Genomic DNA, 192,068 nt, shown 5'->3' on the forward strand with positions numbered 1-192,068 from the left:
GATCAGTCGGAAGACATGACGCCTGTTTAGGGGCGACATGTCCAGATACAAGGAGCGGCTCCGGCCGCGGCACGATGCTGTCCATGGGGCACGGCTGAAGCCGCTCCTCCGGCGCATGGATCGGGCGTCCTTGTGGGAGGGACTTCAGTCCCGACGCATGAAGGTGCCAGCTGGCGTTGGGCTTCACTCGTCGCGGCTGAAGCCGCTCCCACAAGCGCCATACGCATTGCTCGCGAGATGCTGCGCTCGTGCAACCGCGACGCGCCCAACACCGTGCTCCGCCTCGTGCCGCGCAGCCAGCATCCCTCACATCGCACTGCGAAAAACGCCGCAGCACCCGCGCGCAGGCACCGCCGCGTGCACCATGTCCGTGCGCATGGGCGGCATTTTGTCTACACGCCCGGAAAATCCCGGGATTGGCGCTGCCGCAACGCCTGCAGCGGTGGTTGCAATTGCAACCTCGGCATCAGGCTTAACGGAATATTGACTCCACTGACATCAACCGGTAATCCCTAGGTCGCGTCGTCGCATCCGCCAGGGGACAGGGGAGTGCGCATGCAGCGGCGCCTCCCCCCACTTCTGGAGCCGCCTCCCCCATGACGCGCACGCTCACTCCGCTCGCCCACGCCGTCGCCCTGTGCCTGGCGACGTCCGCCGTTTCGGTCCACGCGCAGAACACCGGCAACGCGCAAACGCTGGACACCGTCATCGTCACCGGTACGCGTGTGGCCGATCGCACCGTCGCCGAATCGGCCTCGCCGATCGACATCATCTCACCGGAGACGCTGCAGTCCACCGGCACCACCGAACTGGCCACCGCGCTGTCGCGCGCGGTGCCGTCGTTGAACTTTCCACGCCCGGCGATCACCGATGGCTCCGATGCGGTGCGCCCGGCGCAGTTGCGCGGGCTCTCGCCGGACCAGGTGCTGGTGCTGGTCAACGGCAAGCGCTACCACACCACCGCGCTGGTCAACCTCAACGGCGCGCAGGGCCGCGGCTCCTCGCCGGCCGATCTCAACACCATTCCCATCGCCGCGGTCGAACGCATCGAAGTGCTCCGCGACGGTGCCTCCGCGCAATACGGTTCCGACGCCATCGCCGGCGTCATCAACATCGTGCTCAAGGGCAGCGGCACGGGCGGCAGCCTGGCCGGGCGCTACGGCAAGTACAGCGCCGGCGACGGCGAGCAGTACCAGCTCTCCGGCGATGCCGGGCTCACCTTCGCCGAGACCGGCACAGTGCACTTCGCCGCGCAGGCCGGACACCAGGACCAGACCGACCGCGCCACGCCGTACCAGGGCCAGGTGCAGCAGCGCTACGGCGACCCCGACGTGGACCAGGGCGCGGTCTCCTACAACGGTCAGTACAGCCCGGCCGACTACATCACCTTCTATTCCTACGCGATGCTCAGCCGCCGCGAGGTGCTGTCCAACGGTTACTTCCGCTGGTCCGGCGACAACCGCAACCGCCCGGAGATCTACCCCGCCGGCTTCCTGCCGCAGATCTACAACCTCAGCAAGGACGTGTCCTGGGTCGGCGGGGTCAAGTCCAGCACCGCCGGCGGCCTGGCCATCGACCTCAGCTACAACTACGGCCGCAACGATCTGAGTTTCGACGTGCGCCACAGCCTCAACAACAGCCTCGGCCTGGCCAGTCCCACCGAGTTCTATGCGGGCGCGCTGCAGGTCACCCAGAACGTGCTCAACGCCGACTTCAGCAAATCGCTGGAGGTCGGCCTGGCCTACCCGGTGACCCTGGCCTTCGGCGCCGAGTGGCGCGGCGAGAAGTTCAACGAATCGCCGGGCGCGCCGGCGTCCTACGTCAACGGCGGCATTCCCTCGGCCAATGGCACCCTGCTGCCGGGCGCGCAGGTGTTCGCCGGCTTCAAGCCCAGCGATTCCGGCCATTACGATCGCAACAGCTACTCGGCCTATCTCGACCTGGAAGGCGACATCACCGACAAGTTCTCCGCCGGCCTGGCCGGGCGCTACGAGAACTACAGCGACTTCGGCGACACCGCCACCGGCAAGCTGTCGCTGCGCTACGCCTTCAGCCCGAAGGTCGCGCTGCGCGCCACCGTCTCCACCGGCTTCCGCGCACCGTCGCTGCAGCAGCAGTATTTCCAGTCGGTCGCCACCAACTTCATCAACGTCGCCCAGCCTGACGGCAGCATCGCCGCCACGCCGTTCGAGATCGGCACCTTCCGCACCGACAACCCGGCGGCGATCGCGCTCGGCGCCGAGCCGCTGAAGGCCGAGAAGTCCAAGAACTACGGCCTGGGTCTGGTGCTGCAGCCGGTGGACGCGCTGTACATCACCCTCGATGCCTACCGCATCGACATCGACGACCGCATCGTGCTCTCGGAGAATCTCACCTCCACGGCCGTACGCAACTACCTGCAGGGCAACGGCTACGCCGGCATCGGCGGCGGCCGCTACTTCACCAACGCCATCGACACCAAGACCCAGGGCGTGGATGCGATCGGCACCTACAAGCTCACGCTGCCCGCGAGCAGCCTCGATCTCACCGCCGGCTACAACTACAACAAGACCGACATCGAGAAGATCGCCGGCAACCCGGCGGTGCTGGAAGCGATCGACCCGACCGCCGTACGCATCGGCCGTGCCGAGATCGGCCGCATCACCCGCGGTTCGCCGCGCGACAAGTTCTTTCTGAGCAGCGTATGGTCGCCCGGCGCCTGGGCCTTCACCGCCACGGCCACGCGCTGGGGCGAATTCACCGACTTCGGCACCACGCCGGCCGCCGACCAGACCTATGCGGCCAAATGGACCCTGGACCTGTCGGCCGCGTACACGCTGGGCCGCTGGCGCGTGACCGTCGGCGGCGACAACGTGCTCAACGAGTATCCCGACCGCTCGCGCGCCGGCGCAGGCACTCGCACCTATCTGCCGTACAGCACGTCCTCGCCGTTCGGCTTCAACGGCGCCTTCGCCTACGCCAACGTCAACTACAGCTGGTGATGCATTGCAGCGGCGGTGTCCCGGCACCGCCGCCACCGCGTTCATCGCAGACAACGCCGCGACCGCATGTCCGCCAGGTCGGTCTGGATGGCGTGCGGCGCTACACCGCTGACGCAGGAATCGGATGGGCATCAACGCGGCGGTGACGAAGCGTCGGCAAAGCGCGCGCCCATAAGCCTCGTCCCGTTTGGCAACGCATCGCACTCGCGCCGTCATCCGTTCGAACCATGCGTTTCCACGACAGTGACGCGCAGAGGCGTCAAACATTCGCCGCGCGATCCGGGCACATCGCGCCGAGCAACTGCACCGATCCGGTCACGTCGGTGATGGCCATCTCAGACACGGCACGACTCGTGATCGCATTCGACACACGCCGGGCAACGGCGCGATGGATTTCCCCACGATGCAACGCACTCGCCATCGACAGCGGCATTCGGCATCACTTGGCTGTGCCGAACGCGGAAGCGCCAGCAATAAAATGCCCTGCTGCACCGCGAGGACATACCCGCAATGTGTGGCATGGAAACTGCAATAAGGTCCACGCCCGACACCCCGGCGATGCCGGATGGTCGACGCGAATCGCGCGTGACCTGGGGCCATACCTGAGCAAGCCGATGCGGCGTATTTGCGGGAATTCCTCCGCAAAAATAAGCGTGAGCCACATCACAAGTATGAATCGATTGATTATTTGTCAACAGTGGCCTGTTGCGATTCGCGTAATGTGGAATCGCCTGAACGGCAGGCAAAAAAGCCCCACCCGGGGAAGGACCTGATTATGTGGAAAACTTCTAAACTCGCGACACTCTCGGGCATCGTGCTCTGCTCTGCGCTGGCGTCCAATGCCTATGCACAGAGCTGCTGTCCGGGCGGCGGTGTCGGTACGCCGATCGCCATTCGCGGCTTCGGCGAGAGCGCACCAGCGGCGACCAACCTGTCCACCAACGCATCGGTGCGCATCTATCAGTTCGAGCGTAACGGCGTGACCTACCTGCAGATCAACGACAGCACCGGTCAGGTGCGCGGTGCGGTCGGCCGCGTCGGCGACACCGCCTGGGTGACGCCGATGGGCAAGGACGTGGATCGGGTGAGCACCGTCGACACCTTCGACAGCAGCCGCGGCACCGTGGTCTACGATGCGCGCTACTTCACCGTGCAGGTGACCAGCGGCGCCAACGGCGACGTCTGGACCGTGACCATCAAGAAATAACGGTCTTTTGCAGCGGCTCGGAGATCAGGAAACTGATCTTCCGCTCATGACGGCGCCGGCAGGTGCCGTCATGAGCCTTTAACCGGCTTGCCAACTCCCAGTCCATCTCGTCGGCGCTATGCTGCCTGCGATCGCTGCCCGGCATCGCCGCATCGGCTTCCACGGTCACCACCACGCCGCGTTTGCCGCGTGCCGTCCAGACCCGTGCGGTGATCGTGTGCCGGCCCGCATCGGGCAGGATTTCCATGGCGTTGAGCACGCAGCGATACGCCGCCAGTTGCAGCCCGATGGACAGCCGCCGCGAATCCCCGTGCAGCCGCGCCTCGACCTCGGTATCGCAGGCGTTGGCGAAGGCGATGGAATTCAGCGCGCCGTACAGGCCGTGGGTTTCGATATCCAGCGGATACAGCGCCGCGACGTAATCGTCCAGCAATTGCGCCTGGATCACCCCGGTACGGTTCATTTCCATCGCCGCGGCGTAGTGACCGTGCTCCTTCAGCGTGCTGGCGATGTCGCGGCGCAGCTTGTTGATGTGCACATGGATGTCGGTGTACTCGATCACGCGGTTACGCAGCGTGCGCTCGGCCGACATGTAGCTGGCCTGGGCGACTTGCAGGGCCTGCCTTTCGGCAAAGCCGAAGCGTTGCGCCTGGTCGAAGGCGACAGAGAGCCTGGCGCCTAACGAAGCGAGCGCAGTCACCGCGAATGCCACCAACAACTGCACCTGCAATGTGTCCGCATCGTAGGCACCGGCATAGTTGGTCTTTGGCAATGACATGGCCACCGCAAAGTTGGCCATCACAACACCGATTGCAGCGCCTCGCCATGCATGCTTGAACGTCAGCCACACAGCCGGCGCGATCATCAGAACCAGAACGAACTGGCGCAGCACACCCTCGGCCTGCATTGCCCCAGCGAACAGGACGGCCATCAGTAACGCAGCGACGCCTGCGCTGTGCAGCAGCGTCCTTCGCTCGCCTGTATCTCCCTCTCCTCGCCTGACCCACAGCAGGGCGGGAAAGACGAACATGACGATACCCAGATAGAAACCTATCCAGAACTTCAGCGTGTTTTCCAGATTGATGTAGGCGGCAGGCCCACCCAGCAGCCAGTTGACTCCCTTGTTGACGAGCACAGCCCACAATGCCGCGCACAGGCAGATCAGCGGCAGCCAGCTCTGCTCGACCCGGAAATCAGGAAGGCTGCGCCGGACCGCCCAAGGCAGCAGCGAGAAGGCCGGCATCAACAGGAACGAGCTGCCGTACACCCAGACCGGATTTGCCCCGCCCTCCTCGATCATCGGCACACGCATGCTCAGCAGCGCCGCCGCGTCTCCCAGAAAAACGTAGGGCCAAAGCCGATACGGGAGAAACAGCAGTGCTGCGGTGCGCAGTCCGATCGGCAGGAACCATTGATCCAGAGAGCAGTGCCACACGGCCAGGTAGGCCGCGCAGTACACCGCGCTCAAGAGGATTCCGCTCGCGAATGTCTTCAGTCTAGCCATGCCACCCTGGTCCTGGCAGGACACCTAATTGGCGCAAACATACACCACGGGATGGGCCGGAACAGTAGACAGATAACGTCCATCATCCGCTGTAATGCCTTTCCTGACAGGGAGTTGCGTGGGGGACCCGATCGCTGCGACTTCCATCCCACTCAAGGTGTCGGGGAGCGGGAGCCGGGGCCGGGATGCGGCACTGCCCGGGGCGCCGGTTGCGCGGCTCGCCGGCCCTGGCAAGCGCATCCGTGCCCCACCTGCGCGATGCCGGGGGCATGCGTCTCGCGGCCGCCTGCTCCCGATGGCGGCCGCCCAGCCGCCGCCCGAGATCGTTCCGTCCTGTCGCCGCACGCGCAGCCCGCCACGTAATGGGCCTGTGGCCCAATCACGATGCCCGGGGTCCGCCAGCCGTTTGGCGCCCCCCACCCATTTGCCGACAAAAGCCCCGATCGGCGACACTCGGGGCCTACTTGTTCTGCGATCCTGAATGCATCACGACACCAGTCTCATCGACATCATCGCGGTCGGGCTCGCGCTCGCCTTCCTCCTCGGCACGCTGGCCCATCGCCTCAAACTCTCGCCGCTGGTCGGCTACCTGGTGGCCGGCATCTGCGTGGGTCCGTTCACGCCGGGCTTCGTCGCCGATCAGGCGCTGGCCAATCAGTTGTCGGAACTGGGGGTGATGCTGCTGATGTTCGGCGTGGGGCTGCACTTCTCGCTCGAAGACCTGATGGAAGTGAAGTGGATCGCGATCCCCGGCGCGCTGGCGCAGATCGCGGTCGCCACCCTGCTCGGCTGGGGCCTGGCCTGGAGCATGGGCTGGCCGACCCTGCACGGCCTGGTGTTCGGCCTGGCGCTGTCGGTGGCCAGTACCGTGGTGCTGCTGCGGGCGATGGAGGAACGGCGCCTGCTGGAAACCCTGCGCGGGCGCATCGCGGTCGGCTGGCTGATCGTGGAGGACCTGGTGATGGTGCTGGCGCTGGTGCTGCTGCCGGCACTGGCCGACGCGCTCGGCGGCAAGGGCGCCGATACCGGGGCGATCCTCGGCGCGCTCGGCGTCACCCTGCTGAAGATGGCCGCGTTCGTGGCGGTGATGCTGGTGGTCGGCCGCCGCGCCATCCCGTGGGCGCTGGAGAAGGTCGCCGCGACCGGCTCGCGCGAACTGTTCACCCTGTCGGTGCTGGCGATCGCGCTGGGCGTGGCGTTCGGCTCGGCCACCCTGTTCGGCGTGTCGTTCGCGCTGGGCGCGTTCTTCGCCGGCATGCTGCTGAAGGAATCCGAGCTCAGCCACAAGGCCGCCAACGACTCGCTGCCGCTGCGCGACGCCTTCGCGGTGCTGTTCTTCGTCTCGGTGGGCATGCTGTTCGATCCGCACATCCTGGTCGAGCATCCCTGGCAGGTGCTGGCCACGTTCCTGACCATCACCGTCGGCAAGTCGCTGGCCGCCTTCGTGATCGTGCGGGCGTTCGGCCACCCCACCGGCATCGCCCTGACCATTTCCACCAGCCTGGCGCAGATCGGCGAGTTCTCCTTCATCCTGGCCGGCCTGGGCGTGAGCCTGGCGATCCTGCCCGAGACCGGCCGCGACCTGATCCTGGCCGGCGCGCTGCTGTCGATCATCGCCAACCCGCTGCTGTTCACCTGGCTGGACCGCTGGCAGGCGCGGCAGGCGGTGGAGGCGCCGGTGACGGTGGAGCCGGAATTGCCGCCGGGCCCGTCGCTGGACCTGGTCGACCACGCCATCGTGATCGGCTACGGCCGGGTCGGCAGCGCGCTGGCGGCGGTGCTGCGCGAGCGCGGCGTGCCGGTGCTGGTGATCGACGACAACCGCGACCACGTCGAGCGCGCTCACGCCGACGGCATCCCCGGCATCCGCGGCAGCGCCGCGGCCGACCGGGTGCTGGCCGAGGCGCACCCGGACAAGGCCAAGATCGCGATCCTGGCGATCCCGCAGCCGCTGGAGGCCGGCGAAGCCCTGGCCAAGCTGCGTGCGCTGAACCCGGCACTGACCCTGCTGGCGCGTGCGCACAGCGACGCCGAGGTCAAGCACCTGCTCGACCACGGCGCCGACGGCACGGTGATGGCCGAGCGCGAGCTGGCCTATTCGCTGGCGGAAATGGTGATGGCGACGCCGCCGTATCGGGGGATGCGTGCCGCGGCGCGCTGAGGCCTTGACAGCGCGGCTTAGGGATTAGGCATTGGGGATTGGGGATTCGCAAAAGCGGCTCCTCTTCGGACGGTGAGTCGCAGAGCGAAAAGTGTGGTGGCGCACAGAAAGCGTCTACGGCGGCCGTGAAGACCCGTAGCGAATCTTCTTGATAAGCATTCTCGTTTGCGGCAGGATTGCGCTCCCTTCCCCAGTTCCGCGCGCCCTCCCCCATGGCCTGCAAGATCGGGTTGCTCAACTCCGTGCCCAGTGCCCTGCTGTGCGAGATGTTCGGGCATGTCGGCTACGACTTCGCGGTACTCGATCTGGAACACGTGCTGCGCTCGCCCGCCGAGCTGGAACATGCCATCCGCGCCTGCGAGCTGGGCGACTGCGAACCGTGGGTGCGCGTGCCCGAGGTCGATGCCAAGCTGATCGGCCGGGTGCTCGATGCCGGCGCCCGCGGCGTGGTCCTGGCCGGGCTGGACAGCGCCGAGCAGGCCGAGCGCGCGGTCGCCGCCGCGCACTTCCCGCCGCACGGCCGCCGCGGCATCACCGGCGGCCGCGTCACCGGCTTCGGCAGCGTGGCCCTGGCCGACTACATCGCCGGCAGCCGCGCGCGCCTGCGCGTGATCCCGATGATCGAGAGCGCCGCCGGCGTGCGCGCCCTGCCGCAGATCCTGCAGGTGCCCGGCGTGTCGCTGGTGATGGAAGGCGCGCTGGACCTGGCGCTGGACCTGGGCGTTGGCCCGCAGCCCACCCATCCGCAGGTCTGGGAACAGCTGCTGGAGATCGACGCGGCCTGCCGCGCCGCCGGCGTTCCGTTCTGCCCCAATCCCCGCGACGCCGCGCAACGCGCGCACTGGCTGGCGCAGGCGGACCTGCAGTGGCTGTTCGCCGGCGAAGACCGCGCGTTGCTGCAGGCCGCGTTGCGCCAGCGCGCGGCCGACCTGCGCAGCCCCTGACCGTTTTCGTGCCTCTGGAGTCGTCGTCTTGATCGCTTCGCTTTCCCCTTCGCTGCTGGCCGTCGCCCTCGCCGCCGCCATGCTCGCCCCCTCCAGCGCGCGCGCCGAGGACACTCCGCCCGACGCCGACGCGCAGGCGCGGATCCGCCAGCTCGACGCGGTGCAGGTGCAGGGCAGCCTGCTCGGCCGCTCCACCGTCGAGGACGTGCAGCACTACGCCGGCAGCCGCCAGGTGATCGACAACACGCAACTGCGCACCGGCGCCAACCGCTCGCTGGACGACGCGCTGCAGAAGGTGCCGGGCATCAAGGTGTTCGACGAGACCGGCACCGGCGCGCTGCCGCAGATCATGCTGCGCGGCCTGTACGAGAGCCGTAGCGGCCGCGTGCAGGTGCTCGAGGACGGCATTCCGCTGGCGCTGGCGCCGTACGGGCAGACCAGCCTGTCGTTGTTCCCGGTCGGCCTGAACCAGGTCGACCGCATCGACATCGTGCGCGGCGGCGCGGCGGTGCAGTACGGCCCCAACAACGTCGGCGGCGTGATCAACCTGATCAGCCCGGACATTCCCACCACCTGGACCACCACGCTGGGGCAGAAGGTCACCGCCGGCGGCGCCGGGCATTACCTGGGCGACACCGCGATCAGCACCGGCGGCTACGCCAGCGACACGTTCGGCCTGCAACTGGACGCCAACTGGACCAAGGGCGACTACTGGCGCGAACACAGCGCCACCGACATCAAGAACCTGCGCCTGCGCGCGGAATGGTGGCTGGCGCCGGACACGCTGCTCAAGGCCAGCGTGCAGCGCTACGTCGCCGACATGGACATGGCCGGCGCCTTGTCCACCGCCGACTACCTGCGCGATCCACGCCAGTCGACGCGGCCGCTGGACGCATTCAACGGCCGCACCACGCGCGCCTCGCTGGTCTATCAGCAGGACTTCGGCGATGTGGGGCCGTTCCAGGACCTGCGCCTGGACTGGAGCAACTTCAGCGCGCGCAGCAGCCGCAACTTCATCGTCGGCATGCGCTCGGCGGCCAGCGAGACCTGGCGCCCCGACCTGCCGCCGCAACTGCGGCAGAGTGCCCCGCGCGATTTCCGCGTCTACGGCAGCGAGCCGCGGCTGAGCTGGACGATGGGCGACGGCGCGGTGCGCCAGCAGTGGACGCTGGGCGCGCGCGCGATCAACGAGGACATCGACTTCCTGGTCGGCAACACCCGCCTCAGGGACGGCCTGTACACCCTGGTGCGCGACTGGCGCTTCAAGGACCGCGGCGCCGCCGCCTACGTCAGCGACGCGATCGCCTTCGCCGACGGCCGCGTCACCGTCACCCCCGGCCTGCGCTACGAGCAGGTCGATTCGCGCTACTACAACCTGGCCAGCGGCGCGCGCACGCGCAACAAGACCGACGACGTGCTGCCCGGCCTGACCCTGGGATTCCAGGCCAGCCCGCAGTGGTACCTGTACGCCGACGGACAGCGCTCGCTGCGCGCGCCGCAGGTCACCCAGATCATCTTCGGCGACAACCTCGACGCCGAACTGGCCTGGAACTACGAAGCGGGCGCACGCTACCAGCCCAATGAGCGCACCCGCGTGCAGTTCGGCGGCTACCTGATCGACTTCGACCAGCAGATCCAGCTCGACAACACCACGCGCACCTACCGCAACCTCGGCAAGACCCGCCACCAGGGCGGCGAAGTGGAACTGCAGTGGAGCCCGGCGCAACTGCGCGCGCTGACCCTCAATGCCGGCTACGCCTATCTGGACGCACGGCAGAAATCGGGCGTGTACGACGGCCTGCGCGTGCCCTACACCTCGCGCAACCAGCTCACCCTCGGCGCGTCGTACCGGCCCGAATCCGGTCATACCACCGTCGCCGTTTCCAGCTATTACTTCAGCCGCGCCTTCAGCGATGCGGCCAACACCGTGCAGGAAAACGCGATCGGCTCGGTCGGCGAGCTGCCGGCCTACTGGGTGTGGAACGCGCAGCTGAGCCAGGTGCTCAGCGAAGGCGCCAGCGGCAAGCTCAGCGCGTCGCTGGCGGTCAACAACCTGTTCGATCGGAAGTACTGGTACCGCGGCATCGACACCAGTCCCTGGGGCCGGCAGCCGGCGCCGGGCCGCAGCGTCACCGTCGGCCTCGAGTACACGTTCTGATCCACGCCGGCGTCGGACGACGACGCCGGCAGTCGCACCACCGCGCGCCAGCACGGCGCGCCGCCGCCCGCGGGAGACGCGGGCACCTGCAGCGGACGCAGCCGCGTCCTTCCCCTACCCAGCGCGCGCCCGATGCGATGCGCCAGGCAACCACGCGACCCTGCCGCAGCCGCGGCGCATGCCTCCCGTGTCCGCCTCCGCGCGGCCGCGCCGGCGGCGTGCGTGCGCCTGCGCCCGACGAGACCCGCACATGACCTCGCACGACGCTCCCCTGCTGCTCCTCAGCCACGTCTGCCACCCGGCGGTGACCGATGGCTTCCTCCCCGCCGCGCAGCGCCTGGGCGTGCCGGTGCTGCTGCTGACCGACCACCGCCACGCGCACCTCGACCACTTCCGCCGCCATCCGCCGGCCGCACCGGTGCAGGTGCTGGAGTGCGACGTGTTCAATCCGCTGGGCGTGCTCGACCTGCTCGGCAGCCTGCCGCAGCCGCCGCGCGCGGTATTCAGCAACAGCGATCACCTGCAGACCAGCGCCGCCGTGGTCGCCGCCGCGCTCGGCGTGCCGGGCAAGGATTGGCAGGTCTGCTACGCGGCCAAGAACAAGGCGGCGATGCGCCAGCGGCTGCGCGCGCTCGGCCTGCCGGCGCCGTGGTTCTGCAGCCTGGCGCCGGGCGCGATGCCGCCGGCGCAGGCACCCTGGCCGCTGATCGCCAAGCCGCGCGAAGGCGTGGCCAGCCTGGACGTGCGCCACTGCGCCGGCGCGGCGGCGCTGCAGGCCTACCTCGATGATTTCTGGCAGCGCCACCCGCAGCGCAGCGTGCTGCTGGAGAGCGTGCTGGAGGGTCCGCTGTTCACCCTGGAAACGCTCGGCGACGGGCGCACCCTGCAGCCGATCGGCGGCTTCGACGTGCAACTGTCGGCGCCACCGCATTTCGTCGAATGCGAGGCGCGCTGGCGCAGCGCCATCGACACCCCGGTGCTGCAGCAGGCACTGGCGCAACTGCAGGCGTTCGGCATCGGCTTCGGCGTATGCCACAGCGAGTTCATCCTCACCGCCGACGGCCCGGTGCTGGTGGAGATCAACTACCGCAGCATCGGCGACGGCCGCGAATTCCTGCTCGATCGCCTGTTCGGCGGACACTGGTTCGACAGCGTGCTCGGCCTGCACCTGGGCCGGCCGCTGCCGGCGCTGCAGGCGCGCCGCGCGCAGGCGCTGGTGCGCTACTACGTGGCCGAGCACGACGGCAGGCTGGCGGTGGCCAGTGCCGACCATGCCAGCAGCGACGCGCACTGGGAAGCACGCTACCGCCGCCTGCGGCAACCCGGCGACGCAATCCGCCTGAGCCACTCCAACAAGGATTACCTGGGCGTGCTGGACGTGCTCGCCGACACCGCGTCGGACCTGCAGCAGGCGCTGGCCAGCACCGAGGCGTCGCTGCACTGGCGCATCGACACCACCACCGGAGTGGCGGCATGAGCCAGGACGCCGACCGCCGCTACATCGACCTGCGCGTGATCGACGCCTGCCTGCGCGAAGACCTGCGCGGCATCGTCAGCCGCGGCGCCGCGGCCACGCCGCCGCCGGCGGTGCTCGCCGCCTGGGCGCAGGCGCCGCTGCCCACAGACGCCATCTGGTGGCGCATCGCGCACCTGCCCGACGGCGAACTGTGGCTGCCGCTGCGTCGCGCCGGCTACCTGCAGACCGTGAGCGCCTGCAGCGACAGCTGGGTCCTGCACACCGGGCAGCACAGTGTCTGCGAATCCGGCGCGGCGCAGTGGCTGGCGCGACTGGGCGCCGGGCTCGATGCGGAGACCCAGGCGCTGCACCGCGCCTATGTCGAGGAAGCCGAGTGCGCGGTACGCCAGCGCGCGCTGGCGCGGCAGGCCTACGCGCAGCAACGGCCGCTGCTGGCCACCGCGCTGGACGCCGCCGACGCGCACGAGCGCGCCTACCGCTGCGAACAACTGGCCAGCCACCGCGACCATCCGTTCTATCCCAGCGCACGCGCCAAGCTCGGCCTGGACGATGCCGACCTGCCGCGCTACGCACCGGAGTTCGGCCCCAGCTTCGCGCTGCGCTGGCTGGCGCTGCCAATCGCGCAGGTCACCCAGACCACGCCGCCGCCGGCGTTCTGGCCGCGCCCGAGCATGCTCGGCCTGGATTCGACGCTGGACGCCGACCACGTCGCCTGGCCGCTGCACCCGCTGATCTTCGCGCGGCTGGGCGAGGACGGCTTCGCCCTGCCGGACGGCGCGATCGCCGCGCCGCAGCCGTGGCTGCAGGTGCGCCCGTCGCTGTCGCTGCGCACGGTGATTCCGCTGGCGTTTCCCGATCATCATCTGAAGCTGCCGGTGCCGATGCGCACGCTCGGCGCGCTCAACCTGCGCCTGATCAAACCGTCCACGCTGTACGACGGGCACTGGTTCGAACGCGTGCTGTGCGACCTGGCCGCGCACGATCCGGCGCTGGGCGAACGCTACCTGCACGTGGACGAGGCGCATGCCGGCCATGTCGGCGAGACCCGGCACCTGTCCTATCTGCTGCGCCGCTATCCGGCGTTGCCGGAGGCGACCCTGGTGCCGGTGGCCGGCCTGTGCGCGACGCTGCCCGATGGCCGGCCGCTGGCCGCGCACCTGGCCGACCGCTTCCATGGCGACGACCTCACCGCCTGGTGGGACAGCTACCTGGCGCTGATGTGCCAGGTGCACCTGCGGCTGTGGCTGCGCTACGGCATCGCGCTGGAGGCCAACCAGCAGAACAGTGTGCTGATCTACGCCGCCGGCCGCGCGCCGCGGCTGCTGATGAAGGACAACGACGCGGCGCGGGTGCTGCTGCCGCGGCTGCACGCGCAACGGCCGGCGCTGGCCGCGCTGGGCACCCCGCGCGATGCGCGTATCGTGGTGCAGGACGACGCCGCGCTGGCGCGGATGTTCTGCACCATCATCCTGCAACTGGATCTGCAGGCGGTGCTGGAAGGGCTGGCGGAATGGCAGCCGGGACTGCGCGCCCCGCTGTACGCACTGCTGCGCGCGCGCCTGCACGGCACCCTGCGCGCGCTGCGTGAGGACGGCATCGACACCGCCCCGGCGCAGGCGCTGCTGGACGCGCCCACGCTGCCGGTGAAGTACCTGCTCAGCGCCGGCAGCCTGCTCGGCAAGCAGATCACCGGCGCGGCGGACATCAACAAGTTCTACGGCGACAGCGCGCCCAACCTGCTGCGCGAGGCTGCGCTGGCGGCGCGCGCGGTCGCGGCCGGGGCGGCGCGATGAAGCGCCTCCTCGGCCCGGTGCTGGCCGCGCATTATCTGGCCGCCTTCACCGCGCTGGGCATGCCGCTGTTCCTGCCGCAGGTGCTGCAGCAGCTCGCGCCGGGTGCGGCGATCGGCTGGAGCGGCGTGCTGTACGTGCTGCCGACGCTGTGCACTGCGCTCACCGCCAGCACCTGGGGCCGGCTGGCCGACCGCTATGGACGCAAGCGCTCGCTGCTGCGCGCGCAACTCGGCCTGGCGCTTGGCTTCCTCATGGCCGGCTTCGCGCCGAACCTGGGCTGGCTGGTCGCCGGCTTGGTCGTGCAAGGCGCCTGCGGCGGCTCGCTGGCCGCGACCAACGCCTATCTCAGCAGCCAGGCGCAGAGTGGCTCGCTGGCGCGGGCGCTGGACTGGACCCAGTTCTCGGCACGGCTGGCGATGGTCACCGCACCGGCGCTGCTCGGCCTGGCCACCGCGCTGGGGCCGGCGCAGTCGCTGTACCGCTACCTGGCGCTGCTGCCGCTGCTGGCCTTCGCGCTGAGCTGGCGGTTGCCGGCCGATCCGCCGCGCGTGCCGGCGGCAGTCGCATCCACACCCGCGATGCCGCAGGCGGATGCGGCGCAGCGCCGCCAGCGCTGGGCGCTGTGGACCACGCAGTTCCTGTTCTGTTTCGCGATGGTGGTGACCTTTCCCTACTTCCTGCCGTATGCGCAGGCGCACGGCATCGGCAGCAGCGCGGTCGCCGGCCTGCTGTACAGCTTGCCGCACCTGGTCTACCTGGTGCTGATGCCGTGCTGGCGCGGTCGCGACCACCGCATGTCGCCGCTGCCGGCGGGGCTGGCGCTGTTCGCACTGGCCTGCCTGCTGCAGATGGCGCCGCCGGCGCCCGGCTGGTTGATCGCCGCGCGGCTGCTGTTCGGTCTGGGCATGTGGATGGCGCTGCGCGGCCTCAACCGCAGCCTGGCCGAGGTTGCCGGCGGGCGCGGCGCGGGCCAGTTGTTCGGCCGCTTCGATGCCGCCGGCAAGTACGCCGGCGTCGCCGGCGGCGCCCTCGCCGGTGCCCTGGTGCAAGGCCATGGCCTGGCCGTTCCCTTCCTCGCCGCCGCCGCGGCCGCCCTGCTGGCGCTGCTGCCGGCCCTGATGCTCACGTCCGTTCGGAGAACCGTCCATGTCCCCGTTGCCGATGCATGACCCGTGGTACGACAGCCTGGCGCAAGCGCAGGCGATCACCTGCTGGCTCAACTGCTACCTGCGCGAAGTCGCGCTCGATCGCGGCCTGGCCGACTTCGACTATCGCGGCCTGGACCGGCCCGGCATCGCCGCCGCCGGCGAGCGCTGGCTACGCCTGCGCCTGCCCTCCAGCGCCACGCTGTGCGTGCGCCTGGCGCATGCCGACCGCCTGGGCCGCTGCCGCTTCGCCTCGGCGCCCTACCTGAAGGCCGACGGCCGTCCGTGGCACTGCCTGGACGCAGAGGCGCTGGTGCGCCTGCTGCTGCAGGAACTCAGCGAAGGCGAGCACGCGCCCAACCTGGAACTGCTGGCGCAGAGCGCCAACAGCATCGCCATCACCGCGCAGTTGCTGCGCCAGGCCGACGCCGCCCAGCCAACCGGCGAGGCGCTGATCGATGCCGAGCAGTCGATGCTGTGGGGCCACGCCTTCCATCCCACGCCCAAGAGCCGCGAAGGCGTGCCGCTGGAGCAGGTGCTGGCCTGCGCGCCGGAAGCGCGCAGCGCCTTCCCGCTGTTCTGGTTCCGCATCGATCCGCGCCTGTATCGCGCACAGGGCGATGACGTGCGCGCGACGCTGGCGCAGGCCGGCGGCGGCGCCGACCTGTACCCCTGCCATCCGTGGGAGGCCGAGCGCGTGCTGGCGCATCCGCTGCTGCGCCAGGCGCAGGCGCGCGGCTGGATCGAGCCGCTGGGCGAACGCGGCCTGGCGCTGCGCCCGACCTCGTCGGTGCGCACGCTCTACCACGCCGAGCTCGATCATTTCCTCAAGCTGTCGGTGCACGTGCGCCTGACCAACTGCGTGCGCAAGAACGCCTGGTACGAACTGGAAAGCGCGGTGGCGCTGACCCGCCTGCTGGCGCCGGACTGGCAGGCGCTGGCACAGCGCGTGCCTGGCTTCCACGTGCTGCTGGAGCCGGCCGCCACCGACCTGGACTTCTCCGCGCTGGACGCCGATGCGCAGGCCTGCCGCGAGCTGGGCGAGAGCTTCGGCGTGCTGTACCGGCAGGCGATCCCCGCGGCGCAGCGCGCGCGCTATCGCCCGCAGGTGGCCGGTGCGCTGTTCACCAACGACGCACGCGGCCAGCCGGCTTGCGCCGCCGCACTGCAGACGCTGGCGCAGCGCAGCGCCAGCAGCCTGGAGGCGGCCACCGCGGCCTGGTTCCGCGCCTATGCGCAACTGCTGCTGGATGGCGTGTGGAGCGCCTGGTTCGGCTACGGCATCGTGCTGGAGCCACACCTGCAGAACACCGTGATCGGCTGCGAGGACGGCCTGCCGACACAGGTGTGGATCCGCGACCTGGAAGGCACCAAGCTGCTGCCGTCGCGCTGGCCGGCCGCACGCCTGCCGGGCATGTCCGAGACCGCGCGACAGTCGCTGTACTACAGCGCCGAACGCGGCTGGAACCGCATCGCCTACTGCGCGCTGGTCAACAACCTGGCCGAAGCGATCTTCCACCTCGCCGACGGCCACGACCGCCGCGAACGCCAGCTGTGGCAGATCGTCGGCGACATCGCGCGCAGCTGGCAGCAGCGCCACGGCACGCAACCGGCACTGCAGGCCCTGCTCGACGGCGCGCCGCTGCCGGCCAAGAACAACCTGCGCCTGCGCCTGCTGCAACGTGCCGACCGCCATGCCGACTACAGCTTCCTGCCCAACCCGATCGGCAGCGCCGCGCTGCGGCAGGCGGCGGCATGAGCCTGCGCATCGATCCTGCCCCACTGCACGCGGCGCTGGCGCAGTTGCGCACGCAGGCCGACGGCCCGGTCTGCGCCTACGTCTACGACCTGGCAGCGCTGCAGACGCACGCGGCGATGCTGCGCGCACACCTGCCGGCCGAGTGCGAACTGTTCTACGCGGCCAAGGCCAACGCCGAGCCCCCCGTGCTGCGCACGCTGGCACCGTGGGTGGACGGTTTCGAGGCGGCCTCCGGCGGCGAACTGCAATGGCTGCACACGCACCAGCCGGGCCGCCGGCTGCTGTTCGGCGGCCCCGGCAAGCTCGATGCCGAACTGCAGCTGGCCGCCAGCCTGCCCGACTGCAGCGTGCACGTGGAAAGCCTGGGCGAGCTGCAGCGACTGGCGCGCATCGCCGCGTCGCACACGCGGCCGCTGTCGGTGTTCCTGCGCCTGAACATCGTGGTGCCGGGCATGCAGGACACGCGCCTGGTGATGGGCGGGCGGCCCTCGCCGTTCGGCCTGGACGCGGACGATCTGGACGCGGCCATGCAGGTACTGCGTGGCGCGAGCGGACTGCGCCTGGACGGCTTCCACTTCCACCTGCTGTCGCACCAGCGCGATGCGCAGCTGCAGTTGCGGCTGATCGCACACTACCTGCAGACCGTGCAGGGCTGGCGCCAAGCCTATGGATTGGGACCGCTGACGGTGAATGCCGGTGGCGGCTTCGGCGTGGACTACGCCGATCCTGCGGCCTCGTTCGACTGGGCCGCGTTCTGCGCCGGGTTGCCGGCGCTGCTGCGCACGCACGGCCAAGGCCTGCGCCTTCGCCTGGAGCCGGGTCGCTACGTCAGCGCCGCCTGCGGCTGGTACCTGATGGAAGTGCTGGACATCAAGCGCAGCCATGGCGCGCAGTTCGCGATCGGCCGCGGCGGCACCCATCATTTCCGCACGCCTGCCGCGCAGGGCCACGACCATCCGTTCCTGGTGCTGCGCGGCACGCAGCCGCCGGTGCTGCGCGATGCGCGGGTGACCCTGGTCGGGCAACTGTGCACGCCCAAGGACGTGCTGGCCCGCGACCAGCCGGTGGCCGCACTGGCACCTGGCGACTGCCTGGCGTTCCCGCTGGCCGGCGCCTACGCCTGGAACATCTCGCACCAGCAGTTCCTGATGCATCCACCGCCGCAGATGCTGTTCCTCGACGGCCCGGCGCAGGCCGCCGACGCCTTGCCGCAGCGCCGCATTGCCGACCCGGCCGCCGCGGCGTCATGATCCGGTCACCCGTGCCGGCGCACCCTGCCGGCACATCCAACCGGAGCTGCCGCCATGACCCGTTCCGCCCGCTTCGCCGCCACCTGTCTGCTGCTGAGCTTCACCGCCGCCCCACTGCTGGCCACCGCCGCGACCAAGCCGCAGACCGCACAACAGACCCTGATGGCCAAGTGCTCGGCCCAGAACAAGGGCAAGAAAGGCGATGAGTACAAGAGCGCGCAAAAGGCCTGCCTCAGCGGCGGCACCGCCCCGGCGGCGGGCAACGCCTCGCAGCAACGGATGAAGGACTGCAACGCCCAAGCCGCGACGCAGAAGCTACAGGGCGACGCCCGCAAGACCTTCATGAGCGGTTGTCTGAAGAAGCAGTGAGCCGACTAGCCCCTCTCCCCCCGGGAGAGGGGTTGGGGTGAGGGTACGTCGCGTAGCGTCTCGCGGTGTTTGGGCGCACGAGGCTGCGCCCTTACCCTCATCCGCCCCTGCGGGGCACCTTCTCCCAAAGGGAGAAGGAAAAGCGCTAGCCCCTCTCCCCTCGGGAGAGGGGTTGGGGTGAGGGTACGACAGCCAGCGAGACCGGCAACAACCGCATTGCCAACCGGCGCCGCTCCTACGAATCCCGACTCGCCACTCCCGAATCCCCGCCACTCAACGGCAAACCCGCATGATCCACCGGAATCGGCGCATAGTCCTCGCCGAACGCCACCTCGCCCGGCGTCCATCCGGAACGGCGCCGCACCGCACCCCAGAAGCGCTTGAGCCCTTCCCACTGCAGCGCGACCAGGCCCAGTTCGTTGTCGCGGTCCACCATCGGATCGCCCACGCCGGTCGGCCGCACCGGCTCGCCGTACAGCGCGGTGCCGAACAGCACGTCCCAGAACGCGAACACCTGGCCGAAGTTGCAGTTGTGCAGCCCTGGTCGCTCCGGGTCCACGCGCATGTGGTGCAGGCGGTGGAACGGCGGATCGACCAAGATCTTGTCGAGCACCGGACCGAAGCCGAACCGGGTGTTGGCGTGCGACAGGTTCTGCACCAGCTCGCCGAGCAGCATCAGCCAGGCGAACTCGTCGGCCTCGATGCCGAACGCGATGCCCACCGCGGCCAGCACGAACGATTGCAGCATGCCGTCCAGGTAGTTGCTGCGGTCGTTGGCCCAGCAGCTGAGCTGGCGCTGGCTGTGGTGCATGCTGTGCATCGCCCACCACCACGGCATCCAGTGCTGCACCCGGTGCATCCAGTAGTAGGTGAAGTCGTAGGCCAGGTAGTACAGCGCGAACAGCACCAGCGGATGCTGGTCCAGCCACGGCCACAGATGGCGCAGGCCGGTCTCCGGCGCCGCCGCGGCGTTGGGGTCGGCGCCGCCCAGCGCGTTCACCACCGGGGTCAGGATCAGGAACGAGAACAGCGGGAACACCCCGATCAGCATCAACCAGGTGTAGTGGAAGTCGATCCGCGCCAGCCGCCGATGTTCCCAGCGCTCGGCCGGCCACAGGCTCTCCAGCGGCCGGAACAGCACACCGATGATGGACAGTTGCAGCGCGGCCACCAGCAGCGAGGCGGCGATGTCGTGCGGATCGTCGCTGAGTCCGGTCAGGTGCAGCGCCGCCAGCAGCGGCGCCACCGCATGGCTGGCGACCAGGTCGACCAGCGTGGACCAGGCGTGGGCAATGGACGAGACCAGGGCGATGACAGGCATGCGGAGACGGCGATGGAGGCGCGACGGCCGGCGCGACAGCATGCGGCCGCTGGCTTTCGCCAAGCTGTCCACGCCGGCCGATGCCGGCCACGCGCGGTCGTGCTAGTGCGTCGCGACGGCGTCGGGTCGCCGGCTCGGCAGCAGCGCGGCGACGATGCCCAGCAGCGGCAGGAACGACATCACCTGGTACACGAAGACGATGCCGCGATGGTCGGCGAGCAGGCCCAGCACCGCCGCGCCCAGCCCGCCCATGCCGAAGGCGAAGCCGAAGAACAGCCCGGAGATGGTGCCGATGCGCCCGGGCATCATTTCCTGCGCATACACCAGGATCGCCGAGAACGCCGAGGACAGCACGAAGCCGATCAGCACGGTCAACGCGGTGGCCGCATGCAGGCCCACGTGCGGCAGCGCCAGCGCGAACGGCGCCACGCCCAGGATCGACACCCAGATCACCGGCTTGCGGCCGATGCGGTCGCCGACCGGGCCGCCGATCAGCGTGCCCAGCGCCGAGGCCAACAGGAACGCGAACAGGTGCAGCTGCGCACTCTGCACCGAGATGCCGAAGCGCTGGATCAGGTAGAACGTGTAGTAGCTGCTCAGGCCGGCGATGTAGAAATACTTGGAGAAGATCAGCAGCAGCAGGATGCCGACGATGCGCACCACCGTGGCGCGCGGCAGCGCCGGCACCGCGGCGACCGGCCGCGGCGTCGCGCGCGCGGCCTGCAGGTGCAGCGCGTACCAGCGCCCGACGTAGGACAACAGGGCGATGCCGAGCAACGCCGCGCCGCCGAACCAGGCCACGCTGTGGCGGCCGTTGGGCACGATCACCGCTGCGGCGATCAGCGGCCCCAGCGCGGTGCCGGTATTGCCGCCGACCTGGAACACCGACTGGGCCAGACCATGGCGGCCGCCCGAGGCCAGCCGCGCGATGCGCGAGGATTCGGGATGGAAGATCGCCGAGCCGATCCCGACCAAGGCCGCCGCCAGCAGCACCATGCCGAAGCTCGGCGCGTAGGCCAGCAGCAACAGCCCGCACAACGTGGAACTCATGCCGATCGGCAGCGAGTACGGCGCCGGCCGGCGATCGGTGCGCAACCCGATCAGCGGCTGGAACAGCGAGGCGGTGATCTGGTACGTGAGGGTGATCAGGCCGACCTGGGCGAAGCTGAGCTGGAACTGGCCCTTCAGCACCGGATACAGCGCCAGGATCAGCGACTGCATCATGTCGTTGATCAGGTGCGAGGAGGTGATCGCAGCCAGAACGCCGGACGCGACCTTGCGCGGGGCGACGGGAGCGGCGGGAGAGGCAGCAGCGGGCGCGGCAGGACGCAGCGTGAACATGGCGGGACAGGCATTGCCGGGAGTGCGTGCATGGTAGGCTGCCCTGCCCCGACCTTCTTGCGCGACATGCCCAGCAACCATCGCAAAAAGGACATGCTGGTGCCGCGCGCCGGCCGCAATGCGGACGACGCGCCCGCCGACGTGGTGTGCAAGGCCGTCGACTACCCGCCCGACAGCGCCATCGCCCCGCACCGGCATGCGCGTCATCAGTTGATCTACGCGGTATCCGGCCTGATGGTGGTGCGCTCGGGCCAGGGCCACTGGGTGGTGCCGAGCACGCGCGCGCTGTGGATCCCCGCCGGCACCGAGCACAGCGTGCGCTGGATCGGCGTCCTGCGCATGCGCAGCCTGTACATCCGCCCCGCCGCCATCGCCGGCATGCCAGACACGCCGACGGTGATGGCGGTGGAGCCGCTGCTGGAAGCGCTGATCCGCAGCGCCGCAGAGATCCCCTGGGACCACGCCGCCGACTCGCGCGACGGGCGGCTGATGCGGCTGATCCTGGACGAACTGCACGCGCTGCCGGCGCTGCCGCTGTACCTGCCGCAGCCGCGCGATCCGCGCCTGCTGCGCATCGCCGCCGCGCTCGACGCCGACCCGGCCGCTCCTACCACGCTGCACGCCTGGGCCGCGGCGCTGGGTGTGGACGTCAAGACCATCCAGCGCCTGTGCCAACGCGAACTGCAGATGCGCTTCGGCCAGTGGCGCCAGCAACTGCGCCTGCTGCGCGGGCTGGAACGGCTGGCCGCCGGCGACCGCATCATCGACGTGGCAGTGGACCTGGGCTACGACAGCCCCAGCGCGTTCACCGCCATGTTCAAGCGCCAGTTCGGGCAGCCGCCGAGCCAGTTCTTCCGCTGAGCACGCGTGCAGCCACGGCGTGGCTCAGGCCTGCGCCAGCGCCTGCTGCAGGTCGGCGAGCAGGTCGTCGATGTGCTCGATGCCCACCGACAGCCGCACCGTGTCCTCGCTGACGCCGCTGCGCTGCAACTCTTCGGGCGAGAGCTGGCGATGCGTGGTGGATGCCGGATGCGTGGCCAGCGACTTGGCGTCGCCGATGTTGACCAGGCGGGTGAACAGTTGCAGCGCATCGAGAAAGCGCGCGCCGGCGGCGCGGCCGCCGCGCAGGCCGAAGGTCAGCACGCCGGAGCCGTGCCCACGCAGGTACTTCTGCGCCAGCGCGTGCTCGGGATGGTCCGGCAGGCCGGCGTAGTTGACCCACTCCACCTTGGCCTCGCCCTGCAGGTGCCGCGCCAGCGCCAGCGCGTTCTGGTTGATCCGGTCCATGCGCAACGGCAGCGTCTCGATGCCCTGCAGGATCTGGAAGGCGTTGAACGGCGACAGCGCCGCACCGGTATTGCGCAACGGCACCACCCGCGCGCGGCCGATGTAGGCGGCCTCGCCCAGCGCCTCGGTGTAGACCACGCCGTGGTAGCTCACGTCCGGCTCGTTGAGGCGACGGAAGCGCTGCGCGTGCGCCGCCCACGGGAAGCGCCCGGAATCGACGATCGCCCCGCCCAGGCTGGTGCCGTGGCCGCCCAGGTACTTGGTCAGCGAATGCACCACGATGTCGGCGCCGAACTCGAACGGCCGCAGCAGGTACGGCGTGGGCACGGTGTTGTCGACGATCAGCGGTACGCCGTGGGCGTGGGCGATGGCGGCCACCGCTTCCAGGTCGGTGACGTTGCCGCGCGGATTGCCGATCGACTCGACGAAGATGGCCTTGGTGCGTTCGTCGATCAACCCGGCGAAGGCGCCGGGATCGCGATAGTCGGCGAAGCGGGTCTGGATGCCGGACAGCGGCAGCGTATGCGCGAACAGGTTGTAGGTGCCGCCGTACAGCGCACTGGAGGAAACGATGTTGTCGCCGGCCTCGGCGATGGTCTGGATAGCATAGGTCACCGCCGCCTGCCCGGAGGCCACCGCCAGCGCGCCGATGCCGCCTTCCAGCGCGGCGATGCGCTGCTCCAGCACGTCGGTGGTGGGGTTCATGATGCGGCTGTAGATGTTGCCCTGCACTTTCAGGTCGAACAGGTCGGCGCCGTGCTGGGTGTCGTCGAAGGCATAGGCCACGGTCTGATAGATCGGCACCGCCACCGCGCGGGTGGTCGGATCGGGACGGTAGCCGCCGTGCACGGCGATGGTTTCCAGCTTCCAATTCGGGTCGGACATGGCGGCGTCTCGGCAACGAGGGAGCGCAGACGATAGCGCCGCGCACGACGGCAGATGCAAACCTGCGGTTATGAGGCCATGCCGCTGGGTTGTCAGCGCTGCGGCGCGCCGTGCGGGATGCTTGGCGAACCGGCCGCTTTCGCCGGCGCAATCGCTGCGTACGCTGCCTGGCGAGACGCCACCAGCCTGCTGCCGGCACGAAGGCCCGAGCCGATCGCGTCACGCCGCTGCGCGCTGCGCAGTCGCCGATGTCGCGAACGCAGCCGGGCTCAGTCGTCGCCGAGCACGCCCTGGGCGAACAGCCAGGCACGCAACGCGTCGATGCCGACGTAGCGCTCGGCACGCAGGCCCAGGGCGCGTGCCGCCTCGACATGGACCGCCGTGTCATCGACGAACAACACCTCGTCCGCGGCCATCCGGAGTTGTGCCAGCGCATGCAGGAAGATTGCCGGCTCCGGCTTGATCGCGCCGACCTCGCTCGAATTCACCACGGCATCGAACAGGTCGGCGAGGCCGAGCGCCTGCAGGTCGTGCGGCAGGCGCGAGGTGGCGTTGCTCATCAACACCACGGGCAGGCGCTGGCGCACCTGCCGCAGCAGCGCCAGCACGGGCTGGTTGAGGCGGGCCGCCGTCGGCGCGGACCAGGCAGCGACCAGCGCCGCGACGTCGGCCTCGGGCGCCAGCGCGGCGAGACGCGCGACCACCTCGGCGCGCCATTGCGCATCGCTGGTGGCACCACGGATCGCCGGCTCCAGCAGCGCCGGCGCGAACGCCACCGCGCGCAGACTGCCCGGCGGCACGCCGTGCGCGCGCTCCAGCGTCGCGTCGTCGTCGGGCCACAGCCGCAGCACGCCGTCCATGTCCACCAGCAGGGCGCGCGCCGCCGACACAGCGGAACGCGCCTGCGCGATGGAACCCATCAGGCCTTCTCGAACACCAGCTTGCCGCCCTCGGCCTCGACCTTGATGGTGTCGCCGCTGAGGAACTGGCCGGACAGGATCTGCTGCGCCAGCGGGTTCTCCAGTTGCGCCTGGATCGCACGCTTGAGCGGGCGCGCACCGTACACCGGGTCGAAGCCGACGTTGCCGAGCAGCTCCAGCGCGCGGTCGCCCAACTCGATCTTCAGCCCGCGCTCGGCCAGGCGCTTCTCCAGACCATGCAGTTGGATGCGCGCGATCGACTTGATCTGCGCCTTGTCCAGCGGATGGAACACCACGATGTCGTCCAGGCGGTTGATGAACTCCGGGCGGAAGTGCGCCTGCACCACGCCCATCACCGCCGCCTTCATCTGCGTGTAGGCCTCGGCGCTGCCGTCGCCGCTCAGCTCCTGGATCTGGTGCGAGCCCAGGTTGGAGGTCATCACGATGACGGTGTTGCGGAAGTCCACGGTGCGCCCCTGGCCGTCGGTGAGGCGGCCGTCGTCGAGCACCTGCAGCAGGATGTTGAACACATCGCTATGCGCCTTCTCGACCTCATCGAGCAGGATCAGCGAGTACGGCCGGCGCCGCACCGCCTCGGTGAGGTAGCCGCCTTCTTCATAACCCACGTAGCCCGGAGGCGCGCCGATCAGCCGCGCCACCGAATGCTTCTCCATGAACTCGCTCATGTCGATGCGGATCATCGCGTCGCTGCTGTCGAACAGGAACTCGGCCAGCGCCTTGCACAGCTCGGTCTTGCCGACGCCGGTGGGGCCCAGGAACAGGAACGAGCCGCTGGGCCGGTTCGGATCGGACAGGCCGGCGCGCGAGCGGCGCACCGCGTCGGACACCACCTTGATCGCCTCTTCCTGGCCGACCACGCGCTGGTGCAGTTCGTCCTCCATGCGCAGCAGCTTGTCGCGCTCGCCCTCGAGCATCTTGTTGACCGGGATGCCGGTCCAGCGCGACACCACCTCGGCGATCTCCTCGGCGGTGACGCGGTCCTGCACCAGCTTGAAGTCGTGCTGTTCGGCCTCGTTGGCCGCGGCCAGCTGCTTCTCCAGGTTCGGCAGCAGGCCGTACTGGATCTCGCTCATCTTGGCGTAGTCCTGGCGCCGCTGCGCCGCTTCCAGCTCGACGCGCGCCTGCTCGATCTGCTCCTTGATCTTGGTCGCGCCCTGCAGCGCGGCCTTCTCCGACTTCCACACCTCGTCCAGATCGGAGAACTCGCGCTCGAGCTTGTCGATGTCGCTCTCCAGGTCGGCCAGGCGCTGCCGCGAGGCCTCGTCCTTCTCCTTCTTCAGCATCTCGCGCTGGATCTTGAGCTGGATCAGGCGCCGCTCCAGGCGGTCCAGTTCCTCCGGCTTGGAGTCGATCTCCATGCGGATGCGGCTGGCCGCCTCGTCCATCAGGTCGATGGCCTTGTCCGGCAACTGGCGGTCGGTGATGTAGCGGTTGGACAACGTCGCCGCGGCGACGATCGCCGGGTCGGTGATCTCCACGCCATGGTGCACCGCGTAGCGCTCCTTGAGCCCGCGCAGGATGGCGATGGTGTCCTCCACGCTCGGCTCGCCGACGAACACCTTCTGGAAGCGCCGCTCCAGCGCCGCGTCCTTCTCGATGTACTTGCGGTACTCGTCCAGGGTGGTGGCGCCGATGCAGTGCAGCTCGCCGCGCGCCAGCGCCGGCTTGAGCATGTTGCCCGCGTCCATGGCGCCATCGGCCTTGCCGGCGCCGACCATGGTGTGCAGTTCGTCGATGAACAGGATGATCTGGCCCTCGTTCTTGGACAGATCGTTGAGCACGCCCTTGAGCCGCTCCTCGAACTCGCCGCGGAACTTGGCACCGGCGATCAGCGCGCCCATGTCCAGCGACAGCACGCGCTTGCCGCGCAGGCCTTCGGGCACTTCGCCGTTGACGATGCGCTGGGCCAGGCCCTCGACGATGGCGGTCTTGCCGACGCCGGGCTCGCCGATCAGCACCGGGTTGTTCTTGGTACGCCGCTGCAGCACCTGCACGGTGCGGCGGATTTCCTCGTCGCGGCCGATCACCGGATCGAGCTTGCCGCTCTCGGCGCGCGCGGTGAGGTCGATGGTGTACTTCTCCAGCGCCTGGCGCTGTTCCTCGGCGTTCTCCGACTGCACGGTCTCGCCGCCGCGCAGCTTGTCGATGGCGGCTTCGAGCTTCTTCTTGTCGGCGCCGGCCGCGCGCAGCGCCAGGCCCAACGGGCCGCCGTCGTCGGCCGCGGCCAGCACGAACCACTCGCTGGCGATGAACTGGTCGTTGTGCTGCTGCGCCAGCTTGTCGGTCTGGTTGAGCAGGCGGCTGAGGTCGTTGCCCATCGACACGTTGCCGGGCTGGCCGCTGACCTTGGGCAGCTTGTCCAGCGCTTCGCCGAGCCGCTCGCGCAGCACCGGCACGTTGACGCCGGCCTGCGCCAGCAGCGGCCGGGTGCTGCCGCCGGCCTGGTCGAGCAGCGCCACGAACACGTGCACCGGTTCGATGATGGTGTGGTCGCGGCCCACGGCCAGCGACTGCGCGTCGGCCAGGGCCTGCTGGAAGCGCGAGGTGAGCTTGTCCATCCGCATCGGGAAGTCCTCTGAAGGAAAGGGCCGGCCGTGCCGGCATGCCAGCAAAATGCGGCTGTCCGCCCCTGTTTCAAGGCCGTCCGCGACGTCTGTATACACCTCGCGGGACGGCGGCGACGCGACGTGACGTTCGCCGCACTCCGGCACCGGGCAGTCACACGCCGCTACCGCAACGGCGGCTACCCTCGGCGCTCCCGTCCCCACGCACAGGCCCCGCCATGCACTACGAGCTCTACTACTGGACCGGCATCCAGGGCCGCGGCGAGTTCGTGCGGCTGGCGCTGGAGGATGCCGGCGCCGGCTATCGCGACGTGGCGCGCGAGCAGGGCGATGCGGCGCTGCAGCCCTTCCTCGACGGCGCCCATGCCGGCGCACGCCCGTTCGCACCGCCGTTCCTCAAGGCCGGCCGCTTGGTGATCGCCCAGGTCGCCAACATCCTGCACTACCTCGGCCCGCCGCTGGGCCTGGTGCCGGACAGCGAATCGCGGCGACTGCAGGCCCTGCAATTGCAGTTGACCATCGCCGACCTGGTTGCCGAGGTCCACGACAGCCACCACCCCATCGCCAGCGGGCTGTACTACGAGGACCAGCAAGCCGAAGCGCGGCGGCGCGCCGAAGACCTGCGCAAGCAGCGGTTGCCGAAGTTCCTGGGCTATTTCGAACAGGTGCTGGACCAGGGCGGCGGGCGCCACGTGCTGCGCGAGCATTCCTACGTGGACCTGTCGCTGTTCCAGCTGATGAGCGGGCTGGACTACGCCTTCCCGCAGGCAATGAAAAAACTCTCGCCGAAGCTGCCGCGGCTGCGCGCGCTGCAGCAGCGCGTCTGCGAGCGCCCGGGCATCGCTGCCTACCTGGCCTCGCCGCGGCGCCTGCCGTTCAACGAGAACGGCATCTTCCGGCATTACCCGGAGTTGGATGGCTGAGCGAGGCTGGACGTCCGGTATCGGCCTGCCACGTCCGGTGAAAAACCGCCGTCATGCCGTGGTGATCTATGGTGTAGCGCGTCGGGACTGAAGTCCCTCCCACAAGGACGCTTCAGGCGTGGCCATAGGCGCTTTCCCGCATGAGCGGCTCAAGGTGGCCTCGGGCCGCTCCTGCCAAAAACAAAAAGCCCGCATGACGCGGCACGCGCCTCGCGTCTGGCTCAGGTCCGCGTCAGCGCTTCGCGCACCGCACGCAACTGCGCCTTGACCGCGGCGGCCTGGGTCGGGCCCATGCGCAGCAGCGCCTTCTGGCCGATCGACAGCGATTCCAGCGCCGGATCCACGAAGCGGTACTTGCCGCGCACCGGATCCATCTCCACCGCGAGCGGCGCGGTCGGCGTCGGGGTCTGCAGCAGGTGGTCGATCACCTGCACCAGGCGGTCGTTGAAGTAGCCCTGCGGATAGCCCAGCTCCACATAGGCCTGCTGGAACAGCGGATAGAAGCGGCGATAGGCCGCCACCGCCGTGCCCGGATCGGCGCGGGTGAACGCCTCCACGTAGGGCGCATAGCGCTGGGCATTGGTGTCGGCGATGACGCGGGCGCCGCTCGCATCGGTGCTCACCTGCAGGTCGCCCGGCACCTGCTTGAGCGCCAGCGAGCGCGCAGTGACGCGGCGCTGGGTCAGGTTGTCGACCATGGTCACCAGGCGCTGGATCAGGTGGTCGCGCAGCAGCAGCGCCAGCGGTGCGTCGCCGCCGGCCAGCGCGCTCAGTGCAGACCAGGCAGCATCGTCGCTGGCGGCCAGCGCCGGAATCGCCGCATCGGCAGCGGCTGCGGCATCGATCGGGTGCTGAATCGGCGGCGGCGTTGCCGCCGCGGCAGGCGCGTCAGGCGTTGTCGGCGCGGCCGCGGCGGGCGGCGGCGCGACCGCGGCAGGTGCGGGCGCGGCAGGTGAGGGCGCAGCGGCGGGCCACAGCGCGGCGATGTTGTCGCGGAACAACCAGGCCGCGGCAGCGGCCACCAGCACGGCGACCAGGATCCACGGCCAGAACGAGTGACGCGGCTGCATGGGATGCACATCTCCATCGGACAATGGAGGTGTGACCGCCGCGATGCGCACCGGTTCCAGCGCGGGACGGCCGGCGTTCAGCCTAGATGCACGCCTTGCGCGAGGCGCCAGCGCCCCACCAGCGCCGCGTACGCGACCATTACCCCTGCGGGCCTGCGGCAAAGGCGATGCGCGCACCGACCCAGGCTGCGACCAGCGCCGCCGCGACGCGGTCGGCCTGCGCCGCCGGCATTGCCTTGTGCGCGATCATCCATTGCGCCGCGGCAGCGCGCGCCGGCTGCAAGGCCGCCAGTGCCGCCTTGCGATCGGCCTGCGGCCACACGCTCGCGTCGTGCCACGCGGCGATGGCGGCGGCCGGATCGCCGGGCGGCTCGGCGCCCTTGGGTTGTTTCAGCAATAGCAGTGGCGACACCGTGGCCTGCAGCGACAGCACCCGCCATGCGGCGAAATCCGCGTAGCGCATGGTGCCCGCGTCGTCGGAGACGCGATCCACCAGGCTGCCGAATGCCTGCTGCAAGCGCATCCATGCGGGTTGATCGAACAGGCCGGGCAACGGCCGGCAGATCGGCGCGGAAAGATCGCGGCTGGAGCCATACAGCGGGCCCATGGCGTCGTAGGCGGCCTCGCCCTGCGCGGCGAACACGAAACAATGCACGTAGGGGCGCGGATTCGGCTGCGTGGCCGCATCCGGCGTATAGCCGCTGCGTTCGATCCATAGCCGCAACAGGGTCAGGTCGCGCGCTTCCCCGGCCTGTCGGCTGCTCGGCTCGGACGTGTCGAGCAGCCCGGCGGATACCCCGTCCTGCTGCCGCAGGGCGGTGCTAGCGGACGCGAACCGGGCATGCGCTTCGGCCGCCGCCACCCCGGCCGCCGGCACGAAGCGATGCAGGTACACCAGCCAGGCCGAGGCCAGACCACCATCGTAGGCGCGCAGCTGCGCCGCCGCCGCGGCAGGCGTGGTGGGAATGCTGGCGACGATGCGGTCGAAGCGCGCCGCCTGCGGCGCGAACTCGGCGTCCAGCGCGCGTACCCGCGCCTCCATCCGCTGTTTCAGGCAGGCCCCCGGATCGGTCTCGGCCAGGCAGCTCTGGCGCTGCGCCAGCCAGTCGCGCTGCGCGTTGCGCACGCCAGGCCGCTGCGCCGCGGGGACCACGTCGCGCAGCGCCGCATAGCGCAGGGCCAGCCATTCCTCCGTGGCGTCCAACCGCTTGTCCGTGCACAACAGTCGCTCCACCGCCGTGGTTGCCTTGCTGCAATCGAACGACACCGCGCCGGCCTCGGGCACCCAGCCCAGTGCCAGCAGCAGTGCCAGCGCACGCATGCGCAGGCCAGGGCAAGCGTTCATGCCATCCTCCTCTCGTGCATCGTTGCGATCCCGGCACCGCTTGTCGCGCCGCCGTCAGTCCACCAGCACCGCGCGCGGCTTCTGCAACGACAGCAGGCCGAGCAGCGCGGCCAGCACCAGGTAGCCGCCGACGAACTGCCAGGCGATCAGCTTGGGCACGCCGCTCAGCGTCCATGGCAGGTACAGGCCGCCGCGCGGGTCCACCGAGTGGATCAGCCCGAACAGGGTCAGCCCGGCCGCCACCAGCAGGAACACGGCGGCACGGCGCAGGCGGCCGTCCACCATCGCCGCCACTGCGGCGATCCACAGCATCGCGGTGATGATGAAGCCGTTGCCCAGGGTCAGGATCACCGCCAGCTCGGGCAGGCCGTGGCCGTCCAGGGTGGTGGTGAGTTTCGCCAGCTGCTCCGGGGCGATCCAGCCCGGCGCCTTGATCGCCAGCAGGTACGCGACCGACGGCAGGAAGCCCAGCACCATCGCCCCGGCGTGGCGCTTGGGCGTGGCCTGGAAGGCCTGGGTGGTGATGTCGATGGCGACGTAGACGATGATCGGCGCCAGCACCGCCATCGGCAGCCACTGCACCAGGCCGGCGACCAGCCCGAACATGCCGCCCAGGCCGATGAACAGGCCGGTGAGCAAGGTGTAGCCGCTGCGCGCGCCCATGTGCTTGTAGGCCGGCTGGCCGATGTACGGCGTGGTCTGGGCGACGCCGCCGCAGACACCGGCGATCAGGGTCGCGCCGGCCTCGACCAGCAGGATGTCGCGGGTGCGGTAGTCGTCGCCGGCGGCACGTGCGCTTTCGCTGACGTTGATGCCGCCCACCACCATCAGCAGGCCGAACGGCAGCAGCAACGGCAGCAGCGGCACCGTGTCGGCCAGGCCGGCGACGAACCCCAGGCTCGGCCACGGCAACACCAGCTGCGGCGCGCTCCATGGCGGCGCCTGGTGGCCGGGAATGCCGATCCCCGCGGCGTTGGCCCAGTAGTACAGGCCGGTACCCAACGCCAGCGCCAGCGGCACCCCCGGCAGGCGCCACGGCAACCGCCCCTTGGCGATCAGCACGTACAGCAGCAGGCCCAACACCACCAGCCCGACCAGCGGCGTGCGCAGCGTCTCCAGCAGCGGCAGGAAGCCCATCAACACGATGGCGATGCCGGCGATGGAGCCGAGCAGCGCGGCGCGCGGCAAGGCGCGGGTGACCGCATCGCCGAAGAACGACAGCACCGTCTTCAGCGCGCCCATCACCACCAGCGACGCCATGCCCAGGTGCCAGGTGGCCAGCGCCGCGGCCTGCGGGTCCAGGCCCTGCTGCTTGTAGCGCACGAACGCCGGGCCGAGCACCAGCAGCGCCATGCCGATGCTGGTCGGCGCATCCAGGCCCAGCGGCATCGCGGTGACGTCGCTGCGCCCGCTGCGCGCGGCCAGCCGCCGCGCCATCCAGGTGTAGAGCAGGTTGCCGACCAGCACGCCGAAGGCGGTGCCGGGAATCATCCGGGTGTAGATGACCTCGACGGGGAACTGGAACAGGCCGACCAGCGCCAGGGTGATGAAGCCGAGGATCGACAGGTTGTCGACCACCAGGCCGAAGAAGCCGTTGAGGTCGCCGGCGACGAACCAACGCGGACGCGGCGAGACAGGAGCGGGAGTGGACATGCGGGCAGTGGCGGCGTTGGGGGTCGAGGGATGGTAAGGGCAAGCGGCACCGTCGGATCGGTGCACGCGCAGGATGCCGTTTTCCGGCGACGGCGCGCCGCGGCGCTACAGCGGCAGATGCAGGAACTGGTTGAACGCGCTCGGCACGTAATCGCCGAACGCCGGCCCGTTGCGGAAGCCGCGCCGGCGATACAACGCCAGCGCCGGCGCGAACGCCGCGCCGCTGCCGGTTTCCAGGCTCAGCCGCTGCAGGCCTTCGGCGCGGGCGACCGCGACCAGATGGTCGAGCAGCGCCGCGGCCGCGCCCTGGCGCAGGAACGCCGGATGCGTGCGCATCGACTTCAGTTCGCCACCGCCCTCGCCAAGCACCCGCAGCGCACCGACCGCGGCCAGCGCATCGTCGCGCCACGGGCTCCACACCCGCACGTCGGTGCGCCGCAGACCGGAAACATCCAGCGCATACACGCTTTCCGGCGGCGACTGCGCATGCATCTGCTGCACGTGGTACTCCAGCAACCCACGCACCGCCGGATCGTCAAGATCACCAGGCCGAATCACGAACGGCCCCGCACTCACTGCAGCGGTCCGCTTTTGCGAATCCCCGCTTTCCACAGCCGAACGGCTGGTCATCCCCACTCCCCAATCCCCGCGGTCAAAACGACACGTCCACCGCCTGCCGCGCCCACAGCACCGACTGGTGCCCGGTGGCCTGCTTCCACGCCAGCCGGATCGCCTCGATGTCGGCGCGGCGCTGCGGGGTGTCCTCGTGCAGGATCACCAGCACCTTGGTGTTGAGCCGGTTCGGCTCCTTGGCGCCGCGGAACAGCCACTGGCCGTAGGCATCGAACACGGTCAGGCCGTCGGGAAAGCGCGGCGTCACTTCCTTGTCCAGGAACGCGCGCCAGCGCGCCTCGCTGATCGGCTCGGCCTGCGGACGGTCGGCCGGGCCGCTCTCCTCGCCCACACCGAAGTACAGCTCGCTGCGCACCCAGCCGCCGGCCTGTGCCGGCCGCGCCGCATCGCCCTGCATGGTCGCGCTGACCTTGCTCGGCGCGGTGGGCGCAGACGGAGCGACGCTGGCGCAGGCGCTCAGGGCCAGGAGGACGGCGATCAACGAGGCACGCAAGAGCATCGGCAAGGTCTCGGTCGGAAGGGGCAGGCAACACACGATCGTAGGCCAGGTACGGACCGGGCCGGATAACCGCCGGGCATGAGCTCATGCCCGAGCGCACCGAACACACGGCTCGCACATCGCCTTAACGTCGAGCTAATATATCGCTTCATCCGGATGGATGCAGCAACCTTTGCCGACCCCAGTCGCCGCCATGGCCGGCGCGGCCGGTCTCGATGGTCATCGTTTCAGGAGAGAACCCCCATGTCGTCCCCGTTCGTCAGGCCGCTGAGCCTGGCCATCGCCCTGGCCCTGGCGGCCCCCGCGTTCGCCCAGGACGCCACCCCGGCCACCACGACCAACCTCGATACGGTGATCGTCACCGGCACCCGCGCCAGCGGTCGCACCGTGCTCGAATCCACCGCCCCGGTGGACGTGCTCAGCGCCGAGGACATCCGCAAGGCCGGCGTGGTCAACGGCGAACTCGGCAGTGCGCTGCAGGCGCTGCTGCCTTCCTTCAACTTCCCGCGCCAGTCCAACTCCGGCGGTGCCGACCACGTGCGCGCCGCACAGCTGCGCGGGCTCTCGCCCGACCAGGTGCTGGTACTGGTCAACGGCAAGCGCCGCCACACCTCGGCGCTGGTCAACACCGACAGCAAGATCGGCAAGGGCACCACGCCGGTGGACTTCAACGCCATCCCGATCAGCGCGATCAAGCGCATCGAGGTGCTGCGCGACGGCGCCGGCGCGCAGTACGGCTCCGACGCGGTGGCCGGGGTGATCAACGTGATCCTCGACGACGACCCGGACAGCGGCGCGCTGGAAGCCAGCTACGGCGCCAACCACACCGACGTCAAGCCGATCCACCGCACCCTCACCGACGGCCAGACCGGCTATGCCAGCGGCAAGGTCGGCACACGCCTGGGCGAGGACGGCGGCTTCTTCAAGGTCGGCCTGGAACTGAAGAACCACGAGGCCACCAACCGCGCCGGCTTCGACCAGATCCCGCCGTTCGAGGAACAGACCCCGGCCAATCTGGCGCTGGCCGGCAAGCGCAACTATGAACTCGGCGACGGCGCCAGCAAGGATCTCAACGCCTGGCTCAACGGCAAGCTGCCATTCGGCCAGGGCAGCGAGGTCTATGCCTTCGGCACCTACAACCAGCGCGACACGCAGGGCGCCAACTACTTCCGCTACCCCGACGGCGCCGCCAACTGGACCCAGGTGTATCCGCAGGGCTACCGCCCGGTGTCGCTGGGCGAGAACCGCGACCTGCAGGCGGTGCTCGGCGCGCGCGGGCAATGGGGCGAATGGGCCTACGACGCCAGCCTCGACTATGGCCGCAACGACTTCACCTACCGGCTCAAGCATTCGCTCAACGCCTCGCTGGGCCCGGGCAGCCCGACCCGCTTCAAGACCGGCGACTACGCCTTCGCGCAAGGCGTGGCCAACCTCGACCTGAGCCGCAGCTTCGACGCCGCCGGCGCCACCCACACCCTGGGCACCGGCGTGGAATTGCGCCGCGAGCACTACCGCACGCGTCCGGGCGACCCGGCCAGCTACGCCGCCGGCCCCTACACCGACCGCCCCACCGGCGCCCAGGCCGGCGGCGGCCTGACCCCGCAGGATGCGGCCGACCTGTCGCGCAACGTCGCCAGTGTCTACGCCAGCGTGTCCAGCCAGTTCGGCGACAAGCTCTCCACCGACCTGGCCGCGCGCTACGAGCACTACCAGGATTTCGGCGGCGAACTGACCGGCAAGCTGGCCGCGCGCTACGAGTTCGTCCCGGCATTCGCCCTGCGCGGCGCGATCTCCAACAACTTCCGCGCGCCGTCGCTGAGCCAGATCGGCTACGAAGCCAGTTCCACCGGCTACAACGCCAACGGACAGTTGCTGCAGGGCCGCCTGCTCTCGGTCGACAACCCGATCGCGCAGGCGCTGGGCGCGCGCACGCTGCAGCCGGAGAAGTCGCGCAACTACAGCCTGGGCTTCACCAGCCGCGTCGGCAGCCACTTCGACCTGTCGCTGGACCTGTTCCAGATCGACATCGACAAGCGCATCGCGCTGTCGGAAAGCATCGACGGCGATGCCCTGACCGACTTCGTCGCGCAGCGCTTCGGCATCACCGGCCTGCAGAGCGCCAGCTTCTTCGTCAACGCCGCCGACACCCGCACCCGCGGTGCCGAACTGGTCAGCAACTGGCGGCAGGCGCTGGGCCAGGGCCAACTGCAGTTGACCGGCACCTGGAGCTACGCCAAGACCGAACTGGAGAACGTGGTGGCCACGCCGGCGCAGCTACTGGCGCTGAATCCGGACTACGTGCTGTTCGGCGTGGAAGAGCGCAACACCCTGACCGAGGCGACCCCGCGCACCCGCGCGCAGCTGGCGGCGAACTGGAGCGACGCGCGCTGGTCGCTGCAGACCCGCGTCACCCGCTACGGCAGCGCCACCCGCGTGTTCGACTTCGGCGGCGGCTTCGCCCCGGAGCAGACCTACAGCGCCAAGTGGCAACTCGACGCCGAGGTCGAATACCACCTCACCCCGCAGTGGAGCGTGGCGGTGGGCGGACAGAACCTCACCGACGCCTACGCCGACCGCTCCAAGCCGGACATCGCCTACTTCGGCAACCTGCCCTACGACGTGCTGTCGCCGATCGGCAGCAATGGCGCTTACTACTACGGGCGGGTGCGGTACACCTTCTGACGAAGGTGTTGGGAATGGGGAGACGGGAATCGGGAATGGGTAAAAGCAACAGCAGCGCGCGCAGGCACCGCTTTTGCTCTTCCCATTCCCGTTTCCCCATTCCCGATTCCCGGCCCCCAATCCACCTGACGCTAACGCCCGCTGCGCCATCATGGCCGGATGGCAGACGCGCTCCCCCTCCGACCGCCGCCGCCGCGTCTGGACGATGCCTGCGCATTGTTCCTGGACGTGGACGGCACTCTCATCGCCTTTGCCGAACGCCCCGACCAGGTGCAGTTGCTGCCCGAGGTGCGTGAGGCGATCGGCCGCCTGCACCAGCGCCTGGGTGGCGCGGTGGCACTGGTCAGCGGGCGTCCGCTGACGCAGCTGGATGCCTTGTTCGCGCCACTGCGGTTGCCCGCCGCCGGCCTGCACGGCCACGAGCTGCGCAGCGACGCCGACGCGCAGGCGGCGATGCCCGCCGATACCTCCGACTTTCTCCATGCGCTGCATGCGCGCGCCGCGCATCTGCGCCAGGCGCATCCGGGCGTGCTGGTCGAAGACAAGGGCGCCAGCGTGGCCCTGCACTGGCGGACGGCGCCGAGCGCGGCCGAGGCGGTACTGGCGTTCGCGCACGCACAGCTCGCCGACCTGCCCGGCTACCGCCTGCAGCCCGGCGACCACGTGGTCGAGTTCGTACCCGAAGGCAGCGACAAGGGCGTGGCGCTGACCACGCTGCTGCAGCAACCGCCGTTCCGCGGACGCCGCCCGGTGTTCGTCGGCGACGATCTCACCGACGAATTCGGCTTCGCCGCGGCCAACCAGGCCGGCGGCTGGAGCGTGCTGGTCGGCACCCGCGCCGACAGCGTCGCCACCTATGCGCTGCCCGATCCACGCGGCGTACACGCCTGGCTGCGCGATAACGCCGGATGAGGCCAGCGCAACGCCCGCCCGTCCGCGCCCCGTGGCCGTTTCCCCCACTGCTTCCGCACAAGGACCCGACCGCTCCATGAGTTCCCCCAATCTCGACCTCGGCGTCATCGGCAACGGCAGCTTCGGCGCCCTGATCGACAAACGGGCCAGCGTGGTGTGGAGCTGCCTGCCGGCCTTCGACGGCGACCCGGCGTTCTGCGCCCTGCTCTCCCCGCGCGCGCATCCTGGCGGCGATTTCAGCATCGAACTGGAAGACTTCGTCGACAGCGACCAGCACTACCTGGCCAACACCGCGATCCTGCGCACGGTGCTGCGAGACGCCCACGGCGGCGCGGTGGAGGTGATCGACTTCGCGCCGCGCTGGCGCAACCATGGCCGCTTCTATCGCCCGGTCAGCATCATCCGCCAGGTGCGGCCGCTGGCCGGCAACCCGCGCATCCGCGTGCTGGCCAGGCCGCTGGCCGACTGGGGCGCGCGCCAGCCGGAGAGCACCTGGGGCAGCAACCACGTGCGCTGGCTACTGCCGGACTTCACCCTGCGCCTGACCACCGACGTGCCGGTGCGCTTCATCCGCGACGAACTGCCGTTCGTGCTCAACCACCCGGTCAACCTGATGCTGGGCGTGGACGAATCGCTGACTCGCTCGCTGACCGGCTACATCCAGGAAGCGCAGGAACGCACCGAGGAATACTGGCGCGAGTGGGTGCGCTACCTGTCGGTGCCGCTGGACTGGCAGGACGCGGTGATCCGCAGCGCGATCACGCTGAAGCTGTGCCAGTACGAGGACAGCGGCGCGATCATCGCGGCGATGACCACCTCGATTCCGGAAGCGCCGGACACCCCGCGCAACTGGGACTACCGCTACTGCTGGCTGCGCGACGCCGCCTTCGTGGTGCGCGCGCTGAACCGGCTCGGCGCCACCCGCACCATGGAGCAGTTCCTCGGCTACATCTTCAACATCGCCACCACCGACGGCAGCCTGCAGCCGCTGTACGGCATCGGCTTCGAGGCGGCGCTGGAGGAACACGAGGTCGAATCGCTGGCCGGCTACCGCGGCATGGGCCCGGTGCGGCGCGGCAACCTGGCCTGGATCCAGAAGCAGCACGACGTGTACGGCAGCGTGGTGCTGGCCTCCACCCAGCTGTTCTTCGACCTGCGCCTGAAGGATCCCGGCGACACCCACACCTTCCTGCGCCTGGAGCCGCTGGGCGAGCGCGCGTTCGAACTGCACGACGTGCCCGACGCCGGCCTGTGGGAGTTCCGCGGCCGCGCCGAGGTGCACACCTATACGAGCGCAATGTGCTGGGCCGCCTGCGACCGCCTGGCCAAGATCGCCGCGCGGCTGGGCCTGGAAGACCGCGTGGCGTATTGGCGCGAGCGCGCCGAGCGCATCCACGCACGCGTGCTGGCCGAGGCCTGGAGCGCCGAGCTTGGCCACTTCACCGACACCTTCAACGGCCACCGGCTGGACGCCTCGCTGCTGTTGCTGGCCGACATCGGTTTCATCGCCCCGGACGATCCGCGCTTCATCGCCACGGTCGAGGCGATCGGCCGCGATCTCAAGCATGGCGATGCGCTGTACCGCTACGTGGCGCCGGACGATTTTGGCGAACCGGAGACCAGCTTCACCATCTGCACGTTCTGGTACATCGACGCCCTGGCCGCGATCGGCCGCAAGGAGGAGGCGCGCGAGCTGTTCGAGCGCATCCTTGCCCGGCGCAATCACCTGGGCCTGCTGTCGGAGGATCTGGCCTTCGACAACGGCGAAGCCTGGGGCAATTTCCCGCAGACCTATTCGCATGTCGGCCTGATCATCGCCGCCATGCGCTTGTCGCGCAGTTGGCAGGAGGCGTCATGAGCAGATTGGTGGTGGTATCCAACCGCGTGGCCTTGCCCGGCGAGAACCGCGCCGGCGGCCTCGCGGTGGGCTTGCTGGCGGCGCTGAAGGAGCGCGGCGGCGTCTGGTTCGGCTGGAGCGGCAAGACCGTGCGCGGCGACAGCGGCGCGATGCACGAACAGACCCAGGGCGATATCCGCTTCGTCACCATGGACCTGAATCGCGCCGACCTGGACGCGTACTACAACGGCTTCGCCAACCGCACGTTGTGGCCGCTGCTGCACTTCCGCCTGGACCTGGTCGACTACGACCGCGCCACGCGCGAGGGCTACCGCCGGGTCAACGCCATGTTCGCCGACAAGCTCGCGCCGCTGCTGCGCGAGGACGACACGGTATGGATCCACGACTATCACCTGATTCCGCTGGCCTCGCTGCTGCGCGAGCGCGGCATCGGCTGCCGCATCGGTTTCTTCCTGCACGTGCCGTTCCCCTCGGCCGACCTGATCCAGGCGCTGCCGGACCACGCACGGCTGTTCTCCGGCTTCTACGCCTACGACCTGATCGGCTTCCAGACCCGCCGCGACGTCGACCGCTTCCAGGCCTACGTGCGCCTGTTCGGCGGCGGCAAGGTGATCAAGGACGGCGTGCTGGAGGCGCCGGGCGGGCGCCGGTTCCGCGCGGCCATGTTCCCGATCGGCATCGACACCGAACTGATCGCGCAGCAGGCGCGCGCGGCGATGTCCAAGCCGGCGGTGCGCGACCTGCGCAGCAGCCTGCGCGACCGCCAGCTGGCGATCGGCGTGGACCGGTTGGACTACTCCAAGGGCCTGCCGGAACGCTTCCTCGGCTTCGAGCGCTACCTGGAACGGCATGCGGACCAGCGCGGCAGCCTCACCTATCTGCAGATCGCGCCGGTTTCGCGCGGCGACGTCACCGAGTACAAGCAGCTGCGCAACCAGCTCGAGCAGATCGCCGGACACATCAACGGCGGCCACGCCGAGCCGGACTGGACGCCGCTGCGCTACGTCAACCGCAACTTCACCCACGCCACCCTGACCGGCTTCTATCGCGCCGCACAGGTCGGCCTGGTGACGCCGCTGCGCGACGGCATGAACCTGGTGGCCAAGGAGTACGTGGCCGCGCAGGATCCGGAGAATCCCGGCGTGCTGGTGCTGTCGCTGCTGGCCGGCGCCGCCGATGAACTGAAGGAAGCGCTGCTGGTCAATCCGCACGACCTCGACGGCGTCGCCGACGCCATCGCCACCGGCGCGTCGCTGCCCAAGGCCAAGCGCATCGAGCGCTGGCAGGCGATGATGGACCACCTGCGCAAGCACGACATCAACGCATGGCGCCAGCGCTATCTGCAGGCGCTGGAGAGTGTGCGCTAGCCGCGGCACACGCGTTGCGCCACGCGGCGCGCGCAGCGCCAGCGCGCCGCACGATCGCGCCATGCTTCGTCTCTCTGCAGCGCATGACGCAGTGTTCCGCATGCCATCACGGCCCGACGACCTGCGCCGCCTAAAATAGCCCGCACGCGCCGCGCCGGTTCCGCGCTTTCCTAGAACGCGCAGCGCGGTCGCTGCCTTGCGATGCGCGCCGTCCTTGCGACCCCGCGCTCGCCTCTCCCCCCACGATCGCCTGCATCGCCGCCATTCGCGCCACGCGCCAGGGATCCTCGTCGGATGTTTCGCTCATGACCGTTTCTCCCCCACCGAATGGAGCCGGCCGCTGGCTGTTCGCCGGCTATGCCCTCCTGATCGCCGTGATCGGCGTCGCCCTCGCCGTCATGGGCGGGCAACTCGCCGCCGTCGGCGGCTCTTGGTACTACCTGCTCGCCGGCGTGGCCCTGGCTGCGTCCGGCGTGCTGCTCGCGCTCGGCCGCCGCATCGGCCTGTGGCTGTTCGGCGTCACCCTGGCCGCGACCATCGCCTGGGCCCTGGCCGAGGTCGGCCTGGACGGCTGGGCGCTGATTCCGCGCCTGGCGATGATCTCGGTGCTGGGCCTGCTGCTGTTGCCGTTCTGGAAGGTCGCGCGCTGGCGTTTGGCGCCCGTGTCCGGCATCGGCTACCTGCTGGTCGCCGGCGTGTTGCCGGTGCTCGGCGCGGCGCTGGTGTTCGTGCCACTGCTGTTGCCGCGCACGGTGGAACTGGCCGACCCCGGCCTCGCCGCGCAGCGTCCGCAGGCCGCCTTCAGCCGCACGACCGTGGACAGCCCCGACGGCAACGTCGCCGGCAACCACGATGCCGGCAACTGGACCGCCTATGCCGGATCCAACCTGTCCAACCACTACAGCCCCGGCGCACAGATCACCCCGGACAACGTCAAGGACCTGAAGATCGCCTGGGAATTCCACACCGGCGACCTCAAGCCGGCCGGCTCCAAGCTCGGCTACGCGTTCCAGAACACCCCGCTGAAGGTCGGCGACCTGGTCTACATCTGCACGCCCACGCAGAAGGTGATCGCGGTGGAGGCCACCACCGGCAAGGAGCGCTGGCGCTTCGATCCGCAGACCGACCCCAAGGCCATGGCCGGCGTCGCCGCCACCACCTGCCGCGGCGTGTCCTACTTCGAGGCGACCACGCCGGTGGCCGAATGCGCCAAGCGCATCTTCTGGCCGATGGTGGACGGCCGCCTCGGCGCGCTCGATGCGATGACCGGCAAGCTCTGCGACAGCTTCGGCACGCACGGCTATGTCGACCTGAACAAGGACACCGGCAACACCAAGCCCGGCTTCGTCGGCCCCACCTCGCCGCCGGTGGTGATGCGCGGCGTGGTGATCCAGCCCACCGGGCAGATCCGTGACGGCCAGGAACGCGACGCGCCGTCCGGCGTGGTGCGCGCCTTCGACGCGATCAGCGGGCAGTTGCGCTGGGCCTGGGACCTGGGCAACCCGGCCATCGACGCGGCGCCGCCGGCCGGCCAGACCTACACCCGCTCGACCCCGAACGTGTGGTCGCTGATGGCCGCCGACGATCAGTTGGGCCTGGTCTATCTGCCCACCGGCAACGCCTCCGGCGATTTCTTCGGCAAGCAGCGCACCCCGCAGGAAGAGGAGTACACCGCCTCGCTGGTCGCGCTGGATGCGGCCACCGGCAAGGAACGCTGGCACTTCCGCACCATCAACCACGACCTGTGGGACTACGACATCGGCCCGCAGCCGAACCTGGTGGATTTCCCGGTGCCCGGCGGCGGCACCCGCCCGGCGGTGATCCAGGCCACCAAGTCCGGCCAGGTGTTCGTGCTCGACCGCGAAACCGGCGCGCCGATCATGCCGGTGCAGCAGATCCCGGTGCCGCAGGGCACCGACCACGGCGACTGGACCGCCAAGACCCAGCCGGTGTCGCCGGGCATGCCCAACACCGTGGGCGCGCCGAGCAAGGACTACGAGACCATCGTCGAATCCGATGCCTGGGGCATCACCCCGTTCGACCAGTTGGCCTGCCGCATCCAGTTCAAGCGGCTGCGCTACGAGGGCATGTTCACCCCGCCCAGCCTGGGCGGTTCGCTGGCCTTCACCGGCAACCACGGCGGCATCAACTGGGGCGGCGTGTCGGTGGACCTGCAGCGCGGCATCATGGTGATGAACAGCAATCGCCTGCCCTACACCGAGCACGTGTATCCGCGGAAGGACATGCAGGCACTGGGCGTGGTGTCGGTGTTCAACGGCAAGAGCAAGACACCCGGCTACATGGCGCAGGAAGGCCTGCCCTACGGCGCGCGCAAGGAGCCGTGGATGTCGCCGCTCAACACCCCATGCGTGGCGCCGCCGTGGGGCTATATCTCCGGCGTGGACCTGCGCACCCAGCAGGTGATCTGGCGGCGTCCGCTGGGCACCGGCTACGACCAGGGCCCGATGGGCATTCCGTCGAAGATGAAGTTCGAACTGGGCACGCCCAACAACAGCGGCTCGCTGGCCACCGCCGGCGGCGTGACCTTCATCGGCGCGGCGCTGGACAACTTCCTGCGCGGCTACGACACCCAGACCGGCAAGCTGCTATGGGAAGTGCGCGTGCCCGCCGGCCCGCAGGCCGCGCCGCTGAGCTACACCGTCGATGGCAAGCAGTACATCGTCGCCGCGATCGGCGGCCACGACCGCATGGAGACCAAGGCCGGCGACAGCGTGATCGCCTGGACCCTGCCCGACGCGGCGACGTCGGCGAAGTAAGTAGGCAATCCCATCCCGCCACCGGCCGCACGCATGCGGCCGGTGGCGTATGGCCGCCCTGGCGCTGGATTTTCCGGGTTCGCCCGAGCCGCGTCCCGCCCGCGGCCCTGAGTCGATCGCCTGCTGCACCGCAGCACATCATCACGCCTTCGGCGCTCCGCCGTAGGCGTTCAGTCCATATGAAGTTTCCGACGAACGGCAGGTGAAGGCGATCAAGCCGGCGCGGCGATATGCCGATACTGGATCGACCCCCACGCGATCGCACCGCCCTCGCGGCGTTGCCCGTTGTTTCCCAGCCGGTGCAGACCATGCCCTCGCCAACTGCCGTTCTCCGCCCCACCGCCTCCTGGCTGCGCCCGCGTTCGGCGCTGCTTGCCCTGTCCCATGTCCTGGTCCTGCTGGCGCTGGCCGGCTATGCGTTGCACGTCGGCCGCACGGTGGGAGCCAACGGATCGGCATTGCCGCGGTTGCTGCCGGCGCTGCTGGTCGCCGTGGCCGCCGCCGCGGCACTGGTGTGGCTCGGCAGACGCAGCGCACCGCGCGCCCTGGAGCAGGCCACGCAGGCGCTGCAGGCGCTGGGCGAAGGCCGCTTCGAGCAGCGTGTGGAGGTGCTCGGGGACACGGCCGAGGTGGCGCTGCTGCGTGCGCTGCAGAACGCGCAACAGGCGCTGGCGGCGCGCCAGGTGCAGACCGAGGCGGAACTGCGCCACGGCCGTTTCGTGATCCAGGCGCTGGACGATCTCGACACCATGGTGCGTATCGCCGACGACGATGGTCGCGTGCATTTCGCCAACCGCAAGCTGCTGCAGATGTTGAAGACCATCGAACCGGACGTGCAGCGCTTCCGCCCCGAATTCCGCGCCGAACAGTTCGTCGGCGGCAGCATCGGCGACATCTATCCGGACAGCCAGGCGGCGATCGATCGCATGCGCGCGCTGACCGGCTCCAAGCGCGTGCGCGCGCCGTTCTTCGGCCGCCAGATCGATTTCGTGTACAGCCCGATCGACGATGCCGACGGCCGCCGCCTGGGCACCATCGCGCAATGGGAAGAGGTGACCGCGCAGGTCAACGCCGAACAGGCGCTGGCCACGGTGATCGAGGCGGCCGCGCACGGCGATTTCAGCCAGCGCATCGAGACCGCGGCGATGGACGGCGTCCTCAAGTCGCTGGCCGAGGGCGTCAACCGCATTTCCGATGGGGTGGAGAGCAACCTGGCGCAACTGGCCGGAGCGCTGGCGGCGCTGGCCGAAGGCGACCTCACCCACCGCGTCGACGGCCAGGCGCAGGGCGTGTTCGCGCGCTTGCGCGAGGACACCAACCGCACCGTCGCCAAGCTCACCGAAATCATCGTCGGGATCCAGGAGTCGGCCGACACGATCCGCCGCGCCGCCTCGGAGATCGCCGCAGGCAATACCGACCTGTCCGACCGCACCGAACAGCAGGCGGCGAGCCTGGAGGAGACCGCCAGCTCGATGGAAGAGTTGACCTCGGCGGTGAAGCAGAACGCCGACAACGCGCAGCAGGCCAACGGCCTGGTGCAGAACACCGGCGAGGTCGCCCGTTCCGGCGGCCAGGTGATGGACGAGGTGGTGGCGACGATGCGCGCGATCAGCACGTCCTCGCAGCGCATCGGCGAGATCATCGGCGTGATCGACGGCATCGCCTTCCAGACCAACATCCTGGCGCTCAACGCCGCGGTGGAAGCGGCGCGCGCCGGCGAACAGGGCCGCGGGTTCGCCGTGGTCGCCTCGGAGGTGCGGTCGCTGGCGCAGCGCTCGGCCGATGCGGCCAAGGAGATCAAGGACCTGATCGAAGCGTCCACGCGCACCGTCGGCGAAGGCGCCGCGCTGGTCAACCGCGCCGGCGCCACCATGCACGAGATCGTCGGTTCGGTGCAGCGGGTGACCGGCCTGATCGGCGAGATCAGCGCCGCCAGCGGCGAGCAGTCCAGCGGCATCGAACAGGTCAACCGCACCGTGGCGCAACTGGACGAGGTGACCCAACGCAACGCCGCCCTGGTCGAGGAAGCCACCGCCGCCGCGCGCAGCATGGAGGAGCAGGCCGGCGGCCTGGCTGCGGCGGTCGCGGTGTTCCGGATCGAGACGGGACAAGGGCGGCCGGGCGGCAGCAATGTCACCCCACTGCTGCGCCGTACCTACTGAGGCGACGCACGCGACGACCGCCCGCCCCGTCCAGGATCAGGCAAAGCGCATGAATTGCTGGAGCAGGAACTGCAACTGGCTGGCGCGGGTGGGAAACTCGCTCTGAGGAAAGTACCCGGTGTCGGTATTGATCACCGTCACGACGTCATCGCCATTGGGCGCTTGCGAAACGAAGGATTGCTGGGCCTGCCCGAGCAGCATCAATTGCCCCAGCACGTGCGGATAGTAATCGGCATAGAACCGCTCCACCGCCTCGCGCGTGGCGAAGGCATGACCGGCATGGGCCTTCCTGCTGGGGCCGGTCGCATCGACCACCTTCAACGGCTTGTACACGTTGCCGGTCTTTTGCTTGTCGCCGCCCCACACTGTTCCGGCCAAGGCGCCCTCGTTGACGAAGACGACGGCGTCGTTCAACTCCAACGGCTGGGCGGTATTCTGCTGGATGATCTCGTCGGTGCGACGCGCGACCAGTTTCAGGCGTTCGATGCTGGCGGCGATGTCGGCCGCGCTTGCGCCGAGTTCGCGATACAGCGCCACATTCTGGATGTTCTGCGCGAAGGTGTCGTCCCGGTCCCAGTCGCCCGCATAGAGCCCCACCACGCGCGTCGGCCTTTCGTAGATGGCGAAGCCGGATCGGTGCAATGGACGCAAGCGGATGAACGGGCCCGTCCCGCTCATGTAGTAGGTACTGGGCAGCTGCTCGCCGACGAATCTGTAGTTCTTGATATCGATCGTGCCGAACACGCGATTGCTTGGATCGATCAGCCGCGCAGGCGTAGGACTGGGCATAGCGAAACTCCTCTCGGGCGGGTGTGGGAGCGTGGAAACGGGGGGCACCACGGTGCTATCTGCCAAGGAGGCTGACGGACGCCGCTGCCAGCGGCTTGCCAGCAGAAGCAGCAGAGGAATCTCCATCGTTGCCGGTCCGATCGCGTGGGTGGCCCGTCCGTCAAGAACGGCCACCGCAGGCACTTGTGAACTCGCGGCGATGGGCTCGCGCGAGGAAACAGCCGATCAGACGCGCCGCGCGCGTCGTGCTCACTCCAGAAAGCGCGAACGCTGTTGCGGCTCCGGCAGGAAACATTGCGCCGTGGTACCGAACCAGCGATGGCGGTTGCGCGCCAGCACCCGGTAGCCGGCATCGCGCCAGCGGCGCGGCAGCAGGCGCAGCAACGCGACGCTGCGCCACACGCCGCCGAGCCCGGCGATCACCGCGATCGCCGCGTCCGAATCGGTCAAGGCACCGTGCCGTGTCAGCAGCAGGAACGACAGCGGATCGGCCGGATCCAGGCCGTGCTCGCGCAACAGCGCGCTGCCGCGCGGCGACTGCATCGCCGCAAACCGGTAGCGGCCGCGGCGGTCATGGCGCAGCAGGAACCGCACCCAGCGACTGCACAGCGCGCAGACCCCGTCGAATACGACGATGGCCATGTCCTCCGACGCCGCGGGCGCCGCACCCCGTGGCGGCTCAGGCCGGCGCAAGCCAGCCCTCGTAGCGGATGAACGGGCCGATCCACGGCAGGCTCACCGCGATCAAGAACGCGTAGCGCCCGTCGCGCTGGTCTTCGCGGCAGTTCACGCCGGCCAGCCAGCGTCGCGGCAGCGGCACCACGCCGAAGGCCCAGGCCCGCGCCGCGCGCCATTCGATGCCGGCGCCGTCGATCCGCAGGGCGAATTCGAACACCACCGCACCCAGCCGCTCGCGCAGGCGGCCGCGATGCAGCCACAGCCGCGAGGGCATGGCATGCGTGCCGAAACGGCGCTCCCAGCGCTCGCCGTGGGCATCGGCGCGAAACACCACTTCCACCGGCGTCGCCGGCCCGGTGCGCGGCAACCGCACCAGCCACGCGCACAGCGGCAACAGCGGGTGGCGGCCGCGCTGGACCATCGCCTGGCCGACATAGCGCGACTGCGACGAGGGCGTATGCAGTTCGCGCAGTACCGGCGGCAATTGCGCGAACGCCGGCCCCAGCACCTGCGCGAACAGCGACGGCGTCAGGGCGCGATCCACGCCAGGGTCGCCATGCGCCCGCTGCGGCGGTCGCGCCGATAGGAGTAGAAGCGCTGCGCATCGGCGATGGTGCACAGCCCACCACCGTGGATCTGCTCCGGGGCCAGGCCAGCCGCGACCAGGCGTTGCCGCGCCAGTGCGTACAGGTCCACCCGCCAGTGCCCGGGCCGGGTGTCCACGAATGCGGCCGCGGCGGCCGGATCGTGGCGCAGGAACGCCTCGCGCACCTCGGCGCCGATCTCGTAGTGCTGCGGTCCGGCCGCCGGCCCCAGCCAGGCCTGCAACTGCGTGGGCGGCGTGCGCAGCGCGGCCACGGTGGCCTCCAGCACACCGCCAACCAGTCCCTGCCAGCCGGCGTGCGCGGCGCCCACCTCGCTGCCGTCGCGGGCGGCGAACACCACCGGCAGGCAGTCGGCGGTCAGGATCGCCAGCACCACGCCCGGTTCGGCGGTGACCGCGGCATCGGCGGTCGGCTCGGCGTCGATGCCGGCGCCCTGCGGCGGCCCGTCGAAACGCAGCACCTGCACGCCGTGCACCTGCCGCAGCCAGTGCGGCGGCGTCGGCAGCGCCAGTCGCGCGGCCAACTCGTCGCGGTTGCGCTGCACCGTGGCCGGGTCGTCGCCGTCGGCGGCGCTGCGGTTGCCGAGGTTGAAGCGGTCGAACGGCGGCCGCGAGGCGCCGGCGCCGGTCCGCAGAGTGGTCAGGGCGTGGACCCGCGGCGGTGCCGGCCAGTCGGCCGACAGGGCGAAGTCGCTCATCGGCCGCGCCCTCGCCCGACATCGGCCGACATGCCGCCAGCCTGGCGTCCGCGGCCGCCGCGCGAAACACAGACGCGCGCCACGGCGCGGGAGACCGGCACCCCGGCCATGCTCAGCGCCGCGCCCGCTCGGCGGCCGCCTGCGCATCCACGCGCAGGGCGGCCATCAGTTGCTGCAGGTCGGCCGGCACCGCCGCGGTGGCGCGGACCGGCTCGCCGCTCTGCGGATGCTTGAACTCCAGGGTCTCGGCGTGCAGCGCCTGGCGCTTGAAGCCACGCAGTTCGGCGATCAGCTCCTCGCTGGCGCCCTTGGGCAGCTTCAGCGGGCCGCCGTACAGCGGGTCGCCGACGATGGGGTGCTTCAGGTGCGCCATGTGCACGCGGATCTGGTGGGTGCGGCCGGTCTCCAGGCGGCATTCCAGGGCGGTGTGGGCGCGGAAGCGCTCGCGCAGCCGGTAATGGGTGACCGCGTCGCGGCCGTCCTCGCGCACCGCCATGCGCAGGCGGTCGCGCGGATGGCGGTCGATCGGCGCGTTGGCGGTGCCGCCGGAGACCAGGGCCCCGACCACCACCGCCAGGTACTGCCGGTGCACGTCGCGCGCGGACAACTGCGCCACCAGCGAGGTATGCGCCTGCAGGGTCCGCGCCACCACCATGGCGCCGCTGGTGTCCTTGTCCAGGCGGTGCACGATGCCGGCGCGCGGCAGCGCCGACAGCCCCGGATCGCGGTACAGCAAGGCATTGACCAGGGTGCCGCTGGGGTTGCCGGCGCCCGGGTGCACCACCAGCCCGGCCGGCTTGTTCAGCACGATGACCTGGTCGTCCTCGTACAGCACCTCCAGCGGGATGTCCTCGGGCAGGGCGTGGGTCTGGGTGTCCAGCACCGCGTGCAGGCTGGCGATCTCGCCGCCGCGCAGCGCATCGCGCGGCCGCGCCGGGGCGCCGTCGAGCAGGGCATCGCCGGATTTGATCCATTCGGCCAGGCGCGAACGCGAGTATTCGGGGAACAGTTCGGCCAGCACCGCGTCGAAGCGGCGACCGGCGGCGTGATCGGGGACGCGCGCCTGGCGCGGGCCGTCGCTGACGGCGTCCTCGGGGAGATCCGGGGGGGTATGGGGCATGGCAGGGGCACGGCTTGGGTCGGAAAAAGGGGGTCGCGGCGGCCATAGTCAGTCGCAGGACAGGCCACTAGGCTATCATCGCCCCTTCGTATTCCTGCCCTGCCGCGCCCGAACCCATGATCCGACGCTCCGTCCCGCTGTCCGCGCACGTCCGTTTCATCGCCCTGCTGCTGGTCACGCTGGTCGTGGCGACGGGTTGCCACCGTCAGAAGAAGAACCCCGAAGAAGGGATGCCGGTGGAGCAGCTCTACCAGAAGGCGCATGCGCAGATGGAGAGCGGCAACTGGGCCGGCGCCGAGAGCAGCTTCAAGCGGCTGATCGCGCAGTACCCGTACGGCAACTACACCGAGCAGGCGATGATCGAAAGCGCCTACGCCCAGTACAAGGCCGGCAAGCACGACGACGCGGTGTCGACCATCGACCGCTTCATCCGCACCTACCCGACCCAGCGCAACATCGCCTACATGTACTACCTGCGCGGGCTGTCCAACTCCAACCGCGACACGGTGTTCCTGCGCCGGGTGTGGTCGCTGGACCCCAGCCGCCGCGACCTGTCCACCCCGCAGCAGGCCTACGCCGACTTCAACACCGTCGCCGAACGCTACCCGAACAGCCGCTACGCCGCCGACGCGCGCGCGCGCATGATCGCCCTGCGCAACGTGTTCGCCCAGCACGAGCTGGACAACGCGCTGTACTACCTGCGCCGCGACGCCTGGGTGTCGGCCGCCTCGCGCGCCACCTACCTGCTCGAGACCTACCCGCAGAGCGCCTACCAGAACGACGCGGTGGCGGTGCTGGCCGATGCCTACACCCACCTGGGCAACAAGACCCTGGCCGCCGACGCGCGCCGCGTGCTCGAGCTCAACGACCCGCAGCATCCGTGGCTGACCGGCAATTGGCCGAAGTACCCGTGGATGATCCGCAAGCTCAACCCGTTCGCCGGCGAGAAGTCCGCCGCCACCGGGCAGTCCAATTCGCAGATGCAGCGCTGATCCACCGCGCCAGCAGGATGCATACCGACAGGGGCCGCAAGGCCCCTGTCGCGTTTTCGGACAGCGCCGATCGGTCCCTGTGGTCCGCTCGGGCGCCTGCGCGCGGCGGCTGCAGGCGGGCATGACGACACCAGCGGGCACCCAAGGCGAGGCAGGTGCGCGCGTCGCCAGGCAGCGCCAGTCCCGATCACTGGCCGCCCAGCATGGCGCGCCTCCAGGCCGATCCCGGCGGAGTGCGACCCGCACCGCAGTCCCGGGAATTGGCGCCGATGCCCGTGACCGGGCTTGCTAGGCTGGTCCCGCGCCCGCCCCGGGCCGCTTCCGCCGGGAACGCCATGTCTCTGTCTTTGCTGCGCCCGCTGCTGCGCCTGTTCGCTGCCCTCCTCGTCGTTGCTGCCGCCCCTGCCACCGCGGCACCGGCCATCGTGTACGGGGTCAACGGCCACGACGGCCGCCCGGCCTACCCGCTCAGCCAGAGCGAGGCGGTGTTCCGCCTGCTCGACCAGCGCAACCTGCGCAGCTACCGGTTCGACGTGGACCCGCGCAACTTCGCCGTGCTCGACCGGCTGGTGCAGCTCTCGCGCCAGTACAACATCGCGCTGCGGCCGATGGTGTACCCGATGTCGCGCGAGATCGGCTACGCGCTGGCGCGCCGCTATGCCAACGACATCAAGGTCTGGGAGATCGGCAACGAGCAGGACCTGGACCGCGCCGCCGCGCCGGCGCGGATCGCGGCCATGACCACGATGTACCGCGGCATGAAGCAGGCCTCCGACGAACTGGGCGCCGGACTGCAGTTCACCATCAACATCACCGCCTGCAACAGCGACGATCGTTCGGCCAGCGCGCGCTGCCCCGGCGACCGCAACGGCTCGCTGTGGTTCCTCGATCAGGCCAAAGCCGCCGGTTTCGACTTCGACCGGATCAGCTTCCACTACTACGCCTTCCACGGCGAGCGCGGCTACTGGATGGACCTGTATCTCGGACAATTGCGCGCCGCCGCGCAGAAATACGGCACCAAGGTGTACGTCAACGAGCTCAACTGCGCCGAGATCTACACGGGCAACACCGATGGCGGCCATCCCGGCGACGGCGCCTGCTACGACAGCGTGGCGGAGTTGCTGCAGACGTTGCGCAGCGACTATGCCGACGTGGTCGCCGAGATCAATCTCTACGAACTGCTCGACCAGCCGGACCAGCAGGGCGCGGAAGCCCATTTCGGCCTGATGTACGACCTGGGCCGGCCGAAACCGACGCTGGACCTGCTGACCGACACCGCCCGCTGAGGCCGCGGCGTCTTCGCACGGCGTGCTCGCCGCCTGCGGCTATGCTGCGGCGATGTTCGAACTGCATCGGGTCACCCGCCGCTACGGCGACATGCTGGCACTGGACCAGGTCGATCTTCGCATCGCCCCGGGCCGCACCACCGCGTTGATCGGTCCCAGCGGCGCCGGCAAGTCCAGCGTGCTGCGCCTGCTGCTGGGGCTGGAGTGGCCGGATAGCGGCGAGGTGCGCTTCCAGGGCGAGCCGTTGCGTCGCGCCACCCTGCTGACGCAGCGCCGGCGCATCGGCTACGTGATCCAGGAAGGCGGCCTGTTCCCGCACCTGAGCGCCCGCGACAACGCCGCCCTGCTGGCGCGCACGCTGGGCTGGACGCGGCCGCGCATCGAGGCGCGCCTGCACGAGCTCGCTGCGTTGTGCCGCCTGCCGGAAGCGCTGCTGGCGCGTTATCCAGCCGAGTTGTCCGGTGGCCAGCGCCAGCGCGTCGGACTGATCCGCGCCCTGTTGCTGGACCCGCCGGTATTGCTGCTGGACGAACCGCTGGGCGCGCTCGACCCGATCGTGCGCCACGAACTGCAGACGCAGATGCGCGAACTGTTCGCGCTGCTCGGCAAGACCGTGGTGCTGGTGACCCACGACGTCGCCGAGGCCGCCTACCTGGGCGATACCCTGGTCCTGATGCGTGGCGGCCGCGTGCTGCAGGAAGGCAGCGCGCGCCAATTGCTGGAGGTGCCGGCCGATCCGTTCGTGAGCCAGTTCCTGCAGGCGCAGCGCACCCTGGAGGAGGCGCGATGACCTCGCGAGGCGCGCGCTGGCGCGCGATCGCGATGCTCGCCTTCGGTGCAGCAGCCAATCTGCTGAGCCTGCCGGCCGCCGCCGACACCAAGGTCGTGGTCGGCTCCAAGAACTTCACCGAAGCGGTGGTGCTGGGCGAGATCGCCGCCGGCGCCGGGCGCCAGGCCGGGGTCGAGGTCGAGCACCGGCGCCAGCTCGGTGGCACCCGCATCCTGTGGCGCGCGCTGGAGCAGGGTTCGATCGACGCCTATGCCGAGTACACCGGCACCCTGGCCGCCGAACTGCTGCACATGCCCGGCGCCGACGACGACGCGCTGCGGCAGGCGCTGGCGCAGCGCGGCCTGGCGATGAGCGCGCCGCTGGGCTTCGACAACACCTATGCGTTCGGTATGCGCCGGCAACGCGCGCAGGCGCTGGGCATCGCGCGCCTGTCCGACCTGGCCGCGCATCCGACGCTGAAGTTCGGACTGAGCAACGAATTCGTCTCGCGCGCCGACGGCTGGCCCGGCGTGCGCGACGCCTACGGTCTGCCGCAGGTGCCCACCGGTCTGGACCACGACCTCGCCTACCGCGCGCTGGACAGCGGCGCGATCGACCTCACCGACCTGTACAGCACCGATGCCGAGATCCCCGCGCACGACCTGCTGGTGCTGCAGGACGACAAGCACTACTTCCCGCGCTACGCGGCGGTGTTCCTGTACCGCGCCGACCTGGCGCAGCGCGCGCCGCGCTTCGTGCAGGCGCTGCAGGGGCTGGGCGGCCGCATCGACGCGGCGACCATGCAGCGGCTCAACGCCGAGGCCAAGCTCGACAAGCGCGCCGAGAGCGCGATCGCCGCGCATTGGCTGGGCATCGCCGCGCCTGCCGAGGACGGACGGATGCAACGGCTGCTGCAACGCACCCGCGAGCACCTGGCGCTGGTCGGGATGTCGCTGGGCCTGGCCCTGCTGGTGGCGCTGCCGCTGGGTATCCTGGCGGCGCATCGACCACGGCTCGGCCAAGCGGTACTGGCCCTGACCGGCGTGCTGCAGACGCTGCCGTCGCTGGCGGTGTTCGTGTTCATGATCCCGCTGTTCGGCATCGGCGCCAAACCGGCGATCGCCGCGCTGTTCCTGTACAGCCTGCTGCCGATCGTGCGCAACACGCACGCCGGCATCACCGGCATCCCGCGCGAGCTGCGCGAGACTGCCGCCGCGCTGGGCCTGCCGCCGGGCACGCGGTTGTGGCGGATCGAACTGCCGCTGGCGCTGCGCACTCTCCTCGCCGGCATCAAGACCGCGGCGGTGATCAACGTCGGCACCGCGACCCTGGGCGCGTTGATCGGCGCCGGTGGCTACGGCCAGCCGATCCTCACCGGCATCCGCCTGGACGACCTCGGCCTGATCCTGGAAGGCGCGGTGCCGGCCGCGCTGCTGGCGCTGCTGGTCCAGGGCCTGTTCGAGCTGCTGGAACGGGTGCTGACCCCGCGTGGATTGCGCCTGGCGGCGCGGCGGTAGGTCAAGCCAGCACCGCGGGCATCAGCGATGTGGCCGGCCTTCGGCAACCCACACCCGCGCTAAACGCATCACAGCGGCATCGGGTCGCGGCTGAAGCCATGCATCAAACAGGATCGACGATGCGGAACAGTAGTCGATTGCCTTCCCATCGAAACCGAAGACAGACAACAACCGCACGCACGTGCGTTCAAGCACGCGCCGCAGCCACCATCTCTTGCGCCAGGCCGCGCATCGCCTCCGGCGTCAACTGCAGATAGGGTGCGATGCGCAGGGCGCCATGGCGATGGGTGCAGATGACTTGCGCGTGCTGCAGCCATGGCAGCAAGGCCGGCATCGACGACGCTGGTGGGCGCAGCGCGTACAGGTGCGGCGCATGCCCAGGCACGGTCCAGTCGCCCGCGCCCAGCGCGTGCAACTCCGCGTCGAATGCCGCACCAAGTGCGCCAAGCCGCTGCGCGATGCGCGCCGGCTGCCACTGCTGCACCTGCTGCAGCGCCGCGCTGGCCATCGCCAGGCGCAGCGGATCGGCGACGCCGCCGGCATCGAAGCGACGCGCGCCGCTGCGGTACGAGGGCGGCGCCTCGGCCGGGAACTGCCAATCCGCCCCCGGGTCGCGCGCCTGCCAGTGCTGCTCGAACGGCACGCCGTGCGCGCGCCAGTGCGGCGAGGCCCACAGCCATGCCAGCCCCATCGGTCCGAGCAGCCATTTGTGTCCGACAGAGACCACGAAATCCGGCCGCCAGGCGTCCAGCCGGGCCGGCAGCACGCCCAGGCTCTGGCTCAGGTCCAGCACCAGCATCGCGCCGGCCGCATGCACGCGCGGCGCGATGCGGTCCAGATCCAGCAGGCTGCCGTCGCGCCAATACGCATTCGGCAATGTCGCCACACGCACGCGCGGCTGCGCGTCGAGCGTGGCCAGCACCGCATCAGTCCAGTCCTGTCCGGGCGCCCGCCGCACCACAGCGAGGTGCGCACCGCTCTCGGCGCAGCGTTGCTGCCACGCCAGTAGATTGGACGGAAACTGGCCATCGAGCAGCAGGACCGCATCGCCAGGCGCCAACGGCACCTGCCGCGCCGCGATGGCCAGGCCATAGGCGGCCGACGGCACCATCGCCACGCCCTCGCCGTCGCCCGCGAACACGGTGGCGGCGGCCAGCGCACGCAGGTCTTCGATCTGCGCGCGCCAGGCATCGAAGGACAGCGCCCACGGCGCGACCGAATCGGCCAGCGCCGCCTGCCCCGCGGCCAGCGCACGGTGCAGGCGCGGCCCCTTGCTGGCGGTGTCCAGGTAGCGCACGCCGGGCGGCAGCGCGAACGCCTCCGCCGCGGTATCGAAGTCGACCAGGGCGCCGGAGGACGCCGAACCGGCAGGGTGGTGCAAGGCGCTCGTAGACATGTGGCTAGGGTAACGCCACGGTCCGCGACGCGTGACGGTCCGTTCACGCCGCTGCGCTAAGACTGCATCGATGCAAGCGATCTCTCCGGCGTCACCGCCCTCGCCCATCGCATCCGTCGCGACGCTGGCGGACCGCCTGCGCCGCGTGCGCGCACGCAGCCGTCATCTCGCCGCACCATTGAGCGAAGAAGACGCGATGGTGCAGAGCATGGACGACGCCAGCCCGGCCAAATGGCATCTGGCGCACACCACCTGGTTCTTCGAGCGGTTCGTGCTCGGCGCCGATCCGGCGTACCGCCTCCACGATCCGCAGTGGGACTACCTGTTCAACAGCTACTACCAGAGCATCGGTCCGGCGCATGCGCGGCCGCATCGCGGCCTGCTGTCGCGGCCATCGCTGACGCAGGTGCTGGACTACCGCAGCGAGATCGAAACCCGCGTACTGGCGCAGTTGCAGGCCGGCACGCTGGAGCCGCAGACGCTGCAGATCCTGGAACTGGGCCTGCAGCACGAACAACAACACCAGGAACTGCTGCTCACCGACATCAAGCATGCGTTCTGGCGCAATCCACTGGGCCCGGCCTATCGCGCCGACCTGGCGACGCAGCACGCGCCGGCGTCCCCGCTGCGCTGGCTGCAGCGCGACGAACAGATCGGCGAGATCGGTGCCGCACCGTGGCCTGCGCATGCCGGCTTCGCCTACGACAACGAATCGCCGCGGCATCGCGTGCTGGTGCCGGCGCATGCGCTGGCCAGCCGCCCGGTGAGCAATGCCGAGTACGCCGAGTTCATCGCCGATGGCGGCTATCGCACGGTCGGGCTATGGCTCAGCGACGGCTGGGCGCGGCGGTGCGCCGACGATTGGCAGCGCCCGCTGTACTGGCACGCCGACGGCACGCGCGAATTCACCCTGGGCGGCTGGCGCGAACGCGATCCGCATGCGCCAGTGTGCCATCTCAGCCTGTTCGAGGCCGATGCCTTCGCGCGCTGGGCCGGCGCGCGCCTGCCGACCGAGGCGGAGTGGGAACAGGCGGCCACCGGCGTCGCCATCGTCGGCAACTTCGTCGACACCGATGCACTGCATCCGCAGTCGACGGCGCCGGCCGATACCGGCCTGCAGCAGTTGTTCGGCGATGTCTGGGAGTGGACCGGCAGCGCCTACCTGCCCTACCCCGGCTTCCGTCCGTGGTCGGGTACGCTGGGCGAATACAACGGCAAGTTCATGAACGCGCAGTGGGTGTTGCGCGGCGGCAGTTGCGCCACGCCGCACGACCACATCCGCGCCAGCTACCGCAACTTCTTCCCCTCCGATGCGCGATGGCAGTTCGCCGGCGTGCGCCTGGCCAAGGATTCCGCATGAATGCCGCAACCGCCCGTGCTTTGACCGAGGCCGCCCTGACCGACCTGCATCCGCAGCCGGACGACATCACCGCCGATGCGATCGCCGGCCTGTCGTGCAGCCCCAAGCAGCTACCGTCCAAGTATTTCTACGACGCCGAGGGCTCGCGCCTGTTCGAGGCGATCACCCGCCAGCCCGAGTACTACCTGACCCGCACCGAGCTGGAGTTGCTGGAAGCGCGCATGCCCTCGATCGCGCAGGCGGTGGGCACCGGCGCGCACGTGGTGGAACTGGGCAGCGGCAGCGGCCGCAAAACCCAGTTGCTGCTGGACGGCCTGCGCATGCCGGTGGCCTACACGCCGATCGAGATTTCCCGCGACATGCTGATGTCCAGCACCACGCGGCTGGCCGAACGCTTCCCGCACATCCAGATGTTGCCGGTATGCGCCGACTTCACCGCGCCGGTGGCGCTGCCGGCACCGCAGCGCGGCGCGCGCCGCACCCTGGTGTTCTTCCCCGGCTCGACCCTGGGCAACTTCACCCGCGAGGACGGCATCGCCCTTCTGCGCTCGATGCGCCAGACCATGGGCGCGGACGGCTGCGCCCTGGTCGGCATCGACCTGGTGAAGGACACGGCACTGCTGGAGGCGGCCTACAACGACGCCGCAGGGGTCACGGCCGAATTCACCCTGAACCTGCTGCGCCGGCTCAACCGCGAGATCGGCAGCGACTTCGACCTGGCGCAGTTCCGCCATCATGCCGTTTATTCGGAAGCGCGCGAGCGCATCGAGACCTTCCTGGTCAGCCAGTGCGCACAGCAGGTGACCGTGGCCGGGCGCCGCTTCGATTTTGCCGAAGGCGAAGCGATGCAGGTCGAGTACAGCCACAAGTACACCGACCAGAGCTTTGCGGCGATGGCCGCCGAGGCCGGCCTGCGCGTCAGCCACGGCTGGAATGCGCAGGACGATGCGTTCGGGTTGCGGTTGCTGCAGAGCCGGGATCCGGGGCCCGGGGCCCGGGACCCGGAAAAGCCGTAGTCCTGCGAGACGCGGGACATCATGATGGTGTCCGCAGCAAAATCGCTATTAAGCAACTTTTGTGGGAGGGTTTCAGTCCCGACAGGCTTCTTTCCCGGTAACGCCCGTCGGGACTGAAGTCCCTCCCACAGTGCAATCGCAACCGCCTTGCACTCGCGGGAAAATCACGGGTCCCGGGTCCCGGGTCCCGGCTTTTCCGAGTTCCCTCAGGCCTGATACCCATTGCTGATCGGATAACGCCGCTCGCGCCCGAACGCGCGGCGCGACACCTTCGGGCCCGGCGCTGCCTGGTGGCGCTTCCATTCACTGATGCGCACCAGCCGCACCACCCGGTCGACCACCTCGGCGGCATAGCCGGCGGCCACGATCTCGTCGCGCGATTCTTCCTGGTCGACATAGCGGTACAGGATGCCGTCGAGCACGTCGTACGGCGGCAGCGAATCCTGGTCGGTCTGGTTGGCGCGCAGTTCCGCCGAGGGCGGCCGCGCGATCACCGCCGGCGGGATCACCGGCGCACCGCCCACCGTGTTGCGCCACTTCGCCAGGCCGAACACCTCGGTCTTGTACAGGTCCTTCAGCGGCGCGTAGCCGCCGCACATGTCGCCGTAGATGGTGGCGTAGCCCACCGCGTACTCGCTCTTGTTGCCGGTGGTCAGCAGCAGGCCGCCGAACTTGTTGGCCAGCGCCATCAGGATCACGCCGCGGCTGCGCGACTGCAGGTTCTCCTCGGTGACGTCGGGCTCGGTGCCGGCGAACAGCGGGCCGAGCGCGCTCAGCAGGCCCTCGAACGCCGGCTCGATCGCCACCGTCTCCAGCTTCACGCCCAAGGTGCGGCATTGATCCGCGGCCAGGTCGTTGGACAGGTCGGCGGTGTAGCGCGACGGCAGCCGCACCGCGGTGACGTTGTCCGCGCCAAGCGCGTCCACCGCCATCGCCAGCACCAGCGCCGAATCGATGCCGCCGGACAGGCCCAGCCACACCTTGGAAAAGCGATTCTTGGCGCAGTAGTCCTGCAGCCCGCGCACCACCGCGCGCCAGGCCAGCGCATCCATGCTCTCGTCGCCGTCGTCGGTCCAGCGCAGCGGCGCGAAGCGGCGCGCGGCGGTGTCGTACTCCACCACCAGCCATTGGTCGGTGAAGGCGGCCGCCGCCGGATGCACGGTGCCGTCGCCGTCGGCCACCACCGAGGCGCCGTCGAACACCAGCGCATCCTGGCCGCCGACCACGTTGAGATAGGCCAGCGCCGCGCCGCTCTCGCGGCTGCGCTCGGCCAGCAGCGCGTCGCGCTGCGCATGCTTGCCGCGTTCGTAGGGCGAAGCATTGGGCACCAGTACCAGTTCCGCACCCGCCCGCACGGTCGCCGCCAGCGGCTCCGGGAACCACAGGTCCTCGCAGATCACCAGGCCGACCGGCGTGCCCTTGACCTCGAACACGCAGTTCTCGCCGTCCGGGTCGACATCGAAGTAGCGGCGCTCGTCGAACACCGCGTAGTTGGGCAGTTCGCGCTTGCGGTAGGTGCGTTCGATGCGGCCGCCGCGCAGCACGCTGGCGGCGTTGTAGACCACGCTGCCGGCGCTCTGCGGCCAGCCGACCACCGCGACGATGCCACGCACCTGTGCGGCAATGCGCTGCACCGCGCGCTCGCAGTCGGCCAGGAAACCCGGCCGCAATAGCAGGTCTTCCGGTGGATAGCCGCTGACCGCCAGTTCCGGGAACAGCACCACGTCGGCGCCGTACTCGTCGCGCGCCTCCTCGATCAACGCAATGATCCGGTCGGTGTTCTGGGTCACGGCGCCGACCGGGAAATCGAACTGGGCCATGGCGAGGCGGAGGGAAGCGGACATAGGCAACCTTGCAGGAACGGGTGGAAGACCGTCAGGCGCCACGCGAGCGCATCGCACCTGCCGCGGCGCCGTTGCATCGCACGGCGCCATGCGCAGTGTAGCGCTGTGCCGGGCTGCGGCCGATGATGCGCGTGCCGCCACATTGGAGTGTGGGCATGGAGTCCGGGCAGGCCGCATCTTGGGCGCACATGGGGGCAGCCGCGGCGCTGCCGTAGGCCGCTCTCTCCGCTGCACGCGCCGGAGAAAGCCGCTTGGCCAGGCACCCCGCGTCGCGACTGAAGTCGCTTCCACAATCGAGCAACATGCACGACCAATAGAAATCGCTGGTGCATGCGCCGCGCGTCGCCGCCGAAGCCGCGCTCACTTCAGGGACAGCACGTGCAGAGGCGTCACTGTGGGAGGGACTTCAGTCCCGACTGCATCAACCCCGAAGCGCCTGCCAGCCACCGCCATGTGCTTCAGCGGATGCCAGCGCCAGTCCGCTCAAGGCGCCGCCGGCGCCAACGCCGCAGCAACATCACCACTACCGCACACAAACTCAGCGCAGCGAGGCCCAGCACCGCCATGCGCACGCCGACGCCGTGCTGGAACACCACGTCCTTGCCGGTGCCGTCGAGCGTATAGGCGACCACGTAGTCGCCCATCGTGCCCATGCCTTCGCGCCCGCCGGCCGCGATCACCACGTACTGCTTGCCCCCCACCGCATAGACCGAGGGCGTGGCCTGGCCGCCGGCCGGCAGCTTGGCCTCCCACAGGGTCCTGCCGGTGGCGCTGTCGAGCGCGCGCAGGCGCGCATCGGCCGCCGCGGCAATGAAGGTCAGGCCGCTGGCCGTGGTCACCGCGCCGCCGAGCAGTGGCGTGCCCACCTCCAGCGGCAGCCACGGCAGCTTCTCTTCCAGGGTGCCGAGCGGGCGCTCCCAGGCGATCTTGCGCGTGCGCAGATCCACCGCCACCAGTCGCCCCCACGGTGGCTTGACGCAGGGAATGCCGCCTGAGGAGCTCAACATGCCGCGGCGCATGTAGTACGGCGTGCCTTCCATGTCGTTGAACTGCTGGTCCGGATGGCGCGCATGCTCGGCCTTGCTGAACTGCTCGCGCGGGATCAGCGCCACCTGCATCGGCAGGTCCGACACCGGCATGATCGCCAGCTGGCGCTGCGGATCCACCGCGATGCCGCCCCAGTTCACGCCGCCGGCCCAGCCCGGCAGCGCGATCGTGCCGCGCACGCTGGGCGGGGTGAACAGGCCTTCCGAGCGCAGCCCGGCGATCAGCGCTGCGCATTCGCGGCGCGCGCCGGGCGTCGCCCCCCAGGCGTCGGCGGCAGTCAGCGGCGTGTGCCGCGCCAGGCGCAGCCCCGGTTCGGGCATCGGCTGGGTCGGCGAGGCGCGTTCGCCCGGCACGTCGGAAGCCGGCACCGGCACCTCGCTGATCGGGAACAGCGGCGTGCCGTCGCGACGGTCGAAGGCGAACAGGAAGCCGGTCTTGGTCGCCTGCAATACGGCCGCGCGCGGTCCCTGCGCAGTCTGCACCGTGGTCAGCACCGGCTGCGAGGCCAGGTCGTAGTCCCACAGATCGTGATGCACCAGCTGCTGCGCCCACACTCGGCGGCCGCTGTGCAGGTCCAGCGCCACCAGCGAGTCGGTGTCGCGGTTGTCGCCCAGGCGCTCGCCGCCGTAATAGTCGGGGCTGGCCGAGCCGGTCGGCACGTAGACCAGGCCCAGCGCCGGATCCACCGACAGCGGCGCCCAGGCATTGCCGCCGCCGACCGTGGCCGCCTGCTCCGGCTGCCAGCCGGCGGCGGTGGCCTTGACCGGATCGCGCGGCACCGGATCCCACCGCCACAGTTCGCGGCCGCTGCGCGCGTCGTAGCCACGCACCACGCCCTGCTCCAGCGCATGCCCGCGGTTGTCGCCGATCGAGCTGCCGACCACCAGCACGTCGCCGGCCACCACCGGCGGCGAGGTCACCGCATAGTTGGCCCAGGCATCGCTGGCGTTGTCGTGCACATCGATGCCGGCATGCAGGTCGATCGTGCCGTCCTTGCCGAACCCGGCGCAGGGCTTGCCGTCGGCGGCATCCAGCGCGATCAGCCGCGCATCCAGAGTGCCGTACACGATGCGCTCGCGGCACGCGCCCGCCGTCGCCTGTGTGTCGCGCCAGAAACTCACCCCGCGCGAGGCCGGGTCGCTGTAGTGCTTGTTGCGCGCGACCTTGGCATCGAAGGACCACAGTTCGCGGCCGCTGGTCGCATCCAGGGCGAAGGCGATGCCGGTCCCGGTGGTGAGATACATGCGCCCACCCAGCACCAGCGGATTGGCCTCGAAGCGGCGCCGTTCCGGATCGGGCAGGCCCGCGCCGAGTTCGCCGGTGCGGAACGACCAGGCGATACGCAGCCGGCCGATGTTGTCCGGGGTGATCTGGGTCAGCGGCGAATACTGCCCGCCGCCGGGCGCGCCGGCATAACTGGCCCAGTCGCCTGGCGCCGCCGCGCAGATGCCGCCGATACCCATCGCCATGCCCGCCCCGCATACCGCTGCCCGCCATCGCCTGATCACGCATCCGCTCCTGTCGCTGCCGAAGAAAGTGGCGGCAGTGTCGGAGCGGTGCCGGGCCATGTCAGCGCCGAAGGGACGGCACCACCCGGCCAGGGGACCAATGGCGGGGCCGCAGGGACGAATGGCGACCACTGGGATGGCGCAACTGCTTGATTGCGCAGACGTTGGCGGGGCGGCAGTGCGTGGCCGCCCCATCCGCCTCGTCGCGCCAGGGACACCGCGGCAGTGCCGCGCATCGGATCCTCGAAACGCAAAAGGCCTCGCTCGCGCGAGGCCCTTGCGGACAGCGGCGGCGACAACGACGCACCCGAAGGCGGGTCGCTGCCGCAGCGCTGACGGCTTACTTCACCAGCGAGGCGATCGCCGCACCCAGGTCGCCCGGCGAGCGGACGGTCTTGACGCCTGCGGCTTCCATCGCCGCGAACTTGCCCTCGGCCGTACCCTTGCCGCCCGAGGCGATCGCACCGGCGTGGCCCATGCGCTTGCCGGCCGGGGCCGAAGCACCGGCGATGAAGCCGACGACCGGCTTCTTGACGTGCTTGGCGATGTACTCGGCACCGGCTTCCTCGGCGTCGCCGCCGATTTCGCCGACCATGATGATGCCTTCGGTCTGCGGATCTTCGTTGAACAGCTTGAGGCAGTCGACGAAGTTCAGGCCGTTGATCGGGTCGCCGCCGATGCCGATGCAGGTGGACTGGCCCAGGCCGACCTCGGTGGTCTGCTTGACCGCTTCATAGGTCAGCGTGCCCGAACGCGAGACGATGCCGATCTTGCCCGGCTTGTGGATGTGGCCCGGCATGATGCCGATCTTGCACTCGCCCGGGGTGATCACGCCGGGGCAGTTCGGCCCGATCAGCACGGTCTCCGGGAAGGAGCGGGTCAGCACGTTCTTGACGCGCAGCATGTCCAGCACCGGGATGCCTTCGGTGATGCAGACGATGACCTTGATGCCGGCCGCGGCCGCTTCCAGGATCGCGTCGGCCGCGAACGGCGGCGGCACGTAGATCACCGAGGCGTCGGCGCCGGTGCTCTGCACGGCATCGGCCACGGTGTTGAACACCGGCAGGTCGATGTGGGTGGTGCCGCCCTTGCCCGGCGTGACGCCGCCGACGACCTGGGTGCCGTACTCGATCATCTGAGTGGCGTGGAAGGTGCCCTGCTGGCCGGTGAAGCCCTGCACGATCACCTTGGTGTTCTTGTTGATCAAAACAGACATTGGAGTTCCTTGGTGTCGTGGATCAGGCAGCGTTCTTGACAGCTTCAACGACCTTCTTGGCGCCGTCGTTGATGTTGTCGGCCGGGATGATGGCCATGCCGCTGTCGCGCAGCAGTTGCTTGCCCTCTTCCACGTTGGTGCCTTCCAGGCGCACCACGACCGGAACCTTGACGCCCACTTCCTTGACCGCCGCGATGATGCCCTCGGCGATCATGTCGCAGCGGACGATGCCGCCGAAGATGTTGACGAAGATGCCTTCGACCTTGTCCGAGGACAGGATCAGCTTGAACGCCTCGATCACGCGCTGCTTGTTGGCGCCGCCGCCCACGTCCAGGAAGTTCGCCGGCTCGCCGCCGTTGAGCTTGATCACGTCCATGGTCGCCATGGCCAGACCGGCACCGTTGACCATGCAGCCGATGTTGCCGTCCATGGTGACGTAGTTGATGTCCAGCTCCGAAGCGGTCACTTCGGTCTCGTCTTCCTGGGACTTGTCGCGCATGGCGACCAGTTCCTTGTGGCGGAAGTTGGCGTTGTCGTCGCTGTTGAACTTGCCGTCCAGCGCGTAGAGGTTGCCGTCATCCAGGATGGCCAGCGGATTGATCTCCACCAGCGCCAGGTCCTTCTCGTTGAAGATGCGGTACAGGTTGACCATGATGCTGGCGAACTGGCCGGCCTGCTTGGCGGTCAGGCCCATCTTGAAGCCGATGTCGCGGCCGTGGTAACCCTGCACGCCCTCGACGAAGTCGACGTTGAGGGTGTGGATCTTGTCCGGGGTCTCGGCGGCGACCTGTTCGATCTCCATGCCGCCTTCGCTCGATGCGATGTAGCTGATGGTGCGGGTGCCGCGGTCGACCAGCACCGACAGGTACAGCTCCTTGACGATCTCACCAGCGGTGGTCACCAGCACCAGGTTGATCGGCAGCTCGACGCCGGCGGTCTGGTAGGTGGCCATCTTGGTGCCGAGCAGCTTCTCGGCAACGGCCTTCACATCGTCGGTGGTCTTGCAGAACTTGACGCCGCCGGCCTTGCCGCGGCCACCTGCGTGGATCTGCGCCTTGACCATCCAAGGGCCAGCGCCAAGCGACTTGGCGGCTTCAACCGCTTCTTCCGGAGTCGCCGCGACCTTGCCGGCCGGGACCGGGATGCCGTACTCGGCAAGCAGTTGTTTTGCCTGATATTCGTGGAAATTCATGCGTCACCGTGGGAAAAGGAACGGCCGTCCCGCAGCGATCCGGGCCCTGAGTGGCGGCCGGGAGCGGTACGGACGGGACGCCTATTGTCGCCGACCGAGGGCGGCGGCGCAAAAGCGCCGGCGCCCTGGCCCGACCGAGGCCTCCGGCGAGGTCCGCGGTGGCACCACCGGGTGGAGCAGGCACTCGGGCGCCCACGCCTTGCTGCCCTCACCCCGCGACGTCGTCCTTGGCCCTTGCCCCGATCCGGCGCCGGGCCGCCGGCGACGGCAATCGCGGTTTCCCCGTCGAAGGCGGTGACGGCCAGGCAGGTCGCCACCGCCCCGGTCGCCATCCGCGTAGACGGCGCCGCCCCTATACTCGCGCCGTCCGCTGTCCGCCCGGAGTCCGGCTTGCCCACCAGCGCCTCGCTCATCGATCGCATCGAGTCCATTCCGCGCCGCGAGCTGTACTTCTTCGCGCTGTACCGGGTGCTGGTGGCCGGGCTGATCGCCGCCCTGGTGTTCAGCCCGCTCAGCGTGCTGGTGGGCGAACCGCGCTACCCGCAACTGGCCGCCACCTTGTCCACCGCCTACCTGGCAGTGGCGCTGGCGCTGCTGATGTGGGGGCGCAACGAGGCGCACCTGGCGCCCATCGTCGGTTTCAGCGCCTTGGCCGACATCGTCGCCGCGACCCTGGCCGCGCATGCCCTGCCCGCGGCCAGCGCCGGCATCGCGATGATGCTGCTGTTCAACGTCGCAGCCGCGGCAATGCTGCTGCGCCTGCGCGGCGGCATCGCCATCGCCCTGACCGCCTCGGCGGCGACGCTGGCCGAATACGTCTGGAGCGTGCTGGACGGCGCCGACAACACCCGCAGCCTGGCCGAACTGGCGATGTTCGCCACCAGCTACCTGGCGGTGGCCTACATCTGCAACCGCATCGGCCAGCGTGCGCGCACCAGCCAGCACCTGGCCGAGCGCCGTGGCGCCGAGGTGGCCAATCTCTACGAAATCAACGAACTGATCATCCGCCGCATGCGCACCGGGGTGGTGGTGGTGGACGCGCAGAACCGGGTGACGCTGGCCAACGAGGCCGCGTCGACCCTGCTCGGCGATACCGACGGCAACAGCGGCAGCGGCCGGCTGGATCTGGCCAGCGCCGCGCCGGAACTGGCCCGACGCCTGCAGCGCTGGCGCAACGGCTGGAACCAGGACGAAAGCCCGCTGCAGCTGTCGCCGGACCAGCCGGAGGTGCAACCGCGCTTCGCCCGGCTGCTGGCCGAAGGCGACCTGACCCTGGTGTTCCTCGACGACGCCACGGTGGTCTCGCGGCGCGCCGAATCGCTGACGCTGTCGGCGCTGGGCCGCTTCTCGGCCAGCCTGGCCCACGAGATCCGCAACCCGCTGGCCGCGATCAACTACGCCTCGCAGCTGCTGGAGGAATCGCCGGCGATCGGCGATGCCGACCGCCGCCTGCTGCAGATCATCCACCAGCAGTGCCAGCGCACCAACGGCATCGTCGAGAGCGTGCTCGGCCTGGCCCGGCGCGAGCGCTCCAATCCGGAGAACCTGGACCTGGGCGCGTTCGTGCGCCGCTTCGTCCTGGAGTACCGGCAGACCCTGTCGATCGAGACCGACAGCCTCGAAGCGATCCTCGCCCCGCAGCCGGTGCACGCGCTGGTCGATCCCAAACACCTGCACCAGATCCTCAGCGCGCTGGTGCACAACGCGCTCAAGTACGGGCGGGTGATGGAGGAGCCGGCGCGGGTGCGCCTGCGCGTGGCGCTGCAGGAGCGCAACGCCATCGTCGACGTCATGGACCGCGGCCCCGGCATTCCCGAGGCGGTGGCGGCGCAGCTGTTCCGGCCGTTCTTCACCACCTCCGAGCACGGCACCGGGCTGGGCCTGTACATCGCCCGCGAGCTGTGCCGGGCCAACCAGGCGCGTCTGGAGTACGTGCCGGTGCCGGCCGGCGGCGCCTGCTTCCGCGTCGCCCTGCCCGGCCCGCACGCCATGCTCAGCGGCTGAGAGGTGAGAATCGCTCCGCCAGCGCGCGACCGGCGCCGGTAAATTGGCGCATGTCCCGGTTCCTACGCTATCTTCCCTGCACATGAACGAAACCCGAAGCGCCCTGGTCGTCGATGACGAGCGCGACATCCGCGAGTTGCTGGTCCTGACCCTGGGCCGGATGGGGCTGCGCATCAGCACCGCCGCCAACCTCGCCGAAGCGCGCGAACTGCTGGCGAGCAATCCCTACGATCTGTGCATCACCGACATGCGCCTGCCCGACGGCAACGGCATCGAGCTGGTCAGCGAGATCGCCAAGCACTACCCGCGCACGCCCGTGGCGATGATCACCGCCTTCGGCAGCATGGACCTGGCGGTGGAAGCGCTGAAGGCCGGCGCGTTCGACTTCGTCAGCAAGCCGGTGGACATCCAGGTGCTGCGCGGCCTGGTCAAGCATGCGCTGGAACTCAACAACGAAAGCCGCGCCGCGCCGCCGCAGCCTGCCCCGGAGCAGGCCAGCCGGCTGCTCGGCGCCTCGGCGGCGATGGACGCCCTGCGCAGCACCATCGCCAAGGTCGCGCGCAACCAGGCGCCGGTCTACATCCTCGGCGAATCCGGCGTGGGCAAGGAACTGGTCGCGCGCACCATCCACGAACAGGGCGCCCGCTCCGCCGGCCCCTTCGTCCCGGTGAACTGCGGCGCGATCCCGGCCGAACTGATGGAAAGCGAGTTCTTCGGCCACAAGAAGGGCAGCTTCACCGGCGCCCACGCCGACCAGGCCGGCCTGTTCCAGGCCGCGCACGGCGGCACCCTGTTCCTCGACGAGGTCGCCGAACTGCCGCTGCCGATGCAGGTCAAGCTGCTGCGCGCGATCCAGGAAAAATCGGTCCGCCCGGTCGGCGCCGCCACCGAGGTGCCGGTGGACGTGCGCATCCTCTCGGCTACGCACAAGGACCTGGCCGACCTGGTCGCCGAGGGCCGCTTCCGCCACGACCTGTACTACCGCATCAACGTGATCGAACTGCGCGTGCCGCCGCTGCGCGAGCGCGGCGGCGACCTGCCGCAACTGGCCGCAGCGATCCTGGCGCGGCTGGCCAAGAGCCACGGCCGCCCCACCCCGCTGCTGTCGCCCTCCGCCCTGGACGCACTGAGCAGCTACGCCTTCCCCGGCAACGTGCGCGAACTGGAAAACATCCTCGAGCGCGCCCTGGCAATGGCCGAGGACGACCAGATCAGCGCCACCGACCTGCGCCTGCCGCAACCCGGCAACCACGCCCGCAGCGCCGCCGAAGCCGCCCCGGCCCTGCCGCGCGGCGTGGTCGACATCGACCCCAGCTCCTCCGCCCTGCCGTCCTACATCGAGCAACTCGAACGCGCCGCGATCCAGAAGGCGCTGGAAGAGAACCGCTGGAACAAGACCCGCACCGCCGCGCAACTGGGCATCACCTTTCGCGCGTTGCGCTACAAGCTGAAGAAGCTGGGGATGGAGTAGTGAAGCCGGGAATGGGGAATCGGGATTGGGGAATGGGAAAAGCCGATCTCCCGGCTGCTCTTAGCCCTTCGCCCAATTGAGCGGGGTAATGCGGTTGGGCGCAGCCGGCATTGTCCGCCCGCGCCAAGCGTCGAGAAGCCCGGGAACAATGCTTGGACTACCGGGAGATCAACAGGGACGGAAAAGCCGCTTTTCCGATTCCCCACTCCCGATTCCCCATTCCCGGCTCTTCAATCCTTCGTCACCCGATTGATCTCGGCCAGGCTGGTGATGCCGTTGCGGGCCTTGAGCAAGGCCGACTGGCGCAGGTCCTTGACGCCGATCTTCTGCGCGGCGCTGGCGATGTCCATGGCGTTGCCGCCCTGCAGCACGATCGCCGCGATCTCGTCGTTCATCGGCATCACCTGATAGATGCCGGTGCGGCCCTTGTAGCCCTCGGTGCACTCGTCGCAGCCGACCGCCTCGTACAGCTGGACGCCGGCGGCGATCTCCGCCTCGGTGAAGCCTTCGGCCAGCAAGGCCTTTTCCGGCAACTGGACCGGGCGCTTGCAGGTGTTGCACAGGCGCCGCGCCAGGCGCTGGGCGATGACCAGGGTCACCGAACTGGTGATGTTGTAGGGCGCGATGCCCATGTTCATCAGGCGCGCGATGGTCTGCGGCGCGTCGTTGGTGTGCAGGGTGGACAGCACCATGTGGCCGGTCTGCGCAGCCTTGATCGCGATCTCGGCGGTCTCCAGGTCGCGGATTTCGCCGACCATGATGATGTCCGGATCCTGGCGCAGGAACGAGCGCAGCGCCGCCGCGAAGGTCATGCCGCGCTTGTTGTTCTGCTGCACCTGGTTGACCCCGGGCAGGCGGATTTCGACCGGATCCTCGGCGGTGGAGATGTTGCGGGTATCGTCGTTGAGGATGCCCAGCGCGGTGTACAGCGACACCGTCTTGCCCGAGCCGGTGGGGCCGGTGACCAGGACCATGCCGTACGGCTTGTGGATCGCGTCCAGGAACAGCTTCTGCTGCTCCGGCTCGTAGCCGAGCTTGTCGATACCCAGCTTGGCCGCGCTGCCGTCCAGGATACGCAGCACGATCTTCTCGCCGAACAGCGTGGGCAGGGTGCTGACGCGGAAATCGATCTGCTTGTTCTTGGACAGATTGAGCTTGATGCGGCCGTCCTGCGGGACCCGCTTCTCGGCGATGTCCAGCTGCGCCATCACCTTCAGGCGCGCGGCGATGCGCTGGTTGAGCTTGACCGGCGCCTTGGCCACGCTCTTGAGCAGGCCATCGATGCGCAGGCGCACCCGGTAGTCGTCCTCGTAGGGCTCGAAGTGGATGTCGGACGCGCCGCGGCGGATCGCATCCACCAGCACCTTGTTCACGAACTTGACGACCGGGGTGTCCTCCCCCTTGGCGTCGATGCCGGTGTCGCCACCGCCGCCCATGTCCTCGTCGCCGCCGCCGACATCGAGGTTGTCCATGCCCTCGTCGTCGCCCAGCGCGCTGCCGAGGGAATCGTTGCTGGCCTGCCACTGCTCCAGGGTCCGGCGGATCTGGTCCTCGTCGACCAGGATCGGCTCCACCGTCAGATTGGTGTGGAACTTGATGTCGTCCAGCGCCCGGGTCTGGGTCGGGTTGCTGATGCCGACGAACAGGCGGCCGCCGCGCTTGAACAGCGGCAGCACCTGGTACTTCTGCAGCAACTCCTCGCTGACCAGCTTCATCGCGTTCTGGCTGGCATCGAAGACCGAGACATCCATCAACGGCATGCCGAACTCCACCGCATTGGCGGCGGCCAGCTGCGCGGCGGTGACCAGCTTCTTCTCGGAGAACCACTGCGGCAGCGGCACCTTGGCCTCGGCCGCCTGGGCCATGGCGGTCCGCGCCGCGGCTTCCTCCAGCGCACCGTCCTGCACGAGGCGGCGGGCGATACCGGTGATGCCGACTAGGTTTGCAGACACCTGAGTATTCATAAAACACCAAGATGCTATAAAAAGATCCAATGCCCAAACAAAATCCAGCCAAAAGGCAGGCCCGCCACTGCAGAATCAGTCAAACGTCAAAATGAAATGTAAACAGAAAATAAAAAGCCCGCCTTAAGCGGGCTTTTAAGGCTAAAGAAATGATTAAAAATCATCTCGATCGCCAAGTCATGTTACGGACAGGTTGACGGACGCAGCTTGGCAGCGACAGTGGTGGAGCAAGTCCACGCGCCAGCGACACCAGTGCCGGAGTTGTCGGCGGTGCGCGTCCACACGATGTTCTTTCCGTTCACCTGACCATTACCCTGAAGATTGCAGGTAAGGGTAGTGGCACCGCCAACCGCATAGTTCACCGTGATGGAGCTGCAGCGCTTAGTAGGCGTGGTCAGGCCGAAATCGGAAACATTAGTCGAAGCGGTACCACCGTCGGAGTTACGGGTCTCAGCAGCCACCTTTCCGGGGGTGATTTCGGCCAAGCCTGCAGCAACCTGCGACTTAGCGACATAGTCCTGGTACATCGGCAGCGCGATCGCGGCCAGAATGGCAATGATCGCAATCACGATCATCAATTCGATCAAAGTAAAGCCTTGCTGCTTCTTCATGGTAAACCCCTAGAGTGATGTGAAGTTAGGCACTCGCCCGCGGACCCTACTCCCCGAGCGCCGCGGCAAAGCGCCACGTGCAGGGTGAGCGAAGCAGATAGCGTGCCAACTTCCCACGCCACCTGGCTCCCTCCCCTTGTCCATGATGCCCCAGCAATGCAAACAGGCGACAGGCAAATCGGTGATTTGCGACAGACTAGGCCATCCGTCCATTTACGGCAAAAAGTGACACTTAGCGTCATACAAACCGGTCGAGAGCTACGCCAAAGGGATCCAAACGAGTGCCAGACGCCCAGGAAACCGATACCATGCTAGTCGTGTCCGCCCGGGGATGGCCGGACGGGGGAGACCACCGTAATGTCCGCAACGCGCAGCGCAGTCAAGAAAGAGCCGGTCGCACGCAGTACCAGTCAGCAGGTACCCTTCGTCTGGGAGGGCACGGACAAGCGCGGCATCAAGATGAAGGGCGAGCAGGTCGCCAAGAACGCCAATCTGTTACGCGCGGAACTGCGTCGACAGGGCATCACCCCTTCAGTGGTCAAACCCAAGCCCAAGCCATTGTTCGGCGCGGCGGGCAAGAAGATCAGCCCCAAGGACATCGCCTTCTTCAGTCGCCAGATGGCGACGATGATGAAGTCCGGCGTGCCCATCGTGGGATCGCTGGAGATCATCGCCAGCGGGCACAAGAACCCGCGCATGAAGAAGATGGTCGACCAGATCCGCACCGACATCGAGGGCGGCTCCTCGCTCTACGAGGCGGTGAGCAAGCATCCTGTGCAGTTCGATGAGCTGTACCGCAACCTGGTCAAGGCCGGCGAAGGCGCCGGCGTGTTGGAAACCGTGCTTGAAACGGTGGCGACCTACAAGGAAAACATCGAGGCGCTGAAAGGCAAGATCCGGAAAGCCTTGTTCTACCCCGCCATGGTCATGGCAGTCGCCCTGATCGTCAGCTCGATCCTGCTGGTCTGGGTGGTCCCGCAGTTCGAGGACGTATTCAAGGGGTTCGGCGCGGAACTGCCAGCCTTTACCCAGATGATCGTGGCCGCTTCGCGTTTCATGGTGGCTTACTGGTGGATGCTTCTGTTTGCAATGATTGGCACCATCGGCGGCTTCATCTTCGCCTACAAGCGCTCACCGGCGATGCAGCATGGCATGGATCGCCTGATTCTGAAGGTACCGGTCATCGGCCAGATCATGCACAACAGCTCGGTGGCGCGGTTCGCGCGCACGCTGGCGGTCACTTTCCGCGCCGGTGTACCGCTGGTGGAAGCGCTGGATATCGTCGCAGGCGCCACCGGAAATAGCGTCTACGAGACGGCTGTACTGCGCATGCGCGACGACGTCGCGGTTGGCTATCCGGTCAACATGGCGATGAAGCAAACCAACCTGTTCCCGCACATGGTCATCCAGATGACCGCGATCGGCGAAGAGGCCGGTGCGCTGGACGCGATGCTGTTCAAGGTCGCCGAGTACTTCGAGCAGGAAGTGAACAACGCGGTCGATGCCTTGAGCAGCCTGATCGAACCGTTGATCATGGTGTTCATCGGCACCATCGTCGGCGGCATGGTCATCGGCATGTACCTGCCGATCTTCAAGCTGGCCTCCGTCGTTGGATAAGTATTAATGGCATTTCTCGATCAACACCCCGGCCTCGGTTTCCCGGCCGCGGCCGGGCTCGGTCTGCTGGTGGGCAGCTTCCTAAACGTGGTCATCCTGCGCATGCCCAGGCGCATGGAATGGCAGTGGAAGCGCGATTCGCGCGAGATCCTGGAGCTGCCGGACATCTACGATCCGCCGCCGCCCGGCATCGTGGTGGAGCCGTCGCACTGTCCGCACTGCAAGCACAAGCTGGCCTGGTTCGAAAACATCCCGCTGTTCAGCTGGCTGGCGCTGCGCGGCAAGTGCCGCTACTGCCATGCGCCGATCTCGCCGCAGTACCCGCTGGTGGAGCTCCTTACCAGCCTGCTGGTAGTCGCCAGTGTGTGGCGCTTCGGTTTCGGCTGGCAGGGCTTCGGCGCGATCGTGTTCAGTTGTTTCCTGGTGGCATTGTCCGGCATCGACCTGCGCACGCGCCTGCTGCCGGACCAGTTGACCCTGCCGCTGATGTGGCTCGGCCTGATCGGCAGCATGGACAACCTGTACATGCCGGCCAAACCCGCCCTGCTCGGCGCCGCGGTCGGCTACTTCTCGCTGTGGTCGGTGTGGTGGCTGTTCAAGCAGATCACCGGCAAGGAGGGCATGGGCCATGGCGATTTCAAGCTGCTGGCCGCGATCGGCGCCTGGTGCGGCCTGAAGGGCATCCTGCCGACCATCCTGATCTCCTCCCTGGTCGGCGCGATCCTGGGTTCGTTGTGGCTGGCGGCCAAGGGCCGCGACCGCGCCACGCCGATCCCGTTCGGCCCCTATCTGGCGATCGCCGGCTGGATCACCTTCTTCTGGGGCACGGAGATCGTGGAGACCTACATGCGCTGGTCGGGACTGCGCTGACGGAGCCCAAGGCTTGACTGATTTCGTCGTCGGCCTGACCGGAGGCGTGGCCTCCGGCAAGAGCGAACTGAGCCGCCGCTTCGAGGCCAAGGGCATCGTCGTCGCCGATGCCGACCTCGCCGCGCGTGCGGTGGTCGCGCCCGGCCACCCCGCCCTGGCACAGATCGTGGCGCGGTTCGGGCCGCAGATCCTGCAGGACGATGGGCAACTCGACCGCGCAGCCCTGCGCCAGCGGATCTTCGAGGACGCAACGGCACGCCGCGACCTGGAAGCGATCACCCACCCGGCCATTCGCCGGTTGCTGCAGGAACAGTGCCGCGCGGCCGCCGGACCCTACGCGATCGCCGCCATCCCGTTGTTGACCGAGGTCGGTGCGCGCGCGCGCTATCCCTGGCTCGACCGGATCCTGGTGATCGACGCCCCCGAGGCGCTGCAACACGCCCGCCTGATGCAACGCGACGGCATCACCGCCGATCTGGCGCAGCGCATGCTGGCGGCCCAGGCCACCCGCGCAGAGCGCCTGGCCATCGCCGACGATGTGGTGGTCAACGACGGCGCCGCGGCGGCACTGCAGGAAGCGGTGGAGAAGCTGGACGAGCAGTACCGTGCGCTGGCTGCGGCCAAGGCGTCAACGTCTTTGTAGTTAGGCGCCCTTGTTCCCGCTGGGATCAGCCGCGATCATCTTCACCGGGGGAACGCCCGGTCGCGGCTGAAGCCACTCCTACGCGATGGACGAAGCGCCGTCGCCAGCCTCAGGCAGGCTTGAACCACAGTGTTGCCACCACGCCCTTGGTGGCGCCCGGACGCACGTTGACCTGCCAGCCATAGAGATCGCAGAGGCGACTGACGATGGACAGACCGATGCCGCCGCCCTGCGAATGGCCCGCGTGGGTGCCGCGGTAGCCGCGCTGGAACAGCTTGGCCGCGTCCTCCTCGCTCAGACCCGGGCCGGAATCGATCACCTGCACCGCGTCGCTCAGCACCCGCACCACCACCTGCCCTTCCTGGGTGTACTTGACGGCATTGCCGATCAGATTGCCCAGCGCCACCGACAGCGCCGCTTCCGGTGCATCGATGGTGAGGTTGCGCTCTCCTTCCAGCAGCAACTGCAGCGGCTTGCCGCCCAGTTGCGCGCGATGCGACTCGATCAACTGCTCGGCCACCTTGGCGACGTTGCTGTGTCCCTGCCCGCGCTCGTTGCGCGACAGCAGCAGCAGCGACCCGATCAAGTCGCTGCACTGCTGTTCGGCGCGCTGGATGCGCTGCAGGCGCTGCAGCACTTTCTCGTCGAGATTGGGCCGGGTCAGCAGCAGCTCGGTGGCGCCGCGGATCACTGCCAGCGGCGTGCGCAGTTCATGGCTGACGTCGGCATTGAACTCGCGGTCGCGCTGCACCACTTCGGTCAGGCGCGCCGAATAGTCGTCCAGCGCCTCGGCCAGCTGGCCGACCTCGTCGTCGGGGAAGTGCGGCGCCAGCGGCTTGGGGTCGCTGCTGCCGCGATAGGCGCGCAGGCGTGCGGCCAGGTCCGACACCGGCCGCATCACCCGCGACGCCGACCACCAGCCGATCACCAGCGACAACGCGCTGAACACCAGCACCGACAGGATCAGGGTGCGCTTGAGCTGCACCTCGCCCTGCATGGTCTGGGTCATGTCATAGGCGAGGAAGAACCAGACGTTCGGGGTCTTGCGCACCGCCACCTTGTAGGAGAACGGCTTGCCGGTTTCGTCGCGACCGGACACGTTGTGGATGCCGTCGGAGAAGTTGTACCACTCCGGCTGCTCGCGCCGCAGCGCCTCGAAGCGGTCGCTCTTGACCACCCGGCCGACCATCTGCTGCACCGGCAGGTCCGGGTTCTTCGACGGATCGGAGAAGAACCGGTGCGAGTATTCGTCGATGTTGCGGTTCAGCACCACCTCGACCAGCTGGTTCTCCACGCGTGCCCGCGCCCAGTTGGTGGCGAACGCGAACAGCGCCGTCAGGCCGAAGCCCAACAGCACGAACGAGAGGATGATGCGGCTGCGGAGGCGGCGGCGGTAGCGTCCGCGCCGCCGCACCACACGCGGCAACGCAGGCGCTTCAGGCATCGGGTGCGGCGATGCGGTAGCCGATGCCGTGGCGGGTCTGGATCATCGGCACGTCGAACGGCTTGTCCACCACCGCGCGCAGGCCATGGATATGCACGCGGAGGGAATCGGAATCGGGCAGTTCCTCGCCCCAGACGCGGGTTTCCAGTTCCTGCCGGGTCACCACCGCCGGCGCGGCTTCCATCAGCGCCTGCAGGATCTTCAGCGCGGTGGGATTGAGCTGCAGCAGCTTGCCCTGGCGACGCACTTCCAGCGTATCCAGGTTGTATTCCAGATCGCCGGTCTCCAGCACCCGGGTGTGCACGCCCTTGCCGCGGCGCGACAGCGCGTTGAGCCGCACTTCCACTTCCTGCAGCGCGAACGGCTTGATCAGGTAGTCGTCGGCGCCGGAATCGAAGCCGGCGAGCTTGTTGTCCAACGAATCGCGCGCCGTGAGCATCAGCACCGGCGTCTGCTTGCGCGCTTCGTTGCGCAGCTTGCGGCAGACCTCGATGCCGTCCATGCCGGGCAGATTGAGATCGAGCACGATCGCATCGAACTCGTGCACCACCGCCAGGTGCAGACCGGTGACGCCATCGGCGGCGAAATCGACGGTATGACCGCGATCCTCGAGGTAGTCGCCGAGATTGGCAGCGATGTCGCTGTTGTCTTCGATCACTAGAATTCGCACCAACATGTACCCCGTCAGTCGTACTACGTATCAGTAGAGTGCGCCGCGGATGCCGCGCCTCCTCGTCGTCCACGGCGGCACGCCGCCATGGTATTTGCAATGCGTTCCGATGGATGCCCAGGCGAACTTTCGCCCTCGCGATCCACCTGACGATTCGCTGCCTTGGACAGCGCGTCGCCGCTATCAGTTCTCGCTCCAGCCGATCCGCTCGCGAGCTTCAGCGCTCGCAAACGGCGCGGTCTGCCATTCGTTCTTCGGCAACGCCTGCGCCAAGCCAGGCTCGCCTCCTTCTTGAACACGTTCACCCGAGTCAGATCGCTGCCGAATTGTACTGAGTTGCCGCGCGAACACTTTCTTCACGTTCATGGGCGCCTCACCTTGGCGCCATGACCGATCAGGGCTTCCTGCATTCCGCAGTTCCCCCTATTGCGTCGCAATGTAGCCGCCGCGCAAACATGCCCGCAAGCGCGCCCCGGCGTCGGCCGGGGTCTGCGATCGCCAACAAATCGCCCAAGAAAAAGACCCAGGCAGCGGGGCTGCCTGGGCCGAAAGTTTTTCTATCCCGATTACCGTTCCTGCTGAGGAGGGCAGAGCTGCGGTCCGAGGAAGCTTACGCAGGGCGGAATTAAACCGGTGTTAAGCCAGAACGCACGGCCAGTAATGCGACTAAGCCCCTGATTTCTTTCGTTTCAGGCAAGCTTCGAGGTGCTCAATGACCTTACCGGCGATATCCAGCCCGCAGACCGTCTCGATGCCTTCCAGGCCCGGGGTGGAGTTGACCTCCAGCACCAGCGGCCCGCGCTTGGAGCGAATCAGATCGACGCCGGCCACACCCAGGCCCAGCGCCTTGGCCGAGCGTACCGCGACCTCCTGCTCGCCACGGCTGGCCGCGGTCTTCTCGGCGGTGCCGCCCAGATGCAGGTTGGAGCGGAAGTCGCCCTCCGGCGCGGTGCGGCGCATCGCCGCCACCACCTGGTTGCCGACCACGAAGCAGCGCAGGTCGGCGCCCTCGGCCTCGCCGATGAACTCCTGCACCAGGAAATTGGCATACAGCCCGCGCAGCGCCTCGACCACGCCGCGCGAGGCGCTGGCCTTCTCGGTCAGGATCACCCCGGTGCCCTGGGTGCCCTCGTTCAACTTCACCACATGCGGCGGCGGGCCGAGCATGGACAGCAGATCGCCGGTGTCGTCCGGGTTGTCGCCGAACACGGTCATCGGCATGTCGATGCCCTTGGCCGCCAGCAGTTGGTGCGCACGCAGCTTGTCGCGGGCGCGCAGGATCGCGTCGGACGGGTTGGGCGTGCAGACGCCCATCATCTCCAGTTGCCGCAGCACCGCGGTGCCGTAGCGGGTCACCGAATTGCCGATGCGCGGGATCACTGCGTCGTAGCCGGTGATCGGCTTGCCCTTGTAATGCATGGTGAAAGCGCCGGCGGCGATGCGCATGTAGCAGCGCAGCGGGTCGAGCACGCGCACCGTGTGCCCGCGTTCGCGGCCGGCCTCGACCAGGCGCCGGGTCGAGTACAGCTTGGTATTGCGGGACAGGATGGCGAGCTTCATCGAAGGCGGCGGCGGTGGCTGGCCCGGCATCATACGTCGCGCCACCGGCGCCGCGATGCCGCGCGTCGCCGCCGCCCGCGCGGCAAGGCCGGGATCGGCGGTGATCGCCATCACCAACGTTCCGCGTGCTGTCCCACAGCCGACATCGGACCGCCCCGAAACGTTCACAAAACCGTTGCATCTTGGCGGGCGGGCCGCGTACCGGCCCGGTGCCGGCTGCCCGCGCCCCGCGCGGCAGGACCGGAACGTCTCCCCCTCTTGATTGGTGACTTTCGATGACCCCCACTTCCAGATCCTTGCGCCCGCACGCGCTGGTGCTCGCCATCGTGTCCGCCCTGCCGGCCTTCGCCGCGCTGGCCGAGACCGCGCCGGCCGCCGCCACCGCAACCGCCGATGCGGCGGCCAGTGCGAGCGGCAACGATGCCACCATGCTCGACGCGATCACCGTCGTGTCCAGCGGCACCACCCGCCAGGTGCAGCGCATCACCCGTGAGGACATCGGAATCGCCGCCCCCGGCACCAGCGCGCTGAAGGTCCTGGACAAGCTGCCCGGCGTGCAGTTCCAGTCGGCCGACCCGTTCGGCGCCTACGAATGGTCCACCGCGATCAGCCTGCACGGGTTCGACCAGAGCCGCCTCGGCTTCACCCTGGACGGCGTGCCGCTGGGCAACATGAGCTACGGCGTCACCGATGGCCTGCAGGTGACCCGCGCGATCATTTCCGAGAACGTGGCCTCGGTGGAGCTGGCGCAGGGCGCCGGCGGCCTGGGCACGCCGTCGAGCAGCAACCTCGGCGGCACCGTGCGCTACTACTCCGCCGATCCGGATGCCGACGCCGGCTTCCGCTTCAGCCAGACCCTCGGCTCCGACAGCACCCGCCGCACCTACCTGCGCGGCGACACCGGCGACATCCACGGCTTCTCGCTGTACACCTCGCTGGTGCACGGCGAAATGGACAAGTGGAAGGGCTACGGCAACAACGAGTACAACCAGGCCAACGCCAAGGCGCTGTACCAGTGGGGCGACGGCAACCGGGTCAGCCTGTACCTGGACAGCTCGCACCGCAAGGAATACGACATCATGGACCTGTCGCTGACCTCGCAGCGGGTCCTCGGCTGGGACTGGGACTACCTGATGCCGGACTGGAACAGCGCGGTGCAGATCGCCAACGCGCTCAACGGCAAGGGCAGCTACCCGGCCAGCCTCAACGGCCTGCCGGCCGACTACGACAAGGCCGACGCGTCCTACTACTCCGGCGCCGGCCTGCGCCGCGACAACCTGGCCGCGCTCAGCGGCACGTTCAACCTCGGCGGCAGCGCCACGCTGAACCTGACCGGCTACTACCACGACAACAACGGCGAAGGCCAGTGGACCACGCCGTACGTCGCGTCCTCGCCCAGCGTGCCGCTGTCGATGCGCACCACCGACTACCGCCTCAACCGCCATGGCGTCACCGGCTCGCTGAACTTCACCGTGGCCGGCAACGAGATCGAGATCGGCGGCTGGTACCAGAACGCCAAGACCGTGCAGGAGCGCAACTACTTCCTGCTCGACGGCCCGTTCACCGATCTGTACTACTTCAACAAGAACGGCACCCTGTTCGCGCGCGGCTTCGCCCAGCACTACGATACCGACACGACCATGGTCTACGCGCAGGACACGCTGCGCCTGATGGACGAGCGCCTGACCCTGAACTTCGGCGCCAAGAAGCTGATCGTCGACACCACCGCGCAGTCGCAGGTGCCGTCCGCGTCCAATGCCGCCGGCGAGATCAAGGCCGATTCGGACCTGCTGCCGCAGGTCGGCATCAACTACAAGATCGACGATCACCAGGAGGTCTACGCCTCCTACAACAAGAACATGGCCGGCTTCGGCTTCACCCCGTTCCAGGAATCGCAGACCGCGTTCAATGCGATCAAGGGCTCGCTGGAGCCGGAGACCGCGCAGACCTACGAACTGGGTTACCGCGTGCGCAGCGCCGGCGTGGAAGCGTCGCTGGCGCTATACCACACCACCTTCGACGACCGCCTGCTGGTGACCTCGCCGTGCAGCGCGATCCAGACCTGCTCGGCCACGCTCAACAACGTCGGTTCGGTGCGTAGCCAGGGTGCCGACCTGGCGGTGATCTGGCGTCCGATCGAACAGCTGCGCTGGCTGAACTCGCTGTCCTATGACGACTCGACCTACCAGGACGACTACCTCAACGGCGGCGTGGTGGCGACCTCCGGCAAGCGCGTGGTCGGCATCCCCGAGTGGATGTTCTCCAGCAGCCTGGCCTACGAAAACGCCGGCTGGCACGCCTCGCTGGACGGCAAGTACACCGGCCGCCGCTACATCAGCTACCTCAACGACTCGTCGGTGCCCAGCTACTGGCGCTTCGACCTCAGCGCCGGCTACGACTTCGGCCAGGTCGGCATGTTCCAGAACCTGGGGCTGAGCGCGAACGTCACCAACCTGTTCGACAAGCGCTACTTCGCCACCGTCGGCACCAACGGCTACGTCGTCTCCGACCCCAACGGCTACAACCAGACGCTGATGGCCGGTGCGCCGCGCCAGTTCTTCGTCACCTTCAGCGGCAAGTTCTGAGCCGACGCGACACTGCCAGGGAAAGCATCACGCGCCGCCGCTGCTCTTGCAGCGGCGGCGTTTGCGTTTTGGGCGAACATACAGGCGCGGGGATGACCATGCAGCATTGGCCATCGTTTCAGAATCGCATGCGCTCGAAAGGATCGCGACTGAATCTGCCGCCAGAGCCGGCGCATCGCGAGGTGTCATGCGCAGCTGCTGGCGGCGACGTCGAAACCCATGCTCCTTGTGAGAGGGACTTCAGTCCCGACTGCAGCGAGGTCAAGGCGCCGACGGCCTCGCTTGGCGAACCCGGATCACAGCGGCTCCTGCAGCGGCCACATTACCTATAGGTCCTGCTCCAGCAACATCCGTGCTCAGCCAGAAACTGGCCACGCATCGGAGCGCCAGTGCAGCCACTACGCGTCGACCGCGCGGCCGATCGCCGGATCGCTCATGCTCGGCCGGCCGGTCTCGATGTGTCCGGCCAGGCGCCGCCGCCACTGCGGCAAAGTCGCGCTGTCGATGGTCAGGTCATACCAGTGGTGCTGCGCCTGCAACGGCAGACGCAGGACGGTGCGATCACCGGCAGCCAGCGTGATCGCCTGCTCGCCACCATCGCCGCGATACCCGTCGCGCACGCGCAACGCGCAGGGCTGCTCACCGGCATTGACCAGCGTCAGCAGCAAGCATTGCGCGGCAGCATCGTAGTCGGCCTCTGCCTGCAGACCGGCATCGCCGATCCCGTCGCCATGGAACTCGCGCAGGAACCCGTTGGGGCCATGCACGCGCAACGCGTAGCCGGCATCGGCGGCAGCGCCGCGCCAGGGGCGCGCATCCTGCAGCTCGCTGCCGGCGGCCAGCGTGTAGAACCAGGGCCCGGCCACACCCTCGTCGGCATAGGCATTGAGCGCAACGCCGGCCGTGCCGCGGTTGCGCATGCGCAACACGCGCGCATCCGCCTGCACCTCTAGCCGCACATCGAAATCGTAGGGCAGCGCGCGTGCCGGGCGCTGCCCGGGCTCCTGCACCGGCAGCGCCTGCTGGGCAGGGCGCTGTGGCGGCGGCAGCGTCGCGGTGGCATCGATGCGGGCGATGTAATCGCGGGTGTCCGGCAAGGCCACCGGCGCCGAATCGTGGCCGACGAAGTCCAGCGTGGAAGTCAGATCGCCGGCAACCGCACGGCGCCAGGGATTGATGTTCGGCTCCATCACGCCGAAACGCTGCTCCAGGAAGCGCAGCACCGAGGTGTGGTCGAACACCTGCGAGTTCACCCAGCCGCCGCGGCTCCACGGCGACACCACCAGCATCGGCACCCGCGGCCCCAGCCCGACCGGCACGCCGTGATAGTCCTCGCCATGCAGGTCCACGTTGCTGGCGCCCAGCTCCGGCCGGATCGCCGGCAACGCCGGCGGCACGTGGTCGAAGAAGCCGTCGTTCTCGTCGTAGTTGATCAGGAACACCGTCTTCGACCAGACCTCCGGCGAAGCGGCCAGCACCTCCAGCAGCCGCGCGCTCAAGGATTCGCCATAGGCCGGGGTGGCCTCGGGATGCTCGCTGAGCAGGTACGGCGCGACGATCCACGACACCTGCGGCAGCGTACCGGCGCGCACGTCGCGCTCGAACGCGGCCACCAGATGTTCGCCACGCGAGGCCTTGGCGTTGTCGGCGGTGGAACCAGGCACGATGGCGCGGCCGCGGCGGTACAACGGCGAGGCACGGTCCAGCTTGCGAAAGTTGGCGAAGTACGGATGGCTGTTGTCGCCGTAGTTGTCGAACTCCTGATAGACCTGCCAACTGATGCCGGCCTGTTGCAGGCGCTCGGAGTAGGTGCTCCAGGTATAGCCGGGAAAGCGCGGATTGTCGCGCGCCATGTCCGCGGTCCAGTTGCCGTCGTCGCGGTTGTTCACCGCCTGCTCGCCGTCGTTGCCGACGCTCAGGCCGCTGGTGCCGGTGAACATGTACATGCGATTGGGATTGGTCGGGCCGAACAGCGAGGCGTGGTAGCCGTCGCAAAGGGTGAAGGCATCGGCCAGCGCGTAGTAGAACGGCAGGTCCTCGCGTTGGAAGTGGCCCATGCTCATCGCGCTCTTCTGCGCGATCCAGGCATCGTGGTGCTTCCAGGTCTCGTGCGAGCCCTTCCAGTCGTGGTTGAGATCCTTCATCCACTGCGCGCTGCTGGTCTGGCTGTTGAGCCGGAACGGCAATACATAGCGGTCGCTGCCCTTGCGCTCGGGCTGGTACCAGACCGGCTTGCCGCTGGGCAGCCGCAGCGGCCGCGGATCGCCATAGCCGCGCACCCCGCGCAGGCAGCCGAAGTAATGATCGAAGGAGCGGTTCTCCTGCATCAGGATCACCACATGCTGCACGTCCTGCAGCGTGCCGGTGACCCGCGCCGGCGGCACCGCCAGCGCACTGCGGATGACGCCCGGCAACAGCGGCATGGTCGCGCCAGCCCCGAGGACCATGGACGTGCGGGTGAGAAAACGACGACGGCTGTGATCGACCACGAGAAGCAACACCGGCAACGAGCGAACGCTCAGGCGTTTGCCAGCCTAGCGCTGGTCGATGAAGCGGGTTTGACAGCGACGTCCTCGCTGCGACAGACGCAGTCCGGCTCAGGGTCTTCGAACAGAGCTGCGCAGCACGGTGCGACCACATCGACAACGTGTCGAAGCGCGGCCAGGAAAGGGAGAAATTGCGGAGCGAACTCGGTATTGCAGCGCTCAGTAAGCGCGAAAGCGCTTGCACCAGATGGAGCGGACGATGGGAACAGAATCCAACTCACCCCAACCCATTGATTCGCTTAATTTTTAGGCAGCCAAGGGACCCAAAAGGACACCTCAAACGCTACCTGACTCTACAAGGGCGCAAGCAGCCCCTCAAGCGAGCAGGTTTACCGATTAATTGCTGCCTTAGGTGGAACACAGGCCCATACGGGGACTTTCTTACGACGAACCAACGCCGCACGGCACCACAAGGTAAGCCGTCACCCGATTGGGTCTACTGAGGTAGACAATTTGCCAGCGCTCTGCTTCTTGCTTTGCAAGCTACCGGCTCAGTAGAGCAAAGTCTTTGTCGAACCGCAGGGGGGCTGCGGCGGGAACCGCAGAGAACATGAACAGCCTCAGGGTTGCGCTTGATCGGCGCTTATTCAGCGACGACGTGGTCGTTCGAACTGTTCATCGCTACACCGCTCTTTTGGGTGTTGAAATCCTCAGCACTGATACCGCGTTGGGTGTGGTTCTTACACCGCTTGACGGAAATGAGTTGCCACCAGATTTGAAGGCCCGATTCATGAACGATGCGCTCGATGAGCGTCTTCGTGAATCTGTCCGTATCGAGACTGCTCAACTCCAGCGAGACCTCATCCAGGCTGCTCTTCGCGAGGCACAGCCTCTAAAGCCGCTGCTATCCCTATGAAGTTTCGGCCTCCTCACGCATTTACAGGCAAAGCCGCACCCTACCGCCTTTTGCCTCTTCGCTTCCGTCGCTTGCCCTGGGATCCAAAGCGCGTCTTCGTATCTTCCTTGGCAGGAGATTGGATGACGATGGAGCATTCCCTTTTCAGGCGCCTTGTTGAGCACGATCTCCCGCTTGACCATCCGGCCCTACCCGACCTGCAAGCCAGGCACATGGTTGTGCTTGACCAAGATCGAAGCTCTCTCGCGCCGGTCATCAGCCAGTTTCGCACTCGCAAGTCTTATCTCTTTGATGGACCAGCCCTCCACATCTTCGTCGTCTCTTTGCGCTGCCACCACACCTGCAACTATTGCCAAGTGTCTCGCCAGCAAACGAGCGCAACTCAGTTTGACATGAGCGGGCAAGCGGCTGCTTTAGCAGTCGACCGACTCTTCGAGTGGCCAAGCCCCGAATTGACCATCGAGTTCCAAGGCGGCGAGCCTCTGCTTCACTTCGATCAAGTCCGCTCGCTCACTGAACAAATAGTTGCTCGAAATGTACAAGAAAAAAGGGCATTGCGTTTTGTCCTTGCCTCAACACTGCATGATCTCACCGATAGTCAACTGAGCTTCTTCAAGGAGCATCGCTTCAAACTTTCGACATCGTTGGATGGGCCGGAGTGGCTGCACAATGCCAATCGTCCTCGCCCGGAGCGCGATAGCTATCGCCGAACGGTCGACGGGATTGAGCGGGGGCGCGCTGCGCTAGGTGACGATGCGGTTTCTGCACTGACGACCCTGACTAAGCGCAGTCTCGAAGTGCCAAGGGCAATCATCGATGAATACCGCAAGCTTGGCTTTCACTCGATCTCTCTCCGGCCATTGAGCCCATACGGCTTTGCGGTCAAAACGCGCCATCGCAACGGCTATTCGATGAGCGCTTTCTTAGACTTCTACGCTCAAGCCTTGGACTACCTGATCGACATCAATTGCGGCGGTTTTCAGATGGGGGAAACCTATGCCAGCTTGCTGCTATCCCAGCTTCTAGGCTCATTTGCCCATGGCTATGTGGATCTTCGTTCACCCACCGGGGCGGGGTTCGGAGCAGTGATTTACGACTACGATGGACAAGCCTACCCATCCGATGAAGCACGAATGCTTGCTTCCATGGGTGACCCACGCTTTTCGCTTGGCCGAGTCGACCAGAGCGTTACAGATTGGTTGAAGTCGCCTGCCATGATGCAACTTATGGCAGGCGGCGTTGCAGAAGCACTTCCAACTTGTAGCGACTGTGCCTATGTGCCGCTTTGCGGCGCCGACCCTGTCGATCACTTCGCGCGCCAAGGCGATACGATTGGCCACCGCCCGACAAGCGACTTCTGTCAGCGCCAAATCGGCCTGTTTGATCTGCTCTTGAAACGATATGAGCAAGCAAGCCAGGAAGAACGCGCGGTGCTGGAACAATGGGCAATCCAATCAACGCCTTCGGAAGATGCCAAGGGTGGGCTTCATGCTGCCGCTTGACACAAAGGCAACCATCTCGGGTCACGCTCAACCACATCTGCTCAAAGTAGCGGGCTTAGAAGAGATTGCCAATGCGAACCACCCCATCGAGAGGATGGCGCTGGATCTTCGCATGATCCCGCCGCATGCACTATCTTCAAACCTGATCGATCTGCCTTGGGCAGGCTTTGTGACTGAGGCGGGCAAGCCGATAGTGTCCGGGCGAGTTTCGATTGCAATGCATGGGGACCCGGCCATTGTGCGTCCAGGTGATGTCATTGAGCTTGATCCTTTACGACAAAAGGTCGCTATTCGCTATCGTCGAGGTGCCAAAGGAAATGTGCTTTTCACGACTGAGCGGTGCAACAGCTTTTGTCTGATGTGCTCTCAACCTCCTCGACAGGTTCAAGATGACTGGCGGGTTGAACATCTTTGCGAACTCATTGAGTTGATTGACCGTTCTGAGTCATCGCTTGCCATCAGTGGTGGAGAGCCGACGCTGCTTGGCGCCGGCCTTCGACGAGTGATTGAAAAATGCAAGGAGTCTCTTCCTGAAACCCAGCTCCATGTTCTTTCAAATGGCCGCTTACTGAGCAATCAGGCCTTGACCTCCTCATTTGAAGGCCTGACACCGCGTCTGAGCTGGGGCGTACCGCTCTATGGCGATCACTACGCGCTTCATGACTATGTGGTTCAAAGTGAGGGCGCGTTCGCCCAGACCGTTCGAGGTCTCTACGCTTTGGAAGCAGCAAAGCAGCGTGTGGAAGTCAGAGTGGTCTTAGTCAAGCCTTCTTTTGAGCGTTTGCGGCAGATCACGCGCTTCATCTTGCGCAATCTCTCGTTCGTTGAGCATGTCGCTTTGATGGGTATTGAGCCCGTCGGATTTGCCAAGGCTCATTACGAAGCGCTGTGGGCTGATCCGTTTGACTATGCTGATACGCTCACCGCGTCCACCCAAGCGCTGAGTCAGGCAGGCATGGCCGTTTCGCTTTACAACCTTCCACTCTGCACCATTCCAAAAGATCTTTGGCCGTTTGCCAAGCGCAGCATCTCTAACTGGAAGAATGACTACTTGGAAAGTTGCTCCGCTTGCTTTGTCAAAGATCAGTGTGGCGGCTTCTTCTCTTGGGTGACGCCCCAATGGACCAGTCGCGCCGTTAATCCCATCAAGGAAGTCCAATGTCTAATGCATTAGTCCTCGCAGGCTCAACGCTTGGTGCTTTCAGCACAGAGCCGCCCCAAACACCCGTGGGCCTGAACGATCTGGTGGAGATGGACGGCAAATATGCAACGGTGTTGAGTTCGCCCCTGAATGAGGGGCGGCACAACCTGTATGCGGGACATCGATCTCATAGTTCCCACAGTTCACATAGCTCCCATAGCTCCCACTCTTCCGGGTCGGGTAGCTCGTATCGCTCTTACACGCCTGCGCCGACTTACACCGCCCCCTCGACTTACAGCGCACCTGCAACACTTTCGCCAAGTCGTGACACCACGCCGAACAGTTCAGGTTCTCTCAATACTGTCCGACCTTTGCCCTCCACGCTTACACAGACGCCGAAACGGAGCGAGAACGATCTCAAACTTTTGATCATGCGCGTGCAAGCGGCATTGTTTGCCCGTAGTTATGATCCAGGTGCCATCGACGGCGTCATGAACGGTCAAACACAAGCCGCTTTGCGCTCGTTTCAACGAGATCACGGCCTCTCCGCGACCGGAACAATGACCACCGAGACACTTACCGCTCTGAGCGTTCGGATCTGAATCTAGCTCTTTTCGGCAATTCGATGAATCGTCCGCTCTGAGGATCTGTAAGATCCACGAGGTAGACCCCCCGTTTCACGGACTCTGCTTTGGGAGGCCAAACCGTGCCATCTGGCCAATACACCCCGCTTCCCCCACCCCCGTAGCGCCGTTCTTCACCAAGCTCCTTGAAGCTACCCTCACTTACCCCAGCAACGGCCACCACGACAATAGGCGTGCCTAAGGCTTTGGCCCATGCTGATAGGGGTTCAGTCCAATAAGGCTCCCGCAAATCCGCGCCGAAGGTAGGCACGATGATCGGGCAGCCTTTACTCACCCCTAGGTTCAGTGCCTCAGCCATCATCTTGGCTGTTTGACCCTTGGCCTTATTCCAAGGCTCACAGACGTCTGAGCAAATCATTGGGAAAAGGCGGCGGCGCCCCAAGCTCCACATCTTCGCGCGCTCACCAACAATGCCTTCTTTCCGCCAAGGAACGCGCTTGAAATAGAAATCGAGACTGAGCCTGCCTTTAGTCAGAAAAATGCTGTTGCGGCGAATTTCGCCTTCGCTAACATAGCCACCGGCCACAAAGGAGACTCTGGAATTCACTTGCTCAAGAAGAGCCTTTGCTTCTTCAATCGTAAGATCGACTGCCCTTCCTGCGAAGGGGTAGTGCTCTGGAAATACAGCAAGATCGACTTTGGCAGCAAGATCCAGGACACCTAACAGCTTCCCCACTTCTTCGGGAATAGCCTTCCTTGCTTGTGTCATACTTTCAACTTCCCATGCGCACAACTGGAATAGTGCAATCTTCATTGATCACTTCCTTCTGCCTGCCAGAGATCCAGTGGCGGATCATTAAAAAACGGCAGAACGCGGCTAAGACTAATGAGCTGATCGTGCAGTCATGGCTACTGACTGATAGCCAGGTTAGCACTCCAATATATTCAAGCAATGAGGCGCATCTTTCAAGCCATATTTATCCGGCCTCCAAACCAAAAGATCGCCACGAACGGATCCCACATATTTTCTCAAATTTTTTATGCCAAAACACTTGACAAAGCTCTTTTACGCTTCAGGCTGAATGCATCGGCAACAAAACACCGATTGACGTTGTGAGCAGTGATGCCCACTTGCCCCATGCGCGGGGCTTTACATTTAAAATTTCGACAACGTTTAGTCGGCTTAGAAAGCAAAAGCCACTCATCAGAGTGCATTGAATCATTCAGCGCCGTTTGCGCGGATCAAAAAAGTGCTCCGGGAAAAAGGAGCATTTTTTCTTACTCTCTTTATTTTAATCTTGCTGCCTCAGACATAGAAACCACGCACTATCTCGTGCTGGACGCGGGTAAACTTGAAAAGCCCCGTCAACTAGAAAAACTCGAACACCTTGATCACACTCTGCCCGAACAGATCAGTGCCAAGGTCACCGAGCTTGGTCAACGGCACGAGGGCTCAGGCAAAGCAAATGTCAGATGCGCACGCCGGGAAAGCTATCGGATCGAAGATCGCCCTCAACTGGTCGTCGGTGAAGGGCTCGCCCGTGTCGTCGGCGTCAGGCATGGCAATCGCCCGGATACCCGCCAAGGGACTGGTCGTGAGAAGCCCCGCCGACACGGACTACACGAAGAACACAGACAAGCGCTGACGGTGCTTGGCAACCGTCCAGGCGGCAGGCTCGGGAACTTGATTGGCTTGGGCAAGCGCCACCACCTCCATGCCCGCAAATCAACGGGAACCAAGAAGCGCACATAGCGACCTGACGGCCAATGCAGCAAGAGGGGTTTTGGCAAAAACGATACCTGAAACGATACCTTGGGATGTCGTTCGAGGCGGTCTTCAGTCGGGAGGAATAGTCAGCGCGGTCAACAACTTAGCGCTAGCATTTGCGAGACTGGAGCGGGCGATGGGAATCGAACCCACGTCAGTAGCTTGGGAAGCTACAGCTCTACCATTGAGCTACGCCCGCGTTGCCGGTGCAGTCTATGCGCTGGGCCGGGGGTTGCGCAAGAAATCGGCGCAGGGCCGCAGCGGACGGACGAAACCGACACGGCCTAGCAGGGGTGTCGGAGAAATGCAGAAGGGCTTCAGTCCCGACGGCTCGAGCTCAGAGGCGTCGGGGCTGAAGCCCATCCCACAACTGGCATCCAATGCCGTTGGTTTACGTCACCCCATCTGCCCCACCCTGCCCGGCACACAGCCGGGCAAGGCAGGCAACGTCGGGCAGTGCTTAGAAGCTGCCGCCGAAGTTCACGAACAGCGAGGTGTCGTGTGCGCGCGACTGGCCGGTGGTGGTGGCGAGGCCGACGTTGCTCTCGAAGCCCCACAGCTTGGTCCGCGCGCCCAGCACCACCGACGCGTAGTTGCGGTCGAAGTTGATTCCCGGCACCGCGTACTCGCCCAGGTCGGACATGGTCTGCAGCCACGCGGTGGCTTCCTGGTTCTTCTTGAACTCGTGGTCGTAGGTGGCCTGCAGGTACGGCTTCACCGTGCCGGCATCGATGCTGGCCTTCCAGCCGATGCGGCCGACCATCGACTCGACGTCGCGGTCGCTGTAGCCCAGCGCGCTGGAGTTCGGGTTGCTCTCGGTGTAGCCGTCGAGCTTGACCTTCTGCCAGATCGCCGCGGCCACCGGGCCGTGCTTGAAGCTGCCTTCGCCGAACTCGTAGCCGCCCTGCAGCGCCGCGGTCAGGTTGCTGCCGTCCGGCGAGCCCTTGTGCTCGATGGTAGCCGGGCCGAGGTTGACCTTGCGGGTGACGTCGTAGCTCAGCCAGGTGTAGCTGACCTGGGCGTTGACCCAGGCATGCTCGCCGTACCAGCCGGCGAAGCCGCCGAGGGTGCTGTCGTCCTGGGTGTAGTCGCCGCCGCGGTTGCCGAAGTCGGCATCGGTGCGACCGAAGCCGCCGAAGCCGCCGAACACCCACTCGCCACGCGACCAGTCCACGCCGAACAGACCGGCCGGGGCCATGCCGTCGTACAGGTCGCCGTGCTGGTAGCGCTGCATGTCGCCGCGCAGGTTGCCCCACCAGCGCACGCCATCCGCTTCCGGGCGGCCGTCGACGTGCCAGGCGACCTGGTCGGCGCGCGAGCGGCCGACCATCTGCGCCGAGTGCGTCAGGATCTGCTGGGTGCGCGGGCCTTCCAGGATCGACAGCGCGTACTGCGCCAGCAGTTCGTGGGTGCGGCCGGTCGGGTGCACGCCGTCGGCGAACACGTAGGTGTCGGCGGCATCGGCGCTGACGTAGCTGGTCGGGTTGCAGGTCAGCGACTGCGCGGTGATCTGCGGCTGGCAGGCGGTGCCGGTGACGTTGGTGAAGCCGTAGGCGCCCGGGTTGGCCACCACTTCCTGCAGCAGGTGGAAGGTATCGACCGGGATCACCCGCAGGCCAGCGCTCTTGAGGCCGGAGAACAGCGCGGTGTTGTAGGCGGTGGCGAGCGCGGTGCCCTGCGCCATCGCCGCGGCGCCGCCAGCGCGGAAGCGCGGGGTGATGCCGACGTCGGGCAGGTTGTTGACCATGACGTAGCGCGCACCGGCGTTCTGCAGGCTGGCGACGATGCCCACTTCAGCGGTCACGGCATTGCCGATGGTGGCCTGCACCGGCGCACCGCCGGCGATGGCGAACAGGTCGTTGGCACCGCCCCACACCGAGTACAGCGCATTCGGGTCGGCCTTGCCGCCGTTGGCAGCCAGGTAGTTGCTGGCCTGGGTCGCAAGCGACGGCGCCACGCCCAGCGCGCTCGGGTTGGCCACGCCGACACGGGCATTGCCGGCGGCATAGTCGTCGCCGATCTGGCCGTTGCCGTTGGCGGCGGCGTTGGTGCCGTAGTACTCGGCCACGTACTGCGCCCAGACGAAGTCGGGGTTGGTGGTGAACTGGCCGGTCACCGCACGCACCGAGGCCGGCAGCAGCGGACGGTAGTAGCCCGCGTCGGTCAGGCTGTCGCCGAAGAACACGGTGCGGCTGTAGGTGGACTGCGCGAACGCAGGCGCGGCGGCGAGCACGATCGCGGCGGCGAGCAGCGAACGGAGCGGACGGATGGACGAAGTCATGGAAGCCCTCCCGGGCAGAAATGGAACACGAGAAATGCAGCGAAACGGGGGAGCGGCCGCACCATACGTAGCCGCATGGCCGACATCATTCCACCTCTGCCGGACACGCTCACGTTGCACTGCCGCAAGATTGCGACTCGCACGCCCACGGCGCGCATTGCACAATGATGGCATGAACATCGAATTGAACGGCAGACAATGCACGCTGGCGCCGGCCACCACCGTGGCCGCGCTGCTGCAGGCCGAAGGGCTGGGCCAGCGGCGCGTGGCGGTCGAGGTCAACGGCGAGATCGTTCCGCGCGGCGCGCATGCCGAGCACGAACTGCACGCCGGCGACCGGGTCGAGATCGTGCACGCGCTGGGCGGCGGCTGAATCTCACCGCCGTGCGCGGGCTCGGCAGGGCCGGTGCGATGGGCGATAATCCGCCGATGAACGCTCCCGCCCCCCACGATGCGCTGGTGATCGCCGGCAAACCCTACCGTTCGCGCCTGCTCACCGGCACCGGCAAGTTCGCCGATCTCGAACAGACCCGCCTGGCCACCGAGGCCGCCGCCGCGCAGATCGTCACCGTGGCGATCCGCCGCAGCAACATCGGCCAGAACCCGGGCGAGCCCAACCTGCTCGACGTGCTGCCGCCGGAGCAGTACACCATCCTGCCCAACACCGCCGGCTGCTACACCGCCGAGGACGCGGTGCGCACCTGCCGGCTGGCGCGCGAACTGCTCGACGGCCACAACCTGACCAAGCTGGAAGTGCTGGGCGACCAGCGCACCCTGTTCCCGGACGTGGTGCAGACCCTCAAGGCCGCGGAAATCCTGGTCGCCGACGGCTTCGAGGTGATGGTCTATACCAGCGACGACCCGATCCTGGCCAAGCGCCTGGAAGAGATCGGCTGCGTGGCGGTGATGCCGCTGGCCGCGCCGATCGGCTCCGGCCTGGGCATCCAGAACCGCTACAACCTGCTGGAGATCATCGACAACGCCAAGGTGCCGATCATCGTCGACGCCGGCGTCGGCACCGCCTCGGACGCGGCGATCGCGATGGAGCTGGGCTGCGACGGCGTGCTGATGAACACCGCCATCGCCGGCGCGCGCAACCCCGTGCTGATGGCCAGCGCCATGCGCAAGGCGGTGGAGGCCGGCCGCGAGGCGTTCCTGGCCGGGCGCATCCCGCGCAAGCGCTACGCCAGCGCCTCCTCGCCGGTCGACGGACTGATCGGGTGAGGCCGCAGGCATGACCGATCCGTTCTCCAGTGCCGGCGCCAAGACCCCGCCGAAACCCTTCACCGTCGAGGAAGGCCATCGCCAGGTGCGCAGCTTCGTGCTGCGCCAGGGCCGCTTCACTCCCGCCCAGCAGCGCGCGTTCGACGCGCTGTGGCCGCGCTTCGGCCTGGACTACAGCGGCCAGCCGCGCGATCTGGACGCCACTTTCGGCCGCAGCGCGCCCAAGGTGCTGGAGATCGGCTTCGGCAACGGCGCCGCGCTGCGCCATGCCGCGCAGCACGATCCGGGCCGCGACTACATCGGCATCGAGGTGCACGCGCCGGGCGTGGGCCGCCTGCTCAACGCCTTGGCCGAGGACGGCGCCGATCACGTGCGCCTGTACCACCACGATGCGGTGGAGGTGCTGCAGCACGAGATCGCCGACGGCAGCCTGGACGAAGTGCGCATCTACTTCCCCGACCCCTGGCACAAGAAGCGCCACAACAAGCGGCGCCTGCTGCAGCCGGCCTTCGCCGCGCTGCTGGTGCGCAAGCTGCGCGCCGGCGGCCGCCTGCACTGCGCCACCGACTGGGCCGACTACGCCGAGCAGATGTGGGACGTGCTCGACGCCACCCCCGGCCTGGTCAACCGCGCCGGCCCGCGCGGCCACGTGCCGCGACCGGACTGGCGCCCGCAGACCCACTTCGAGACCCGCGGCCAGAATCTGGGGCATGGGGTGTGGGATTTGCTGTACGACCGGGAATCGGGAACGGGGAATGGGGAATCGGAAGAGCCCTCGTCTGCCGCCCCCCGATAGCGACGACCTGCGACGACCGGCCGCTTCTGCCATTCTCCATTCCCGATTCCCCATTCCCGGCCTCGCATGGACACCGCGCTGACGCTGACCACTGATATGAAGCTCGTGCTCGGGCTGGTCGGCTTCACCATGGCGATGTTCGTGTTCGAGCGGATCCGCGCCGACGTGGTGGCGCTGGTGGTGCTGGTGGTGCTCGGGGTGACCGGTCTGATCGCGCCGGAGGAGCTGTTCAGCGGCTTCTCCGGTAACGCGGTGATGAGCATCATCGCCACCACCATCCTCGGCGCCGGGCTGGAGCGCACCGGCGCGCTGAACCGGCTGGCGTCGTGGCTGCTGCGCCGCGCACGCGGGGTGGAGGAGCGGCTGATGCTGCTGACCACCGCCATCGCCGGGCTCAATTCCTCGTTCATGCAGAACCCCTCGGTGATGGCGCTGTACCTGCCGGTGGCCTCGCGCCTGGCCGGGCGCACCGGGCTGACCCTGCAGCGGCTGCTGCTGCCGATCGCCGCGGCCATCGTGATGGGTGGTGCGCTGACCATGGTCGGCAACTCGCCGCTGATCCTGCTCAACGACCTGCTGCAGTCGGCCAACAACAACCTGCCCTCGGGCATGGCCACCATCGAGCCGCTGCGCATGTTCGCGCCGCTGCCGATCGGCGTGGCGCTGCTGGCGGCCTCGCTGATCTACTTCCGCGTGCGCGGCGACAAGGCGCTGGCCGAAGAAGAGCGGCTGATCAACGACGGCGTCACCCCGGCGCGCACCGAGAGCTATTTCGCCCGCACCTACGGCATCGAAGGCGACGTGTTCGAGCTGATCGTCAGTGCCGACAGCCCGCTGGTCGGCATGACCCTGGGCGAGGCCGAGACCGTGCACAACGCGCCGCTGCTGCTCGCCCTGAAGACCGGCAACGACACCCGCCTGGCGCCGCCGGCGGACATGCGCATCTGGGTCGGCAGCGTGCTCGGGGTGATGGGCGCGCGCCAGCAGGTCGCCGATTTCGCGCAGAACCAGTTCCTGCGCCTGTCCTCGCGCCTGCGCAATCTCGGCGATCTGTTCAACCCCAGCCGCGCCGGCATCTCCGAGGCGGTGATCCCGCCGACCTCGCGCTTCATCGGCAAGAGCGCGGCAGAACTGCGGCTGCGCAAGCAGGCCGGGATCAGCCTGCTGGCGATCAACCGCGACAAGCAGGTGATCCGCGAGGACGTGCGCAAGGTGCCGCTGCGCGCCGGCGACATGCTGGTGTTCCACAGCATCTGGCAGGACCTGGCGCAGGCCTCGGAAAGCCGCGACTTCGTGGTGGTCACCGACTACCCCAAGGGCGAGCACCGCCCGCACAAGTTCAAGATCGCGATGACGATCTTCGCCCTCACCATCCTGATCGCGCTGACCTCCAGGCTGCCGGTGGCGCTGACCCTGATGACCGGTGTGGCCGGCATGCTGCTGACCGGCGTGCTGCGCATGGACGAGGCCTACGCGGCGATCAACTGGAAGACCGTGTTCCTGATGGCCGGGCTGATCCCGCTGGGCTGGGCGATGGACAGCAGCGGCGCGGCGGCCTGGGTCGCCGGGCATACCATTGCGCGACTACCCGAGGGCATGCCGGTGTGGGCGCTGGAGATCGCCCTGGGCCTGCTGACCACCGCGTTCTCGCTGGTGATCAGCCATGTCGGCGCGACCATCGTGATGGTGCCGATCGCGGTCAACCTGGCGCTGGCGGCCGGCGGCAATCCCACCGCGTTCGCGCTGATCGTGGCGCTGTCGGCGTCCAACAACCTGATGACCGCGTCCAATCCGGTGATCTCGATGATCACCGGCCCGGCCAATTACCAGCCGCGCGAACTGTGGCGCGTCGGTGGCCCACTGTCGCTGGTCTACACCCTGGTGGTGGTGCTGATGGTCAACCTGATGTCGATGGGCTGGTGGCACGCGCTGTAGCGCGGCTCGTCGCAAGCACCTGCGCTGCGCGCTAAACCAGCACCACCTGCCCGTCGCGCACGTCCACCGGCACCGCATGCAGGCTCTGGCCGCGGCAGGGGCCGGACACGCACTCGCCGCCCTGCAGTTCGAACGCGGCGCCATGCGCGGCGCATACCACGTGGCCCTCGCGGCTCTTCAGGAACTGGCCCGGCGCCCAGTCCAGGCGGCGCCCAGCATGCGGACACACGTTCAACCACGCGCGCACGGTGTCGCCCTCCCGGTACAGCAGCAGCGATTCGGGCTCGCCGCCGATCAGCGTCTCGGCCTCGGCCAGCTCGCCGGAAACGAGGGCGTGCAGCGGCGCCAGCACGGCAGATGATTCGGTCATGGAACGCAGCGCGGGCAGCAAGGGGTGGTCATTCTGGCATGGGCGATCGGCAGACGTGACGCCGCACACCCTTCACCCGGCGAGCACATGCAAGCCCCTGACCGCAAAGTGTTAATTTTTCGCTTAACGAAGTTTTCACTCCGTCACATAAAACAGCGCCGATACTGCGCCCCTTCGGTTCAAACTGAAACAGAGTTCTGCCATGCGTGCTCGCCTCTTCAATTTCGACCAATTCCGGCACGTCTTCGCGCCGCGCAAGCCGCGCCATCCGCTGGTCAAGCTGGCCGTGGGCCTGCTCGGCCTGGCGATCCTGGCCGGGCTGGTGTTCGTCAGCGTGTTCGTGGGCGCGGCGATGATCCTGGGTGGCATCGCGATGAAGCTGCTGAGCCAGCGCGGCAAGCGCCCGGCCACCGCGCGCCGCCATGTGGTCGATGGCGAGTATCGGGTGGTGCGCAAGCCGGCCTTGCCGCTTTAGAGCTGGGAATGGGGAATCGGGATTGGGGAATCGCGAGAGCGACATCCGCTTCCCTGTTGGAATCGGGTTGAACCCGACCCGCTAAACTGCTGCATCCCCTCTCGTTGGATGCATGCTCATGAAAGATCTGTTCGCCGCTGCCGAGGCTCCGCGCGTTCCCGTGCGTGGGCAGGGCCTGTTTCCGGTGCATCGCATCTACTGCGTGGGCCGCAACTTCGCCGACCACGCGCGTGAGATGGGCGCCAGTGCGCCGACCTCGAAGGCCGAGCGCGGCCAGCCGACCTTCTTCATGAAACCGGCCGATGCGCTGGTGATCGGCGACGAGGCCGTCCCCTACCCGTCCGCGACCCAGGACCTGCACCACGAGGTGGAACTGGTGGTGGCATTGGGCCAGGACGCGCCCGTCGGCGTGCTGCCGGTGGACGGCGCCGAGGCGCTGATCGTGGCCTATGGCGTGGGCCTGGACCTGACCCGTCGCGACCTGCAGGCCGCGGCCAAGGCCAAGGGCCTGCCGTGGGACATCGCCAAGGGCTTCGACGCCTCCGCGCCGATCAGCGAGCTGATCCCGGCCGGCGAGGTCGGGGCGCTGGAGGCCTTGAACCTCTCGCTGGAAGTCAACGGCGAGGTGCGCCAGCAGTCGCTGCTGGAGCAGATGATCTGGAACGTGCCGGAGATCCTGCACGAGCTGTCCAAGCTGTTCGCGTTGCGCGCCGGCGATCTGGTGTTCATGGGCACGCCGGCCGGCGTGGCCGCGCTGCGCCCGGGCGATCGCTTCAGCGCGCGCCTGGAGAACGTGGCCGAGCGGCACGGCCGTATCGTCGGCTGAGGGGCACGCCTGTCGCGCGGCATACGCACGCCTGTGATTCGACCACCACGGCGACTGCGCTAGGCTAGCGCCGCGGCGACAGGCCCGCACTGACAAGAGAGGAGTCCCGATGAGCATGATCCGCGAATTCAAGGAATTCGCCATGCGCGGCAACGTGCTGGACCTGGCGGTCGGCGTGGTGCTCGGCGCCGCGTTCGGCAAGATCGTCACCGCGCTGGTCGAGAAGATCATCATGCCGCCGATCGGGCTGCTCGTCGGCGGCGTGGACTTCTCGCGCTGGGCGTGGACGCTCAAGGCGGCCACGGTAGACGCGGCGGGCAAGCCGGTACCGGCCGTGGTGATCGGCATCGGCGATTTCCTCAACACCATCATCCAGTTCGTGATCGTGGCCTTCGCCATCTTCATGCTGGTCAAGGCGATCAACCGCATCGCCCGCAAGGAACCGCCGGCGCCGAAGGCCCCGACCGAGGAAGTGCTGCTGCTGCGCGAGATCCGCGATTCGCTCAAACACGAGCCGCGCCCGGAGTAAGCGCGACGGCACACGCGGCTTCCGCCATGGAGGCCGCGTCGTGCACGGCGGTGAGGCACTGCTAAGCTCGCGGTTCCTGTGTCCGCGGAGTTTTCCATGCGTCGTCTTGCCGTCGTCATCGCTGCTGTGCTGAGTCTGTCCTCTCCTGCGGTTGCCGCCGAGGCCACGCGCATCCCGGAGGCGGCACTCCGCGACGCGGCGGCCTTGCGCGAGCGGGCACTGGCCGACGACACCGGCTGGAAGGTGGTCGAGTCGCTGACCACCGAGATCGGCCCGCGGATGGCGGGCAGCGAGGCCGATGCACGCGCGGTGGCCTGGGCCACGGCGAAATTCAAGGCACTGGGCTTCGACAAGGTGTGGACCGAGCCGGTGACGTTCCCGAAATGGGAGCGTCGCAGCGAACACGCGCAGGTGCTCGGCGCGCATGCGCAACCGCTCACTGTCACCGCGCTGGGCGGCAGCCCAGGCGGCACGGTCGAGGCCGAGGTGGTGCGCTTCGCCGACCTGGCCGCGTTGCAGGCGGCGCCGGCCGATGCGCTGCGCGGCAAGATCGCCTTCGTCGATTACCAGATGCTGCGCACCCGCGATGGCAAGGACTACGGCAACGGCGGCGCGGTGCGCAGCAAGGGGCCGTCGGAAGCGATCCGCAAGGGCGCGATCGGTTTCGTGATGCGCTCGGCCGGCACCGATTCGCACCGCGTGCCGCATACCGGCATCACCCGCTTCGACGAAGGACTGACGCCGGTGCCGGCGGCGGCGCTGTCGGTGCCCGATGCCAACCAGCTGGCGCGCCTGCTCGCGCGCGGCCCGGTACGCCTGCGCCTTGCGCTGGACTGCGGCTGGGACGGCACCGCCACCTCCTACAACGTGATCGGGCAGATCACCGGGCGCACGCTGCCCAACGAGGTGGTGCTGATCGGCGGGCACCTGGATTCCTGGGACCTGGGCACCGGCGCGATCGACGACGGCGCCGGCGTCGCCATCAGCATGGCCGCCGGGCATCTGATCGGCCAGCTCAAGCAGGCGCCCAAGCGCAGCATCCGCGTGGTCGCCTTCGCCAACGAGGAGCAGGGCCTGTACGGCGGCAAGGCCTATGCGCAGGCGCATGCCAAGGACGTGGCGCGGCACCAGATCGCTGCCGAGAGCGACTTCGGCGCCGGCCGCATCTATGCCTTCAACACCGGCTCCGGCGATGCCGCCGGCTCGCGCGCGGCGACCCGGCAGATCGCCGAGGCGCTGGCGCCGCTCGGCATCGCCTATGCGCCGGACGCCGGCGGCCCCGGCCCGGACGTCGGGCCGCTCGCCGCCAAGGGCGGCGCCTGGGCCTGGCTGGCGCAGGACGGCAGCGATTACTTCGATCTGCATCACACTGCCGACGACACCCTGGACAAGATCGACCCGAAGGCGCTGGCGCAGAACGTCGCCGCGTATGCGGTGTTCGCATATCTGGCGGCGCAGGCCGACGGCGGTTTCGGCAGCCAGGCCAAGACAGTGGAACCGCCCAGGGAGTAAAGTAAACCGGACCTGCGCAGGACGCGCGCAGGGGCTTCCCCTCCGCAGCAGCGCCAGGACCTTTGATGGGCATACGGCAACGTCGCGCGGGCTCAGCGGTGACGTTGCTGGATGTAGCCCGCCATGCGGGCGTGTCGCCGATGACTGCTTCGCGCGTGATCAATCGCCACCCGCGCGTGAGCGCTACCATGCGCGAGCGCGTCGAAGCGTCGATCAAGGCGCTCGGCTACCGCCCCAACCTCGCCGGCCGCTCGCTGCGCACCGCAGGACTGGCGCGCATCGGCGTTCTCTACAGCAATCCCAGCGCGGCCTACCTCAACCAGTTCATGCTCGGCATGCTCGAGCAGAGCAGCCTGGAAGGCTGCCAGGTGCTGGTGGAAAAGAGCGACGACAGCGCCAGCCAGCGCGCCGCCACCGAACGCCTGCTCGCGGCCGGTGCCGATGGCCTGATCCTGCCGCCGCCGCTGTGCGATGCGCGGCAGACCATCGCCGAACTGGATGCGCGCGGCATTCCGCTGGTGGCGGTCGCCACGGGCGCCCCGATGCCCGGGGTCAGCTCGGTGCGCATCGACGACTACCAGGCGGCGTGCGCGCTCACCCGACATCTGCTCGACTTGGGCCACCGCGACATCGGCTTCGTCAGCGGCGATCCCGGGCACACGCCCAGCGCGCTGCGCGGCCGCGCGTTCTTCGACACCATGGCCGGGGCCGGGCTGACGGTGGCGCCGGAGCGCGTGGCCGAAGGCCTGTTCACCTACCGCTCCGGCCTGCTCGCGGCCACTGCGTTGCTGCAGGTCGCCCCGCGTCCCAGCGCGATCCTGTGCAGCAACGACGACATGGCCGCGGCAGCGCTGGCGATCGCGCACGGACTGCGCCTGCGCGTGCCCGAGGATCTGTCGATCGCCGGTTTCGACGACACGCCGGTGGCCACCACGATCTGGCCGGAGCTGACCACCATCCACCAGCCGGTCGCGGCGATGGGCAGGGCCGCGGTGACGCTGCTGCTCGGCGAAATTCGCCAACGCCGCGACGGACTGCCCAGCCGCGGTACCCATCAGGTGCTGGACTACACCCTGGTCACGCGCGGGTCCACCGCGCCGCCCGCACCGCGCTGAGCGCCGTCACCGCGTGCGGCAGGCAACGCCTCGAGCGCGCGTGTGCCGGATCACGTCGACCTGGGCCACACCGAGCAGCCCGGTCAACGGCACAGTGGCGCGACGCTGCTGCGGGTCCGCAACCAGGTCCTGACCGCGCAGCAGGTCCAGTAGCCGCTCCGCCAGCGGCATGACCATGTGCCGGCCCCAGCAGCGCTCGGAGGCATGGCCGAACGGCAGGTAGCCGGGCAACGCATCGGGATCCACGCCGTCCCAGCGCTCGGGCCGGAACGCCTCCGGCTCCTCCCACAGCGCCGGATCGCGATGGCTGAGCAAGGGCAGCACCAGCACGTCGTCGGCGGCGCCGATACGCGGATCCAGCGCACCGTACTCGGGCGAGGCATTGCGCAGGATGTTCCAGGACGGCGGCAGCAGGCGCAGGGTTTCGTAGAGGATGTTGCGGTTGCAGACGCGCGCGTCGAACGGCGACCCCAGCCACAGCGCGTTGGCGACCAGCGTGGAAATGGTGAAGCACACCGGCGCGGCGGTGCGCCGGTACAGGCCCATCGCATCGCGGCGCGCGCGGTAGCCATCGGCCGCGGACAGCAGCGTGGCCAACGCCGAGGCCTCCGCGCCAGGCGCCAGCGGTGCGAGCGCGCCGGCGGCGATCACCGCCCAGGTCAGGCGCGGCGTCAGTTCCAGGGTTCGGTCCATCAGCAGGCGCAGCCGCCACGGGTCGCCGCCGAGCAGCAGGTCGCGCAGATAGACATGGCCGATGTGCGGCCATGGACCGGACAGGTCGAGGGTGGGCGGCGGCGGACGCTTCAGCGCCTCGCGCACGTCGCGGCCGATCGCCTGCATCAGTTTCGCCGCTTCGCTGCGCGCGATCGAGCGGCCGTGCAACGGCTTGAAGGTCGGCCGTTCGTGTTCGGTGGCGGGCCTGGCCGCGAGCAGGCGGTCGCTCAGCGCGGCGCCGGCGACACCGACCGTTTCGGCATCCAGGCGGAACGCGTCCTGCCCCACATGCGCGCGCAGCAACGCCTGCAGACGCGGCGCGAAGACCGTGGCGCGCGCATCGCGGTCGACCATGGTGGCGGACATCGCCAGTCTCCTGGAGGAACGACGCCCGGCGCAGTGCATCCGCCGGGCACCGGCCGCACGGCATGCCGCGCGGCATCGCACACGGCGCTCAGTACCAGATGTACCAGGCGTACGACTTCAGCGGCTTCTTCGACGACAGCAGGTGCTTGATGGAGAACAGCAGCTTCATGAGCGACATCTCCGCAGGAGTGACGATGGCCCTTTCGGGCGGGGGACTGCGCGGTTTCGCCGACGCCAGCGCGCGTGGCGCGATCGCATCGGCGAGGCGCGCCTGCACGCTACGCCGCCGGCAGGCCCCTCGCAAACCCGAAACCGGCCGGCGCGCACACTATTGCGTAGCCAAATGCAGCCGCATCTCAGCGCGTGACGCCGTGCTCAGCGCGCCGCACGCCCGTGCGGATGCCGGCTGCGCCAGGTGCCCAGCAACACCGCGGTGGCGGCGGCGACGTTGAGGCTTTCCACCGCGCCGCTGCCGGGGATGGACAGGCGCAGATCGCAGGCCTGCGCGAAGTCGCGGTCCATCCCGTCGCTCTCGGCGCCCATCACGTAGACCAGGCGCTGCGGCAAGGCAGTGGCGAACAGATCGTCGCCGCCGTCCACCAGCGTCGCCGCGAGGGCGAAGCCCGCGCCGCGCAATTGCGTCTGCGCCTGCATCGTGGGCGGCAGCCGCACCAGCGGCACCGCCTCGGCGCCGCCCTCGGCCACGCGCGCGGCGGCACCGGACAGCGCCAGTGCGGCCTGCTCCGGCAACAGGATCGCGCCCACGCCGAAGTGCGCCGCCGAGCGCAGGATCGCGCCGAAATTGTGCGGATTGCCCACGCCATCCAGCCACAGCGCCAGCGCCGGACCCGGCGCCAGCGCCTGCAGCCAGTCGGCCAGGGCCAGCGGCGCGACGCGCAGCACGTCGGCGACCACGCCCTCGTGGTGGCTGCTGGCGGCGAGCTTGTGCAGATCGGCCTCGTCCACCACGCGGTAGCCGACCCGGTTGGCCACGCACCACTTCAGCAGCGGCTGCAATGCCGGGATCCGCGCCTCGCTCAGGTACAGCTTGCGGATCGCCTCCGGCCGCCGCGCGTACACCGCGCGCACCGCGTTGAGGCCGTAGAGGCGCAGTTCGTTGCGGTTGGTCGCCGCCGCACCCTCACCCCCGGCCCCTCTCCCGGGGGGAGAGGGGGGATTCCCACCGCGTGGGCGGTTGCCCCAGGGCGAGGTCATCGGCGCACGCCCGCGGCGCAGGCGCACCGCGCCGACGCGGCACAACGGGAACGAAGGGCATGACGCATGGGACTCTCCTGAAAAACGCACGGGGCGCGCGCCCGGGACGGCGCGCTGCGGGGATTTTCGCTCATCCGCGCCCCACTGGCTGCCCCGGCAGGACGCAGCGCGGCCCCGAGACTTGTCTACGTCATGCACCGCAAAGCGCAACCCGCATTCCGGCCGCACAGTGAAGTGGTTCGCTCCCGCCTTCCACCGTGCGGAATTCGCGGCAGCGCATGCGCAAATCCGACAAGCCTGGCGTGCGCATCGGGTCCATTGTCGCCGCTCCTTCCGCCACCACGCAGGCGCCATCGACCCACCATCACCGTGCCATTCGCTTCGCAGACGGGATACCTGCGATGGCCTGCGCCGCCGCATCGCGCAGCGCCGTGCTCCGCGGGCTCCCGAGAACGCACTCCGCATTCTCACGACAAGGCGATTCCCATGCACTCCGACATCCGTCCGTTTTCCTCGTCCGCACGCCGCTGCGTGCACGCCGCCCTGCTGCTGATGCTGCCCCTGCTCGGCCTGAGCGCCAGCGCACTGGCCCAGACCGCCGCGCCCGACGCCCGCCTGGCGCGGGTCGGCGCCCTGCCTGCCGCGCACAAGCCCACCAACGTCCCCGACGACTACATCCAGACGCCGTTCGGCTACTTCGCGCCGGCCTGCGTGCGTCAGGTCCATCGCAGCGACCGCGTGCTCGCCGACGGCGCCCTGCAGCATGCCGATGGCGCGCGCGAACAGGCGCAGGCCTGCACCCAGGACAACTTCACCCCCAACGGCACCCGCGTCCACCCCGACGGACGTGGCCTGGACGGCCAGCCGATCCGCGCTGGCGCGGCGCTGCGGGCAGCACGCGCGCACGGCGCGGTGCCGCCGCCGATCACCCACGACTGGGTGCAGTCGGCCATCGACGTGACCGGCAACAAGATGGGGCGCATCGTGGCCAGCTGGACGGTGCCGCAGAACCCGACCAACGTGGCGCAGCAGACGGTGTACTTCTTCCCGGGGATGCAGAGCGACGATCCCACGATCCTGCAACCGGTGCTCGGCTACCGCGGCTACAACGACAGCTGGGACCTGAGCAGCTGGAACTGCTGCCAGGACGGCATGGTGTGGCACAGCGACTTCATCGCGGCCAGGGCCGGCGACCGGATCGTCGGCGACACCTACGCCACCTGCAACAACGGCCTGCCCTGCACGAACTGGAACGTGGACACGCGCAACGTCACCACCGGTCAGAGCGTGCGGCTCAGCACCACCTACGACATCAACTCCCGGACGCACCTGGTGGTGGGCGGCGCGCTGGAAGTCTATGCGGTGGACAGCTGCGACCAGTATCCGCCGGACGGGAGCATCACCTTCGATGCGATCGGCGTCTACGACTACCGCATGCAGAAGGTGGCGTCGCCGGCATGGGTGTCGTACAGCGACAGCTCGGGCCTGGACGTGCAATGCAACTACGCGGTGGACACCACCGCGACCTCGGCCACCATTTCCTACTGAAGCCGTGGCCCGCGCGCGTCGCTCGCACGGGCGACGCGCGACTCAGGCCGCCGCCCGGGTCCGCGCGAACAGGCGCAAATCGCGCGGCTGTCCATCGCGCAACGACAGTTCGCGGCGCGTGCCGATCTCAACGAAGCCGTTCTTCTGCAGCACGCGCGCCGAGCCATGGTTGTCTGGTAGCGTCAACGCCTCGATCCGCTGCAGGCGCAACGCCGGCACCGCCCAGTCCAGGTAGGCGGCGACGATGCGGGTCATCCGGCCCTGGCCCCAGTGCGCGCGGCCAAGCCAGTAGCCGAGCTCGGCCCGCTCCGGCGCCGGCTGCGCCGCTGCATGCAGGCCGATCCCGCCACAGGCCTCGCCGCCGATCTCGATCGCCAGCACCGGGTCGTTCAGGTCGATCACCTGCCCGCCCAGGAAGGCCTCGCCGTCGGCGCGCGTGTAGGGATGCGGAAAGCGCCGGCTGAGCCCGCGCGCCACCTGGGCGTCGTCGGCGTGGCGGACCAGCGCATCCAGGTCCTCGGCACGCCAGCGCCGCAGCATGATGCCGTCCAGATGCAGTTGCAGATCGCGCCAGGGGGCGGCAGCGGCGGTCTCGGACATCGGCGGCTCCTGCGGCAAGGGAAGCGCAGCATAGCCGCCGGCCGCAGCCTGCACGGCGGCGCGATCGTCTACGGCTGAGGGTTTTACCCGACAGACCAGCGAAAGCCAGGCCCGGTAGACTCCCGCGCCGCACCTCGCCCTTCCGTCCAAAGAGCCGTTCCCCGATGCCCTCCGACACCGCCGCCACGGCCCGCATTCCGATCTTCATGTACCACAACGTGGCCGAGGCGCCGCGGCACCTGCAGGTGTACCGCAGCCTGTACGTCAGCCCGGGCCGCTTCGCCCGGCAGATGCGCCTGCTGCAGCGGCTGGGCTACCGCGGCGTGTCCATGTCCGACGCCATGCCCTATCTGCGTGGCGAGCGCCAGGGCAAGGTCGCGGTGGTCACCCTGGACGACGGCTATCTGGACAACCTGCACGCGGCGCTGCCGGTGCTGCAGCGGCTGGGTTTCACCGCCACGGTGTACATGGTCAGCGGCTGCATCGGCCGCCACAACGTGTGGGATGCGCAGAAGCTGGGCATCGAGAAGCCGCTGATGAACCTCGCCGAGCTGCGCCAGTGGCGCGCCGGCGGCATGGAGATCGGCGCGCATACCCGCTCGCACCCGCACCTGACCGGCTGCAGCGATGCGGCGCTGCGCGAGGAGATCGGCGGCTGCAAGCGCGAACTGGAGGACCTGCTCGGCGAGGCGGTGCCGCAGTTCTGCTATCCCTACGGCGACGTCGACGACCGCGTCGCCGACGTGGTGCGCGAGGCCGGCTACACCGCCGCCACCAGCACCCGCCGCGGCCGCGCCCCGGCCGGCTCGGACCCGATGCGCTATCCGCGCATCCAGGTCGCGCGTCATCACCTGCTGCCGCAGTTCGCGCTGCGCGCCTTCACCGCCTACGAGGACCGGCGCGGATGAAATTCCTGTTCGTCGGCACCAATCCCGAAAACACCGGCGCGGCCACGCATTTTGTGGCGCTGGCGCAGGCGCTGGCCGGCGTCGGTCACCAGGTCGAGGTCATCGCCTGCGAGGGCGGCCTGATCGCCGACGAATTGCGCCGCAGCGGCATCACCGTGCACGTCGGGCACTTCCGCAACGTGCTGGACCCGGACGGCTACCGGCCGCTGCTGCGCGTGGCGCGGCGCAGCCGGCCGGACTGGCTGGTGGGCAACTTCGGCAAGGAATACTGGCCGCTGCTGCTGGCCGGGCGCGTGCTGGGCATCCCGGTCACGCTGTTCCGCCACCGTACGCCGGCGATGAGTGCGCTGTCCGGCTATGCGATCCCGCGCCTGGCGGCGCGCTTCTTCGCGGTGTCGCACTACGCGCGCCAGGCCTACCTGGAGCGCGGCGTGCCGGAGGCGCTGGTGCAGGTGCTGTACAACCCGGTGACCATGGAACGGCTGCGCCCGGATCCGGAACGCGGCCGCGCCATTCGCGCCGCGCAGGGCCTGCCCGAGGATGCGATCGTGCTTGGCTACAGCGGGCGCATGCATGCCGGCAAGGGCATTTTCCCGTTGCTGGATGCTGCAGGAGCGGCGATGGCGCAGGAACCGCGCCTGCACTGCCTGTGGCTGGGCGACGGCCCGGACGCGGCGCAGTTGCAGGCGCAGGCCGCGGCCCAGCCGCACGGCCAGCGCCACCGTTTCGTCGGCTGGGTCAACGACACCACGCCCTACTACAACGCGATGTCGATGCTGGCGTTCCCGTCGCTGGCGCCGGAAACCTTCGGCCGGGTCTCGGTGGAGGCGCAGGCCAGCGGCGTGCCGGTGCTGGCCAGCCACGTCGGCGGCACCGCGGAGACGCTGGACCCCGGGGTCAGCGGCGAACTGCTCACGCCCGGCGACGTGGACGGCTGGCGCGATGCGATCCTGCGCCTGTGCGACGGCGAACGGCGCCAGCGCATGGGCCAGGCCGGGCGCGACTTCGTGCAGCGCCATTTCGGTGGCGCGGTGATCGCCGCGCAGTTCGTGCACCTGCTGCAGCAGCCGCGCTGCGCGCCGCAGCCGCTGGCGCCGTCGCGCGTCGATCCGGCCTGAGCGCGGCTGCCTGAGCGGCCCGGCTCAGGCGTGGCCGCCGACCGACGGCGTCTGCACTTCCAGTTGCTGCAGGCGCTGCTGCACCGCGTCCGGCGAGCGCGTGTACGGCGCCAGCAGCGCATAGAACGCCGGCACCACGAACAGCGACAGCAGCGTGGACACCGATACGCCGAAGATCACCACGATACCGATGGTGGCGCGGCTGGCCGATCCGGGGCCGCCGGCGAGCACCAGCGGGATCGCGCCGACCACGGTGGCCAGCGAGGTCATCAGGATCGGCCGCAGGCGCACCGCCGAGGCCTCTACAATCGCGTCGCGCACGCTGCGCCCGGCATCGCGCAACTGGTTGGCGAACTCCACGATCAGGATGCCGTTCTTGGCCGCCAGCCCGACCAGCATCACGATACCGATCTGACTGAACAGGTTGAGCGTACCGCCGCTGATCGCCAGGCCGATCAGCGCGCCGAGCACGCCCAGCGGCACGGTCAGCATGATCACCAGCGGGTGGATGAAGCTCTCGAACTGCGCCGCCAGCACCAGATACACGATCAGCAACGCCAGGGCGAAGGTCAGCAGCACCGCGCCGCCGGCCTTCTGGTACTCGCGCGATTCGCCCTTCCAGTCGAGCTGCGCGTAGTCGGGCAGTTCCTCGCGCGCCACCTGCTGCGCCCAGGCGATCGCCTCGCCGAGCGGATAGCCCGGGGCCAGGCCGGCGTTGATGGTGATGGCACGCAGGCGATTGAAGCGGTGCAGGTTGCCCGGCTCGGCGACTTCGCGCAGGGTCACCAGGTTGGACAGCGGGATCAGCTGGCCGCTATCGGCGCGTACCCGGATCGCCGCCAGGTCGGCCGGATCGGCGCGGCCGTCGCGACTGGCCTGCAGCATCACGTCGTACTCCTCGCCATTGTCGACGAAGGTGGTGACCTGGCGCGCGCCCATCAGCGTCTCCAGCGCGCGGCCGATCTCGGTCACCGGCACGCCGAGGTCGGCTGCCCGCTGGCGGTCGATCTCCACGCGCATCTGCGGCCGGGTTTCCTTGTAGTCCGAGTCCGCCCCGACCAGCCCGGGGTTGTCGGCGATGCGCGCGAGCAGGCGGTCGCGCCATTGCGCGATCTCGGCGTAGTCGGGGCCGCCGAGCACGATCTGGAACGGCTGCCCGCGGCTGTTGACCAGGCCGCCGCCGACCTGGGTGCGCGCACGCACGCCGGGCAAGGCGCGCAGTTCCTCCTGCAGCGTCGCGGCGACGTCGGCGGTGGCCACGTCGCGCTCGCTCCAGTCGCGCAGGAACACGCTGACCCGGCCGGTGTGCATCTCCTCGCTGGCGCCGAAGCTGCCGGGCACGCGCGGATTGGCGCGCGCGATCGGCTGGCCGTCGCCGCGGTGGCGGTCGAGGATGGCCTCGACCTGGTGCATCTGCCCCACCGTGTAGTCGAAGCCGGCGCCTTCCGGCGCATCGATCATCACCTGGAACGAGCCGCGGTCCTCGGCCGGCGCCAGTTCCGAGGGAATCATCCGTGCCAGCAGCGCACTGGCCGCCAGTGCCGCCAGCATCAGCGCGCCGAACACCCAGGCACGGCCGACGTGGCGCTCGAGCACGCGCCGATAGCGCGCGCTGAGCCCCTGCAGCCGCGCCTCGACCCAGCCATGCACGCGGTTGGGCTGCTCGCGCGCGTGCGCCTTGAGCAGCTTGGACGACATCATCGGGGTCAGGGTCAGCGCGACGAAGGCGGAGATCGCCACCGCCGCGGCCAGCGCCACCGCCAGTTCGCGAAACAGGCGCCCGGTATTGCCTTCGAGGAAGCCGACCGGCAGGAACACCGCCACCAGCACCGCGGTGGTGGCGATCACCGCGAAGGCGACCTGTGCGGTGCCGCGCCGCGCCGCCACCAGCGCCGGTTCGCCAAGGTCGACGCGACGCTGGATGTTCTCCACCACCACGATCGCATCGTCCACCACCAGGCCGATGCACAGCACCAGGGCGAGCAGGGTCAGCAGATTGATCGAGAAGCCGAACGCATACAGCGCGATGAACGCGGCCACCAGGCACACCGGCACCGTCACCGCCGGGATCAGCGCCGCGCGCACGCTGCCCAGGAACAGCCAGATCACCACCAGCACCAGCACCACCGCTTCGATCAGGGTGTGGTAGACGCGTTCCACCGAGGCATCGATGAACACGGTGGAATCGAAGGCGACGAAGATCTGCGTGCCCTTGGGCAGGGTCTGCTGGATCTGCTGCGCGGCCGCGCGCGCGGCGCGGGCCACATCCAGGCTGTTGGCGGTGGAGGTCTTGACGATGCCCAGGCCGACGTTGGGCACGCCGTTGCTGCGGAAGTAGGCGCGGCGCTCGGCCGAGGCCAGTTCCACCTTGGCCACGTCGCCCAGCCGCACCACGTAGCCGTCGCGGCCCTTGCCGAGCGGAATCGTGGCGAAATCCGCCGGTGCGCGGTAGCTGCGCTCCACGCGCAGGGTGAAGTCGCGGTCGGCCGACTCCAGGCGGCCGGCCGGCAGTTCCACGTTCTCGCGGGCCAGCGCGTTCTCCACGTCGGCCACGGTGAGGTCGCGCGCGGCCAACTGGTCGCGGTCCAGCCAGATCCGCATCGCATAGCGCTGGCGCCCGCCCAGGCGCACCTGGGCCACGCCGTCGATGCTGGACAGGCGATCCACCACGTATCGTTCGGCGTAGTCGGACAGCTGCAGCGCATCCATCGTGCTGGAGCTCATGTTGAGCCACAGGATGGCGTCGGCATCGGCCTCGACCTTGGCGATTTCCGGCGCGTCGGCCTCGTCGGGCAGGCGGTCGAGCACGCGGCTGACCGCGTCGCGCACGTCGTTGGCGGCGGCCTCGATGTCGCGAGTGGCGCGGAACTCGATGCTGATGTCGGCCACGCCGTTGGAACTGCGCGCCTGGATCGTCTCGATGCCTTCGATGCCGGCCAGCGCGTCCTCCAGCACCTGGGTGATGCGGCTCTCCACCACCGCCGCCGAGGCGCCGGGGTAGCGCACCTCCACCGACACGATCGGCGGATCGATCGCCGGCAACTCGCGCAGGGTCAGCCGGCTGTACGCCATCACCCCCAACACCACCAGCAACAGGCTCATCACCGCGGCGAACACCGGCCGGGTGATGGAGACGTCGGACAGCTTCATCGGGCGCGTTCCGCGGCGCCACTACCGGGACTCGGGCCGGTGGTGGCGGGAGCGGCTGCGGCAGTCGACCTCGCATCGACCACCGCCACGCCCGGACGCAGCTTGCCGGTACCCTCGACCACGATGCGCTGGCCGGGCTGCAGGCCGTCGACGATCTCGACCAGGCCGTCGCGGCGCGCGCCGGTGCGCACGTCGGCGCGGGCCACGGTGGCGTCGGCGCCGACGCGATAGACGAAAGCGTCGCGCCCCACCTGCACCACCGCGATCTCCGGGATCACCAGCGCCTGCCGGGCGGGCCGATACAGGCGCACGTCCATCAGCATGCCCGGGCGCAGCGCGCGGTCGGCGTTGTCGAACGCGGCACGCACGGTGACCGCGCGGGTGGCGCTATCCACGCGCGCATCCACGGTGGCGACCTTGCCGTCGAAGGCGCGCCCCGGATAGGCCACGCTGCGGCCGCCGACGGCATCGCCCGCCTTCACCGTCGACAGCGCCGCCTCCGGCACCTGGAAATCCACGTAGACCTGGGCCACGTCGTCGAGCGTGGCGATGGTCGCGTCGGGCGTCAGCAGCGCGCCGGGGCTGACCTGGCGCAGGCCGAGCACGCCGGCGAACGGCGCGCGCACGCTGCGGTCGCCGATCTCCGCGCGCATCTGCAGCACCCGCGCCTGCGCGGCATCGCGCAGCGCGCGTTGCGTGTCCAGTTGCGCGCGCGACACCAGTTGCCGCCCGACCAGTTCGCTCTGCCGCCGATACAGTTGCTCGGCCTCGGTGTAGGTAGCCTCCGCCTCGCGCAACGCCGCCTGCTGGCCCTGCCCGCGAAGCGTCACCAGCGGCGCGCCGGCCGCCACTTCCTGGCCACTCTCGAAATGCACGCGCTCCACGATCTCGCTGACCTTGGCGGTCAGCGTCACCGACTCGCGGGCCTTGACCGTGCCCAGCGCGGCCAGGCTGTCGTTCCACTCACGGGGCTGCACCGTCTGCAGCGTCACCGGAATCGCGGCACTGGCCGCGGCCGGCGCCGGGGCCTTGCCGCAACCGGCGAGCGCGAGCGCGGACAACAGGAGGCACACCAGGCGGACGCCGGCGCGTGGTCGGTGCGGCATGGAGATCCCGGACGCGTGGAGTTCGACCCAGTCTAACGGCCTGGCGTGACGGGCGTTGACACGTCGCGACCATGACCGACGACCCTTGCCGGCCAACGCATGCGCTGCGCGATGAGACGCAGCGCACGCGTGGCGCGGCTTGGGCCGCTCAATCAGTCTTGCCGGTACGACGCCGGGTGAAGTACGGATAGGCCACCACGAAGGCAAGCGCCGATGCAGTCCCAAGCAGCATGCGCACCGCCTGCCCCAGGGTGTGCGGCACATACAGGGCATGCGCCGACGCGTCATACCAGATCGCGTGCAGCATCATCAATCCGAACGAGGCCATTGGCAGCCCGAACACCAACCAGCCGAAAAAGCGCAGCGCCGGCGACGTACGCCCCTCGGCTAATTTGCCGACGACCTCTGTGCTGGCCAGGTGGTACTGGAACGGATCGGAGGTGGCGTATCTGGGCGGCGGCGGCGGCGCTGGCTCCGGCTGCACCGGCTGATGCGTCACCTGTTCGGCGCACGCCGGTTGGACCAGTTCGGCCACATTGGTTCTGGCCAACACGTCATGCAGCTTCGGATCCATGCGTTCCCCCTGAACGTTGCCCGGCAGCGTCGTCCGCCACCCAATCCGCCATCCCTGCGCCTGCCACGCGAGTGCGCGCCGCATAGCATGCGGGCGGCGCAGGAACCTGGCAACTGCAATCAGTGCGGCGAAAAAGCGGCGCGCTGTCGCGCCTGCAGCGCACTGCACAGGCGAATCGTCTCGGCGGTCTGCGCAAGGCCGCGGTCAGCGCCGCTGAGTGCCTTCAGGCGCGGCGTGAAGAACGCCTCCAGCCGGTCCGCTTCGGCGGCATCGCAGCCACCGCTGGCCGCCAGCGCCGGCAAGCGACCGCCGTCGAAGGAACCGGAGCGCGCCACGATGCGATCGAAGTGCGCGGTGTACCAGGGCCACATCGAGGCGTGCGTGGCCGGCTCGGCATGCGCGCCCATCAGCAGGCTGTTCATCTCGCCGACCTTGATCGCATCGGTCAGGGCGAAATCGCGCACCTTCTGCAACTGCTTCGGATCCTGCACGGCGCCGAGCGCTTCGATCATCGCATTGCGCTGGGCCGGTTCGCCGTGACCGCGCAGGGCGGCGATCAATGCGTCCACCGCGGGCGCGCCACGCGCCTGCACCGCCACCGTCAGCGCTGCGCCAAGCAGATCCGGGTTGGCGGCGGCGAAATCCAGCGCACCGCTCTTGCCGGCCAGCACCGCATCGCCCTGGGCCAGCAGCGCCTGCCGCACCGCCGGCACGCCCATGGTCACCCCGAGCAGTTCGGCCAGGGTGGAGCGCAGCGCCACGTCGTCATCGCTGTCGCCGGCGCGGCGCCGATCGCCCAGCGCCCGCAGGCGTGCGCCGAACGCGGCGTCGGTGGCCTGGCGCAGCATGGCGCGCTGCGCCTCGTCGCGCGCCAGCACCCGCCAGATCCAGGCGATGCGGTCGTTCATCGCGGTGGCCACCGCCGTGGCCTTGGCCGGCGCCAGTTGCTGCATCGCCGCGATCACGTCCGCGGTATCGGCCTCGCCGGTGCGGAACGCGCTGTCGATGGCATCGGCATAGGCCAGCTTCTCGGCATCGTCGAGCGCATCGAGATGGCGGCCGAGCGCGGCCAGCTGCGGCTTGGGCAGGGCGAAGCGGTAGTAGCCGGTGCCGCCGGCATTCGGCATCACCCAGCTGTCGGCATCGGCACCAGCGAGCACGAGGCGGCCGTCGCCGGAAGACAGCATCTGGCAGGCACGGCGCACGCCCTGGCGCGTGCCGTACTTGACGCACACCGGCACGCCCCAGGTCTGTGCGGCGTTGCCGCGCGAGCCCAGCGGCAGGAAGCGCTGCTGGTGCAGTTGCAGCACCGCGCCGCCCGCCTCGGGCTGCAACTGCGCTTGCAGATAGGGCACGCCCGGCTGATCGAGGAAGCTGCGGAATGCGGCCTTGACGTCCTCGCCCTTGCCGGCCGCGGCGGCGATGGCATCGACCAGGTCGTCGGCAGTGGCGTTGCCGAAGCGGTGCGCGCGAATGTAGCTGCGCATGCCGCTGCGGAAGGTGTCCTCGCCGACGAACTGCTCGAACATGCCCAGCACTGCGGCGCCCTTGCGGTAGGTGATGCTGTCGAAGGCGGTCTCGATGTCGCCGTTGCCGGTGATCGGCTGGCGGATCTTGCGCGCGCTGACCAGGCTGTCGTTGTCCATCGCCTCCTGCGCGGCACTGATGCGGTCCAGGTCGGCGCGGTACTGCGGACGCAGGCGCATGGTGATCTTCTGCTGCATCCAGGTGGCGAAGGCCTCGTTGAGCCACAGGTCGTCCCACCAGGCCATGGTCACCGTATCGCCGGTCCACTGGTGCGCCAGCTCGTGCGCGGTGACGTTGAACGAGCCCTCGACGTTGTGCCGCGGCGAATGGTCGTCCAGCAGCAACAGCCAGTCGCGGAAGGTGACGAAGCCGGGGTTCTCCATCGCCCCGGCGGAGAAGTCCGGCGCGGCCACCAGGTCCAGCTTGTCGAACGGATAGCCGAAGTCGTAGTAGTCCTCCAGCGCGGCGATGATCTCCGGCGTCTGCTGCAGCGCGCGCCGGATGCGCGGGCCCTGTCCTTGTGCAGCGACGCCGCGCAAGGGGGTGGCCTGCGCGCGCTGCGGCGTGGCCGGCAGCGCCGGCCCGTCGACCACGTCCCACGGCCCGACCGCGTAGGCCACCAGGTAGGTCGGCAGCGGCACGGTCTCGGCGAAGCGCACGGTCTTCCAGCCCTTGCCCGCCGGCTCGGTGGACTCGGCGCGGGTATTGGCCAGCGCCTGCTCGCCCTCGGGCACGGTCAGGCGCAGCGCGAACGGCGTCTTCAGCGCCGGCTCGTCGAAGCCGGGGAAAGCGTAGCGCGCGCTGATCGGCTCCATCTGCGTCAAGGCATAGGCATGCCCCTGCGCCTTGACCTGGTAGAGGCCCTGCAACTGCTGGTTGAACGGCGCGCTGTAGACGATGGTCAGGATCAGTTCCTGCGGCTGCAGCGTGCGCCCGAAGGCGATGCGGGCCACGCCGGCCTGCGCGTCGGCCTGGGTGTAGCGCACCGGGAACGACGCACCATCGGCGGTGCGCAGCGTGGCCTTGCTCACCCGTAGCTCCTTGCCGTGCAGCCACAGATGATCGGAGGCGCGCTCCAGGCGCACGCGGACGGTGGCGGTGCCGTCGAAGCTGGTGCGCTCCGGATCGATCTTCAAGTCCAGCGCATAGTGCTCCGGCACCACCCAATTCGGCAGGCGTCCGGTCGGCACCGCATCGGGGGCCTGCGCGCAGGCCGCGCCGCAGCACAGCGCGAGGACGGAGAACAGCATGCGACGGGACAGAGCTGGCATGGACGGGCCTTCGCCGATGAGGAGGGCGACGACTTAAGCATGCGCGGCCGCGGCTGTCACGTGATGACCGCCCGTGATTTAGCCCGCGGGCACCGCGGAGGTTCTTCACGTCCGGCCCCTACATCTCAAGCAACAGCCAGGGCTTTCGCCTTGCGGCGAGTCACTTTGATCAGCCTTCGGCTGTGGTAAAGCACACCCTGCCTTGCGCCCTCCGCGCTGACGCGCTCCGGGTCCGCGTCCATCCCGGGGATTCGCGAAAGAGGCATCCCGCCCCTGCCGCGAACGGGGCACGTCCATGTGCGCCGTCCCTGCGGGGTTTTCCCCCGCGATGGCCGCCACTGCGGAAGGGAACCCGTTCAATCAAAAGCCAGAGCAACATCAACAGCAAAGGCCGAAGCAACTGCGACTGCTGCACACGCCTGGATCATTGCCGTGTCCGCCAACAAATGCACTGCGCGTGGTGGCGCTTATTGCCTGCTGATCCTGATGGACACACAACAACGCTGATTTCCGCAACAGCGAGCACTATTCGCGTGTGACGGAACAGCTCACGCCGAGACTTGCGACACGTTGGCTGGGTGCACTGTGGGAGGGACTTCAGTCCCGACGCCTCGAGGTCGGGTGCCTGGCGGGCGCTCTTCGGCGCGACTGCATGACAGTTGGCTCCTACAGTGCGGCGGCATCGGGAAGGCGATCGACCCTCGCAACGCCCCGCCCCCGCCTCAGTCCTGCAACCCCAGCGCCGCCAGCACCTGCGCGGCCAGCGCTTCGACGTTGTCGCCATCGGCGTGCAGGTGCAGTTCCGGCCGCTCCGGCGCCTCGTACGGGGAGTCGATGCCGGTGAAGTTGGGAATCAGGCCGGCGCGCGCCTTGGCGTACAGGCCCTTGACGTCGCGCGCCTCGGCCACCGGCAGCGGCACGTCGACGAACACTTCGAGGAACTCGCCCTCGCCGAAGCGCTCGCGCGCCAGTTGCCGCTCGGCGCGGAACGGCGAGATGAAGCTGACCAGCACGATCAGGCCGGCGTCGGTCATCAGCCTGGCCACCTCGGCGACGCGGCGGATGTTTTCCACGCGATCCTCGTCGGTGAAGCCCAGATCGCGGTTCAGGCCATGGCGCACGTTGTCGCCATCGAGAATGAAGGTGTGGTAGCCCAGTGCGTGCAGGCGCTTGTCGACCAGGTTGGCGATGGTCGACTTGCCGGCGCCGGACAGGCCGGTGAACCACAGCACCTTCGGTGTCTGTCCCTTGATCCGCGCGCGCGCGGCCTTGTCCACGTCCAGGTGCTGCCAATGCACGTTGCCGGCGCGGCGCAGCGCGAAATCCAGGGTCCCGGCGGCGACGGTGGCGTTGCTGTGGCGGTCGATCAGGATGAAGCCGCCGAGCGCACGGTCCTGCGCGTACGGGGCGAAGGCGATCGGCTGGTCCAGCGCCAGGTTGCAGTAACCGACCTCGTTGAGTTCCAGGCGCTTGGCCGCCAGCCGCTCCTGCGTGTTGACGTCGATGCGGTGCTTGATCTCGGTGACACTGGCGGCCACGGTGCGCGCACCGATCTTCAGCCAGTACGGGCGACCCGGCAGCAGCGCGGCATCGTCCATCCACAGCACGTGCGCGGCGAACTGGTCGGCCACCTCCGGCGGATCGCCGGCAGCGGCGATCACATCGCCACGGCTGACGTCGATCTCCTCGGTCAGGGTCAGGGTCACTGCCTGCCCGGCGACCGCGCGCGGCACCGGCTCGGCGCCGATCAGCACCTGCGCGACCTGCGCGCGCCGCGCCGACGGCAACACCACCACCGCATCGCCAGGCTGCACCGCGCCGGCCGCCACGGTGCCCGCGAAGCCGCGGAACTGCGCGTGCGGCCGGTTGACCCACTGCACCGGCAGGCGCAGGCCGCCGTCGCCGCCGCGCGCGTCCAGTTGCACGCCTTCCAGATGTTCGAGCAGTGCCGGGCCGGCATACCAGGGCATGCGCGCCGAACGCTGCGACAGGTTGTCGCCCTCCAGCGCCGACAGCGGAATGCACTGCACGTCGGCGATGCCCAACTGCGCGGCGAGCGCGCGGTACTCAGCGGCGATCGCGTCGAACGTCGCCTGCGCGAAGCCGACCAGGTCCATCTTGTTGACCGCCAGCACCACGTGGCGGATGCCCAGCAGCGCGACGATGTAGCTGTGCCGGCGGGTCTGGGTCAGCACGCCCTTGGACGCATCGACCAGCACCACCGCCACATCGGCGGTGGAGGCGCCGGTGGCCATGTTGCGGGTGTACTGCGCATGCCCGGGGCAGTCGGCGACGATGAACTTGCGCCGGTCGGTATCGAAATAGCGGTAGGCCACATCGATGGTGATGCCCTGCTCGCGCTCGGCGGCCAGGCCGTCCAGCAGCAGCGCATAGTCGATGGCTCCGCCGCGGGTGCCGTGGCGCTTGCTGTCGGCACCGAGCGCGGCCAGTTGGTCGTCGAACAGCCGCTTGCTGTCGTACAGCAAGCGACCGATCAGCGTGCTCTTGCCGTCGTCGACGCTGCCGCAGGTGATGAAGCGCAGCAGCGGCTTGTGTTCGTGTTGCTGCAGGTAGGCGGCGACTGCGTCGCCGCCTACGGGAATAGGGAATGGGGAATGGGGAATGGAAACAGCGGTCTCCTGCGACGCGCCAGATGGCGGCGATGCTTGCTTTTGCACTTGCGATTCCCGATTCCCTGTTCCCGATTCCCAGCCCATCAGAAATACCCCTCCACCTTCTTCTGCTCCATCGAGGCACCCGGATCCTGGTCGATGATCCGGCCCTGGCGTTCGGAGGTGGTGGCCTGCAGCATCTCGGCGATGATCTTCTCCAGGGTGTCGGCCTGCGACTCTATCGCGCCGGTCAGCGGGTAGCAGCCGAGGGTGCGGAAGCGCACGCGGCGCAGTTGCGGGGTTTCGCCGGGACGCAGCGGCAGGCGCGCGTCGTCGACCATGATCAGCGCGCCGTCGCGTTCCACCACCGGGCGCTCGGCGGCGAAGTACAGCGGCACCACCGGAATCGCTTCGCGGTAGATGTACAGCCAGATGTCCAGCTCGGTCCAGTTGGACAGCGGGAACACGCGCACGCTCTCGCCGGGATGGATCCGCGGGTTGTACAGATTCCACAGCTCCGGACGCTGCTGCTTGGGATCCCAGCGATGGTGCGCATTGCGGAACGAGAACACCCGCTCCTTGGCGCGCGCCTTCTCCTCGTCGCGGCGCGCGCCGCCGATGGCGGCATCGAACTTCCACAGGTCCAGCGCCTGCTTGAGCGCCTGGGTCTTCATCACGTCGGTATGCACGCTGGCGCCGTGGCTGAACGGGCCGACGTCCTGGGCGACGCCGTCGGGATTGATGTGCACGCGCAGCTCCACGCCGGTCTCGGCGGCGCGGCGGTCGCGGAAGGCGATCATCTCGCGGAACTTCCAGCGCGTGTCCACGTGCAGCAGCGGGATCGGCGGCGGCGCTGGCGCGAACGCCTTGAGCAGCAGGTGCAGCAGAACCGAGCTGTCCTTGCCCACCGAATACAGCAGCACCGGGTTGCGGAACTCGGCAGCGACCTCGCGCAGGATGTGGATGCTCTCGGCCTCTAGGCGGTCGAGGTGGGACAGGGGGAACGCACTCATCGAGACGGCGGCGGCAGGCAGTGGGAGACCGGACCGAAGCGTAGCAGCGGTCGTGGCAGTCGGGGCGGCAGTGTGCGTCGCGCCGGCCGCCCGGCAGAAATAAGCCCCGGGCATGAGCCGATAACCCCTGTTCCTTTCTGCACCGCGCAACGCTTCCCTAACATCGGTCATCCCTTCCCAACACCCGGACCGGCCATGACCGCCGCCTCGCCCGCGTTGCCGCCCAGCCCCTTGCCCGAGGAGCGCAAGGCACTGCTGGCGCGGACCGTGGAGGGCCTGGACGCGGCCGGCCTGTGGTGGCTGTCCGGCTACGCCGCCGGCCTGGCCCAGGCGCAGGGGCCGACAACGCCGGCGCTGGCCGTGGTCGCCGGTGCCGCCGCGTCACCCTCGCCCGCGCCGCAGTTGAGCATCGTCTACGGCAGCCAGACCGGCAACGCGCGCCGCGCCGCCGAACAGGTCGCCGCCGAGGCCGAAGCCGCCGGGCTGGCGGTGCGCCTGCTGCGCGCCGACGTCTATCCCACCCGCGAGCTGGGCAACGAACGCCTGCTGTACGTGGTCATCAGCACCCAGGGCGAGGGCGACCCGCCGGACGATGCGATCGGCTTCGTCGAGTTCCTGCAGAGCCGGCGCGCGCCAAAGCTGCCGCAGCTGCAGTACGCCGTGCTCGGCCTGGGCGATTCCAGCTACGCCGATTTCTGCGGCATCGCCCGGCGTCTGGATGCGCGCCTGGCCGAACTCGGCGCGCAACGGCTGCTGCCGCTGGGCGAGGCCGACCTGGAGATCGAGACGGTCGCGGCGCCATGGCGCGTGCAGGCGCTGGCGCAGGCACGCGACGTGCTGGGCCGCCACACGCCCGCGGCGCCGTCGGCCACGGTGACCCCGCTGCGCGGCACCGCGGCCACGGCTTGGAGCCGCACTCAGCCGTTCGCCGCCGAGGTGCTGGCCAACCAGCCGATCAGCGGCCGCGACTTCAAGGGACCGCGCTACGCCGCGCACGGCCCGGCCGACAAGGACGTGCGCCACCTGGAGCTGTCGCTGGCCGGCAGCGGCCTGCACTACGAACCCGGCGATGCCCTGGGCGTGCGCCATCGCAACCCGCCTGCGCTGGTCGAGGCGGTGTTGACCGCGACGCGACTGGACGGTCACGCCGAACTCACCGCCGATGGGCAGACACTGTCTCTGAACGAGTGGCTCAGCGGCCACCGCGAACTGACCCGGGTCTCGCGCCCGTTGCTCAGCGCGGTCGCCGAACGCGCCGGCGCGACCGCGCTGACCGAGCTGCTCGACCCCACCCAGACCGCCGGCCTGGCGGCGCTGCTCGCCGATCACCAAGTGATCGACGTGTTGCGTCGCTGGCCGGCGGATTGGGACCACGCCGCGCTGCTGCAGGCGCTGCGGCCGATGGTCCCGCGCCTGTACTCGATCGCCTCCAGCCGCAAGCGGGTCGGCGACGAAGCCCACCTCACCGTCGACGTGCTGGCCTACGACGCCCACGGCCATGCGCACGGTGGCGCCGCCAGCGGCTATTTGGCCGCCCTGGCCGAAGGCGACAGCGCCCCGATCTACATCGAGCCCAACGAACGCTTCCGGGTGCCGGCCGACGCCAGCCGCGACATCCTGATGATCGGCCCCGGCACCGGCGTGGCGCCGTTCCGCGGCTTCGTGCAGGAGCGCGCCGAGAGCGGCGCCAGCGGCCGCAACTGGCTGTTCTTCGGCGCCCGCCACTTCAACCGCGACTTCCTCTACCAGGCCGAATGGCAGCAGGCGCTGCGCAGCGGCGAACTGCACCGGCTGGACCTGGCGTTCTCGCGCGACGTGCAACCGCTGCGCGGGAACACCGCTCCTTCCAAGGTCTACGTGCAGCAGCGCCTGCGCGAACACGGCCGTGCCGTCTACGACTGGCTGCAGAACGGCGCGCACCTGTACGTGTGCGGCGCCATCGCCATGGGCAAGGACGTGCACGCCACCCTGCTGGAGCTCGTCGCCGACCACGGCGCCCACAGCCCCGAGGACGCCGCCGCCTACCTCAGCCAACTGCAGCGGGAGGGGCGGTATGCGCGTGATGTCTATTGAGGCGGGGAATCGGGAAACGGGAATGGGGAATGGGCAACAGCCGGCCTCGACGGGCTTTCCGTAATCCGACGCACCCGCTCTTGCAATTCCCTATTCCCTATTCTCGATTCCCTGCCCAATGTCCCACTCCGTCGAAGACATCAAGCACCACAGCCAGCGCTTGCGCGGGTCGCTGCTGCAGAGCCTGGCCGATCCGGTCACCGGGGCGCTGCGCGAGGACGATCAGACCCTGATCAAGTATCACGGCAGCTACCAGCAGGACGACCGCGATCTGCGCGAGGAGCGGCGCCGGCAGAAGCTGGAGCCGGCCTACCAGTTCATGATCCGCACGCGCACCCCGGGCGGGGTGGTCGATCCGGCGCAGTGGCTCAAGCTCGACGCCATCGCCACCACCTACGGCAACCACTCGCTGCGCGTCACCACGCGCCAGGCGTTCCAGTTCCACGGGGTGATCAAGCGCGAGCTGAAAGCAACCATGCAGGCGATCAACGCCGCGCTGATCGACACCCTGGCCGCCTGCGGCGACGTCAATCGCAACGTGCAGGTCGCCGCCAATCCGCTGGCCTCGCAGGCGCACGCCACGCTCTACGCCGACGCCGCGCGCGTGTCCGAACACCTGCTGCCCAACACCCGCGCCTACTACGAGATCTGGCTGGACGAGGAGCAGGTCGCCGGCAGCGGCCAGGAGGACGAGCCGATCTACGGCAACGCCTACCTGCCGCGCAAGTTCAAGATCGGTTTCGCGCTGCCCCCGATCAACGACGTGGACGTGTTCGCCAACGATCTGGGCTTCATCGGCGTACTCGACGCCGACGGCACGCTCGCCGGCTACAACGTCAGCCTCGGCGGCGGCATGGGCGCCAGCCATGGCGATGCGGAGACCTACCCGCGCGTGGCCAACGTGGTCGGCTTCATCGACCGCGCGCACCTGCTGGATGTCGCTACCGCGGTGGTCACCACCCAGCGCGACCTGGGCAACCGCACCGTGCGCAAGCGCGCGCGCTTCAAGTACACCATCGACGACCACGGCCTGGAGACGGTGCTGGCGGAGATCGAGCGCCGTGCCGGCGTGCGCCTGCAGCCCACGCGCGACTTCGCCTTCGAGCACAACGGCGACCGCGCCGGCTGGCAGGCTGGCGAGGACGGCCGCTGGCACCTGACCCTGTCGCTGCCGGCCGGGCGCATCGCCGACCACGCCGACGGCGCACAGCACCTCAGCGGCCTGCGCGCGATCGCCACGCAGCTGCGCGACGCCGGCGACGGCGCGCACTTCCGCATGACCTCGAACCAGAACCTGGTGATCGCCGGCGTTCCCGCCGCGCAACGCGAGGCGATCGACGCGCTGGTGCGCGCGCATGCGCTGGACGCCGGCAACCGCGCACCCACCGCGCTGGCGCGCGCGGCCATGGCCTGCGTGGCGCTGCCCACCTGCGGCCTGGCGATGGCCGAGGCCGAGCGCTACCTGCCGGCCTTCGCCGCGCAGCTGCAGCCATTGCTGGCGCGCCACGGCCTGCAGGACGCGCCGATCCTGCTGCGCCTCTCCGGCTGCCCGAACGGCTGCTCGCGGCCGTACCTGGCCGAGATCGCCCTGGTCGGCAAGGCGCCGGGCCGCTACAACCTGATGCTCGGCGGCGACCACCGCGGGCAGCGCCTCAACACCCTGTACCGCGAGAACATCGCCGAGCCGGAGATCCTCGCCGCGCTGGAACCGCTGTTCGCGCGCTATGCCAACGAGCGGCATGAGGACGAGCGCTTCGGCGATTTCCTGCACCGCACCGGCGTGGTCGAGTTGCCCACCTATCCCACCCACCGTCACCTGATTCCGTCGGAACTGCACGCATGAGCGCTCTGCCCGCCGCCTCCCAAGACGCCTCCGCCAACGCACCGGTGCCGGCCCTGGATCTCGATGCCGCCAATGCGCTGCTGGCGACGCTGTCCGCGCCCGAGCGGGTGGCCTGGGCGTTGCAGCACGGCCCGGCCGAAGCGGCGCTGTCGTCCAGCTTCGGCGCGCAATCGGCCGCCACCCTGCACCTGCTAACCCGGCAGCGCCCGGACATCCCGGTGATCCTGATCGACACCGGCTACCTGTTCGCCGAGACCTACCGCTTCGCCGACGCGCTGACCGAGCGGCTCAAGCTCAACCTCAAGATCTATCGCCCGCTGGTCAGCCGCGCCTGGATGGAAGCGCGCCACGGCCGCCTGTGGGAACAGGGCATGGTCGGTATCGAGCAGTACAACAACCTGCGCAAGGTCGAGCCGATGCGTCGCGCCCTGGACGAACTGAAGGTCGGTACCTGGTTCACAGGCCTGCGCCGCAGCCAGTCCGACAGCCGCGCGCAGACCCCGTTCGTGCAGAAGCGCGGCGATCGCTACAAGATCAATCCGATCGCCGACTGGAGCGATCGCGACCTGTGGCAATACATGCAGCAGCACGACCTGCCCTATCACCCGCTGTGGGAACAGGGCTACGTCTCCATCGGCGATTTCCACACCACCCGCCGCTGGGAACCGGGCATGCGCGAGGAAGACACCCGCTTCTTCGGCCTCAAGCGCGAGTGCGGGATCCACGAGGATCTGTGAGACGCGCCAGCACACGTTCGGGCTTTTTGTAGGCGCGGCGTCAACTGCGACAGGCGTTACCGGCCACACCGCGTCTTTTCCTTAGGAGCGGCTTCAGCCGCGACCGGGTTTCATGGGAACGCCCGGTCGCGGCTGAAGCCGCCTCTACAGAGACAGCCCCTTATCTCCAGTGCAAGGCTGACGGCAACAATGACCGCGGATCGCTCTTTGTGGGAGGGACTTCAGTCCCGACTGCAACAAGTCGGATGCGCCGATGGATCGGCTTATCGCGGCAGCAGCACAGCACATTCCGACCTCGACCCGCTAAGCCCCCACCACCGGCTCCCGCCGCAGCACCAGCACCCAGTCCAGCGCCAGCATCAGCAGCAAGGACACACCCACCAGCGGAAACAGCATCCCGCCCAGCACCAGCAGCGCGACCACGCCGCGCAGCGTGCGCCGGTCCGCGGGCAGCGGCGGCACCCCGAGCCCGCCCTGTGGGCGCCGCTTCCACCACATCACCGCCGCGCTCACGCACAGCAGCACGATGCCCAGGCATGCCACGATCAGCACGATCTGGTTGAGCGCACCGTACTCCTGGCCCAGGTGCACGTTGATGCCCCACTCCAGCGTCTTGGCCAGCGGGCCGTAGTCGGCGTAGCGCATGTCCAGCAGCACCTGGCCGCTGTACTGGTCCAGGTGGATCACCCGCTGCTGCGCCAGGTCCGGCGGATACACCGAAGCGGTATAGACCCCACGTGCGCCGCGCGGCAGCGCCACGCTGTAGCCGGGCGCGATGCCGCGCGCCTGGAACCGCGCCACCGCCGCATCCAGGCCGATCGCGCCCGCCGCCGGCATGGCGTCCGGCATGTCGGCCATGCCGCCGTGTTCGCCATGCTCCTCGTGTCCATCATGCGCGCCGTGCGCCGCGTGCGGGTCCACGGCCGGCGGCGACGACTGCGGCAGGCGCGCCTGGCGTAGCGACCACGCCGGCACCTCGCTGTCGCTCAGCCGCTGCGTCGACATCGGCAGGTCCACCCGCAGCCCGGACGGATAGCCGTAGTGATGACCATTGGCCAGGCGGTTGACCTGCGCGCCCCAGAACCACGACCACGGCATCCCGGTCAGCGCCAGGAACAGCAGCAGCACCCCGACCACGCTGCCGGTGAGCGCATGCAGATCGCGCCAGAACAGCCGCTGCGCCGGCCGCCCGCGCACCGTGGTCACGCCGCCGCGGCGCCCGCGCGGCCACCACAGGTACACGCCGGTGAACACCAGCAGGATCGCCCAGCCGGCCGCCACCTCGATCAGCGCATTGGCGAACCAGCCGACGTAGTCGAGGCTGTGCAGGCGGCGGATGGTCCAGGCCACGGTGCCGTGCTCGGGCAACTGCCCCAGCACCCGCGCCCGGTACGGGTCCACGTACACGACCTCGCGGCGGCCATCGGCGGTGGCGATGGTCACTTCCGCCGAGGCATCGCGCCGCGGCGGTGTGGTGTAGCGCAGTGCCTGGCCCGGTTGCGCGGCCAGCGCCACGTCCAGCAGCCGCTGCGGCGCCAGCGTCTGCGCGTGGGCGGCTACCGGCACGGTCTTCAGCGCGCGGTGGAAGTAGCCGTCGATCGGCTGCTGATAGACGAAGGCCGCACCGGTCAGCGCCAGCCAGACCAGCAGCGGCAGCACCAGCAGGCCGGCATAGAAATGCCAGCGCCACACGGCGCGGTAGAAGCGTGCCGGCGCCACAGCGGACGCGGGAGAGTGCGTCGTCATCACCAGCCCCAGCTCAGCGTGGCGTAGAGCGCGCGGCCGTCGCCGGGCGAGTAACCGGAGGAGCCGCTGTCGTACCAGGCGTAGACGTAGTGCCGATCGGTCAGGTTCTTCAGTTGCAGCGAGACCTCGCGCTGCGCACGCCAGCGCCAGGTCGCGCCGAGATTGGCCAGTGCGTAGCCGCCGTAGCGGCCGAGGGTGTTGCTGCGCTCCACGTAGTAATCGCCCTGTGCGTTTCCCCAGGCCGACAGTGTCAGCCGCGGCGTGACCTGCCAGTCGATGCCGGCGTTGGCCAGGTAGTGCGGCACGTTCTCGATTTCCTTGCCGCGTGTGGCCGGCGCGCTCGGGTCGGGGGTGACGATGACCGCGCGCTGCCGCGAATACGCCAGCCACAGCGTCCAGCGCTCGTCCGGACGCAGGTTCAGTTGCGCATCCCAGCCGCGGCGCAGGGTCTTGCCGACGTTGCCGACCTCGCCGGTGCCGACGCTGCCGTTCACGCCGAGGATGGTCGCCACTTCGTCGGACGCACGCTGCTCCCAGTAAGCCACGCGTGCGTCCCAGCGCTGCTGCGCACCGGCGAACTTCAGGCCGGTCTCCCAGCCATCGTTGTAGGACGGTGCCAGGTTGCGCGCCTGGGTACGGTAGGCGCCGTTGCCGCTGCCGATCTGGAAGGTGCGGCCGATGTTGGCGTACAGGCTGGCCTGCGCAGTCAGGGCGTACACCGCGCTGAACTTGGGTTGGCGGATCGTGCCGTAGGCGTAGGTCGTATAGCGCGCGCCGCTGGCGAGGTCGCGGAACTGCCCGCCGACGCGATCCACCCGGTAGCCCGGCACCAGTTGCAGGCGTTCGGTCGGGCGCAGCACCGCCTGCACGTAGGCGCCTTCGGTGTGCAGATCGAAATCCCAGTCGCGCAGCGGCGCGGTGCGCACGCGCGCCACGGTGCGGTAGCGCTGCGAGAGGTTGTCCTGCCACTGCGCGTCGACCCCACCCTCCAGCGCAAAGGCGTCGGCACGCGCCAGCGCCGGGCGCCAGCTGAACCTGGCCAGCATGCCGCGCTGGCGCTCGTCGGTGTCGCGTTCCTGCTGCGCGCCGGCCGCGGTGAAGCGCACCCAGCGCTGGTTGTCGTAGCGGTTCCAGTACGCCTTGGCGCTGCCCTGCACGGTCTCGGCCAGGCGCGCATCCAGGTGCAGCGACACCTGCGTGGTGTGGCGCTGGCTGCGGTCGTCGCGCGCGTAGTCGGGCGAACTGCGTGGCGCGCGCTGCGCGGTGGCGTAGTCCAGATACCCCGCCTCCAGCGCCGTGTTGCGGTAGTCGCGCGCGCTGAGTCCGGCACGCCAGCGCCCGTCCGGATCGGTGTAGAACCACTTGCCGGCGAACGCATGCTTGCGCGCGTCGGCATGGTCACGGTAGCCGTCGCTGTCGCGCCAGGCGGCGAAGTAGTTCTGGCTCCAGGCGCCGCGCTCGATGCCCTGCGTCGCCTGCACCTCGCGGGTGCCGAAGCTGCCGACGGTGATGCTGGCGCGGCCGTCGTTGCCGCCGCTGCGGGTCAGCACGTCGACGCTGCCGGCGATCGCGTTCAGGCCGTAGCGCGGGTCGTTGGTACCGCGCACGATCTCGATCGCGGCGATGTCCAGCGGGAACACCGCATCCAGGTACGGCATGGCGCCGGCATTGTCGTTGCTGGGCACGCCGTCGATCAGCAACTTGACCGCATTGATCCGGCCTTCGCCGTTGAAGCCGCGGAAGGAGAAGCGCCCGGCGTCGGTGCCCATCTTGAACTGGGTCACCTGCACGCCGGGCGCGCGCATCAGCAACTCCCAGCTGTAGTCCACATGCTGGTCCTGCAGCAGATCGCCGCCGAGGATGTCGACGGAACTGAACACGCTGCGCGCGCTGGATCCGGCGGCGAGCGGCGAGACGGCCTGGACCTTGCCCAGGGTCAGCACGGAATCGCCGGCGGCGCCGGGCGGCGCGTCGGCGGCATGGGCGGGCGCGGCCGCGGCGAGACACACACAACAGCACGCCACCACCGGTGGCATGGCAGGAAAACGGAACATGGCGAAAACTCCATCGGCACGAGGGCGTGCCGCAGCGGCGCCGCGGCACGGGAACGGCAACCCGTGGATCAGGAGAACAGCGGTGGTCCGCGCGGCGGGTGTGCGCGGCGTGCGGCGGCCGTGACGACAAGGCTGTGCCGCGCCGCCACCGGCACTGGCGGACAGCGCCAGGGCAGCAACGCCAGCAACAGCACTACCCACGGCAGCAGCCGCGCGGCGAGCAGGCAGTAATCGCAGGCCGGCGCGTGCGCCAGGCCGGCATCGTCGTGGTGGCCGCCATGCGCCGCCGAGACGGCACCCGCCAGCGCCGCCAGACGCAGGCCGCCGCTGGTGCACAGCGCCTGATCCAGCAGTGTGGCCGCCTCGGCCCGTGCCTGGCGCCACTGGCTGATCGGCGGCGCCAGCAGCAGCAGGCCGAGCGCCAGTGCGGCGAGCGCGGCCCAACACGACGGCAGCTGGCGGAGACGGACCATCGGCGCATTCTAGAGGGTGCGACGGCCATTGAAACGCGTGCGATGCCATGTGCGGCGAAGTGACGCATGCACGTCGTGGCGGTGCCGGACCGGCAGCGTCCTCGGTCGGTAGACCGAAGCCCCGGCCGCCGCTACCGCCCCCGGAGCACGGCCGCATCGCCATCGTCCTGCCGCCGCCCAGGCGCCCGGCAAGGTGGTCCGTCCGTTGCCTGGCCGGACCATGCGCTCTCTGCAGATCGAGGACGGGCCGGCGTTTCCGACGCGGCGGCGACCATCGCGGGCGCCGCGCACCGCCGTGTCCGGCGAGCGCGGCGCTTGCATGGCGCCCCGATTGCGGCACCATCGGCCGCGGCCGCGTGCAGGATTCCGGCACGGCCGCCCCTGTTCCGTCCCACTCAGCGAGCCGCCCATGCCCACGATCACGATCTACCACAACCCCGCCTGCGGTACTTCGCGCAATGTGCTCGGGCTGATCCGCAACAGCGGCGTCGAGCCGACCGTGATCGAATACCTGAAGACCCCGCCCGACCGCGCCACCCTGCAGACGCTGGCGGCGGCCAGCGGGCTGCCGCTGCGGGAGCTGATCCGGCAGAAGGGCACGCCCTACGCCGAACTGGGACTGGACGACCCGACGCTGGACGATGGCGCGCTGCTGGAGGCCATCCTGCAGCACCCGATCCTGCTGAACCGGCCGATCGTGGTCAGCCCGCTGGGCACGCGCCTGTGCCGGCCGTCGGAGACCGTGCTGGAGATCCTGCCGTCGCCGCAGCGCGGCGCCTTCGCCAAGGAGGACGGGACGCCGCTGGTGGATGCGCAGGGCCGCTGGGTGGGCTGACCAGGCGACACCGCCTGCGCAGCCGATTCGCTAAGCGCAGGTGCAGCGCACGCGAGCACCGTGTGAACGCCGCGTCGGCAAAAACCGTGACAGGTACCATAGACTGCGTGCCTTTCCGCCCGAGTCGCGCCGCATGTCTCCCGTCGAACCCGCCGCCGACCCGGTCTATTGCGCGGCCAAGCCCCGCAACGAAGCGCTGCGGCTGGACGCCTTGCACAGCTACGCGATCCTGGACACACCGCGCGAGCCGGCGTTCGACGACATCACCCGGCTGGCCGGGCTGATCTGCCAGGCGCCGATCGCGGTGGTCAACCTGATCGACAGCGAGCGCCAGTGGTTCAAGAGCGAGATCGGGCTGGGCACGCGCGAAACGCCGCTGGCGACCTCGCTGTGCGCGCACGCCCTGCTCGAGGACGACCTGCTGCTGGTGCCGGATACCCGCGAGGACCCGCGCTTCGCCTGCAATCCGCTGGTCACCGGCGAGATGCGCCTGCACTTCTATGCCGGCGCGCTGCTGAAGACCTCCGACGGCCTGGCCCTGGGCACCGTCTGCGTGCTGGACCGGCGCCCGCGCCAGCTCAGCTACGAGCAGATCGAAGCGCTGCGCGCGCTGGCGCGGCAGGCGATGGGCCAACTGGAACTGCGCAAGGCGCTGCATCTGGCGCAGGAATCCAACCATTACCGCAGTCGCCTGATGGCCATCGCCGGCCACGACCTGAAGACCCCGCTGCGCACCGCGTCGTACGCGCTGAGCAAGCTGCAGCGCCAGCAGGACGCGGCGCAGGATGGTTCGCTGGAGACCGCACGTACCGCCTTGAACCAGGTCGCCAGCGGGCTCGACCAGCTCGCCACCAACGCCGCCGCCGGCGAGCTGCGCCTGCCGGCGCTGCAGACCCTGGCCCTGGCCGACGTGCTGGCACCGATCCTGGCCACCTGGCAGCCGCAGGCCGCGGCCAAGGGCGTGCAGCTGCGCAGCGTGCCGACGTCCTTGCGCGTGCGCAGCAGCGCGGCCTTGCTGTCCACGTTGCTCGGCAACCTGCTCGGTAACGCGGTCAAGTACACCGCGCAGGGCAAGGTACTAATCGGCTGCCGGCGCCGCGGCGACCAGGTGGCGGTGGAGATCATCGACCGCGGCATCGGCATGGACGAAGACGGCCTGCGCACGCTGTTCCAGGCCTTCCGCCAGGCCGACCCGCGCAGCGACGGCCTCGGCCTGGGCCTGTGGATCGTGCGCCGCGCCGCCGAGACCCTGGGTTGCACCGTGGAAGTGCGCAGCCAGCCGGGCCACGGCAGCCACTTCACCGTGCTGCTGCCGGCGGCGAGCACGGACGCCTGACGCCCGAGCCACGCTGGCGCAGGTGTACTTGCGCTGGCGCCCGTCCCCTCATCCGCCCCTTCGGGGCACCTTCTCCCGGGGGGGAGAAGGAAGATGTCAAGCGCAGCCGCGCAGCGTTGAGTGACCAGGGCTCGGCAGGGACCAGTGAGGTACCAAGGTCTTCCGGCAGCCTGCAGTCGGGACTGAAGTCCCTCCCACAATGGCCACGGCCGCTCAGTGTGAGACGCCTGAACTGCGCTGCGCTGCGCTGGGCTGAGCGCGGGTACTGGCACTGGCGCCCGTACCCTCATCCGCCCCTTCGGGGCACCTTCTCCCGGGGGAGAAGGAAGATGTCAAGCGCAGCCGCGCAGCGTTGAGTCGCTAAGGCTTGGCAGGGAACAGTGAGGTACTGAGGTCTTCCGGCAGCCTGCAGTCGGGACTGAAGTCCCTCCCACAATGGCCACGGCCGCTCAGTGCGAGGGGCCGGGGAGCCGCCGCCGCGGGAATCCCGCTTTTGCGATTCCCCACTCCCGATTCCCCATTCCCAGCTTCACCGCGATTCCCCATTCCCGGCTTCAAAGTCACTCCTTCAACACCATATCGATGCACAGCACCGCCGCCATGATCAGGATCCTCCGCGGATCCTCGGCCGGCAGGCTCTCGGCGATCGACAGCATGTAGTTGTCGGCGCTGGTGAACAGTTCCTTGCCCAGCCCGGCCCACTTCTTCGAGACCTGCGCCAGTTCGCGCTCGCCCTGCACGAAACGGAAATCCCAGCTGGTCCACTTGCCGCGCAGGGTGCACACCGGCGCGCCCTGGGCATCGAGCACGTCGAACTTGCCGCCGATGGAGAAGAACTTCTGGCTGAAGGAACCGACCAGCCGATCGCGCTCGTCCAGCACCTCAACCTTGGACAGGAACAGCGAGAAGCCGCGCTTGACCGTCAGCACCTTCTGCCCATCCGGAGTACGCACTTCCACCTGGAACGGGGTCATGCGCTTGTAGTCGGTGAACCGGAAGATCTTGGTGAACACGCCCAGGTTCGGCTCGCGGCATTCCAGCAGCTTGCGGTTGCTGTGCGGATCGAACACGTCGTAGTTGTTGGCGGCCTTGAACATGCCGACCTGTTCCTTGACGAAGAACAGGTTGTGCTGGAGAACAGGATGCATCGGGCGTCCTTGCGTTGGGAAAGTCGACGCGCCCTGGGCGACGGCCGCACAGCGGCGGCGCGGTGCCGACAGCCGCCGGCACGTCCAGGGTCGCGGTCTGCCGGGCGGCAGCGCGGGCCGCATGATAGGGGGCGACTGCGGCCGCGGCAACGCGCACGGCAGGCAACCACGCCAGTGCGGGGTCTTCATTCCAGTGCAGGCCGCGACGCCGTTGCCCTTACTTCTTTTGCCAGACGTCTGTCCGAAGCCAATCGACGTATCGATCAAAGGACGCCGCTGTCGCGATTCCCCAGTCCCGACTCCCTATTTCCGGCTTCACCGCCATTCCCCAATCCCGATTCCCCATTCCCGGCTTCAACTGGTAATGGTCTGGGTCAGATCTTCCCAGCTCGGCGGCGCTGGCCAATCCGGCTGCTGGTTGCCTTCCATCACCCGACGCAGGTCGCGGGTGTCGATCTGCGGCGCCAGGACATGCACCAGTTCCAGCGCGTAATCGCGCAGCACCCGGTCGCGCGGCAGCACCGCCCAGGCGATGCAGTCGGGAATCTCCGGCGGCGCCGGCCACGCGCGCAGGTCGGTGTCGTTGGCGCTCACCGCCATTTCCGCCAGCAGGCCCACGCCGAGTCCGGTGCGCACGTAGGTCTTGATCAGGTCCGCGTCGAGCGCGGTCAACGCGATCCGCGGCTCCAGTCCGAGCCGGCCGAAGGCGCGCTGCAGCGAGGAGCCGGCGCGGGTCGAGGATTCGTAGCTGATCAGCGGCTGTGCCGCCAACGCGGCCATGTCCGGCACCCGCCTGGGCACGTCCAACGCATGCCCGCGCGGCACCAGCACCAGCCGCCGCCAGCGGTACAGCGGCACGGCGATGCCCGCCGCCGGCGCGCTACCGGCAGTGCTGACGATGGCGATGTCGGCGTCGCCCTGGCTGAGCAGGTCCAGCGCCGCGCTCTCGGCGGCCTGCTGCAGATGCACGCTGACCTGCGGATAGGCCTGTTTGATCTGCGCCACCGCCGGCGGCAGCACGAAGCGCGCCTGGGTGTGGGTGGTGGTGAGGGTCAGCTGGCCCTGGCTCTCGCGGCGCTGGTTGGCAGCGTAGGTGCGGATGTTGTTGGCCTCGGCCAGCACAGCGCGCGCGCGCTCGATCACCTCGCGCCCGGCCGGGGTCACCGTTTCCAGGCTGCGGCCCTTGCGCACGAACAACAGGAATCCCAGTTCGTCCTCCAGTTGCTTGAGCTGCTTGGACAGCCCGGGCTGGGTGGCGTGCACGCGCGCCGCCGCCAGGGTGATGTTCAGATCGGCATCGGCAATGGCGACGAGGTAGCGGAGTTGGGTCAGCGTCATCGGGACGAGGGCGAGGCGCCGCCAGGCGGGACGCTCGACTGTAGTGGAATTCGGCCTTTCACCTTATAACCGAAAGCTATCTGCCTTGGGCATGAAGTCATTTCCTGGGGCTATGAGCCGGCGCTACGGTCGTCGCTCCCTCCTGCCCTGCGTCGCGAGCCGTCCTTGTGAGTCCAGCCCCGATTGCCCTGTATCCGGACCTGCGCGACCGGGCCGTGCTGGTGATCGGCGGCGGCGCGGCCGCCGAGCGCCAGCTGCAGGCACTTCTCGCCGCCGGCGCCCTGCCACGGGTAGCCGCGCCGACCCTGACCCCGGGCTTGCATGCGCTGGCCGCGCAGGGACGGCTGGTCTGGCTGCCAGGCACCTTCAACAGCGCCTGGCTGGACAGCGTCTGGTACCTGATCGCCGCGAGCGAGGACGCCATGGCCAACCGCCAGGCGCTGCAGGCCGCGGCCGCGCGGCGGGTGCTGGCGCAAGCCGTGCCGGCCGAGCCGGCGTCCGCAGCCAATGCCGCTGCCGCCGAGACCGCCGCACAGCATGCGCTGCCGCTGCGCCCAGGCAGCGTGACCCTGGTCGGCGCCGGGCCCGGCGATCCCGGCCTGCTCACCGGCAACGCGCTGCACGCCCTGCGCCAGGCCGACGTGGTCCTGCACGACCGCCTGGTCAGCGCCGCGATCCTGCAGCTCATACCGACAGGTACCGAACGCATCGCCGTCGGCAAGTCGGCCGATGGCCACAGCGTCGCCCAGGAGCAGATCCATGCCTTGCTGCTGGAACACGCGCGGCGCGGACGCCGGGTGGTGCGGCTGAAGGGCGGCGACCCGTTCGTGTTCGGCCGCGGCGGCGAGGAACTGGAATACCTGCGCGCGCACGGCGTGGACTACGCGGTGGTACCCGGCATCACCGCCGCGCTGGCCTGCGCCGCCTACGCCGGCATCCCGCTGACCCATCGCGACCACGCGCAATCGCTGCGCCTGGTCACCGCGCACTGCAAGGCCTCGCTGGACACCCTGGACTGGACCGCACTGGCACAGGAACGGCAGACCCTGGCGGTGTACATGGGCGTGGCCGGCCTGGACACGGTGCGCACGCGCCTGCTCGCCGCCGGCCGCGCCGCCGGCACGCCGTTTGCGCTGGTGGAAAACGGCTCGCGTGCCGAGCAGCGGGTGGTGCGCGGCACCCTCGCCGACCTGCCCGATACCGCCCGCGCGCATGCCGTGCGTGCGCCGGCGCTGCTGATCCTGGGCGAGGTGGCCGCGCTGGCCGACACCCTGCACTGGTTCGGCGCCGCACCGCTGCACGCGCTGCCCTCACCTTCCCCGAAGCAGGCGGCGCCTACCCTGGCCCACGCCGCCTGACCCGCCCCCCATTCCCGGAGACCTTGCCCATGGCCATCTACGACAACATCCTCGACACCATCGGCCACACCCCGATCGTCAAGCTGCAGCGGCTGGCGCCGGCGCACGTGGACCTGTACGTCAAGGTCGAGGCCTTCAATCCCGGCGGTTCGGTCAAGGACCGCCTGGCCCTGGCGATCGTGCTCGACGCCGAGGCGCGCGGCCTGCTCAAGCCCGGCGACACCATCGTCGAAGCGACCTCCGGCAATACCGGCGTGGCGCTGGCGATGGTCGCCGCCGCACGCGGCTACAAGTTCGTGGCGACGATGGTGGAGACCTTCTCGATCGAGCGCCGCAAGCTGATGCGCGCCTACGGCGCCAAGGTGATCCTGACCCCCGCCGCCGAGCGCGGCAGCGGCATGGTGCGCAAGGCCGAGGAACTGGCCAGGCAGCACGGCTGGTTCCTGGCCCGGCAGTTCGCCAACCCGGCCAATCCGGCCTACCACCGCAGCACCACCGCCGCGGAAATCCTGCGCGACTTCGCAGGCCGCCGGCTCGACCATTTCGTCAGCGGCTGGGGCACTGGCGGCACCCTCACCGGCGTCGGCGAAGTGCTGCGGCTCGCGCGTCCGGAAGTACACATCACCGCCACCGAACCGGCCGGCGCGGCCCTGCTGCAGGGCCAGGAGTGGAAGCCGCACAAGATCCAGGGCTGGACGCCGGATTTCGTGCCCGAGGTCCTCAACCGCGAGGTCTACGACGAGGTGCTGAGCGTGGAAGACACCGACGCCATCACGGTGTCGCGCCGCCTCGCCGCCGAGGAAGGCATCTTCACCGGCATCTCCGGCGGTGGCACGGTGGCCACCGCGCTGCGCGTGGCCGAGACCGCGGCGCCCGGCGCGGTGATCCTGGCGATGCTGCCGGATACCGGCGAACGCTACTTCTCCACGCCACTGTTCGCCGACATCAACGAAGGCAGCGACGACGACTGGCTGGCCGGTCTGCCGTAAACGCGCAGCGGCAGGCATGCGCCCTGGCAATGCCGCACCGGCGCGGCATCGCTATTGTGCGTGCGGATCGAAGTACGCCGTCCACGATATCGGTGCGGCGCGCAGGCTGGCCGCGTGTTGGAACGCGGCCATGGCTTCGGCCTGCTGGCCCACGTTGAGCAAGGCCACGCCCAGATTGAAGTAGGTACTGCGATCGTCGGACTGCAGGCGCACCGCGCGGCGCAGTGCCGCGGCTGCCCGCCGGTAGTGCCCGCGATCGCACAGCACCGCGCCCAGACAGGTGAGCGGGCGTGGATCGGCGGGTGCCGTTCTAGCCGCGGCGCGCACAAGTGCCTCGGCCTCGGCCAGCAGCGCATCGGCACGCTGCGGCTCCCGGAACGCTGCCATGACCAAGGCCTTCGCCTGCGCGAGGCGGTCGTCGGGCACGGATGCGCTCATGCCGGCACACCGCAGGCCGGCGTCCCGCCTGCACCGCACGCGAGCGGCAGGACGCCGTGGCGTGCAGCGGACTGCAGATCCGCGTGCGCCATGCCTCAGACCGGCAGCGGCGCGCCCAGCGCCGGCGGCTGCGGCGCGGTCAGCCGCTCCACCAGCAACTGCTCGATGGCGGCCACGTCGACCTCGCGCACCACCTGTTGCGCCTGCTCGCCCAGGCCCGGCTGATAGCCCGGCGCCCACGACAGGATGTCGCCATAGCCGGCGCCGAACTCGGTGTTGGTGTCCACGTACAGCGTCTCGCTGACGGTGGCCAGCTCCGGGCGCAGCCACACCGCGGTGGCCAGTTCGTCCCACATCGGGAAGCCAGGCTCGCGCCGGCGCAGCGCATGGCCGATCGGCGTGTCGGCGGCGCCCATCCGCGCCAGCAGCTGCGGGGTCAGTTCGGTGGCGGTGGACGGATCCACCGGCACCATCACCATGCGCCGCCACGGCGCGCGCATCACGATGCTGGCCGCTTCCGGGTCCCAGCGGATGTTGAATTCGCGCCGCGGCGAATTGACGAACTCGCGCGCGAACTGCGCCGCCGACACGCTGTCGCGGCGCTGCCGCGGATTGAGGCTGCCGCCCATGTAGACCAGTTCCTTGGCCAGCGTGGCGAAGTCGGGATCGAGCCGTTGCGCCAAGGCCAGATTGGTGAGCGGCCCGGTGGCGACGATGCTGACCTCGCCGGGGAACTCGCGCACCTTGCGGATCATGAACAAGGCGGCCGGCTCGCTGGCTGCCTGCACCACGGTGGGATTGCCCAGCGGCAGGTCCGGGACCACGTCGTGCGCGTGGTAGCGCGGTGCGCTCTGCACGGTGTCGTGCTCGACCCACTGCCGGGTCCAGGCGCCCTTCCACAGCAACTTGCCGTACAGCGCTTCCCAGCGTTCGGTGGCCACCTCGCTGTTGAGCAGCGGGAACACCGGGCCGGGCAGCACCGGCACTTCGCCACGCCCGGCGATCTCGAGCAGGCGCCGGGTATGCGCCAGCGCTTCGTCGCGCCAGATGTTGCCGCTGACCACCGAGATGCCCAGCACCTCCACCTCGGGCGATTGCAGCAGCAACAGCTGCGCAGGAGTGAAGCCGTCGATGTCGTCTTCGAGGATGACCCGGCGGCGCGGGGCGGCGGTGCTGCTGGCGGAAGCGATTGGCATGAGGCGGGACAATGGTGGCGGAAGGGGAACGACCGGCGCGTCGGGTGCGATCGACGCGGAACGACGCGACACGTCGAACGCAAGCGTCTGCGACGTGCCGCACGGGCGCTAGGGTAATCGGGTTTGCGCGCACTGCCACGCACGACGAGGCACTGCCGGGTCGCGCCCGTGCCCATTCGTGACGCGCGCGCGCGGACGCCGTGGGCAGCCGCGTAAACTTGCGCGGCCGCAACCGAACCAGGGAAGGACTGCATGCACGACCGAACCGACCGCACCGATCCACCGCCCGCACGTGCGCAGGTGCGCGTACCGTTGCTGGTGCGCACGACCTCGCCGGCGCATTTCCTGCTGGCGCTGCTGCTCGGCGCCAGCCTGCAGCACGCGCTGCCGTTGCCGTTGCCGCAGGGCACCGCGCTGGCCTGGCTGCAACTGGGCGGTGGCGCCGTCGCGCTCGCCGGCCTGCTGCTGGCATGCTGGTGCTTCGTGCTGTTCGCGCGCGACCGCACCACCCTGCTGCCCGAGCGCGCGCCCTCGCACCTGGTCTGCCACGGGCCCTACCGGCTGACCCGCAACCCGATGTACGTCAGCCTGACCCTGAGTTACCTCGGCCTGAGCGTGCAGATCGGCTGGCCGTGGTCGGCGCTGTTGTTGCCCTTGCCGCTGCTGGCCTTGCAGCGGGTGGTGATCCCCTACGAGGAAGCGCGCCTGCGCGAGCGCTTCGGCAGCGCCTATGCGCGCTACTGCGCGCAGGTCGCGCGCTGGCTGTAGCCACTGGCCGCGTCGGCATGCCTCAGCGCGCCAGCCACCAGGCCGCCGCCGCAGCCAGCAACAGCGCCAGCAGCACCCAACGCCATGCCCCGCCACGGTCGCCGGCGGCCACGGTCGAGGCGGCACCCAGCGTCGGCGCCGAGCGCAGATGCCGCTGCACCATCTCCAGTGCCTCGCGCAGCGACATGTCCGGATAGTGCTCGAACACCAGCTTGGCGGCCGTGCGCCGCTCGCCGCGGCGCAGCGCCAGTTCCGCCGCCGGCGGCAGGCGCCGTTCCTCGGCCGCCACCGGCGCCTGCGCCCCGGTCGCCGACGTCGACCCCGCTGCCGCACCGGAGGCGTGGCGGTCGAGCATCTCCGTCACCGTGCGCGCCGCGCCGGCCAGCAGCCAGGCATCGACCTGCTCCTTCGCACTGCGCAGGTCCATGCCACTGTGCGCGCGCAGCAGCTTGATCGCCTTGATGATCTGGCCCTGCGCGAGGGCATCGGCGACCTGTGGCGGCGGCGGGTTCGGGTTCATGTCGCAGGTGCTGAGATGGGGGCGCGTCAGTCTTGCCGCTGGCCGGTTAAGCGGCCGTGGCAGCGCGCGGCGGCGGGTGGCGACACCCTCACGCATCCATCATTCGGCTCCCCTAAAGATCGGCGCATGAAGATCGAAATCTGGCAAGGCGACATCACCCAGCTCGACGTGGACGCGATCGTCAACGCCGCCAACGAGTCCCTGCTCGGTGGTGGCGGCGTGGACGGCGCCATCCACCGTGCCGCCGGCCCGGAATTGCTGGAAGAATGCCGGCGCCTGCCGGAACTCAAGCCGGGCGTACGCTGCCCGGTCGGCGAGGTGCGCGCCACTGCGGGCCACCAGCTCAAGGCGCGGCATGTGCTGCATACCGTCGGTCCGGTGTGGCGCGACGGCGCCCACAACGAACCGGCCCTGCTGGCCAACTGCTACTGGCGCGCCCTGCGCATGGCCGAACAGATGGGCCTGCACTCGGTGGCGTTCCCGGCGATCAGCTGCGGCGTCTACGGCTACCCGCTGCACCAGGCCGCGCGTATCGCGGTGGCCGAGACCGACGCATGGCAGCGCGCGCATGCGGTGCCCAAGCGGATCATCCTGGTGGCCTACAACGACGCCACCGCCAAGGCGTACCGGCAGGCACTGCGCGACGCGCAGTGCGCCACTGCAGCCTGAGCGGCCGACCCGGACGCTGGCAGCCCCGGCGGATATACCCGCGACGAATCACCACAGGGCCTACGCTCCACCCGGGCGCAGGCACGCCCTGATTCACTGAGATGGCGGCCGCCCAGCGCCCGGCGCTGGCACAGCGTGCTGTGGGGATTATCCCGACACCGTGTCGGGGGACCGCGCAAAGAGTGATCGCGCGCTCAGATTCGCTCAGATTGATCGGCGGTGGGAAGGCTACATTGCGCGAGCCTCAACCCTAACGCCACCTTAACATCATGACGATTTCTTGCCGTCCGCGTCCGAGTACGCTGGCGAATGCCCTGTTCGTGCTTCCGTGGGCCGCCGGCCTGGCCTTGACGCTGACCTGCGCGACGGCACTGGCCCAGGAGGCCGCCCCGGCCACCGGCACCAGCACCACCGACGCCGCGGCGCCGATCGCGGTACAGGCGATCCGCGTCACCGGGGTCGGCGACCATCCGCGCGAGCAGATCGATCCGGCGCGCCTGCAGGCGCTGGCCGACGCGCGCCTGCGCGCACTCGGCGGCGGCACGGTGCCGGCCCAGCTCAGCTTCGCGCAACTGCAGCAGATCGCCGACACGCTGACCCAGGCCTACCGCCAGGCCGGCTTCCTGGTCGCCCGGGCATATCTGCCGGTGCAGACCCTGGGGCCGGACCAGGTGGTCGAGATCCGCGTGGTCGAAGGCCGGGTCGGCAAGATCACCGTCGAGGGCACGCGCCGCTACGACGACCGCCTGATCGCCAGCCCTGCCCTGGCCCTGCAGGGCCAGATCCTGCGCCAGCAGGATCTGCAGTCGGCGCTGCTGTATGCCCGCGACCTGCCGGGCGTGTCCGCCACCTCCGTGCTCAAGCCCGGCGCCAACCCCGGCGAGACCGACGTGGTGATCCAGGCCAGCGAGGAGCGCCCGCTGCAGGTCAGCGTCGGCGCCAGCAACTACGGCACCCCGAGCATCGGCCGCTACCGCGCGCAGCTCGGCGTGGACTGGAACAACCCGCTCGGTCTGGGCGACCACCTGTCGGCCAGCTATGCCTATGCGCTGGATCCGGCCAATACCTGGCAGGGCAGCCTCGCCTACCAGGTGCCGATCGCCGGCGTCGACGGCCTCAGCGCCAGCGCGTCCTACACGCGCAGCGTGGTCAACCTCGACAACGGCGCGTTCGCCGCGCTCGACATCCAGGGCCCGACCCAGCAGAGCGCGCTGGGCCTGGACTGGAAGTTCGTCAATTCCGATGCCTGGCGCGTGCAGAGCTGGCTGCACCTGGTCAAGGAAAGCTCGCGCCTGCAGGGCCTGGGCGTGCTGCTGTCCAAGCAGAAATTCGATGTGGCCGAACTCGGCACCAGCGTGCGCCACGACGACCGCCGGCTCCACGCCATTGACCTGCTGCAGCTCAGCGTGCGCGGCGCGCTCGACGACGATTCGCCGCAGACCGATTACCTGTACGCCCGCCACGACCGCCACTTCACCGTCGCGCGCCTGAGCTACACCCGGCTGCAGGGGCTGACCGCCACGCAGCGGCTGCAGCTGCGCGTCAACGGCCAGTACAGCGACGACACCCTGACCCCGCTGGAGCAGTTCTCGCTGGGCGGACCGACCAGCGTGCGCGCCTTCCCGCTCGGCGCCGCGCTCGGCGACCGCGGCTTCGACTCCGGCCTGGAGTACCAGGTGGACGCACCAGGCTTCGCCAGCGCCGCCTCGCCGTTCGGCGGCCGCGCCTGGGGTCAGCTGCTGACCGCCAGCGTGTTCTACGACTACGGCCGGGTCTACCCGAACGGCGCCAACCGCGCGGTGTACGACAGCGTCACCACCTTCGAGGGTGCCGGCGTCGGCCTCAGCTTCCGGCTGCCCGACTGGCACGGACTCTCGTTCGATCTGGCCGCGGCCAAGCCCACCGGCACCACCAAGCCGGGCGACGGCAAGGATGTGCGCTACTGGGCGCGCTTCGGCCTGACCTTCTGACCTGGGGATCTCCATGAACCGCATCTACCGCCTCGTCTTCAACCGCCACCTCGGCGTGCTCCAGGTCGCCTCCGAAGTCGCCACCGGCCACGCCGGCGCCACCGGCACCGGCGCGGCGCGCCTGGCCGCGCCGCTGCTGCCCTTCGCCCTGGCCTGTGCGTTGGCCGCGCCGGCCCACGCCAGCGGCGTGCCGTCGCTGTCCAGCGCCACCGGCGCCACCGTGTCGCAGAACGGCGGCACGCTGCAGATCGACCAGAACGCGGCCAAGGCGGTGCTGAACTGGAACAGCTTCAATGTCGGCAAGGACGCCAGCGTGGTGTTCGTGCAGCCGTCCAGCTCGGCGGTGGCGCTCAACCTGATCGACGCCAGCCGCGGCGCCAGCGTCATCGACGGCAGCCTGCGCGCCAACGGCAATGTGTTCCTGATCAACTCCGCCGGCATCCTGTTCGGCAACCACGCGCAGGTGAACGTCGGCGGCCTGGTCGCCAGTTCGCTGGGCCTGGCCGGCGACGACGACATCGGCTACCTGCTCGCGCGGGGCGACCATGGCGCCGCCAGCGTGGTCAACCAGGGCAGCATCCGCGCCGGCAACGGCGGCTCGGTCAATCTCGTCGGCAACCATGTCGCCAACCGCGGCAGCATCAGCGCCGACGGCGGCGCCATCCGCCTGCTCTCCGCCGATCAGGTCAAGGTGACCATGGACGCGGCCGGCGCGATCGGCATGCAGATGGTCGCGGCGGCCAGCCAGTCGGTGGACGGCGCGGCGGCGGCGGTGGAGAACAGCGGCACGCTACGCGCCAATGGCGGGCAGATCCTGCTGCAGGCCGGCAGCACCGGGCTGTCGCAGTTGCTGGTCAACAACACCGGCGCGCTCGAAGCCACCGGCATCGACACCTCCGGCGGCAGCGTGCGCCTGGTCGGCAGCGGCGGCGACGTGGCCAGCAGCGGCCGCATCGATGTCTCTGGCACCCACGGCGGCAGCGTGCAGCTGCTGTCCGATGGCGCGGTGAGCGTCGCTGGCCGCATCGACGCCAGCGGCACCGCGGCCGGCGGCAGCGTGCGCATCGGCGGCGGCTATCAGGGCGGCGAACAGTTGCAACACGCCAGTGCGGCCACGGTCGCCGACGGCGCGCTGCTCGATGCCAGCGCGACCGGCCAGGGCAACGGCGGCTCCATCGTGGTCTGGTCCGACGGCCACACCGCGGTGCATGGCGCGCTGCGCGCCAACGCGGCCGGCAGCGGCAGCGGCGGCCTGCTCGAAACCAGCGGCCACACCGTCGACTTCTCCGGCATCGCCGTCGGCGCCAAGGGCGCCGGCCCCGGCAGCGCCGGCACCTGGCTGGTCGACCCGGAAGACCTGACCGTGGACAGCGCGGCCGCCAGCACCATCAGCGGCGCGTTGAACGGCGGCACCAACGTCACCCTGCTCACCTCCAGCACCAACGCCAGCGGCCCGGGCACCGTGAGCAACGGCAGCGGCGACATCAACGTCAATGCGGCGATCGGCTGGAGCGGCAACTCCACGCTGACCCTGGACGCCTACCACAGCATCTATCTCAATGCCGCCGTCACCGCCACCGGCAACACGGCCGGCCTGGTGCTGAACTACGGCGGCTACACCGACAACGGCACCGTCGGCGGCACGGGCGACTACTACGTCAACACCCCCGTCTCGCTCGGCGGCGCGTACGCCAGCCTGGCGATCAACGGGCAGGCGTACACGCTGATCCACTCGCTGGCCGACGCGGCCACCTATTTCAACAGCCCGGGCGCCTATGCGTTGGCCCAGGACATCGACCTGGCCGGCGTCACCCGCAGCAGCGCCCTGGTGTCCTCCTTCCAGAGCAAGCTGGCCGGCCTTGGCCACAGCATCAACAACCTGACCATCTCCGGCGCCAGCGGCTACGTCGGCCTGTTCGGCACCACCAGCAGCAACAGCCTCATCCGCGATGTGCATCTGGGCAACGTCTCCATCTCCGGCGGCTATTACGTCGGTGGCCTGGTCGGCTACGGCCAGGGCGCGATCAAGAACGTCACCGTCGACGGCAGTGTGACCGGGAGCTCCGGCGGCGTCGGCGGATTGGCCGGCTACAACCTGGGCTTGATCGACAACAGCGCGTTCGCCGGCAGCGTCAACGGGCAGAGCGCCGTCGGCGGCGTGGCGGGCAACAACGTCAGCGGCACGATCCGCAACACCCACAGCACCGGCAGCGTGACCGGCAGTTCCTCCAACACCGGCGGCCTGGTCGGCTACAACGACGGCGGCAGCCTGACCAACACGTATTCCACCAGCAACGTGAGCGGCACCGACTATGTCGGCGGCCTGGTCGGAACCAACCAGAACGCCGGCTCGATCAAGAACAGCTACGCCAGCGGCAGCGTGATCGGCACCAGCTCCACGGTCGGCGGGCTGGTCGGCATGAACTACCAGAGCACCATCGCCAACACCTACGCCACCGGCAGCGTCACCGCAACGGCCTCGGTGGGCGGGCTCGTGGGCGTCAATAACGCGGGTGGTGCCAGCGTCAGCTCCAGCAGCGTCAGCAACAGCTACGCCACGGGTGCCGTCATCAGCACCAACAACAACAACGTGGGCGGACTGATCGGCGCCAATTCGGGCAGCGTCAGCAATGCGTCGTGGGACGTCGACAGCACCGGCCAGGCCAATGCCATCAGCAGCGGGGGCGGCGGCAGCGCCACCAATCTGACCAGCTTCGGCAGCAACAACCGTTACAGCCACAGCACCTACGGCAATCTCGGTACCTGGGCGTTGCTCGCCGGCACCAGCAACGTCTACGTCGCCAGCGATGGCGTCGGCAGTCCGGCCTGGATCATGATCGAGGGGCAGACGCGCCCGTTCCTGGCCAGCGAGTACAGCACCACCATCGGCAACGCGCACCAGTTGCAACTGATGGCGTACAACATGGCGGCCAACTACAGCCTGTCGGCCGACATCGACGCCAGCCAGACCGCCGGCAGCAACGCCAGCGGCATGTGGAGCAGCGCCGGCTTCAGCCCGGTCGGCGACAGCAACAACGCCTTCACCGGCAGCCTCGACGGCGCGAACCGCGCGATCTCCGGGCTGACCATCGCCCGTGGCGGCACGTCCTACGTCGGCCTGTTCGGCAACACCGGCGCTGCCAGCCGGATCGTCAACCTCGCCCTGACCGGCGCCACCGTCACCGGCACTGCCTACGTGGGCGGCGTCGCCGGCTTCAATGCCGGCACGCTCAGCGGCATCCGCGTCACCGGCACCATGAGCGGCACCGGCAACTTCATCGGCGGCCTCACCGGCTACAACAATGCCGGGACGATCACCGGCGCGCAGACCAGCGGCAGCGTGGTCGGCAGCGGCGGCCCCTACAGCGGCAACTACGTCGGCGGACTGATCGGCAGCAACGCCAGCGGCACGATCAACGCGTCGTCCTCGTCGAGCACGGTCTCCGGCGGCAGCAGTGTCGGCGGCCTGGTCGGCAACGACTACCAGGGCAACTACAGCAACGTGCAGGCCAGCGGCAGCGCGACCAGCACCAGCACCGCCAGCGGCGACCATGTCGGCGGGCTGATCGGCAACGCCAATCAGAGCCAGATCCAGAACGCCTCGGCCAGCGGCAACGTCACCGCGACCACCACGCATGCGGGCGGTCTGCTAGGCCAGGCGTCCACCGCTACCCTCACCAATGTGCAGGCCAGCGGGAGCGTCTCCGGCTCGAACTACGTCGGCGGGCTGATCGGAGTGGCGAACAGGGGGACCATCACGAACGCGCACGCGACCGGTGGCGCATCGGGAGTCAACTATGTCGGCGGACTGGTCGGTAACCTCTTCAGCACAAGCCTCAGCGACGCTTACGCCGTCGGCGATGTTTCCGGCACGTCGTACATCGGCGGGCTGGTCGGGTACAACTCTCGAGGCAGCCTGGCCCGTGTCTATGCCACTGGTTTCATCGCCGCCACCGAGTATGCGGGCGGCCTGGTCGGTTACAACCTGACCGGCACCATCAACGCGGCCTATGCCGGCGGCCGTGGCGTGATCGGCACCCAGTATCTCGGCGGTCTGGTCGGCTATAACGATGGCGGCATCATCAACGCCAGCTACGCCATCGGCGACATAGGCGGCAGCAACGCCGTCGGCGGCCTGGTCGGCACCAACAGTGGCACGATCAACGCCAGCTTCTTCGCCACCGACATCGGCGGTAATCCGATCAACGCCGGCCTGCGCTTGGCGGGCAGCAACACCGGCAGCATCGATGCGATCAGCGGCGGCAGGTCCTGGAGCGCGTTGAACACGCTGTCCACCTTCACCGATGCCGGCTGGGCGATCGACAACCGCGGCGGCACCGGCCAGACCTGGCGCCTGTACGAACACATGGGCACGCCGCTGCTGCGCAGCTTCCTGACCCCGTTGACGATCAGCACCAGCCTCTCCGGGCTCGACAAGACCTACGACGGCAACGGTGTCAGCGGCACGATCTCGTCCTACACGGCCGGCGGCGCCTTCGACCCGAGCCTGCTGTTCGGATCGTCGCTGCGCTACGCGACCGCAGGCAATGGCGTCGGCAGCTACACCACCGGCAACGGCATGCTGCAGATCGGTGGCCTGGCGTCCTCGCAGCAGGGCTACGACATCGGCTACGTGGTCTCCGGCGGCATCGCCATCACCCCGGCGACGCTGACGGTGACGGCGACCTCGGGCTCCAAGACCTACGGCAGCACCCTCAACCTCAGCGGCTACCGCGTTTCCGGCCTGATCGGCAGCGACAGCGTCTCCGGGGTCGCGCTGAGCAGCGCGGGCGCCGGTAGCGGCGCCGCAGTGGGCAACTATGCCGTCACCGCCTCCGGCGCGACCGGCGCAGGGTTGTCCAACTATGTCGTCAACTACGTCGACGGCAGCCTGCGCGTCGATCCGGCGACGCTGCGCATCGTCGCCAACGACGCCAACAAGACCTACGGCGGCACCGTCAACCTCAGCGGCTACAGCGTTTCGGGCCTGCTCAACGGCGACACCGTCTCCGGCGTCGCCCTGGGCAGCGCCGGCGCCGGTGCCGGCGCCGCGGTCGGCAACTACGCCATCACCGCCTCCGGCGCGACCGGCGCCGGGCTGTCCAATTACGTCGTGACCTATGTCGATGGCAGCCTCCGCGTCGATCCGGCCACCCTGCGCATCGTCGCCAACGACGCCAACAAGATCTATGGCGGCACCGTCAACCTCAGCGGCTACAGCGTTTCGGGCCTGCTCAACGGCGACACCGTCTCCGGCGTCGCCCTGGGTAGCGCCGGCGCCGGTGCCGGCGCCGCGGTCGGCAACTACGCCATCACCGCCTCCGGCGCGACCGGCGCAGGGCTGTCCAATTACGTCGTCAACTACGTCGACGGCAGCCTGCGCGTCGATCCGGCCACCTTGCGCATCGTCGCCAGCGATGCCAGCAAGACCGTCGGCAGCACCGCCACCCTCACCGGCTACCGTGTCTCCGGCCTGCTCAACCGCGACACCGTCTCCGGCGTCGCCCTGAACAGTGCCGGTGCAGGCAGCGGCGCTGCGGTCGGCAACTACGCCATCACCGCATCCGGCGCCACCGGCGCAGGGCTGTCCAACTACACCATCAGCTACGTCGATGGCCTGTTGAACGTGGTCGCCGGCAGCGGCGATGGCGGCGGCGCCGCTGTCCAGTTGCCCACCACCACCGTGCAGGCGATCAACACCTCGGTCGCCGCCGCCACGGTGACCAGCGATGCCGGCAGCACGACAGAGACCAGTCCGCAAAAGGCCGACGAGACGGCCAGGCAACTGGCGGCCGCGGCACACGGCGGCAGCAGCGGCACCGTGACGGCCGCCACCGACTCGATCCTGATCGTCGACGGCGGCATCCGCGCCCCGGCGGTCGCCTGCAGCCCGGGCGCGTCCAACGCCTCCGCGGACAGCTGCATCATCCGGCAGTAGCCGGGAATGACCTGACGACACCGCGCGGCGGTGTCGTCGGGTCATGGCACCGCTTTCGTCACGGCCCTCGCCGGCACACGAATCGGCACCGGGCTCTCTGCACGAACGCGCGGCGATCGGTCGCCGCCGCGCCCGATTGTTTTTGCTGTTGGCGCAGAGCGTGCGTCGGGATACGCACAGCCGCCTGCGATCAGGCCTCCGTCGCCGGCGGCACGCGCGACACTGCGAGCTGTGCATCCGGGCGGCGCGGCAGCAGCAATACGAAGCAGACCGACTCGTCGGGTGCCTGCCTGGCCAGGCCTACCCATCCCCCGAGACGCTCGGCGATGCGCCGGACCAAGTACAGACCGAGCCCCGCGCCCGGCGCATGCCGCGCGCTTTCGCCGCGGTAGTACTTCTGGAACAGCCGCTCGCGTTCGGCAGGCGCGATGCGTTCGCCCGGATTGGCGACCTCCAGCCGCAGCCCTCCGGCACTGCCGCGGACGCGCACGCGGATGGCCATGCCCGCCGGGCAATGGCGGTCGGCATTGGCGAGCAGGTTGCGCACGGCCACCCGCAGCAGTCCGGTATCGGTGAGCAGACCATCGTCGTCGGTGAGAACCTCGCAGACCACGCGCTGCGGCGGGAAGTCACCGCACAGGTCGTCGAGCAGGACGCGCAGGGCGCACGGCTGCAGCCGCAGTTCCGAGGCCGCCTCGCCCATGCGGTCGTCGGCGAGATACTCGTCCACCAGCGCCAGCAGCCGTTGCGCCGCGTCGCGGATGTTGCCGCAGCGCACGCGATTGCGTTCCGGTGGCGCATCCAGCTTGCGCGCCAGCTGTTGCGCCGAGGTCATGATGACGGCCAGCGGCGTGCGGAACTCGTGCGACACCATCGCCACGAAATCGCGTTGCTCCTGCATGACCTTGCGCTCGGTCTGCAGCAAGCCGCGCAGGTCGTTCTCCAGCGCCTGCCGCCTGCCGATTTCGTTGCGCAGCTCTGCGGTGCGCAAGGCCACGTCACGCTCCAGCGCCAGACCGTGCCTGCGCGCGAGTGCCACCGCGGCCTCGGCATGCCGCCGTTCGCGCAATCGGCGCTGCCGCTCGTAACGACCGATGAGGAACACGCTCAGCAGCGTCATGTGCAGCATGGTGCCGAACGTGGTGGCGTACTGGGTCCACGCATTGACCGGGACGAATCCGAGATTGCGCAGGAAGCCCAGCATCACCCCCAGATAGAACGGAAAGAACGCGAGCACGAAGAACAGCGCCGGCCGATAGCGGCGCCACAGCAGGTGCAGCCCCAGCCCCGCCAGCAGCAGGATCTCCAGCAGACCCAGCGACTGCACCGGCTGCATGCCCCAGGCGTAGTGGCCGGCGAGCACGAACACGGCGCACCCCAACGCGACCGCCCACAGCAGACGTGTGCCCCAGCGCACCAGCCGCGGATGAAAGGCGCGCAGGTTCAGTTGCCGGCTGGCGACCTGGAATCCCACCGGCAGACTGCAGGCGATGCTGATGCCCAACAGCGTGTCGCTCCACGCCATCGGCATGCCGGTGACCTGCTGCACCAGGCCGATGGACATCGCCTCGTTGAACACGCAGCCGCCGAGATAGGCCACGAACAGGCCACTCATGCGCGCGCGCGTGGCGAGCCAGAACAGCACGTGCAGGCACAGCAGCAACAGGTAGAAGCCGAAATACAGGCCGAACTGCAGCCCCTCGCGCCGCGAGTGGTTATCGAAGGGCAGCCGTTGCCAGACGTCCAGACGGGTGACCATCGCGTTCTTGCTGCGCAACCGCAGCAGCACCTCGTAATCGCCCGCATGCGTTGGCGCGAACTGGAAGACCGGGCTGCGGTAGTCCACCGGCCAATCGCGCCGCGGCACGCGCTCGCCGCTGTCCCCCAGCGCGCGCCAGGCACCGCCCTCGGGCCGCACGTAGGCCTGCACGTCGTCGAGCAAGGCATTGCTCAATCGCAACATCCAGCCGCCGGGCGGTACACTCTGGACATGAACAGGCAGGCGCAGCCACACGGCACCGTCGGCGAATCCCGCGTTGAGGCCGTCGGGCAGCCGGGTCCAGCCGGTCGCGGCGGCGGCCTGCACCACGTCCAGTCGGCCGTGCGGATCGTCCAGGCGCTGCAGATACCCGCTCGCATCCTGGTGCGCGCTGGTCAGCGGCAGCGCCGCGACCGCGGATGGCGCCGCGTCGGCGGCCACGGCCACGCCCACCACGAGCCATGCGCCCACCAGCCAGCGCCACCATTGCGCCATCATTCGCCATACCGCACCCTTGCCAGCCGATGACGTTACAGCAAACCGCACTGCGCGAGGACGCGACTCCATGTCCGAGGTGATCCTGCTCGAGGACGAGCCGGTGCTGTGCGAGGAACTCGGCGAGTTCCTGCAGGATCTGGGCTACGTCGTCCTCTGCGTGGACAGCATCGCCGGCTTCCGGACGCGGTTCGATCCGGCGCGCCACACCATGGCCGTGATCGACGTCGGTCTTCCCGACGGCAGCGGCCTGGAACTGGTCAGTGAACTGCGGCGTGCCGGCCATCGGCTGGGCATCGTGGTGTTCAGCGCGCGCAACACCGCCAGCGACCGCATCGCGGGACTGGAACTCGGCGCGGACCACTACCTGGGCAAGGGCGTCGATCTGGACGAACTCGCTGCCACCCTGGCGTCGCTGGGCCGGCGCCTGGCCCTGCCGCCACCGGCGGCGCGCTGGGTCCTGGAACTGGCCGCCGCACGCCTGAACGTTCCCAACGCGCCGCCGGTGCCGCTGTCGCGCCAGGATCTGCTGGTGCTGGCCTGCCTGATGCGCCATGCCGGCGAGAGCGTGGGCCACCGCGAGATCGCCGAGGCGCTGGGGGTGAACTTCCTCGAGTACGACCGGCGGCGGCTGGACACGCAGATGTACCGCCTGCGGCGCCGCGTGGAGGAGATCAGCGGACGCCCGCTGCCGGTGAAGACCTTGCGCAACAGCGGCTATCGCTTCCACGCGCCAGCGGCGATCGCCCCCTGAGCGCCGCGGCGTGCCTCGCCGACGCGCCCTGCGGCCTGGCCACCAGTGCGCAAGCTCCGCTGCCGGCTCCCGCAACACGATGGCCCCGAAACGAAAAACGCCGGCGATGCCGGCGTTTTTCTTTCCTCGCAGGCATTGCGGGGCCGATCAGCCCTGCCACTTGCCCAGCGCGGCCAGGCCGTTTTCCTTGGCGCGCTCGTACACCACCTGCTGCGCCTTGGCGAAATTGCCCTTCATGTCCTGCGCCCACAGCTTCAGCGCGGCCTGCTGCATGGCGCGGCCGTAGGAGAAGCTCAGCGGCCACGGCAGGTTGCCGAGCTGGTTCATCGCGTTGAGGTGCGCGGTGGACTGCTCGTCGGTCTGACCGCCGGACAGGAACACGATGCCCGGCAGGATCGCCGGCACAGTGCTCTTGAGGCACATCACGGTGGACTCGGCCACTTCCTCGACACTGGCCTGCTCGTCGCAGTCCTTGCCGGCAATGACCATCGAGGCCTTGAGGATGGTGCCTTCCAGGACCACGTTCTGCTCGTACAGCGCGCCGAACAGCGAACGCAACGTGGCTTCGGTGACCTCGTAGCAGGTCTCGATGTCGTGGTCGCCGTCCATCAGCACTTCCGGCTCCACCATCGGCACCAGGCCCTGCTCCTGGCACAGCGCGGCATAACGGGCCAGCGCATGCGCATTGGTCTCGATGCACACGCCCGACGGGATGTCCTCGCCGATGGTGATGACCGCACGCCACTTGGCGAAGCGCGCGCCGAGCTTGTAGTACTCCTCCAGGCGCGCGCGCAGACCGTCCAGGCCTTCGGTGATCAGCTCGCCCGGCATGCCGGCCAGCGGATGCGTGCCCTTGTCGACCTTGATGCCGGGGATGATGCCGTGCTCGGCCATGTACTTGGCGAACGGCACGCCGTCCTTGGTCTTCTGGCGGATCGTCTCGTCGTACAGGATCGCGCCGGAGATGTGGTCGCTCAGCTTGGGCGTGGTCAGCAGCAGCTCGCGGTAGGCACGGCGATTCTCTTCGACATTCTCGATGCCCACGCCGGCGAAGCGCTTGGCGATGGTGCTGGTGGATTCGTCGATCGCGATGATGCCCTTGCCCGGGGCGACCATTGCCTGTGCGGTTTCGGCAAGCTGTTCGATGCTCATACGGTTCCTGATGGCTGCAGCGGGGGAACGCCCATTATACCGGGCCGGCCTGCATGCATTCCGTTACCGCGGGAATTGCAAGCGGTTACAGGCGTAGACCGTGCATGTTCCCGGCACTTCAGCCAAGTGCATCCGTCATTGCGTCACACTGCGCCTCTTGTTCGGCCTGCGCGGTCTGCAGCGGCGCAGTGTCCAGGGCCGGCACCGGCGCAGGCGCGCCCTGCGCTGTCGGCAAGGCGATGTCGAGCGCATCGAGCAAGGGCTGCCAGTCGTCGGCACTGCGCGCGCGGCGGTGCGCAAGCAACGCGGCGTGGCGGCGCAGCCCCGGCAGCTGCCAGCGCAGTTCGCAGCAGACGCGATCGACTTCCTCGGCCGCTTCCGGCGCGGCGATCAGCCACGGCAGTTGCTCGACCATCTTGCCGGCGCCGGAATCGTGGATGGCCATGATGTAGCCCACGATCAACAGCAGCAGATGCTGCAAGGCCGCGCGCTCGTCCTCGCGCAGGTCGCCGCCGCGCTGCAGCCGCAACGCCTCGTCGCGCGCCCGTTCCAGGCCGTCGAGCAGGGCGGCCACCACCTCGCGCAGGTGCTGCGGATCGTGCGCCGGCGCCTGTTCCAGCGCGCAGTCGCGCAGGCGCTCGGTCAGCAGGTCGACCACGTCGCGCGGGAACTGTCCGGGCACCACGCGCAGCGCGATGCGCATCCGCGCCAGCGCCTGCGCATGGCCCTGCTCGCGTTCGAACAACCCATCCAGCGCTTCGGCACAGGAGATCAACCGGCCCAACGGCGACAGCGCCGACGCGCCGACCGGATAGCCGGAGCCGTCGATGCGTTCGTGGTGCTCGCGTGCAGCCGCGGCCTGCTGCGCCGAGTACACGCCGGATTCGCCCAGCAGCGCGGCGCTGATCACCGGGTGCACGCAGCGCATGCGCCACTGCGCGAAGTCCTGCTGCGCCTCCGGAATCTCCAGCACCACCGGATCCACGTACATCTCGCCGAGATCGTGCAGCAGGCCGACTTCCGCGGCCTCGCGCATCGCCGCATCCGAGCGCGACAGCAGCGCCGCCAGCCAGGACACCAGCATCGCCACCCGCACCGCGTGCGAGAACGCGGCCGGCCGGGTCTGGCCGAGGGTGGTCAGCAAGGTGCCCGGCGCGCCCAGCGTGCGGGCGCGGGCCAGCATGGCCATCACCGGCTGCGCCTGCTCGCCCAGCAATTGCCGCAGGTGCGGGTGTTCGTCCAGTTCGCGCTGCGCGGCCAACTGCACTTCGCTCGGGCGCAGTTCCTCGCAGAACGCCAGCGAGGATTCCAGCGGACGCAGCAGGCGCCGCGCGATCAGGCGCTCGCGCAGGCCGGCGTTGATGCGCTGGCCCTTGGCGACGAGCAGGATGCCGCGGCGGTCGCGGATATCCTCGGTGACCACCAGCTCGCGCGTGGCCGAGGCCTGGATCAGGTGTTCAAGGCAATGCGTGCCGGGGCGCTCGGGCAGGTCCAGCCCGAGTTCGGCGTGCGCGCTTGGGGACGTCATGGGGGTGTCGCACGATCAGGGAACGGGAGGGCGCCGCGCCGTTCCATGCGCGATCGAACAGGTATTGCCGACGGCGCGGCGGCCGGAGCCGCCGCGCCGCGTCCTTCAGAGTTCGCCCAGGCCGCTGGCACGGCCGTCCGGGCCGACCTCGAGCAGGCGCAGGGTGTTGGTCGCGCCGTGGGTTTCCATGTGCTCGCCGCTGGTGAACACCACGCGGTCGCCCGGCGCCAGCAGGCCGGCTTCGACCAGCACGCGGATCGCGCCGCGCGCGGCCTCGCGCGGGGTCAGGCCGCGACTGTCGAAGTTGATCGGGAACACGTCGCGCATCATCGCCATGTGCCGGCGCGCGCCGTCGTGGCGGGTCACCGCGAAGATCGGCGCCTTGGCGCGGAAGCGCGACAGGTAACGCGGGGTGCCGCCGGATTCGGTCATCGCCACGATCGCGCGCACGCCCACATGCTGGGACAGGAACATCGTGGCCATGGCGATGGCCTGGTCGGCGCGCTCGAGGTTGCGCGGGGCCATGCCGAAGTCGGTTTCTGTCTCGAACTGGCGCTCGGCGCCCAGGCAGATGCGCGCCATCGCCTCGACCGCGCGGATCGGATAGGCGCCGGCGGCGCTCTCGGCCGACAGCATCACCGCGTCGGTGCCGTCGATCACCGAGTTGGCCACGTCCAGCACTTCGGCGCGGGTCGGGATCGGGCTTTCCACCATCGACTGCAGCATCTGCGTGGCGGTGATCACCACTTTGTTCTGCGCCAGCGATTCCTTGATGATCTTCTTCTGCAGGCCCGGCAGCTCGGCGTCGCCGATTTCCACGCCCAGGTCGCCACGCGCGACCATCACCACGTCCGAGGCCTCGACGATCTCGCTCAGGTTCTCGATCGCCTCGGTGCGCTCGATCTTGGACACCAGCGCCGCATCGCAGCCGTGCGCGCGGGCGATGCGCCGCGCCTCGTTCATGTCCTCGGCGTTGCGGCAGAACGACACCGCGATGAAGTCCACGCCGATCTTGGCGACGATGCCGATCAGTTCCTTGTCGCGCTCGGTCAGTGCGCCCAGCGACAGGCCGCCACCCTGCTTGTTGAGCCCCTTGCGATCGGACAGCACGCCGTCGTTGAGCACGCTGGTGACGATGCGCTCGCCCTGCACCTCGACCACCTTCAGCTGCATCAGGCCATCGTCCAGCAGCAGCACGTCGCCCGGCGCCACGTCCTGCGGCAGACCCAGGTAGCTGACGCCCACCTGGCTGGCGTCGCCCGGCGCGGCATTGGGGTCGGCGATGAGGTCGAAGCGGTCGCCGAGCTTGAGCGAGACCTTGCCCTGGGCGAAGCGCTCGATGCGGATCTTCGGACCGGGCAGGTCGGCGAGGATGCCGATCTCGGCGCCGACGCGGGCCGCGGCGGCGCGCACTTCGGCGGCGCGCTTGGCCTGGCCGGACGGATCGCCGTGGCTGAAGTTCAACCGCACCACGTTGACGCCGGCGCGGAACAGATCCTCGAGCACGCCGGGCGGGTCGGTGGCCGGACCGAGGGTGGCGAGAATCTTGGTGCGGCGCTGGCGTTCGATCATGATGGCATCCTTGGAAAAAGCGCTCAAAGCTAGCACACGCGTCCATCACACAGCATGGCATTTCGGCATAGACGCACGCGCGGTCCGGCATAGCGAGCGGACAATGCGGGACAGTATGTGGTCATGCCACGCCAACAGCCGCCGGCCCGCGGCCACCGCGCGGGCAGGCGACGCAGCATGCGCAGCCAGCGCCCTGTGCGCCGGACGCACCGGCGCACGTGCCCATTCAGGCCGCGACGAGCGCCGGCAACTGCGCCGGCGACTGCGCCAGCACATCGGCACCGGCCTGGCGCAGCTCCTCGGCATCGCCGAAGCCCCACAGCACGCCGATGCTGCGCATGCCGTGATGGCGCGCGCCGTCGATGTCCATGCGCCGGTCGCCGATCATGCGGCACTGCGCCGGCACGACAGAGAGCCGGCGCAGCGCCTCGGCGATCAGGTCCGGCTTGGCCCGCCGCGCGCCGTCGTCGCTGGCACCGACGATCTCCTCGAAGCGAGCGCCGAACGGCAACTGCTCGACGATGCGCCGCGCGAAGCGCTCGTTCTTCGAGGTCACCACCGCCAGGCGATGCCCGGCTGCGGCGATCGCCTCCACCGCCGCGCCGATGTCCGGGAACACCGTGTGCTCGCGCCAGCCATGGCTGTCGTAGCGGCTGCGGTACAGCGTCAAGGCCTTCTCCACCAACGCCGCATCGCCGCCGAAGTGCTGCTGGAAGCTGTCGCGCAGCGGCGGGCCGATCCAGGCGCGCAACTGCGCCGGGGTCGGCAGCGGCTGGCCCAGTTCGGCGAAGGCATGGCGCAGGCTGCCGACGATGCCGACCTCCGAATCGACCAGGGTGCCGTCCAGGTCGAAGAACAGGACGTCGGCGGCGCTCACGCGCCGCGCGCCTGCAATGCGGCCACCGCCGGCAGGGTCTTGCCTTCCAGGAACTCCAGGAACGCGCCGCCGCCGGTGGAGATGTAGCTGACCTGCTCGGCGATGCCGTACTTGTCGACCGCGGCCAGGGTGTCGCCACCGCCGGCGATGGAGAACGCCGACGAGGCGGCGATCGCCCGCGCCAGGGTCTCGGTGCCCTTGCCGAAGGCGTCGAACTCGAACACGCCGACCGGGCCGTTCCAGACCACGGTGCCGGCCTTGGCGATCAGCTCGGCGTAGTGCGCGGCGGTCTGCGGGCCGATGTCCAGGATCAGGTCGTCGTCGGCGACGTCGGTGACCGCCTTCACCGTGGCCTCGGCGTCGGGCATGAACTGCTTGGCCACTACCACGTCGCTGGGCAGCGGGATCGCCGCACCGCGCGCGTTGGCGTCGGCCACGATCTTGCGCGCGGTGTCGAGCAGGTCCGGCTCGCACAGCGACTTGCCGACCGCATGCCCGGCCGCGGCGATGAAGGTGTTGGCGATGCCGCCGCCGACGATCAACTGATCGACCTTGTCCACCAGGTTGGACAGCAGTTCCAACTTGGTCGAGACCTTGCTGCCGGCGACGATGGCCAGCAGCGGCTTGGCCGGTTGCTCCAGCGCCTTGGCCAGCGCATCCAGCTCCGCCATCAGCAGCGGACCGCCGGCGGCGACCGGGGCGAACCTGATCACGCCATGGGTGGACGCCTGCGCACGGTGCGCGGTACCGAACGCGTCCATCACGAACACGTCGCACAGCGCCGCGTACTTCTTCGCCAGGGCCTCGTCGTCCTTGCCCTCGCCGACGTTCATGCGGCAGTTCTCCAGCAGCACGATCTGCCCGGGCCGCACGTCCACGCCATCGACCCAGTCGCGGATCAGCGGCACGTCGACGCCGAGCAGCGCAGCCAGGCGGATGGCCACCGGCTCCAGCGAATCCTCCTGGGTCCACACGCCTTCCTTGGGCCGGCCCAGATGCGAGGTCACCATCACCGCCGCGCCCTGTTCCAGCGCGTGCTTGAGCGTCGGCACCGAGGCCAGGATGCGCTGCTCGGAGGTGATCAGGCCATTGTCGATCGGCACATTCAGATCTTGCCGGATCAGCACGCGCTTGCCGGACAGGTCGAGATCGGTCATTCGCAGGATGGACATGTGATTGCTCGCTTTCGTGGGGTTGCAAAGGGAAAACCGCGCCATCGGTGCAGTATCGGCGTCGGCATCGGAACGTCGGGTGCACGCCGTTCGGCCGATCGCCGCGCAGCGGCGAAACCGCCATTGTCCGGCGTCGGCCGCACAGCGGCAAATCGGTGGGGGACGGTGCGCTGCCCCGCGCGCGCGGCGCGGCGTGCGCGCCGTCGCCGCGGGATCGATCAGCCCGTGCCCTCGCCGGCGCCGGGTTTGCGCAGCAGGCTGAGCGCGAAACCGACCACCAGCAGCGCACCGCCGACCAGCAGCGCCCACAGCAGCCAGGTCTTCCAGTCGCGCGGCGGCGGTGGCACCTGCAGCGCCGCGGCACCGGCCAGTGGCTGCGCCGCGCCGAGGCTGGCAGTGGCCGGCGCCCATTGCGGCCCACGCTGGGTGTGCAAGGCCTGCAACGCCGCGGCCAGCGGCGCCTGTGCACGCTGGGTGCGCGCACTGCCGGCGGCCAGCGCATAAGGCGGCGCCCCCTGCGCCAGGAACACCAGCGTCTCCGGCTGGTAGCCCAGGCGCAGCGCCGGCCGCTGCCGGCCCGGGTCCTGCGCCGCCAGCAATCGCCAGTAGCGGTCGCGCACCGGCGCGGTCAGCGCCTGCGGCGGCGAGCGGCTGCCGCCGCCCACCTGGTAGGCCAGCCATGGACCGGCGCGGTCCTGCCACGGCGCCTCGGCGCTGTCGCGGCTCTGCACGCGCCATTCGATGGCGTTGTTGCCGGGCAAGGCGATGTCGACGCGCGTCACCGGGTAGCGCCCGGGCGACACGAAGGCATAGCCGTGCTGCGCGGGATCGGTGCTCGCCGCGTCCAGTTGTTGCCAATGCCAGTCGGCGACGACCGGCGTCGGTGCCAGTTCGGCCTCCACCCCGGTCAGCGGCGGCGCGCCGGCGCCGGCCAGCGGCAGCAGGCGCAGATAGCGCACTTCGCGGCCGATGGGGATGCGCAGTTGCTGCAGCCGGTGCCCCTGGTTGCTGAGGTCGACCAGGGTCGCATCGGCCACCAGCACCTCCCAGTCGCGCAGATCGTCGCTGCCCTCGACGCGGTAGCGCGCCTGCTGTGGCTGCGCAGCGGCGGCCCATTGCAGCGACAGCGCGCGCAGCGGCGCATGCAGCGCGCTGGCATCGACCAGCCAGCCGGCAGCGCCCGCGTCGGAGCCAGCGCCGGCCACGCGGGTCTGGATGCGGCGCACACTGCCGTCGCTGTCGCGCTCGGCGATCAGCTCCAGATCCGGCGTCCGCCCGTCGGGCGCCGCCGGCAGCGGAAACCACGGCAACGGCTGCCGGCGCAGCGCCGTCTCGGCCTGCTCGGCGGCGAACAGGGCCGCCGGCAGCGGGTCGCCGGCCGCGTTGAACACCTCCACGTCGCCCAGCGAGGCGCGCTGCGCGCTGCGGTAGACCGCATCGTCGAGCTGCACGCGATAGGCGCCGGCATCGGCGTCCTGCAAGGTCAGCGGCCACTGCTGGGCGTAGTCGTCGCGCTGGCTGGCGGCGAACGCGCACAGCGGCAACCCGGCCAGCAACAACGGAAACAGCGCACGTCGGATCATGGGATGGCCTCCTCGGCCGGTTCGGCAGCGCGCGGCGGCGCCGGCGCCAGATAGCCGACCACCGTACACAACAACCCGTACGCGATGAACGAGGCGATGCCGGCGACGTTGCCGAGGTTGCCGCGGTCCACCAGCAGCAGCTTGGCCAGCACCACCGCCATCAATACCGCGCCGGCCAGCCACAGGCCGCGCTGGCCGCGCCGCGAGCCCAGCACCCAGCCGAGCACGCCCAGCACGCTCCAGACCACGGTCAGGCTGGTCTGCGCCACGCCATTGCCGAGCACGCCGGGCCACGGCACCGCCGCCCAGTAATGCACCGCATGCAGGGTGACGCTGGTGATCCACAGGAAGCCGGCACCGGCCAACAGCTGGGTGCGCCAGGGCCGCAGCAGCGCCGGCAGCTCCGCGGTGCGGGTCCAGCGCACGCCCAGGACCAGCAGCGCCAGTTGGGTCAGTTCCAGCGGATTGAGCACCGGCACCCAGGGCAGCGGCGCGCTGCTGCCGGGCAGGCCCAGGCTGTACAGCCATGCCACCGCCAGCAGGCCGAAATAGGTGCTCTGCAGCGCGCTGCGGCACGGCGCGAATGCCGCACCCAGCGGGGCCGCCAGCCAATTCCAGCGCCACAGCGACAGCGCCGTCGCCAGCAACCAGGGCGCCAGCAACAGCATCCAGCGCCAGCCGGCGGCGAGCTCGCTGTGCAGCGCGATCCAAGTGCACAGCAGCCCGACCACGCTGGGCCACACCAGCCACCACACGAACTGCGCCGCACGCGCGACGCCGCCACCGCTATCGCGCAGGCACAGCAGGCTGCGCACGCCGAGCACCGCGAACAGCGCCCAGGCCCAGGCGCCATGCCCGGCGAACGGCTGCCCGTGCACATCGGCCTGCCAGACCGCCAGCGGCAAGGCCAGGGCCAGGCCACCCAGCGTGGTCGCGGCCAGCGCCAGTGCCGGCCAGCGCCGCTGCGCCTCGGCGGCGAGCCAGCCGCTGACCGCGACCCAGGCGAGCAGCACGTCGGCACGCGCGTCGGCGTCGACGAATCGCACGATCTCGGTGACCCCGATCCCGCACCACCAGAACAGCCCCCACACGTAGTAGCCCAGCGCCGGCACGGCGGCCCGCCCACGGCGGTAGCACCAGGCGCTGGCGAAGCCGGCCAGCGCCAGCAGCAGCCCGCTCATGAAGGTGGCGTTGGCCACCGCCTGGGTGTCCTGGGCGATGTCCTCCACGCCCACCAGGAAACCGAACGACGCCGCCAGTTGCAGGCCGGCGCCGCTGAACTGCGGCAGCCAGCGCCGCTGGCGCAGGCCCAGCCACGCCAACGCCGCCCCCTCCAGCGCGAACATGCTGGCGGTCGCGCGCGCGGACAGCGCCAGCGGCACCGCCAAGGTGGCGAACCCCACCGCCAGCACCGCATACGCCTGCCCCAGCACCGCGAAGCTCGCGCGCCGGATCAGCGCCGCCGCCAGCAGGGCATAGATCGCCGCCAGTCCCAGCGCACACAGCGCCAACGGCAGGCCGTCGCCGCGCAGCAGCCCCGCCTGCAGCGAAAACGCGATCAGCGGCGTGCCGAACACCAGGCTGCCGTCGATCAGCGTGCTGCGCGCTGCCTGGCGCCGCGCGTACAGGATCGGGATCAGCAGGTAGAAGGCGAAGAACAGCAGCAGGAACGGCTCGGTGCTGGCGAACTTCTCGGGCCGGTACTGCAACACGCCCCACAGCGTGCCGATGCCGAAGGTGAAGCCGAACCCGAGCAGGTTCAGCACCCGCCACGGCCGGTACCAGGCGATCGCGAACACCGCCGCATTGAGCAGCGCGTAGTAGGAGAACAGCGCCACATGGTTGCCGCTGCCGGTGGACAGCCACAGCGGCGCGAGGAAGCCGGCCAGCGTGCCCAGCACCGCCAGCGTGCGCGATTCCTGCGCCACCGCCAGCACGCACATGCCCGCGACCAGGGCGATGCTCAGCGCCAGCGCCGCGCCGGAGGGGATCAGCCCGGACAGCTTGAAGGCGGCGAACACGGTCAGCAGCAGCACACCGATCGCCCCGCCCTGCAGCGCCAGCGCAAAGCTGCGCTTGCGCGTGCGCTGGCGCCAGCCGAAGGCCAGGCCGGCCAGCGACGCGGCGGCGATGCCGGCGTAGCGCAGCTCGATCGGCATGCGCAGCCAGCCCTGGTCGCCGGCGTACTTCAGCAGCGCGGCGACGCCGGCCAGCAGCACCAGCATGCCGATCTTGACCGGGACATTGCCCTCGGTGAACCAGCGTTTGATCCCGCCCAACAGCCGTTCGATCGGATCCGGCCCACGCGGCGCGGCGGGCTGGGCCGTCGCGGCGGTACGCGCCTGGGCTTGCTGCTGCTCGGCGCGTTCGACCGCGGCGGCCAGCGTCGCGAAATCGTCGTCCCCGGGAGGCACCGGCAAGGGCGGCGGCAGCGGCGGTGGCGCCGCGGCGCGCTCGGCGAACGGGTCTGGACGCGGAAGGTCGAGGCCTGCAGCGAACGGCATGTCCTCCGCCTCGGGCTCAGGTTCGGCGACGGCAGCCTGAACCTCTGCGGCAGCGGCCGCGGAATCGGCGCGATCCGTTGCGGCGGCAGGCGTGGCGGCGGCCATCCGCGCCACCTGCGCCTCCAGTGCGGCGAGCCGCTGGCGCAGGCGCGACTGCCCGACCAGCGCCACGATCGACAGCAGTGGCAACGCCAGCACCACCAGCGCCGCAAACACCACCAGCACGACCAACTTGTCCATTCGTCTCACATCTCCAAAGGCGGTGGCGCGGCGCCCGTGGCGCGCACCGGGAGCCCGGCGGCGCCGGACCTGGCGCAGATGGTAGACGAGTTCGGCGCCGACATCGGCCCACGGACGGGGCCGCAGCCCAGTCAGCGCAAGGCCCGGCGTTCCGACAAACGGTCTTCACACCGCCCTCAAGCCCAGTGCACCGGCGGCCGCTACACCCCTTATCGCGTCGTCCGCCTGCTGTTTTCTCCCACCCCACCGGCAGCATGAATGAACCTACCCGCCCACCCCGCCGACGCGGGGATCGATGACCATATTCGCGCCGTCGTCGGCTTGTCCGACCAGTTGCTCGGCCAGTTGCGCCGCTCGCTGCAGGGGATCGACGCGATCAACCGCACCACCCACATGATCTCCATGAACGCGCGTATCGAGTCGGCGCGGATCGGCGCCGCCGGACGCGGCTTCAGCGTGATCGCGCAGGAAATGGACGGGCTGTCGCGACGCGTGGCCGAGGCCACCCAGGACCTGGACAAGGTCGCCGCGCGCACCAGCACGGAGATGCGGCAGACACTGGGCCGCCTGCAGGACGACGTGCGTCGCACGCGGCTCAGCGAGCTGGCCCTGAGCAACATCGACCTGATCGACCGCAACCTCTACGAGCGCAGTTGCGACGTGCGCTGGTGGGCCACCGACGCGGCGGTGGTCGCCGCGGCGCGTGCCGACAGCGATGCCGAGGCGCTGGCCTACGCCTCGCGGCGCATGGGCCAGATCCTGGATTCGTACACGGTCTACTTCGACCTGATCCTGGCCGGAAGCGATGGCCGCATCCGCGCCAACGGCCGGCCGCGGCAGTTCGGCTCGGTCGGCAGCGACGTCTCCGCGCAGCCATGGTTCGAACACGCGATGCGCACGCGCAGCGGCGAGGAATTCGGCTTTCAGGACGTGCATGCCAGTGCGCTGGCCGACGGCGAGCGCGTGCTGGTGTACGCATGCACGGTGCGCGACGGCGGTCGCGTCGATGGGCGCGTGCTGGGCGTGCTGGGCATCGTGTTCCGCTGGGACGCGCTGGCGCAGACGATCGTGCAGCGCACGCCGCTGTCCGAATCCGAATGGGGCCGCAGCCGCGTCTGCATCGTCGATGCGCAGGGCCGGGTGCTGGCCGACTCGGCCGGGCGCATGCTGCAGGACCGGATCGACTTCGACGGCCGCGACGCCTTGTTCAAGCAGCCGCGCGGCGCCGTGCTGATCGACCTAGACGGCCGGCCGCACTGCATCGCGCACGCCGCCTCTCCCGGCTACGAAACCTACCGCACCGGCTGGCACTCGCTGATCCTGCAGGCGCTGTAGGCCGCACGCACTGGCGCCCACCGCAAAAGCGGCAGCGGATCACAGGCTGCCGCGCGCGGTGTCGGCACAGCCGCCTGTGCGGTACCCTCAGACCGTGTGCCGACGACTGCGACGACCTCATCGGCAGGGCGTCGTCTCTGCCTGAACGCCCGTGCGTGCTGTATTGACGGCGTCATTTCGCCATGCCTAAGCTCGTCGCGCCGCGTTGATGCCGCGCCGACGCATCGCCTCGACGCGACCGGTGCACTCTGGATTGCAGACGCCACTTCCCAGGTAAACGGACATGACCATGAAACCCTTTCGCACCCTGCTGATCTCGGCCCTGCTGGCCGGGTCTTTCGCCGCTCCCGCCCTGGCCGAAAAGGTCGACAATCCGGATCTCTACACCGCCGATGCGGTGAAGAAGAACATCGTCATCGGCAAGACCACCAAGGAGCAGGTGCGCGCGATCTATGGCGAGCCCAATTACGTCTCCAGGACGTCTGGAAAGGAAGGCGGCTACGAGAAGTCCTGGAGCTATCGCCCCGGCGAATCTCACGGCGAGAAGGCGCGCAAGACCGCGACCGGCCTGCTGAAGCGGATGCTGCCCGGTTACTATACCGGCCCGGCGATCAACGAAGCGCAGGAGCATGGCGTCGGCGCGCGCAACGTCAAGTCGTACGACCTGGAAGTGGAATTCGACGCCAAGGGCGTGGTCACCGATTACCAGCAGACCGAAAGCAACCAATCGCGCGACGCGCTGTAATCGCGAGGCCGAGCCAGCCTGCGGCAGCCGACGCGCCGCGGCAGGGCCAGCGGCTCGCCACAACGCAAAAGGAGCGCGTGAGCGCTCCTTTTGCGTTGTGGCCTCGACCTGTGTACGCGACAGCGCCAGAACGGGCCGAGCGCTGCACGGGAACAGACGCATCCCGCCAATCGCATGGCCGAGACCACTCCAGCACCTGGACAAGGTCGCCGCACGCACCTCAGCGAACCGGCCCTGGTCAGTGTCGACCCCACGAGCACAGTGACGACATGCGCTGGTGGGCCTGAAACACGGCGCAAGGACTCCATCGACTCTCGCAGAACAGCTCCGGCCATGAAGAGTGGATAGCGCATTGGGCCAATGCCATCATCGTGGATGCGGCAAGCGACCATCCCGGCTTGCGTGCGAAAGTCGAGGATAGCAATAAAGACGCAACGAAAACGGCGGAAAACAGGCCGCGCAAGGCCGATGCGCAGCTAATGGCCGTCCACCCCCCCTCCATTTGCAACTCAAAAAACGAGCAGATATGGATTTCCTTACGCTACAGGACAAGTACCCGGACCTCTATTTCTTTTGGCTGGAAGAGCTTGGACTGTATTACGCAGCTGGCGAAGAGAACAAGACATACTTGATCGAAAGAAATGGAAACATCGTCTACCAAACGGCGGAAAAGACGTTCGCCGACTTGAATGGAAGCCACTTCCCCTACAACTGGGACAAGTGGGAAACGGATTTCAACCGTCAGATCGATTACTGGACGGAAATCCAGTTCTCAGGGGAATTCATTACCAACTCGATTTTCTCCTTTCGGAACGGCAACCTTGTTCGCTTGCTTGAAGACGAGCTCATCCTGTATGCAGCTCCCATAACGCCGCAACGACTGTTGCTGCAAGTGGCCAAGGACAAGGACAATCCCTTGTCCCGTGTCACCATCCACCTCTACGACACGCTTAGAAACGAACTCAGGGAACTATGGGAAGGCCCTTACCGGGAAGAACCATTTTCTGTTCATCGCGTGCGCGGCGCGGAGCACTTTTTTTCGATCTGGATTCGCGACGACGAAAACCCCATCGATCACTACACACGCAAAGTATTCCAGCTATATACCGCCGAGGGAGAACCGCTGGTAGATTTTGAAACGGCCTGGGGACATGGCGGCGGAGACACCTGTTTCGATCTCTCCCAACGAGGCATGGGAATCACTCACAGAATTCTGGATAAACCCATTTTTATATCTTCGCACTGGTATTTCAACCGCTATGAGGCATGCGATGTACTGATCGACAGGAAAGGCAATAACTACGGGGAATTTTATTACATTGCAGGACAGAAACCCTCGTATTTCGGCAAGTCCTCGACCAGACACCCGAAGTACATCGACAAGAAAATTCTGTGCCTTGCGCTGCCGGTACGCGATCATCAGCCGCCGTGCCTGACGATCCTCAACGAGGACGGCAGCAGGATCGTGACGGAATTCGAGTGTCCGTGGCTTTTTTTCAACCTATCCGCAACGCTCGTCAAAGACAAATCCATCTTCGGCAAGACCTGCCTTGTGGTGATCGACAAGGAATGTCACGCAAGGCTTATCGGCCTCGATGGAAAGGAAATCGAAAACACCACGCCCATTCCCCTGAAAAGCATCGATCCCAGAATGAACTATCCGAAGCTTTTCGCGAAGCAATGCCCGCAATAGCAGTGCATCGAATTGGCTTCAAGCCAGGCAGGTCTTGAGTCCATCCGGATCCCCAGCCTGAACAGTGCCGCCGCGACCGCACGAACATCGACCCGGGACAGGAAGCACCTGCACGATCTGTCCGGCAAGCCGGCGTGCGACACCTGGAGCTTGTCATGTCCCCTGAAACAGGCAGGCATAGGACCTGCGCCATTCCATCCGGGCACGTCATCGCCCACAAAAAAAGCGCCGCAAGGCGCTTTCTTTGTGGACGACGCCAGGCGGCTTACTTCGCCACCACCTTGACCATTTCCAGGCACTTGTTGGAGTAGCCCCACTCGTTGTCGTACCAGGACACCAGTTTGACGAAAGTGCCGTCCAGGGCGATGCCGGCATCGGCATCGAAGATCGAGGTGCGCGCGTCGCCGCGGAAATCGGTGGCCACCACCTTGTCTTCGGTGTAGCCGAGGATGCCCTTCAGCGCGCCTTCGCTCTGCGCCTTCACCTCGGCGCAGATCTCGGCGTAGGTGGCGGGCTTTTCCAGTTCCACGGTCAGGTCGACCACCGACACGTCCGAGGTCGGCACGCGGAAGCTCATGCCGGTGAGCTTCTTGTTCAACTCCGGGATCACCACGCCGACCGCCTTGGCCGCACCGGTGCTGGACGGAATGATGTTCTCCAGGATGCCGCGGCCGCCGCGCCAATCCTTGTTGCTCGGCCCGTCCACGGTCTTCTGGGTGGCGGTGGCCGCGTGCACGGTGGTCATCAGGCCGCGCTTGATGCCCCACTTGTCGTTGATCACCTTGGCCAGCGGCGCCAGGCAGTTGGTGGTGCAGCTGGCGTTGGAGACGATGGCCTGGCCGGCGTAGGTGCTGTCGTTGACGCCATACACGAACATCGGCGTGTCGTCCTTCGACGGCGCCGACAGGATCACCTTCTTGGCGCCGGCATTCAGGTGCTTCTGCGCGGTTTCCTTGGTCAGGAACAGGCCGGTGGACTCGATCACCACGTCCACGCCGACCTCGCCCCACTTCAGCGCCGCCGGATCGCGTTCCTGAGTCAGGCGGATCTTCTTGCCGTTGACCAGCAGATGATTGCCGTCGACCGACACCTCCGCCTGGAAGCGGCCGTGCACGGAGTCGTACTGCAGCATGTAAGCCAGATAATCCGGCTCGAGCAGGTCGTTGATGGCGACGATCTCGATGTCGCTGCCGAAATTCTGCACCGCCGAGCGCAGCACGTTGCGCCCGATGCGACCGAAACCGTTGATGCCGACCTTGATTGCCATTTCAGTAGCTCCTGCGGCCGCGCCTGGCGCGGCGGATGGAAGGGGAAATCCCATTCTAGCAGGCCGGCCGCGCCACGCCGGACACGCCGGTTTGATCAGGATCAAGGCGGCATCGGGCGGCGCGCCGGACACTGCGCCCACACCCAACCGAGACTCCACCATGCGCACCACCTCCCCCCTCCTGCTCGCCGGCCTGGCCGCCGCCCTGACCCTGTGCGCCCTGCCGGCGCTGGCGCAGTCGCAAGGCGACTGGACCATCGGCATCGGCGCCCACCAGGTCAACCCGAAGTCCGACAATGGCACGCTCGCCGGCGGCACCCTGCCGCTGCGCATCGACAGCAACATCCGGCCGACGGTGACCTTCGAGTACTTCGTGCACCAGGACCTGGGCGTGGAAGTGCTGGCCGCGCTGCCGTTCGAGCACGACATCAGCGTCAAGGGCGTGGGCAAGGTCGGCAGCACCAAGCACCTGCCGCCGGTGGTGTCGCTGCAGTACCACTTCAACAGCGCCGGCAAGGTCTCGCCGTTCGTCGGCGCCGGCCTCAACTACACCACCTTCTTCAGCGAGAAGACCACCGGCGCGCTGGCCGGCAGCAAGCTCAAGCTGGACGACTCCTGGGGCCTGGCCGCGCATGCCGGCGTGGACATCGCGCTCACCGACAAGTCGGCGCTGCGCGTGGACATGCGCTGGATCGACATTGACAGCAAGGTCAAGGTCAACGGCAGCGACCTGGGCACCGCGCACATCGATCCGCTGGTGTACGGCCTGGCCTACGTGATGAAGTTCTGAGACGGGCGCCGGCGCCGCTGCGACCTGCGGCGCCGGCGGCAACAGGATCGGCGCCGCTCGCGGCAGCGGCGCCATTCCGGCGCATGGCCGTACCGGATCGACGCGCGGGCCGCACACGCGGCCTCGCCGGAGCGCAGCGCGTCCGCCCCGCTTCTCTGGCAGACTACGCGCCACACGGATGTGGATCGGTGCCCGCCGGGCCGACACGGGGTTCGCATCCGCCCACTCGTCGTCCACCGGGGTCTCCCATGCCGCCACGCCTGTTCCGTCGCCTTGCCGTCGCCGCCCTCGCCGCCCTCGCCAGCATCGCCCTGCCCGCCGCGGCGCAGTCGGCCGGCCACTTCACCACCAGCTACGGCCTGCACGGCATGGTGCCGGGGTCGTCCAACGGCACGCTGCGCGGCAGCGATCAGCGCTTCGACGCCGACGTCGCGCCGGCCGTGTCGTTCAGTTACGAATACTTCTTCCGCGGCAACCTCGGCGTGGAGATCCAGGGCCTGGTCGGCCAGCAGAAGATCGGCCTGGACCGCGGCGGCGATATCGGCAGCGCCTGGATGCTGTCGCCGACCATCTCCCTGCAGTACCACTTCAACGGCAACGGCGACATCTCCCCGTTCGTCGGCGCCGGCCTCAACTACACCGCCTTCCTCGGCAGCGACGGCAAGGGCGCGTTTTCGTCCAACGACGTGAAGTTCAAGGACAGCATTGGCCCGGCGCTGCATGCCGGCGTGGATTTCGCCGTCGGCGAGCGCAGCGCGATCCGCGTGGATGCGCGCTGGACCGGCATGCGCAGCGACGTAGAGGTGGACGGCAGCACGCTCGGCAAGGCCAAGCTCGATCCGGTCACCTACGGCGTCGCCTATCTGATGTATTTCTGAGCCTGCAGCCGGGTCGTGTCCTCGGACGCGGCTCGGCGCGGTCGGCGACGCCGTCTGGCAGCGGCGTCCGCCGTGCTGAGCGGCAACGCAACAGACCTGACGCGCGTCATGGCCGCGTCGTCGGCGCCGGCTAGAATCGGCGCATGAAAATCTCTCCCTTCGTTCGCACCGCGCTCGCCGCGGCCCTCGCCGCCGCACCGTCCGCCGCCTTCGCCTGGGGTCCGCTGGGCCACCGCCTGGTCGCCGATCTCGCCGACACCCAGCTCACCCCGCAAGCCCGCGCGCAGGTCCGCACTCTGCTGCAGGGCGAACCCGACCCGACCCTGGCCGGCGTCGCCAACTGGGCCGACCAGCTCCGCGAACACGATCCCGACCTGGGCAAGCGCAGCGCGCGCTGGCATTACGTCAACCTGGCCGAGAACGACTGCCACTACGAACAGACCCGCGACTGCCCGGACGGCAACTGCGCGGTCGAAGCGCTGCGCCGCCAGGCCGCGATCCTCGCCGACCGCAGCCAGCCGCAGGCCGCGCGTGCGCAGGCTTTGAAGTTCGTGGTGCATTTCGCCGGCGACGTGCAGCAGCCGCTGCATGCCGGCTACGCCCGCGACAAGGGCGCCAACACCGTGCAGATCCAGTTCGAGGGCAAGGGCAGCAATCTGCATTCGCTGTGGGACAGCGGCCTGCTGCGCAGCCGCGGGCTGGACGAACAGGCCTACCTGGCCGAGCTGGAAAAGCAGCCGTTGCCGGCGCCCTCGCCGGCGGGCAGCGCGCTGCCGCCGCCGGCCGCGGCGTGGGCCGAGGCCTCCTGCAAGATCATGCTGCGTCCGGGCTTCTATCCGCCCGGCGCCACGCTGCCGGCCGATTACGTGACGACTTGGCGCCCGGTCGCCGAAGCGCAGTTGCGCCAGGCCGGTGCCGACCTGGCGGCAACCTTAAACGCGGCGCTGGGCAAGTAAGCCAGGCGCACCGTATAGGAGCGGCTTCAGCCGCGATGGGCTTTCCTGAGCAAACCCATCGCGGCTGAAGCCGCTGCTACGAGAGCGTTACGCAGAATTCAACTGTGCCCGCGTCCAGCGCACGATCTCCGCGGTGCCGATGGCGCCGCTGTGTCGGCCGAGCTCGCGGCCCTGGCGCAGCAGAAGCAGCGTCGGGATGCTGCGGATGCCGAAGCGCCCAGCCAGCGCCGGCTGCGCGTCGCTGTCCAGCTTGCCCAGGCGCAGCCGCGGCTCGAGGTGTGCGGCCGCGGCCGCGAAGTGCGGGGCCATGGTCCGGCATGGGCCGCACCATGGCGCCCAGACGTCCACCAGCAACGGCAGCTCGCTGCGTTCGGCGTGCGCGGCAAACGTCTCGGCGGTCAGCGTGACCGGTGTGGCGTCGAACAAGCCGCGATGGCAGCGTCCGCATTGCGGCGCGTCCGCCAGTTTCGCCTCCGGCACCCGGTTGAGCGCGGCGCAGTGCGGGCAGGCGACATGCAGCGGCGCGGTCACGCGCCGGCCTCGATGCTCTTGTCGCCCAGCAGCACGGTGCCTTGCGCATCCTTGACCGTGACCTGCACGTCGATGCCCTGGCGCACGCTCTGGGTGACCACGCAGAACTGCTCGAACTGGGCCAGGATCCGTTCCATCTGCGCGTAGTCCTGGTTGGCGCCGGGCAGTTGCAGTTCCACCGAGGCCTGCGGAATGCGCCAGAACCCTTCCGGATTGCGCATCGGCGTGGCGGTGATGTGCGCGACCACGCCGGCCGGATCGTTCTTGTATTTGCGCATCGCGAACAGCAGGCTGGCCGCCAGGCAATTGGCGATGCCGGCCAGCAGGATGCGCGTGGGATTGGGGCCGCGCTCCTGGCCCAGTGGCGCGGTTTCGTCGCTCAGCCAGGGCTCCAGCGCGGTTTCGTCGAAGCGAATGCGGAACGCGAAGTCCGTGTCCTGCTCCAGGGTGACGCGGATCGGATCGCCGATGGGCATCGTGGAAACTCCACTTCGCAGAAAAGGATTTCCGACTCTACGCCGGCACCGGTAACGGCGTGTGGACGCAGCGTCGTGCTCACGCCGCCGCTTCGCGCCGTGCCAGCGGGTAGTACAACAGCGGGATGACCAGCAGGGTCAGCGCCGTGCTGACCAGGATGCCGAACAGCAGCGCCACCGCCAGGCCGTTGAAGATCGGATCGTCGAGGATGAACAGCGCACCCAGCATCGCCGCCAGGCCGGTCAGCACGATCGGCGGTGCGCGCACCGCACAGGCCTCGATCACCGCCTGTTCGGCGCTGTGTCCCTGCGCCAGGGCATGACGGATGAAGTCCACCAGCAGGATCGAATTGCGCACGATGATGCCGGCCAGGGCGATCATGCCGATCATGCTGGTCGCGGTGAACTGCGCGCCGAGCAGGGCATGACCCGGCATCACCCCGATCACCGTCAGCGGAATCGGCGCCATGATCACCAGCGGCAGCAGATAGCTGCGGAACTGCGCCACCACCAGCAGATAGATCAGCAACAGGCCCACCGCGTAGGCGATGCCCATGTCGCGGAAGGTCTCGTAGGTGATCTGCCATTCGCCGTCCCATTTCACCGCGAAGTCGGCGGTGTCGGTCGGCGGTGCGATGAAATACTGCTGCAGCGTCTGCCCATCGAGCCGGTGGCTGCGCAGTTGCCCGACCAGGTCGAACATGCCGTACAGCGGGCTGTCCAGGCGTCCTGCTTCGTCGCCGGTGACGTACACCACCGGCCGCAGGTCCTTGTGCGCGATGCTGTCGTCCCAGGGCAGGCGCTGCACCGCGACCAGTTCCGACAGCGGCACCAGTTGCCCATCGCCGCCGCGCACGCGCAGCGCCAGCAGGCGTGCGCTGGCGGCCTGTGCGGCGCCCGGCAGGCGCAGCCGCACCGGCTGCGCCACCTTGGACGTGCCATCGTGCAGCCAGGTGACGTCCAGCCCCTGCACCGCCGTGGCCAGGGCATCTGCGATGGATGCCTGGCTCACGCCCAGGCGCGCGGCACGTACGCGGTCGACCACCAGCGTTTCGCGGGTAGCGGCACTCTCCACGCTGGTGTCGACATCGACCACGTTCGGCGTGCGCAGGAAGCGCCGCTCCAGCGCCAGGGCGAGCTGGCGGCTGCGCGGATAGTCCGGCCCGTACACCTCGGCCACCAACGGTGACAGCACCGGCGGCCCCGGCGGCACCTCCACCACCTTCAGCGACGCGCCATGCCGGCGTGCGATCGCCGCCAGCGGCGGCCGCAGCGCGCGGGCGATGGCATGGCTGTGGCGCGTGCGCTGGCGCTTGTCGATCAGATTCACCTGCAGGTCGCCGACGTTGTTGCCGCTGCGCAGGAAGTACTGCCGCACCAGGCCATTGAAGTTGACCGGCGCCGAGGTACCGGCATAGCCCTGGTAGTCGTGCACCTCGGGCGTGCGGTCGAGCACCCCGGCCAACTCCACCAGCAACGCATCGGTGTCCTGCAGGGTGCTGCCTTCGGGCAGGTCGACCACGATCTGCAGCTCGGACTTGTCGTCGAACGGCAGCATCTTCAGCACCACCCACTGCAGTCCGACCAGGCCCACCGCGGCCAGCAGCAGTGCGGCGATGCCGGCGAACAGCCAGCCGCGCCGGCGCGCGCCGCGGCCCGGATCCAGGAACGGGTGCAGCAAGCGCGCGAACAGGCGCTGCAGGCGCGGTGGCGCGTCGCCCCGCGCGTGTGCCTGCGCGGCTTGCGCCGGCACGTGCCGCTTCAGCAGTTTCAGCGCCAGCCACGGCGTCACCACCAGCGCGATCGCCAGCGACAGCAGCATGCCGACCGAGGCGTTGATCGGGATCGGCCGCATGTACGGCCCCATCAGGCCGCTGACGAAGGCCATCGGCATCAGCGCCGCGATCACGGTGAAGGTGGCGAGGATGGTCGGGCCGCCGACCTCGTCCACCGCCGGCGGAATCGCCTCGCGCAAGGTCTTGCCGCCGGCGCGCAGATGGCGGTGGATGTTCTCCACCACCACGATGGCATCGTCGACCAGGATGCCGATGGAGAAGATCAGCGCGAACAGCGACACGCGATTGAGGGTGAAGCCCATCGCCCACGAGGCGAACAGCGTCAGCGCCAGGGTCAGCACCACTGCGCTGCCGACCACGATGGCCTCGCGCCAACCCAGCGCGAACAGCACCAGCAGCACCACCGAGGCGCTGGCGAACACCAGCTTGTGGATCAGCTTGGCGGCCTTGGCCGCCGCGCTGGCGCCGTAGTCGCGGGTGACCTCGGCATGCACGCCCTGCGGCAGCAGTTCGCCGCGCAGGGCCTGCAGGCGCGCGCTCACCGCGCGGGTGAGCGCCGAGGCGTCGGTGCCCGGCTTCTTGGCGATGGCCAGGGTCACCGCCGGCGCGCGCCCCTGCGCCGGGCCGCCGCGCGTGGGTGGCGTGCCGTACCACACGTAGGCCGTGGGCAGGTCGGCACCGGCCTGGATCTGTGCCACATCGCGCAACTGCAGCGGCCGGCCGTCGTGCACGCCGATCACCAGCTCGCGCACGGCGTCGGCATCGGCCAGGAACCGCCCGGCACTGAGCGGCACCGCACGGCCGCCACCGATGCGGTCGCCGAGCGGACGCACCACGTTCGCCCCCTGCAGCGCCGGGCCGAGGTCGGCCACGGTGAGGTCGTAGGCGGCCAGCCGCGCCGGATCCAGCGTCACCGTGACCACCCGCGGCGGCGCGCCGATGCTGTAGATGTCGCGCGTTCCCGGCAGGCGCTTGAGGTCGGTCTCCAGGGTGCGCGCGATCGCGCCCAGATCGGCGGCGCTGCGCTGCGGATCGTCGCTCCACAGGGTCACGCTCATCACCGGCACGTCGTCGATGCCCTTGGGCTTGACCAGCGGCGCGCTGGCGCCCATCTGCGTCGGCAGCACGTCCAGATTGGAATACACCTGGTTGTACAGGCGCACCAGCGCGGTCTGCCGCGGCACCCCGACCTGGAATTCGACGGTCAACACCGCCTGCCCGGGGCGGCTCACCGAGTACACGTGCTTGATGCCCTCGATCTCGTCGAGCTTCTGTTCCAGCGGCGTGCTCAGCAGTTGTTCGACCTCGCGCGCATCGGCGCCCGGCAGCGACACGAATACGTTGGCCATGGTCACGTCGATCTGCGGTTCTTCCTCGCGCGGGGTGATCGCCACCGCCGCCAGGCCGAGCAGCAGGCCGAGCAGGGCCATTACCGGCGTCAGCGGATTGGCCTGGAAGAACGCCGCCAGGCGGCCGGACATCCCGAAACGGGCAGCCATCTCAACGCTCCGCCAGCGCACGCCGCTGCGCGGCCAGCGCCTGCCCGGCAGCGACCGGATCGCGCACCACCCGCTCGCCCGTGCGCAGCCCGGCCAGCACTTCCACGCGCTGCACATCGCGCTGGCCGATCCGCAGCTGCCGCAGGCTGAGCCGACCGTCGGCCAGCACATAGGCCGCGCTGAGTTCGCCCCGCTGCAGCAGCGCCGACAGCGGAATGCGCAACGGCGCCGCCTCCGCGGCATCGCCGGCAGCCAGCGGAAAACCGACCTTGGCCGTGGTGCCCGGCACCGGGGCCGGCTGCAGCGCGGGCAGCGGCACCCGCACCGTCACGCTGTGGCTGCGCGGATCGGCGGTGGGGAACACCGTCACCTGCGGAACCTGCAGGCTGCGCCCATCGTCCAGCCGTACCTGCGCGCGCGGCACGGCACGGATGGCGTCGGCATCGGACTGCGGCACCTGCACCTCGATGCGCTGCGCGCCGGGCACGTACAGCGACAGCAAGGCCTGCCCGGCCGCCACCGCCTCGCCCGGCTGCACCTGGCGCGCACTGATGACGCCCGCGAACGGCGCGCGCACCACGGTGTAGTCGGCCGGCTGCTGCGCCTGCGCCAGTTGCGCGACGGCGGCAGCACGTGCGGCATTCGCCGCATCGCGGGTGGCGCGGGCCTGGTCAAGTTGCGCGCGCGACACGTATTGCGCCGCGGCCAGGGACGCATAGCGGCGATAGCTGGCCTCGGCCTCGTCGGCGCTGGCCGTCGCGGCACGCACTTGCGCCTGCGCACTGGCCACACCGGCGCGCTGTTCCACTGCGCTGAGTTGCAGCAGCACCTGGCCTGCGGCGACCCGGTCGCCCACGTCCACCGCGACGCTGCGCACGCGCCCGCCGGTCTGCGCGCTCAGATCGGCGTACTCCACCGCGGCCACGACGCCGTCCCAGGAGCGCGACGCCATCGCCGCGGGCTCCACCGGCACGGTCGCCAGCGCCGGCAACGGCGGCGGCGCGACCGTGGCGGCGTCATGCCGACAGCCTGCGAACGCCAGCAGCGCCAGCGTCGCGAACGCGCCCGCCAGGGGCGCACGACTGCTGCCGCGGGCCGGTGCAGCGGCGGGTGCGGTAAGCGTCCCGCGCAGCCGTCCGGCACGCCAGACACCCCGGATCGGCCAACGAAGCACACGCATGATCGAACTCCAGAAGAAAGGGCGCATCCGCGCCGTCGGTGGGCCCCCCACCGCGGCAGATCGGGCGCGGCCGCCCGAGGCTGGCCGCGAGATAAATTAGAATTTTCTTATATTAGAGTCAACTGATATGATGGCCGCACTTTCCCGCCGAGCACCCCCAATGCCCGCCTCCTCCGCCCAAGTCCTGGTCGACCGCGCACGCGCGCAGATCCACGAAACCCCTGCCCACACCGATGCCGCCGCCACGCCGCTGCCCGGCGAGTGGATCATCGACGTGCGCGAACCCGGCGAGTTCGCCATGGGCCATCTGCCCAACGCCATCAACATCCCGCGCGGCATCCTCGAGTTCCGCCTCGATGCCGATCCGGCGCTGGCCCGGCGCGACCAGCCGATCCTGCTGTACTGCGCCAGCGGTGGCCGCTCCACGTTGGCGGCACTGAGCCTGCAGCACCTGGGCTACACCGCGGTGCGCTCGCTGACCGGCGGCTTCCTGGGCTGGACCGCGGCCGGTGGCCCGGTCGATTTCTGAGCCCATGCCGCGCCGCGCCGCAACCGCGCTGGACCCTGCCGCGATGCGCGCGCACGCCAGCGAGGCGGCGCGTTTGCTGAAAGCGCTCGGCAACGAGAAGCGGCTGCTGCTGCTGTGCCTGCTGGTGGACCACGAGCAATCGGTCGGCGAGCTCAACGCACGTGTGGAGCTGAGCCAGTCGGCGCTGTCGCAACACCTGGCGCTGCTGCGCGAGGATGGACTGGTGCAGACCCGCCGCGAGGGTCAGACCATCTATTATTCGCTGGTGCCCGGCCCGGTGCAGCGCATCCTTGAGGTGTTGCACGGCATTTACTGCAGCGCCGCGCCACCTGCTGCCACCCGGAGCGATCGATGAGCCAGCATCCGCACGTCCACGCCTTCCACCATGCCGGTTCCGGCACCTGGAGCTACGTGGTCGAGGATGGCAACGACGCCGCGGTGATCGACCCGGTGGTGGGCTACGACCCGCAGACCGGCGCACTGGACGACGCACCGGCGCAGGCGTTGGCCGCGTGCCTGGACGCGCGCGGACTGCACCTGCGCTGGATCCTCGAGACCCACGCCCACGCCGATCATGTCTCCGCCGCGCAGTGGTTCAAGCAGCGATGGCCGCAGGCGACGCTGGCGATCGGCGACGGCATCCGCGAGGTGCGCGCCCGTTTCGCGCCGCAGTTCGGACTGGACGCGGACGCGCAGGCGCGCTGCGGCTTCGATCACCTGTTCGCCGATGGCGAGCGTTTCGCGATAGGTGATGTGCAGGCGCAGGTGATCGCCGTGCCCGGCCACACCGGCGACAGCGTCGCCTACCTGATCGGCGATGCGCTGTTCCCGGGCGATTCGCTGTTCATGCCCGACAGCGGCACCGCGCGCTGCGACTTCCCCGGCGGCGACGCGGCCACGCTGTACCGTTCGATCCGGCGGCTGTACGCGCTGCCGGAGGCGACGCGCGTGTTCGTGTGCCACGACTACGGCGCAGGCGGCCGCGCGGTGGCCTGCCAGACCAGCATCGGCGAACAGCGCCGCAGCAACATCCATGTGCGCGATGGCATCGACGAAGCGGCCTTCGTGGCCTTGCGCCAGGCGCGCGATGCGACGCTGGCCGAGCCGCGGCTGATGCAGCCGTCGGTGCGCGCCAACATCCAGGCCGGCCGCACCGACGACCTGGCGCCGCCGGCGGCGTGAGCAGGCAGCGCGCCGCCGGCGCGCTAGGATGCGGAGTTGCGACAGCGCTGCGCGACCGTACGCGCGCGCCGCCGCGCCCTGCCGCATCGCCTACCTGCCCCCCGCTGGAGTGACCCATGACCCGACCGCTGCGCCGCCTGCTGTGCCTGTGCACCTTGATCGTCGCCACCGCGATCGCGCCGGTCTCGGCGCAGACGCCGCTGACCGTGTTTGCCGCCGCCAGCCTCAAGGAATCGCTGGACGAGGCCGCCAGCGCCTACCAGCGCGCCAGCGGCACCCCCGTACAGGTGTCCTACGCCGCCAGCTCCACGCTGGCCCGGCAGGTGGAACAGGGCGCGCCGGCGGACGTGTTCCTCTCCGCCGACCAGGAGTGGATGGACTACCTGCAGCAGCGCAAGCTGATCGATCCGGCGCTGCGCCGCGACCTGCTCGGCAACACCCTGGTGCTGGTGGCGCCGGCCGCCAGCACGGCGCAGGTCGACCTGCGCAAACACGGCGCGCTGCTCGCCGCGCTCGGCGCGCAGGGGCGCCTGGCGGTCGGCCAGACCGCCAGCGTGCCGGCCGGCAAGTACGCGCGCGCCGCACTGCAGGCGCTGGGTCAGTGGGACGCGGTGCAGCCGCGCCTGGCCGAAAGCGAGAGCGTGCGCAGCGCGCTGATGCTGGTGGCGCGCGGCGAGGCGCCGCTGGGCATCGTCTACGGGTCCGACGCCCAGGCCGAACCGAAGGTGCGGGTGGTGGCGACCTTCCCCGCCGACAGCCACGCGCCGATCGTGTATCCGGTGGCGCCGCTGCGGGCGAGCGCGCAGGCGAAGAGCGCCGCCGAGTTCGTGCGCTGGCTGGGCACGCCGCCGGCGCAGGCGATCTTCCGTCGCCACGGTTTCTCGCTCGCCCGTTGAGGCCTGGCGTTGTTCGACTTCACCGCGCAGGAACTGACCGCGATCGCGCTGAGCGTCAAGGTCGCGCTGGTCGCGGCGCTGGCCAGCCTGCCGTTCGCCGTGGCCTGCGGCTGGCTGCTGGCGCGGCGCCGCTTCTTCGGCAAATCGTTGCTGGACGCGCTGCTGCACCTGCCGCTGGTGATGCCGCCGATCGTCACCGGCTACGCGCTGCTGCAGCTGTTCGGCCTGCAGGGGCCGATCGGCGGCTGGCTGTTCGAACATCTCGGCGTGCAGTTCGCGTTCCGCTGGACCGGCGCGGCGCTGGCCAGCGCGGTGATGGGCTTTCCGCTGATGGTGCGGGCGATCCGCCTGGCCCTGGAGTCCACCGACCGTCGCCTGGAAGCGGCGGCCGCCACGCTCGGCGCCGGCCCATGGCGCGTGTTCTTCACCATCACCCTGCCGCTGGCATGGCCGGGCGTGGTCGCCGGCGGCGTGCTCGGCTTCGCCAAGGCGCTGGGCGAGTTCGGCGCCACCATCACCTTCGTTTCCAACATCCCCGGACAGACCCAGACCCTGGCCTCGGCGATCTACAGCCTGCTGCAGGTGCCCGGCGCCGAGGCCGGCATCTGGCGGCTGGCGGCGGTGGCGCTGGCGATCTCGCTGGGCGCCTTGCTGGCCTCCGAGTGGCTGGTCCGGCGCCAGCGCGGCTTGGAGGCGGATGTATGAGCAGCGCGTGCGCCCGGAGCCTGCACCGATGCTGAGCATCGACCTGCAGCTGCAGCGCGGCCGTTTCGCCCGCCACGTGCGCATCGAGGAACAGGCGCGCGTGGTCGCGCTGGTCGGTCCGTCCGGTGCGGGCAAGACCAGCCTGCTCAACGCCATCGCCGGCGTGCTGCCGCCGCGCAGCGGGCGCATCGCCATCGATGGCCGCGTGCTGTACGACAGCGCTGCCGGCATCGACCTGCCGGCGCATCGCCGCGGCATCGGCTACGTGTTCCAGGACGCGCGCCTGTTCCCGCACATGGACGTGCGCCGCAACCTCGGCTATGGCAGCCACGGCCGCGGCCGGCCGGCGCGCTTCGCACTGGATGCGGTGGTCGACCTGCTCGGTATCGGCGCCCTGCTCGGGCGGCGCCCCGACACGCTCTCCGGCGGCGAAGCGCAACGCGTGGCGATCGGCCGCGCACTGCTGTCGCAGCCGTCGCTGCTGCTGTTCGACGAACCGCTGTCGGCGCTGGACGCCGACCGCCGCAGCGACCTGATCCCCTACCTGCAGCGCGTGCGCGACGACGTGCGCCTGCCGATGCTCTACGTCAGCCACCAGGCCGAGGAAGTGGCGCGCATCGCCGACGCGGTGCATCGGCTGGACTGACGCAGACGTCGCGTTCACCGGGACTGGGGAGACTGAAGGTCCCGCACGACAGACTTTGCATGCGCCGCTACCGCAAGCTCGACTTCCCCACCCAGGACGTCCGCCGCTTCCTCGAGCCGGGCCCGGTGGTGCTGGTCAGTTCGGCCTGGAAGCAGCAGCGCGACATCATGACCCTTGGCTGGCACATGGTGCTGGAGTTCTCGCCCTCGCTGCTGGCCTGCTGCATCTCCAGCGCCAACCACAGCTTCGCGCTGCTCCGGCGCAGCAAGCAATGCGTGATCAACCTTCCCACCGCCGACCTGGTCGACACCGTGGTCGGCATCGGCAATACCAGCGGCGCGGACCTGGACAAGTTCGCGCACTTCGGCCTCACCGCGGTGCCCGCCACGCACGTGGCGGCGCCGCTGATCGCCGAGTGCTACGCCAGCTTCGAATGTCGCCTGCACGACGGCAGCCAGATCGGCAAACATAGCCTGTTCGTATGGGAGGTGGTCAAGGCGCACGTCGCCGCCTCGCCGAAGCGGCCGCGCACCCTGCACTACCGGGGCGACGGCCGCTTCATGCTGTCAGGCGCGGAGATCTCGCGGCGGCGCCTGTTCAAGCCGGAGATGCTGTAGTTCCCGGCAACGGGCAAGGCAGACCGCACGCGGCGATCGCGGCGCTCAGCGCGCGCCGCCGACGCGCCCCGACTGCACGCTGGCCTTGCCCTGTCGGACCTCGAAGGTGAACGCATAGGCCAGCGTCACCGGCACTTCCTGCACCGACTGCGCATCGTCGCAGCGCCCGTCCTGCACCGGCCGCTGCGCCGGATCGGCATAGGTGCAGATCGCCGCCGGCACGAAGCGCCACTGCGCGACCGCGTCCTGCACCGCCTGCAGCAGATCGGCCATCTCCGGCTGCGCGCCCGCGCTGCAGTCCGGGCGATCGTTCAACAGGGCGCTGCGCTCCACCATGCCTTGCGCGGACAGGATCACCCGCACGCAGACCGTGGTCGGGGCCAACGTGCGGCGCGGCGACGCGCTCGGCAACTGCGGCGTCGGCGCCTGCAGCGGTTGCGGCATGCGGAACACTTCCTGCGGCTGCATCCGATACGACTGCACCGCCGCTGCACCGGGCGCCGCGCCGAATCCTGTTTCCAGCATGCGCTGATCCACCGAGTCGATGCGCTGGGTCGGTTGCGGCGCCTCTTTCGGCACGTGGCTGACGCAGCCGGAAAGGACCAGTGCCAGCAGCATGCCGGTCCGCAAGTGCGCACTCATCGCACGGTCCGCGCCATGCCGCACAGCGGCGCGGCGCCGCTGGTACCCGCGAACGTCTTGTCGCACAGGCTCGCCACCGCATCGCCGGCGCCCTCGTCCAGGCGGTACCAACGGTAGTCCGCAGCCTCGGCGACGCCCGCCGGTGCCGCCACGGGATCCATTTCCACGTCGAACGCCACCGGTATCTTCATGCGGCTGGGCACCGGCCGGCCGTGTTCGGTCGCCGGAGAGAAGCGCCACTTCCAGGCGGCGGACACCGCCGCCGCATCCAATACCGCACTACCGCTGCCATGGTCGAGCACGCGCACATCGCTCGGCCTCCCGTGTGCGTCAAGTTCGACCAGCAGCATAACCTTCCCTGAGATGCCAGCACGCACTGCCTCCTCTGGATACTTCGGCGGGGTCAGGTCGATCATCTTGGCCGGCCGCGTCGCCCGCGCGTTGGCAGCTCCGCGCTGCGGCGCGGGCGCACTCTCCATCTCGCTCGCCACCAAGTCGCGCGCCATCCCGCCGACCGGCGCAGCGGTTGGCAGCGCCAAGACCACCGCACTCCCGCTCAACGCGGCCAGCGTCACCGCCGCGAGGCCCAGACGACGCCGCCAACCACGCACCGCCGGGCGCCGCAGCAAGGCAATGCGCTGGCACAGAACGCTGCCCGCCTGCCAATGGCACCCCACCGGCAAGGCAAGCGCGTCCAACTGGGTCTGCAGCATCGCCTCGGCGTAATGCCGGCGCGTGCCGGGATGGCGAACCAGCACCGCGGCATCGCAAGCCAGTTCCTGATCCAGGCGGAAGCGCGTGGCCGCCCAGTGCAGCAGCGGATTGAACCAGTACACGCAGCGCAGCACGGCGAGCAGCAGATTGCTGCGGGTGTCGCCGCGGGCGATATGCATGCGTTCGTGCGCCAGCACCAGTTGCGCCTGCGGCGGCGGATAGCGCGCGGCGAAGTCCATCGGCACCACCACTTGCGGCCGCCACGCACCCAGCACCAGCGGCCCATGCAGCGCATGCTCGGCGACCAGCACGCCATCCTCGCCAGGTTGCAAGCGACCCAGGCTGCGTCGGTAGCGGCGCTGCTGCCGCCACAGCACGGTCGCCGAGGCCAGCGCACCCGCCAGCCACAACGACAGCAACCAGACCGTGGCCTGTCCGCTCGCCGACACGCCGTCGCCTACCGACATCTGCGCCCGTGTCACGCCGACCAGCACCGCCGGCATGTCCAGCGCCAAGCTCGCCGGCAACGCTGGACGCCAGCCGCTCGGCAACAGTGCCGCCAGCAGCGCCAATGGCACCGCGATCCATAGCGCGTAGGCGATGCCGGCGCCGAACGCGCGCCGCATCGGCACGCGCAACGCCAGCACCGCCGCGATGGCCACGCTGACGACCAGCGCGGTACTCCCGAGGTCCCTCACGATCCCGTCAATGCTCATCGTCCAACTCCTGGATCAGTCGTTTGAGTTCGGCGATATCGGCATCGCTGAGCTTGCCGCGTTCGCTGAAGTGCGCCACCAACGGCGCGATACGGCCGCCGAACAGGCGGTCGAGCAGGCCTTCGCTCTGTTGCTGCACCCACTGCGCGCGCTGCAGCAGGGGCGTGTACAGATAGCGGCGGCCTTGTTTGTCGGCGCGGATCGCGCCCTTGTTGAGCAAGCGGTTGAGCAGGGTCTTGACCGTGGGTTCGGCCCAGCCGCCATGCCCGGACAAGGCGGCGAACACCTCCTCGGCGCTGAGCGGGTGCCGCTCCCACAGCACCTCCATGACCACGGCTTCCGCATCGCTGATCGACATTACGTTTACGCCCGTAAATTTTCAATGATTACGCGCGTAAACAAAACGCATGTCAAGCGTTTTTTGCGCAGCGACCGATGCCCTGGCGATCGGCATGCCCCCATGCCCGGAGGTCGTCGCTGCCAATCGCGTACGCCGCGGCACCGCGCGTATCGCTCGCACCACGATCCACGCAATCGCCGGCACACCCTCTAAGCTATGCCGATGACCGATCACCTCGACGACCTCGACGCCGCTGCCGACCTGATCCTGCAGCGCATCGCCGGCCCGCTGCGCGTGGGCGCACCGCTGGGCCTGGGCAAGCCGCATCGTTTGCTCAACGCGCTGTACGAGCGCATCGAACACGATCCGACGCGGCCGCTGCAGATCTACACCGCGCTGTCGCTCAATCCGCCGGCGCCCGGTGGCGGGATGCAGGGACGTTTCGCGCGACCGTTCGTGCAACGCCATTTCGGCGAGGACTTCCCGCGCCTGCGCTATGTGCAGGCGATGCAGCGCGATGCGCTGCCGGCGCACATCCAGGTCGAAGAGTTCTACATGCAGTCCGGCGCGCTGCTGCGCTCGACCCAGGCGCAGCGCAGCTACACCAGCCTCAACTACACCCATGCCGCCGATGCGGTGGCGCAGCGCGCGCCGAACCTGATCGTGCAGAAGGTGGCGCGCGAACCCGACGGCACCCGGCTGTCGTTCTCGTGTAACAACGACATCACCCAGGACACCCTGGCCGCGGTGCAGCGGCGCGGCCTGCCGCGGCCGTTGCTGGTGGCCGAAGTCGATCCGCAGTTGCCGTGGATCGGCGGCTGCGCGGCGGTGGAACCGAGCTTCTTCGACGTGGTGGTGACGCCGCCGGGGCCGTATCCGCGCCTGTTCGGGCTGCCACGGCAGCCGGTCGCCGATGCCGATTACGCCATCGGCCTGTACGCCAGCACGCTGGTGCGCGACGGCGGCACCCTGCAGATCGGCATCGGCACCCTGGCCGATGCGCTGTGCCACGCGCTGGTGCTGCGGCATACCGACAACGCGCGCTACCGGCAGGTGCTGGCGGCGCTGGATCCGGAATTGGAACGGCATCCGGCGGTACGCGAATGCGGCGGCCTGGATCCGTTCGCGGTCGGCCTGTTCGGCTGCAGCGAGATGCTCAACGAGGGCTTCCGGCAGCTGGTCCAGTGCGGGGTGATCCGGCGCAAGGTGCTCGACGACGCGCCGCTGCTGCAGCGCGTGGCCGACGGCAGCGCCGATGCGCAAGACCTGCAGCGCCTGGAGCGCGAGGGCGAATACCTGCAGGGCGCGTTCTACTTGGGCTCGCCGGAGTTCTACGCCTGGCTGCGCGACATGGACCCGGCGGCGCGCGCGGCGATCGGCATGCGCCGCATCAGCGAGATCAACCAGCTCTACGGCGGCGAGGCGCTGCGCCGGGTACAGCGGCGCGAGGCGCGCTTCTTCAACTCGTGCATGATGGCCACCGCGCTCGGCGCGGCGGTGTCCGATGCGCTGGACGACGGCCGCGTGGTGTCCGGCGTCGGCGGCCAGTACAACTTCGTGTCCATGGCGCACGCGCTGGACGACGCGCGCAGCGTGCTGATGTTCCGCGCCGTCCGCAGCGATGCCGGCGCAACGCAGTCGAACGTGCGCTGGAACTACGGCCACACCACCATTCCGCGGCACCTGCGCGACCTCTACGTCAACGAGTACGGCATCGCCGACCTGCGCGGCCTGACCGACGAGGACTGCATCGCAGCGATGGTCGGGATCGCCGACGTGCAGGCCCAACTTGCGTTGCTGGAGACGGCAAAGGCCAACGGCAAGCTGGCCGCCGATTTCGCAGCACCCACGCACTGGCAACGCAATCAGGCTGCGCGCGTGCGCGACGCGCTGGCGCCGTTCCGCCGCGACGGCACCCTGCCCGACTATCCGCTGGGCAGCGATTTCACCGAGGTCGAGCAGCGCCTGCTGCGCGCCCTGTCCTGGCTTCAGCAGCACACTGCCAGCACCGGCGCCAAGCTGAAGACGGTGGCCAGCGCGGTGCTGGCGCGTCCCGCGGCGGATGCCGCCTGCATGCAGCGCATGGGGCTGGACGCGCCGCGCAACCTCGGCGAACGGCTGGACGCGACGTTGCTGGCATTCGCCCTGCAGCGCACGCGCACGCCGCAATGACGCACGCGCGGCAACGGCAGGGAGCCACCCGGCGACGCAGGGTTTACGTGTAGAAGCGGCTAGACGTGCCCTGGGCCTACAGCCGCAACGCGCGCGATCGGGAATGCCCGTCGCGGCTAAGCCGCTCTCGCAACAACGACAACGCTTCGCACTGAGTTGCGGCAAAACCGCATCGCCGGCGGTGCTTGTCCAAACCAGCCGCAACAACGTGACGACGGTCATGCGTGCATAGGACACCGCGCACGATCGTGGCACAGCGCGGGCCATGACACGATTTGGCAACACCCGCGTCAACTCCACTCGGGATGCTGTCGAGATATCGTTACCAAACGTGGCCACGATGTTCCCCCAACGTTCTGTCCCGATGTCGTCGAAACTCCGCAGCGCGCCAGCTGCGCTGCGCGCCCTGCTGGCGGTGTTGGCGCTGTTGCCATCTGCGCTGTGCGCCGCACCCAGGCTTAGCGACCTGCAGTACATCGGCAGCCACAACAGCTACCACGCCGGCTTCGCGCCCAGCGAAGTGGCGCTGTGGAAACGCCTGGATCCAGCGACGTTCGCGGTGCTGGACTATCGGCATCCGCCGTTGACGCAGCAACTGGACGACGGCGTGCGCCAGATCGAACTGGACATCTACGCCGACGCCAAGGGCGGACGCTACGCACACCCGGCGATGATCGACCAGCTCGCCAAGGCCGGGCTGCCGCCGGCCCCGCCGATCGCCGCGCCGGGCGTGATGCAGCGACCGGGCTTCAAGGTCATGCACATCCAGGACCTCGACCAGCGCAGCACCTGCCAGCCATTGCAGGCCTGCCTGCGCGAGGTGCGGGCGTGGTCGCAACGGCACCCCGGGCATCTGCCGATCTTCATCCTGCTGGAAACCAAGCAATCCACCGTGCCGGCGGCCTTCCCCACGGTGCAGCCGGAGCCGTTCGACGGCAAGGCGCTGGACGCGCTGGACGCCGAACTGCGCTCGGTGTTCGCCGCGAACGACTACATCAGCCCCGACCAGGTACGCGGCAGCGCGGCCACGCTCAACGCCGCCGTGCTCGCGCAGGGCTGGCCTGCGCTCTCCGCGGCGCGCGGCAAGGTGGTGTTCCTGCTCGACCAGCGTGCGGTCGGCCCGGCCTACCTGGCCGGCCATCCGTCCTTGCGCGGCCGCGTGTGCTTCACCAATGCCGATCCCGGCGCCGACGACGCCGCCTTCGTCGAGCGCAACGACGGCAGCGCCGACGAGATCGCGACGCTGGTGAAGGCCGGCTACCTGGTGCGCACCCGCACCGACGCGGACCTCAAGGAAGCCCTGCGCAACGACACCGCGCGACGCGACGCCATGCTCGCCAGCGGCGCGCAACTGCTCAGCACCGACTTTCACGAGCCTGCAGCCTCCGGCTACGTGGTGCGCTTCCCCGGCGATGCCGTCGCCCGCTGCAATCCGCAGCGTCCGCAGGCCGACTGCCACGGCGTCGACCTGGGCCACTGAATGCCATTGGCCGCGCGACGTCGCGGCCACGCCCCACACGTACGCAATGGAAGGCCTGGGCGATCCGCGCGCCGGCATCGGCGTGTCCGGACTTCGGATCGCAACCGCTGTTTCCCCCAACGAGCCACCCCCATGCTCCCGATCCATCGCCCCCGCCCCCTGTGCTGTGCCATCGCCCTCGCGCTTGCGCTCTCGCCAACCGCCCGCGCCAGCGACGCCGCTGACGCCAGCGCGCGCACCACCACCCTGGATTCGGTGAACGTCCAGGCCACGCAGGCCACCGCTCCGGGTTCGCTGGACGAACAGCGCCTGTCCAACGGCGTCAACAGCGTGATGAGCAAGCAGCAGATCGACGCGATTCCCTCGGCCGGCATCGCCGACGTGGTCGCGCACCTGCCCGGCCTGTCGGCCTACAGCGACATGCACCTGGGCCAGGCCACCACCGGCGAGAACGCCTACGTCAGCATCCGCGGCCTGGATGCCAGCTACAACAGCTACCGCCTCAACGGCTTCGGCATGCCCGAGACCGATTCGTCCACGCGCGCGATCTCGCTGAACATGCTGGCGCCGTTCGGCATCCAGTCGGTCAAGGTCTCCAAGTCGCCGACCCCGGACCTGCCGGGCGACGCGATCGGCGGCGCGATCGACATGCGCACACCCAGCGCGTTCGACTTCGACGGCGACTTCCACGGCAAGACCACCGCGCAAGGCCAGTTCAACGCGCTCGCTTCCAACCTCGGCGGCAAGCACACCGGCGGCACGCTGCAACAGGAGCTGGCCTGGAAGTTCGGCGACGAACACGCATTCGGCGTCTACGCCTCGGCCTACTACGGCAAGAACAACAAAATGGCGCAGGCGCCGGCGCCCAACAGCGCGTACTTCCCGGCGGACCCCGCGCAGGCCAAGGCAGTGGATCTGCGCAATGTCGGCCCGCTGCTCAGCGCCCGCTACAAATACAGCATCTACACCAGCCAGATCGAGCGCTACGGCGGCAACCTCGCCTTCGACTGGCAGGGCGAGCACACCACCCTTTTCGCGCGCGCCATCTACGGCAGCTACAACGTCACCGGCCAGCAGGACCAATCCAGCGCACGCCTGGAAACCGTCAACAGTCAGCCGACCGCGGTGCGTGGCGGCTACTTCAACACCCACGACATCAAGGAAACCCTGGCCACGCTGCAACTGGGCGGGCAGACCACGCTGGATCGTCTGCGCTTCGATTACGGCAGTTCCTTCGGACGCGGCACGCGCAGCCGCCCGGACTACGTCGCGGCGAGCCTGTACGGTTTCACCCCGGGCAGCTTCGCGTTCGACCTGAGCGACCCGACCTATCCGAGCATCGGCCCGAGCTCGCCGGCCCTGAAGAATTTCTTCTACAGCCTGGATTCGGCGCTGTTCTGGAAGACCCAGGGCCACGATGCCGGCAGCCACGACAACCGCGCCAGCGCGCATGCCGACATCAGCTACCGCGTGGACGGCAACGTGCTCGACGAGGTCAAGACCGGCCTGTCGCTCGATCACGCCGACCGCGGCTCCTACGATCACCCGTTCTTCCACAAGGACGGCAATTTCGTCTACAACGGCCCCTACTTCGGCGGCAGCAACTACGTGTTCCCCAACGCCGGCGGCCCGCCGCTGAGCGCGCTGCCCGGCCGCCTCACCTATGCGGCGTTCGATGGACACTACGCCGGCCCGTTCAAGATCCTCGACCGCGACTGGGTGCGTGCGCAGGCGGTGCCGTACAAGTACGTCAACGATCCCAATGGCGCCGGCATCTATACCGCCAACGACTACAACGCCAACACCACCTCCAGTACCGAGGCGATCTACGCCGGCTACGCCATGGCAACGCTGCATGTCGGCGCGGTCACCGTGCTGCCCGGGGTGCGCTACGAACTGACCCGTTATTCCGCCGACGCGTGGCAATCGAACGGCGACGGCATCAACGGCCGTTTCGTCGGCAGCGGCCGCAGCTACGGCGAGGTGTTGCCGGGCATCAGCGTCAACTACCGCCCGGACGAGCTGACCGTCTACCGCGCCTCGCTGCGGCGCAGCTTCAGCCGCCCGGCGTTCGGGCTGATCTCCGGCGAGACCGTGTACACGGTCGACCCCACCCAGAAGGTCATCGGCATCTCCAAACCCAATCCCGACCTGCAGCCGAGCAAGGCCGACAACGCCGACCTGTCCGCGGAGTTCTACGACCGCAACGGCGGCGTGCTCAGCGCCTCGACCTACTACAAGCGCATCACCGGCTTCATCTACACCTCGCAGTCGGCGACCAGCAACGACAACACGCTCGGCGGCCTGGTGCCGACCGGTACCACCTTCGAGGACGGCGTGCCGGTGACCATGCCGCAGAACGGCGGCACCGCGACGCTGTACGGCGTGGAACTGGCCGGCAGCAAGCGCCTGCAGGATCTGCCTGGGTTCTGGAGCAACGTCGGCGTTGCCGCCAACCTGACCCTGCAACACAGTTCCGCCGACAGCAAGCGCGCCGACCAGCCCGAAAAGACCTGGCTGCCGCGTGCGCCCGAGCGCATCTACAACCTGGACCTGTTCTACGACGACAGCCGCCTGCGCGCCGACCTGAGCTACAACTACACTGGCCTGCAACTGCTCGGGCTGACCAGCGACCGGCTCAACTACTACCTGCAGCCGGTCAAGTCGCTGGACTTCACCGCCACCTACCACCTGCCGCACGGCATCGACGTCGGCATCGCCGCCAAGAACCTGCTGAACTCGGCCACGTTCTACGAGACCCAGGGCAAGTCCACCCGCTACATGGCCTACGACCCCGGTGCCGATGGCGCCTACGTGGAAACGGGGCGCGTGTACATGCTCACGCTGAGCTACACCTACTGACGCTGCCCTGCCTCCGCCGCTGCGGCGGGTGCCTTGCGTGCAGACCGCACGCAAGGCATTGGGCAGGATGCACCAGCGCCGCGCCCCGCCCTCAGAGACCACTCCTGGCGCCGAAGCATCGAGAGACGCGGCAATCCTCCGCAAGCTGCATCGCGCTTCCTCGGGCTGAAGGCCCGGGCATCTACGGACATTTCCCGATCCCGCACATATCGGCACGCAGCGAAAGTGGCTGCGCGACGACCATGTCTGCATGGCGCGCAAGCCGACCATCCATCCCATTGCGACCAAGGATTCCCTTCGATGAACATGCGCCCATCATTCCGCGCTCTTCTGCTCGTGCTGTCGACACTCCTGCCCTTTGCTGCGCTGGCCGCTCCGCCCGCCACCGTCGCCAGTTGCGCAGGCATCGTCGCTGCCTATCCGACGGACCTCGGTCCGCGTTGCAACAGCAACTACGCGAAGATCAATCACCAACCGCAAGACGCCGCACAGCGCCTGCAGACCTACTATGCGCGCGTGGAAGTACTGAAGATCTTCAGGAAAGCCCTGCTGTGCAATGGCCTGTATGGCGCCAAGGCTTCGGAACAGCAGCGTTTCGGCAGCGGCGAAGACGGCCATCTGCAGGCACTGGCCAATCTCTACCAGAACATGCAGAACGACCCGAACCGCCCCGCGGCGCTGTATACGGCTGCCGATCTGAAAGACATCAAGATGAACAAGCCGCAATGCAAATGAGGCAACGCATTCGCACCGAACGCCAGGCGCGCTGAGGTCGCTGGCGTCCCCTTGCGGGTCGGCATCGGCCGCCTGCGGCAGCCGATGTCATTCGCGTGTAAAATTGCGGGTTTTTGACCACTCACATGGCGAAAGCCCCTCCACGGGCGCCCGTCCCGGGCCCGGCCTTCATTCGCCTGCTGGCGCGCCTGAGCGATGCGTCGATGCCCGCGTCCAGCCCTGCGCTGGCCGACCGGCTCGGCCAATGGATCGACTGGAACCGCGCGGTGGCGGTGTCGCGGGCGCTGGACGGCAAACTGCCCGAGCCTGCCGAGGACGCCCCCGGGGCGCCGGAACCGTCGGCCCTGGAGGCCGAATGCGGCCGCGTGCGCGCTGCGCTGGAAGAGAGCATCGCGCTGGACATCGCCAAGGAGACCGGCAAGCCCGTGGGCAAGCGCCAGCACGACCCCGACGCACCGATCGACTACGCGCCGTTCCGCCAGCGCTACCTGGCGCTGCAGCGCGCGATGCTCACCGCCACCGGGCGCCTACGCGGCCTGCTGCGCGATGCCCTGGTTCCGCTCTCGCCGGAGATGGCGCGGCTGGCCGAGGTCGATGCGGTGATGGAACTGACCCTCAGCCCGCGCGAGCAGACCCTGCTGGCGACGGTGCCCAACCTGCTGGAAGCGCATTTCCAGCGCCTGCGCGCCGCCGCGGCGCCCGCCCCCGATCCATCCCTCACCGACGTTCCGCCGGCGCCTGCCGACACGGCCTGGCTGGACCTGTTCCGCCAGGACCTGCACAGCGTGTTGCGCGCCGAACTGGACGTCCGTTTCCATCCCATCGAAGCGCTGCTCGCCGCGCTTCGCAGCCGTTGATCCGATCCTCATGCCCAAGACCCTGCTCAATTCCGTCCTGTTCCTCGCCGGCCTTGCCGTGGTCTGCTGGATCGGCGTCGGCTATCTCGGCTCCAACCCGCTGGGCGCAAGCTTCGCCGCGCTGATCGGCCTGTGCTACCTGGCCGGCATCGCCGAGCTGTACCGCTACCGCCAGGCCACGGCGACCCTGCACACCGCGCTGAGCGACGCCGAGGCCGCGCGCAGCGATCTGGGCGGCTGGCTGCAACGGCTGCACCCGAGCCTGCGCAACGCGGTGCGCCTGCGCATCGAAGGCGAACGCGCGGCCCTGCCGGTGCCGGCGCTGACCCCGTACCTGGTCGGCCTGCTGGTGCTGCTGGGCATGCTCGGCACCTTCCTGGGCATGATGGCCACCCTGCGCGGCACCGGCCTGGCACTGGACAGCGCCACCGATCTGAATGCCATCCGCGCCTCGCTGGCGGCGCCGCTGAAGGGCCTGGGCTTCGCCTTCGGCACCTCCATCGCCGGCGTCGCCGCCTCGGCGATGCTCGGCCTGCTCGCCGCGCTGTGCCGGCGCGAGCGCCTGCAGGCGGTGCAGCACCTGGACCTGCACGCCGCGACCGCGCTGCGCACGCATTCGCTGGCCTACCAGCGCAACGAGGCCTTCAAGCTGCTGCAGACCCAGGCCACGCTGATGCCCGGCCTGATCGAGCGCATGCAGACGATGATGGCGGCGCTGGAACAGCACAGCGCGGTCAGCGGCGAACGCCTGGCCAGCAGCCAGGACGCCTTCCACAGCCGCACCGAGGCCGCCTACATGCGCCTGGCCGGGGCGGTCGAACACGCCCTGCAGGCCGGCGTGGCCGCGCATGCGCGGGCGTTCGGCGATGCGCTGGAACCGGTGGTGCAACGCACGCTGGACGGCGTGGCGCGCGAGACCGCCGCGCTGCAGGACAGCGTCGGCCAGGCGGTGCAGCGGCAGCTGGACGGCCTGGCCAATGGCTTCGCCCAGGCCGCCGAACAGGCCACGCAGCGCTGGGACAGCGCGCTGGCCGAGCAGCAACGCGTCAACGGCGCGCTGCTGCAGGAACTGGGCAGCGCGCTGCAGCGCGCCGGCGACGGCCTGGAACAGCGCGCCACCAGTTTGGTGGAGGCGACCGCGGCACGCCTGCAAGCCGCCAGCGACGACGCCAGGCAGGCCTGGAGCGAGGCGATGGCGCAGCAACGCGAGGCGAACGACGGCCTCGCCGCGCGCCAGGCACAGGCACTGGACGCAGTGGCCAGCCGCCTGGATGCCACCGCCGAAGTTGCCCAGCAAGCCTGGAGCACGGCGCTGGAACAGCAGCGCGAGGCCAACGCCGCACTGGTCGCACGCAACGCGCAGGCACTGGACACCGTGGCGACGCGGCTGGATGCCACCGCCGAGACCGCACAGCAGGGCTGGGACGCTGCGCTGGCCCAGCAGCGCGCAATCAACGACACCCTCGCCACGCACACGACGCAGGCGCTGGAGACCGTGGCGACCCGCCTGGACGCCACCGTCGAGGCCGTGCAACAGGCGTGGAGCGCGGCGCTGGCGCAGCAACGCGAGGTCAACGAGGCCCTGGCCACGCGCAACGCGCAGGCGTTGGACACCGCTGCGGCCAGCCTGGAACAGCGTGCCGCCGCCCTCGCCGAGACGCTGCAGCAGGCCCATGCCGACCTGCAGGAGGCACTGGAAGCGCGCGACCAGGCGCGCCTGCGTGCCTGGACCGACAGCTTCGCCAGCATGGCCGCGACCCTCGGCGGACAGTGGGAGCACCATGGCGAGCGCATCGCGCAGCGCCAGCAGGAGATCTGCAGCACGCTGCAGGAGACCGCGGCGGCGATGTCCGAGCAGGGCCAGGCACAGGCGCGCGACACCATCGCCGAGATCGAGCGGCTGGTGCAGGTGGCCTCGGAAGCGCCGAAGGCCGCGGCCGACGTGGTCGCGGAACTGCGCCAGAAGCTCTCCGACAGCATGGTCCGCGACACCGCCATGCTCGACGAGCGCAATCGCCTGCTGGCCACGCTGCAGACCCTGCTGGAGGCGGTCAACCACGCGTCCACCGAACAGCGCAGCGCGGTGGACGCCCTAGTCGCGACGTCGGCCGATCTACTGGAGCGCGTCGGCAGCCGCTTCACCGAGCAGATCGACGCGCAGACCGGCAAGCTCGACGACGCCGCCGCGCAGGTCGTCGCCGGCGCCACCGAGGTGGCCAGCCTGGGCGACGCGTTCTCCGGCGCGGTGCAGGCCTTCGGCGAATCCAACGCCGCCCTTCTGGAACGCCTGCAGGGCATCGAGCAGGCGCTGGACAAGTCGCTGACGCGCAGCGACGAGCAACTGGCCTACTACGTGGCGCAGGCGCGTGAGGTGATCGACCTGAGCATGCTCTCGCAGCAGCAGATCACCGAGGAATTGCGTCAGCTCGCCGCGCGCCAGGCGCCCGACCAGGCCGACGCGGCATGAGCGACGAGCTGGAACTCGAGGCCGACAACGGCGCGCCGGTCTGGGCGGTGTTCGGCGACCTGATGTCGGTGCTGCTCGGCGCCTTCGTGCTGATCCTGATCGGGGTGATCGGCGTGCAGTTGCAGCTGTCGAACAAGCTGGATGCGGAAATGCGCCAACGCCAGCGTGAAGCGCAGCAGCGCAAGACCCTGGAACAGGCGCTGGCGGCGCCGCTGGCGGCCGGCCGGGTGACCCTGGTCGACGGCCGCATCGGCATCCGCGGCAACGTGCTGTTCGCACTGAACTCCGACCAGTTGCAGCCGGAGGGCCGCGACCTGCTGAAGAGCCTGGCCGCGCCGCTGGCCGGCTACCTCAAGGCGCGCGACGAGATCCTGATGGTCAGCGGCTTCACCGACGATCGCCAGGTGCGCGAGAGCAATCGCCAGTTCGCCGACAACTGGGAACTGTCGGCCGAGCGCGCGTTGACCGTGACCCGCGCGCTGATCGAGGCCGGCGTACCGGCCGATGCAGTCTTCGCCGCCGCCTTCGGCGCGCAGCAGCCGGTGGCGCCGAACGTGGACGAGGCCGGACGCGCCAGCAACCGCCGCGTGGAGATGGCGCCGCTGCCGCGCATGCGCAAGAGCACAGCGACACCGCATGCGCCCTGATCGGATCGCCGCCGCCGATCGCCTCGCCGCCTGGCGTGCTGAGCATGCCGAGCGGCTGGACCCGCTGCGCTTCCGCTTCCTCGAAGCGCTGGCGCGCCGCACCGAGGCGCAGCAGGGCAAGGCGCGGGAACTGCTGGAGCAGAAACTGTCCGCGTTGCTCGACGCGTACGCCGCGGCACTGGACGCGGCGCCGCAAAGCGCTGGCGATGCCGAGGCCGCAGTGCGAGCGATGCAACCCGGCCCGCTCGGCGCCTTGCTGGCGCAGTTCCGCGCCGCGGCGGTTGCGATCCGCGCCGGCAACGACCACGGCGCCAACCTGGAGGCCAACGACGAAGCCCCCACGGCGACCGATGCCATCGACACAGAACTCCCCGCACCATCGCCCTTGCCCACCGCAGCGGCGCGACTCACCGCACCGCAACTGCCCGCGGTCGAAGACGCGCGCCGGCTGTGGACAGAACTGCGCAGCCGCAGCCAATTGCGGCAGTCGCTGCAACCGGCCCCCGCCGACGCCGGCCCGCTCAACTCCGGCGTGCTGGTGCATCGCGCATTGGCGCTGATGCGCACGCTCTCGCCAGGCTACCTGCAGCACTTCCTGTCCTATGTCGACGCGCTGTCCTGGTTGCAGCAACTGCAGGAGGCGGGCGCACTGGCGACGCCGCAGAAATCCGGCAGCGCCGCCGGCAAGCCTGCGACGCCGCGCAGCAAGCCGCGCAAGCGCGGTTGATCGCATCACCGATGCGCATCGCGCCGATTGCGTGGTCGTAGAAGCGTCCCTTTCCTCATCCGACACACCCACACAGGCAAGAAAAAGGCCGGCATGCGCCGGCCTTTTTCATCACCATCGTGGCTCTCGGCTTACAGCGCCTTCGCCGCCGCCACCACGTGCTCGGCGGTGATCTGGAAGTGTTTGTACAGCACGTTCGCCGGCGCCGAGGCGCCGAAGCTGTCGATGCCGACCACGGCGCCGTCCAGGCCCACGTAGGCGCGCCAGAACGCGGTGACACCGGCTTCCACCGCCACACGCTTGCGCACCGCCAACGGCAGCACCGACTCGCGGTAGGCGGCGTCCTGGCGATCGAACACGTCGGTGCACGGCATCGACACCACGCGGGTCTTCAGGCCCGCGGCATCCAGCGCCTGCTTGGCTTCCACCGCCAGGCCCACCTCCGAACCGGTGCCGATCAGGATCACGTCGGGCGTGCCGCCCTCGGCATCGGCCAGCACGTAACCGCCGCGCTCGATCAGCTTGATCTGCGCCTCAGTGCGAGCCTGGAACGGCAGGTTCTGGCGGCTGAACACCAGGCAGCTCGGGCCGTCCTTGCGGGTGATCGCGGCCTTCCAGCTCACCGCCGACTCCACCGTGTCGCAGGGGCGCCACACGTCGTTGTTGGGGATGTAGCGCAGCGACGCCAGATGCTCCACCGGCTGGTGGGTCGGGCCGTCCTCGCCCAGGCCGATCGAGTCGTGGGTGTAGACGTGAATCGCGTGCGCCGGGATCAGCGCGCTCATGCGTACGCCGTTGCGTGCGTAGTCGCTGAACACCAGGAAGGTGGCGTCGAACGGAATGAAGCCGCCGTGCAACGCCAGGCCGTTGGCGATGGCGGTCATGCCGAACTCGCGCACGCCGTAGTACACGTAGTTGGCGTTCGGGTCGTCGCTAGCGACCGACTTGCTGGCCTTCCACAGGGTCAGGTTGGAATGCGCCAGGTCGGCCGAACCGCCGACCAGTTCCGGCAGCAGCGGCGCGAACGCCTCGATCGCCATCTGCGAGGCCTTGCGCGAGGCGATGGTCTGGCCTTCGGCGGCCTGCTTGGCGATGTAGGCGTCGGCCTGGGCGAGGAAGTCTTCCGGCAGCTCGCCGTGCGAACGGCGGGTCAGTTCCGCGGCTTCGGCCGGGTACTGCTTGGCGTACTTGTCGAAGGCCTGCTCCCACTCGGCCTGGCGCAGCGTGCCGGCACCACCGGCGCGCCAGCCGTCGTAGATCGCCTGCGGGATCTCGAACGGCGCATACGGCCAGTTCAGCGCCTTGCGCGCGCCTTCCAGTTCTTCCTTACCCAGCGCGGCGCCGTGCGAGGATTCCTTGCCGGCCTTGGTCGGCGCACCGAAGCCGATGGTGGTGCGGCAGCAGATCAGGGTCGGCTTCTCGCTCTCGGCGATCGCCGCCTCGATCGCGGCCTTGACCGCGGCGGCGTCCTGGCCGTCGACGTCGCGGATCACGTGCCAGTGATAGGCCTCGAACCGGGCCGGGGTGTCGTCGCTGAACCAGCCGGCGGTGTTACCGTCGATGGAGATATGGTTGTTGTCCCAGAACGCCACCAGCTTGCCCAGGCCCCAGGTGCCGGCCAGCGAGGCGGCTTCGTGGGACACGCCTTCCATCATGCAGCCGTCGCCCATGAACACCCAGGTGCGGTGGTCGACGATCTGGTGCTCGGGGCGGTTGTAGCGCTGCGCCAGCAACTTCTCGGCCAGCGCGAAACCGACCGCGTTGGCGAAGCCCTGGCCGAGCGGACCGGTGGTGGTCTCCACCCCGGGGGTCTCGCTGCGCTCCGGGTGGCCGGCGGTCTTGCTGTGCAGCTGGCGGAAGCGCTTGAGCTCCTCGATCGGCAGGTCGTAGCCGGACAGGTGCAGCAGCGCGTACTGCAGCATCGAGCCATGGCCATTGGACAGCACGAAGCGGTCGCGGTTGAACCAGTGCGGGTTGTTCGGGTTGTGGCTGAGGAAGTCGTTCCACAGCACTTCGGCGATGTCGGCCATGCCCATCGGCATGCCGGGATGGCCGGAATTGGCGGCCTCGACCGCGTCGGCGGCAAGGAAACGGATCGCGTTGGCGAGTTCGCGGCGGGTAGGCGTCGTCATGAGGGATCTGTCGGAAGCGGGCGCGTGGCGTCGGGCCCACTATTGTCCCACAGGCGGGGATTGGGGATTGGGGATTGGGGATTGGGGATTGGGGATTGGGGATTGGGGATTGGGGATTGGGGATTGGGGATTGGGGATTGGTAGCGTCACCGGCTGGACGCCTGAGATGG

At 69.1% G+C, this 192,068-nt stretch carries 147 protein-coding genes and 1 tRNA gene; 80 read left to right on the forward strand and 68 right to left on the reverse strand.

The features are described 5' to 3' along the window. Positions 1-596: 596 nt before the first annotated feature. The gene (locus SLW56_RS13290) at positions 597-2,981 is read left to right on the forward strand and encodes a TonB-dependent receptor (protein ID WP_320694968.1); all 2,385 of its coding nucleotides are present in this window, start codon (positions 597-599) and stop codon (positions 2,979-2,981) included. Between the two features lie 259 nt (positions 2,982-3,240). Here SLW56_RS13290 and SLW56_RS13295 read toward each other — a convergent pair whose 3' ends face one another. Then, positions 3,241-3,414, reverse strand: a complete 174-nt coding sequence (locus tag SLW56_RS13295) for a hypothetical protein (protein WP_193312571.1) — start codon at positions 3,412-3,414, stop codon at positions 3,241-3,243. A gap of 342 nt (positions 3,415-3,756) precedes the next feature. Between SLW56_RS13295 and SLW56_RS13300 the strand changes: the two genes are divergently transcribed. Beyond that, positions 3,757-4,188, forward strand: a complete 432-nt coding sequence (locus SLW56_RS13300; RefSeq protein WP_026143831.1) for a hypothetical protein — start codon at positions 3,757-3,759, stop codon at positions 4,186-4,188. Here the strand turns inward: SLW56_RS13300 and SLW56_RS13305 are convergent. Next, on the reverse strand, positions 4,178-5,692 hold the full coding sequence (locus tag SLW56_RS13305; RefSeq protein ID WP_150409773.1) for an MASE1 domain-containing protein: 1,515 nt from the start codon (positions 5,690-5,692) through the stop codon (positions 4,178-4,180). The two genes, SLW56_RS13300 and SLW56_RS13305, sit on opposite strands and share 11 nt — an antisense overlap. A gap of 481 nt (positions 5,693-6,173) precedes the next feature. On the opposite strand from SLW56_RS13305, the gene ybaL reads away from it, so the two are divergent. From ybaL to SLW56_RS13350, 9 genes are all read left to right on the forward strand, one after another. Further along, a complete protein-coding gene (ybaL, locus tag SLW56_RS13310; protein WP_267123530.1) occupies positions 6,174-7,853 on the forward strand; it encodes a YbaL family putative K(+) efflux transporter in 1,680 nt (559 codons plus the stop codon). A gap of 212 nt (positions 7,854-8,065) precedes the next feature. Continuing rightward, positions 8,066-8,797: an aldolase/citrate lyase family protein gene (locus SLW56_RS13315; protein ID WP_295919479.1), complete on the forward strand. Its 732-nt coding sequence runs from the start codon at positions 8,066-8,068 to the stop codon at positions 8,795-8,797. Between the two features lie 79 nt (positions 8,798-8,876). Continuing rightward, complete coding sequence (locus SLW56_RS13320; protein WP_267094206.1) at positions 8,877-10,955, forward strand: TonB-dependent siderophore receptor; 2,079 nt, start codon at positions 8,877-8,879, stop codon at positions 10,953-10,955. A 250-nt stretch (positions 10,956-11,205) separates the two neighbouring features. Next, positions 11,206-12,432, forward strand: coding sequence for a siderophore biosynthesis protein PvsA (locus SLW56_RS13325; RefSeq protein ID WP_320694969.1), 1,227 nt, complete (start codon positions 11,206-11,208; stop codon positions 12,430-12,432). Then, positions 12,429-14,225: an IucA/IucC family protein gene (locus tag SLW56_RS13330; RefSeq protein ID WP_320694970.1), complete on the forward strand. Its 1,797-nt coding sequence runs from the start codon at positions 12,429-12,431 to the stop codon at positions 14,223-14,225. The genes SLW56_RS13325 and SLW56_RS13330 overlap by 4 nt, the downstream gene beginning before the upstream one ends. Then, positions 14,222-15,394, forward strand: coding sequence for an MFS transporter (locus SLW56_RS13335; protein ID WP_152236035.1), 1,173 nt, complete (start codon positions 14,222-14,224; stop codon positions 15,392-15,394). The genes SLW56_RS13330 and SLW56_RS13335 overlap by 4 nt, the downstream gene beginning before the upstream one ends. After that, positions 15,372-17,129, forward strand: coding sequence for an IucA/IucC family protein (locus SLW56_RS13340; protein ID WP_320694971.1), 1,758 nt, complete (start codon positions 15,372-15,374; stop codon positions 17,127-17,129). The genes SLW56_RS13335 and SLW56_RS13340 overlap by 23 nt, the downstream gene beginning before the upstream one ends. Next, positions 17,126-18,379 carry a type III PLP-dependent enzyme gene (locus SLW56_RS13345; protein WP_320694972.1) on the forward strand — a complete coding sequence of 418 codons (1,254 nt, stop codon included), beginning with the start codon at positions 17,126-17,128 and terminating at the stop codon, positions 18,377-18,379. The genes SLW56_RS13340 and SLW56_RS13345 overlap by 4 nt, the downstream gene beginning before the upstream one ends. Before the next feature lie 54 nt (positions 18,380-18,433). Next, the gene (locus SLW56_RS13350; protein ID WP_017910801.1) at positions 18,434-18,748 is read left to right on the forward strand and encodes a PsiF family protein; all 315 of its coding nucleotides are present in this window, start codon (positions 18,434-18,436) and stop codon (positions 18,746-18,748) included. Between the two features lie 235 nt (positions 18,749-18,983). Here SLW56_RS13350 and SLW56_RS13355 read toward each other — a convergent pair whose 3' ends face one another. Next, positions 18,984-20,069 carry a sterol desaturase family protein gene (locus tag SLW56_RS13355; RefSeq protein ID WP_295910330.1) on the reverse strand — a complete coding sequence of 362 codons (1,086 nt, stop codon included), beginning with the start codon at positions 20,067-20,069 and terminating at the stop codon, positions 18,984-18,986. A gap of 102 nt (positions 20,070-20,171) precedes the next feature. Further along, the gene (locus tag SLW56_RS13360) at positions 20,172-21,410 is read right to left on the reverse strand and encodes an MFS transporter (RefSeq protein WP_320694973.1); all 1,239 of its coding nucleotides are present in this window, start codon (positions 21,408-21,410) and stop codon (positions 20,172-20,174) included. Between the two features lie 93 nt (positions 21,411-21,503). Here SLW56_RS13360 and SLW56_RS13365 point away from each other — a divergent pair, with 93 nt between their 5' ends. Further along, positions 21,504-22,271: a helix-turn-helix transcriptional regulator gene (locus tag SLW56_RS13365; RefSeq protein ID WP_320694974.1), complete on the forward strand. Its 768-nt coding sequence runs from the start codon at positions 21,504-21,506 to the stop codon at positions 22,269-22,271. A 24-nt stretch (positions 22,272-22,295) separates the two neighbouring features. On the opposite strand, the gene SLW56_RS13370 is transcribed toward SLW56_RS13365, so the two are convergent. The 3 genes from SLW56_RS13370 to clpB all read right to left on the reverse strand — a co-directional run bounded on the left by SLW56_RS13370 (position 22,296) and on the right by clpB (position 27,087). Then, on the reverse strand, positions 22,296-23,582 hold the full coding sequence (locus SLW56_RS13370; protein ID WP_019800868.1) for an O-acetylhomoserine aminocarboxypropyltransferase/cysteine synthase family protein: 1,287 nt from the start codon (positions 23,580-23,582) through the stop codon (positions 22,296-22,298). 269 nt (positions 23,583-23,851) lie between these two features. Then, positions 23,852-24,502 (reverse strand): HAD-IA family hydrolase, encoded by a 651-nt coding sequence (locus SLW56_RS13375; RefSeq protein ID WP_295910328.1) that lies wholly within the window; start codon positions 24,500-24,502, stop codon positions 23,852-23,854. After that, positions 24,502-27,087 carry an ATP-dependent chaperone ClpB gene (gene clpB / locus SLW56_RS13380; protein ID WP_267086413.1) on the reverse strand — a complete coding sequence of 862 codons (2,586 nt, stop codon included), beginning with the start codon at positions 27,085-27,087 and terminating at the stop codon, positions 24,502-24,504. The genes SLW56_RS13375 and clpB overlap by 1 nt, the downstream gene beginning before the upstream one ends. A 218-nt stretch (positions 27,088-27,305) precedes the next feature. Here clpB and SLW56_RS13385 point away from each other — a divergent pair, with 218 nt between their 5' ends. Then, positions 27,306-28,010 (forward strand): glutathione S-transferase, encoded by a 705-nt coding sequence (locus SLW56_RS13385; protein WP_152180685.1) that lies wholly within the window; start codon positions 27,306-27,308, stop codon positions 28,008-28,010. Between the two features lie 221 nt (positions 28,011-28,231). On the opposite strand, the gene SLW56_RS13390 is transcribed toward SLW56_RS13385, so the two are convergent. From SLW56_RS13390 to SLW56_RS13410, 5 genes are all read right to left on the reverse strand, one after another. Next, a complete protein-coding gene (locus SLW56_RS13390; protein WP_320694975.1) occupies positions 28,232-29,080 on the reverse strand; it encodes a DUF3014 domain-containing protein in 849 nt (282 codons plus the stop codon). A gap of 139 nt (positions 29,081-29,219) precedes the next feature. Continuing rightward, complete coding sequence (locus SLW56_RS13395) at positions 29,220-30,425, reverse strand: lysozyme inhibitor LprI family protein (protein WP_267092659.1); 1,206 nt, start codon at positions 30,423-30,425, stop codon at positions 29,220-29,222. Positions 30,426-30,479: 54 nt separating this feature from the next. Continuing rightward, positions 30,480-32,078 (reverse strand): hypothetical protein, encoded by a 1,599-nt coding sequence (locus tag SLW56_RS13400; RefSeq protein WP_152237164.1) that lies wholly within the window; start codon positions 32,076-32,078, stop codon positions 30,480-30,482. A 105-nt stretch (positions 32,079-32,183) separates the two neighbouring features. Beyond that, complete coding sequence (locus SLW56_RS13405) at positions 32,184-32,603, reverse strand: GNAT family N-acetyltransferase (protein WP_320694976.1); 420 nt, start codon at positions 32,601-32,603, stop codon at positions 32,184-32,186. A gap of 127 nt (positions 32,604-32,730) precedes the next feature. After that, a complete protein-coding gene (locus tag SLW56_RS13410) occupies positions 32,731-33,210 on the reverse strand; it encodes a DUF3574 domain-containing protein (protein ID WP_320694977.1) in 480 nt (159 codons plus the stop codon). Between the two features lie 243 nt (positions 33,211-33,453). On the opposite strand from SLW56_RS13410, the gene SLW56_RS13415 reads away from it, so the two are divergent. From SLW56_RS13415 to SLW56_RS13440, 6 genes are all read left to right on the forward strand, one after another. Further along, positions 33,454-35,892 (forward strand): TonB-dependent receptor, encoded by a 2,439-nt coding sequence (locus tag SLW56_RS13415; RefSeq protein WP_267099890.1) that lies wholly within the window; start codon positions 33,454-33,456, stop codon positions 35,890-35,892. A gap of 159 nt (positions 35,893-36,051) precedes the next feature. Further along, positions 36,052-36,804: a trehalose-phosphatase gene (otsB, locus tag SLW56_RS13420; RefSeq protein ID WP_267083709.1), complete on the forward strand. Its 753-nt coding sequence runs from the start codon at positions 36,052-36,054 to the stop codon at positions 36,802-36,804. A gap of 76 nt (positions 36,805-36,880) precedes the next feature. Continuing rightward, complete coding sequence (locus tag SLW56_RS13425) at positions 36,881-38,662, forward strand: glycoside hydrolase family 15 protein (RefSeq protein WP_267092664.1); 1,782 nt, start codon at positions 36,881-36,883, stop codon at positions 38,660-38,662. Continuing rightward, a complete protein-coding gene (gene otsA, locus SLW56_RS13430) occupies positions 38,659-40,029 on the forward strand; it encodes an alpha,alpha-trehalose-phosphate synthase (UDP-forming) (protein WP_017916188.1) in 1,371 nt (456 codons plus the stop codon). The genes SLW56_RS13425 and otsA overlap by 4 nt, the downstream gene beginning before the upstream one ends. A 344-nt stretch (positions 40,030-40,373) precedes the next feature. Further along, a complete protein-coding gene (locus SLW56_RS13435; RefSeq protein ID WP_295941391.1) occupies positions 40,374-42,806 on the forward strand; it encodes a membrane-bound PQQ-dependent dehydrogenase, glucose/quinate/shikimate family in 2,433 nt (810 codons plus the stop codon). A 308-nt stretch (positions 42,807-43,114) separates the two neighbouring features. Beyond that, positions 43,115-44,968: a methyl-accepting chemotaxis protein gene (locus SLW56_RS13440; RefSeq protein ID WP_320694978.1), complete on the forward strand. Its 1,854-nt coding sequence runs from the start codon at positions 43,115-43,117 to the stop codon at positions 44,966-44,968. Between the two features lie 36 nt (positions 44,969-45,004). Here the strand turns inward: SLW56_RS13440 and SLW56_RS13445 are convergent, their stop codons facing one another. From SLW56_RS13445 to rluD, 5 genes are all read right to left on the reverse strand, one after another. After that, the gene (locus SLW56_RS13445; RefSeq protein WP_043091756.1) at positions 45,005-45,757 is read right to left on the reverse strand and encodes a hypothetical protein; all 753 of its coding nucleotides are present in this window, start codon (positions 45,755-45,757) and stop codon (positions 45,005-45,007) included. 249 nt (positions 45,758-46,006) lie between these two features. Further along, a complete protein-coding gene (locus tag SLW56_RS13450) occupies positions 46,007-46,399 on the reverse strand; it encodes a thiol-disulfide oxidoreductase DCC family protein (protein WP_052250900.1) in 393 nt (130 codons plus the stop codon). A gap of 37 nt (positions 46,400-46,436) precedes the next feature. Further along, entirely contained in the window at positions 46,437-46,979 is a 543-nt protein-coding gene (locus SLW56_RS13455; RefSeq protein ID WP_267092666.1) for a DUF4166 domain-containing protein, read from the reverse strand. Further along, positions 46,964-47,737, reverse strand: a complete 774-nt coding sequence (gene pgeF / locus SLW56_RS13460) for a peptidoglycan editing factor PgeF (RefSeq protein WP_267092667.1) — start codon at positions 47,735-47,737, stop codon at positions 46,964-46,966. The genes SLW56_RS13455 and pgeF overlap by 16 nt, the downstream gene beginning before the upstream one ends. A gap of 112 nt (positions 47,738-47,849) precedes the next feature. After that, on the reverse strand, positions 47,850-48,857 hold the full coding sequence (rluD, locus tag SLW56_RS13465) for a 23S rRNA pseudouridine(1911/1915/1917) synthase RluD (protein ID WP_267092668.1): 1,008 nt from the start codon (positions 48,855-48,857) through the stop codon (positions 47,850-47,852). Positions 48,858-48,973: 116 nt separating this feature from the next. Between rluD and SLW56_RS13470 the strand changes: the two genes are divergently transcribed. From SLW56_RS13470 to SLW56_RS13485, 4 genes are all read left to right on the forward strand, one after another. Continuing rightward, a complete protein-coding gene (locus tag SLW56_RS13470; RefSeq protein ID WP_017910377.1) occupies positions 48,974-49,849 on the forward strand; it encodes an outer membrane protein assembly factor BamD in 876 nt (291 codons plus the stop codon). A gap of 335 nt (positions 49,850-50,184) precedes the next feature. Beyond that, the gene (locus tag SLW56_RS13475; RefSeq protein ID WP_320694979.1) at positions 50,185-51,135 is read left to right on the forward strand and encodes a hypothetical protein; all 951 of its coding nucleotides are present in this window, start codon (positions 50,185-50,187) and stop codon (positions 51,133-51,135) included. A gap of 52 nt (positions 51,136-51,187) precedes the next feature. Beyond that, the gene (locus tag SLW56_RS13480; RefSeq protein WP_267092670.1) at positions 51,188-51,925 is read left to right on the forward strand and encodes an ATP-binding cassette domain-containing protein; all 738 of its coding nucleotides are present in this window, start codon (positions 51,188-51,190) and stop codon (positions 51,923-51,925) included. A gap of 32 nt (positions 51,926-51,957) precedes the next feature. After that, positions 51,958-53,421, forward strand: coding sequence for a glycine betaine ABC transporter substrate-binding protein (locus SLW56_RS13485; protein ID WP_267094207.1), 1,464 nt, complete (start codon positions 51,958-51,960; stop codon positions 53,419-53,421). A gap of 187 nt (positions 53,422-53,608) precedes the next feature. Here the strand turns inward: SLW56_RS13485 and SLW56_RS13490 are convergent, their stop codons facing one another. Then, positions 53,609-54,802 (reverse strand): aminotransferase class V-fold PLP-dependent enzyme, encoded by a 1,194-nt coding sequence (locus SLW56_RS13490; RefSeq protein WP_320694980.1) that lies wholly within the window; start codon positions 54,800-54,802, stop codon positions 53,609-53,611. 85 nt (positions 54,803-54,887) lie between these two features. On the opposite strand from SLW56_RS13490, the gene egtB reads away from it, so the two are divergent. Together egtB and egtD are read left to right on the forward strand one after the other, a co-directional pair. Further along, on the forward strand, positions 54,888-56,177 hold the full coding sequence (gene egtB, locus SLW56_RS13495; protein WP_320694981.1) for an ergothioneine biosynthesis protein EgtB: 1,290 nt from the start codon (positions 54,888-54,890) through the stop codon (positions 56,175-56,177). Then, the gene (gene egtD, locus SLW56_RS13500) at positions 56,174-57,193 is read left to right on the forward strand and encodes an L-histidine N(alpha)-methyltransferase (RefSeq protein WP_267094584.1); all 1,020 of its coding nucleotides are present in this window, start codon (positions 56,174-56,176) and stop codon (positions 57,191-57,193) included. Before egtB ends, egtD begins: the two co-directional genes overlap by 4 nt. A 206-nt stretch (positions 57,194-57,399) precedes the next feature. Here egtD and SLW56_RS13505 read toward each other — a convergent pair whose 3' ends face one another. The 4 genes from SLW56_RS13505 to sucC all read right to left on the reverse strand — a co-directional run bounded on the left by SLW56_RS13505 (position 57,400) and on the right by sucC (position 64,000). After that, the gene (locus SLW56_RS13505) at positions 57,400-59,037 is read right to left on the reverse strand and encodes an NAD+ synthase (protein ID WP_026143268.1); all 1,638 of its coding nucleotides are present in this window, start codon (positions 59,035-59,037) and stop codon (positions 57,400-57,402) included. A 458-nt stretch (positions 59,038-59,495) separates the two neighbouring features. Then, positions 59,496-61,553: a pyrroloquinoline quinone-dependent dehydrogenase gene (locus SLW56_RS13510; protein ID WP_295910306.1), complete on the reverse strand. Its 2,058-nt coding sequence runs from the start codon at positions 61,551-61,553 to the stop codon at positions 59,496-59,498. A 379-nt stretch (positions 61,554-61,932) separates the two neighbouring features. Further along, the gene (sucD, locus tag SLW56_RS13515; RefSeq protein ID WP_026144653.1) at positions 61,933-62,808 is read right to left on the reverse strand and encodes a succinate--CoA ligase subunit alpha; all 876 of its coding nucleotides are present in this window, start codon (positions 62,806-62,808) and stop codon (positions 61,933-61,935) included. A 22-nt stretch (positions 62,809-62,830) separates the two neighbouring features. Further along, positions 62,831-64,000: an ADP-forming succinate--CoA ligase subunit beta gene (sucC, locus tag SLW56_RS13520; RefSeq protein ID WP_010342227.1), complete on the reverse strand. Its 1,170-nt coding sequence runs from the start codon at positions 63,998-64,000 to the stop codon at positions 62,831-62,833. Between the two features lie 390 nt (positions 64,001-64,390). On the opposite strand from sucC, the gene SLW56_RS13525 reads away from it, so the two are divergent. Next, positions 64,391-66,004 carry an ATP-binding protein gene (locus SLW56_RS13525; protein WP_295913481.1) on the forward strand — a complete coding sequence of 538 codons (1,614 nt, stop codon included), beginning with the start codon at positions 64,391-64,393 and terminating at the stop codon, positions 66,002-66,004. An 82-nt stretch (positions 66,005-66,086) separates the two neighbouring features. Next, positions 66,087-67,475, forward strand: coding sequence for a sigma-54 dependent transcriptional regulator (locus tag SLW56_RS13530; RefSeq protein WP_043095008.1), 1,389 nt, complete (start codon positions 66,087-66,089; stop codon positions 67,473-67,475). A gap of 230 nt (positions 67,476-67,705) precedes the next feature. Here the strand turns inward: SLW56_RS13530 and pilB are convergent, their stop codons facing one another. Then, the gene (pilB, locus tag SLW56_RS13535) at positions 67,706-69,439 is read right to left on the reverse strand and encodes a type IV-A pilus assembly ATPase PilB (RefSeq protein ID WP_320694982.1); all 1,734 of its coding nucleotides are present in this window, start codon (positions 69,437-69,439) and stop codon (positions 67,706-67,708) included. A 182-nt stretch (positions 69,440-69,621) separates the two neighbouring features. Beyond that, a complete protein-coding gene (locus SLW56_RS13540) occupies positions 69,622-70,050 on the reverse strand; it encodes a pilin (protein WP_320694983.1) in 429 nt (142 codons plus the stop codon). Between the two features lie 357 nt (positions 70,051-70,407). Here SLW56_RS13540 and SLW56_RS13545 point away from each other — a divergent pair, with 357 nt between their 5' ends. The 3 genes from SLW56_RS13545 to coaE are packed head-to-tail and all read left to right on the forward strand — an operon-like array spanning position 70,408 to position 73,180. Beyond that, positions 70,408-71,667: a type II secretion system F family protein gene (locus SLW56_RS13545; RefSeq protein ID WP_320694984.1), complete on the forward strand. Its 1,260-nt coding sequence runs from the start codon at positions 70,408-70,410 to the stop codon at positions 71,665-71,667. 6 nt (positions 71,668-71,673) lie between these two features. Next, complete coding sequence (locus SLW56_RS13550; protein ID WP_017910397.1) at positions 71,674-72,537, forward strand: A24 family peptidase; 864 nt, start codon at positions 71,674-71,676, stop codon at positions 72,535-72,537. Positions 72,538-72,550: 13 nt separating this feature from the next. Beyond that, a complete protein-coding gene (gene coaE, locus SLW56_RS13555; protein WP_152236200.1) occupies positions 72,551-73,180 on the forward strand; it encodes a dephospho-CoA kinase in 630 nt (209 codons plus the stop codon). A gap of 109 nt (positions 73,181-73,289) precedes the next feature. Here the strand turns inward: coaE and SLW56_RS13560 are convergent, their stop codons facing one another. The 4 genes from SLW56_RS13560 to rimK form a co-directional block, all read right to left on the reverse strand. Further along, a complete protein-coding gene (locus tag SLW56_RS13560) occupies positions 73,290-74,624 on the reverse strand; it encodes a HAMP domain-containing sensor histidine kinase (RefSeq protein ID WP_148828478.1) in 1,335 nt (444 codons plus the stop codon). After that, entirely contained in the window at positions 74,617-75,294 is a 678-nt protein-coding gene (locus SLW56_RS13565; protein ID WP_010340533.1) for a response regulator transcription factor, read from the reverse strand. The genes SLW56_RS13560 and SLW56_RS13565 overlap by 8 nt, the downstream gene beginning before the upstream one ends. A gap of 183 nt (positions 75,295-75,477) precedes the next feature. Further along, positions 75,478-75,660 (reverse strand): hypothetical protein, encoded by a 183-nt coding sequence (locus tag SLW56_RS13570; RefSeq protein WP_152239845.1) that lies wholly within the window; start codon positions 75,658-75,660, stop codon positions 75,478-75,480. A 300-nt stretch (positions 75,661-75,960) separates the two neighbouring features. Next, positions 75,961-76,854 carry a 30S ribosomal protein S6--L-glutamate ligase gene (gene rimK / locus SLW56_RS13575; protein WP_026143298.1) on the reverse strand — a complete coding sequence of 298 codons (894 nt, stop codon included), beginning with the start codon at positions 76,852-76,854 and terminating at the stop codon, positions 75,961-75,963. A gap of 275 nt (positions 76,855-77,129) precedes the next feature. Between rimK and SLW56_RS13580 the strand changes: the two genes are divergently transcribed. Further along, complete coding sequence (locus tag SLW56_RS13580; protein WP_320694985.1) at positions 77,130-79,439, forward strand: TonB-dependent receptor; 2,310 nt, start codon at positions 77,130-77,132, stop codon at positions 79,437-79,439. A gap of 398 nt (positions 79,440-79,837) precedes the next feature. On the opposite strand, the gene SLW56_RS13585 is transcribed toward SLW56_RS13580, so the two are convergent. Then, positions 79,838-81,886, reverse strand: a complete 2,049-nt coding sequence (locus SLW56_RS13585; RefSeq protein WP_320694986.1) for a phospholipase C, phosphocholine-specific — start codon at positions 81,884-81,886, stop codon at positions 79,838-79,840. A gap of 649 nt (positions 81,887-82,535) precedes the next feature. Here SLW56_RS13585 and SLW56_RS13590 point away from each other — a divergent pair. From SLW56_RS13590 to hxsC, 3 genes are read left to right on the forward strand one after another with little or no spacing between them, the layout of a single operon-like run. Next, positions 82,536-82,841, forward strand: coding sequence for a hypothetical protein (locus SLW56_RS13590; RefSeq protein WP_051067653.1), 306 nt, complete (start codon positions 82,536-82,538; stop codon positions 82,839-82,841). Continuing rightward, positions 82,838-84,343, forward strand: a complete 1,506-nt coding sequence (gene hxsB / locus SLW56_RS13595) for a His-Xaa-Ser system radical SAM maturase HxsB (protein ID WP_267092684.1) — start codon at positions 82,838-82,840, stop codon at positions 84,341-84,343. Before SLW56_RS13590 ends, hxsB begins: the two co-directional genes overlap by 4 nt. After that, entirely contained in the window at positions 84,330-85,517 is a 1,188-nt protein-coding gene (hxsC, locus tag SLW56_RS13600) for a His-Xaa-Ser system radical SAM maturase HxsC (protein ID WP_267092685.1), read from the forward strand. Before hxsB ends, hxsC begins: the two co-directional genes overlap by 14 nt. Positions 85,518-86,060: 543 nt before the next feature. On the opposite strand, the gene SLW56_RS13605 is transcribed toward hxsC, so the two are convergent. Then, on the reverse strand, positions 86,061-86,882 hold the full coding sequence (locus SLW56_RS13605) for a hypothetical protein (protein WP_157835226.1): 822 nt from the start codon (positions 86,880-86,882) through the stop codon (positions 86,061-86,063). Between the two features lie 309 nt (positions 86,883-87,191). Between SLW56_RS13605 and SLW56_RS13610 the strand changes: the two genes are divergently transcribed. Continuing rightward, positions 87,192-87,821: a hypothetical protein gene (locus SLW56_RS13610; protein ID WP_267106271.1), complete on the forward strand. Its 630-nt coding sequence runs from the start codon at positions 87,192-87,194 to the stop codon at positions 87,819-87,821. Between the two features lie 140 nt (positions 87,822-87,961). Here SLW56_RS13610 and SLW56_RS13615 read toward each other — a convergent pair. Next, positions 87,962-88,035 (reverse strand) — tRNA-Gly (locus tag SLW56_RS13615). Between the two features lie 261 nt (positions 88,036-88,296). Then, entirely contained in the window at positions 88,297-90,117 is a 1,821-nt protein-coding gene (locus SLW56_RS13620) for an autotransporter domain-containing esterase (protein WP_017910408.1), read from the reverse strand. A gap of 172 nt (positions 90,118-90,289) precedes the next feature. Between SLW56_RS13620 and thiS the strand changes: the two genes are divergently transcribed. The 4 genes from thiS (at position 90,290) to SLW56_RS13640 (ending at position 94,072) form a co-directional block, all read left to right on the forward strand. After that, positions 90,290-90,490: a sulfur carrier protein ThiS gene (gene thiS, locus SLW56_RS13625; RefSeq protein WP_017914741.1), complete on the forward strand. Its 201-nt coding sequence runs from the start codon at positions 90,290-90,292 to the stop codon at positions 90,488-90,490. 56 nt (positions 90,491-90,546) lie between these two features. Next, a complete protein-coding gene (locus SLW56_RS13630; protein WP_017910410.1) occupies positions 90,547-91,341 on the forward strand; it encodes a thiazole synthase in 795 nt (264 codons plus the stop codon). A gap of 10 nt (positions 91,342-91,351) precedes the next feature. Then, positions 91,352-92,137, forward strand: a complete 786-nt coding sequence (gene trmB, locus SLW56_RS13635; RefSeq protein ID WP_152243252.1) for a tRNA (guanosine(46)-N7)-methyltransferase TrmB — start codon at positions 91,352-91,354, stop codon at positions 92,135-92,137. A 66-nt stretch (positions 92,138-92,203) separates the two neighbouring features. Next, positions 92,204-94,072: an SLC13 family permease gene (locus SLW56_RS13640; protein WP_010341810.1), complete on the forward strand. Its 1,869-nt coding sequence runs from the start codon at positions 92,204-92,206 to the stop codon at positions 94,070-94,072. Positions 94,073-94,103: 31 nt separating this feature from the next. On the opposite strand, the gene SLW56_RS13645 is transcribed toward SLW56_RS13640, so the two are convergent. Beyond that, on the reverse strand, positions 94,104-94,442 hold the full coding sequence (locus SLW56_RS13645; RefSeq protein ID WP_152236191.1) for a Rieske (2Fe-2S) protein: 339 nt from the start codon (positions 94,440-94,442) through the stop codon (positions 94,104-94,106). Positions 94,443-94,644: 202 nt separating this feature from the next. Between SLW56_RS13645 and SLW56_RS13650 the strand changes: the two genes are divergently transcribed. The 5 genes from SLW56_RS13650 (at position 94,645) to SLW56_RS13670 (ending at position 98,899) form a co-directional block, all read left to right on the forward strand. Beyond that, complete coding sequence (locus SLW56_RS13650) at positions 94,645-94,917, forward strand: hypothetical protein (RefSeq protein WP_017910413.1); 273 nt, start codon at positions 94,645-94,647, stop codon at positions 94,915-94,917. A 118-nt stretch (positions 94,918-95,035) separates the two neighbouring features. After that, positions 95,036-95,743, forward strand: a complete 708-nt coding sequence (locus SLW56_RS13655) for a fumarylacetoacetate hydrolase family protein (protein ID WP_320694987.1) — start codon at positions 95,036-95,038, stop codon at positions 95,741-95,743. 109 nt (positions 95,744-95,852) lie between these two features. Beyond that, complete coding sequence (gene mscL, locus SLW56_RS13660; protein WP_017910415.1) at positions 95,853-96,272, forward strand: large-conductance mechanosensitive channel protein MscL; 420 nt, start codon at positions 95,853-95,855, stop codon at positions 96,270-96,272. A gap of 96 nt (positions 96,273-96,368) precedes the next feature. Continuing rightward, complete coding sequence (locus tag SLW56_RS13665; RefSeq protein WP_267086656.1) at positions 96,369-97,784, forward strand: M28 family peptidase; 1,416 nt, start codon at positions 96,369-96,371, stop codon at positions 97,782-97,784. A gap of 62 nt (positions 97,785-97,846) precedes the next feature. After that, the gene (locus SLW56_RS13670) at positions 97,847-98,899 is read left to right on the forward strand and encodes a LacI family DNA-binding transcriptional regulator (RefSeq protein WP_267109216.1); all 1,053 of its coding nucleotides are present in this window, start codon (positions 97,847-97,849) and stop codon (positions 98,897-98,899) included. Positions 98,900-98,905: 6 nt separating this feature from the next. Here the strand turns inward: SLW56_RS13670 and SLW56_RS13675 are convergent, their stop codons facing one another. From SLW56_RS13675 to SLW56_RS13685, 3 genes are all read right to left on the reverse strand, one after another. Then, a complete protein-coding gene (locus SLW56_RS13675) occupies positions 98,906-99,979 on the reverse strand; it encodes a cytochrome P450 (RefSeq protein ID WP_043094992.1) in 1,074 nt (357 codons plus the stop codon). Between the two features lie 88 nt (positions 99,980-100,067). Further along, positions 100,068-100,157 (reverse strand): tryptorubin family RiPP precursor, encoded by a 90-nt coding sequence (locus tag SLW56_RS13680; RefSeq protein WP_017911958.1) that lies wholly within the window; start codon positions 100,155-100,157, stop codon positions 100,068-100,070. Between the two features lie 197 nt (positions 100,158-100,354). Then, the gene (locus tag SLW56_RS13685; protein WP_267083732.1) at positions 100,355-101,194 is read right to left on the reverse strand and encodes a TrmH family RNA methyltransferase; all 840 of its coding nucleotides are present in this window, start codon (positions 101,192-101,194) and stop codon (positions 100,355-100,357) included. A 486-nt stretch (positions 101,195-101,680) separates the two neighbouring features. Between SLW56_RS13685 and SLW56_RS13690 the strand changes: the two genes are divergently transcribed. Further along, entirely contained in the window at positions 101,681-102,742 is a 1,062-nt protein-coding gene (locus SLW56_RS13690) for a hypothetical protein (protein WP_043094990.1), read from the forward strand. A 42-nt stretch (positions 102,743-102,784) separates the two neighbouring features. On the opposite strand, the gene SLW56_RS13695 is transcribed toward SLW56_RS13690, so the two are convergent. After that, positions 102,785-103,342, reverse strand: coding sequence for a GNAT family protein (locus SLW56_RS13695; RefSeq protein WP_043095552.1), 558 nt, complete (start codon positions 103,340-103,342; stop codon positions 102,785-102,787). 164 nt (positions 103,343-103,506) lie between these two features. Between SLW56_RS13695 and SLW56_RS13700 the strand changes: the two genes are divergently transcribed. Continuing rightward, positions 103,507-104,250, forward strand: a complete 744-nt coding sequence (locus SLW56_RS13700) for a polysaccharide deacetylase family protein (protein WP_010341794.1) — start codon at positions 103,507-103,509, stop codon at positions 104,248-104,250. Then, positions 104,247-105,368 carry a glycosyltransferase family 4 protein gene (locus SLW56_RS13705; RefSeq protein WP_267083735.1) on the forward strand — a complete coding sequence of 374 codons (1,122 nt, stop codon included), beginning with the start codon at positions 104,247-104,249 and terminating at the stop codon, positions 105,366-105,368. Before SLW56_RS13700 ends, SLW56_RS13705 begins: the two co-directional genes overlap by 4 nt. 24 nt (positions 105,369-105,392) lie before the next feature. Here SLW56_RS13705 and SLW56_RS13710 read toward each other — a convergent pair whose 3' ends face one another. The 6 genes from SLW56_RS13710 to cysD form a co-directional block, all read right to left on the reverse strand. Beyond that, a complete protein-coding gene (locus tag SLW56_RS13710) occupies positions 105,393-108,518 on the reverse strand; it encodes an efflux RND transporter permease subunit (RefSeq protein ID WP_320694988.1) in 3,126 nt (1,041 codons plus the stop codon). Next, on the reverse strand, positions 108,515-109,624 hold the full coding sequence (locus tag SLW56_RS13715; RefSeq protein WP_320694989.1) for an efflux RND transporter periplasmic adaptor subunit: 1,110 nt from the start codon (positions 109,622-109,624) through the stop codon (positions 108,515-108,517). Before SLW56_RS13715 ends, SLW56_RS13710 begins: the two co-directional genes overlap by 4 nt. Before the next feature lie 148 nt (positions 109,625-109,772). Further along, positions 109,773-110,198, reverse strand: a complete 426-nt coding sequence (locus tag SLW56_RS13720) for a hypothetical protein (RefSeq protein ID WP_017915324.1) — start codon at positions 110,196-110,198, stop codon at positions 109,773-109,775. 119 nt (positions 110,199-110,317) lie between these two features. Then, positions 110,318-112,996 (reverse strand): M1 family metallopeptidase, encoded by a 2,679-nt coding sequence (locus SLW56_RS13725; RefSeq protein ID WP_320694990.1) that lies wholly within the window; start codon positions 112,994-112,996, stop codon positions 110,318-110,320. A gap of 722 nt (positions 112,997-113,718) precedes the next feature. Beyond that, positions 113,719-115,713 carry a sulfate adenylyltransferase subunit CysN gene (cysN, locus tag SLW56_RS13730; RefSeq protein WP_320694991.1) on the reverse strand — a complete coding sequence of 665 codons (1,995 nt, stop codon included), beginning with the start codon at positions 115,711-115,713 and terminating at the stop codon, positions 113,719-113,721. Continuing rightward, positions 115,713-116,621: a sulfate adenylyltransferase subunit CysD gene (gene cysD / locus SLW56_RS13735; protein ID WP_017910600.1), complete on the reverse strand. Its 909-nt coding sequence runs from the start codon at positions 116,619-116,621 to the stop codon at positions 115,713-115,715. Before cysD ends, cysN begins: the two co-directional genes overlap by 1 nt. 195 nt (positions 116,622-116,816) lie before the next feature. Here cysD and SLW56_RS13740 point away from each other — a divergent pair, with 195 nt between their 5' ends. The 3 genes from SLW56_RS13740 to SLW56_RS13750 all read left to right on the forward strand — a co-directional run bounded on the left by SLW56_RS13740 (position 116,817) and on the right by SLW56_RS13750 (position 121,274). Then, complete coding sequence (locus SLW56_RS13740) at positions 116,817-118,694, forward strand: assimilatory sulfite reductase (NADPH) flavoprotein subunit (RefSeq protein ID WP_320694992.1); 1,878 nt, start codon at positions 116,817-116,819, stop codon at positions 118,692-118,694. 118 nt (positions 118,695-118,812) lie between these two features. Beyond that, positions 118,813-120,537, forward strand: a complete 1,725-nt coding sequence (gene cysI, locus SLW56_RS13745) for an assimilatory sulfite reductase (NADPH) hemoprotein subunit (RefSeq protein WP_320694993.1) — start codon at positions 118,813-118,815, stop codon at positions 120,535-120,537. Continuing rightward, positions 120,534-121,274, forward strand: coding sequence for a phosphoadenylyl-sulfate reductase (locus SLW56_RS13750; protein ID WP_267115136.1), 741 nt, complete (start codon positions 120,534-120,536; stop codon positions 121,272-121,274). Before cysI ends, SLW56_RS13750 begins: the two co-directional genes overlap by 4 nt. A gap of 303 nt (positions 121,275-121,577) precedes the next feature. On the opposite strand, the gene SLW56_RS13755 is transcribed toward SLW56_RS13750, so the two are convergent. The 3 genes from SLW56_RS13755 to SLW56_RS13765 form a co-directional block, all read right to left on the reverse strand. Beyond that, on the reverse strand, positions 121,578-123,020 hold the full coding sequence (locus tag SLW56_RS13755; RefSeq protein ID WP_320694994.1) for a PepSY domain-containing protein: 1,443 nt from the start codon (positions 123,018-123,020) through the stop codon (positions 121,578-121,580). Next, positions 123,020-125,074 (reverse strand): TonB-dependent receptor, encoded by a 2,055-nt coding sequence (locus SLW56_RS13760; RefSeq protein WP_320694995.1) that lies wholly within the window; start codon positions 125,072-125,074, stop codon positions 123,020-123,022. The genes SLW56_RS13755 and SLW56_RS13760 overlap by 1 nt, the downstream gene beginning before the upstream one ends. Before the next feature lie 68 nt (positions 125,075-125,142). Beyond that, positions 125,143-125,547, reverse strand: a complete 405-nt coding sequence (locus tag SLW56_RS13765) for a DUF2946 family protein (protein WP_320694996.1) — start codon at positions 125,545-125,547, stop codon at positions 125,143-125,145. Between the two features lie 409 nt (positions 125,548-125,956). On the opposite strand from SLW56_RS13765, the gene arsC reads away from it, so the two are divergent. Next, the gene (gene arsC, locus SLW56_RS13770) at positions 125,957-126,382 is read left to right on the forward strand and encodes an arsenate reductase (glutaredoxin) (RefSeq protein WP_320694997.1); all 426 of its coding nucleotides are present in this window, start codon (positions 125,957-125,959) and stop codon (positions 126,380-126,382) included. A 133-nt stretch (positions 126,383-126,515) separates the two neighbouring features. Then, complete coding sequence (locus tag SLW56_RS13775; RefSeq protein WP_267099927.1) at positions 126,516-127,718, forward strand: GAF domain-containing sensor histidine kinase; 1,203 nt, start codon at positions 126,516-126,518, stop codon at positions 127,716-127,718. A 560-nt stretch (positions 127,719-128,278) separates the two neighbouring features. Here the strand turns inward: SLW56_RS13775 and SLW56_RS13780 are convergent. Together SLW56_RS13780 and SLW56_RS13785 are read right to left on the reverse strand one after the other, a co-directional pair. Further along, positions 128,279-128,866 (reverse strand): phospholipid scramblase-related protein, encoded by a 588-nt coding sequence (locus SLW56_RS13780; RefSeq protein ID WP_017908488.1) that lies wholly within the window; start codon positions 128,864-128,866, stop codon positions 128,279-128,281. Between the two features lie 354 nt (positions 128,867-129,220). Continuing rightward, a complete protein-coding gene (locus tag SLW56_RS13785; RefSeq protein WP_017916788.1) occupies positions 129,221-130,204 on the reverse strand; it encodes a LysR family transcriptional regulator in 984 nt (327 codons plus the stop codon). Between the two features lie 167 nt (positions 130,205-130,371). Here SLW56_RS13785 and cobA point away from each other — a divergent pair, with 167 nt between their 5' ends. Together cobA and cysK are read left to right on the forward strand one after the other, a co-directional pair. Further along, positions 130,372-131,562 (forward strand): uroporphyrinogen-III C-methyltransferase, encoded by a 1,191-nt coding sequence (cobA, locus tag SLW56_RS13790; protein ID WP_295963432.1) that lies wholly within the window; start codon positions 130,372-130,374, stop codon positions 131,560-131,562. Positions 131,563-131,591: 29 nt separating this feature from the next. Beyond that, positions 131,592-132,551, forward strand: a complete 960-nt coding sequence (gene cysK / locus SLW56_RS13795) for a cysteine synthase A (protein ID WP_017908608.1) — start codon at positions 131,592-131,594, stop codon at positions 132,549-132,551. Positions 132,552-132,602: 51 nt separating this feature from the next. On the opposite strand, the gene SLW56_RS13800 is transcribed toward cysK, so the two are convergent. Both SLW56_RS13800 and SLW56_RS13805 read right to left on the reverse strand, forming a co-directional pair. Next, positions 132,603-132,989, reverse strand: coding sequence for a tetratricopeptide repeat protein (locus tag SLW56_RS13800; protein WP_267083748.1), 387 nt, complete (start codon positions 132,987-132,989; stop codon positions 132,603-132,605). Between the two features lie 95 nt (positions 132,990-133,084). Further along, entirely contained in the window at positions 133,085-134,185 is a 1,101-nt protein-coding gene (locus SLW56_RS13805; protein ID WP_017912988.1) for a nucleoside hydrolase, read from the reverse strand. Between the two features lie 252 nt (positions 134,186-134,437). On the opposite strand from SLW56_RS13805, the gene SLW56_RS13810 reads away from it, so the two are divergent. Further along, a complete protein-coding gene (locus SLW56_RS13810; RefSeq protein WP_152236166.1) occupies positions 134,438-134,953 on the forward strand; it encodes an isoprenylcysteine carboxylmethyltransferase family protein in 516 nt (171 codons plus the stop codon). A 22-nt stretch (positions 134,954-134,975) separates the two neighbouring features. Here SLW56_RS13810 and SLW56_RS13815 read toward each other — a convergent pair whose 3' ends face one another. Further along, complete coding sequence (locus SLW56_RS13815; RefSeq protein WP_320694998.1) at positions 134,976-135,473, reverse strand: hypothetical protein; 498 nt, start codon at positions 135,471-135,473, stop codon at positions 134,976-134,978. A 126-nt stretch (positions 135,474-135,599) separates the two neighbouring features. On the opposite strand from SLW56_RS13815, the gene SLW56_RS13820 reads away from it, so the two are divergent. The 3 genes from SLW56_RS13820 to SLW56_RS13830 all read left to right on the forward strand — a co-directional run bounded on the left by SLW56_RS13820 (position 135,600) and on the right by SLW56_RS13830 (position 144,050). After that, positions 135,600-136,142, forward strand: a complete 543-nt coding sequence (locus tag SLW56_RS13820; protein WP_152181057.1) for an O-acetyl-ADP-ribose deacetylase — start codon at positions 135,600-135,602, stop codon at positions 136,140-136,142. Between the two features lie 269 nt (positions 136,143-136,411). After that, complete coding sequence (locus SLW56_RS13825) at positions 136,412-138,112, forward strand: ShlB/FhaC/HecB family hemolysin secretion/activation protein (RefSeq protein WP_320694999.1); 1,701 nt, start codon at positions 136,412-136,414, stop codon at positions 138,110-138,112. 13 nt (positions 138,113-138,125) lie between these two features. Next, a complete protein-coding gene (locus SLW56_RS13830) occupies positions 138,126-144,050 on the forward strand; it encodes an MBG domain-containing protein (RefSeq protein ID WP_320695000.1) in 5,925 nt (1,974 codons plus the stop codon). Positions 144,051-144,240: 190 nt separating this feature from the next. Here SLW56_RS13830 and SLW56_RS13835 read toward each other — a convergent pair whose 3' ends face one another. After that, a complete protein-coding gene (locus tag SLW56_RS13835) occupies positions 144,241-146,280 on the reverse strand; it encodes a sensor histidine kinase (RefSeq protein WP_320695001.1) in 2,040 nt (679 codons plus the stop codon). Between the two features lie 94 nt (positions 146,281-146,374). Here SLW56_RS13835 and SLW56_RS13840 point away from each other — a divergent pair, with 94 nt between their 5' ends. Further along, a complete protein-coding gene (locus tag SLW56_RS13840) occupies positions 146,375-147,058 on the forward strand; it encodes a response regulator transcription factor (RefSeq protein WP_267102948.1) in 684 nt (227 codons plus the stop codon). A 147-nt stretch (positions 147,059-147,205) separates the two neighbouring features. Here the strand turns inward: SLW56_RS13840 and SLW56_RS13845 are convergent, their stop codons facing one another. The 7 genes from SLW56_RS13845 to SLW56_RS13875 form a co-directional block, all read right to left on the reverse strand. Next, the gene (locus tag SLW56_RS13845; protein WP_010341500.1) at positions 147,206-148,210 is read right to left on the reverse strand and encodes a class I fructose-bisphosphate aldolase; all 1,005 of its coding nucleotides are present in this window, start codon (positions 148,208-148,210) and stop codon (positions 147,206-147,208) included. Positions 148,211-148,328: 118 nt separating this feature from the next. Next, positions 148,329-149,738 (reverse strand): HD domain-containing phosphohydrolase, encoded by a 1,410-nt coding sequence (locus tag SLW56_RS13850; protein ID WP_152239959.1) that lies wholly within the window; start codon positions 149,736-149,738, stop codon positions 148,329-148,331. A 105-nt stretch (positions 149,739-149,843) separates the two neighbouring features. Beyond that, a complete protein-coding gene (gene pyk, locus SLW56_RS13855) occupies positions 149,844-151,310 on the reverse strand; it encodes a pyruvate kinase (protein ID WP_010341498.1) in 1,467 nt (488 codons plus the stop codon). Positions 151,311-151,536: 226 nt separating this feature from the next. Further along, positions 151,537-152,187, reverse strand: coding sequence for an HAD-IA family hydrolase (locus SLW56_RS13860; RefSeq protein ID WP_267083754.1), 651 nt, complete (start codon positions 152,185-152,187; stop codon positions 151,537-151,539). Beyond that, positions 152,184-153,359, reverse strand: a complete 1,176-nt coding sequence (locus SLW56_RS13865; protein WP_267083755.1) for a phosphoglycerate kinase — start codon at positions 153,357-153,359, stop codon at positions 152,184-152,186. The genes SLW56_RS13860 and SLW56_RS13865 overlap by 4 nt, the downstream gene beginning before the upstream one ends. A gap of 218 nt (positions 153,360-153,577) precedes the next feature. Further along, the gene (locus SLW56_RS13870) at positions 153,578-154,942 is read right to left on the reverse strand and encodes a DUF3999 domain-containing protein (protein WP_320695002.1); all 1,365 of its coding nucleotides are present in this window, start codon (positions 154,940-154,942) and stop codon (positions 153,578-153,580) included. Further along, complete coding sequence (locus SLW56_RS13875) at positions 154,939-157,686, reverse strand: DUF2339 domain-containing protein (protein WP_320695003.1); 2,748 nt, start codon at positions 157,684-157,686, stop codon at positions 154,939-154,941. The genes SLW56_RS13870 and SLW56_RS13875 overlap by 4 nt, the downstream gene beginning before the upstream one ends. A gap of 258 nt (positions 157,687-157,944) precedes the next feature. On the opposite strand from SLW56_RS13875, the gene SLW56_RS13880 reads away from it, so the two are divergent. From SLW56_RS13880 to SLW56_RS13890, 3 genes are all read left to right on the forward strand, one after another. Further along, the gene (locus SLW56_RS13880; protein WP_152236156.1) at positions 157,945-159,021 is read left to right on the forward strand and encodes a cache domain-containing protein; all 1,077 of its coding nucleotides are present in this window, start codon (positions 157,945-157,947) and stop codon (positions 159,019-159,021) included. Between the two features lie 289 nt (positions 159,022-159,310). Then, on the forward strand, positions 159,311-159,766 hold the full coding sequence (locus SLW56_RS13885) for a hypothetical protein (protein WP_232757275.1): 456 nt from the start codon (positions 159,311-159,313) through the stop codon (positions 159,764-159,766). 526 nt (positions 159,767-160,292) lie between these two features. After that, positions 160,293-161,459 carry a hypothetical protein gene (locus tag SLW56_RS13890; RefSeq protein WP_295921731.1) on the forward strand — a complete coding sequence of 389 codons (1,167 nt, stop codon included), beginning with the start codon at positions 160,293-160,295 and terminating at the stop codon, positions 161,457-161,459. A gap of 265 nt (positions 161,460-161,724) precedes the next feature. Here the strand turns inward: SLW56_RS13890 and gap are convergent, their stop codons facing one another. Beyond that, positions 161,725-162,726 (reverse strand): type I glyceraldehyde-3-phosphate dehydrogenase, encoded by a 1,002-nt coding sequence (gap, locus tag SLW56_RS13895; protein ID WP_267115152.1) that lies wholly within the window; start codon positions 162,724-162,726, stop codon positions 161,725-161,727. Positions 162,727-162,886: 160 nt separating this feature from the next. Here gap and SLW56_RS13900 point away from each other — a divergent pair, with 160 nt between their 5' ends. The 3 genes from SLW56_RS13900 (at position 162,887) to SLW56_RS13910 (ending at position 165,350) form a co-directional block, all read left to right on the forward strand. Then, complete coding sequence (locus SLW56_RS13900) at positions 162,887-163,516, forward strand: OmpW family outer membrane protein (protein WP_017917377.1); 630 nt, start codon at positions 162,887-162,889, stop codon at positions 163,514-163,516. A gap of 248 nt (positions 163,517-163,764) precedes the next feature. Further along, complete coding sequence (locus tag SLW56_RS13905; RefSeq protein ID WP_295910264.1) at positions 163,765-164,394, forward strand: OmpW family outer membrane protein; 630 nt, start codon at positions 163,765-163,767, stop codon at positions 164,392-164,394. A 143-nt stretch (positions 164,395-164,537) separates the two neighbouring features. Next, complete coding sequence (locus SLW56_RS13910) at positions 164,538-165,350, forward strand: S1/P1 nuclease (RefSeq protein WP_152236152.1); 813 nt, start codon at positions 164,538-164,540, stop codon at positions 165,348-165,350. A gap of 87 nt (positions 165,351-165,437) precedes the next feature. On the opposite strand, the gene trxC is transcribed toward SLW56_RS13910, so the two are convergent. The 4 genes from trxC to SLW56_RS13930 form a co-directional block, all read right to left on the reverse strand. Beyond that, entirely contained in the window at positions 165,438-165,881 is a 444-nt protein-coding gene (gene trxC, locus SLW56_RS13915; RefSeq protein ID WP_295910263.1) for a thioredoxin TrxC, read from the reverse strand. Further along, the gene (locus SLW56_RS13920) at positions 165,878-166,357 is read right to left on the reverse strand and encodes an OsmC family protein (RefSeq protein WP_209248856.1); all 480 of its coding nucleotides are present in this window, start codon (positions 166,355-166,357) and stop codon (positions 165,878-165,880) included. Before SLW56_RS13920 ends, trxC begins: the two co-directional genes overlap by 4 nt. Before the next feature lie 79 nt (positions 166,358-166,436). After that, positions 166,437-169,652, reverse strand: a complete 3,216-nt coding sequence (locus SLW56_RS13925; RefSeq protein ID WP_320695004.1) for an efflux RND transporter permease subunit — start codon at positions 169,650-169,652, stop codon at positions 166,437-166,439. Between the two features lies 1 nt (position 169,653). After that, positions 169,654-170,832: an efflux RND transporter periplasmic adaptor subunit gene (locus SLW56_RS13930; protein ID WP_267092724.1), complete on the reverse strand. Its 1,179-nt coding sequence runs from the start codon at positions 170,830-170,832 to the stop codon at positions 169,654-169,656. 160 nt (positions 170,833-170,992) lie between these two features. On the opposite strand from SLW56_RS13930, the gene SLW56_RS13935 reads away from it, so the two are divergent. From SLW56_RS13935 to SLW56_RS13965, 7 genes are all read left to right on the forward strand, one after another. Beyond that, the gene (locus SLW56_RS13935) at positions 170,993-171,361 is read left to right on the forward strand and encodes a rhodanese-like domain-containing protein (protein ID WP_017909974.1); all 369 of its coding nucleotides are present in this window, start codon (positions 170,993-170,995) and stop codon (positions 171,359-171,361) included. 4 nt (positions 171,362-171,365) lie between these two features. After that, entirely contained in the window at positions 171,366-171,716 is a 351-nt protein-coding gene (locus tag SLW56_RS13940) for a metalloregulator ArsR/SmtB family transcription factor (protein WP_017917369.1), read from the forward strand. Next, complete coding sequence (locus SLW56_RS13945) at positions 171,713-172,543, forward strand: MBL fold metallo-hydrolase (RefSeq protein ID WP_295914661.1); 831 nt, start codon at positions 171,713-171,715, stop codon at positions 172,541-172,543. Before SLW56_RS13940 ends, SLW56_RS13945 begins: the two co-directional genes overlap by 4 nt. A gap of 116 nt (positions 172,544-172,659) precedes the next feature. Then, positions 172,660-173,439, forward strand: a complete 780-nt coding sequence (modA, locus tag SLW56_RS13950) for a molybdate ABC transporter substrate-binding protein (protein WP_295910258.1) — start codon at positions 172,660-172,662, stop codon at positions 173,437-173,439. 9 nt (positions 173,440-173,448) lie between these two features. Next, the gene (gene modB, locus SLW56_RS13955) at positions 173,449-174,144 is read left to right on the forward strand and encodes a molybdate ABC transporter permease subunit (protein ID WP_267123604.1); all 696 of its coding nucleotides are present in this window, start codon (positions 173,449-173,451) and stop codon (positions 174,142-174,144) included. 28 nt (positions 174,145-174,172) lie between these two features. Then, positions 174,173-174,790: an ATP-binding cassette domain-containing protein gene (locus SLW56_RS13960; protein ID WP_295910257.1), complete on the forward strand. Its 618-nt coding sequence runs from the start codon at positions 174,173-174,175 to the stop codon at positions 174,788-174,790. A gap of 59 nt (positions 174,791-174,849) precedes the next feature. After that, a complete protein-coding gene (locus SLW56_RS13965; protein ID WP_295910256.1) occupies positions 174,850-175,407 on the forward strand; it encodes a flavin reductase family protein in 558 nt (185 codons plus the stop codon). A 45-nt stretch (positions 175,408-175,452) separates the two neighbouring features. Here SLW56_RS13965 and SLW56_RS13970 read toward each other — a convergent pair whose 3' ends face one another. The 3 genes from SLW56_RS13970 to SLW56_RS13980 are packed head-to-tail and all read right to left on the reverse strand — an operon-like array spanning position 175,453 to position 177,837. Then, positions 175,453-176,049: a hypothetical protein gene (locus SLW56_RS13970; RefSeq protein ID WP_295910255.1), complete on the reverse strand. Its 597-nt coding sequence runs from the start codon at positions 176,047-176,049 to the stop codon at positions 175,453-175,455. After that, positions 176,046-177,479, reverse strand: coding sequence for a TonB family protein (locus SLW56_RS13975; RefSeq protein ID WP_295910253.1), 1,434 nt, complete (start codon positions 177,477-177,479; stop codon positions 176,046-176,048). Before SLW56_RS13975 ends, SLW56_RS13970 begins: the two co-directional genes overlap by 4 nt. Continuing rightward, a complete protein-coding gene (locus SLW56_RS13980; protein WP_010340889.1) occupies positions 177,469-177,837 on the reverse strand; it encodes a BlaI/MecI/CopY family transcriptional regulator in 369 nt (122 codons plus the stop codon). The genes SLW56_RS13975 and SLW56_RS13980 overlap by 11 nt, the downstream gene beginning before the upstream one ends. A 198-nt stretch (positions 177,838-178,035) precedes the next feature. Between SLW56_RS13980 and SLW56_RS13985 the strand changes: the two genes are divergently transcribed. The 8 genes from SLW56_RS13985 to SLW56_RS14020 all read left to right on the forward strand — a co-directional run bounded on the left by SLW56_RS13985 (position 178,036) and on the right by SLW56_RS14020 (position 189,766). Further along, complete coding sequence (locus SLW56_RS13985; RefSeq protein WP_295910252.1) at positions 178,036-179,991, forward strand: acetyl-CoA hydrolase/transferase C-terminal domain-containing protein; 1,956 nt, start codon at positions 178,036-178,038, stop codon at positions 179,989-179,991. 364 nt (positions 179,992-180,355) lie between these two features. Next, complete coding sequence (locus tag SLW56_RS13990; protein ID WP_295910251.1) at positions 180,356-181,471, forward strand: phosphatidylinositol-specific phospholipase C1-like protein; 1,116 nt, start codon at positions 180,356-180,358, stop codon at positions 181,469-181,471. A 132-nt stretch (positions 181,472-181,603) separates the two neighbouring features. Further along, positions 181,604-184,333 (forward strand): TonB-dependent receptor, encoded by a 2,730-nt coding sequence (locus SLW56_RS13995; RefSeq protein ID WP_320695005.1) that lies wholly within the window; start codon positions 181,604-181,606, stop codon positions 184,331-184,333. 300 nt (positions 184,334-184,633) lie between these two features. Continuing rightward, positions 184,634-185,068 (forward strand): hypothetical protein, encoded by a 435-nt coding sequence (locus SLW56_RS14000; RefSeq protein WP_320695006.1) that lies wholly within the window; start codon positions 184,634-184,636, stop codon positions 185,066-185,068. Between the two features lie 125 nt (positions 185,069-185,193). Beyond that, positions 185,194-185,925 (forward strand): DUF3348 domain-containing protein, encoded by a 732-nt coding sequence (locus SLW56_RS14005; RefSeq protein WP_267092730.1) that lies wholly within the window; start codon positions 185,194-185,196, stop codon positions 185,923-185,925. 10 nt (positions 185,926-185,935) lie between these two features. After that, positions 185,936-188,392: a DUF802 domain-containing protein gene (locus SLW56_RS14010; RefSeq protein ID WP_320695007.1), complete on the forward strand. Its 2,457-nt coding sequence runs from the start codon at positions 185,936-185,938 to the stop codon at positions 188,390-188,392. Then, a complete protein-coding gene (locus SLW56_RS14015) occupies positions 188,389-189,039 on the forward strand; it encodes an OmpA family protein (RefSeq protein WP_152236134.1) in 651 nt (216 codons plus the stop codon). The genes SLW56_RS14010 and SLW56_RS14015 overlap by 4 nt, the downstream gene beginning before the upstream one ends. Beyond that, positions 189,029-189,766, forward strand: coding sequence for a DUF2894 domain-containing protein (locus SLW56_RS14020; RefSeq protein WP_320695008.1), 738 nt, complete (start codon positions 189,029-189,031; stop codon positions 189,764-189,766). The genes SLW56_RS14015 and SLW56_RS14020 overlap by 11 nt, the downstream gene beginning before the upstream one ends. Positions 189,767-189,897: 131 nt before the next feature. Here the strand turns inward: SLW56_RS14020 and tkt are convergent, their stop codons facing one another. Then, on the reverse strand, positions 189,898-191,898 hold the full coding sequence (tkt, locus tag SLW56_RS14025; RefSeq protein WP_320695009.1) for a transketolase: 2,001 nt from the start codon (positions 191,896-191,898) through the stop codon (positions 189,898-189,900). Positions 191,899-192,068: the final 170 nt, after the last annotated feature.

It is taken from the genome of Xanthomonas sp. LF07-6, from assembly GCF_034105445.1.
GTDB classification, from domain to species: Bacteria; Pseudomonadota; Gammaproteobacteria; order Xanthomonadales; family Xanthomonadaceae; genus Xanthomonas_A; species Xanthomonas_A sontii.

What these genes read in the sequence shown, in the direction of transcription:
- SLW56_RS13630 (WP_017910410.1), top strand. Translation starts at nt 90,547, where the DNA reads ATGAACGCTCCCGCCCCCCACGATGCGCTGGTGATCGCCGGCAAACCC.
- SLW56_RS13810 (WP_152236166.1), top strand. Translation starts at nt 134,438, where the DNA reads ATGCACGACCGAACCGACCGCACCGATCCACCGCCCGCACGTGCGCAG.
- SLW56_RS13755 (WP_320694994.1), bottom strand. Translation starts at nt 123,020, where the DNA reads ATGACGACGCACTCTCCCGCGTCCGCTGTGGCGCCGGCACGCTTCTAC.
- mscL (WP_017910415.1), top strand. Translation starts at nt 95,853, where the DNA reads ATGAGCATGATCCGCGAATTCAAGGAATTCGCCATGCGCGGCAACGTG.
- SLW56_RS13675 (WP_043094992.1), bottom strand. Translation starts at nt 99,979, where the DNA reads ATGTCCGCCACCATGGTCGACCGCGATGCGCGCGCCACGGTCTTCGCG.
- SLW56_RS13370 (WP_019800868.1), bottom strand. Translation starts at nt 23,582, where the DNA reads ATGTCCGACCCGAATTGGAAGCTGGAAACCATCGCCGTGCACGGCGGC.
- rluD (WP_267092668.1), bottom strand. Translation starts at nt 48,857, where the DNA reads ATGCCCCATACCCCCCCGGATCTCCCCGAGGACGCCGTCAGCGACGGC.
- SLW56_RS13320 (WP_267094206.1), top strand. Translation starts at nt 8,877, where the DNA reads ATGCTCGCCCCCTCCAGCGCGCGCGCCGAGGACACTCCGCCCGACGCC.
- SLW56_RS14020 (WP_320695008.1), top strand. Translation starts at nt 189,029, where the DNA reads ATGCGCCCTGATCGGATCGCCGCCGCCGATCGCCTCGCCGCCTGGCGT.
- hxsB (WP_267092684.1), top strand. Translation starts at nt 82,838, where the DNA reads ATGAAGTTTCGGCCTCCTCACGCATTTACAGGCAAAGCCGCACCCTAC.
- SLW56_RS13345 (WP_320694972.1), top strand. Translation starts at nt 17,126, where the DNA reads ATGAGCCTGCGCATCGATCCTGCCCCACTGCACGCGGCGCTGGCGCAG.
- SLW56_RS13875 (WP_320695003.1), bottom strand. Translation starts at nt 157,686, where the DNA reads ATGGACAAGTTGGTCGTGCTGGTGGTGTTTGCGGCGCTGGTGGTGCTG.
- SLW56_RS13990 (WP_295910251.1), top strand. Translation starts at nt 180,356, where the DNA reads ATGTCGTCGAAACTCCGCAGCGCGCCAGCTGCGCTGCGCGCCCTGCTG.
- SLW56_RS13375 (WP_295910328.1), bottom strand. Translation starts at nt 24,502, where the DNA reads ATGGGTTCCATCGCGCAGGCGCGTTCCGCTGTGTCGGCGGCGCGCGCC.
- pyk (WP_010341498.1), bottom strand. Translation starts at nt 151,310, where the DNA reads ATGATCGAACGCCAGCGCCGCACCAAGATTCTCGCCACCCTCGGTCCG.
- SLW56_RS13360 (WP_320694973.1), bottom strand. Translation starts at nt 21,410, where the DNA reads ATGTTCACGCTGCGTCCTGCCGCGCCCGCTGCTGCCTCTCCCGCCGCT.
- SLW56_RS13335 (WP_152236035.1), top strand. Translation starts at nt 14,222, where the DNA reads ATGAAGCGCCTCCTCGGCCCGGTGCTGGCCGCGCATTATCTGGCCGCC.
- SLW56_RS13480 (WP_267092670.1), top strand. Translation starts at nt 51,188, where the DNA reads ATGTTCGAACTGCATCGGGTCACCCGCCGCTACGGCGACATGCTGGCA.
- SLW56_RS13410 (WP_320694977.1), bottom strand. Translation starts at nt 33,210, where the DNA reads ATGCTCTTGCGTGCCTCGTTGATCGCCGTCCTCCTGGCCCTGAGCGCC.
- SLW56_RS13985 (WP_295910252.1), top strand. Translation starts at nt 178,036, where the DNA reads ATGCCGATGACCGATCACCTCGACGACCTCGACGCCGCTGCCGACCTG.
- tkt (WP_320695009.1), bottom strand. Translation starts at nt 191,898, where the DNA reads ATGACGACGCCTACCCGCCGCGAACTCGCCAACGCGATCCGTTTCCTT.
- SLW56_RS13765 (WP_320694996.1), bottom strand. Translation starts at nt 125,547, where the DNA reads ATGGTCCGTCTCCGCCAGCTGCCGTCGTGTTGGGCCGCGCTCGCCGCA.
- SLW56_RS13995 (WP_320695005.1), top strand. Translation starts at nt 181,604, where the DNA reads ATGCTCCCGATCCATCGCCCCCGCCCCCTGTGCTGTGCCATCGCCCTC.
- SLW56_RS13965 (WP_295910256.1), top strand. Translation starts at nt 174,850, where the DNA reads ATGCGCCGCTACCGCAAGCTCGACTTCCCCACCCAGGACGTCCGCCGC.
- SLW56_RS13800 (WP_267083748.1), bottom strand. Translation starts at nt 132,989, where the DNA reads ATGAGCGCATCCGTGCCCGACGACCGCCTCGCGCAGGCGAAGGCCTTG.
- otsB (WP_267083709.1), top strand. Translation starts at nt 36,052, where the DNA reads ATGGCAGACGCGCTCCCCCTCCGACCGCCGCCGCCGCGTCTGGACGAT.
- SLW56_RS13300 (WP_026143831.1), top strand. Translation starts at nt 3,757, where the DNA reads ATGTGGAAAACTTCTAAACTCGCGACACTCTCGGGCATCGTGCTCTGC.
- SLW56_RS13645 (WP_152236191.1), bottom strand. Translation starts at nt 94,442, where the DNA reads ATGACCGAATCATCTGCCGTGCTGGCGCCGCTGCACGCCCTCGTTTCC.
- cysI (WP_320694993.1), top strand. Translation starts at nt 118,813, where the DNA reads ATGTCCCACTCCGTCGAAGACATCAAGCACCACAGCCAGCGCTTGCGC.
- SLW56_RS13870 (WP_320695002.1), bottom strand. Translation starts at nt 154,942, where the DNA reads ATGATCCGACGTGCGCTGTTTCCGTTGTTGCTGGCCGGGTTGCCGCTG.
- SLW56_RS13355 (WP_295910330.1), bottom strand. Translation starts at nt 20,069, where the DNA reads ATGCCTGTCATCGCCCTGGTCTCGTCCATTGCCCACGCCTGGTCCACG.
- SLW56_RS13295 (WP_193312571.1), bottom strand. Translation starts at nt 3,414, where the DNA reads ATGCCGCTGTCGATGGCGAGTGCGTTGCATCGTGGGGAAATCCATCGC.
- SLW56_RS13945 (WP_295914661.1), top strand. Translation starts at nt 171,713, where the DNA reads ATGAGCCAGCATCCGCACGTCCACGCCTTCCACCATGCCGGTTCCGGC.
- hxsC (WP_267092685.1), top strand. Translation starts at nt 84,330, where the DNA reads ATGCTGCCGCTTGACACAAAGGCAACCATCTCGGGTCACGCTCAACCA.
- SLW56_RS13935 (WP_017909974.1), top strand. Translation starts at nt 170,993, where the DNA reads ATGCCCGCCTCCTCCGCCCAAGTCCTGGTCGACCGCGCACGCGCGCAG.
- cysD (WP_017910600.1), bottom strand. Translation starts at nt 116,621, where the DNA reads ATGAGTGCGTTCCCCCTGTCCCACCTCGACCGCCTAGAGGCCGAGAGC.
- SLW56_RS13415 (WP_267099890.1), top strand. Translation starts at nt 33,454, where the DNA reads ATGTCGTCCCCGTTCGTCAGGCCGCTGAGCCTGGCCATCGCCCTGGCC.
- SLW56_RS13505 (WP_026143268.1), bottom strand. Translation starts at nt 59,037, where the DNA reads ATGTCCGCTTCCCTCCGCCTCGCCATGGCCCAGTTCGATTTCCCGGTC.
- SLW56_RS13975 (WP_295910253.1), bottom strand. Translation starts at nt 177,479, where the DNA reads ATGAGCATTGACGGGATCGTGAGGGACCTCGGGAGTACCGCGCTGGTC.
- SLW56_RS13325 (WP_320694969.1), top strand. Translation starts at nt 11,206, where the DNA reads ATGACCTCGCACGACGCTCCCCTGCTGCTCCTCAGCCACGTCTGCCAC.
- sucD (WP_026144653.1), bottom strand. Translation starts at nt 62,808, where the DNA reads ATGTCTGTTTTGATCAACAAGAACACCAAGGTGATCGTGCAGGGCTTC.
- SLW56_RS13590 (WP_051067653.1), top strand. Translation starts at nt 82,536, where the DNA reads ATGAACAGCCTCAGGGTTGCGCTTGATCGGCGCTTATTCAGCGACGAC.
- SLW56_RS13510 (WP_295910306.1), bottom strand. Translation starts at nt 61,553, where the DNA reads ATGGCGATGGGTATCGGCGGCATCTGCGCGGCGGCGCCAGGCGACTGG.
- SLW56_RS13620 (WP_017910408.1), bottom strand. Translation starts at nt 90,117, where the DNA reads ATGACTTCGTCCATCCGTCCGCTCCGTTCGCTGCTCGCCGCCGCGATC.
- SLW56_RS13340 (WP_320694971.1), top strand. Translation starts at nt 15,372, where the DNA reads ATGTCCCCGTTGCCGATGCATGACCCGTGGTACGACAGCCTGGCGCAA.
- SLW56_RS13715 (WP_320694989.1), bottom strand. Translation starts at nt 109,624, where the DNA reads ATGCCGCACCGACCACGCGCCGGCGTCCGCCTGGTGTGCCTCCTGTTG.
- SLW56_RS13845 (WP_010341500.1), bottom strand. Translation starts at nt 148,210, where the DNA reads ATGAGCATCGAACAGCTTGCCGAAACCGCACAGGCAATGGTCGCCCCG.
- SLW56_RS13560 (WP_148828478.1), bottom strand. Translation starts at nt 74,624, where the DNA reads ATGCCTGAAGCGCCTGCGTTGCCGCGTGTGGTGCGGCGGCGCGGACGC.
- SLW56_RS13885 (WP_232757275.1), top strand. Translation starts at nt 159,311, where the DNA reads ATGAAACCCTTTCGCACCCTGCTGATCTCGGCCCTGCTGGCCGGGTCT.
- SLW56_RS13750 (WP_267115136.1), top strand. Translation starts at nt 120,534, where the DNA reads ATGAGCGCTCTGCCCGCCGCCTCCCAAGACGCCTCCGCCAACGCACCG.
- SLW56_RS13475 (WP_320694979.1), top strand. Translation starts at nt 50,185, where the DNA reads ATGTCTCTGTCTTTGCTGCGCCCGCTGCTGCGCCTGTTCGCTGCCCTC.
- SLW56_RS13365 (WP_320694974.1), top strand. Translation starts at nt 21,504, where the DNA reads ATGCTGGTGCCGCGCGCCGGCCGCAATGCGGACGACGCGCCCGCCGAC.
- SLW56_RS13395 (WP_267092659.1), bottom strand. Translation starts at nt 30,425, where the DNA reads ATGAACGCTTGCCCTGGCCTGCGCATGCGTGCGCTGGCACTGCTGCTG.
- ybaL (WP_267123530.1), top strand. Translation starts at nt 6,174, where the DNA reads ATGCATCACGACACCAGTCTCATCGACATCATCGCGGTCGGGCTCGCG.
- SLW56_RS13570 (WP_152239845.1), bottom strand. Translation starts at nt 75,660, where the DNA reads ATGAACGTGAAGAAAGTGTTCGCGCGGCAACTCAGTACAATTCGGCAG.
- SLW56_RS13685 (WP_267083732.1), bottom strand. Translation starts at nt 101,194, where the DNA reads ATGACCTCGCCCTGGGGCAACCGCCCACGCGGTGGGAATCCCCCCTCT.
- SLW56_RS13780 (WP_017908488.1), bottom strand. Translation starts at nt 128,866, where the DNA reads ATGCATCCTGTTCTCCAGCACAACCTGTTCTTCGTCAAGGAACAGGTC.
- modA (WP_295910258.1), top strand. Translation starts at nt 172,660, where the DNA reads ATGACCCGACCGCTGCGCCGCCTGCTGTGCCTGTGCACCTTGATCGTC.
- SLW56_RS14010 (WP_320695007.1), top strand. Translation starts at nt 185,936, where the DNA reads ATGCCCAAGACCCTGCTCAATTCCGTCCTGTTCCTCGCCGGCCTTGCC.
- rimK (WP_026143298.1), bottom strand. Translation starts at nt 76,854, where the DNA reads ATGAAGCTCGCCATCCTGTCCCGCAATACCAAGCTGTACTCGACCCGG.
- SLW56_RS14000 (WP_320695006.1), top strand. Translation starts at nt 184,634, where the DNA reads ATGAACATGCGCCCATCATTCCGCGCTCTTCTGCTCGTGCTGTCGACA.
- SLW56_RS13440 (WP_320694978.1), top strand. Translation starts at nt 43,115, where the DNA reads ATGCCCTCGCCAACTGCCGTTCTCCGCCCCACCGCCTCCTGGCTGCGC.
- egtB (WP_320694981.1), top strand. Translation starts at nt 54,888, where the DNA reads ATGCAAGCGATCTCTCCGGCGTCACCGCCCTCGCCCATCGCATCCGTC.
- SLW56_RS13640 (WP_010341810.1), top strand. Translation starts at nt 92,204, where the DNA reads ATGGACACCGCGCTGACGCTGACCACTGATATGAAGCTCGTGCTCGGG.
- SLW56_RS13760 (WP_320694995.1), bottom strand. Translation starts at nt 125,074, where the DNA reads ATGTTCCGTTTTCCTGCCATGCCACCGGTGGTGGCGTGCTGTTGTGTG.
- SLW56_RS13350 (WP_017910801.1), top strand. Translation starts at nt 18,434, where the DNA reads ATGACCCGTTCCGCCCGCTTCGCCGCCACCTGTCTGCTGCTGAGCTTC.
- SLW56_RS13665 (WP_267086656.1), top strand. Translation starts at nt 96,369, where the DNA reads ATGCGTCGTCTTGCCGTCGTCATCGCTGCTGTGCTGAGTCTGTCCTCT.
- SLW56_RS13450 (WP_052250900.1), bottom strand. Translation starts at nt 46,399, where the DNA reads ATGGCCATCGTCGTATTCGACGGGGTCTGCGCGCTGTGCAGTCGCTGG.
- SLW56_RS13925 (WP_320695004.1), bottom strand. Translation starts at nt 169,652, where the DNA reads ATGGCTGCCCGTTTCGGGATGTCCGGCCGCCTGGCGGCGTTCTTCCAG.
- SLW56_RS13785 (WP_017916788.1), bottom strand. Translation starts at nt 130,204, where the DNA reads ATGACGCTGACCCAACTCCGCTACCTCGTCGCCATTGCCGATGCCGAT.
- SLW56_RS13740 (WP_320694992.1), top strand. Translation starts at nt 116,817, where the DNA reads ATGACCGCCGCCTCGCCCGCGTTGCCGCCCAGCCCCTTGCCCGAGGAG.
- SLW56_RS13330 (WP_320694970.1), top strand. Translation starts at nt 12,429, where the DNA reads ATGAGCCAGGACGCCGACCGCCGCTACATCGACCTGCGCGTGATCGAC.
- sucC (WP_010342227.1), bottom strand. Translation starts at nt 64,000, where the DNA reads ATGAATTTCCACGAATATCAGGCAAAACAACTGCTTGCCGAGTACGGC.
- SLW56_RS13850 (WP_152239959.1), bottom strand. Translation starts at nt 149,738, where the DNA reads ATGACGTCCCCAAGCGCGCACGCCGAACTCGGGCTGGACCTGCCCGAG.
- SLW56_RS13940 (WP_017917369.1), top strand. Translation starts at nt 171,366, where the DNA reads ATGCCGCGCCGCGCCGCAACCGCGCTGGACCCTGCCGCGATGCGCGCG.
- otsA (WP_017916188.1), top strand. Translation starts at nt 38,659, where the DNA reads ATGAGCAGATTGGTGGTGGTATCCAACCGCGTGGCCTTGCCCGGCGAG.
- SLW56_RS13655 (WP_320694987.1), top strand. Translation starts at nt 95,036, where the DNA reads ATGAAAGATCTGTTCGCCGCTGCCGAGGCTCCGCGCGTTCCCGTGCGT.
- SLW56_RS13910 (WP_152236152.1), top strand. Translation starts at nt 164,538, where the DNA reads ATGAAAATCTCTCCCTTCGTTCGCACCGCGCTCGCCGCGGCCCTCGCC.
- pilB (WP_320694982.1), bottom strand. Translation starts at nt 69,439, where the DNA reads ATGAATACTCAGGTGTCTGCAAACCTAGTCGGCATCACCGGTATCGCC.
- SLW56_RS13705 (WP_267083735.1), top strand. Translation starts at nt 104,247, where the DNA reads ATGAAATTCCTGTTCGTCGGCACCAATCCCGAAAACACCGGCGCGGCC.
- SLW56_RS13980 (WP_010340889.1), bottom strand. Translation starts at nt 177,837, where the DNA reads ATGTCGATCAGCGATGCGGAAGCCGTGGTCATGGAGGTGCTGTGGGAG.
- SLW56_RS13960 (WP_295910257.1), top strand. Translation starts at nt 174,173, where the DNA reads ATGCTGAGCATCGACCTGCAGCTGCAGCGCGGCCGTTTCGCCCGCCAC.
- SLW56_RS13815 (WP_320694998.1), bottom strand. Translation starts at nt 135,473, where the DNA reads ATGAACCCGAACCCGCCGCCGCCACAGGTCGCCGATGCCCTCGCGCAG.
- egtD (WP_267094584.1), top strand. Translation starts at nt 56,174, where the DNA reads ATGAATGCCGCAACCGCCCGTGCTTTGACCGAGGCCGCCCTGACCGAC.
- SLW56_RS13880 (WP_152236156.1), top strand. Translation starts at nt 157,945, where the DNA reads ATGAACCTACCCGCCCACCCCGCCGACGCGGGGATCGATGACCATATT.
- SLW56_RS13930 (WP_267092724.1), bottom strand. Translation starts at nt 170,832, where the DNA reads ATGCGTGTGCTTCGTTGGCCGATCCGGGGTGTCTGGCGTGCCGGACGG.
- thiS (WP_017914741.1), top strand. Translation starts at nt 90,290, where the DNA reads ATGAACATCGAATTGAACGGCAGACAATGCACGCTGGCGCCGGCCACC.
- trmB (WP_152243252.1), top strand. Translation starts at nt 91,352, where the DNA reads ATGACCGATCCGTTCTCCAGTGCCGGCGCCAAGACCCCGCCGAAACCC.
- SLW56_RS13890 (WP_295921731.1), top strand. Translation starts at nt 160,293, where the DNA reads ATGGATTTCCTTACGCTACAGGACAAGTACCCGGACCTCTATTTCTTT.
- SLW56_RS13920 (WP_209248856.1), bottom strand. Translation starts at nt 166,357, where the DNA reads ATGCCCATCGGCGATCCGATCCGCGTCACCCTGGAGCAGGACACGGAC.
- SLW56_RS13540 (WP_320694983.1), bottom strand. Translation starts at nt 70,050, where the DNA reads ATGAAGAAGCAGCAAGGCTTTACTTTGATCGAATTGATGATCGTGATT.
- SLW56_RS13690 (WP_043094990.1), top strand. Translation starts at nt 101,681, where the DNA reads ATGCACTCCGACATCCGTCCGTTTTCCTCGTCCGCACGCCGCTGCGTG.
- SLW56_RS13695 (WP_043095552.1), bottom strand. Translation starts at nt 103,342, where the DNA reads ATGTCCGAGACCGCCGCTGCCGCCCCCTGGCGCGATCTGCAACTGCAT.
- SLW56_RS13445 (WP_043091756.1), bottom strand. Translation starts at nt 45,757, where the DNA reads ATGCCCAGTCCTACGCCTGCGCGGCTGATCGATCCAAGCAATCGCGTG.
- SLW56_RS13825 (WP_320694999.1), top strand. Translation starts at nt 136,412, where the DNA reads ATGACGATTTCTTGCCGTCCGCGTCCGAGTACGCTGGCGAATGCCCTG.
- SLW56_RS13725 (WP_320694990.1), bottom strand. Translation starts at nt 112,996, where the DNA reads ATGCCAGCTCTGTCCCGTCGCATGCTGTTCTCCGTCCTCGCGCTGTGC.
- SLW56_RS13315 (WP_295919479.1), top strand. Translation starts at nt 8,066, where the DNA reads ATGGCCTGCAAGATCGGGTTGCTCAACTCCGTGCCCAGTGCCCTGCTG.
- SLW56_RS13485 (WP_267094207.1), top strand. Translation starts at nt 51,958, where the DNA reads ATGCTCGCCTTCGGTGCAGCAGCCAATCTGCTGAGCCTGCCGGCCGCC.
- SLW56_RS13530 (WP_043095008.1), top strand. Translation starts at nt 66,087, where the DNA reads ATGAACGAAACCCGAAGCGCCCTGGTCGTCGATGACGAGCGCGACATC.
- SLW56_RS13830 (WP_320695000.1), top strand. Translation starts at nt 138,126, where the DNA reads ATGAACCGCATCTACCGCCTCGTCTTCAACCGCCACCTCGGCGTGCTC.
- SLW56_RS13385 (WP_152180685.1), top strand. Translation starts at nt 27,306, where the DNA reads ATGCACTACGAGCTCTACTACTGGACCGGCATCCAGGGCCGCGGCGAG.
- SLW56_RS13610 (WP_267106271.1), top strand. Translation starts at nt 87,192, where the DNA reads ATGCCCACTTGCCCCATGCGCGGGGCTTTACATTTAAAATTTCGACAA.
- SLW56_RS13550 (WP_017910397.1), top strand. Translation starts at nt 71,674, where the DNA reads ATGGCATTTCTCGATCAACACCCCGGCCTCGGTTTCCCGGCCGCGGCC.
- cysK (WP_017908608.1), top strand. Translation starts at nt 131,592, where the DNA reads ATGGCCATCTACGACAACATCCTCGACACCATCGGCCACACCCCGATC.
- arsC (WP_320694997.1), top strand. Translation starts at nt 125,957, where the DNA reads ATGCCCACGATCACGATCTACCACAACCCCGCCTGCGGTACTTCGCGC.
- SLW56_RS13580 (WP_320694985.1), top strand. Translation starts at nt 77,130, where the DNA reads ATGACCCCCACTTCCAGATCCTTGCGCCCGCACGCGCTGGTGCTCGCC.
- SLW56_RS13680 (WP_017911958.1), bottom strand. Translation starts at nt 100,157, where the DNA reads ATGTCGCTCATGAAGCTGCTGTTCTCCATCAAGCACCTGCTGTCGTCG.
- pgeF (WP_267092667.1), bottom strand. Translation starts at nt 47,737, where the DNA reads ATGAGCGACTTCGCCCTGTCGGCCGACTGGCCGGCACCGCCGCGGGTC.
- SLW56_RS13700 (WP_010341794.1), top strand. Translation starts at nt 103,507, where the DNA reads ATGCCCTCCGACACCGCCGCCACGGCCCGCATTCCGATCTTCATGTAC.
- SLW56_RS13290 (WP_320694968.1), top strand. Translation starts at nt 597, where the DNA reads ATGACGCGCACGCTCACTCCGCTCGCCCACGCCGTCGCCCTGTGCCTG.
- SLW56_RS13425 (WP_267092664.1), top strand. Translation starts at nt 36,881, where the DNA reads ATGAGTTCCCCCAATCTCGACCTCGGCGTCATCGGCAACGGCAGCTTC.
- cysN (WP_320694991.1), bottom strand. Translation starts at nt 115,713, where the DNA reads ATGGGCTGGGAATCGGGAACAGGGAATCGGGAATCGCAAGTGCAAAAG.
- SLW56_RS13710 (WP_320694988.1), bottom strand. Translation starts at nt 108,518, where the DNA reads ATGAAGCTGTCCGACGTCTCCATCACCCGGCCGGTGTTCGCCGCGGTG.
- SLW56_RS13390 (WP_320694975.1), bottom strand. Translation starts at nt 29,080, where the DNA reads ATGCAGCCGCGTCACTCGTTCTGGCCGTGGATCCTGGTCGCCGTGCTG.
- SLW56_RS13605 (WP_157835226.1), bottom strand. Translation starts at nt 86,882, where the DNA reads ATGAAGATTGCACTATTCCAGTTGTGCGCATGGGAAGTTGAAAGTATG.
- SLW56_RS13805 (WP_017912988.1), bottom strand. Translation starts at nt 134,185, where the DNA reads ATGCCAATCGCTTCCGCCAGCAGCACCGCCGCCCCGCGCCGCCGGGTC.
- SLW56_RS14015 (WP_152236134.1), top strand. Translation starts at nt 188,389, where the DNA reads ATGAGCGACGAGCTGGAACTCGAGGCCGACAACGGCGCGCCGGTCTGG.
- SLW56_RS13650 (WP_017910413.1), top strand. Translation starts at nt 94,645, where the DNA reads ATGCGTGCTCGCCTCTTCAATTTCGACCAATTCCGGCACGTCTTCGCG.
- SLW56_RS13905 (WP_295910264.1), top strand. Translation starts at nt 163,765, where the DNA reads ATGCCGCCACGCCTGTTCCGTCGCCTTGCCGTCGCCGCCCTCGCCGCC.
- SLW56_RS13820 (WP_152181057.1), top strand. Translation starts at nt 135,600, where the DNA reads ATGAAGATCGAAATCTGGCAAGGCGACATCACCCAGCTCGACGTGGAC.
- SLW56_RS14005 (WP_267092730.1), top strand. Translation starts at nt 185,194, where the DNA reads ATGGCGAAAGCCCCTCCACGGGCGCCCGTCCCGGGCCCGGCCTTCATT.
- SLW56_RS13545 (WP_320694984.1), top strand. Translation starts at nt 70,408, where the DNA reads ATGTCCGCAACGCGCAGCGCAGTCAAGAAAGAGCCGGTCGCACGCAGT.
- SLW56_RS13400 (WP_152237164.1), bottom strand. Translation starts at nt 32,078, where the DNA reads ATGTCCACTCCCGCTCCTGTCTCGCCGCGTCCGCGTTGGTTCGTCGCC.
- SLW56_RS13865 (WP_267083755.1), bottom strand. Translation starts at nt 153,359, where the DNA reads ATGTCCATCCTGCGAATGACCGATCTCGACCTGTCCGGCAAGCGCGTG.
- SLW56_RS13970 (WP_295910255.1), bottom strand. Translation starts at nt 176,049, where the DNA reads ATGAGTGCGCACTTGCGGACCGGCATGCTGCTGGCACTGGTCCTTTCC.
- clpB (WP_267086413.1), bottom strand. Translation starts at nt 27,087, where the DNA reads ATGCGGATGGACAAGCTCACCTCGCGCTTCCAGCAGGCCCTGGCCGAC.
- gap (WP_267115152.1), bottom strand. Translation starts at nt 162,726, where the DNA reads ATGGCAATCAAGGTCGGCATCAACGGTTTCGGTCGCATCGGGCGCAAC.
- SLW56_RS13720 (WP_017915324.1), bottom strand. Translation starts at nt 110,198, where the DNA reads ATGGATCCGAAGCTGCATGACGTGTTGGCCAGAACCAATGTGGCCGAA.
- SLW56_RS13775 (WP_267099927.1), top strand. Translation starts at nt 126,516, where the DNA reads ATGTCTCCCGTCGAACCCGCCGCCGACCCGGTCTATTGCGCGGCCAAG.
- SLW56_RS13470 (WP_017910377.1), top strand. Translation starts at nt 48,974, where the DNA reads ATGATCCGACGCTCCGTCCCGCTGTCCGCGCACGTCCGTTTCATCGCC.
- SLW56_RS13840 (WP_267102948.1), top strand. Translation starts at nt 146,375, where the DNA reads ATGTCCGAGGTGATCCTGCTCGAGGACGAGCCGGTGCTGTGCGAGGAA.
- SLW56_RS13900 (WP_017917377.1), top strand. Translation starts at nt 162,887, where the DNA reads ATGCGCACCACCTCCCCCCTCCTGCTCGCCGGCCTGGCCGCCGCCCTG.
- SLW56_RS13585 (WP_320694986.1), bottom strand. Translation starts at nt 81,886, where the DNA reads ATGGTCCTCGGGGCTGGCGCGACCATGCCGCTGTTGCCGGGCGTCATC.
- SLW56_RS13305 (WP_150409773.1), bottom strand. Translation starts at nt 5,692, where the DNA reads ATGGCTAGACTGAAGACATTCGCGAGCGGAATCCTCTTGAGCGCGGTG.